The organism is Chryseobacterium ureilyticum, from assembly GCF_900156735.1.
Lineage (GTDB): Bacteria > Bacteroidota > Bacteroidia > Flavobacteriales > Weeksellaceae > Chryseobacterium > Chryseobacterium ureilyticum.
The window spans coordinates 1-230,686 of record NZ_FTOL01000005.1 but is presented as its reverse complement, the minus strand read 5'-3'; the positions used below and the strand labels follow the sequence as shown (position 1 = coordinate 230,686).

Annotated in this window: 215 protein-coding genes, 5 tRNA genes, 1 pseudogene and 1 riboswitch (1 of these 222 cut by a window edge); of the genes and pseudogenes, 116 read left to right on the top strand and 105 right to left on the bottom strand. The window is 34.2% G+C overall.

Annotated elements, in window-relative coordinates:
• On the bottom strand, positions 1-1,466 hold the beginning of the coding sequence (gene dnaE / locus BW983_RS15765) for a DNA polymerase III subunit alpha (protein WP_076552851.1). It extends 3,205 nt beyond the left edge of the window; only the first 1,466 of its 4,671 coding nucleotides appear in the window; the start codon lies at positions 1,464-1,466; the stop codon falls past the left edge of the window.
• A gap of 271 nt (positions 1,467-1,737) precedes the next feature.
• Here dnaE and BW983_RS15760 point away from each other — a divergent pair, with 271 nt between their 5' ends.
• From BW983_RS15760 to BW983_RS15745, 4 genes are all read left to right on the top strand, one after another.
• Positions 1,738-3,891 carry a S8 family peptidase gene (locus BW983_RS15760; RefSeq protein ID WP_076552850.1) on the top strand — a complete coding sequence of 718 codons (2,154 nt, stop codon included), beginning with the start codon at positions 1,738-1,740 and terminating at the stop codon, positions 3,889-3,891.
• Positions 3,892-4,210: 319 nt separating this feature from the next.
• The gene (locus BW983_RS15755; protein WP_076552849.1) at positions 4,211-6,358 is read left to right on the top strand and encodes a S8 family peptidase; all 2,148 of its coding nucleotides are present in this window, start codon (positions 4,211-4,213) and stop codon (positions 6,356-6,358) included.
• 75 nt (positions 6,359-6,433) lie between these two features.
• On the top strand, positions 6,434-8,506 hold the full coding sequence (locus BW983_RS15750; protein ID WP_076552848.1) for an alpha-ketoacid dehydrogenase subunit alpha/beta: 2,073 nt from the start codon (positions 6,434-6,436) through the stop codon (positions 8,504-8,506).
• A 114-nt stretch (positions 8,507-8,620) separates the two neighbouring features.
• Positions 8,621-9,652, top strand: coding sequence for a bestrophin family protein (locus tag BW983_RS15745; RefSeq protein ID WP_076552847.1), 1,032 nt, complete (start codon positions 8,621-8,623; stop codon positions 9,650-9,652).
• Positions 9,653-9,720: 68 nt separating this feature from the next.
• On the opposite strand, the gene BW983_RS15740 is transcribed toward BW983_RS15745, so the two are convergent.
• Positions 9,721-10,179: an Lrp/AsnC family transcriptional regulator gene (locus tag BW983_RS15740; protein ID WP_076552846.1), complete on the bottom strand. Its 459-nt coding sequence runs from the start codon at positions 10,177-10,179 to the stop codon at positions 9,721-9,723.
• Between the two features lie 157 nt (positions 10,180-10,336).
• Between BW983_RS15740 and BW983_RS15735 the strand changes: the two genes are divergently transcribed.
• Complete coding sequence (locus BW983_RS15735) at positions 10,337-11,563, top strand: aminotransferase class I/II-fold pyridoxal phosphate-dependent enzyme (protein ID WP_076552845.1); 1,227 nt, start codon at positions 10,337-10,339, stop codon at positions 11,561-11,563.
• Between the two features lie 66 nt (positions 11,564-11,629).
• On the opposite strand, the gene BW983_RS15730 is transcribed toward BW983_RS15735, so the two are convergent.
• The 3 genes from BW983_RS15730 to BW983_RS15720 all read right to left on the bottom strand — a co-directional run bounded on the left by BW983_RS15730 (position 11,630) and on the right by BW983_RS15720 (position 14,297).
• Entirely contained in the window at positions 11,630-12,634 is a 1,005-nt protein-coding gene (locus BW983_RS15730) for a glycosyltransferase family 2 protein (protein ID WP_076552844.1), read from the bottom strand.
• A gap of 84 nt (positions 12,635-12,718) precedes the next feature.
• The gene (locus tag BW983_RS15725) at positions 12,719-13,114 is read right to left on the bottom strand and encodes a hypothetical protein (protein WP_076552843.1); all 396 of its coding nucleotides are present in this window, start codon (positions 13,112-13,114) and stop codon (positions 12,719-12,721) included.
• 16 nt (positions 13,115-13,130) lie between these two features.
• Positions 13,131-14,297, bottom strand: a complete 1,167-nt coding sequence (locus BW983_RS15720; RefSeq protein ID WP_076552842.1) for a THUMP domain-containing class I SAM-dependent RNA methyltransferase — start codon at positions 14,295-14,297, stop codon at positions 13,131-13,133.
• 137 nt (positions 14,298-14,434) lie between these two features.
• Between BW983_RS15720 and BW983_RS15715 the strand changes: the two genes are divergently transcribed.
• Complete coding sequence (locus BW983_RS15715) at positions 14,435-15,160, top strand: class I SAM-dependent DNA methyltransferase (protein ID WP_076552841.1); 726 nt, start codon at positions 14,435-14,437, stop codon at positions 15,158-15,160.
• Between the two features lie 2 nt (positions 15,161-15,162).
• Positions 15,163-15,870 carry a ZIP family metal transporter gene (locus BW983_RS15710; protein WP_076552906.1) on the top strand — a complete coding sequence of 236 codons (708 nt, stop codon included), beginning with the start codon at positions 15,163-15,165 and terminating at the stop codon, positions 15,868-15,870.
• A gap of 82 nt (positions 15,871-15,952) precedes the next feature.
• On the opposite strand, the gene BW983_RS15705 is transcribed toward BW983_RS15710, so the two are convergent.
• Both BW983_RS15705 and BW983_RS24535 read right to left on the bottom strand, forming a co-directional pair.
• Positions 15,953-17,377: an OmpP1/FadL family transporter gene (locus BW983_RS15705; RefSeq protein WP_076552840.1), complete on the bottom strand. Its 1,425-nt coding sequence runs from the start codon at positions 17,375-17,377 to the stop codon at positions 15,953-15,955.
• Positions 17,378-17,407: 30 nt separating this feature from the next.
• The gene (locus BW983_RS24535; protein ID WP_076552839.1) at positions 17,408-18,502 is read right to left on the bottom strand and encodes a prolyl-tRNA synthetase; all 1,095 of its coding nucleotides are present in this window, start codon (positions 18,500-18,502) and stop codon (positions 17,408-17,410) included.
• A 142-nt stretch (positions 18,503-18,644) separates the two neighbouring features.
• Here BW983_RS24535 and proS point away from each other — a divergent pair, with 142 nt between their 5' ends.
• The 5 genes from proS (at position 18,645) to dnaJ (ending at position 24,992) form a co-directional block, all read left to right on the top strand.
• Positions 18,645-20,120: a proline--tRNA ligase gene (gene proS / locus BW983_RS15695; protein ID WP_076552838.1), complete on the top strand. Its 1,476-nt coding sequence runs from the start codon at positions 18,645-18,647 to the stop codon at positions 20,118-20,120.
• Positions 20,121-20,236: 116 nt separating this feature from the next.
• A complete protein-coding gene (locus BW983_RS15690; RefSeq protein WP_076552837.1) occupies positions 20,237-21,565 on the top strand; it encodes an OmpA family protein in 1,329 nt (442 codons plus the stop codon).
• A gap of 113 nt (positions 21,566-21,678) precedes the next feature.
• Complete coding sequence (locus tag BW983_RS15685) at positions 21,679-23,013, top strand: Nramp family divalent metal transporter (RefSeq protein ID WP_076552836.1); 1,335 nt, start codon at positions 21,679-21,681, stop codon at positions 23,011-23,013.
• 223 nt (positions 23,014-23,236) lie between these two features.
• Positions 23,237-23,773: a nucleotide exchange factor GrpE gene (locus tag BW983_RS15680; RefSeq protein WP_076552835.1), complete on the top strand. Its 537-nt coding sequence runs from the start codon at positions 23,237-23,239 to the stop codon at positions 23,771-23,773.
• A 100-nt stretch (positions 23,774-23,873) separates the two neighbouring features.
• The gene (dnaJ, locus tag BW983_RS15675) at positions 23,874-24,992 is read left to right on the top strand and encodes a molecular chaperone DnaJ (protein ID WP_076552834.1); all 1,119 of its coding nucleotides are present in this window, start codon (positions 23,874-23,876) and stop codon (positions 24,990-24,992) included.
• A 133-nt stretch (positions 24,993-25,125) separates the two neighbouring features.
• Here the strand turns inward: dnaJ and BW983_RS15670 are convergent, their stop codons facing one another.
• Complete coding sequence (locus tag BW983_RS15670) at positions 25,126-26,007, bottom strand: DUF808 family protein (protein ID WP_076552833.1); 882 nt, start codon at positions 26,005-26,007, stop codon at positions 25,126-25,128.
• A 191-nt stretch (positions 26,008-26,198) separates the two neighbouring features.
• On the opposite strand from BW983_RS15670, the gene BW983_RS15665 reads away from it, so the two are divergent.
• A complete protein-coding gene (locus BW983_RS15665; RefSeq protein ID WP_076552832.1) occupies positions 26,199-27,068 on the top strand; it encodes an alpha/beta hydrolase in 870 nt (289 codons plus the stop codon).
• 127 nt (positions 27,069-27,195) lie between these two features.
• On the opposite strand, the gene BW983_RS15660 is transcribed toward BW983_RS15665, so the two are convergent.
• The 4 genes from BW983_RS15660 to BW983_RS15645 form a co-directional block, all read right to left on the bottom strand.
• On the bottom strand, positions 27,196-27,891 hold the full coding sequence (locus BW983_RS15660; RefSeq protein ID WP_076552831.1) for a DedA family protein: 696 nt from the start codon (positions 27,889-27,891) through the stop codon (positions 27,196-27,198).
• A gap of 85 nt (positions 27,892-27,976) precedes the next feature.
• Positions 27,977-29,089 carry a peptide chain release factor 2 gene (gene prfB / locus BW983_RS15655; RefSeq protein ID WP_076552830.1) on the bottom strand — a complete coding sequence of 371 codons (1,113 nt, stop codon included), beginning with the start codon at positions 29,087-29,089 and terminating at the stop codon, positions 27,977-27,979.
• Between the two features lie 151 nt (positions 29,090-29,240).
• The gene (locus BW983_RS15650) at positions 29,241-30,341 is read right to left on the bottom strand and encodes an NAD(P)/FAD-dependent oxidoreductase (protein ID WP_076552829.1); all 1,101 of its coding nucleotides are present in this window, start codon (positions 30,339-30,341) and stop codon (positions 29,241-29,243) included.
• Positions 30,342-30,454: 113 nt separating this feature from the next.
• Positions 30,455-31,804, bottom strand: a complete 1,350-nt coding sequence (locus BW983_RS15645) for an ATP-binding protein (protein ID WP_076552828.1) — start codon at positions 31,802-31,804, stop codon at positions 30,455-30,457.
• Between the two features lie 144 nt (positions 31,805-31,948).
• Here BW983_RS15645 and BW983_RS15640 point away from each other — a divergent pair, with 144 nt between their 5' ends.
• Positions 31,949-32,593 carry a hypothetical protein gene (locus BW983_RS15640; protein ID WP_076552904.1) on the top strand — a complete coding sequence of 215 codons (645 nt, stop codon included), beginning with the start codon at positions 31,949-31,951 and terminating at the stop codon, positions 32,591-32,593.
• Positions 32,590-33,243: a hypothetical protein gene (locus BW983_RS15635; RefSeq protein WP_076552827.1), complete on the top strand. Its 654-nt coding sequence runs from the start codon at positions 32,590-32,592 to the stop codon at positions 33,241-33,243. The genes BW983_RS15640 and BW983_RS15635 overlap by 4 nt, the downstream gene beginning before the upstream one ends.
• A 37-nt stretch (positions 33,244-33,280) precedes the next feature.
• Here BW983_RS15635 and msrB read toward each other — a convergent pair whose 3' ends face one another.
• The 4 genes from msrB to BW983_RS15615 form a co-directional block, all read right to left on the bottom strand.
• Complete coding sequence (gene msrB, locus BW983_RS15630; RefSeq protein ID WP_084184535.1) at positions 33,281-34,381, bottom strand: peptide-methionine (R)-S-oxide reductase MsrB; 1,101 nt, start codon at positions 34,379-34,381, stop codon at positions 33,281-33,283.
• Positions 34,382-34,391: 10 nt separating this feature from the next.
• On the bottom strand, positions 34,392-34,844 hold the full coding sequence (locus tag BW983_RS15625) for a DUF417 family protein (protein ID WP_076552825.1): 453 nt from the start codon (positions 34,842-34,844) through the stop codon (positions 34,392-34,394).
• A 78-nt stretch (positions 34,845-34,922) separates the two neighbouring features.
• Positions 34,923-35,192 carry a hypothetical protein gene (locus BW983_RS15620; RefSeq protein WP_076552824.1) on the bottom strand — a complete coding sequence of 90 codons (270 nt, stop codon included), beginning with the start codon at positions 35,190-35,192 and terminating at the stop codon, positions 34,923-34,925.
• A 2-nt stretch (positions 35,193-35,194) separates the two neighbouring features.
• A complete protein-coding gene (locus BW983_RS15615; RefSeq protein WP_076552823.1) occupies positions 35,195-35,746 on the bottom strand; it encodes a sigma-70 family RNA polymerase sigma factor in 552 nt (183 codons plus the stop codon).
• A 491-nt stretch (positions 35,747-36,237) separates the two neighbouring features.
• Here BW983_RS15615 and alaS point away from each other — a divergent pair, with 491 nt between their 5' ends.
• The 4 genes from alaS to BW983_RS15595 all read left to right on the top strand — a co-directional run bounded on the left by alaS (position 36,238) and on the right by BW983_RS15595 (position 43,206).
• Positions 36,238-38,841, top strand: coding sequence for an alanine--tRNA ligase (gene alaS / locus BW983_RS15610; protein ID WP_076552822.1), 2,604 nt, complete (start codon positions 36,238-36,240; stop codon positions 38,839-38,841).
• Positions 38,842-39,129: 288 nt separating this feature from the next.
• Positions 39,130-41,454 (top strand): hypothetical protein, encoded by a 2,325-nt coding sequence (locus BW983_RS15605; protein ID WP_228409023.1) that lies wholly within the window; start codon positions 39,130-39,132, stop codon positions 41,452-41,454.
• Positions 41,455-41,493: 39 nt separating this feature from the next.
• On the top strand, positions 41,494-41,730 hold the full coding sequence (locus BW983_RS15600; protein ID WP_076552820.1) for a hypothetical protein: 237 nt from the start codon (positions 41,494-41,496) through the stop codon (positions 41,728-41,730).
• 6 nt (positions 41,731-41,736) lie between these two features.
• The gene (locus BW983_RS15595; RefSeq protein ID WP_076552819.1) at positions 41,737-43,206 is read left to right on the top strand and encodes a M20/M25/M40 family metallo-hydrolase; all 1,470 of its coding nucleotides are present in this window, start codon (positions 41,737-41,739) and stop codon (positions 43,204-43,206) included.
• Between the two features lie 269 nt (positions 43,207-43,475).
• On the opposite strand, the gene ilvA is transcribed toward BW983_RS15595, so the two are convergent.
• From ilvA to folP, 7 genes are all read right to left on the bottom strand, one after another.
• On the bottom strand, positions 43,476-44,738 hold the full coding sequence (ilvA, locus tag BW983_RS15590; protein ID WP_076552818.1) for a threonine ammonia-lyase IlvA: 1,263 nt from the start codon (positions 44,736-44,738) through the stop codon (positions 43,476-43,478).
• Between the two features lie 13 nt (positions 44,739-44,751).
• Entirely contained in the window at positions 44,752-45,798 is a 1,047-nt protein-coding gene (gene ilvC, locus BW983_RS15585; protein WP_076552817.1) for a ketol-acid reductoisomerase, read from the bottom strand.
• Between the two features lie 76 nt (positions 45,799-45,874).
• Positions 45,875-46,156, bottom strand: coding sequence for an ACT domain-containing protein (locus BW983_RS15580; protein WP_076552816.1), 282 nt, complete (start codon positions 46,154-46,156; stop codon positions 45,875-45,877).
• A 12-nt stretch (positions 46,157-46,168) separates the two neighbouring features.
• Positions 46,169-47,893, bottom strand: a complete 1,725-nt coding sequence (gene ilvB / locus BW983_RS15575) for a biosynthetic-type acetolactate synthase large subunit (RefSeq protein ID WP_076552815.1) — start codon at positions 47,891-47,893, stop codon at positions 46,169-46,171.
• An 11-nt stretch (positions 47,894-47,904) separates the two neighbouring features.
• Positions 47,905-49,581 (bottom strand): dihydroxy-acid dehydratase, encoded by a 1,677-nt coding sequence (gene ilvD / locus BW983_RS15570; protein ID WP_185116868.1) that lies wholly within the window; start codon positions 49,579-49,581, stop codon positions 47,905-47,907.
• A 179-nt stretch (positions 49,582-49,760) separates the two neighbouring features.
• Positions 49,761-50,633: a branched-chain-amino-acid transaminase gene (gene ilvE / locus BW983_RS15565; protein ID WP_076552813.1), complete on the bottom strand. Its 873-nt coding sequence runs from the start codon at positions 50,631-50,633 to the stop codon at positions 49,761-49,763.
• A gap of 365 nt (positions 50,634-50,998) precedes the next feature.
• The gene (gene folP / locus BW983_RS15560) at positions 50,999-51,865 is read right to left on the bottom strand and encodes a dihydropteroate synthase (RefSeq protein ID WP_076552812.1); all 867 of its coding nucleotides are present in this window, start codon (positions 51,863-51,865) and stop codon (positions 50,999-51,001) included.
• A gap of 235 nt (positions 51,866-52,100) precedes the next feature.
• Here folP and BW983_RS15555 point away from each other — a divergent pair, with 235 nt between their 5' ends.
• The 4 genes from BW983_RS15555 (at position 52,101) to tpiA (ending at position 55,051) form a co-directional block, all read left to right on the top strand.
• Positions 52,101-52,667 (top strand): DUF1599 domain-containing protein, encoded by a 567-nt coding sequence (locus BW983_RS15555; RefSeq protein ID WP_076552811.1) that lies wholly within the window; start codon positions 52,101-52,103, stop codon positions 52,665-52,667.
• Between the two features lies 1 nt (position 52,668).
• Positions 52,669-53,778, top strand: a complete 1,110-nt coding sequence (locus tag BW983_RS15550; protein WP_076552810.1) for a BT_3928 family protein — start codon at positions 52,669-52,671, stop codon at positions 53,776-53,778.
• Between the two features lie 92 nt (positions 53,779-53,870).
• On the top strand, positions 53,871-54,218 hold the full coding sequence (locus tag BW983_RS15545) for a TerB family tellurite resistance protein (RefSeq protein ID WP_076552809.1): 348 nt from the start codon (positions 53,871-53,873) through the stop codon (positions 54,216-54,218).
• Positions 54,219-54,292: 74 nt separating this feature from the next.
• Positions 54,293-55,051 carry a triose-phosphate isomerase gene (tpiA, locus tag BW983_RS15540; RefSeq protein ID WP_076552808.1) on the top strand — a complete coding sequence of 253 codons (759 nt, stop codon included), beginning with the start codon at positions 54,293-54,295 and terminating at the stop codon, positions 55,049-55,051.
• 171 nt (positions 55,052-55,222) lie between these two features.
• Here the strand turns inward: tpiA and BW983_RS15535 are convergent, their stop codons facing one another.
• Positions 55,223-56,491: an esterase-like activity of phytase family protein gene (locus BW983_RS15535; RefSeq protein WP_076552807.1), complete on the bottom strand. Its 1,269-nt coding sequence runs from the start codon at positions 56,489-56,491 to the stop codon at positions 55,223-55,225.
• A gap of 256 nt (positions 56,492-56,747) precedes the next feature.
• Positions 56,748-56,938: riboswitch (cobalamin riboswitch) on the top strand.
• Between the two features lie 73 nt (positions 56,939-57,011).
• On the opposite strand from BW983_RS15535, the gene BW983_RS15530 reads away from it, so the two are divergent.
• Entirely contained in the window at positions 57,012-58,112 is a 1,101-nt protein-coding gene (locus BW983_RS15530; protein ID WP_076552806.1) for a T9SS type A sorting domain-containing protein, read from the top strand.
• Between the two features lie 154 nt (positions 58,113-58,266).
• Here BW983_RS15530 and clpP read toward each other — a convergent pair whose 3' ends face one another.
• Both clpP and dnaG read right to left on the bottom strand, forming a co-directional pair.
• Positions 58,267-58,950, bottom strand: a complete 684-nt coding sequence (gene clpP / locus BW983_RS15525; RefSeq protein ID WP_065393687.1) for an ATP-dependent Clp endopeptidase proteolytic subunit ClpP — start codon at positions 58,948-58,950, stop codon at positions 58,267-58,269.
• Between the two features lie 111 nt (positions 58,951-59,061).
• Entirely contained in the window at positions 59,062-61,047 is a 1,986-nt protein-coding gene (gene dnaG, locus BW983_RS15520) for a DNA primase (RefSeq protein WP_076552805.1), read from the bottom strand.
• A 105-nt stretch (positions 61,048-61,152) separates the two neighbouring features.
• On the opposite strand from dnaG, the gene BW983_RS15515 reads away from it, so the two are divergent.
• From BW983_RS15515 to BW983_RS15475, 9 genes are all read left to right on the top strand, one after another.
• Positions 61,153-61,764, top strand: a complete 612-nt coding sequence (locus BW983_RS15515; protein ID WP_076552804.1) for a transglycosylase domain-containing protein — start codon at positions 61,153-61,155, stop codon at positions 61,762-61,764.
• Positions 61,761-62,168, top strand: a complete 408-nt coding sequence (gene tsaE / locus BW983_RS15510) for a tRNA (adenosine(37)-N6)-threonylcarbamoyltransferase complex ATPase subunit type 1 TsaE (protein WP_076552803.1) — start codon at positions 61,761-61,763, stop codon at positions 62,166-62,168. Before BW983_RS15515 ends, tsaE begins: the two co-directional genes overlap by 4 nt.
• Before the next feature lie 69 nt (positions 62,169-62,237).
• Complete coding sequence (locus tag BW983_RS15505) at positions 62,238-63,428, top strand: alanine dehydrogenase (protein ID WP_076552802.1); 1,191 nt, start codon at positions 62,238-62,240, stop codon at positions 63,426-63,428.
• On the top strand, positions 63,429-63,800 hold the full coding sequence (locus tag BW983_RS15500; protein ID WP_076552801.1) for a DUF4258 domain-containing protein: 372 nt from the start codon (positions 63,429-63,431) through the stop codon (positions 63,798-63,800).
• A gap of 18 nt (positions 63,801-63,818) precedes the next feature.
• Complete coding sequence (locus BW983_RS15495; RefSeq protein WP_084184521.1) at positions 63,819-64,592, top strand: sensor histidine kinase; 774 nt, start codon at positions 63,819-63,821, stop codon at positions 64,590-64,592.
• Positions 64,567-65,277 (top strand): LytR/AlgR family response regulator transcription factor, encoded by a 711-nt coding sequence (locus tag BW983_RS15490; RefSeq protein WP_076552800.1) that lies wholly within the window; start codon positions 64,567-64,569, stop codon positions 65,275-65,277. Before BW983_RS15495 ends, BW983_RS15490 begins: the two co-directional genes overlap by 26 nt.
• Positions 65,278-65,547: 270 nt before the next feature.
• Complete coding sequence (locus tag BW983_RS15485; protein WP_076552799.1) at positions 65,548-67,830, top strand: cation:proton antiporter; 2,283 nt, start codon at positions 65,548-65,550, stop codon at positions 67,828-67,830.
• Positions 67,831-67,923: 93 nt separating this feature from the next.
• Entirely contained in the window at positions 67,924-68,409 is a 486-nt protein-coding gene (locus tag BW983_RS15480) for a hypothetical protein (protein ID WP_084184519.1), read from the top strand.
• Positions 68,410-68,432: 23 nt separating this feature from the next.
• Positions 68,433-68,969 (top strand): hypothetical protein, encoded by a 537-nt coding sequence (locus tag BW983_RS15475; protein WP_076552797.1) that lies wholly within the window; start codon positions 68,433-68,435, stop codon positions 68,967-68,969.
• Positions 68,970-69,360: 391 nt separating this feature from the next.
• Here the strand turns inward: BW983_RS15475 and BW983_RS15470 are convergent, their stop codons facing one another.
• Positions 69,361-69,990, bottom strand: a complete 630-nt coding sequence (locus tag BW983_RS15470) for a hypothetical protein (RefSeq protein ID WP_076552796.1) — start codon at positions 69,988-69,990, stop codon at positions 69,361-69,363.
• A gap of 310 nt (positions 69,991-70,300) precedes the next feature.
• Between BW983_RS15470 and BW983_RS15465 the strand changes: the two genes are divergently transcribed.
• From BW983_RS15465 to BW983_RS15440, 6 genes are all read left to right on the top strand, one after another.
• Positions 70,301-70,573, top strand: coding sequence for an SH3 domain-containing protein (locus tag BW983_RS15465; RefSeq protein WP_076552795.1), 273 nt, complete (start codon positions 70,301-70,303; stop codon positions 70,571-70,573).
• Between the two features lie 21 nt (positions 70,574-70,594).
• A complete protein-coding gene (locus BW983_RS15460; RefSeq protein WP_076552794.1) occupies positions 70,595-71,761 on the top strand; it encodes a hypothetical protein in 1,167 nt (388 codons plus the stop codon).
• Positions 71,762-71,869: 108 nt separating this feature from the next.
• Positions 71,870-72,451 carry a hypothetical protein gene (locus tag BW983_RS15455; protein WP_076552793.1) on the top strand — a complete coding sequence of 194 codons (582 nt, stop codon included), beginning with the start codon at positions 71,870-71,872 and terminating at the stop codon, positions 72,449-72,451.
• A gap of 9 nt (positions 72,452-72,460) precedes the next feature.
• A complete protein-coding gene (locus BW983_RS15450) occupies positions 72,461-73,012 on the top strand; it encodes a hypothetical protein (RefSeq protein ID WP_139329296.1) in 552 nt (183 codons plus the stop codon).
• Between the two features lie 222 nt (positions 73,013-73,234).
• Entirely contained in the window at positions 73,235-74,257 is a 1,023-nt protein-coding gene (locus BW983_RS15445; protein ID WP_076552791.1) for a hypothetical protein, read from the top strand.
• Between the two features lie 287 nt (positions 74,258-74,544).
• Complete coding sequence (locus BW983_RS15440; protein ID WP_076552790.1) at positions 74,545-75,387, top strand: prephenate dehydrogenase; 843 nt, start codon at positions 74,545-74,547, stop codon at positions 75,385-75,387.
• A 98-nt stretch (positions 75,388-75,485) separates the two neighbouring features.
• On the opposite strand, the gene BW983_RS15435 is transcribed toward BW983_RS15440, so the two are convergent.
• Positions 75,486-76,151 (bottom strand): hypothetical protein, encoded by a 666-nt coding sequence (locus tag BW983_RS15435; RefSeq protein ID WP_076552789.1) that lies wholly within the window; start codon positions 76,149-76,151, stop codon positions 75,486-75,488.
• A gap of 172 nt (positions 76,152-76,323) precedes the next feature.
• Here BW983_RS15435 and BW983_RS15430 point away from each other — a divergent pair, with 172 nt between their 5' ends.
• From BW983_RS15430 to BW983_RS15420, 3 genes are read left to right on the top strand one after another with little or no spacing between them, the layout of a single operon-like run.
• Positions 76,324-76,596: a DUF2089 family protein gene (locus BW983_RS15430; protein ID WP_065393674.1), complete on the top strand. Its 273-nt coding sequence runs from the start codon at positions 76,324-76,326 to the stop codon at positions 76,594-76,596.
• 10 nt (positions 76,597-76,606) lie between these two features.
• Positions 76,607-77,188: a YIP1 family protein gene (locus BW983_RS15425; protein ID WP_076552788.1), complete on the top strand. Its 582-nt coding sequence runs from the start codon at positions 76,607-76,609 to the stop codon at positions 77,186-77,188.
• A 5-nt stretch (positions 77,189-77,193) separates the two neighbouring features.
• Positions 77,194-78,837: a serine hydrolase domain-containing protein gene (locus BW983_RS15420; protein WP_084184517.1), complete on the top strand. Its 1,644-nt coding sequence runs from the start codon at positions 77,194-77,196 to the stop codon at positions 78,835-78,837.
• Positions 78,838-78,992: 155 nt separating this feature from the next.
• Here BW983_RS15420 and BW983_RS15415 read toward each other — a convergent pair whose 3' ends face one another.
• The 6 genes from BW983_RS15415 to BW983_RS15390 all read right to left on the bottom strand — a co-directional run bounded on the left by BW983_RS15415 (position 78,993) and on the right by BW983_RS15390 (position 84,611).
• Positions 78,993-80,411, bottom strand: coding sequence for an L-serine ammonia-lyase (locus tag BW983_RS15415; RefSeq protein WP_076552900.1), 1,419 nt, complete (start codon positions 80,409-80,411; stop codon positions 78,993-78,995).
• Between the two features lie 118 nt (positions 80,412-80,529).
• Positions 80,530-81,219: an alpha/beta hydrolase gene (locus BW983_RS15410; protein ID WP_076552787.1), complete on the bottom strand. Its 690-nt coding sequence runs from the start codon at positions 81,217-81,219 to the stop codon at positions 80,530-80,532.
• Between the two features lie 244 nt (positions 81,220-81,463).
• On the bottom strand, positions 81,464-82,093 hold the full coding sequence (locus BW983_RS15405) for a YceI family protein (protein ID WP_076552786.1): 630 nt from the start codon (positions 82,091-82,093) through the stop codon (positions 81,464-81,466).
• Positions 82,094-82,171: 78 nt separating this feature from the next.
• Positions 82,172-82,738 (bottom strand): YceI family protein, encoded by a 567-nt coding sequence (locus BW983_RS15400; protein ID WP_076552785.1) that lies wholly within the window; start codon positions 82,736-82,738, stop codon positions 82,172-82,174.
• Between the two features lie 143 nt (positions 82,739-82,881).
• Positions 82,882-83,931, bottom strand: a complete 1,050-nt coding sequence (locus BW983_RS15395; RefSeq protein WP_076552898.1) for a glucokinase — start codon at positions 83,929-83,931, stop codon at positions 82,882-82,884.
• Between the two features lie 116 nt (positions 83,932-84,047).
• Positions 84,048-84,611 (bottom strand): hypothetical protein, encoded by a 564-nt coding sequence (locus BW983_RS15390; protein WP_076552784.1) that lies wholly within the window; start codon positions 84,609-84,611, stop codon positions 84,048-84,050.
• A 610-nt stretch (positions 84,612-85,221) separates the two neighbouring features.
• Here BW983_RS15390 and BW983_RS15385 point away from each other — a divergent pair.
• Positions 85,222-86,601 (top strand): DUF1800 domain-containing protein, encoded by a 1,380-nt coding sequence (locus BW983_RS15385; RefSeq protein WP_076552783.1) that lies wholly within the window; start codon positions 85,222-85,224, stop codon positions 86,599-86,601.
• A gap of 29 nt (positions 86,602-86,630) precedes the next feature.
• A complete protein-coding gene (locus BW983_RS15380; RefSeq protein ID WP_076552782.1) occupies positions 86,631-87,818 on the top strand; it encodes a DUF1501 domain-containing protein in 1,188 nt (395 codons plus the stop codon).
• A 297-nt stretch (positions 87,819-88,115) separates the two neighbouring features.
• Here the strand turns inward: BW983_RS15380 and BW983_RS24110 are convergent, their stop codons facing one another.
• The 3 genes from BW983_RS24110 to BW983_RS15365 all read right to left on the bottom strand — a co-directional run bounded on the left by BW983_RS24110 (position 88,116) and on the right by BW983_RS15365 (position 89,826).
• Complete coding sequence (locus tag BW983_RS24110) at positions 88,116-88,253, bottom strand: hypothetical protein (RefSeq protein ID WP_002980888.1); 138 nt, start codon at positions 88,251-88,253, stop codon at positions 88,116-88,118.
• 128 nt (positions 88,254-88,381) lie between these two features.
• The gene (locus tag BW983_RS15370) at positions 88,382-89,401 is read right to left on the bottom strand and encodes a helix-turn-helix transcriptional regulator (protein ID WP_076552780.1); all 1,020 of its coding nucleotides are present in this window, start codon (positions 89,399-89,401) and stop codon (positions 88,382-88,384) included.
• Between the two features lie 89 nt (positions 89,402-89,490).
• Positions 89,491-89,826 carry a HopJ type III effector protein gene (locus tag BW983_RS15365; RefSeq protein ID WP_076552779.1) on the bottom strand — a complete coding sequence of 112 codons (336 nt, stop codon included), beginning with the start codon at positions 89,824-89,826 and terminating at the stop codon, positions 89,491-89,493.
• A 163-nt stretch (positions 89,827-89,989) separates the two neighbouring features.
• On the opposite strand from BW983_RS15365, the gene BW983_RS15360 reads away from it, so the two are divergent.
• The 4 genes from BW983_RS15360 (at position 89,990) to BW983_RS15350 (ending at position 94,058) form a co-directional block, all read left to right on the top strand.
• Positions 89,990-91,372 carry an RtcB family protein gene (locus BW983_RS15360; RefSeq protein WP_076552778.1) on the top strand — a complete coding sequence of 461 codons (1,383 nt, stop codon included), beginning with the start codon at positions 89,990-89,992 and terminating at the stop codon, positions 91,370-91,372.
• Between the two features lie 108 nt (positions 91,373-91,480).
• Positions 91,481-91,591: transfer RNA gene (locus tag BW983_RS24105), tRNA-OTHER, on the top strand.
• A gap of 199 nt (positions 91,592-91,790) precedes the next feature.
• The gene (locus BW983_RS15355; RefSeq protein ID WP_139329295.1) at positions 91,791-93,545 is read left to right on the top strand and encodes a hypothetical protein; all 1,755 of its coding nucleotides are present in this window, start codon (positions 91,791-91,793) and stop codon (positions 93,543-93,545) included.
• Positions 93,546-93,641: 96 nt separating this feature from the next.
• Entirely contained in the window at positions 93,642-94,058 is a 417-nt protein-coding gene (locus tag BW983_RS15350; protein ID WP_228409022.1) for a hypothetical protein, read from the top strand.
• 4 nt (positions 94,059-94,062) lie between these two features.
• Here the strand turns inward: BW983_RS15350 and BW983_RS15345 are convergent, their stop codons facing one another.
• From BW983_RS15345 to cobT, 3 genes are read right to left on the bottom strand one after another with little or no spacing between them, the layout of a single operon-like run.
• Positions 94,063-94,617 (bottom strand): histidine phosphatase family protein, encoded by a 555-nt coding sequence (locus BW983_RS15345; protein ID WP_076552776.1) that lies wholly within the window; start codon positions 94,615-94,617, stop codon positions 94,063-94,065.
• Entirely contained in the window at positions 94,602-95,384 is a 783-nt protein-coding gene (locus BW983_RS15340; RefSeq protein WP_084184515.1) for an adenosylcobinamide-GDP ribazoletransferase, read from the bottom strand. The genes BW983_RS15345 and BW983_RS15340 overlap by 16 nt, the downstream gene beginning before the upstream one ends.
• The gene (gene cobT, locus BW983_RS15335; protein ID WP_076552775.1) at positions 95,385-96,389 is read right to left on the bottom strand and encodes a nicotinate-nucleotide--dimethylbenzimidazole phosphoribosyltransferase; all 1,005 of its coding nucleotides are present in this window, start codon (positions 96,387-96,389) and stop codon (positions 95,385-95,387) included.
• 195 nt (positions 96,390-96,584) lie between these two features.
• Between cobT and BW983_RS15330 the strand changes: the two genes are divergently transcribed.
• From BW983_RS15330 to BW983_RS15315, 4 genes are all read left to right on the top strand, one after another.
• Entirely contained in the window at positions 96,585-97,334 is a 750-nt protein-coding gene (locus BW983_RS15330) for a nucleotidyltransferase domain-containing protein (RefSeq protein WP_076552774.1), read from the top strand.
• Positions 97,335-97,345: 11 nt separating this feature from the next.
• Positions 97,346-98,077 (top strand): ATP-grasp domain-containing protein, encoded by a 732-nt coding sequence (locus BW983_RS15325; protein ID WP_076552773.1) that lies wholly within the window; start codon positions 97,346-97,348, stop codon positions 98,075-98,077.
• An 87-nt stretch (positions 98,078-98,164) separates the two neighbouring features.
• Positions 98,165-98,686: a hypothetical protein gene (locus BW983_RS15320; RefSeq protein WP_076552772.1), complete on the top strand. Its 522-nt coding sequence runs from the start codon at positions 98,165-98,167 to the stop codon at positions 98,684-98,686.
• Positions 98,687-98,912: 226 nt separating this feature from the next.
• Entirely contained in the window at positions 98,913-99,971 is a 1,059-nt protein-coding gene (locus BW983_RS15315) for a nucleotidyltransferase domain-containing protein (protein ID WP_076552771.1), read from the top strand.
• Positions 99,972-100,048: 77 nt separating this feature from the next.
• On the opposite strand, the gene BW983_RS15310 is transcribed toward BW983_RS15315, so the two are convergent.
• The gene (locus tag BW983_RS15310; protein ID WP_076552893.1) at positions 100,049-100,390 is read right to left on the bottom strand and encodes a TfoX/Sxy family protein; all 342 of its coding nucleotides are present in this window, start codon (positions 100,388-100,390) and stop codon (positions 100,049-100,051) included.
• Between the two features lie 166 nt (positions 100,391-100,556).
• Here BW983_RS15310 and BW983_RS15305 point away from each other — a divergent pair, with 166 nt between their 5' ends.
• The 7 genes from BW983_RS15305 to BW983_RS15280 all read left to right on the top strand — a co-directional run bounded on the left by BW983_RS15305 (position 100,557) and on the right by BW983_RS15280 (position 108,512).
• Positions 100,557-101,072 (top strand): DUF2975 domain-containing protein, encoded by a 516-nt coding sequence (locus BW983_RS15305; protein WP_076552770.1) that lies wholly within the window; start codon positions 100,557-100,559, stop codon positions 101,070-101,072.
• A gap of 1 nt (position 101,073) precedes the next feature.
• A complete protein-coding gene (locus BW983_RS15300) occupies positions 101,074-101,277 on the top strand; it encodes a helix-turn-helix domain-containing protein (protein WP_045494476.1) in 204 nt (67 codons plus the stop codon).
• Positions 101,278-101,441: 164 nt separating this feature from the next.
• A complete protein-coding gene (locus BW983_RS15295; protein ID WP_076552769.1) occupies positions 101,442-102,314 on the top strand; it encodes an ABC transporter ATP-binding protein in 873 nt (290 codons plus the stop codon).
• A gap of 2 nt (positions 102,315-102,316) precedes the next feature.
• Positions 102,317-104,683 (top strand): ABC transporter permease, encoded by a 2,367-nt coding sequence (locus BW983_RS15290; RefSeq protein WP_228409021.1) that lies wholly within the window; start codon positions 102,317-102,319, stop codon positions 104,681-104,683.
• A 54-nt stretch (positions 104,684-104,737) separates the two neighbouring features.
• Positions 104,738-105,487 (top strand): M1 family aminopeptidase, encoded by a 750-nt coding sequence (locus BW983_RS24370; protein WP_228409020.1) that lies wholly within the window; start codon positions 104,738-104,740, stop codon positions 105,485-105,487.
• 167 nt (positions 105,488-105,654) lie between these two features.
• Positions 105,655-106,104, top strand: coding sequence for a MarR family winged helix-turn-helix transcriptional regulator (locus BW983_RS15285; protein ID WP_076552768.1), 450 nt, complete (start codon positions 105,655-105,657; stop codon positions 106,102-106,104).
• On the top strand, positions 106,101-108,512 hold the full coding sequence (locus BW983_RS15280; protein WP_084184513.1) for a TonB-dependent receptor: 2,412 nt from the start codon (positions 106,101-106,103) through the stop codon (positions 108,510-108,512). Before BW983_RS15285 ends, BW983_RS15280 begins: the two co-directional genes overlap by 4 nt.
• A gap of 407 nt (positions 108,513-108,919) precedes the next feature.
• Here the strand turns inward: BW983_RS15280 and BW983_RS15275 are convergent, their stop codons facing one another.
• Positions 108,920-111,178, bottom strand: a complete 2,259-nt coding sequence (locus BW983_RS15275) for a polyribonucleotide nucleotidyltransferase (RefSeq protein ID WP_076552766.1) — start codon at positions 111,176-111,178, stop codon at positions 108,920-108,922.
• A gap of 212 nt (positions 111,179-111,390) precedes the next feature.
• On the opposite strand from BW983_RS15275, the gene BW983_RS15270 reads away from it, so the two are divergent.
• The 3 genes from BW983_RS15270 to BW983_RS15260 all read left to right on the top strand — a co-directional run bounded on the left by BW983_RS15270 (position 111,391) and on the right by BW983_RS15260 (position 114,943).
• Entirely contained in the window at positions 111,391-112,623 is a 1,233-nt protein-coding gene (locus BW983_RS15270) for a hypothetical protein (RefSeq protein ID WP_076552765.1), read from the top strand.
• Between the two features lie 258 nt (positions 112,624-112,881).
• Positions 112,882-114,294 (top strand): sugar MFS transporter, encoded by a 1,413-nt coding sequence (locus BW983_RS15265; protein ID WP_228409019.1) that lies wholly within the window; start codon positions 112,882-112,884, stop codon positions 114,292-114,294.
• A gap of 289 nt (positions 114,295-114,583) precedes the next feature.
• Complete coding sequence (locus BW983_RS15260; RefSeq protein WP_076552763.1) at positions 114,584-114,943, top strand: DUF4260 domain-containing protein; 360 nt, start codon at positions 114,584-114,586, stop codon at positions 114,941-114,943.
• A 4-nt stretch (positions 114,944-114,947) separates the two neighbouring features.
• Here the strand turns inward: BW983_RS15260 and BW983_RS15255 are convergent, their stop codons facing one another.
• Together BW983_RS15255 and rpsO are read right to left on the bottom strand one after the other, a co-directional pair.
• Positions 114,948-115,718, bottom strand: coding sequence for a hypothetical protein (locus tag BW983_RS15255; RefSeq protein ID WP_139329294.1), 771 nt, complete (start codon positions 115,716-115,718; stop codon positions 114,948-114,950).
• 203 nt (positions 115,719-115,921) lie between these two features.
• Complete coding sequence (gene rpsO, locus BW983_RS15250) at positions 115,922-116,191, bottom strand: 30S ribosomal protein S15 (RefSeq protein ID WP_045494446.1); 270 nt, start codon at positions 116,189-116,191, stop codon at positions 115,922-115,924.
• A gap of 173 nt (positions 116,192-116,364) precedes the next feature.
• On the opposite strand from rpsO, the gene BW983_RS15245 reads away from it, so the two are divergent.
• The 9 genes from BW983_RS15245 to BW983_RS15230 all read left to right on the top strand — a co-directional run bounded on the left by BW983_RS15245 (position 116,365) and on the right by BW983_RS15230 (position 120,912).
• Positions 116,365-116,913 (top strand): pyruvate decarboxylase, encoded by a 549-nt coding sequence (locus BW983_RS15245; RefSeq protein ID WP_076552761.1) that lies wholly within the window; start codon positions 116,365-116,367, stop codon positions 116,911-116,913.
• Positions 116,914-117,160: 247 nt separating this feature from the next.
• Positions 117,161-117,304 carry a bacteriocin-like protein gene (locus BW983_RS24100; RefSeq protein ID WP_167370000.1) on the top strand — a complete coding sequence of 48 codons (144 nt, stop codon included), beginning with the start codon at positions 117,161-117,163 and terminating at the stop codon, positions 117,302-117,304.
• Between the two features lie 37 nt (positions 117,305-117,341).
• Complete coding sequence (locus BW983_RS24095; RefSeq protein WP_167369999.1) at positions 117,342-117,482, top strand: bacteriocin-like protein; 141 nt, start codon at positions 117,342-117,344, stop codon at positions 117,480-117,482.
• A gap of 35 nt (positions 117,483-117,517) precedes the next feature.
• Complete coding sequence (locus tag BW983_RS24090; protein WP_167369998.1) at positions 117,518-117,664, top strand: bacteriocin-like protein; 147 nt, start codon at positions 117,518-117,520, stop codon at positions 117,662-117,664.
• A 145-nt stretch (positions 117,665-117,809) separates the two neighbouring features.
• Positions 117,810-117,953, top strand: coding sequence for a bacteriocin-like protein (locus BW983_RS24085; protein ID WP_167369997.1), 144 nt, complete (start codon positions 117,810-117,812; stop codon positions 117,951-117,953).
• A 31-nt stretch (positions 117,954-117,984) separates the two neighbouring features.
• A complete protein-coding gene (locus tag BW983_RS24080) occupies positions 117,985-118,155 on the top strand; it encodes a bacteriocin-like protein (protein WP_167369996.1) in 171 nt (56 codons plus the stop codon).
• Positions 118,156-118,313: 158 nt separating this feature from the next.
• Positions 118,314-119,636 (top strand): magnesium transporter, encoded by a 1,323-nt coding sequence (gene mgtE / locus BW983_RS15240; RefSeq protein ID WP_065393646.1) that lies wholly within the window; start codon positions 118,314-118,316, stop codon positions 119,634-119,636.
• Between the two features lie 26 nt (positions 119,637-119,662).
• The gene (locus tag BW983_RS15235; protein WP_076552760.1) at positions 119,663-120,403 is read left to right on the top strand and encodes an ABC transporter substrate-binding protein; all 741 of its coding nucleotides are present in this window, start codon (positions 119,663-119,665) and stop codon (positions 120,401-120,403) included.
• Positions 120,404-120,444: 41 nt separating this feature from the next.
• Positions 120,445-120,912, top strand: coding sequence for a cupin domain-containing protein (locus BW983_RS15230; RefSeq protein ID WP_076552759.1), 468 nt, complete (start codon positions 120,445-120,447; stop codon positions 120,910-120,912).
• A gap of 52 nt (positions 120,913-120,964) precedes the next feature.
• On the opposite strand, the gene BW983_RS15225 is transcribed toward BW983_RS15230, so the two are convergent.
• Positions 120,965-121,414 (bottom strand): GAF domain-containing protein, encoded by a 450-nt coding sequence (locus BW983_RS15225; RefSeq protein ID WP_065393643.1) that lies wholly within the window; start codon positions 121,412-121,414, stop codon positions 120,965-120,967.
• Positions 121,415-121,426: 12 nt separating this feature from the next.
• Complete coding sequence (locus BW983_RS15220; RefSeq protein ID WP_076552758.1) at positions 121,427-122,854, bottom strand: nicotinate-nucleotide adenylyltransferase; 1,428 nt, start codon at positions 122,852-122,854, stop codon at positions 121,427-121,429.
• Positions 122,855-122,908: 54 nt separating this feature from the next.
• Here BW983_RS15220 and BW983_RS15215 point away from each other — a divergent pair, with 54 nt between their 5' ends.
• From BW983_RS15215 to BW983_RS15195, 5 genes are all read left to right on the top strand, one after another.
• Positions 122,909-123,676, top strand: a complete 768-nt coding sequence (locus BW983_RS15215) for an MBL fold metallo-hydrolase (protein ID WP_076552757.1) — start codon at positions 122,909-122,911, stop codon at positions 123,674-123,676.
• A 92-nt stretch (positions 123,677-123,768) separates the two neighbouring features.
• Positions 123,769-123,848, top strand: a tRNA-Leu gene (locus BW983_RS15210).
• 349 nt (positions 123,849-124,197) lie between these two features.
• Positions 124,198-128,073: a P-loop NTPase gene (locus BW983_RS15205; RefSeq protein ID WP_076552756.1), complete on the top strand. Its 3,876-nt coding sequence runs from the start codon at positions 124,198-124,200 to the stop codon at positions 128,071-128,073.
• 391 nt (positions 128,074-128,464) lie between these two features.
• Entirely contained in the window at positions 128,465-129,793 is a 1,329-nt protein-coding gene (locus BW983_RS15200; RefSeq protein WP_076552755.1) for an AAA family ATPase, read from the top strand.
• Positions 129,786-130,442 (top strand): HNH endonuclease, encoded by a 657-nt coding sequence (locus BW983_RS15195; RefSeq protein WP_076552754.1) that lies wholly within the window; start codon positions 129,786-129,788, stop codon positions 130,440-130,442. The genes BW983_RS15200 and BW983_RS15195 overlap by 8 nt, the downstream gene beginning before the upstream one ends.
• Positions 130,443-130,726: 284 nt before the next feature.
• Here the strand turns inward: BW983_RS15195 and BW983_RS15190 are convergent, their stop codons facing one another.
• Positions 130,727-132,133, bottom strand: a complete 1,407-nt coding sequence (locus BW983_RS15190; RefSeq protein ID WP_084184511.1) for a hypothetical protein — start codon at positions 132,131-132,133, stop codon at positions 130,727-130,729.
• 328 nt (positions 132,134-132,461) lie between these two features.
• Between BW983_RS15190 and BW983_RS15185 the strand changes: the two genes are divergently transcribed.
• Entirely contained in the window at positions 132,462-132,800 is a 339-nt protein-coding gene (locus BW983_RS15185) for a DUF3892 domain-containing protein (RefSeq protein ID WP_076552753.1), read from the top strand.
• Positions 132,801-132,837: 37 nt separating this feature from the next.
• On the opposite strand, the gene BW983_RS24075 is transcribed toward BW983_RS15185, so the two are convergent.
• The 14 genes from BW983_RS24075 to BW983_RS15120 form a co-directional block, all read right to left on the bottom strand.
• Positions 132,838-132,996, bottom strand: a complete 159-nt coding sequence (locus BW983_RS24075; RefSeq protein WP_167369995.1) for a hypothetical protein — start codon at positions 132,994-132,996, stop codon at positions 132,838-132,840.
• Positions 132,997-133,043: 47 nt separating this feature from the next.
• The gene (locus BW983_RS15180; protein ID WP_076552752.1) at positions 133,044-133,988 is read right to left on the bottom strand and encodes a hypothetical protein; all 945 of its coding nucleotides are present in this window, start codon (positions 133,986-133,988) and stop codon (positions 133,044-133,046) included.
• 669 nt (positions 133,989-134,657) lie between these two features.
• Positions 134,658-134,909: a hypothetical protein gene (locus BW983_RS15175; RefSeq protein WP_076552751.1), complete on the bottom strand. Its 252-nt coding sequence runs from the start codon at positions 134,907-134,909 to the stop codon at positions 134,658-134,660.
• A 192-nt stretch (positions 134,910-135,101) separates the two neighbouring features.
• On the bottom strand, positions 135,102-135,860 hold the full coding sequence (locus tag BW983_RS15170) for a T9SS type A sorting domain-containing protein (RefSeq protein WP_076552750.1): 759 nt from the start codon (positions 135,858-135,860) through the stop codon (positions 135,102-135,104).
• Between the two features lie 167 nt (positions 135,861-136,027).
• The gene (locus BW983_RS15165) at positions 136,028-137,227 is read right to left on the bottom strand and encodes a PDDEXK family nuclease (protein WP_076552749.1); all 1,200 of its coding nucleotides are present in this window, start codon (positions 137,225-137,227) and stop codon (positions 136,028-136,030) included.
• Between the two features lie 62 nt (positions 137,228-137,289).
• A complete protein-coding gene (locus BW983_RS24070; protein WP_167369994.1) occupies positions 137,290-137,466 on the bottom strand; it encodes a hypothetical protein in 177 nt (58 codons plus the stop codon).
• Positions 137,467-137,505: 39 nt separating this feature from the next.
• Positions 137,506-139,410, bottom strand: a complete 1,905-nt coding sequence (locus BW983_RS15160; protein WP_076552748.1) for a type IV secretory system conjugative DNA transfer family protein — start codon at positions 139,408-139,410, stop codon at positions 137,506-137,508.
• 12 nt (positions 139,411-139,422) lie between these two features.
• A complete protein-coding gene (locus BW983_RS15155) occupies positions 139,423-140,184 on the bottom strand; it encodes a DUF5712 family protein (RefSeq protein ID WP_076552747.1) in 762 nt (253 codons plus the stop codon).
• The gene (locus BW983_RS15150; protein ID WP_076552746.1) at positions 140,174-140,590 is read right to left on the bottom strand and encodes a BfmA/BtgA family mobilization protein; all 417 of its coding nucleotides are present in this window, start codon (positions 140,588-140,590) and stop codon (positions 140,174-140,176) included. The genes BW983_RS15155 and BW983_RS15150 overlap by 11 nt, the downstream gene beginning before the upstream one ends.
• Positions 140,591-140,696: 106 nt before the next feature.
• Positions 140,697-141,587, bottom strand: a complete 891-nt coding sequence (locus BW983_RS15145; protein WP_076552745.1) for a toprim domain-containing protein — start codon at positions 141,585-141,587, stop codon at positions 140,697-140,699.
• A 412-nt stretch (positions 141,588-141,999) separates the two neighbouring features.
• Positions 142,000-143,088, bottom strand: a complete 1,089-nt coding sequence (locus BW983_RS15140) for a hypothetical protein (RefSeq protein WP_076552890.1) — start codon at positions 143,086-143,088, stop codon at positions 142,000-142,002.
• A 280-nt stretch (positions 143,089-143,368) separates the two neighbouring features.
• Positions 143,369-143,647, bottom strand: a complete 279-nt coding sequence (locus tag BW983_RS15130; protein ID WP_076552743.1) for a helix-turn-helix domain-containing protein — start codon at positions 143,645-143,647, stop codon at positions 143,369-143,371.
• Positions 143,648-143,747: 100 nt separating this feature from the next.
• The gene (locus BW983_RS15125) at positions 143,748-144,755 is read right to left on the bottom strand and encodes a hypothetical protein (protein WP_076552742.1); all 1,008 of its coding nucleotides are present in this window, start codon (positions 144,753-144,755) and stop codon (positions 143,748-143,750) included.
• A gap of 3 nt (positions 144,756-144,758) precedes the next feature.
• Complete coding sequence (locus BW983_RS15120) at positions 144,759-145,982, bottom strand: site-specific integrase (RefSeq protein ID WP_076552741.1); 1,224 nt, start codon at positions 145,980-145,982, stop codon at positions 144,759-144,761.
• 338 nt (positions 145,983-146,320) lie between these two features.
• On the opposite strand from BW983_RS15120, the gene BW983_RS15115 reads away from it, so the two are divergent.
• The 19 genes from BW983_RS15115 to BW983_RS15025 all read left to right on the top strand — a co-directional run bounded on the left by BW983_RS15115 (position 146,321) and on the right by BW983_RS15025 (position 157,065).
• On the top strand, positions 146,321-146,647 hold the full coding sequence (locus BW983_RS15115) for an ArsR/SmtB family transcription factor (RefSeq protein ID WP_076552740.1): 327 nt from the start codon (positions 146,321-146,323) through the stop codon (positions 146,645-146,647).
• A 59-nt stretch (positions 146,648-146,706) separates the two neighbouring features.
• Positions 146,707-147,180: a DUF6428 family protein gene (locus tag BW983_RS15110; protein WP_076552739.1), complete on the top strand. Its 474-nt coding sequence runs from the start codon at positions 146,707-146,709 to the stop codon at positions 147,178-147,180.
• A 24-nt stretch (positions 147,181-147,204) separates the two neighbouring features.
• A complete protein-coding gene (locus BW983_RS15105) occupies positions 147,205-147,816 on the top strand; it encodes a low molecular weight phosphatase family protein (protein ID WP_076552738.1) in 612 nt (203 codons plus the stop codon).
• A gap of 18 nt (positions 147,817-147,834) precedes the next feature.
• Positions 147,835-148,866, top strand: coding sequence for an ACR3 family arsenite efflux transporter (arsB, locus tag BW983_RS15100; RefSeq protein WP_076552737.1), 1,032 nt, complete (start codon positions 147,835-147,837; stop codon positions 148,864-148,866).
• Between the two features lie 201 nt (positions 148,867-149,067).
• Positions 149,068-149,439, top strand: coding sequence for a hypothetical protein (locus tag BW983_RS15095; RefSeq protein WP_076552736.1), 372 nt, complete (start codon positions 149,068-149,070; stop codon positions 149,437-149,439).
• Positions 149,440-149,449: 10 nt separating this feature from the next.
• Positions 149,450-149,974 (top strand): hypothetical protein, encoded by a 525-nt coding sequence (locus BW983_RS15090; RefSeq protein ID WP_139329293.1) that lies wholly within the window; start codon positions 149,450-149,452, stop codon positions 149,972-149,974.
• A gap of 9 nt (positions 149,975-149,983) precedes the next feature.
• Positions 149,984-150,496 carry a hypothetical protein gene (locus BW983_RS15085; RefSeq protein ID WP_076552734.1) on the top strand — a complete coding sequence of 171 codons (513 nt, stop codon included), beginning with the start codon at positions 149,984-149,986 and terminating at the stop codon, positions 150,494-150,496.
• A 184-nt stretch (positions 150,497-150,680) separates the two neighbouring features.
• Positions 150,681-151,052 carry a hypothetical protein gene (locus BW983_RS15080; protein WP_076552733.1) on the top strand — a complete coding sequence of 124 codons (372 nt, stop codon included), beginning with the start codon at positions 150,681-150,683 and terminating at the stop codon, positions 151,050-151,052.
• A 10-nt stretch (positions 151,053-151,062) separates the two neighbouring features.
• Complete coding sequence (locus tag BW983_RS15075) at positions 151,063-151,587, top strand: hypothetical protein (RefSeq protein ID WP_139329292.1); 525 nt, start codon at positions 151,063-151,065, stop codon at positions 151,585-151,587.
• A 9-nt stretch (positions 151,588-151,596) separates the two neighbouring features.
• A complete protein-coding gene (locus BW983_RS15070) occupies positions 151,597-152,109 on the top strand; it encodes a hypothetical protein (protein ID WP_076552731.1) in 513 nt (170 codons plus the stop codon).
• 186 nt (positions 152,110-152,295) lie between these two features.
• Positions 152,296-152,667, top strand: a complete 372-nt coding sequence (locus BW983_RS15065) for a hypothetical protein (protein WP_076552730.1) — start codon at positions 152,296-152,298, stop codon at positions 152,665-152,667.
• Between the two features lie 11 nt (positions 152,668-152,678).
• Positions 152,679-153,191: a hypothetical protein gene (locus BW983_RS15060; RefSeq protein WP_139329291.1), complete on the top strand. Its 513-nt coding sequence runs from the start codon at positions 152,679-152,681 to the stop codon at positions 153,189-153,191.
• Between the two features lie 198 nt (positions 153,192-153,389).
• Positions 153,390-153,761: a hypothetical protein gene (locus tag BW983_RS23885; RefSeq protein WP_139329290.1), complete on the top strand. Its 372-nt coding sequence runs from the start codon at positions 153,390-153,392 to the stop codon at positions 153,759-153,761.
• Positions 153,762-153,771: 10 nt separating this feature from the next.
• Positions 153,772-154,314 (top strand): hypothetical protein, encoded by a 543-nt coding sequence (locus tag BW983_RS15050; RefSeq protein WP_139329289.1) that lies wholly within the window; start codon positions 153,772-153,774, stop codon positions 154,312-154,314.
• Between the two features lie 8 nt (positions 154,315-154,322).
• Positions 154,323-154,829 (top strand): hypothetical protein, encoded by a 507-nt coding sequence (locus BW983_RS15045; RefSeq protein WP_076552726.1) that lies wholly within the window; start codon positions 154,323-154,325, stop codon positions 154,827-154,829.
• Between the two features lie 91 nt (positions 154,830-154,920).
• On the top strand, positions 154,921-155,439 hold the full coding sequence (locus BW983_RS15040; RefSeq protein ID WP_076552725.1) for a hypothetical protein: 519 nt from the start codon (positions 154,921-154,923) through the stop codon (positions 155,437-155,439).
• Positions 155,440-155,647: 208 nt separating this feature from the next.
• Positions 155,648-156,019 carry a hypothetical protein gene (locus BW983_RS15035; protein ID WP_065393624.1) on the top strand — a complete coding sequence of 124 codons (372 nt, stop codon included), beginning with the start codon at positions 155,648-155,650 and terminating at the stop codon, positions 156,017-156,019.
• An 11-nt stretch (positions 156,020-156,030) separates the two neighbouring features.
• On the top strand, positions 156,031-156,552 hold the full coding sequence (locus BW983_RS15030) for a hypothetical protein (protein ID WP_139329288.1): 522 nt from the start codon (positions 156,031-156,033) through the stop codon (positions 156,550-156,552).
• 9 nt (positions 156,553-156,561) lie between these two features.
• On the top strand, positions 156,562-157,065 hold the full coding sequence (locus BW983_RS15025) for a hypothetical protein (RefSeq protein WP_076552723.1): 504 nt from the start codon (positions 156,562-156,564) through the stop codon (positions 157,063-157,065).
• Positions 157,066-157,148: 83 nt separating this feature from the next.
• Here the strand turns inward: BW983_RS15025 and BW983_RS15020 are convergent, their stop codons facing one another.
• From BW983_RS15020 to BW983_RS15010, 3 genes are all read right to left on the bottom strand, one after another.
• Positions 157,149-158,027, bottom strand: coding sequence for a hypothetical protein (locus BW983_RS15020; protein WP_076552722.1), 879 nt, complete (start codon positions 158,025-158,027; stop codon positions 157,149-157,151).
• Positions 158,028-158,221: 194 nt separating this feature from the next.
• Entirely contained in the window at positions 158,222-158,626 is a 405-nt protein-coding gene (gene tssD, locus BW983_RS15015; RefSeq protein WP_076552721.1) for a type VI secretion system tube protein TssD, read from the bottom strand.
• A gap of 223 nt (positions 158,627-158,849) precedes the next feature.
• On the bottom strand, positions 158,850-159,545 hold the full coding sequence (locus BW983_RS15010) for a VIT1/CCC1 transporter family protein (protein WP_076552720.1): 696 nt from the start codon (positions 159,543-159,545) through the stop codon (positions 158,850-158,852).
• 235 nt (positions 159,546-159,780) lie between these two features.
• On the opposite strand from BW983_RS15010, the gene lgt reads away from it, so the two are divergent.
• Positions 159,781-160,617 (top strand): prolipoprotein diacylglyceryl transferase, encoded by an 837-nt coding sequence (gene lgt / locus BW983_RS15005; protein WP_076552719.1) that lies wholly within the window; start codon positions 159,781-159,783, stop codon positions 160,615-160,617.
• 79 nt (positions 160,618-160,696) lie between these two features.
• Here lgt and BW983_RS15000 read toward each other — a convergent pair whose 3' ends face one another.
• Complete coding sequence (locus BW983_RS15000; RefSeq protein ID WP_076552718.1) at positions 160,697-161,452, bottom strand: SDR family oxidoreductase; 756 nt, start codon at positions 161,450-161,452, stop codon at positions 160,697-160,699.
• Between the two features lie 703 nt (positions 161,453-162,155).
• Between BW983_RS15000 and BW983_RS14995 the strand changes: the two genes are divergently transcribed.
• On the top strand, positions 162,156-162,584 hold the full coding sequence (locus BW983_RS14995; protein ID WP_047096384.1) for a cold shock domain-containing protein: 429 nt from the start codon (positions 162,156-162,158) through the stop codon (positions 162,582-162,584).
• 218 nt (positions 162,585-162,802) lie between these two features.
• On the opposite strand, the gene BW983_RS14990 is transcribed toward BW983_RS14995, so the two are convergent.
• The 7 genes from BW983_RS14990 to queG all read right to left on the bottom strand — a co-directional run bounded on the left by BW983_RS14990 (position 162,803) and on the right by queG (position 171,639).
• Positions 162,803-164,245, bottom strand: a complete 1,443-nt coding sequence (locus BW983_RS14990; protein ID WP_076552717.1) for a TolC family protein — start codon at positions 164,243-164,245, stop codon at positions 162,803-162,805.
• Positions 164,226-167,348 carry an efflux RND transporter permease subunit gene (locus BW983_RS14985; protein ID WP_076552716.1) on the bottom strand — a complete coding sequence of 1,041 codons (3,123 nt, stop codon included), beginning with the start codon at positions 167,346-167,348 and terminating at the stop codon, positions 164,226-164,228. Before BW983_RS14985 ends, BW983_RS14990 begins: the two co-directional genes overlap by 20 nt.
• 28 nt (positions 167,349-167,376) lie before the next feature.
• Positions 167,377-168,465 carry an efflux RND transporter periplasmic adaptor subunit gene (locus BW983_RS14980; RefSeq protein WP_076552715.1) on the bottom strand — a complete coding sequence of 363 codons (1,089 nt, stop codon included), beginning with the start codon at positions 168,463-168,465 and terminating at the stop codon, positions 167,377-167,379.
• A 59-nt stretch (positions 168,466-168,524) separates the two neighbouring features.
• Positions 168,525-168,821 carry a hypothetical protein gene (locus BW983_RS14975; RefSeq protein WP_139329287.1) on the bottom strand — a complete coding sequence of 99 codons (297 nt, stop codon included), beginning with the start codon at positions 168,819-168,821 and terminating at the stop codon, positions 168,525-168,527.
• Between the two features lie 331 nt (positions 168,822-169,152).
• Positions 169,153-169,605, bottom strand: a complete 453-nt coding sequence (locus BW983_RS14970; protein ID WP_076552713.1) for an SRPBCC family protein — start codon at positions 169,603-169,605, stop codon at positions 169,153-169,155.
• A 52-nt stretch (positions 169,606-169,657) separates the two neighbouring features.
• Positions 169,658-170,341 carry a TIGR02117 family protein gene (locus BW983_RS14965; protein ID WP_076552712.1) on the bottom strand — a complete coding sequence of 228 codons (684 nt, stop codon included), beginning with the start codon at positions 170,339-170,341 and terminating at the stop codon, positions 169,658-169,660.
• Positions 170,342-170,700: 359 nt separating this feature from the next.
• On the bottom strand, positions 170,701-171,639 hold the full coding sequence (queG, locus tag BW983_RS14960; RefSeq protein ID WP_076552889.1) for a tRNA epoxyqueuosine(34) reductase QueG: 939 nt from the start codon (positions 171,637-171,639) through the stop codon (positions 170,701-170,703).
• 97 nt (positions 171,640-171,736) lie between these two features.
• On the opposite strand from queG, the gene BW983_RS14955 reads away from it, so the two are divergent.
• From BW983_RS14955 to BW983_RS14945, 3 genes are all read left to right on the top strand, one after another.
• Positions 171,737-172,945: a porin family protein gene (locus BW983_RS14955; protein ID WP_076552711.1), complete on the top strand. Its 1,209-nt coding sequence runs from the start codon at positions 171,737-171,739 to the stop codon at positions 172,943-172,945.
• Positions 172,946-173,018: 73 nt separating this feature from the next.
• Positions 173,019-173,318, top strand: coding sequence for a rhodanese-like domain-containing protein (locus BW983_RS14950; RefSeq protein WP_076552710.1), 300 nt, complete (start codon positions 173,019-173,021; stop codon positions 173,316-173,318).
• 27 nt (positions 173,319-173,345) lie between these two features.
• Entirely contained in the window at positions 173,346-173,963 is a 618-nt protein-coding gene (locus BW983_RS14945) for an HD domain-containing protein (RefSeq protein WP_076552709.1), read from the top strand.
• 484 nt (positions 173,964-174,447) lie between these two features.
• On the opposite strand, the gene BW983_RS14940 is transcribed toward BW983_RS14945, so the two are convergent.
• The 9 genes from BW983_RS14940 to BW983_RS14900 form a co-directional block, all read right to left on the bottom strand.
• On the bottom strand, positions 174,448-175,218 hold the full coding sequence (locus tag BW983_RS14940) for an alpha/beta fold hydrolase (RefSeq protein ID WP_076552708.1): 771 nt from the start codon (positions 175,216-175,218) through the stop codon (positions 174,448-174,450).
• Positions 175,219-175,232: 14 nt separating this feature from the next.
• Positions 175,233-176,222, bottom strand: coding sequence for an NAD(P)H-dependent flavin oxidoreductase (locus BW983_RS14935; protein WP_228409017.1), 990 nt, complete (start codon positions 176,220-176,222; stop codon positions 175,233-175,235).
• A 206-nt stretch (positions 176,223-176,428) separates the two neighbouring features.
• Positions 176,429-177,796 (bottom strand): peptidylprolyl isomerase, encoded by a 1,368-nt coding sequence (locus BW983_RS14930; protein ID WP_076552707.1) that lies wholly within the window; start codon positions 177,794-177,796, stop codon positions 176,429-176,431.
• 86 nt (positions 177,797-177,882) lie between these two features.
• Entirely contained in the window at positions 177,883-178,806 is a 924-nt protein-coding gene (locus tag BW983_RS14925) for a PfkB family carbohydrate kinase (RefSeq protein WP_076552706.1), read from the bottom strand.
• Positions 178,807-178,834: 28 nt separating this feature from the next.
• Positions 178,835-179,392: a gliding motility lipoprotein GldD gene (gene gldD / locus BW983_RS14920; protein WP_076552705.1), complete on the bottom strand. Its 558-nt coding sequence runs from the start codon at positions 179,390-179,392 to the stop codon at positions 178,835-178,837.
• 44 nt (positions 179,393-179,436) lie between these two features.
• The gene (gene mutY, locus BW983_RS14915) at positions 179,437-180,471 is read right to left on the bottom strand and encodes an A/G-specific adenine glycosylase (RefSeq protein ID WP_076552704.1); all 1,035 of its coding nucleotides are present in this window, start codon (positions 180,469-180,471) and stop codon (positions 179,437-179,439) included.
• 78 nt (positions 180,472-180,549) lie between these two features.
• Positions 180,550-181,011, bottom strand: coding sequence for a hypothetical protein (locus BW983_RS14910; protein ID WP_228409016.1), 462 nt, complete (start codon positions 181,009-181,011; stop codon positions 180,550-180,552).
• Between the two features lie 77 nt (positions 181,012-181,088).
• On the bottom strand, positions 181,089-182,453 hold the full coding sequence (locus BW983_RS14905) for a DUF5458 family protein (protein ID WP_076552702.1): 1,365 nt from the start codon (positions 182,451-182,453) through the stop codon (positions 181,089-181,091).
• 20 nt (positions 182,454-182,473) lie between these two features.
• Positions 182,474-182,920, bottom strand: a complete 447-nt coding sequence (locus BW983_RS14900) for a type VI secretion system contractile sheath small subunit (RefSeq protein WP_076552701.1) — start codon at positions 182,918-182,920, stop codon at positions 182,474-182,476.
• Between the two features lie 354 nt (positions 182,921-183,274).
• Between BW983_RS14900 and BW983_RS14895 the strand changes: the two genes are divergently transcribed.
• On the top strand, positions 183,275-184,321 hold the full coding sequence (locus tag BW983_RS14895; protein WP_076552700.1) for a hypothetical protein: 1,047 nt from the start codon (positions 183,275-183,277) through the stop codon (positions 184,319-184,321).
• A 65-nt stretch (positions 184,322-184,386) separates the two neighbouring features.
• Here BW983_RS14895 and BW983_RS14890 read toward each other — a convergent pair whose 3' ends face one another.
• From BW983_RS14890 to BW983_RS14875, 4 genes are all read right to left on the bottom strand, one after another.
• Positions 184,387-186,483, bottom strand: a complete 2,097-nt coding sequence (locus BW983_RS14890; RefSeq protein WP_076552699.1) for a M13 family metallopeptidase — start codon at positions 186,481-186,483, stop codon at positions 184,387-184,389.
• 152 nt (positions 186,484-186,635) lie between these two features.
• On the bottom strand, positions 186,636-188,696 hold the full coding sequence (locus BW983_RS14885) for a M13 family metallopeptidase (protein WP_076552698.1): 2,061 nt from the start codon (positions 188,694-188,696) through the stop codon (positions 186,636-186,638).
• 77 nt (positions 188,697-188,773) lie between these two features.
• Positions 188,774-192,196 (bottom strand): polysaccharide deacetylase family protein, encoded by a 3,423-nt coding sequence (locus tag BW983_RS14880; protein WP_076552697.1) that lies wholly within the window; start codon positions 192,194-192,196, stop codon positions 188,774-188,776.
• Positions 192,197-192,260: 64 nt separating this feature from the next.
• On the bottom strand, positions 192,261-193,511 hold the full coding sequence (locus tag BW983_RS14875) for a CinA family nicotinamide mononucleotide deamidase-related protein (RefSeq protein WP_076552696.1): 1,251 nt from the start codon (positions 193,509-193,511) through the stop codon (positions 192,261-192,263).
• A 115-nt stretch (positions 193,512-193,626) separates the two neighbouring features.
• Here BW983_RS14875 and BW983_RS14870 point away from each other — a divergent pair, with 115 nt between their 5' ends.
• Positions 193,627-194,100, top strand: a complete 474-nt coding sequence (locus BW983_RS14870; protein ID WP_076552695.1) for a DUF7832 domain-containing protein — start codon at positions 193,627-193,629, stop codon at positions 194,098-194,100.
• An 85-nt stretch (positions 194,101-194,185) separates the two neighbouring features.
• Here BW983_RS14870 and BW983_RS14865 read toward each other — a convergent pair whose 3' ends face one another.
• From BW983_RS14865 to BW983_RS14855, 3 genes are all read right to left on the bottom strand, one after another.
• Entirely contained in the window at positions 194,186-194,728 is a 543-nt protein-coding gene (locus BW983_RS14865; RefSeq protein ID WP_076552694.1) for a lipocalin family protein, read from the bottom strand.
• Positions 194,729-194,800: 72 nt separating this feature from the next.
• Positions 194,801-195,535, bottom strand: coding sequence for a LytR/AlgR family response regulator transcription factor (locus BW983_RS14860; RefSeq protein ID WP_076552693.1), 735 nt, complete (start codon positions 195,533-195,535; stop codon positions 194,801-194,803).
• A gap of 68 nt (positions 195,536-195,603) precedes the next feature.
• Entirely contained in the window at positions 195,604-197,349 is a 1,746-nt protein-coding gene (locus BW983_RS14855; RefSeq protein WP_084184509.1) for a tetratricopeptide repeat-containing sensor histidine kinase, read from the bottom strand.
• A gap of 507 nt (positions 197,350-197,856) precedes the next feature.
• On the opposite strand from BW983_RS14855, the gene BW983_RS14850 reads away from it, so the two are divergent.
• Both BW983_RS14850 and BW983_RS24365 read left to right on the top strand, forming a co-directional pair.
• Complete coding sequence (locus BW983_RS14850) at positions 197,857-198,531, top strand: SIMPL domain-containing protein (RefSeq protein ID WP_076552692.1); 675 nt, start codon at positions 197,857-197,859, stop codon at positions 198,529-198,531.
• A 298-nt stretch (positions 198,532-198,829) separates the two neighbouring features.
• Positions 198,830-200,431, top strand: a pseudogene (locus tag BW983_RS24365) (DUF4139 domain-containing protein).
• Positions 200,432-200,497: 66 nt separating this feature from the next.
• On the opposite strand, the gene BW983_RS14835 reads toward BW983_RS24365, so the two are convergent.
• Positions 200,498-201,703, bottom strand: coding sequence for an NAD(P)/FAD-dependent oxidoreductase (locus BW983_RS14835; RefSeq protein ID WP_076552689.1), 1,206 nt, complete (start codon positions 201,701-201,703; stop codon positions 200,498-200,500).
• Positions 201,704-201,818: 115 nt separating this feature from the next.
• On the opposite strand from BW983_RS14835, the gene BW983_RS14830 reads away from it, so the two are divergent.
• Positions 201,819-202,199 carry a SpoIIAA family protein gene (locus BW983_RS14830; RefSeq protein WP_076552688.1) on the top strand — a complete coding sequence of 127 codons (381 nt, stop codon included), beginning with the start codon at positions 201,819-201,821 and terminating at the stop codon, positions 202,197-202,199.
• A 79-nt stretch (positions 202,200-202,278) separates the two neighbouring features.
• Here the strand turns inward: BW983_RS14830 and BW983_RS14825 are convergent, their stop codons facing one another.
• A complete protein-coding gene (locus BW983_RS14825; RefSeq protein WP_076552687.1) occupies positions 202,279-203,481 on the bottom strand; it encodes an MFS transporter in 1,203 nt (400 codons plus the stop codon).
• A gap of 178 nt (positions 203,482-203,659) precedes the next feature.
• On the opposite strand from BW983_RS14825, the gene BW983_RS14820 reads away from it, so the two are divergent.
• Positions 203,660-204,559, top strand: a complete 900-nt coding sequence (locus tag BW983_RS14820; RefSeq protein ID WP_076552686.1) for an AraC family transcriptional regulator — start codon at positions 203,660-203,662, stop codon at positions 204,557-204,559.
• A gap of 270 nt (positions 204,560-204,829) precedes the next feature.
• On the opposite strand, the gene lipA is transcribed toward BW983_RS14820, so the two are convergent.
• The gene (gene lipA, locus BW983_RS14815; protein WP_065393580.1) at positions 204,830-205,696 is read right to left on the bottom strand and encodes a lipoyl synthase; all 867 of its coding nucleotides are present in this window, start codon (positions 205,694-205,696) and stop codon (positions 204,830-204,832) included.
• A gap of 199 nt (positions 205,697-205,895) precedes the next feature.
• Complete coding sequence (locus tag BW983_RS14810) at positions 205,896-206,456, bottom strand: RNA polymerase sigma factor (protein WP_065393579.1); 561 nt, start codon at positions 206,454-206,456, stop codon at positions 205,896-205,898.
• Between the two features lie 208 nt (positions 206,457-206,664).
• On the opposite strand from BW983_RS14810, the gene tyrS reads away from it, so the two are divergent.
• Positions 206,665-207,960 (top strand): tyrosine--tRNA ligase, encoded by a 1,296-nt coding sequence (gene tyrS / locus BW983_RS14805; RefSeq protein ID WP_076552685.1) that lies wholly within the window; start codon positions 206,665-206,667, stop codon positions 207,958-207,960.
• Positions 207,961-208,033: 73 nt separating this feature from the next.
• Here tyrS and BW983_RS14800 read toward each other — a convergent pair whose 3' ends face one another.
• Entirely contained in the window at positions 208,034-208,453 is a 420-nt protein-coding gene (locus BW983_RS14800; protein WP_076552684.1) for a hypothetical protein, read from the bottom strand.
• Positions 208,454-208,654: 201 nt separating this feature from the next.
• Here BW983_RS14800 and BW983_RS14795 point away from each other — a divergent pair, with 201 nt between their 5' ends.
• Together BW983_RS14795 and BW983_RS14790 are read left to right on the top strand one after the other, a co-directional pair.
• Positions 208,655-210,628: an ATP-binding protein gene (locus tag BW983_RS14795; RefSeq protein ID WP_076552683.1), complete on the top strand. Its 1,974-nt coding sequence runs from the start codon at positions 208,655-208,657 to the stop codon at positions 210,626-210,628.
• Complete coding sequence (locus BW983_RS14790; RefSeq protein WP_076552682.1) at positions 210,618-211,256, top strand: response regulator; 639 nt, start codon at positions 210,618-210,620, stop codon at positions 211,254-211,256. Before BW983_RS14795 ends, BW983_RS14790 begins: the two co-directional genes overlap by 11 nt.
• 48 nt (positions 211,257-211,304) lie before the next feature.
• Here the strand turns inward: BW983_RS14790 and BW983_RS14785 are convergent, their stop codons facing one another.
• Positions 211,305-211,739 carry a hypothetical protein gene (locus tag BW983_RS14785; RefSeq protein ID WP_228409015.1) on the bottom strand — a complete coding sequence of 145 codons (435 nt, stop codon included), beginning with the start codon at positions 211,737-211,739 and terminating at the stop codon, positions 211,305-211,307.
• A 286-nt stretch (positions 211,740-212,025) separates the two neighbouring features.
• Between BW983_RS14785 and BW983_RS14780 the strand changes: the two genes are divergently transcribed.
• The 3 genes from BW983_RS14780 to BW983_RS14770 all read left to right on the top strand — a co-directional run bounded on the left by BW983_RS14780 (position 212,026) and on the right by BW983_RS14770 (position 214,637).
• Positions 212,026-212,664 (top strand): alpha/beta hydrolase, encoded by a 639-nt coding sequence (locus BW983_RS14780; protein WP_076552680.1) that lies wholly within the window; start codon positions 212,026-212,028, stop codon positions 212,662-212,664.
• Positions 212,665-212,786: 122 nt separating this feature from the next.
• On the top strand, positions 212,787-214,106 hold the full coding sequence (locus tag BW983_RS14775; protein WP_076552679.1) for a PDZ domain-containing protein: 1,320 nt from the start codon (positions 212,787-212,789) through the stop codon (positions 214,104-214,106).
• A gap of 3 nt (positions 214,107-214,109) precedes the next feature.
• Complete coding sequence (locus tag BW983_RS14770; protein ID WP_076552678.1) at positions 214,110-214,637, top strand: hypothetical protein; 528 nt, start codon at positions 214,110-214,112, stop codon at positions 214,635-214,637.
• Here the strand turns inward: BW983_RS14770 and BW983_RS14765 are convergent.
• The 4 genes from BW983_RS14765 to BW983_RS14750 all read right to left on the bottom strand — a co-directional run bounded on the left by BW983_RS14765 (position 214,630) and on the right by BW983_RS14750 (position 217,725).
• Positions 214,630-215,673 (bottom strand): L,D-transpeptidase, encoded by a 1,044-nt coding sequence (locus BW983_RS14765; RefSeq protein ID WP_076552677.1) that lies wholly within the window; start codon positions 215,671-215,673, stop codon positions 214,630-214,632. The genes BW983_RS14770 and BW983_RS14765 overlap by 8 nt on opposite strands.
• A gap of 111 nt (positions 215,674-215,784) precedes the next feature.
• On the bottom strand, positions 215,785-216,543 hold the full coding sequence (locus BW983_RS14760) for a response regulator transcription factor (protein WP_065394125.1): 759 nt from the start codon (positions 216,541-216,543) through the stop codon (positions 215,785-215,787).
• 448 nt (positions 216,544-216,991) lie between these two features.
• Positions 216,992-217,282, bottom strand: coding sequence for a hypothetical protein (locus tag BW983_RS14755; RefSeq protein ID WP_076552676.1), 291 nt, complete (start codon positions 217,280-217,282; stop codon positions 216,992-216,994).
• 14 nt (positions 217,283-217,296) lie between these two features.
• Positions 217,297-217,725 (bottom strand): hypothetical protein, encoded by a 429-nt coding sequence (locus BW983_RS14750; protein WP_139329286.1) that lies wholly within the window; start codon positions 217,723-217,725, stop codon positions 217,297-217,299.
• A gap of 289 nt (positions 217,726-218,014) precedes the next feature.
• On the opposite strand from BW983_RS14750, the gene BW983_RS14740 reads away from it, so the two are divergent.
• Positions 218,015-219,982 carry a hypothetical protein gene (locus BW983_RS14740; RefSeq protein ID WP_139329285.1) on the top strand — a complete coding sequence of 656 codons (1,968 nt, stop codon included), beginning with the start codon at positions 218,015-218,017 and terminating at the stop codon, positions 219,980-219,982.
• 98 nt (positions 219,983-220,080) lie between these two features.
• Here BW983_RS14740 and BW983_RS14735 read toward each other — a convergent pair.
• The 7 genes from BW983_RS14735 to BW983_RS14705 all read right to left on the bottom strand — a co-directional run bounded on the left by BW983_RS14735 (position 220,081) and on the right by BW983_RS14705 (position 227,470).
• Positions 220,081-220,154 (bottom strand) — tRNA-Asp (locus tag BW983_RS14735).
• Between the two features lie 32 nt (positions 220,155-220,186).
• A tRNA-Asp gene (locus tag BW983_RS14730) sits at positions 220,187-220,260 on the bottom strand.
• Between the two features lie 32 nt (positions 220,261-220,292).
• A tRNA-Asp gene (locus tag BW983_RS14725) sits at positions 220,293-220,366 on the bottom strand.
• 293 nt (positions 220,367-220,659) lie between these two features.
• On the bottom strand, positions 220,660-220,863 hold the full coding sequence (locus BW983_RS14720) for a hypothetical protein (RefSeq protein ID WP_167369993.1): 204 nt from the start codon (positions 220,861-220,863) through the stop codon (positions 220,660-220,662).
• 43 nt (positions 220,864-220,906) lie between these two features.
• On the bottom strand, positions 220,907-221,137 hold the full coding sequence (locus BW983_RS14715; RefSeq protein WP_076552672.1) for a hypothetical protein: 231 nt from the start codon (positions 221,135-221,137) through the stop codon (positions 220,907-220,909).
• Positions 221,130-226,289 (bottom strand): serine protease, encoded by a 5,160-nt coding sequence (locus BW983_RS14710; protein ID WP_076552671.1) that lies wholly within the window; start codon positions 226,287-226,289, stop codon positions 221,130-221,132. Before BW983_RS14710 ends, BW983_RS14715 begins: the two co-directional genes overlap by 8 nt.
• A gap of 2 nt (positions 226,290-226,291) precedes the next feature.
• Positions 226,292-227,470 carry an MBL fold metallo-hydrolase gene (locus BW983_RS14705; protein ID WP_076552670.1) on the bottom strand — a complete coding sequence of 393 codons (1,179 nt, stop codon included), beginning with the start codon at positions 227,468-227,470 and terminating at the stop codon, positions 226,292-226,294.
• A 358-nt stretch (positions 227,471-227,828) separates the two neighbouring features.
• Here BW983_RS14705 and BW983_RS14700 point away from each other — a divergent pair, with 358 nt between their 5' ends.
• Complete coding sequence (locus BW983_RS14700; RefSeq protein WP_076552669.1) at positions 227,829-229,388, top strand: ATP-dependent nuclease; 1,560 nt, start codon at positions 227,829-227,831, stop codon at positions 229,386-229,388.
• Positions 229,370-230,380: a UvrD-helicase domain-containing protein gene (locus BW983_RS14695; RefSeq protein WP_076552668.1), complete on the top strand. Its 1,011-nt coding sequence runs from the start codon at positions 229,370-229,372 to the stop codon at positions 230,378-230,380. Before BW983_RS14700 ends, BW983_RS14695 begins: the two co-directional genes overlap by 19 nt.
• The last annotated feature ends 306 nt before the right edge of the window (positions 230,381-230,686 follow it).

Below are 230,686 nucleotides of genomic sequence, written 5' to 3'. Positions count from 1 at the left end.
TTGGTATAAAAGGTTTCGTTCTGAGCTAATATTTTAACATTATATTTATCAGCAAAATATAACAAAACTTCGTTCAAGTGTTCTTCTTCAGGTAATTTATGGTTTTGAAGCTGTACATAGAAATCATCTTCAAAAGTATCCTTCCACCATTTGAAAAGCTCTTCCCCTTTCTGCTCACCTGTATTCAGGACTGCATCCGGAATATCTCCAAGAATCCCTGATGTAAGAGCAATCAGTCCTTCTTTGTACTCAGCAATCAGTTCACGGCTTATCCTTGGAACTCCGAAGTAAAAACCTTTCAGAAACCCTATACTGGAAAGCTTTGCCAGATTTTTATATCCGTTGGAATCCTTTGCTAAAAGTACAACCTGAGTCCTTCTATCCGGATCATCTTTGGTAAACTGTTTTTGTTCGTAACGATCTGAAATATAAAACTCACAGCCCACAACTGGAATTAAAGGTTCAGAAACCGGTTCTTCTTCATTGAATTCAGTTCCGTTTTCTTCTGCTTCCTGTTTTTTTGCTAAATATTCTTTATGTTTTTTTGCACGATCACCATTGGCGCCTTCTACCGCTGAAACAAATTTGAAAGCCCCCATCATATTCCCCAGATCTACCATTCCGACAGCAGGGAAATTTTCTTCTGAAGCTTTTTTGATCAGGTCATTTATACTCGAAGTCGCCGTCAGTGTAGAAAAAACACTATGATTATCAAAATTGAAATATTTACCAAGATCAATCTCATCAATACTTCCGAAATCCTGCTGCTTTTTCTTATTATGAAAATCAGCAACCTGCCTTCTGATAACAATATTGAAAGGCTTAATCGGATCTGGATAAAGACTTCTGAAGTAACTTAACTGATCTTCTGATATTTTCAGTACATCAGCTGGAACCACTCCTATCCTTACCATTTCGAAGAAAGCTCTAGCCGTTGCATTTACGTCGGCGGCTGCATTGTGGGCTTCATCAAACTTATTTCCGTATAATTTTTCGTAAAGTTCTTCAAGTTTCGGTGGTTTGAATCTACCTCCTCTACCTCCGCCCAGCTGACAGAAATCGGTTCCTAAGATCATGGTATCAGCCTTAGGTTTTTCCTGTAAGTTATCCTTTATATTTTTTCTGTAGAATTCTGCTCCTACAATATTGTAATCAAATTCTACATTATGCCCGGAAACTACTCTTACCTTATCAAGAACTTTAGAAAATTCTTCTAAAATTTCCTGAAGATCACGACCTTCTTCATTCGCTATCTTCGTCGTAATCCCATGAATCCTTGCCGCATTAAAGGGAATATCATACCCTTCAGGTTTTATGATATAATCCTGATTTTCAATTAAATTACCATCATCATCATGCACCTGCCATGCAATCTGCACCATTCTTGGCCAGTTATCAGAATCTGAAAGCGGGGCGTTGAAATTTTTTGGTAAACCGGTTGTTTCTGTGTCAAAAATTAAATACATATAATTTTCTAACTTTTATAAAAAAGAGAATGTAAAGTTACTTCATTTTTTTTAATAACTAATGTAAAACCACAATACAAAGAATGATTAATATTTTACATATTTAAAAATAAAAACAACATACAAAACAATACAAAAACACAAAGTAATACATTAAATAATTACACAATACTCAAACTAAAACAATAATTATTTAATAAAAACTACATCAATTTGATAATTTTAACATATATTTGAGCAATTACAATTTTTTAATATTTTACCAACCATTATGAAGAAACATTTACTTTTGGTCGGCACTTTAGCTATTTCAATGCTAAGTGCGCAAAACAATGAAGGATTAAAAAGAGAGTTTGAAAGACAAAACAAAGAGAATAGCGCTAAGTTTGACTCTTATGTTGCAAAAAAGTATGGAAGCACTGCAAAGTCAGCTGACATTCAGAAAAAAATTGAAGAAGAAAAAGCTAACCTAGCAGGGTTTTTCCGTAACAAACCTTATTTCTACCAAGCAGATGATCAAAGTCAAATTTTGAACAACAATGTAGATGCTTTAACTACGGCGGGTAGTGTTGCTGGATTGGCAGGAGCTTTCAATGGAGAAGGAATACTTTATACCATATTTGATGGAGGAAGAATTTATGCCGCACACCCTGCATTTAGCAATACAGCTGGCAGAATTACTAACAAAGAGGCTGATACAAATCCATACAGTGCACATTCTACTGGTGTTGCTAGTATTGTAGGTGCAAAATCATCTCCCCTAACCGCAACAGCTCCTGATGGGACAACAAGCAGCGGAAATGCAATGGGAATAGCATTAAATTCGACAATGAATTCTTATAGATTTGCTACAACAACCCTACCTGGTAACACAGCAACTAGTAATGTATTCCAAAAAATTGTCATAGCTCAGCCAAAAATCTCTAACCACTCCTATGGAAATAATGCAGGATGGAATATTGCAACTGTTTCCGGCGCAACCGCTCTGGTTTGGAATGGTGATTACTATCCTGCTACCGCTACTGAACCTTATGCTACTTTTGATCTACAAGGCACCTATTTTACTAATGATCAAAACTATGATAACATTGTATATACCAATCCTACAAATGTTATTGTAAAATCTGCAGGTAACTATTTTGGTATGGGACCTGCTTTACCAGGTGCATCAGCAGCTCCTAAGTATTACACAAACGAAAATGGAAATCTTACTTTATTTACAGCAACAGATACCCTTCCAGCAACAAACTGTGGTAACGGTGGAGACTGTATAGGACCTGGTTCTCTAGCTAAAAACATTATTGTCGTAGCTGCTACAGAAGTTATCACTACTAATAACTTTAGATATAACACTTCAACAGATGTTGTAAAAGCTGATTATAGTAGTGCCGGACCTAGAGATGATGGGGGTATTAAACCAGATATTGCAGCTCCGGGATCAGATATATGGATGGCATCAACTGCACAAGACACTATAGGAAGCGTTGCTTGGCAAATCAACAGCGGTACTTCAATGTCTGCACCTCAGGTAACAGGGATTATCGGACTTTGGATGCAAATATATAAATCAATGTTTAATAATGCAGATATGAACGCTGCTACAGCTAAAACATTGACAGTACATTCAGCATATGAAGCAGGAACCGTAGGTCCTGATGCATGGTATGGTTGGGGATATATCAACGCTAAAAAAGGTGCTGAACTTTTAGTTGGAAAGTCTAACAATACTGTAATTTTCAATGAAGAGACTTTAAACAACGGAAGTACAAATACCAAAATCGTAAAAGCTTCAGGAAGTGAACCTCTTAAAGTAACGATTTCCTGGATTGACCCAGAATTTAAACTTCCTCAAAATATCAGTTGGGAAGCTGCGTACAATAACAGAACTTCTAGACTTATAAATGATCTAGATTTAAGAATTACTGACACCACTACGAATACAGTATATATGCCATGGAAGCTTAATCCTATTAACCCAACAGCTCCAGCAATTAAAGGCGACAACACTGTTGACAATGTAGAACAAGTAATTATTGACGCTCCTGTTACAGGAAGAGACTACAAGATTGAAATCTTTCACAAAGGAACATTGGTGAACAACGCTACTCCAGGTGTGACAGCTCCTCAAAACTATTCAATCATTGTAACAGGTCATACTGCAGGTTCATTAGGAACTAAAGAAGGCAGTAGAGCTTTAAGCGAGCTTGCTATTGCACCTTCTATTACTAAAGATGTAACTAATATCTTAAATGCTCCTAAAAAATCTACATTCACAATTTATGACCTTTCAGGTAAAAAATTACAAAGCGGAAACATCAATAGTGACAAAGAATCTGTTGACTTATCGGCTTACACAAAAGGAATTTACATCATTGAAGTAAAAACCGACAAAGATGTAGTTGCTAAAAAAGTGATTAAAGAGTAATTTATCACTATAAAATAAATCTATAAAAGGATATCGAATTTCGGTATCCTTTTTTTATGCTTTCAATAAAATACCACCAACGCATCCTTTACAAACAATAAAAAGTAAGAAAAAGCAAACTTTTCGCCTTCTTTCCACTGCATTTCTCCTAAAAATCAAACTATCAAAAACAGAAAAAAACCAAAATTATAAACAATAAATTAAATATTCAATAACAATTTAAATCAAAACAACAATTATTCACACCAAATAAATAAACAAAACACTTAATTCATATATTTGATAAAACACAAAAATCTTTAAACATTTATCATATACTATGAAGAAAATCTTTATTTCGATTAGTGTTTTTGCTTTAACATTAGCAAATGCACAACAGAAAAATGAAACTCTGATGAAAGAGTTTGAAAAACAGAGAATAGAAAACAACAAAAAATTTGATGCTTATGTAGCAAAGCGTTACGGGAGTAACAAAAATCCAGAAACTTTAAAAGAAATTGATGAACTAAAAACTAGTCTTGCGGGGTTTACAGATAGCAATAAGCCCTATTTTTATAAAGTTCATGATATGGATCAAATTAAAAATTCTAATTCCGATTACTTACAAGGAGGTAATATTACTGGACTAACTGGATCTTTTAATGGTGAAAATATAAAATTTACTATTTTTGATGGTAGTACAGTATCTGGTAATGCCAGAGTATACGCTAATCATACTCTTTTCAATAATGCTCCTGGAAGAATTACCAATAAAGAAAGCAGCAATCTTAATTACGGTGATCACGCTACTGCTGTCGCTAGTTTCATTGGAGCAAGGGACTTTCCTTACACTTTCCCCCAAAACGGAAGACAAGTCAATTTTAAAGGTATTGCCCCTAATTGTACAATAGATGCATATTCTTTTGGAAATTCTATACTACAAGGAGAAACAACATCAAAAAATGTGTTTGAAAAAATCTTAACAGCACAACCAAATATTTCTAATCATTCTTATGGCATCAGTGCAGGCTGGGATGTTATAGAAGTTAACAATACTCAAGCCTGGGGATGGCACGGAAGCTTTACACCATCCAATACGACATATGATATGCAGGGTTCTTATATTCTTAATGATAGACTGTATGATTTACTTGTTTATAGCGACCCATCTTATATTATTATAAAATCTGCTGGAAATTCTTTTGGAATGGGAAGCAACGCTTATTTACCAGCAACAGCTAATTTTAAAAAATATTATGTAAATACCGGAAGTTGGGTAGAGTTTGCCACTACAGATACCCCTCCCGCTGTAAACTGTGCACAAGGATACGATTGCATATCTCCCGGATCTGTAGCCAAAAATATTATTTCTGTTGCTGCTTCAGATAGAATTACAGCAAATAATGGAAGATATATTGCATCTGCAGATGTTATCCATTCATCATATAGTAGTGCAGGTCCTAGAGATGATGGTGGTATTAAACCTGACATTACAGCTGTTGGAACTAATGTAGCAAGTGCTACTACTGGAAATGATTCAGTAGGAAGTAACGGTGTAGCAATCGGAAGCGGAACATCTTATTCCGCACCAATTGTTACAGGAATCATTGGTCTTTGGACTCAAATTAACAAACAATTATTTTCAGGTAGTTTGTTAAATGCAGCATCTGCAAAAACTTTAATGATCCATTCTGCTTTGGAAGCAGGCAGCAATCCTGGACCAGATGCTCAATTTGGCTGGGGCTTCATCAATGCTAAAAAAGGAGCTGAGCTACTTGTAGGAAAATCTAATAACACCATTATTTTTAATGATGAAGTATTAACAAGTGGTACTTCGAACAAAAAAACAGTTGTTGCTTCAGGAAGCGAACCACTAAAAGTTACTATTTCATGGGTAGATCCTGAATATCCAAATGTTGATAATAATACTTCTTTAGCTAACCTGAACAATAATAGAATTTCAAAATTAATGAATGATTTAGATTTGAGAATTATTGATGCAAGCAACAATATTGTTTATCTTCCATGGAGACTTGATTACAATAACCCTTTAACAGCATTAAAAGGAGATAACACTGTAGATAATGTTGAACAGGTAATAGTAGATAATCCTGTAGCTGGAAGAAATTATAGAATAGAAATTACAAACAAAGGTATACTTCGAAACAATAGTAATGAAAACGCCCCTCAGAATTATTCAATCATTGTAACCGGTCATTCTGAATTATTAGGAACCAAAGATTCTAAGGCGGGGGCTTTAAGTAACCTTATCATTTCACCCTCCGTTACAAAAGATGTCACAAACATTCTAAAAGCTCCTAAAAAATCAGCATTTATTATTTATGATATGTCCGGCAAAAAACTACAAAGCGGAACAATCAATAGCGAAAAGGAAACAATTGATTTATCGACATATACAAAAGGAATTTATATCATCGAAATAAAAACAGACAATGACATCATCACTAAAAAAGTCATTAAAGAATAATCATCAAAACCATAATTTTATTACAAAATACTAACAGTTGTTAGTATTTTGTTTTTTTATGTATATTTGTCTCCTATGGAAAATACACTTCACGAAAAAGTTTCTCAGGATATTTTACTTAAAGCGTACAATCATATGATGCTGGCTAAAGCAATGGCCGACATTTACGAAGAAAACAGAAACATCTGTAAATACGTTCACAGTACTTCAAGAGGCCACGAAGCCATCCAATTAGCAACCGCCTACCAGTTAAAAAAAGAAGACTGGGTATCTCCTTATTATAGAGATGAAAGCATCCTTCTAGGAATCGGCTTTGAACCGTACCAATTGATGCTTCAATTATTGGCTAAAGCTGACGATCCTTTTTCCGGAGGTAGATCCTATTACTCACACCCTTCAAGCAGAGATGAGAACAAACCAAAAATCATCCACCAGAGTTCCGCTACAGGAATGCAGACTATTCCTACTACCGGAGTGGCGCAAGGGATAAAATATATTCAGGATTTTGAACTTCAGAATTTTGAAAACAATCCTGTCGTAGTATGTAGCCTTGGAGATAATTCCGTAACAGAAGGTGAAGTAAGTGAAGCGTTACAATTTGCAGCTTTACACCAACTCCCTATTATTTTCCTGGTACAAGACAATGAATGGGGAATTTCCGTAACCAAGGAAGAAGCCAGAACTTGTGATGCATACGATTTTGTAGCAGGATTTTCAGGATTAAGCAGAATGAGAGTCGACGGAACTGACTTTGCTGAAAGTTTTGAGGCAATGAAAAAAGCTGTTGATTTTGTAAGAACCGAGAGAAAACCTTTGGTTGTTTGTGCAAAAACAGTATTAATCGGGCACCATACTTCAGGAGTAAGAAGAGAATTCTACAGAGACGAAGAAGATTTAACAAAACATAGAGCTAAAGATCCGGGAGAAATCCTTAGAAAACAATTGCTTGAAGCAGGTGTTGACGAAGATCTTTTAAAACAAATCACAAAAAGAGCACGTCTTGATGCTGAAGAAGCTTTTGAAAGAGCTAAAAATGCAGAAGATCCAAAGCCTGAAACAGTAATGCAACATGTTTTTGCTCCTACTCCAATTACTGAGGAAACAGGAACAAGAGAACCTGCCAACGGAGAAAAAATTGTAATGGTAGACGCTGCTATCCATGCTATACAGGAATTGATGTGGAAGCATCCAGAAGCACTTCTTTACGGACAGGATGTAGGTGAAAGAATTGGTGGTGTTTTCCGTGAGACTGTAACTTTAGGAAAAAAATTCGGAAGCAAAAGAGTTTTCAATACTGCAATTCAGGAGGCTTATATCATTGGTTCTACAGCAGGAATGAGTGCCGTAGGATTAAAACCAATTGTTGAAGTACAATTTGCAGACTATATTTACCCGGGAATCAACCAATTGATCACCGAAATTTCAAAATCTAGTTATTTAAGTCAAGGGAAATTCCCTGTAAGCAATATCATCCGTGTTCCAATTGGAGCCTACGGAGGAGGTGGTCCTTACCACAGTGGTAGTGTTGAAAGTATTTTAGCTAATATCAAAGGGATTAAAATTGCTTATCCAAGTAATGCTGCCGATTTCAAAGGATTATTAAAAGCTGCTTATTACGACCCGAACCCTGTAGTAATGTTGGAACATAAAGGATTATACTGGAGCAAAGTTCCTGGAACCGAAGATGCTAAAACAATAGAACCGGCAGAAGATTATATCCTTCCATTTGGAAAAGGTAAAGTGGTGATCGAAGCTGATAAAAATGAAACCGAAAAAGGCAGAACCTTATTGATCGTTACATACGGAATGGGAGTTTACTGGGCTAAAGAAGCTGCAAAAAATTTCAATGGAAGAGTTGAAGTTATTGATTTGAGAACTTTAATTCCGTTAGATGAAGAATTAGTTTTTGAAAGAGTAAAAGCTCATGGTAAATGTATTGTTCTGACAGAAGAGCAGCTTAATAACTCTTTTGCAGAAGCATTTGCTCACAGAATTTCTAAAAACTGTTTCCAATACCTGGATGCTCCGGTAGAAGCAATGGGATCTTTAGATACTCCTGCAGTTCCTATCAATCTGGTACTGGAAAAAGAAATGCTGCCGAATGCTGAAAAGCTCAGCAAAAAGATCGAAGAAATGCTCGCATATTAATTATACAAAACCTCTAATTTTTTAGAGGTTTTTTTATTAATTTTAATAAACAGAACAGATAGCCTGGTTTTGGTATCTATTTTGTTTGTATGCACTCCAAATTTTACGTTCCCTATGATCACTACAAAGTACGTCAACTATAGACAAGTTCTTAATTTATCAGGTACACACCTTATACTAATTTCTATATGGTGTACCCTGATTGCCGTTCTGTTTTACTTCTTTAATTGGCATTGGATGACAATTCCGTGGGTTCCGGTTGCATTAATCGGTACTGCAGAAGCATTCCTTGTTGGTTTCAAAAACAACCAGGCTTACGACAGACTTTGGGAAGCTAGAAAAATCTGGGGCGGAATTGTAAATTCAAGCCGTTCCTTCGCTTCAATGGTTCAGGCTTTTGATACAAAAAATGAAGAAATAGGAACTTTTGATCTCGAAGACCGCAAAAAAAAGATCATTTACCGTCACATTGCGTGGCTTTACACTTTCCGTGAACAACTTTTGGTTCCTACAGAATGGGAACACATCAGCAGTGAAAATAATAAATTCGGAAATATCAATCTCAGAAGAAACAGATTAATCAAAGCAGGATTCCCAGATTACGGAAGAGCTCCTATTTTCTTACATAAATATCTTTCAGAAGAAGAATATGAACTGAAAAGTGAATATAAAAACTTTGCAACCTATTTGATTTCTCAACAGGCAAAAGATATCAATGAGCTGAAAAACATGCATGCCATCACAGATTTCAATCAAACTCAGCTTCAAAACACACTGAATGAGTTCTATGGTTTTCAGGGGCAAGCAGAAAGAATTAAAAAATTTCCTTCTCCAAGACAATTTGCCAGTACAGCATTTGTCTTCAACATTCTGTTCATCACTTTACTTCCATTAGGATTAGTTAATGAATTTGCAAAGCTTGGAGATTGGGGAATCTGGACTTCCATTCCTTTCTGTATCATCATCGGATGGATTTATATCATTATGGAACTTGTGGGTGATTACTCGGAAAACCCTTTTGCAGGCTTGATGTTTGACGTTCCAATGCTTTCCATCTGCCGAACTATTGAAATTGATCTTCTTCAAATGACCGGAGAAACAGATTTACCGGATCCTATTGCTTCTAAAAACGGAGTCCTTGTGTAATTTATAAACAAAGAGTAATAAATGATACTAAGCTCTTATTATAAACTATATTATTCTGACTTTTAATTTTATAAAACAATTGCCGTTGTATTTTTTACTTCGGAAATCATAAATGAGCTGTGCGTGCTTGCGATGTGTTGTAGCGTCGTAAGTTTCGTCAGCATAAAATTTCTGTAATCTTCAATATCCTTCACTCCTATTTTAAGAATGTAGTCATAATCACCACTTACATGAAAACATTCTGTAACTTCCTGGAGATTCATCACCTCTTTTTCAAACTGAAGAACAAATTCTTTCTTATGTTGTGTTAATTTTACATGACATAATACTATAAAATCACGTTTTACCTTACGCTTATCCAATAATACAACATATCTTGAGATAACGCCCGAGTTTTCCAATTTCTTTACCCGTTCATAAACAGCCGTCACTGATAATCCCAGCTTACCAGACAGTTCTTTGGTGGTTTGTTTACAGTCTTCCTGCAAAAACAACAACAGTTTCTTATCAATTTCGTCAAGTTCCATAGATAATTTTTTGGTTGATTTTTAATATCTCCGAAGATAACAATTATATTTTCTAAATAAATAATATTTTACAGTTTTATATTCTATAAATTCAATTTTATATTGTAATAATTATGAAAATAACGCAAATTAGGCTTGTAAAATAAAAACAATACTTATGGAAAATTTTAATGCAGCCAACGAGATCCAGGATCTTCAGTATTTTGGCGAATTCGGAGGAGTAAACCCTTCTATTTCCGACAGTTCTACCTATACATTTCTTTCAGCAAAAACCATGTTTGATACTTTTGAAGGAAATGCAGAGGGATGTTATTTATATTCCAGACATTCATCACCGATGAACCTTTATCTGGCACAGGCACTTGCCAAAATGGAGAATACAGAATCGGCAAACGTTACAGCTTCCGGAATGGGAGCGATCACATCCGTTCTTATGCAGGTTTGTAAAAGCGGAGACCATATCATTTCAAGCAGAACCATCTATGGTGGAACCTACGCTTTCCTTAAAAATTTCTTACCACAATTCAATGTAGGAACTACTTTCGTAGACATCAATAATTTTGAATCTATTGAAAATGCTATCACTCCAAATACAAAAGTGATCTATTGTGAGAGTGTCAGCAACCCTTTGTTAGAAGTAGCAGATCTTAGAAAGCTTTCAGAAATCTGTAAAAAGCACAATTTAAAATTAATTGTTGACAATACTTTCTCTCCTCTTTCCATTTCACCACAGTTATTCGGTGCTGATGTAGTTATTCATAGTTTAACAAAATTCATCAACGGAAGCAGTGATACAGTGGGCGGTGTATATTGCGGAACACAGGCTTTTATAGATGACACTAAAAATGTAAATTCAGGTGCATGTATGCTTCTTGGTCCTACAATGGACAGTTTGAGAGCTTCAAGCATTCTTAAAAACCTGAGAACGCTTCATATCAGAATAAAACAACACAGTCATAATGCCATGTATCTGGCTGAAAGATTTGAACAGGACGGATTAAAAATTTCTTATCCGGGATTACCTTCTCATAAAAATCATGAATTGATGAAGAGTATGATCGATGAAGAATACGGATTTGGAGGACTACTGACTTTAGATGCTGGAACAACGGAAAAAGCTAATGAGCTGATGGAGCTGATGCAGACAGAAAATCTAGGCTATCTTGCAGTAAGCCTTGGTTTCTATAAAACCCTGTTCTCATGTTCAGGAAAATCCACTTCATCTGAAATTCCGGAAGAAGAACGTGCGTCAATCGGGATCTCTGACGGACTGATCAGATTCTCTATCGGTTTGGATCACGATATTAAAAGAACCTATCATAAAATGAAAGAATGCATGCTAAAAGTAGGTGTTCTTAGCCATGAAAACCTTTCTATATCCTAAATTTTATTGTACAAAAGAAGGCTGTTTCCTTGGAAACAGCCTTCTTTATTTTTTATTATACAAATCTTATTTCTTGTAATAATGATGCGGAAAAGCCTCCTCAGGTTTCATTTTGAAAACATTCAAAAGAATCCATGATTTCAGGAACCCATAACCGTAAGAAAACATCTGAATATAGGTAGAAATGACCGCCATTCCGGCAATGCTGATATTCTTAGTTAATAAAAGAGCATGGAATAACACTAAAAAAGTATACAAACCATAAAAAGCAAGGATAATTCCTCTTCCCAAAAGGAAATACTCAATAAATCCCATGATATATCCCAACATAAACAATGTGGGAAAAGCAAAGGAAATCTTCACATAATTCGGATGCCTCTGATTAAGAATTGGTCTTGCACAACCAAACTGATAAACCTGCTTAGAAAATTTCCCAAAATCTACTCTGCGCTTATGATAAACCGCAATATCATCAAAAAAAGCTGTCGTAAATCCGTTTTCCCAAAGAGTCATAGACAAATCCGGGTCCTCTCCTATTCTCATTTCTGAAAAGCCTCCTACTTTCTCAAAGACTGATTTTTTCACTCCCATATTGAAACTTCTCGGCTGAAATTTGGAAACAGCTTTCTTATTCCCTCTGATTCCTCCCGTTGTAAAAACAGAAGTCATAGAATATGAAATCGCTTTCTGCATCAGATTAAACCCTTTATGAGCCTTATCTGCACCTCCAAATGCATCACAAGGAATCGTCTGAATATCTTTTTTAATGTGTTCTATATAATCTTTTTCAACGATCACATCACTATCCACAAAAACCAACCACTCATTTGCCGCTCTTTTTGCCCCATAATTTCTTGAAAGCCCAGGTCCTGAATTATCTTTTTTGAAATACTTAATATCAAGCATTTCATCAAAATTCTGGATTGTAGGTCTCAGATCGATCAAGGAACCATCATCAACAATAATGATTTCAAACTCTTTATCAGTCTGCTGAGTAAGAGAATTCAGTAACTCAAAAAGTTCATCTTTTCGGTTATAGATAGCAACAACAATGGAAATACTAGGTTTCAAATTGAAAATTTTTCAAAATTACTTATTCGTGGAAGAAACCACAAACGGTTTAACAGCTTATTGGAAGAATTAATTTTTATAATATTAAATAAATATTCCAGACTTATAATAGACACACATTACCAAAGCTATAAAAAAAGCGATAACAGAACAGCTGAAAAGAAGCAGTTTGAAAATACTTTTGAAATAGTAAAGCTCCATAAGATTTAGAAGAAAAAACAGTAAAGCTGAGAGGGATACTCCTATTAATGAAGACACAATTAAAGCTGTTGTTTGATCTCCTACTGGCAACGGTTTATAAAAAACGATAAAAAAGAGAACAGCAGCAGCAAGAATGAATCTTGCGCTGACTTTCTCTGTAAAATATTTATCTTTTTTCTTGTCCTTCTTTTGGACACTGGAAATCCTCGTTGAGCCACTACCCGTATAAGAGATTACATCCACTATAATACCTACAACTTCTAAGATATTCCAAGACATAATTTAGAATTATATTTTATGATTTATCCTCTAATTTATGAATCTTTTTCGTTCCCTCGTACATTTCGTATTGCAAAAATCTGGTTTCCAGCTTTCCGTTGAAAAGTTTAATCTTTCTTGAAGGACGCAGACCGATCTTTTTCACCGCCTCAAGATCAGATGAGATCAACCATGCAAGGGTGTTAGGATAATTTGTTTTAAACGTATCCCCTATCTTTTTATAAAAGTCATCATCATTAATGGAAATTCTCTCATCATATGGTGGATTGAATACCATTAATAAAGGGAAAAGATCCTTTTTAGAATCAAAGAAATTCTGTTTTCTGATTTCAATAACATCTTCCATTTCCGCAGCTTCTACATTCATTCTTGCAGCATTCAGCATTCTTGCATCAATGTCATATCCTACAATCTTTCCATCAAATTGTCTCACTCTATTGACTCTAAATTCTTTAATTTTTGAGAATAAATCAGCATCATAATTTTTCCAGTTCTGGAACCCGAATCTTTTTCTGAAAATCTGTGCCGGAAGATCCATAGCAATCATCGCCGCTTCAATCAGTAATGTACCGGAACCACACATTGGATCAAGGAAGTTTCCTTTTCCGTCCCATCCTGCAAGCTGTAGCATTCCACTTGCCAGCACTTCATTAATCGGAGCCTCTCCTTGTTCTCTTCTGTAGCCTCTTTTGAATAAAGCATCTCCGGAAGAGTCCATAGAAATCATGACCAATTCTCTGTCAATATGAAGGTGAAACTTAATATCCGGATTTCTGGTTTCTACATTCGGACGTTTTTTATATTTCTCCTGAAAATAATCTACAATAGCATCTTTCATTTTCAGAGTTACAAACTGAGAGTGCTTGAAAGTTTCAGAATTTACCGTTGCATCAATAGAGAACGACTGCTCAACATCCATAAATTCATCCCATTCAAATTTAAATAATCTGTCATAGAACTGGTGCTGGTTAAAAGCCTTAAATTGATGAATCGGCACTAAGATTTTCAAAGCTGTTCTCGCAGAGTAATTAATCTTATAAAGAAAACCAAGATCTCCTTCACAATTTACCGCTCTGTTTTTAATTTCAACCTTTCTTCCTCCTAATTTCTTGATTTCTTCTGCAAGAATCTGTTCCAGTCCGAAGAATGTTTTTATCTGTATTTGTAGATTTTCTATGTCCATAATTTTGACTTAAAAGATTTAAAATATTAACAATCAAAAGATTAACTATTCGATTTCTCACCCAATCGAATTTTTCAATCTTTTAATGTTGTAAAATACTTTGCTTTTAAGACCACAAATTTAACTATTTTTGCGTTATGGAATGGTTTGAATCTTGGTTTGATACCCCTTATTATCATTTGCTTTATAGCAACAGAGACTATACTGAAGCTGAAAACTTCATCACAAAACTTACTGCGGACCTACAGCTTCCGCCTCAATCAAAGATCATTGATCTTGCCTGTGGAAAGGGAAGACACTCAGTTTTCCTTAATAAATTAGGATATGATGTTTTGGGACTGGATCTTTCAAGACAAAGCATTGAATCTGATAAACAATACGAAAATCAAACTTTGATTTTTGAAGTTCATGATATGCGAAATCCGATTGATGCAGATCCTATGGATGCTGTTTTCAATCTGTTTACAAGCTTCGGCTATTTTGATAATGAAAATGACGATAAAAATGTATTTCAATCTGTTTACAATGCATTGAAGCCGGGAGGATATTTTGTTTTAGATTATCTGAATGAAGAATATGTAAGAAATACACTGGTTCCTGAAACGGTTATTACCCGTGGTGACATTGATTTTAAAATCCTGAAAAAGATCGAAGGAAGGCATGTTATTAAAGACATTCGTTTTGAAACAGAAGGTCAGTCTTTTCATTTCTTTGAAAAGGTAAAGCTTCATACATTGGACGCGATTCATAATTATGCTTCGGAATGTGGTTTCGAAAGAATAAAAATATGGGGAGATTATCAGCTGAACGAATTTAATAAAGAAAGTTCCCCACGTTGCATCAATTTATTTAAGAAAAAATAATGATAACAGTACTTTTACTGATTTTCAGTGTAATTGCCGGAGTATTTCTGGGAAAGCACTTTGGTAAAAAGGAAAAACTGGCTAAAAACTTATTAATTTTAAGTGCCGGCTTCCTGATTACAATATGTCTGAATGAAGTTTTTCCTGAAGTCTATACTTCTTCAGCAGGCAGCAGTCTGGGAATATTTGTTATTGCGGGAGTTCTTCTGCAAATGATTCTGGAAGCGCTTACCAAAGGTTTTGAACATGGTCACTTTCACCATCATAGCGAGCACAATATTCTACCAATGGCTTTAATGGTAGGACTTTTTATTCATGCATTTATTGAAGGAATTCCTCTTGCTAATGAGGAACATGAATTATCTCCTTATCTTCTTGGGATTGTATTTCACAATCTTCCTATTTCATTTATTTTGGGAGCATTTTTGTTCAACAGAAAAGGAGAATCAAAAAGTTCATCATCATATCCATCGCTACTGATTGTGGCTCTTTTTGCCCTTGCTTCTCCTATGGGAATGCTTTTAGGGAATTATTTCAACCCAAATCTTCAGCCTTATTTTCTGGCGATTGTAGGCGGAATCTTCCTTCATATTTCGTCAGTGATTATTTTTGAAAGTAATAAAAATCACAATATTGACTGGGTAAAGATAGGATTGGTAGTATTGGGAGTTTCCCTTGCATTGGTTATGCATCTTTTCCATCATCATTAATAACAAAAAAGTTTTATGCATAAAAAAGCTCCGGAGTGAAATCCGGAGCTTTTTATTTTTATGATAATCTCTTAGATAAAGTTTAGAATTTCCATCCTAATGTAACGAAGAAATTATTTCTGTTATTTTTAACTTCAGATACTACAGAAGCTGGCGATTCAACATCAAAGTCACCTGAGTAATATCCTGCTCCTGAATCTGCATACAAGAAAGGATTTTTATAGCTAGAGCTGATGTTCTGATAAGCAGCATCAAGATAGAATTGTCCAAAATCATATCCTATACCTACACCAACTGTATTTCTTGCTCCCAAAATCATATCGCTATAATTTGTATTCGCAATCGCTCCAGAATTATTATATGCATTGATTGCAAAAGCATCAAAAGGACTTGAAGCGTAAGAATATCCACCTCTCAGTCTAAAACCTTGAATTCTATATTCCGCTCCTACTTTTACCTCAGAAGAATTCTTGTAAAGATCACTATAGAAAGAGTTTATTACACTTTCTGAGTCTCCCTGAACTTTATACTTCGGCTTTGTTAATCCTAATGTATAGTCTACGTTTAAAGCAAAGTTTTTACTAGGAACAAATGCAGCACTCACCGTAGCTTTCATTGGTGATCTGAAAGTTCTGTCTTCTCCAAAGAACTGATAATAAATATATCCGTCGTTTTTATCTGTATAATATTCCTTGAATGTTCTGTCAATAGTCCACCAGGTAGGTGTTTCAATGGAAGCTCCTAATCTTAATTGATTGCTCACCTTCCCGATAACCCCTAAACTTGCAGAGAACCCGTTTGAACGCTCAGAATATGGAGTAAACTGTTTGCTATAGCTATCTACTGAATTATTTACATCAAGCCCGAACAAAGCAGTTTCATTTTGATCAATACTTGCGTAGTGGAAATTCAATCCTGCACCAATATAGAAACGGTTTTCATAATTGGCACCTACACCGATATTCATTTTAGACTGATTTCCATATCTGTCATAATTATGTCCCAGATAAGACATATTTGCATTAACATCATTTCCGTCTTTATCTACAAGCTTCTTAGGAACTGATATTTTAGAATTTCCTGCAGTCTCTACATAATTTTCAAGTGCCTGATTGGAATAATTAACACCGATATTAACGAACTTCCATCCTGTTTGTGACAATAACGGAATTGCAATCACCCCTCCGGCATTTCCAAGATCAGTATTATTAACTGTATATTTTACAGCAGATCCTCCTAATGTACTTGTATTTTTATTGCTAACAATAGATATAGTTCCTGAAACATCTCCCGAAATAGCTACCCCTAAACCTGCCGGGTTCGTCAATAGTGAACTGGCATCACCTCCTAAAGCTCCGTTTGATCCTGCCATTGCATTGAACTTTGCGGAACCGATGTTAGGAGAATTTGAATAAATCTCAACAGAGTTTCTAATCACTGATATATCCTGAGCCTGCGCAAAAAATGCAGCAGAAATACTCATTAATACTAAAGATATTTTTAACATTATTTTTTTAATAGTTTATGAAGTTGAAAATTATCTGAAACCACCGGATCTGAATCCGCCACCACCACCTGATGAACCGCCGCTTCTAAATCCGCCGCCACCGCCGCCGGAATTGAAACCACCACCAGATCTGAAACCACCTGAATCATTAGATCTGAAACCACCGTTATTGTATCTTGGTTGTGATTGTTGATAATTAGGTCTTTGTTGAGGCGTAGAATTACGGAATCCACCAGAATCTCCAGATCTGAATCCTCCGGAATTTCCATTACGGAACCCACCGCTTGAAGTAGAATTTCTGAATCCACCAGAATTGGTATTTCTAAATCCTTCAGAATTTCCATTTCTGAATCCTCCGTTGGAAGTAGAGTTTCTGAATCCTCCTGTACTTGTATTTCGGAATCCGTTATTGTTTCTAGCTGTATTCGTTCCATACACTGCATTGTTTATACCCGTATTACGGAAGCCTCTGTCTGTACCACTTCTTCTGTAAGGTCTGTTATAATAACCACCTCCATAGCCCCAATATGGGCTACCATAGTATCCACCCCAGAATGGATCATAATATCCGCCCCAGTAAGGAGAATATCCGTATCCCCAGTATGGGCTTCCCCATCCAATAGAGCCTCCCCAGCCCCAGCCGAATGATCCGCCCCAACCCCAGGACATACTTGCACCCCAGCCCCAGCCACGGTTCCAACCCCAATATGGGCTATAACCACCGTACCAGCCCCAAGGAGATCCATATCCCCACGAGTTGTCATAATAATTCGTTTGAGAACCGGCATACAATCCCCAATCAGAATTTGTAGCAGATCCCCAATTGGTATTTGTTCCGCTCCAGTCGTTATATCTGTTTTGCTGATCTCTGGAATTGATCTCTGCATTCTGAATCAGATTAGAATCCTCATAGTAGTCGTAATATTCTCCTACTCTGTTTCCGCTACCATTAATGATAACTCCTTCGGGCAGCGTATCCTTATTAGGGTCATAATATACCCCGTCCGTCTCGCTATACCCTCCCATCTGAGCACCACAAGACATAAGCAATAATCCACCTGCTACTGCCAAAACCCCTTTAGATTTTAACAGACCAAGTAAATTTTTATGTATATTTCTTTTCATGATAACGTAAAAATTTTTAATTTAAATTATATTTGCAATCTGTACCAAAAATGTACCAATACTGATTAAAAAATCTATCAAAAATAGATTTTTATTTTTAGATAACAATAATGTGCAAAAGTTAAAAAAATTTTAAAAGATAATGGCAAAACTAACCTCAAGAAGCGAAGATTACAGCAAGTGGTATAATGAGCTGGTTGTAAAAGCTGATTTAGCTGAAAACTCAGGTGTGCGTGGATGTATGGTAATCAAACCATATGGCTATGCAATCTGGGAAAAAATGCGTGATGAAATGGATAAAAAGTTCAAAGAAACAGGTCACGTGAACGCATATTTCCCGCTTTTTGTGCCCAAGAGCTTATTTGAGGCTGAGGAAAAAAATGCAGAAGGTTTCGCAAAGGAATGTGCTGTAGTTACCCATTACAGGTTAAAAACAGACCCAGACAACCCTTCAAAACTAATTGTAGACCCGGATGCAAAGCTTGAAGAAGAATTGATTGTACGCCCTACTTCAGAAGCAATTATCTGGAATACTTATAAAAACTGGATTCAGTCTTACAGAGATTTACCTATCCTTATCAACCAATGGGCAAACGTTGTACGTTGGGAAATGAGAACCCGCCTATTCCTTAGAACGGCAGAATTCTTATGGCAGGAAGGTCATACGGCTCATGCTACAAAAGATGAAGCTGTGGAAGAAGCTGAAAAAATGAACAAAGTATATGCTGATTTTGCAGAGAACTTTATGGCAATGCCTGTAGTTCAAGGGTTAAAAACACCTTCTGAAAGATTTGCAGGAGCTGATGAAACGTACTGTATTGAAGCTTTAATGCAAGATGGAAAAGCGCTTCAGGCAGGAACATCTCACTTCTTAGGGCAGAATTTCGCAAAAGCATTTGATGTAAAATTCACCAACAAGGAAGGAAAAATAGAGCATGCATGGGCTACCTCTTGGGGAACCTCTACCCGTTTGATGGGAGCTTTGATTATGACACACTCTGATGATTTCGGTTTGGTATTGCCTCCGACATTGGCACCAATCCAGGTTGTGATTGTTCCTATTTTCAAAGGAGAAGAGCAACTGGCACAGATCAGTGAAGTAGCATTAGATATTCAGGCTAAATTGAAAGCTAAAGGTATTTCAGTGAAGTTTGACAACGATACTCAGAACAAACCAGGTTGGAAATTCGCTGAATACGAATTGAAAGGAGTTCCTGTAAGAATTGCAATGGGACCAAGAGATCTTGAAAACAAGTCTGTAGAAATTGCAAGAAGAGACAACCTTACGAAAGAAGTTCGTTCTATTGAAGGTCTGGATACTTACATTGAAGAATTATTGAAGACAATCCAGCAGGATATTTATAACAAAGCATTTGAATTCAGAAAAAATAACATCACTAAAGTAGATACTTACGAAGAATTCAAAACTGTATTAGAAGAAAAAGGAGGATTTATTTACGCTCATTGGGATGGTACTGCTGAAGAGGAGGAACAAATCAAAGATGAAACTAAGGCTACGATCAGATGTATTCCTTTGGATGATGATATAGAAGAAGGTGTTTCTTTAATTTCAGGAAAACCATCTAAGAGACGTGTATTATTCGCAAAAGCGTATTAAAAAAATTAACAATTTCAAAAATTTTTGTTAATTTTTAGAGAATAATTCAAAAAAAAATGACATTTAGACGGATTTTTGTTTAAATTTATCTCAACATTAATCTAAAAAAATTTATTATGTCTTTAAATGTCATTGATTTAATTAAAGGGCAATTAGGTCCCGCTTTGGTTTCACAGGCTGCATCACAGTTTGGAGAAAGCGAATCAGGAATTTCAAAAGCAATTGGTGGCTTGTTACCTGCAGTAGTAGGTGGATTAGCCAATAACGCAGACAACCCTGGTGTTGTGGATGCCATTACAAAAGCCTCTTCCAGTGGGATCTTAGGGAACTTATTAGGTGGATCATCTAGTAACCCTATTATTACCTCTTTATTATCTTCACTTTTTGGAGATAAGGTTGGCGGATTAGTGAATTCCATTGCCAGTTTTTCAGGAATCAGCAATACATCTGCAGGTTCATTGTTAAACTTGGTTACCGGGGCTACAGTAGGTACTGTTGGAAAATATGCGGCAGACAATAATTTGGGTGCTTCAGGTATTTCCAGCTTACTGAATGATCAGAAAGGCATTATTTCTTCTTTATTGCCGGCAGGTCTTTCTTTAGCTTCATTTGGATTAGGAGCTGAAAATTGGTTTGGACAGGCTAAAGAAACAGTTTCTTCAGTAACATCTACTGCTAAAGATAACATCGCTGAAGGTGTTGCTACGGCAAGAGAAAATGTAAGTGAAGGAGCTAGAGAAGTAAGAGAACAATTTAACAATAACAATGATAATCAAGGCGGAGGTTCAATCTGGAAATGGTTGCTTCCGCTTTTATTATTAATTGCTGCAGGATATTTCCTATGGAAGCAATGTGAGAAAAAAGAGACGACTACTACAATGTCTTCTTCTACAGATTCTACAGGAACATCTACAGATACAGCATCTGCAACTACATCCACACCAGCTACCACTGCAACACCAGCAGCTAAAACTGATGAAAACATTGATCTTAACGGAGTAATGTTAAAAGGTTACAAAGGTGGTATGGAAGATCAGATGATTTCATTCCTGAAATCTGACGGTTACAAAAGTGCAGCAGATGATGCAGCATTGAAAGATAAGTGGTACGACTTCGATCACGTAAACTTCAAAATGGGAAGTTCTACTGAATTGGAAGCAGGATCACAAGGACAGTTGGATAACCTTGTGGCTATCCTTAAAGCTTTCCCTGATTCAAAAATTAAAATCGGTGGTTACACTGATAAAACAGGAAATGAAGCTTCTAATGTAAAATTATCTCAGGCAAGAGCTGATTATATCAAAGCTGCTTTAGGTAAAGCAGGAGTTGGAGCTCAGGTTCTTGGAGCTGAAGGGTACGGAAGCAAATTTGCTAAAGTAGATGCAAAAGCTTCTGATGCTGAAAGAGCTGCTGACAGAAAAATGTCTGTAAGATTTGCAAAATAATCTTTAGAATCAATAAAAATTAAATCCCGGGAAGTCATTTCCGGGATTTTTTATGCCCTTGATTTTTGTGTTTACATTTATTTAATTAAATTTGTTAGTCATTTCTAACAATTATGAATTTCAATATAAAAAGCGCTTGGCGAAAAGATAAAACATCACACTCTTTATCAGAAGTTTATTCTTCCATAAAAGTCCCTAAAAAGGCTAATTTCTGGAGAAAATATCTTGCATTTGCAGGTCCTGGACTTATGATCGCCGTGGGATATATGGATCCTGGAAACTGGGCAACAGATATTGCCGGAGGAGCTCAATTCGGATATACATTGCTTTCCGTGATTCTTATTTCTAATATTTTCGCAATGGTCCTGCAACATTTATCCGTTAAACTTGGAGTAGTTGCAGAAAGAGATCTTGCGCAAGCTTGTAGAGACCACTTTAGCCCTACTACCAACTTTATTCTCTGGATATTCTGTGAAATAGCCATTGCCGCCTGTGATCTTGCCGAGGTTATTGGTTCCGCCATTGCACTGAACCTCCTCTTTCATATTCCATTGACATGGGGAATTGTGATCACAACCGTAGATGTATTGATCATTCTCTTACTTCAGGCAAAAGGATTCCGATGGATCGAAAGTATCGTTGGAGGACTTATTTTTATCATTCTGGCTTGTTTTGTTTATGAAATTGTGATCTCAAAACCTGCTTTTAATGAAATTCTGGGTGGATTGGTTCCTCAAAAAGAAATCATACAAAATCCTGCAATGTTATATATTGCCATTGGTATTCTGGGAGCTACCGTAATGCCGCATAATTTATACCTTCACAGTAGTATTGTACAGACAAGAGACTACACCCGTGATACGGAAGGAAAAAAAGAAGCTATTAAGTTCGCAACTCTGGACAGCACCGTATCCCTGATGCTTGCCTTTTTTATCAATGCTGCGATTTTAATTCTGGCTGCCGCAACGTTCCACACTACAGGAAATGAACATGTAGCAGATATTCATGATGCTTACAAGATGCTTACCCCTATTCTAGGAGCGTCGATGGCAAGTATTGCATTTGCAATTGCTCTATTGGCTTCAGGACAGAATTCAACGCTTACAGGAACTCTTGCCGGACAGATTGTAATGGAAGGCTTTTTAAATATTAAATTAAAACCCTGGTTACGAAGATTGATAACAAGACTTATAGCTGTTATTCCAGCTCTTATTGTGGCTATTCTCTATGGTGAACAGGGAACTACAGAATTATTGGTATTAAGCCAAGTAATTTTGTCTATGCAATTAAGCTTTGCTGTAGTTCCGCTGGTCATGTTTACCAATGATAAAGCTAAGATGGGAGAATTTGTAAACAAACCTTTCCTGAAAGTTTGTGTGTGGATTATTTCGGTAATTATTATTGTTTTAAATCTGTATTTGCTGTATCAGACTTTTACTGGGGAATAGGAATATCATTAATGATTATAAATTTAAACCTTATAGGTTTTAGACCTCATTTTCAAACCAAGCGTACAAAATTATTTAACCACTCTGTCAAAAAATATTAGAATTTCTGCACTCTCCATAGGACATTCCTACTTATCTATCCATAACTATTTTCTGCCTTAATGTCCTGTTTTTTCCTTTGGCAGAGTCTTTGCGAAACATTCCTGTAAATAAATATTGAATTATGGAAAATCAGGATATTAACGAAGAAAGCATCAATAATCAAGAAGATAACAATGTTCAGAATGAGGCAACGTCTCAGGACAATGTGACAGCTACTCCTACTGCTGAGGAACTTTTGGCAGAAGAGAAAGACCGTTACATCAGATTATATGCTGAATTCGAAAACTATAAAAAAAGAACATCAAAAGAAAAAATGGAATTCTTCCAATATGCCAATCAGGATATGATGGTATCTATGTTGGGAGTTTTAGATGATTTCGAAAGAGCATTAAAAGAAATCGCTAAAAACGGAAATCCGGCTGATCTTCAGGGTGTAGAACTTATCTATCAGAAATTCAAAAATAAACTTACCGAAAAAGGATTAAAGGCAATGGAAGTGAAGGCTGGTGACAGCTTCAATGTAGACTTCCATGAAGCTATTACCCAAATTCCTGCTCCATCTGAGGATCTTAAAGGGAAAATCGTAGATGTTATTGAAACAGGTTATACTTTGAGCGACAAGGTAATCCGTTTTGCAAAAGTAGTAACAGGTAACTAAAATTCATAAATGATAAATGATGAGTGATAATGGATGAATATTTCACTTATTAGCTTTAAATATCTTTTATCATTTATCAATAATCAATTATTAAATTGTCATGTCAAAAAGAGATTATTACGAGGTTCTTGAGATCAGCAAATCTGCATCAGCCGACGAAATAAAGAAAGCATACCGTAAAATGGCTATCAAATTCCACCCGGATAAAAATCCAGGGGATAAAGAGGCTGAGGAAAAATTTAAAGAAGCTGCTGAAGCTTACGAAGTATTAAGCGACGATCAGAAACGTGCCAGATACGATCAATTCGGTCATGCCGGAATGAGTGGTAACGGAGGTTTCGGAGGCGGAGGCTTCGGAGGCGGAATGAATATGGAGGATATTTTCAGCCAGTTTGGAGATATTTTCGGTGGTGGTTTCGGAGGATTCGGCGGTGGCGGCGGTGGTCGTCAGCAGGTAAAAGGTTCTAATTTAAGAATCAGAATCAAGCTGAACCTTGAGGAAATGGTAAACGGAACTCACAAAACCATTAAAGTTAAAAAAATGAAGATGGCGGAAGGTGCCACTTCAAAAACATGCCCTACCTGTAATGGTTCCGGTGTTCAGCTTAAAGTAATGAACACGATGTTTGGTCAGATGCAGACTCAAACAACTTGTAGTACTTGTCAGGGAATCGGAAAAGTTGCTGATAAAATTCCTGCCGGAGCAAATGCTCAGGGTCTTGTAAAAGATGAGGAGGAAATCACAATCAATATTCCTGCAGGAGCAAGAGATGGAATCCAGCTTAATGTAAGAGGAAAAGGAAATGATGCTCCATTCGGCGGAACTCCGGGTGATTTATTAGTAATCATTGAAGAGGAAGTAGATCAGACCATCAAGAGAGAGGGAGATAACCTTCACCAGGAATTGTATGTATCATTTGCTGAAGCTGCTTTAGGTACTAAAAAAGAAATTCCTACCGTTGGTGGAAAAGTAAAGATCACTGTTGACCCTGGAACACAATCCGGAAAGATTTTAAGATTAGCAGGAAAAGGTCTTCCAAGCATCGACAGCTACGGTAAAGGAGACATGTTTATTCATATCAATGTATGGACACCTCAAAAGCTTACTAAGGAGCAAAAAGACTTCTTTGAAAAGCAGATGTCCAGCGGAGAAATGGTTGCAGAACCATCCGGAAAGGAAAAAACTTTTTTTGATAAAGTAAAAGATTTATTCAATTAATATAAAAAAGAGACTTGTAAAAAAGTCTCTTTTTTTTGTTTAAAGTTTCAAAATGATCTTTAAGCCAGACCATAAAAAATCCTGTACTCTCACGAATACAGGATTTTTTTGGTTATTTAATTATAATTCTGTTTTATTTTTTTGTCGCTAAAGAATAGATTCCTTTTCCTAAAGTGAAGACAGCAACCGCTGCCAATCCGCCAACAATTCCAAGCATAAGCTTTTTCAAAATATCCGGCCAAGTTGGAAGTAATCCATGAAAAAATTCTATTCTATGTAGAAAAATTTCACCAGCAACCATTATTAAGGCAATTGTTCCTACAACTCCTAATATTTTAATAACAATAGGTAAAGCTTTCACTAAAATGTGCCCAAGCTTTCCAAAAAAACCTTTATCGTTACTTTTCTTTATTAATTTAAACCCTGCATCATCCATTCTTACAATAAGAGCTACAATTCCATAAACTCCAACAGTCGCAATAAATGCAACCAAGCTCGTTACTAAAATCTGTGTAATGAAAGGATGGCTTTCTTCCAATACGGTTCCTAAAGCAATAATAACGATCTCGATTGATAAAATAAAATCTGTTGTAATTGCCGATTTTACTTTCTGTTTTTCTATTTCTTCTGAACTTTTTTCTTCTACAATCTCCTCTATAACTTCATGCCCTTTTTTGTCACGATGAAAAAGAAATTCTATTATTTTTTCCACTCCTTCAAAGGCAAGATAAAATCCTCCAAGGATCAACACATAATTAATAGCCGGAGCATACAACCAATTGAGTAAAAAAACGATAGGAAGAATAATCAGTTTATTGATAAACGACCCTTTAGTAATTGCCCATAATACAGGAATTTCTCTGGAAGAAAGAAAGCCAGTGGCTTTTTCTGCATTTACAGCCAGATCATCTCCCAAAATACCTGCTGTTTTTTGTGTAGCTATTTTACTGGTAACTGCTACATCATCCATCAATGCTGCAATATCATCCAAAATTGCAAAAAAGCCTGATGCCATATTTTAATAATTTTTTAATCTTTGTTAAGTTCAGCAAAAATAAATATTTAATTCTATTTACAAGCTGTTTTATATCAAATACATGAAAAGATAATAAAACTAAAATTAACATCCTGAAAAGCAATACAAAAACTCATGCAAATCATATCTTTTTACTACTTTTGCTGCTCTTTTTTCTGTAATTTTAATATATGAAAAGGCTCATTCTCAGATACCATTTATTCATTATGGGATGCATCAGTTTCCTGCTGCAGTCCTGTAATACAAAGTTCAGAGTATGGGTAGGTCCTGATGGTCAGCAAAAAATATATAATCTGAAATACGGAGAACATAAAAGACAAAAAATGGATGTTTTTCTTCCTAAAGATTATGCCGAGGATTCTCCTGTTGTTCTCATTGTTCACGGTGGAGCTTGGACGATGGGAAAGAAAGAACATATGATTCAGATCCAGAAAATGTTGTTTGAGAATAAAATTCCCAGTATCAATATGAATTACCGGTTAGTTTCTCATCGAAAAAAAATCACCTACAAACAACAGCTTGAAGATATCGGTTCTGCCATTCAAAAGTTTAATTCTTTAGCAGAAAAAGCAGAACTACAACCGAATAATTATATTCTTCTTGGGGAAAGTGCTGGCGGACACCTTGCTTTGCTCTATGGATACCAAAATCCTGACCAGATCAAGAAAATTATTTCATTAAGCGGTCCTACAGATTTTTATAGCACTGAGTATCTGAAATCTTTCTATTCTCAATACACCTCTCCTACTTTTCAAAAGGTTGTAGGAACAAAATTTGAACGTAAAGATCTTTCCGAAGCCTTCAAAGAAGCCAGTCCTATTGCAAATATTACCAATGTTCCTACTCTATTATTTCAGGGAAATAATGACTTTCTGGTTAATCAACATCAGGGAAAAGCCATGGATTCTGCTCTTACAAAAATGAATGTCCCTCATAAATTCATTTTCATGGAGAGAACCGGACACGTTCCAAGGTTTTTCAGTAAAAGAAAAAGAGACAGTATAATTTATCCTAATATTCTGAATTGGATTAAAAATTAAGCCTATCTAAACTCTTAAAATTAGTTTAAGGGAAAGTTTACCACGAATTCTTTTTTGTGTATTTATAGCGCTTAAAAAAGGCTGTCTCAAAAATTGAAACAGCCTCGTGTATTTTTATATTGAAATTTTATTCAAAATCTTTATTCTCATATTTCGAGAAATCTTCTTTCTTACCAACCATAAATTTGATAATCACCGGAAGTGTTGTCACCAATACAATAACGATGATAATATATTCCAGTTTTTCTTTCAGATTGATTCCAAACTGATCCATAAATAATTTATCCAGGTAATGTCCAGCAAAGATCAAAATAAACGACCATAGAACTGCCCCAATAACATTATCTCTAAGGAATTCTCTTTTATCCATCTTTACAATTCCGGCAACAATAGGAGTAAAAGTTCTTACAACCGGTAAGAATCTTGCCATAATGATTGCCAGTGCACCGTGTTTTTCAAAGAAATCATGTGCCTGATAAAGATACTTCTTCTTGAAAAGCATTGAATCCGGTCTTTTATACAAAGAAGGTCCTGTTTTTCTTCCAAAGTAATACCCTACTTCATTTCCTATAATTGCTGCAAGTGCTACTCCGGTAGCCAAAAGAGTTGTGTCTAAGAAATCACTGCCTGTAGACCCAAAAGTCTCTTTGATGATTTCAACGGCATAAATCCCTGAAACGAACAGTAGTGAATCTCCAGGTAGAAAAAATCCTACAAAAAGACCTGTTTCAGCAAAAACAATAAATAAAATAAGCCAAAACCCTCCCATTTTAATATAAAACTCCGGGTTTAATAAATCCTTCCAGCTATTGAAATCTTCCATATATATCGATGAACAACAAAAGTAGGTCTAAAATATCTGAAACAAAAATTAATTATAAGATTTTAACTAAAATTTCACATGATATTTATAGGTCAAGGTCATCATCGGAAACCGCGGTCCCATCAGCCATTAAGAAAGCTTTAAGGAAAGGAGTAATGTTTCCGTTCATTACAGCATCCACATCTGAGGTTTCATGACCTGAGCGTACATCTTTTACCAATTTGTAAGGGTGCATCACATAGTTTCTGATCTGGCTTCCCCACTCGATCTTCATTTTGTTTGCTTCAATCTCATTTCTTGCCTTCATACGCTCTTCCAATTCCATTTCGTATAATCTGGAACGAAGGAGCTGCATTGCTTTTTCCTTATTCTGAAGCTGCGAACGAGACTCTGAGTTTTCAATGATAATTCCGGTAGGTGCGTGACGAAGACGTACAGCTGTTTCTACCTTGTTTACGTTCTGACCTCCGGCTCCGGAAGACCTCATCGTTTCAAAAGATATATCAGCAGGGTTGATATTAATTTCAATAGTATCATCCACCAAAGGATAAACATATACAGAAACAAAGCTGGTATGACGTTTAGCATTGGAATCAAAAGGTGAAATTCTTACCAGCCTATGAACTCCGTTTTCACCCCTTAAGTATCCGAAAGCAAACTCACCTTCTATTTCAAGAGTAACGGTTTTCACTCCTGCTACATCACCTTCCTGGAAGTTCAGTTCACGGATCTTATACCCTTGCTTTTCTGCCCACATCGTATACATTCTCATCAACATGGATGCCCAGTCACAACTTTCTGTTCCTCCGGCTCCGGCTGTGATCTGAAGAACTGCAGACAATTCATCTCCTTCATTGGAAAGCATATTCTTGAACTCAAGGTCCTCGATTTTTTCTAACAACTGCGGGAAAGTTTCATCCAATTCTTTTTCAGAATCCGCATCTTCTTTGGCAAAATCAACTAAAACCTGTAAATCTTCAAACTGTGTCTGAATTTCATCATAGCTTTCTACCCATTTTTTCTTGGAACGAAGCTGTTTCAGGAATGCTTCAGCCGTTTTGGGATTGTCCCAAAATTCAGGAGCTGCAGTTTTCTCATCATCGTTGGCAATTTCTATCTTCTTTTTTTCAATCTGAAGGTATCTGTGTAAGTCTTCAATTCTCGATTGAGCTTCTTTTATCTGGTCGTTGTTGATCACGATTTTTTCTTTTTGCAAAAATAAGGATTTCTTTTAGAGTGGAAAGCGAAGAATTGAGGGTTTAAAGTTCAATATTTAAAGTGGAATTTTTAGAATTCATGTTAAATATAAATCCCCTAACTATAAATCATTTATTTTCATTCGTTACTTATCATTTCTTCACTATATCACCTATTTTCGGTGCCAGTGCTACTCCCATTCCTGAAAGTCTGACAGCGCAAAACTGTTTCTCTGATAATTGCTTTACAATAGGAGTTTTTTCATCACCCATAGCCATTATTCCTGACCAGCGAAGGGCAATTTTAAAATCCTGATCCGGCAGAACGACTTCTTTCAAAAATCTTTCCAGATGTTGCTGAAGATATTCTGTAGTTTCAAAAACTGTAGTTTCTTCTGTTTTAAAATCCTGATTTCTTCCTCCACCCAATAATATACGGTTTCCCAGATTTCTGAAATAATAAAACCCTTCATCGTAATGAAAAGTTCCGCTTAATTTTAAATTTTCAATAGGTTCGGTCAATAAGATTTGTCCACGGGCAGGAATTATATTTTCATGTTTCAAAAAATTTGAACTAAATGCATTAGTGCAATAAATCAATTTTTCTGTTTTAACTGAAATGTCTTCTGAAAGATAAACTTCAACCTCATCTGATCTCTCTTCTGTATTTTTGACTTCTGTTCCAAATAAGAACTCAACTTTCAGCTCATGGCATTTCTCTAAAAGTTTCTGCAACAATTTCCCTGAATGCAAACTTCCTTCACAAGAATTTTCAATCAAAAACTGAGATTTCCCCAATCCGAATTCTTTGATCTTCCCCTGATTAAGTGAATAGGTTTTATCAAGTCCGGTTATGGATTTTAATCTATTATTTACTTCCTCTATAGATGATAATGGTTCATCACTATTCAGAATTTCGTAACCTTCATTGAGTTCAAAATCGATTTCATTACTTTTAAAATATCGTCTGATTTTATGAAGCCCGTCAAATCTCATTTTAACAAGATCTAAGGTTTTTTCCCAACCCATTTTCTTGGAATCGGCGATTATTTCTGTAAGACTTCCAAAACAGGCAAAACCAGCATTTCTTGTTGAGGCACCCAAAGGGATATTACTTCTTTCAATAATCAATACACATTTATCAGGATAACTCTCTTTAATGGATATGGCAGCCCAAAGTCCGGAAAATCCGGCTCCAATGATAATAATATCTCTTTTACGATAAAATGTTTCCTGTTCCCAGATGCTGATCATGAGTAATGAATGATTAGTAATAAGTAATTAATAATAATGAAAAACTTGGGATGAGAGATAATAAAATGAATAGACTAAAACTAAACATTTACATCCCAAACCTAGCATCTCGGCTACTTTTCTTTCTCATCATTGTGCTGAAATCCAATAGCACGTCTTGGTTCTTCTACGACCTTATAGGTTTCCAATTCGTTTCGCAATGCCTGAATTCTAAATTGAAATTCATCAAAATTATTGATAATCACATCTGCTAAAAATCTTGCTACCTGATCAAGATATTCTTCAGTAAGTTTGGCTGCAGCATCACGTAAGGCTCCGTTTAAAAGCTTCTGATCTATCTTCAGCTTTTCATTACGGGTTCTTTGGTAAAGATTTTTGATTCGTTTTTTTAAACTTTGTGTAAAATCAATCAGCATCGTATTACTGAAGACCTTCATTTTTGAAGATATATCATGCCAGAAAGGAATTTTGTCTGCTTTATTATTTTTAAGAATTTTATAAAGTAAGGAGTCTTCTTCAAGACCTCTTGTCATTGCATATAAAATAATTTCAGAGCGTTCTGAAGCATTGGGTGGAAATATAGGAATCATTACATCAAATCTTCCAGGAGCCAAAACTTCTTCATCAATTTCCGAAACGGAATTGGCTGAACCGACCATCAAAACACCTTCTTTTTCAAATTTCCCGATATAATGGAGTATCAATTCCTGGGCTTCCAGATTACACGAAGCGATATCTGTTTCGGCTTTTCTCTGCATCATAATTTCATCAAAATCATCCATGAAAAGCAGCATTTTATTTTCCTTCATCACGGTAATAAGAAAATCACTGAAATTGATTTCATTACCATCAACCAGCGAAGTTCCCAGATAGTGTTTTTTAACTTCTTTAAATTGATATCCGATAATTTGCGCAATTTTATTCGCCCAGAAAATTTTCCCGCTTCCCGGAGGTCCGTATAATATAATTCCTGCCGGTTTATTGATTCCCCAATCTTTAATCTGTTGAGGGTTCAGAAAAGGCTCCAACACTGCTGAGGTATAAAAAAACAGGTCTCGGTATCCAATAAAATCTCTTTGCTGAAGACTGGTTTTATGTCCGAAATAGTCATAGACAAATTTATAGTTTCCGCCCAGTTTATTATCTATTCCATAACTTGAAATAGAAGACTTGAAAAAACCGTTATCGAAAATATTGAGGTTATTATCCTTTATTGCTTTTTCTACTTTATCTTTAGGCTGATTGATGACTTTGGCAATCTGCTCAAGCGTTTTATTTTTATCAAGATCTTTTTCGTACAATCTTAAAAAATCTACATTTTCACGGGCAAATTTCTCAAAGTCTTCTTTCACGTCAAAGTTTGTACTGATACAGTCTACCAATTCAAGGTCAAAATCCTGTATAAACTGTTTGATGGCTTCTGCAGAGACATTCAGTTCTTCTGCGAGTTCAATTAACTTCATAATTCCCTATTAGTTCTATCAAATTTAATATTTTAATCTTAATTCTCATCAACACACCTGAATTTTAATAACAGAACTTAATTTTTACAGATGTTTCTTCCTTCAATCTTAAATTATTTTATAATTTTATCAAAAACGAATAGGATGAAAAAAATATATTATGTTCCGGGGCTCATCAGTGCTATATTACTTCCGATACTATTCTGGTATTATGGCAATCAAAGGGTTCATCCTCAATATACAGTGATGGATCTGGGAATACCTCCCAAAATTACACCTGAAACTCCTTTAGAATATACTTTTGAACCCATAAGAAACTGGAATTACAAAAAGATTATTGTATCTCCCAATACAGCTTCAGAGAATCAACAATATTATATTTCTGAATTAAAAAAATTACAGGCAAGAAATGAGAAAGAAACTGGAATTGAATTTGTACTTGATAATAAAAATAATTATAAGGATTTCATAACATTACTCAATTCTATGGAACTAGCCAAGCAGGAAGTTTATGGTATTGATTTCGAAAAAACAGGTCACTTGTTTGCGGTTCATTATTATAAAGATTCTAACAAAATAGATGAAAACAACTATTTTTCTTGCGGAACTTCAGCAGCAACCGTTCATTACAAAGAAGAAATTCAACATAGAGGTTTAGGGAAATTAAAATATGCCGCAGAACTTCCAAAACAATCGTTTTATATGATCTTTGGTTTTTTATTATTTTTAAATATTTCAATGTTGAGTATAAAAGAAAATTTTCAATTTCATAGAAAAAAACTGGTATGAAAAGAGTGTATTATTTTCCAGGCTTGATCAGTGCTTTAGTAATTCCTGTTCTGCTTTGGCATTTTGGTAACAGAAAAATTGAAGAAATAACCACTTCAGTAATAGATTTTAGAATTCCTGCCCAATTAAAAAAAGACAATAGCAATTATAATGATACTCATGAGCCATTAAGAAGCTGGAATTTCAAAAAAATAGAAGTTCCTGCAGGTAAAGCAAAAGAAAATTCAGGTGTATATGTTTCGGAAGTGAAAGCATTACAACAAAGAAATGAGAAACATACGGGTCTTGAATTTATTTTAGGGAAAGAAAATACCTATGGAGATTTTGTTTCTATTCTCAATGATATGCATATTTCAAGACATGACGAATATGGCTTGGACCTGGAAAAAACCGGAAATTTAATTGTTCCTGTTACTTATCTGAATCCGTTGGCAGAATCTTGCGGGCTTTGTGGTGATGTTATAGAAGTAATAGACGATGGTCCATTGCTTTCAGTTTCTTTATATGAGCCTAGTATTTTTGATAACATCCAAGACTTTCTGTCCCAACTGACCAAAGAGGCTTATTTTCTACTATTGGGATTTCTTATACTATCCTATTTTTCAATAGTAAGCTTTAAAGAAAGGTTTCAAAGATCTACATTCAACTAAAAATAAATGGCTGCCAATCGGCAGCCATTCTTTCACATTACTTTTTATCTAACAACGGAAGATATTTTCCGTATCCTTTACTTTCCATTTCAGCTTTTGGGATAAACTTCAGAGAAGCACTGTTGATGCAGTAACGAAGACCTCCTTTATCCTCTGGTCCATCGTTGAAAACATGTCCTAGATGAGCATCTCCTGTTTTACTTCTTACCTCTACCCTTGTCATTCCGTGAGTGCGATCCATTTTTTCATCAATTAAACCTTTTGTAATCGGTTTTGAAAAACTAGGCCATCCACAACCAGATTGAAATTTATCTGTTGAAACAAACAAAGGCTCTCCTGTCGTAATATCTACATAAATTCCTTCGCGGGTTTCATCCCAGTATTCGTTCTGGAAAGCTCTTTCCGTACCATTTTCCTGGGTGACATTATATTGTTCTGCCGTAAGTTTCTCTTTTAAAACCTTTTTATCCTGTTTTTGATAAGAAGTTGCCTTTGGTAGCGGGTTTGCTTTTTTAGCCATTTCAAAAAGTCCTGGTTCAATATGGCAATATCCTCCCGGATTCTTATCCAGATAATCCTGATGATAATCTTCTGCTTTATAGAAATTTTTCAAAGGAATGGTTTCTACAACGATTGGTTTACTATAATTTTTTGCCAGTTTCTGAACTTCCCCTTTCACTACAGTTTCATCATTTTTATCTGTAAAATAAATTCCGGTTCTGTATTGGTTCCCTCTGTCATTGCCTTGTTGATCAATACTCGTGGGATCAATTGTTTTAAAATACAGATCAATCAACAACTTTAAATCTATCTGCTCAGGATCATATTTTACTTTCACTGTTTCTGCAAATCCTGTCGTGTGACTTACTACTTCTTCATACGTAGGATTCTGTGTATTACCGTTAGCATATCCCACTTCCGTACCTACAACACCACGGATCTGCTGAAAAAAATGTTCAGTTCCCCAAAAACATCCACCTGCAAAATAAATTTCCCTAAGATTCTTGTTATCCATAATTTCCTGTTTTTCTTTTTTCACTTCTACTTCAATAGGCTTATTCTTTTTAAAAAGCCCTGTTCCGGCAGCGAAAACTGCTATACCCAGAATAATACCGAGTACGATTAATATATTTTTCATATTTAGCTTTTTATTCATTATTTTTTGTTTGAACTATCATCAATCCAAATCCTAAAAGCATCAGATCTTTCAGGATAAAAAAGTCTGTCACAGGCACTCCATCCACTACTTTCCACATTCCCGGCGTTGTAAACAAATAACTTAGCGTTACCAGAAAAGTGACAATCATTCCTATTCCTGCATATCGTTTTAAGAATGCAAATTTCGCACTAAATATCAGTAATAAAGCAATGATAATTTCTATCACTCCGATAAGATTTGACACTACCTGCACGCTCATAATATTATATACGAAAAAGGTAAGAAAATGGTTTTCTACCAAAGGTTTTATAGCAGCAGCTTCTGTTAGGGTAAATTTGAAAATACCGATCCACAATAGGATAAGAGCGGCTCCAAAAAGTGAAATATAATACCCGATTTGGGTTGAGAGATTCTGTTTAGACTTCTGTACTGTTCCGACCATTTTTTTAATTTTAAATTAATACTTCGTTGTTTTCACAAGTATAGTCGGTGTCTTTTTATAATCCTGACAAAAATTTAATTAAAAATTTAATTTATCGAACATTTTATTTTTAAAATCCTGAATTTCAGACTCATTAATTTTTGCTTCTTTTTCTGAAAAGGTCTTTTCAAAAATTTTATCCAGAACGGCAAGCTTCTCATTATACATTTTACACCATTTGCAGATCATCAAATGCCTGTTAAGCTTCCTGTTTTCCTGAGCTGAAATGGAATGTGCATTACGTTTTTCCATAAGTAAAGTGGCTTCACTGCATGGCAAAAACAACATATGTAGAATTTTTCTTATCATTTTTATACTCTTGAAAACCAATTAAACTCCAGGCATTCTCTTAATTGCATCCGGCTCCGTTGAAGAACCTTCCAAAGATTAGTCGCGGAAACATCTAATTCCTGACTTACTTCTGCTGCTTTTTTTTCTTCGAGGTAATACATTTTCAACAAAATCTTCCATCTGGCAGGTAATTTCTCAATACATTCCTCTAATGTTTTATTAAAATCAGTATTATCCAAAAGCTCATTTTCTTCTCCTGATACATTCCAATCTTGCAGAACATCATTATTTCTCCACGAACCTGTTTCATCAAAAAAATGATCCAGCCTTATATTAGGTTCTGATTTATATTTTTTACGGTAAAAGTCAGCAATTTTTCTGTTCAGAATAGCCATAAGCCAAGTCAGCGGTTGACTTTTCCCTTCAAATGATTCGTAATTGGAAAATGCAGCTATAAAAACGTCCTGAACTACGTCCTGAGCATCTTCTTTGTTAGAAAGCAGATAGAGTGCCTTTTTCAAAAGAGGTCCGGAGTATTGTTCTATCCAGCTTTTCAGGGTTTCATTTTTCATGATTGAGTGGACTTTTTTGTCTTATTCTGATATAAACGAAGGTAATAAGTTAAATGGAAATAAGCAAAAACATTATGGAGTGAATGTTTTTTGTTGGAAAACGAAAGGACGCGAATAATTTTAACATAGAATGTATGTTTTTAATGTGCAAATTTTATATCCGATAAAATTGTACACGAGTTTATATAGCCACGAATGCACGAATAAAAAAGGATTCGTGCATTCGTGGCGAAAAAATAATGAAAGGTTTTCTATAGCTGAAATCTTTGATTTCCTTATATCTTGCAATATGCAGAGGATCCTTAAAAAAACTCTGTCTCTTAGCATTTGTAAAAAAATACAGCCAATATATTCCTTGTGGTAATAAATTATTATGTCTAACATTTGACAAATCCACCTTGAAAATATCAAATATTAGATATTAAATCACCTAAAAATCTTAAATTTGCATCTTATCAAAATTTGATACTAAAAAAAGCAAAAGCAATACTATGACATCACAAGAGATACGTCAAAAATTTTTAGACTATTTTAAAAGTAAGGAACACCTTATCGTTCCTTCAGCTCCTATTGTGCTGAAAGACGACCCTACCCTTATGTTTTCCAACTCAGGAATGACGCAGTTCAAGGATTTCTTCCTTGGCTACAAAACGCCTACCGCCCCAAGAATTGCCGATACACAGAAGTGTCTTAGGGTTTCTGGAAAACACAATGATTTGGATGATGTAGGTAGAGATACTTACCACCATACCATGTTTGAAATGTTGGGGAACTGGTCTTTCGGGGATTACTTCAAAAAGGAGGCTATTGCTTTTGCCTGGGAATTATTGACTGAAGTATACGGAATTCCAAAGGAGAATTTATATGTAACGATTTTCGAAGGAGATACATCTGAAAACCTTAACAGAGATCAGGATGCTTTTGACTTCTGGAAATCTCACATTTCTGAAGACAGAATCATCAACGGAAATAAGAAGGATAATTTCTGGGAAATGGGTGCAAGCGGACCTTGTGGACCTTGTTCGGAAATTCATATCGATTTAAGAACTCCTGAAGAAAAAGCTAAAGTTTCTGGTTTGGAATTGGTGAACAATGATCACCCTCAAGTGGTAGAAGTTTGGAATCTCGTTTTCATGGAATTTAACAGAAAAGCAGATGGTTCTCTGGAAAAACTACCTGCTCAGCATGTAGATACCGGAATGGGCTTTGAACGTCTTTGTATGGCGCTTCAAGGGAAGTCTTCCAACTATGACACCGACGTTTTCACTCCTCTTATTTCTAAGGTTGAAGAACTTTCAGGGAAAAAATATACCGGAATTTTAGAAGATGAAAAAGATATTGCTATCCGTGTGGTAGTTGATCATATCAGAGCGGTTTCTTTTGCGATTGCAGACGGACAATTACCTTCAAACGGAGGAGCTGGTTATGTTATCAGAAGAATTTTGAGAAGAGGAATTTCTTATTCTTATCGATTCTTGGATATGAAAGAACCTTTCCTTTACAAATTGGTTGCTGTTCTTCAGGAACAAATGGGAGCATTCTTCCCTGAGCTTGAGAAGCAAGGAACTTTGGTAACAGAAGTTATCAAAAGTGAAGAAGATTCATTCTTAAAAACCATTGAAAACGGATTGATCAGAGTTGAAAAATTGATTCAACAGACGATTGCTGATAATTTAAAAGTATTACCAAGCGAAGAAGTTTTCGAATTATATGATACTTATGGTTTCCCTGATGACTTAACAAGAATTATTGCTGAGGAAAAAGGGTTAACGATTGATGAGGAAGGATTCAAGGCTGAAATGGAAAAGCAAAAGCAACGTTCCAAATCTGATTCTGCTCAAAAAGTTTATGACTGGGTTGTTTTAGAAGAAAAACCGGAAGCTTTCGTTGGATATGACCAAATCGAATCTGAAACTTATATTACAAGATACAGAAAGGTAGAAAATAAAGACGGAGAATTTTATCAGGTTGTGCTAAGCAACTCTCCATTCTACCCTGAAGGTGGTGGACAGGTTGGAGACAAAGGTATTCTTGAAAATGCCACTGAAAGCTTCGAAGTACTGGAAACTAAAAAAGAAAATGGTCTTATCATTTCTTTAATTAATGGTCTTCCTAAAGATGCAGGAGCTGTTTTCTATGCTAAAGTAAATGCTACAGATAGAAAAAATTCTCAGGCAAACCACTCTGTGACTCACCTTCTACATGAGGCTTTAAGAGATGTTTTAGGGACTCACGTAGAACAAAAAGGTTCTTATGTAGGTCCTGATTATTTACGTTTCGACTTCTCTCACTTTAATAAAATGACAGAAGAAGAAATTTCTTTAATTGAAGAAAAAGTAAATCACAAGATCAAAGAAAGTATTGCATTACAGGAATTCAGAAGCATTCCAATTGCTGAGGCTTTAGAGAAAGGAGCAATGGCTTTATTTGGTGAAAAATATGGTGACAATGTGAGAATGATCCAGTTTGGAAGCTCTAAGGAACTTTGTGGAGGAACTCACGTAAAAAACACTAGTGAAATCGGTCATTTCAAAATTACTTCTGAAGGTTCTGCAGCAGCGGGAATCAGAAGAATTGAAGCAATTTCAGGTGACAAATCTGAAGAATACTTCAAGAATCTTGAAAAGCAGATTATTGAGCTTTCACAGCTATTAAAATCTAAAGATGTTGTAAGATCTATCGAAAAACTAATCGAGGAAAATGCTTCATTAAAGTCTGAAGTAGATGCTCTTAAAAAAGAAAAAGCAAAAGGAGAAATCGGTGACTGGAAGAATGCTTACGAGCAGAAAGGTAACAAGCAGTTATTGGTAAAAAAGACTTCTTTAGACGCTGGTTCTGTAAAGGATATTGTATTCCAGTTAAAGAGAGAGATCCCAACTTCGGTAACGATTATTCTTTCTGATGCAGACGGTAAACCAATGATCACTGTTGGAGTTTCTGATGATCTGGCAGCAGATTATCAGGCAGGAGCTATTGTAAAAGATCTTGCTAAAGAAATCCAAGGTGGTGGTGGTGGAAATCCTGGTTTTGCTACTGCTGGTGGTAAAAACCTTGACGGATTAGAAAACGCTTATCAAAAGGCTTTAAATATTTAATACATTATTTAAACATATAGAAACTCCTGAATTGATCCATTCAGGAGTTTTTTTATTGGAAAACTTCAAGAATTATAATAAGAATATCTGTATTCGAATTCAATCTTAGCTTTTTCAAGAAAAACCCATCTCTACATTAGATTAAATCAATGTTATACTCTGTTAAAAACTTTTGTACAACAATAAATATTATTAATTTTGACATTGTTTTTTTAGATGAAAAAGAGTTTACAATTACTATTTTTTTTGATATTCTTTTTGGGTTATTCGCAATTGAAAATTAAAGTTGTGGATGATTCCAGCCAAAAACCTGTACCTAATGCAAAAATTTCCTGCGATGACAAAATTCTTGGTTATACCAATACACAGGGAGTCTTAGAGTTTCAGACTGGTTGCAAGAACATCAACATTGAAGCAAATTCTTATCAGAAGGAAACAACTACTGTAGAAAGCAGTATGGAGGTTTCTCTTCTTAAAAATTCCTCAAAGACTACAGCTATTGATGCCATTGTCATTGAGGATAAAAGTGATCCGCGTGCCTTGGAAATTCTGAAAAAAGTCAACAAGCTGTTCAACGAGAATTCTCCCAAAAGTCTGGGCTCCTATTCTTTTAAATCTTACGAGAAAGTATCTTTGGATATTGACGAAGACAGCCTTACCCAGTTCAACCAGTATTTTGATGAACTTAATCTTTTTAAGAAAAAGAGAGAAAAGGATTCATTGAGTAACATTAATGCAAGAAAGATATTTGCAAAAAGCAAACTCTTCCTTTGGGAAAGAGCACAGGAGTTTTTGTATTCTAAAAAGTTTGGAGAGAAGATCAATATTCTTGATAACAGAATTTCCGGTTTAAAACAACCGATTTATGAAATGATTGCTCTCCAGCAAAGTAACAGAGATGTTGTTCCTGAGCAGTTAAAGCCAGAAAACAGAGGTCTTTACAGATTCTTTCTTTCGGATACTATAGAGCTTGATGGCAGAAAAAACTTTGTGATCCGATTCCGTGAGGTAAATTATAAAAAGCCAGACAGAAAGAGAAAGTATAATGGTGCTATTTATGTAGATACTGAAACCTACGGAATCAAAAAGATTGAAAATTTCAGTAAAAATAAAAATGACGGTATCATCACAAGTACCTGGGTATTTTATAGCAATAAATGGTTCCTTGCTCATGAAACAGCCAAGCTTAAAATGGGTAAAATGGCTATGGGCGATAAAGACCACATCGACAGAAAGGACAAGAAGAATTTTAATACTTATGCATATTTAACCTCAAAATACTTTGATTTTGAATCTCCTATTGAGGAAAAAGCCAAGGATTTTAAAGGCTATACTTTTTCGGTAAAGAATATTGACGGACATTCTCTGGATCAATACAGAACTGATCAGCTTACAGAAAGAGAACAAAATACCTACAAAACGATTGACAGTCTTGGTAAAAGATATAAAATCGACAGTAAAGCTCAAATGATTTCCGGTCTGCTCAATGGGGCAATAAGAGTAGGATCTGTAGATTTTGCAGTGGATGAGGTCGTTAATTATAACTCATACGAAGGTTTCAGACTTGGTTTAAAAGCTAAAGTGAATGAAAACTTCAATCCTTATATTTCTCCGGATTATTATTTCGCTTACGGTGTGAAAGACAGAACCTGGAAATACGGGATGGGAATTGATGTAAAAACGACTTTGGAGAAAAATTCATTTTTCAGATTTGATTTTTATGATGATGTTACCGCATCCGGAGAGTTTTACAGAAGACTTTGGAATTTCAAAATGAGAATGATGAACTTTGGGAATAATTTAAATAATGATAAGTATTTTCATTTCAAAGGTGCCTCACTTTCTTATTTGAATGATGTAACGAACGGGCTTACCCTTGCTCTTGCGGTAAGGAGAAATACAGAGGAAGCTCAATTTGATTACCAGTTTAAGGATAGTGGGTCTTCATTTAAAAACTTTAATACATTATTTACGTTAAAATATTCCCCGAATTCTACTAATATTATGACCCCACAGGGAAAATCTCTGATCGATCAGAAATATCCGGAATTGTATTTCAACTATGAGCAGAGTTACAAAATGGCAGGTGGAGATTTTAATTATTCCCGTTTTGATGCTCTTTTTGTACACAACTTCAAAACCGTGATCGGGACTACCGGATTCAGGCTTTATGGAGGAATGGTTTTGGGGGCAGCTCCTATCTGGAAGAACTTTACGATGAACGGACTTGCATCGCCCGGGAAAGATTTTAATTTTAACCTTACTTCATTTCTTGGATTTGCTACGTTGGAAGGAGGAAAGTATTATAATGATAAATTTGTTGCCTATTATTTCACACACAGACTTCCCTGGTATTTCAAAAGCTTCGGGCACAATGTTTCCAGCTTTGATTTTGTATTGCGAGGAACCATTGGAGATATGAAACATCCGGAATACCACCAGTTTAAGTTCAGAAAGCTAGATCACCTGTATCAGGAAGTTGGATTGGAATGGAATAATTTTCTATCCAGCTATTTCAATCTGGGCTTATTTTACAGAGTGGGTTATTATGCAACGCCGCATTTCAAGGAGAATTTTGCTATTCAGTTTAAGCTGAAGTTCCTTGAATTTTAAATTCCGATCTTTACACACATAAAATATATTATCATAAACATGCAGAGAATAGAAATAAAAGCAGAAGCGTTTTTTGAATTATTAAAACTGAAAGACACTTCCATGTGGGAGATTTTCTCACAAATGATCAACGGAGAGGAAAAAGAAATTATATTTTTAGATAACGAGGATAAAATCCTATTCACCTATATTTTACCTGCTGATCCGGAAAAACTGGAAGAAGACAGAAAAGAGTTTTCAAAACAATTTGCTGATAAACTGGGCACCTTAAATTAAAAGCTTATGAATAAAAATTATGTTTTTTCCCTATTGAGTTTTCTTTTATTTAATATCGGGAATGCTCAAAGCTATAAGAAGCCATTGGTTTCTGCTATCAAGGAAACAGATCTGAGAAAGGATATGTACGAACTTGCCGCAGATCAGTTCTGGGGTCGTGAAGCAGGAACACTTGATGAATTAAAAGTATCGATGTGGCTTGCCGATAAAGCTAAAGAAGCAGGAATGAAACCTGCGGGTGATAATGGTACATTTTTTCAGTTTTTTGAAATGTACAGACATCAGGTTATCCCACAAAGCACCTTAAAAATTGGAGATCAGAATCTAAAGTTATGGAAGGATTTTCTTGTTGCTGAGCCTGTAAATTCTACTCTGGACGGAGATATTGTCTACGCAGGAAATGCTGAACCCGAAGATCTTTCAAAACTGAATATTAAAGGAAAGGTTCTTGCTGTAAATGCTTCGGATAAAAATATTGATAAGGAAATGACCCTTTTTGTAAGAAGATATCCTGGATTTGTAAGAACAAAATATTATAACAAAGCCAGTGAACTGGGAGCAAAAGGAATTATTTTCATTACCGATGATATTTCTGACAAAAGCTGGGTAGAGGTACTTCCCCAAATGACCAGAGGAAGCTATGGCGTAGAAGGCTTAAGAGAGAAAATCACCAATAATATTCCTGTACTTTGGATCAAAAGAGAAAATGCAAATTGGGTAAAAAACAATCCGAAGGTTTCTCTTAATCTCATTACTGAAACCTACAAATATCCTTCTGTAAACATCATCGGAAAGATAGAAGGTACGGATCCTGTGCTTAAAAACGAATATGTTCTTATAAGCGGACATCAGGATCATGACGGGATCAGACATCCTGTAAAAAATGATACCATTTATAACGGTGCTGATGACAACGCAAGTACTTGTGTAGCAATGTTGGCAATGGCAAGAGCTTACAAAAAACAACCTTCAAAGAGAAGTATTCTGTTTGTCTTCCATGGTGCTGAAGAAAGAGGTTTACTGGGATCAAGATGGCATGCCGCTCATCCTGTAGTACCGAAAGAGAATATTGTAGCTGTCCTGAATGGAGATATGATCGGAAGAAATGATAATAATGAAGCCGCTTTATTAGGTGGAAACGCTCCTCATAAGAATTCTGAAGAATTGGTAAAAATGGCTGAAGATGCTAATAATGAAAGTACAAAATTCAAGTATCTGAAAGATTGGGATTCTCCACAGCATGCTGAATATTTCTATTTCAGAAGTGATCATCTTCCGTATGCTAAAGTTGGAATTCCAGCAATATTTTTCACCAGCGTACTACACGACCAATATCATACACCACAAGATGAATCTGAAAACATCAACTATAAAAAGCTGTATAAAATGACAGAATGGATGTACAGAACATCCTGGAAAGTTGCTAACGAGACTGAACGTCCGAAAGTGATTTCGAATTTTACGCTTGAAAGATAAACTACTAACTCCGGCTCACGAATGTGAGCCGGAGTTTTTTTATAATGCCACGAATGCACGAATATTTTTAGTTGAATAGGATCATTTTTCTTCTTACATAAATGAAAATCAACATAGTGTTAGCTTTTATACCAAACTTAAAGCATATAAACCATTTAAAACTTCATCTTTCTAGCTACAGAATCTTATTTTTTAAACCACATAGATTAATAACATCCATAATTTTATTCGTGTATTCGTGGCTAGTAAAAATGTGGGTGTATTTCTAATTAGATCAGCAAATTCATCAAAGAAGGATCATTGTTTAAGTAATTGACAAAGAAATCATACTTCTTCATTTTATCCATCAAGGGTGTAAAATCTTCTTTTTGTTTTAAAGCAATTCCTACAACTGCTATTCCCTTTTCTTTTGAATTTTTCTGGGTGTATTCAAAAAAAGTAATATCATCATTACGCCCCAACACATCCATAACAAAGCTTTTTAAAGCTCCGGGACGCTGCGGAAACCTTACCAGAAAATAATGTTTTAAGTTGGCATAGAGCAAAGCCTTTTCTTTGATCTCCTCCATTCTCGTAATATCATTATTACTTCCACTGATGATGCAGACTACATTTTTTCCCTCTATCTGCTCTTTATATTTTTCCAGCACAGCGACAGAAAGTGCACCAGCCGGTTCTACAACAATGGCATCTTTATTATATAATGAAAGGATAGTCTCACATACAAGCCCCTCTTCTACTACTGCCATGTCATGCAAAATATCTTTACAAATTTCAAAAGTATGATTTCCCACTTGCTGTACGGCTGCACCATCTACAAAACGACTGATCTTTTCAAGATGAACAGGTTTTCCTACTTCCAATGCCTTTTTCATACTTGCAGCTGCTGAAGGTTCTACTCCAATAATTTTGGTTTGGGGAGATAACTCTTTAAAAACAGTACAGACACCTGCAGCCAATCCACCGCCGCCTATTGGTACAAAAAGATAATCAATAGGTTCACCAGCCTGTTCAAGGATTTCCAATGCTGTCGTAGCTTGTCCTTCTATAATTGCGGGATCATCAAAAGGATGGATAAACATTCCGTTCTGCTCGTTGCAAAACCTCATCGCAGCATCTTTAGCTTCGTCAAAAGTATCTCCATGCAAAACAATATCAATATAATCTCCACCGAACATTTTTACCTGTTCCAGTTTTTGTCCCGGCGTAGGCAAAGGCATGAAAATAGTTCCTTTAATCTTCATGGTATTGCACGCAAAAGCAACCCCTTGGGCATGATTTCCTGCACTGGCACAAACAATTCCTCTGGAAAGCTCTTCCTTCGACATCGTTGCCATTTTATTGTATGCCCCACGAATTTTATAAGATCTTACCCTTTGAAGGTCTTCTCTTTTGAAGTGTACTTTCGCATTATAAACCGTTGACAGATTATTATTAATTGCCAAAGGAGTTTTAACACAGACATTTTCTAGTCTTTCTGCTGCTTTATAAATAGTATCCAACATGGATAGATATGTTTCTCCCGTCTTCATTTTACATTTTGTATTAATTGTTCTCTGGTCTCAGGCTGCGTACCGTTTTTCCTGCTTTCCACATTTCACTTTCTCTTAATTCTGTAAGTTCTACCTCCAGTTTTTCTCTGTAGTCAGGCTTACTGTTGCTGTCGATGGATCTTTGTGCCTCATTTCCTTTAGCAACATTTTCATAAAGTTCTTCAAACAAAGGAGAAGTAGCATCTCTGAAACGTTTCCACCAGTCTAAGGCACCTCTTTGAGCGGTTGTACTACAATTGGCATACATCCAGTCCATTCCGTTTTCAGCTACTAATGGCATTAATGATTGGGTCAATTCTTCTACTGTTTCATTAAATGCTTCAGACGGGCTGTGTCCATTTTTTCTTAATACATCATATTGCGCAGCAAATATCCCCTGAACAGCTCCCATCAAAGTTCCTCTTTCTCCTGCAAGATCACTATATACTTCTTTTTTAAAGTCTGTTTCGAATAAATAGCCGCTTCCAATGGCAATTCCCAACGCTGTCACTCTATCTCTAGCCTTTCCTGTGGCGTCCTGATAAACGGCAAAACTACTGTTCAATCCTCTGTCTTGAAGGAACATTCTTCTTAATGAAGTTCCTGAACCTTTAGGAGCAACAAGAAAAACATCTACATCTGCCGGCGGAACAATTCCTGTACGTTCATTAAAGGTAATTCCAAATCCATGAGAGAAATACAAAGCTTTTCCAGGAGTAAGATTTTGCTTTACTTTAGGCCAGTATTCTATTTGTGCAGCATCACTTAACAAATAACAGATTATCGTTCCTTTCTCTAATGCTTCTTCTATTTCAAATAATGTTTCCCCAGGTACAAATCCGTCTGCTACAGCTTTATCCCATGATTTAGATTTTTTTCTCTGCCCTACAATCACATTAATTCCATTATCTTTCTGATTCAATGCCTGCCCTGGTCCCTGTACTCCATAGCCAATTACTGCTACAATCTCATCTTTTAATACTTCCTGAGCTTTATTTAACGGAAATTCTTCTCTTGTTACTACGTTTTCCTCTACTCCTCCAAAATTCAATTTTGCCATTTTTTTTGATTTTATTTGTTGTTTGATTTTTAAATTTTAACCACTTTATCTTTTATCACAAAAGCTTTTTATTTTATTAGCTCGCATATTCTATTGCTGTGAGATATGGGTTTTTATGATAATGTACTTCCAGTACATCTACCTGTTTTTCCATTTGTCTGGTAATTTTCTGAACCGATTCTTCTGTTTCTCTGATCGTAATCACAAACTTTTTTATATTCTCTGTTTCTGAAGGTCCCATATTAAAATGAGTCATGGAAATCCTCCGTCTTGAGAAGATAGCATTGATTCTGCTCATCAATCCCAAACAATCTTCTGTATAGGCTGTTATGGTATATTCTTTATTTTCTGTTTTCATTTTCTATTTATTTTACGGTTTGTCATTCAATACAACTTCTGAAACACTTTTCCCTTGGGGGATCATCGGAAACACATTGTGTTTTTTACCTGTCATTACTTCAAGCAGAAAAGCTTCATCATGTTCAAGCATTTCAAGAAGAGCGTCTTTTAAATCCTCTCTCTGGGTTACTTTCCTTCCTGCGATATGATATCCTTCTGCTACTTTTACAAATTCCGGACTTTGAATATCCACTGAGGAATATCTTTCTTCATGAAAAAGTTCCTGCCACTGTCTTACCATTCCCAGATAGCTGTTATTAAGAATTAAAATTTTAACCTTCGGATGATATTGCATGATCGTTCCCAACTCCTGAATATTCATTTGTGCTCCGCCGTCTCCCATGACAGCAACCACAGGAAGATGATGATCTGAATAAGTGGCGCCTATTGCTGCCGGAAGACAGAAACCCATCGTTCCCAATCCGCCACTGGTAATATTGGTCCGAGAGTTTTTAAAACTTGAATAGCGACAAGTTACCATCTGATGCTGTCCGACATCTGTAACGATAACAGCTTCTCCTTTTGTCATTTCATTAAGGCATCTGATAACTTCTCCCATGGTGATCTCTCCTTCTGTGGGATACAGTTCTTCATTGATCAGGTTTATGCTTTCTATTTCCAGGCAGTCTTTGAACTTTTGAAGCCAGTCTGCATGTTCTTTTTCCTGTATTAAAGCCGTAATAAGTGGTAGTGTTTCTTTACAGTTTCCAAGAACTGGGACATCTGCTTTTACATTTTTATTGATTTCTGCTTTATCAATATCAAAGTGGATGATCTTTGCCTGTTTCGCATATTGGTCCAATCTTCCTGTAACACGGTCATCAAAGCGCATCCCAACTGCAATAAGCACATCACATTGATTGGTAAGAATATTCGGACCGTAATTTCCATGCATTCCTACCATTCCTACCGCCTGTGAATGATGGGTTGGAACAGCTCCCATTCCTAAAACCGTCCATGCAACAGGAATTCCTGATTTTTCTGCAAACTGTAAGAATTCTTTTTCTGCCTTTCCAAGCATAATTCCCTGTCCTGCAATAATGAACGGACGTTCTGCATGGTTGATCAAATCTGCTGCCTTTTCAATATTTTCCATAGATGGAACCGGATCAGGTTTATAGCTTCTTAAGGAATGACAGCGAGTATATCCTTTGTATGAAACTTTCTGTAATTGAGCATTTTTAGTCACATCAATAAGCACCGGTCCCGGACGTCCTGATTTTGCGATATAAAAAGCTTTGGCTAAAACTTCAGGAAGTTCATTGGCATCGGTCACCTGATAATTCCATTTGGTAACAGGGCTGGTAATATTCATCACATCAATTTCCTGAAATGCATCTGTACCTAAAAGATGTTCAAAAACCTGTCCTGTAATGCATACAAGAGGGGTATTATCCAGCAAAGCATCAGCTAACCCTGTCACAAGATTCGTTGCACCGGGACCACTGGTAGCCATTACGACACCTACTTCACCTGAAACTCTTGCTAATCCTTGTGCAGCGTGTACCGCAGCCTGCTCATGACGAACAAGAATATGCTCCAATTGATCTTTATAATCGTAAAGCGCATCATAGATAGGAATAATAGCACCTCCCGGATACCCGAAAACGGTTTTCACTCCTTCCTGAAGAAATGCTTCAAGAATAATCCGGCTTCCGCTCAGTTCTGTTTCTGTAGATAGGTTTAAATTCTTCATGATGTTTTATTTTAAATTTCGTCCGTTACACAACCTTCTGCCGCTGATGATACAGTTAATGCATATTTATAGAGTAAGCCTTTCTTTACTTTCAGGTCCGGTTTTTTCCAGCCTTGTTTTCTTCTTTCAATTTCTTCTTCTGAAACTTTGAGCTGTATTGTATTGTTTACCGCGTCTATTTCAATCAGATCATTATCTTCCACAAAAGCAATCAACCCGCCTTCATGAGCTTCCGGGGTGATATGCCCAACTACAAAACCGTGAGTTCCGCCACTGAATCTGCCATCTGTAATCAAAGCAACACTGCTTCCCAATCCGGCTCCGATCAAAGCACTTGTAGGTTTCAGCATTTCCGGCATTCCCGGAGCTCCTTTCGGTCCTTCATTACGAATCACAATTACATCACCTTGCTGTACCGTTCCATCTTCAATGCCTTTGATCAGATTCTTTTCGCCATCAAATACACGGGCTTTCCCTAAAAATCTTTCGCCTTCCTTTCCTGTTATTTTTGCCACACTTCCTTTTTCAGCAAGGTTTCCATATAGAATTCTGAGATGTCCGGTAGGTTTCACGGGGTTTGATAATGGTTTTATAATTTTCTGAGTATCAAAATCCAATTCCGGAACATTTTCTAAGTTTTCGGCTAATGTTTTTCCTGTAACTGTTAAGCAGTCTCCATGTAACAATCCGTGTTTCAGTAGATATTTCATGACAGCAGGTGTTCCTCCGTGCTCATGTAAATCCTGCATGAGGTATTTACCACTGGGTTTAAGGTCTGCCAATACAGGTGTACAATCGCTCATTTTTTGGAAATCATCCTGAGTCAATGGTACATCAATACTCTTAGCCATTGCTATAAAATGCAGAACTGCATTGGTACTTCCACCTAAAACTACAATCAGCCGAAGTGCATTCTCAAAAGCTTTTCGGGTCATGATATCCGATGGTTTTATGTCTTTTTCAAGGAGTATCTTCAGGTATTTTCCTGCTTCCAGACATTCATTTTGTTTGTCTTTGCTTAAAGCTGGATTGGATGATGAATAAGGAAGACTCATTCCCAGCGCTTCTATTGCTGATGCCATGGTATTTGCTGTGTACATTCCGCCACATGCTCCTGCTCCGGGACAGGAATTTTTCACTACTCCATCAAAATCCTCTTCAGAGATTTCGCCTGCTATCTTTTTCCCTAAAGCTTCAAAAGCAGAGACAATATTCAAAGTTTCTCCTTTATAACATCCAGGAGCAATCGTTCCGCCGTATACCATCAATGAAGGTCTGTTTAATCTTCCCATTGCGATAATGGTTCCCGGCATATTCTTGTCACAACCTGGTAAAGCAATAAGCCCGTCATAATACTGTGCTCCACAAATAGCTTCAATACTGTCTGCAATTACATCACGGCTTACGAGTGAATAACGCATTCCATCTGTACCGTTGCTCATCCCGTCACTGACTCCGATGGTATTAAAAATTAATCCAGCAAGCCCATGATCCCATGTTCCTTTTTTTACAACTTTAGCAAGATCGTTGAGGTGCATATTGCAGGTATTTCCATCATATCCCATACTTGCGATCCCGATCTGTGCCTTGTGCATATCTTCTTCTGTAAAGCCAATCCCGTATAACATTGCTTTTGCGGCTGGCTGTTCACTATTTTGTGTGAATGTTTTTGAATATTTATTTAACATATTATCCTGCATTTGCTATTCTTCCTGTCTCTTTAAATGACTCTTTTTTTACTAAATTCTGGTCCAAAACTACAGCTTGTAATATTTTCTACTTTTCAATTTTTCTAAAAAATACAATATCCAATCGTTTGAAAAATAATCATATATTAATGTAAATCAATTGTTTATATGTAAATATTTTACAATGACAGAACTCTCACTAATTTCAAATACGCCTGTTGTACCTTTTCACTTGCTGTATCTTCCCATTGTTTTGTAAAAGCAACATCATCCAATGAATCCAATGCTACAATTTCCGCTGCTGTACCGCAGAAAAAAGCAGCGTCAGCTCCTCTCATTTCTCCAGGTTTAAAAAAGGTTTCCTTAACGGGAATATTCAATTCACTACAGATTTCAAAAACTGTCTGACGAGTGATTCCCGGAAGAATACTTCCTTTTGCCGGAGTAAACAGAGTTCCATCTTTTTCATAGAATACATTAGCGCCCGAACTTTCTGCCACATTTCCGTTTTCATCTAATACCAAAGCTTCATCATACCCTTTGTCTTTGGCATCCTGGCAAGCAAGAATAGAGTTTACATAATGTCCGCCTACTTTTGCTTCCACTTTAAATGCTTTTGGATTAGGACGTTGAAAAGGAGAAGTCATAATCTTCATTTTATCAGCCAGATAACCATTATTCCATTCCCAGGCGAGTAAGGATAAGTAAGATTTTTGCCCTTTTGATAATGACATATTGGGAGAACATGTGACTAACGGACGGATATAAGCATCGGTAAAACCATTTAATTCTAAAAGCTCATAGGTAAGTTCCGTAAGCTGGTCTGCTGAATAATCGAAAGGAATATGCATCAGTTCAGCAGATCTTTTCAATCTTTCGTAATGCTCTTTTGCCTTAAAGACTTTAGTTCCGTGTTCCGTACTGTAAGATTTGATTCCTTCAAAAACTGAATATCCGTAGTGAAGAGATTGTCCGTAAAGATCCATTCCGGCTTCTTTGGCTTTCATGAAATTTCCATCAAAATAGATGACCGTGTCGTCGTTGTAATACATGTTTATAGGGTTTAAAAATTAGCAAAAAGGAATAAAAAAAGCCCTCTCACAATGTGAGAGGGCTCAATATATGTACAGTCATACATCTTCCGTCTCACAAGCGTAAGGGAATAATAATGACGATAATAATTACTGCGAATAACTGATACATACTGTTTACTCTAAAAATTGAAATAAAAAAAGCCGCTTCAAAAATGAAACGGCTCGTATAACTTAAATTAAAATTTTATTTTAAAATGCCGTTTCCTGACTGTTGTAAATCACAACAGCTGTAATAGAAATGACAATAATATTTTCTTGATTCATAAAATTCATACTGCAAATGTATAAACTTTTTAAAAACCCACAAGTTTTTTTAATACTTTTTATTTTTTCCGTAAAAATTGATTGACCGTTTCTTTTGCTTCAGCCACATCATGAACTCTTAAAATCTTCGCGCCTTGTTCCAGAACTTTTAAGTGTAATTTTTGTGTTTCTTCATTGATATCAAGAGGAGATTTCCCTAGAGGTTTATAGATAAATGATTTTCTGGAAATCCCTATCAATAAAGGGAATTTTCCAAATCCGAGATATTCTACTTCATTAATCATTTTCATCTGGTCCTCTACTGTTTTTCCGAATCCAAAACCTGGGTCCAAAATGATGTCTTTTACTCCTTTTTGTAACAGTTCATTGGTCTTTTCAGAAAAATATCTGTTAATTTCCAAAGTGATATCTTCAAACCTGATTTTATCATGCATTGTTTCATAGGACGGATTAATATGCATCAAAATATAAGGCAATCCTGTTTCTGCGGCTACATCAAACATTTTTTCGTCATATTGTCCCCCAGAAATATCGTTGATCATATCAATTCCTTCATCAAATCCAAACTTCACCGTTTCAGCGTAAAATGTATCCAGAGAAATCAATGATTCCGGAAATTCTTTTTTAATTTGAGAAATCAATTTTCCAATTCTGCTGATTTCTTCTTTACTACTTAAAAATTCAGCATTGGGGCGTGTGGATTGTGGTCCGATATCAATGATTTCGGCTCCATCTTTCAATAATTTTTCTGCATGCACTAATGCCAATTTCTCATCATTAAACTTTCCTCCATCTGAAAAGGAATCTGGCGTAAGATTGAGAATTCCCATGATCTTTGGAGTGTCCAGTTCTATTAATTTGCCGTTGCAGTTGATAGAGAATGTTTGAGAGTCTGGGAGTCTGGGAGTCTGAGCATTTGAAAGCATAGAAATTTATAAGTAATGGATGATGAGTAACTTTATATCCTGCAAAATTAGTGATTTATACCTTGAATTGAAGGGTTACGAGAAAGAAATCAGACAAAACGATCGCTATTTTCCCACTTTAAGACACTTTTACTAACAAGCTCTCCCACTCTACAACAATACACGAACATGATTCAAATCAAACTCATTTCATAAACAAAACCGAATTCGTATATTTGGAAGATTAAGAAATTTTATGTCAAACACATCAGTACAGTTCGAGAAAATTATCAGTCAATGCCGTGATCTTTTCGGTAAAAAATTACAGGATTACGGAGCAGCATGGAGGGTTTTGAGACCAAGTTCCATTACGGATCAGATTTATATAAAAGTTAACAGAATCCGTACGTTGCAGATGATTGATGTGAAAATGGTGGATGAAAGTGAAGAGGATGAATTTATCGCGATTGTTAACTATTCTATCATTGGGCTTATTCAGCTTGAGAAAGGACTTTCCAATGATTTTAATGAAAATAAGGAAGAAATTTTAAGTCTGTATGACAAATATGCTCACGAAGCTCAGGCTTTAATGGAAAGAAAAAATCATGATTATGGTGAGGCATGGAGAGATATGCGAATCTCTTCTATTACAGATCTTATTTATCAGAAAGTATTAAGAACCAAACAGATTGAAGACAATCAGGGAAAAACCATTGTATCCGAAGGGCTTGATGCCAACTATTTCGATATGCTGAATTATGCTGTTTTCTGTCTGATTAAATTCTCGGAACAAAAAAATCAATTCGAACCCAAAACTATTTAATATGATCAAAGGTTTATTACGCTTTATTATTGCTGTTATTTTTATCCTTTCAGGCTTTGTGAAAGCTGTGGATTTGGTAGGATTTTCTTTCAAAATGGAAGAATATTTTTCACCTGCTGTTTTCAATATGCCGTTTTTTGAAAAGTTTGCCCTGCTGTTTTCAATTATTGTTGTTGTACTGGAGCTTTTCCTTGGATTTATGCTGCTGCTGAAAATGAAGCTTAAATTTACCTTATCAGCTTTAATAGCACTTTGTGTGTTCTTTGGTTTTCTTACTTTCTATTCTGCTTACTTCAATGTAGTAACGGATTGCGGATGTTTTGGAGATGCTATTAAATTTACTCCATGGCAGAGCTTCTTTAAGGATGTTGCTCTTCTTATTGGTCTTATCATTCTGTTCGTCATGTACAAAAAAGATTTCCGTAAAACGGATGAATATGGCAGCAGCAAAAAGGAATCTACGGGTAAGTTCAAATACGCTCTTTTTGCTATATTTTCTCTAGGAATGATCTATATTATGGCTCAGGGAATTATGCATGAGCCTATTATTGATTTCCGTGATTACAAAGTAGGAACAGACATTAAAGCAGAAAAAGAAAAGATCAATAAAAATCCTTCTGAATACAAAACTTTCTATTCACTTAAAAATCAAAAAACAGGTGAAGTGTTAAAGGTAAATCAGGATGATTACATCAAGGAAACAAAATATTGGGCAGAGGGTTCTCCATGGAAAATTGAAGAAGGAAAAAATGAGTCTGTTCTGGTAAAAGAAGGATATAAATCTGAGATTGTGAAATTTAAGATTGAAGATCCTACAGGAATGGAACTTACTGACGAAATCATTAAGGCTCCAAAGGCTATTTTAGTATTTTCGTACCATCCGAAAGAAGTTTCTGCCGATCTTATTCAAAAAGTAGAAGCTAAAGTAAATGCTCAGAAAGGAGCTCTTATTTATGGAGTTTCAACAGATCAGAATACATTTAAAACCATCAAAAATACAATGATGGATGGCACGGCAATCAAAACCATTGCAAGAAGCAATCCATTTGTAATGATCCTTCAAAACGGAAAAATTGTAGACAAACAGCCTGCAAAGGATTATGTAAAATAAATGTGAATAGTCAATTTTGCTTTGAAAGTCAGTTGTGAATTTCAGAAATAAGGCTTTAACTTTAAAAATTAAACTTAAAACAGTAAAAAATTATGCAAAAATCAAATAAATCTATAGCTGGTTATCACTTATTAATGATCCTTTCTTCTGTGGACGGAGAATTTGCTCCTGAGGAAGGAATGCTTGTACAGCAATATCTGGCGGATGAGTTTCCATTCAGAATGAACCTTGATAATGAGCTTGAAACACTTGCTCTTCTACAGCCGGAAGAATGGAAAGATCACTTTGAATTCCATGCAAGATGTTTTAACGAAGATTCTACGGAAGATGAGCGTGTAAAGTTTGCTCAGTTTGCTAAATCTTTGATTAAAGCGGATAATAAGGTAACTGAGGAGGAACACACTTTCTACGTCCTGTTGAAAAACTTATGGGGATTATAAAACCAAAGACCTTTCAGATAATACAGGTTCAAAATGAGCTTAATTAAAAAGTAAAATAAATCAATATAAATCTTATGAGAAGAAAAATAGTTGCAGGCAACTGGAAAATGAACAAAAATGTAATTGATGCACAACAATTAATGATTCAGTTACTAAGCTATAAAAACAATAATGCAACCAATTGTGAGGTTTGGATTGCTCCACCATCTTTATACCTAATGATGGCAAAAGACATCTTTGAAAAGGATGAAATCGGAGTATTCTCTCAGGATATGAGCGAGCATGAAAGTGGTGCCTATACTGGAGAAATTTCTGCTGATATGCTAGAATCTATCGATGCTACTGGTTCATTAATCGGGCACTCTGAAAGAAGACAATACCACGGAGAAACTGATTCTCACTGTAACAGAAAAGTAAAGTTAGCACTTGACAAAGGTCTTACGCCAATCTATTGTAACGGAGAAACTCTTGAGCAAAGAAAAGCTGGACAACACCTTGAAGTTGTTAAAAACCAAACTGAAGTAGCCCTTTTCACGCTTTCTGCTGAGGAGATCAAAAAAGTAGTAATTGCTTACGAGCCAGTTTGGGCTATCGGAACAGGAGAAACGGCAACACCTGAGCAAGCTCAGGAAATCCATGCACACATCAGAAGCATCATTGCTGCTAAATATGGGCAGGAAGTAGCTGATGAAGTTTCTATTCTTTACGGAGGTTCTGTAAAACCAGACAATGCGAAAGAAATTTTCTCTCAGCCTGATATCGATGGTGGTCTGATTGGAGGTGCAGCTTTGAAATTAGAAGATTTCTCTAAGATTATTGAAGGTTTCAACTAATTGATAAGATAATATAGCCCTTGGAAATTACTTTCAAGGGCTTTTATTATATGTTTTGGCTCGGATATCATTTTTTTAATGAGCTAAAGCCCGTTTCTATTGAATATTTTTAAAGTATTCAATAAAAAACGGCGGAATAAATTCCGCCGCTTTTCTTTAAAAAAAATCTAATTATTGAATATCGACTATATACATAGTTCCTTTGTCTACTTTTCCTGTTTTAGGTAATATTTTAGCTTTAGGATTTCCAGCTCCATCATCCACTACTCCAAAGTCATCATCATTAAAGACTGCAAGTTTATTATTTCCTAAATAAACAATTCCTTCGAATTTATCATGTTCATATCCTAGTTTTGCAACCAAATCTACCGCTAGTTTTTTAGTAACAGGTTTAATTCCGGCTGTGGTAAGTTCATCCCAAGAGCACTGTTCTAAAGCTTTACCATTCACCTTCATTCCGTCTACGGCTGCAATGTCAGCACCGGTTACCTCTGTGGCATCACTAAGATTGATTCTATATACTTTTTTAATCCCACCTTGCGTTCCGAAATTTCCATCTCTTTCAATCACAAGGAACTCATTATTACCTAGAGCTGTAATATCACAAACGGAATCTGAGGCACCGCCATCCTGTCTATATAGATATTGCTTGGTTTTACCTGTTGCAATGTCAAATGTTACAATTCTCGTTAAAGTAGTGTTTGTTGCCAAAGCTTTTGTCGGAACAAACATCATAGACTGCATGGTTCCCACCAATAGTTTTCCGTCAGGAGTGATGCAAAGTCCTTCCATCCCTCTATTGGCTCTTCTTTTAGCTAAGACAGCAGGTAATTTTCTTGTTCCCGTATTCACACCGATAGGACTTATTCTTTCCATTTCTACACCATCTGCGGTGTAATGAACAATGTGTGGACCGTATTCATCAGACACCCAAAATGTACCATCTGGTGCCGCTACAATACTTTCACTATCTAAACCATAATTATCTGTTCCAAGGATATTTCCGGATGCATCATAAGCAACTTCACCAGTACTTCCCATTCCTACAGGATTTGGTAAGCCTGTAATAGGTTGTCCGGATGGATTCTTAAGCTTAATATATTTAATCACCTCAATTTTTCCTTCAGCATTGATTTTAAAATGCATAATCGTTGGAGTAAAGTTAGGTGTTAAAAACTTTTTCCCGTTCAGGTAATCTGTATTTGGACCACGGTCAGTAATTACATAAAACTCACCTTTTCTCGTTGGATGTGCTGCAGCTCCTGAACCAAATCCTCCATTGATCACATCTACCCCATTTATTTTTGCCAGATTTGAAAATGGAAATTCCTGTGGCAGTTTTGAGTAATTAACATCCTGATTATTTATATTGTTGTCATCATCTTTACTGCAAGAGAATAACGCAGTCATCACCAAAGCAGAAAATAGTAGTTTTTTCATATTAACTTTTATGGCGCGAAAGTATAAATTGATTATAAACTTATCTTAAATCTAATAATAATTGTGTTTTAACAATAAAACCCCAAGATGAATTCAATATAAACAATAAAAAATCACATTTAACTTCAAAAACATACCAACAAACCTATATCATTACTAATTAACACAACACTTCACACAAAATACAACTAACCATCAAAGAAAAGACAAGATCAATGTATAATTCACAAAATGAGTTCCAAAAAATTATATGATATATTTGCCACGTTTTTAAGGTTGAACACTGTTCATAATAGGGAATCAAGTAAGAATATTATTCAAATCTTGAGCTGTACCCGCAACTGTAAGCTGTTTTACCTATAGCTACATCGTACCACTGGATCAAAAATCCGGGAAGGTCTGCTATAGGATGCGAGCCAGGAGACCTGCCTTGAATACCTTTTTTAATATCAGGATTGCAGACCAATATGTCCTTTCCTGACGATAAGTTTCGGGAATAAAACTTTAATTTAATTATATTATGAGAAAAATCTATCTTTTTTTCTTACTGCTTTGTACGCAGTTTTTCTTCGCTCAATTCACAGAAAACGACATTAAGTTTTGGGTGGGAACAGGTTCTAAAAAGGCTTATTTCATTGCCGATTTCAATGATAACAACAGTCCTAGATCTTATGCATGGGGCTATCGTTTTGATGCTGATGGTTTAAAAGCGGAAGATATGATCAATGACATTATATCCGCAGAACCTAAAATTCAAGCCGATATTCCTTCAGGATATCTGTATAGCTTTACATACAATCATCATACTCCAAGCACTGATGATTCCTGGATACCATGGACCGGATCAAATGCGCAAAATATGTCGAATGACAATTATGGCGCAGGCTATGTTGATTTAACGGATGGATTATGGTTTGGTATTACCTATGGTATCGATCAGATTGATACACCACCATCCACTCCCGTTCCGGCATACGCTTCTGATTGGTATACCTCATCCCAAATCACCAACTGGATTGGAACAGGAAATAACCAAAGCCTTGTTGTCATAGACTTTGGAACAGATAATACTAACGGTAATGCCAATTCTTTTGTTTTTGGAATTAAATATAACGGAAATATTACTGCGGAACAGGCTTTACAACTTATTCAGTCTCAGACTTCATATTTCAGTTTTACTAAGGCTAACCACCAAGTTTCAAATTTATCATTAAATACATTTTCAGGAACAGGAAATTGGAAACTATATAAAGGAAATGATCTTTCAAGCTGGCAGCAAAAAGCAGATCTTAATCAGATAGAACTGAATAATAACGGCTGGTTAGGATTAAGTTTTGGAGAAAGAAGACCCTTCACTCCTACTGAAGCAAATAATGCAACGTTGTCTGTTTCTTCTGTTGATAAGAAAAGTTTCAATATCTACCCTAATCCGGCAAGTGATTTTATTCAAATTCAATCTCCTGAAAATATCATAGAGACGAATATTTATTCTTCTTTAGGACAAAAAGTAATGACTTCCCAAGAGAAAAAGATCAATATCAAATCTTTAAATGCAGGCGTGTATTGGGCGGAAATTAAGACGAAAAATGGATCTACAGTACATAAGGTTGTGAAGAAGTAACCACCCGTCAAAGGAGGAGAATATCACGTCTTCAGTTGTGATATCCTTCATTATATTTATTTGTGACGGAGGCATTCATGAAAAATTTGTGTATTCGTGGCTAAAACAAAAAACGCATCCGATTGGATGCGTTTTCTATATGATTTAAAATCAATTATTTTTTCTCTGCTCTTTGAAGAACCTCATCTACCATTCCGTAGTTCTTAGCTTCTTCAGAAGTCATCCAGTAATCTCTGTCAGAAGATTTTTCAACCCACTCGTAAGTCTGTCCTGAATGGTGAGCGATAATATCATAAAGCTCCTGCTTTAATTTCAACATTTCTCTCAAGTTGATCTCCATATCAGAAGCAACACCTTGTGCACCTCCTGAAGGCTGGTGAATCATTACTCTTGAGTGCTTAAGCGCTGAACGCTTTCCTTTTTCACCGGCAACTAATAATACAGCTCCCATTGAAGCAGCCATACCCGTACAGATAGTTGCTACATCAGGCTTAATGATCTGCATTGTGTCATAAATTCCTAAACCTGCGTAAACACTACCACCAGGTGAGTTGATATAGATCTGAATATCTTTAGAAGGATCAGCACTTTCTAAGAATAAAAGCTGTGCTGTAACGATGTTAGCAACCTGATCATCAATTCCTGTTCCCAAGAAAATGATTCTGTCCATCATCAAACGTGAGAAAACGTCCATCTGAGCAACGTTTAATCTTCTTTCTTCCATGATGTATGGTGTAAGATTCGTTGGACCATACATTCCCATATACTGATCGGTAACAAGACCGTTGTTTCCTAAATGCTTTACAGAGAAATCTCTGAATTCCTTTTTAATGTCCATATTTATATTATGTATTATTTTAAAATATTTTTGATGTTTAAATTACAATATTTATTCCTAAAATTTTATAGGACTTTTTGTCACAGAATCTGAGAAAACATTGTCTCTAAACTACCTTTTCCTATTCACATAGATCCCTTTGATCGGCGAATATTCAATGATATTACTAAGTCTGATTGATGCTTGTTTCAATAAGGTTATTTTTTTAATCAGTTCATAATACTTTGTTTCATCCGTATTACTGTGCTGATCAAGTTCTTTGGCTGTTTCCGTGATTAAATAATCAATATACCTATATTTATGTAATAATATATCACCTTTAATCTGATCTGCTACCTTATCTCCATAATTGGGTGGATAAATATTTCTGGAAGCCCAGTTTTCAAGCTCATCCAGAGGAATCAAGGCATCTACAACCTTCGTCGTAATTTCTTCATCCATAAAAGATACAAAAAAGTTTCCACTTCTCAATTCGTCTTTCTGAATTCCTTCACGTACCTGCCCGATAATAATTTCATTTTCTTTAACTAAAAAAGCATACTGCTCTTCCTCAAAGTGATGGAGAATTTCTTCAATGACAGTGATCTGATACTCTTCATTATTTTCATTTCTTCTTTTCAGAACAATGTCTCCAAACATCAGCATATGATCCACAAGTTTATTCTCCATAAACAACACATCGAATAAAAATGGATCTTCTTTTTCCTTGTCAGGAGGAACAATTTCCATCTTTGGAGCCGCTTTCTCCTTTTGCTGCTGCTGAACATGATGAGTCTGGTTCTGAGTGATCTGTTTCTGAACATCCAGTTCATTAAAAAGACTCTGCTCAGAAAGTCCAAATTTATTGGAAACTTCTTTAAGGTAAACCTCTCTTTTCAGGGCATTCTGTACAAAGGAAACCGATTTTACAATATCACGGATTGCTTCTGCTTTTTTGATAGGATCATTTCCTACATCTCTTAACAGAATTTCCGCTTTAAAGTCGATGAAATCCATCGCTTCATTTTCGATGTATTTTTCAACGTAATCCTGCGGATGTTTTCTGGCAAAAGAATCCGGGTCGTCGCCATCCGGGAAAAGAAGAACACGGATATTCATTCCCTCTGTCAAAAGCATATCAATACTTCGGAAACTGGCTTTAATACCTGCATTATCCCCATCGAAAAGGATCGTTACATTTTCCGTAAGTCTTTTAATAAGCTTAATCTGTTCAGTAGTAAGGGAAGTTCCGGAACTCGCTACAACGTTTTCAATTCCGGACATGTGAAGAGAGATCACATCCATATATCCTTCCACCAAAAGGCAGCCATTCTTTCTTGAAATTGCCTGTTTACTCTGATTTAATCCGTACAGGACATTGGATTTATGGTAAATCTCCGTTTCCGGGGAGTTGAGATATTTTGCCGTTTTGACATTACTTTTGAGAATCCTTGCCCCGAAACCAAGCACTCTACCCGAAAAACTGTGAATCGGGAAGATTACCCTTTCTCTGAAACGGTCTACACCTGCTGGCGTATTTTCAGGAAAAATAGAAAGTCCGGACTTTTCCAAAATTTCCTTGGAATACCCTTTTTCCAAAGCATATTCTGTAAATGCATTTTTCTTTTCGGGAGAATAACCAAGCTGGAATTTTTTAATAATATCATCCTTAAGCTCTCTTTCCTTAAAATAAGAAAGACCGATGCTTCTTCCTTCCTTATCATCCCAAAGAATCTCCTGAAAGTAGGTATTTGCTACTTCATGAATCTTATATAAAAGATCTTTTTCTGTCTGTGCATGTTTTGCTTCTTCAGAAATTTCACGCAGATCTTCTTCAATTTCAATTCCGTATTTCTTAGCAGCATGACGAAGGGCTTCTGGATAGGTAAAGTTCTCAATTTCCATTAAGAAAGAGATTGCCGTCCCCCCCTTTCCGGTAGAGAAATCTTTCCAGATCTGTTTACTTGGCGAAACAACAAAGCTTGGCGACTTTTCCTCATGAAATGGGCTGAGTCCTTTATAATTAGACCCCGCTCTCTTCAACTGAACGTACTCTCCTACTATCTCTTCTACACGTATCGTTGAGAAAATCTTGTCTATCGTCTGCTTAGAAATCATAATGCAAAAATAAGGATTTAAAAAACACCTCAATTACATACATTGCATTTATATAATTAATGAGTTTTATCATTATTTTTGGAAAACTATGAAACTTAATGATCTATGAAATATTTAAAAATATCTTTGCTAGCTATAGGCTGTACATTTATCATCTCCATTCTGTACATAGAGTTTGGTGGTAAATTCAGACTAAATAAAGAAAACAAAAAGATCATTACCTGGCATATACGAACCAGCAAAAAATCACCTGATAATTTTAAAAACTTCTATAATACAGTATATCTAAATACTCTGTCTAAAAATTCATGGAATTTATATATCCAACAATTGATCAATTCATCTGATATAGACCAAGCTTGTCCTTGCCACACTATGAGCAACAGACTTATGCCTACCTTTGATATCAAAAACAAATCATCATTGGATTATTTTCTTGTCATACGATATATTGAGCAAAATTATAACCAGGAAGATTGTTTGAATTTTAATTTCAGTAATTTTGACTTTTTATATGGAAGAAAAGGTATTGATCAGGTTTCTCGATCTCTATTTAGTAAACCCGCAACAGAATTACAATCAATAGAAATGGCAGAAATTCTTGCTCTATATGAAAATCCCATTAAAAATAACCGCTATGGAAACCCTGAACGAGCAAGGGCTAGAGCAACATATTTTTACAATTTGTATTTGAGTAATTTGAAAAAAATAAAATGAATTATACGATCCATACAATCGAAGACTGGCAGGAAGTTGTAGACAGCATTCTTCCTCAATTAAAACATAATATACTATTACTAAAAGGGAATCTTGGTGCAGGGAAAACCACTTTCTCTCAATTTCTGCTTAAAAATCTGGGCAGTGAAGATGAAGTAAACTCTCCTACTTATTCTATCGTTAACGAATACAATACTCCAAAAGGAAAAGTATTTCATTTTGATCTGTATCGTCTGAAAAACGTTGAAGAAGTTTACGACATCGGAATTGAAGAGTATCTGGACAACTCTTTTTTATGCATCATTGAATGGCCTGAAGTGTATGAAGTGGAGCTTTACGGGCTTAATTACCACACAATGAGCATTGTGAATACGGGTGAAAACAGAGAAGTTTCATTCGATTAAATATTATGTATCTTTGCTTATTATTTCAATAGTAAAATAAAAATCTGTAAGACATAATTTAATTTAAGGATGAGCACAAATATTTTTACTCCTTTCACAGAAGAAGAATTGATGCCGAAAGAGGAAAAATTGGAGGTTATTAAGAAAGGAAAACAGTTCAGTATTGGAATTCCTAAGGAAACCTGTCTCAACGAAAGGAGAACCTGCATTACTCCGGACGCTGTTCAGGTATTGGTAGAGCACGGTCATGAGATCATCATTGAAGCAGGAGCAGGACAAGGTTCCTTTTTTACAGATTTACAATATTCTGAATCGGGAGCGAGAATTACTACAGACCCTAAGGAAGCTTTTGCACAGGATCTGATTCTGAAGATCAACCCTCCTACAGAAGAGGAAATTGATTATATGAAGCCTAACACGTATCTGGTTTCAGCACTTCAGATCAACCTTAGAGACAAAGAATATTTCCTTAAGCTTGCAGAGAAAAAAGTAAATGCCATTGCATTTGAATTTATCGTTGATGAATACAAGCAACTTGCTTTGGTAAGATTAATCGGTGAAATTGCAGGAACCGTTTCTATTTTATATGCTTCGGAATTATTGGCACTTTCCAATGGTTTAATGCTTGGCGGAATTACAGGTGTAAGACCCGCAGAAGTAGTTATTCTCGGAGCAGGAATTGTAGGTGAGTTTGCAACAAAAGCAGCAATAGGTCTGGGAGCAAGCATCAAAGTTTTTGATAACTCATTATCAAAGCTAAGAAGGCTTCATACCATGGTAGATAGCCGCGTTCCTACTTCCATTATTGATCCTAAAGAACTTAGTAAGAGCTTAAGACGTGCAGACGTTGTCATAGGAGCTCTTCCAAGATTAAATATGACGCCTATCGTAACTGAAGACATGGTTATGAATATGAAGAAAGGAAGTGTCATCATCGATATTACCATAGACAACGGTAAAGTGATTGAGACATCGGAACTGACAACAATGGAAGACCCTTATGTAATCAAACATGGTGTTATCCATTGTGGACTTCCGAACCTTACTTCAAGAATGCCAAGAACCACTACGAAAGCGATTTCCAATTTCTTCCTTTCCTATATATTGAATTATGATGAAGAAGGCGGCTTTGAAAACATGCTGATCCGCAAAAATGAAATGAAGCAGAGTTTATATATGTACAAAGGAAGACATACTAAAAAGATCATCTGTGACCGTTTCGGACTTACGTACCACGATATCAATCTTTTAATTTTCTAAATGAAAAAACTTAAATTTTATGCAATAGGCTTCGTTCCGGGGCTCATCATCGTATTTTTTATATTAAACAAAAAAGGAGCTAGCTGCAGCGGTTACCTTCCAAACAGCCGCGTAATTGCAGAAACGCTGTCCAAAGAATTCAAATATTCTGAAGAAGCCAAAACAGCAATGGCTACTTACAAGATTGATGAAAAATTTATAAAAGACAGTATTATTACTGAAGGAAAGGTAGATTTTGACAGAAGTCACGCACAAAAGAAACCATGCCCGAACTATCTTTTAACATACCCTGAAAAAAATCCGTCTTACGAGATTATTTATGAAAAATGTGAAGAAACTGTGACGGTAAATAGTCTTAAAAAACTGAAATAGTTTTTATAATCACTCTTTATGGAAGGCAATTACTACATGATTCATGATTATCTGATATTCATCGGAGTTTTTGCCATTTTCCTTTTTCTTACAACAAGCATTTATCTTTTCAGCAAAAGTCAAAAACTGATGCTGAGAAATGCCAAACTCTCAGAAGCCAATAAAATTATTGAACAACGTTTGAATGAAGTTCGACTGGAACATATCGGAACAAAACTGAACCCTCACCTGTTCAAAAACATTCTCAATTCTGTTCAGTCTCATGCGTACCAAACGTATATGTCTTTGGATAAACTTGCCAATGTTCTTGATTATATTTTATACGAAAGCAATAATAAGTACGTAAGCCCAAAGGAAGAACTGAACTTTGCTTTAAGCCTTATCGAGATCAATAAAATTAAAATTAATCCTCTTTTTGACTTTAGAATTAAATCCAGAATCAATAAATCTGATTCCGTATATGAGGAAAAAGTTTTTGCACCTTTGATCTCTGTTGACCTTATTGAAAATGCCTTTAAACACACAGATTTTCTGGCTCAGGATTCATTTATTTCCATTTATCTGGAGCTTGAAGATGGCATGTTTACCATGAAAGTAACTAATAAAGCTTCGCAAAAAAACAGTCTGGAGAAGGAAAAAAGCGGCTTCGGAAGTCAGTCTTTAGATCAAAGGCTTAAGATGATCTACAGCACATATTATCAGCTGGAAAAAAGTTCAAAAAACGGTATCTTCACTGCAGAATTAAAAATTAATTTAGGAGAATTCTATGATAAAATGCGTTATTCTGGATGATGAATTGTTGGCAATAAGCTATTTGAAACTTCTATGCGAACAGATTGAAGATGTGGAAGTGGTAAAAGCATTCAATGATCCTAAAATCTTTTTAAACGAAATTCATTCTCTGGACTGCAATCTCTGTATTCTGGATATCGAAATGCCCGGAATGACAGGTCTTCAGGTAGCTGAACTGATCTCCGGTTCTCATAAAATTATTTTCACAACGGCTTATAAGGAATATGCTGCTGAAGCATTTGACCTTAATGTGGTGGATTATGTAAGAAAACCCATCAAAAAAGAACGACTGATCCAGGCTTTTGAAAAGGCTAAGGAACAAATCAATACCATTCAGAAGAAAACCTTTATCGAATGGAATACCAATATCGGTAAAACGGTTATCTTAACGGAACAGATTGCTTACATCAAAACATCAGAAATAGACAGCCGTGATAAGGATATTATTCTCAATGACGGAACTCCTATCGTTCTAAAAAACCTTAATTTCAAAAATCTTCTGGAAATGCTTCCATCCAAGGATTTCGCGCAGGTGAATAAAAAGGAAATCATTGCTCTATCTTCCATCAAAGTGCTTGGCACCAATGAAATTATTACCACTATTCCTACCGAAGATGAACATTTTCTTAAGCTTCAGATCGGTGATGCTTATAAAAATTCATTAATAGAGTTGTTTACTAAATAACTTAGATAAATCTAGGCGATTTTCAGGAATTATCTTTTCATTGAAATGCTATACTTCATCTCTTAGTCCCTTACAAATATGTTATTTTTTCATCTCGGGGATCAAGCAGATAATAAATCTATAAAAACCTGCATTATCTGCACAATCTGCTAGAGTTTTTTCTCTATTGAGATTTTTATTACATTTTTTACTGCATTCATTACATTTTAAAAACCAAGGTCTTTTAAGATAAATATATTCTTATCAACTTTGCATCAAAATATAGGAATCATGAACTTGGGTAAATACAGAAATTTAATTTTCTACATCACTACAATAGCTGTCTTTTCCTGCCTGATGTACTTCTTCATTATTGAGGGACAAACTCTGGAAGTAAAAGAGAATATTGTTACTAAAACCAGTACGGGCTCAACCTGGGATAATTTCCTGGAGTCCTTCAAAACAAACCTTCATCATCCCTTAGCATTATTACTGGCTCAGATTGTTACGATCATCCTTACCGCAAGGCTTTTCGGGTGGATCTGTATGAAAATAAAGCAGCCAAGTGTAATCGGTGAAATGATTGCGGGTATTGTGTTAGGTCCGTCTCTTGTAGGAATGTACTTTCCTGAGTTTTCAGCTTTTCTATTCCCTAAAGAATCGTTAGGTAACTTACAGTTTTTGAGTCAGATAGGCTTAATTCTATTCATGTATATTGTAGGTATGGAACTTGATCTGAGTGTTTTAAGAAAAAAAGCACATGACGCGGTGGTAATCAGCCATGCCAGTATCATTATTCCTTTTGCACTGGGAATTGGGCTTTCTTACTTCATTTATCAGGAGTTCTCACCGGATGGTATTCAGTTTACCTCTTTTGCGTTGTTTATTGCAATATCTATGAGTATCACTGCTTTTCCGGTATTAGCAAGGATTGTACAGGAAAGGAATCTTCAGAAAACCAAACTCGGAACTATTGTTATCACCTGTGCGGCAGCCGATGATATTACAGCCTGGTGTATCCTTGCAGCAGTGATTGCTATTGTGAAAGCCGGTTCTTTTGCAAGTTCAATCTACGTTATCATCATGGCAATTGCTTACGTATTTCTAATGATCAAAATCGTAAGACCATTCCTGAAAAGGATTGGAGATCTTCAGGCAGGAAAAAATACGATCAGTAAACCTATGGTTGCTATTTTCTTCCTTACTCTGATTTTATCATCTTATGTAACGGAGGTTATTGGAATTCATGCTTTATTCGGAGCCTTTATGGCAGGAGCAATTATGCCTGAAAACACCAAATTCCGAACTCTATTTATTGATAAAGTAGAAGATGTGGCATTGGTACTTCTTCTTCCCTTGTTCTTTGTATTCACGGGACTTCGTACCCAAATTGGTCTTTTAAATGACAGCCACCTTTGGATGACAGCCGGCTTTATTATTCTTACCGCTGTTGTGGGAAAATTTGCTGGAAGTGCCTTAACGGCAAAATTTGTCGGAATCAACTGGAAGGAAAGCTTAACGATTGGAGCTTTGATGAACACCAGAGGACTTATGGAGCTTATCGTCCTGAATATTGGTTATGATCTTGGAGTATTAGGTCCTGAAATCTTTGCCATGCTTGTGATAATGGCTTTATTTACCACTTTCATGACAGGTCCGGCATTGGACTTCATTAATTTCATTTTTAAATCCAAAAAGGATGAAGACGAGCTTATTCATGATAAAAATGACTCAAAATATAGAGTCTTACTTTCATTTGATAAGCCGGAATCCGGAAGTACACTATTAAAATTAGCCCATGATTTCACCAATAAAATGAATGGCAATAAAAGCATTACTGCGATGAATATTGCTCCTGTGGATGAAATGCATGCTTATGATATTGATGAATATGAGGATTCCCAGTTTCAGAATGTCATTGAAACGTCCCATGAACTGAATCTGGAGGTCACAACCCTTTTCAAAGCTTCTACCGATATAGAAAACGACCTTACCAGCATTACGAATAAGGGAAATTATGACCTTTTACTCATCATGCTTGGAAAATCTATGTATGAAGGAAGTTTACTGGGCAGATTATTAGGTTTCACTACTAAAATTATCAATCCTGAAAAGCTTTTGAATACAGTAAAGGGCAAAGGAAATATCTTCAACAATTCTCCTTTTGACGACTTTACATTGCAAATTTTAGATAAAGCTCATATTCCTGTAGGAGTATTGGTAGAAAAAGATTTCACAGTAGCAGATAAGGTATTTGTACCGATTTTCAACCTGAGCGATTTTTATCTCCTTGAATATGCGAAAAGACTGATCAACAATAATAATTCTCAAATTATCATTCTGGATGCTGCAGGACAGATTCGCAACAATATTGAGGTAAAAGAATTGATCAGAAGCATTGAGCAGGTTGCCCCGAATCATATTACTTTATATAATGAGAAAAAAATTGAAAAAGAATTCCTGAACTCACAAGACCTAATGTTAATCAGCAGCAAAAGCTGGAAAAACCTGATTGATACGAAGAGTCTTTGGCTTTCTGATATTCCTTCAACTTTAATTATATCAAATCCGTAACACAGATATTTTCTATTTCTATTTGAAGCTGTAAATATTATTCGTTGTCTGTAAAGAAAAAACGTATATATTTATAGCTTCATTTTTTTGGATATGCTGATTAATCATGAAAATGGTACCATAGAACTGGAAGCCTTCAACACCAATCTTTATAAGGGAATGCTGCTCAGCCAGCTTCAGGAAACTGATTTTTATAAGGAAAAGTATTATAATATGTGGGATGTAAAGACCGGATATTTCTGGTACTACTTCCATCATATAGATATTCTAGGTTATCAGGTTCATTTTCAATTGTGCTTTTGGGATGACCAGCTTCACAGTATCCATATGAATACACGGGAAAGCACCGATGCCAAGAACTGGAATGAATGGAGTGAGGAAAAGGAAATGCAGGTATTTTACAGAAATAATATGTTCCTGACTTCAGCTCTAGGAATACCACCAACCCGAAAAACGAAAACGCCTTACCCAAGGTGTACTTTCAGTTTCCCATGGGGAGAGATATGGTCTGTTTATGACCCTAGAAGTGCCAGCAGCCTGATGGGAATCAACTATTATGAAGAGGAAAACAAAAAATAACCACAAAAACAAAAGATTATACTATGTGCCGATATGCCATGATGGTTTACAAAGGTCATTATGCCTGTTTTAACTGCCAGAAAACTTTTAAACGTAAAGTTTTAAGAGATGTTGACAAACATGCTCAATTTTCAGTGGAAGCCAAATGTCCTGAATGCGGAGAGTTGATGGCAAACATGGGGCTGGATTTTGAATCTCCGGCAAAAAACGATCATAAGCAGTGGGCACACATTAAAAATCTTTATAAAGTAGGGATTACTTTTCACTCTTGCGGATGCTCAGGTCCGGGATATATTCCTCAAGACCGGGAAGCCATTATTAAATATTTTGAAAAAATCCGCTCGCAATATATGCATTCATTGGTATTCTGGAGATACCGTGTAGAGCCTGAGACAAAAAGGGAACGCGAGATTGAGTATCAAAAAAATGGTCCCAAATTATGGGCTATCAGCCAAAATGCTTTTAAGCAAACGGTAACTAATCAGGAAGGAATTAATTATTGGATTGATAAAATCAAAGAGGTTGAAGAGCGTTTAAATATCATCCGAAATAGTAAATAAAAACTAGTGAAAATTAACTTCTGAGTCTTATTTAGACTACAAAATCAATAATAATTGTAGTACTTTATTCTAGTGTAGGTTCTTTATATTACATAAATTCTGCAGATTCTTAAACACTAAGATTCAAAAGAAAGACATCATGGAAATGAATATTTTTTGAGCGTAAGAACATTCCATTCAGCTAAGACTTTTTAGCTAACAAAAAAAATGATCCTTGCTGAGTGAAACGCCTTGGCGATCTTAAAGAATACTCTACACAATTATAAAACCCTAGCGATCATTGCTCTAATAATGAAACTCAGTGAATATAGCCTGCTTAGATTTTTTACTTTAGATATAATATCCCTCGCTAGTTGTACAGACTCAGCAGATTATTGACTTTGTTAATATTTTACTTCTCTTTTTCCAGCTTCAAAAGCCTTCTAAAATCATCCTTCATGCTCTTATCCTCCTCTTCCATATATTGCCCACTGAAAGGTGCTCCACAATCCTGACTATTGACAATATGGATAAGACTTCCTTTTTCAAAATAGTTTCTGGTTTCAGTGATCACTGATTTTTCAAAATCAAAAGCTTCAGTATCATTATTTTCTTTCATGGTCTTTTTATCATAGAAAAGCGGGCGGTTATACTTATAATCTTTTTCAAAGACAAAAGATAGATTTCCGTTTAACAGATAGTATTCAATCAAGACCTGCCCTGTTTCACCGTAATGTCTTGCCATTATCTTTTCCAGTCGCTTATTTTTATAGTAATAAGTTGCTTCACCTCCTTCGGTAGACTCTCCTTCAATAGATTTCTTTTTGATGGAGGTCCATTTTGTAATTGAATTGATTCTCTTAAAATTAGCCTGAATTGGTTTTAAACGATCTTTCAGGTATTCATTAGGCTCAATATCTTCTTCATTACGGCTTTCCTTGATTCTTACCGTATCATTTTGAGGAATAAATGTGTTTCCTGCATAGACAGAATTTATGGTTATAAACAGGATAAAAATCCCCTGCAGATATTTATTTTTCATAGGATTGTGTTGAGGTATTGAAAGGCTTACTGAATTCTTTGTACAAAACTAGTAAACTTCTTTGGGTTTGAATCAAAATTTTCAGGAATGTCTTATCATAGTTTTACTACAATTTTTAAAAATTAATTCTCTATCGCTCTAAGTCATGAAGAAGAGTTGAGCTACCAACACAATATAACGATAACACAAGGATAAATATGAAAAATGATGTCATACAAAAAGGTAATACATTCAGTTCGATTGCTCGAAAATTTAAAATGAGAATATTTTAAAAACGTATCAAAATCTTAACTTTTCAGATGAAGATATTATGCAGGAAAACCTTCTCGGAACAGCGATTCTTATTCCTAAAGAAAATGTAAAAGACAAAAAATGTAGAGTAGAGAAAATTCAAAATATAACCACCTATTACATCCAAGATGCTGATGGCTATACTAATTTAAGAAAAGATAAAAATACTTCCTCACAAATCCTACAAAAAATAAACACAGGTGAACAAATTGAGATTTTAAATCAGAACGGAGATTGGTGGCTGGTAGTTTCTAAAGAAGAAAAAAAAGATATGTGTGTAAAAGCAGGATAAAATCTAAGTAAATTTATCATCATGAAAAACATAATTACCATATTATCCATACTTACCTTATCTGCCTGTAATAAAACAATAAAAAAGGAAAAAGTTCAGCCTGAAAAGGTAAATAGCACCTTCAATACTGTTTTAGAAAAACAAATAATGGCTGGTGCAGCTTCGGAATATGGGAGTTTTGATCATTATGATAAGAAGGACCTCGATGCCTTAGTAGAAATTGAAGCCACTTACTTACAACAAAATGGCTTCAAAAACATAAGCAACGAAGACTTTATAAAGAAAATAGAAGAAATATTTAATAGAAAAATTGATCCGGCATCTACCACAGCATATTTGAAAATAAGTCCGAATGACAAATGTGATAAAGACCTAAATTTCAAGCCATTTACAGCAGACAACCAATATATTTATATCTCAAAAAAATATAATCTGATTACTTACTTTTATCCTTTACCTACCATCATCGATTATAAAACCTTATATCCAAAACTGACTGTTTTAGAAAATATACCCATTGAAATTGAGGTTGAAGGAGAAAAAATCAATGCAGCCAGATGGAAAGATATTCCTGATCTTCAACAGATACGTAATGATAATTTACAAATCCTCACTGCCCGAAATAAATACCTTTTCAATGACAGCAAAGCTGATCTTGCATGGCTAAAGTCAAATGACAAACAATTCCTTGAAACACTCGTAAAGAACTTCGGTTATGTAAAAGATAAAGACCTAGTAAACTTTATTCTGCAAAATAATTACAACAATACTGACGAATTTGAAAAGGTTTTATTCAATGTAAGGTGTAATGGTGATATTATATTCAATAAAGAAGTGATAGATGTGATAGATGTGATAGCACACCTTTCATCCGGCGATAAAACGAAATACTTAAATTCCATTTCCGACCTGATTATTAAAGAAACTAAAGACAATAACTCTTTGATCTTCTCTGATAAAAGTTTTGAGAAAAAAGCTGAAATGCTGGGTAAATTGGCATATTATTCAACTAAAATCACTGAAAGCAGCAATATATATTATATTTTTTTCAGTACTCTCAACGGCAATCTGGAAGGTAAAAACTATGAAACAGAATTCAAAAAAAATAATTATTACAATATTCAGGATTTTAAAAAGATCTGGGAAGAAACAAAAACAGGTGGCATCAGCTATCCCGGTATGGAATAATATCTCGCTGAAGATAAAAAATGGTACTTTTGAAAATAGTTTAACCCTTGAAAACTTACGTCCATTACTTATCAATACATCATAAAATAAATTCTAATACCATAACTGATGATCAAAATATTTACTGTAGTTATAATTCTCTCTACTCTCCTATCCTGCCTGAAAAAAGATGAAAAACAGGGTATAAAAAAAGAAGTTACGGATACAGTTCTCTCCACCGCCATTAAAACAAAAAATGATTCAAAAGATATAAAGGCAAGCGTTTCTCTTCCTTTTGATTTTGAAAACTATCAAAAAACCTGCTTTACAGGTAACCCTTCCGAATGCCAGCAAAAATATCCTACTTTAGCTATATCTGAATACGATAAAATCATGAAAATTATCGGAACTAAGGATGGTCAGCCAGAAAGTATATTTTCTATACAATCCACCATTGAAACGTCTTTTGATATTTATGTTTTGTATTATGAAGGAGATTCCAGTTTACAGGATATCATCACGGTCCATAATGATAAAATTATCAGCCACCAATCGATAGGATATGCTATGCCGGAAAATGAAACCTATGACACTTTTATTATCAATCCTGATATGACAATCGATATATACGAAGTAAGTTATGCAGACAATTCCAGAAAGAAAAAGGAAAAATACAGAATATCAGCAGAGGGTAATATCTCCAAAATATAATTCAATCAGATGGCAAAATATATTTTAATTCTGATAGCATTCATGTATTTGTTCCATTCCTGTAAAGGTCAAAAGGAAGAAAACACCAATACTTTAACAGAGAAACACAACAATAAAAAAGGTTTTAAGGCACAAAAGATTAATAACCAAAAAGATGAAACATTTTTCAAATTTCAGGATCTTACCATAGAATTAAAATTCAATAACGGAAGCTCTAATGTAATGATCAATAATAATGAATATCTCACGTCATTAGTTTTGGAAAGTACCAATATCAATGTATGGTATTACAAACAGGATCAGGAAGATAAAATCATTATGATCGAAGGAAATGATTACTATAGTTCTATTTTTCATGTCTATCACTTTTATCATCAGAAGCTCTTTTATTTGGGGTATTTTTATGTAGACCAGCCCAATATTGAGAATGAAAGACCTTATAAAAAAGATTTTAACATCACCTCAAAGAAAAATAAAATCATCATTGAAACAATACTGAACGGCGCGGTAAAAGTAAGAAACGCTTTCACAGACAAAATCAATGAAGCTCAAAAACTCTAAATAATTGAAAGAATATTTTGTTTTTCAGATCATAGATTTCAAATAAAATTGTTCTAAAAAAACGATGTAAAGGTGTTTCATTCAATAAAAAAACTTTTCTTTGTGCAGCAAAATCGCTCTTTTGAATCCTATTTTTTTATCAAAATGAGCATAAAAGATTACCTGAATAACTAATATCATGAAAAAGACACTTCCATTTTGCTTTATATTGTTGGTGACAGCATGCAAACCAAACAATCAGAGAAAAGCAATATTGAAAAAAACATTTCTCCTAAGACTTCTACAAAAATAGATTTTATTAATTATCCTGTTGATGATCTTGAAGGAATCACAGGCACTGGTGATGAAGGTGTATACCGTAATTTTGACTTCAATTACAAAGATGGAGAAACCATGTTCATTCTCATTCCCAAAATTGGGGCGAAAAATTGGTATAGCCAGCAAGTCACTCAATATCAAGGACAAGATGTAGATTCCATGATTGATGCTAACTTGAGTAAACAATCATTCAAAAGCCTCAGCAAAGAATTTAATATCTGTATTTTCCATACCCCAAAAAAGTATCTTAAACACACTCCCAATCTGGATGCCCCCTATACACCACAAGTACCAAGAAAGGTATTTTTATATCAATATGACAGCAACAAAAACATCTGGAATACCATTGATACCTTTGCTGTAAACAACGAAAATGATGAGGCAGAAGAAAATAAATGGAGAGAAAAAATGATGTCTAAGCTAAATTCATCAGATGTCAATCAAAGTATAGTAGATTATGTCCGATCTAAAAACGAAACACATAAGCTGATTCTCAATAAAGAATGTGATCTTAACAACGATAATCTCTCAGACAGAGTGCTTGTCTTTTCACCTAGAAAAATTGATGCTCAAAATAGATTTTCTACAGTATATGTATTGATTCATAAACCGGATAAAGGTTTAACAGAATACAGTAACAGCAGGATAATCAATGCGTACAATCCGAATTCATATGCAGAAGGTTTCATCAATATTAGCATTAAAAGCAATTTCTTTACAATAGAGGAAAATATTTCAACACAGCCTCAACAAAATAAATACACAACATTCGTTTTTAATAAGAAAAATAAATCTCTGGATTTACATAAATTAGGCTTTACAACCCTATATCCTGATACATCTCAAGATAAGGAAATTACCTATACATCTCAAGATTTTGGATTGGTTTCTTTTGAGAAGTATGATCCGAAGACTATTAAATACTAGAATATATCTTTTCAAAAAAGTATCATAAAGCTTGAGCAGAAAATGAAAAAAATATTCCTCACAGCACTGGTTAAAATATTTTGTGACCAATGAAATTTTATTCATTCAAAGAAAGCAGCATAAAATTTCTCAATTTAAAAAAATATTTTATAAATTTGCTTCGTGAATTTTAACAACGGAACATATTATTATAGAATTTTTAACTCAGATCTGGGATAGGGATTCTTATGAACATAACTTAAAACCTCGTCCTAGGACGAGGTTTTTTTATTTAAAAAAATTAAAAGATGAAAATAAGTATTATAGGAGTAGGATTGATAGGAGGTTCAATGGCACTGAAATTAAGACAGAAAAACATCGCCAGCTTTATCTATGGAATTGACCATAATAAACAGCATATCAGTGATGCATTAGACCTGAAAATTATTGATGTAGAAGCAAATTTGGAACAAGGGATCAAAGATTCAGATCTTATTATTCTTGCCATTCCGGTAGATGCTACCAGAAAATTACTTCCGAGTGTTTTGGATCTTATATCCGATCATCAGACCGTTATGGATGCAGGATCTACAAAAGCAGGAATTGTAGGAGCCGTTAAAGATCATCCGAAACGTTCAAGATTTGTAGCTTTTCACCCGATGTGGGGTACAGAAAACAATGGACCAAAATCTGCTATTGCAGACAGTTTTGCAGGGAAAGCCGGAGTAATTTGCAATAAGGAAGAATCTGCAGATGACGCATTGGAGACAGTCGAAAAAGTTGTCAATGCCCTTGATATGCACATGATTTACATGAATGCAGAGGATCATGACATCCACACGGCTTATATTTCGCATATTTCCCACATCACGTCTTACGCCCTTGCCAATACCGTTTTGGAAAAAGAGCGTGAAGAAGAAACTATTTTCCAGCTTGCAAGTTCTGGTTTTTCCAGTACAGTTCGTCTTGCAAAATCACATCCGGAAATGTGGGTTCCTATCTTTAAACAGAACAAAGAAAATGTATTAGACGTTCTGAATGAACATATCAGCCAGCTCAGAAAATTCAAGTCTGCTTTAGAAAAGGAAAACTACGAATACCTTGAAGAACTGATTACCAACGCCAACAGAATCAGAGGTATTCTAAGATAAAATAACAGATATATAGTTTTTAAAAATATTTAAAGCCACAAAAGTTTCCATTGTAAACTCTTGTGGCTTTTATAATGATCAGAATAATAAAATCAATTTTAAAACTTCATCATCAGCCCTACTCCATTTCTATCATTAAGAACATAATAGTCTGGCTTAAATCTCTTTATATCAGCTGTACTGTAGTTATTCATTGCTTCTTTCATCTGTGAATGTCCTACCAATTTAAATACAACACCGGTACCTGCCCCAATCAATCCTATAATAAGTGGAATCGGAGATCCTTTTGAATCACCATTTTTCACACTGTTATCATTAGCTTTGGAAACATTTGAAAGTCCTCCAATTACAAAGCATGCTGCACCTCCCACTACTAAACCAGTTCCAATATTATTAAGAGTACGCCCTTTCATATATTGTGGATCTTTCTTCTGAATTAGATAATTTTTGATGTCTTTTTTAACAGTCAGTTTAGTGTCTTGATTTTTTACCGTTTCAGTAAGACTTTCTGAAGACATAGTTCCAACTGCTATCTTTCCTTCCTCCTGAATTCCTTTCACAGAATTATCGTACAGAAATTCCTCTTCCCCATTTTGCGTATTGATATAAGTTACTTTTCCTTTAGTATAAGACAACTTCTTATAATGGATTGTTTGATTAGTTTGGGTAATAATAATTCCTTTTTCAGAAGATTCAGGAATACTGATTTGTGAATATGCGGCAAATGAAGCCAAGGCAAAAAGCAGCATAAAAGCTTTTCTCATGTTTATTAGTTTTTGGCAAAAGTATTTGTTTTTAGATAAAGAACAAATAGCTGTTCATTTTTTTCTACTTTCAGGTTTAAAAATCATATTCATCAAAAATAAAATTTTAATAAAATTAAAATAAATTTTAACTTTATTAAAAAAAATATTACTTTCGTAAAAAATAAATTCAATGAAGTTACCAATAATCTGCCCAAGTTGTGACCATACTCTTAATGTTAGTCAAATGAAATGCCCCAGCTGCAAAACTGAGGTAAGCGGAGATTATGAGCTTCCCGTACTCCTTAAACTTAATCGTGATGAGCAGGATTTTGTCCTTAATTTTTTTCTTTCCAGCGGAAGCATCAAAGAAATGGCGAAACAGGCGGGTTTATCTTATCCTACCATGAGAAATAAGATGGATGACTTGATTACAAAAGTAGAACAACTGAAAAATAACCTGTAAAACAAAATATATGAACTGGAAAACAATTTTTAATCCATTTGAAAGGTTTAACGAAAAACTACTTCTATTCACTGGACTTATAACCATTATTCTTTCCATAATCATGGGTTATTGGACGAATACTACTTTTACAAGTATTTACAGGATCAGTAATATTGAAAATGCAACTCTCAGAAATATAGCACTTCCTACTCTATTGAGCTTTGCAGTAGCTATTGGAATTCTTTGTGTATTGGGAAAAATTCTCAACAGAAAAACCAGAATCATCGATATTATCAACACCGTTTTAATATCCCAACTCTTTTTGATTATTATCCAGGGTATCGGAAAAATACCATTTTTAAAGCAGGCAGGAAAAAATGTCATACAATATCAGTCTAATCCCACAGGTACTTTCCCTTTTTTAGATTTCCTGATCATGATCACTCTGACTCTTGTTACGATTACTACGCTCATCTACAGTATGACTCTCTATTACAATGGATTCAAAACAGCAACAAATATCAAAAAATGGCAACATATTGTACTCTTCTGCATCGTATCGCTGATTAGTGCTTTAGTTTGTCAGCTTACAATTAATCAAATTATTTAAATACCATGAAAATCAAATTATTATTGGTGCTAGTCTTCCTGGCACAGTTTTGTTACGCCCAAATTGAAGGAACCTGGAACGGGAAATTGGATACTCAATCTGCAAAACTTCCTCTCGTGATTACAATAACAAAAAAAGCGAAAGGTTATACTTCAACATTAGCTAGCCCACAGCAAAGTTCTCAGGAATTTCCTGTAGATAAAACAGATTTCAACAACAATGAACTTACTTTTGAAATAGGAAGTATCAATGCAGGTTATAAAGGAGTTTACAAAACTGATCATTTTGAAGGTGATTTTATTCAAAATGGACAGAAATTAAAATTAAATCTTTACAGAGAAATCAAGTCTGAAGAGGATAACATTCCTTATCTCAACGGAAAAGCTATTAACACTCAAAAGATCGATGATTTTTTAAATTATATGGTTCAAAACAACCAGGAAATCGGAAGTATATCTATTTTCAGAAATGGAACAGAGGTTTACAAAAGAGATTTTGGACAAAAACTTTTACCCGCGAATGTTACCTATGATCAAAACACAGGATACCAGATAGGTTCCATCAGTAAAATGATCACAGCAGTTATGCTTCTTCAACTAGTTGAAAAAGGAAAACTCAATCTGTCTGATCCACTTTCAAAATTTTATCCCGAAATTCCTAATGCTAAAAAAATCACCATAAAAAATATGTTGAATCATACCAGTGGTTTGACTGATTATGTAGGAAAACCTGGTGACAATAACTGGTTATTCGACAAACCTGTGGGAGATAGAGCCATTATCGATACCATTAAAAAAAATGGAGTAAGCTTTCAACCGGGACAAAAGACAAGATATTCCAATTCTGCTTACTTTTTATTAAGTAGAATTCTGGAAAAAATATATAATCAACCTTATAATGTAATTTTAAAAGAAAATATTCTTGACAAAATCGCTATGTCTGATACTTTCTCTGTTCTTGATAATCCTAAGAATATCTTTAAATCATATGAATTTAAAAAAGACAGCTGGGCACAAGTTAAAGACTTTGATTTTCATAATTGTATCGGACTGGGAGATATTACTTCCACTCCTAAAGATTTGAATATTTTTATCAATGCTTTATTCAATGGAAAATTTGTAAAAAAAGAAACCCTTGACATGATGATTTCCAATAAAGAGGAAAAGTTCTTCGGGACAGGAATCATGAAAATGCCGTTTTACAACATTATCTATTACGGACATGGTGGTGATACTGCGGGAAGTCATTCTACGCTTGGTTATGATCCTAATGACCAGCTATCCTATGCCATTACCATTAATGGACAGAACTTTGCTCATAACAGATTTTACATTGCTCTTCTGAATCTAATCTACAACAGAGATTATACGTATCCTGTATTTAACAATGCTACAATACCTGTGGCTCAACTGGAAAAATATGTAGGAGATTATTCGTCTAAAGATATTGATCTGGGAGTAAAGGTATTTATCAAAGAGGAAGGGTTATATGCTCAGGCTTCCAATCAAGCTGAATTTCCTCTGACAGCTACAGAAAAAGATCAGTTTACATTTGATAAAGCCGGCATAAAGCTTGATTTTATTCTTGAAAACAATCAGCTTAAGCTTACTCAAGGCGGGAAGACTTTTTTGTTTAATAAAAATAAGTAGAGCTTAAACAACTGAATAGCCCCGGTTTTTGTCATTGCGTAGGAATATAACCTGAGATTTGATATGTAGCAGTTAGGTTCCTACAGAATAATAAACGATAAAAACAAAAAACCTTAGACACAAGATCTAAGGTTTTTTATATTTTAAAATAATTCTTAACATTCAGGAACGTTCACCGCAATTGCTAATCCTCCTTCTGAAGTTTCCTTAAAACGATCACTCATAGATTGTGCCGTTTCCCACATGGTCTGAATTACCTCATCCAATGTTACTTTTGCTTTGGCAGGATCACTTTCTAATGCAATATTCGCTGCTGTAATCGCTTTCATTGCTCCCATTGTATTTCTTTCAATACAAGGAATTTGTACAAGTCCTTTGATTGGGTCACACGTTAGCCCAAGATGATGTTCCATAGCAATTTCTGCCGCCATCAATACCTGTCCTACGTTTCCTCCTAAGATTTCTGTAAGCCCAGCCGCAGCCATTGCAGATGACACTCCGATTTCAGCCTGGCAACCTCCCATTGCTGCAGAAATTGTAGCATTTTTTTTGAATAAAGTTCCTATTTCACCTGCAACCAATAGAAAACGAATAATATCATCCTCACTGATTGACTCTGTAAAGGCTTGGGAATACATCAAAACGGCAGGAATTACACCACTGGCACCATTTGTAGGAGCTGTAATAATTCTTCCGAAGCTTGCATTTTCTTCATTTACAGCCAACGCGAAACAAGCAATCCATTTATTGATATTGGTAAAGTTTTCTTCTGCATCTACTACCTGCTGGAACCATTCGTCTTTATTTTTATAGATCTTATCACCCAACAGCTTTCTGTTGATACCGGCTGCTCTTCTGGAAACATTTAATCCTCCCGGAAGAATTCCTTCTTTATTTACACCTTTATAAATACACTCCTTGATCTGTTCCCAGATATAAAGTGCTTCCTGTTTTGTCTCCTCCTGTGTTCTCCAGCTTTCTTCGTTGATGAAAATAAGATCTGAAATTTTCTTAAGACCAAGCTTCTCACAATATTTAGCAATATCAGAAGCCTTATGACAAGGGTACAAAGTACGTACACACTGTTTTTGTATAGAATTTTTCTCCTGGCTTGCGATAAAACCTCCGCCCACAGAATAAAAATCCTGAACAAGCTCCGTTCCATCTTCAAAAACAGCCCTAAAGATCATCCCGTTCGGGTGAAAATCAAGGTTTTTCTTCATGTTTAAGATCAAATGATGTCCGTATATAAACGGAATCACCTTCTCACCTCCAAGATTAATGGTTTGAGTACTTTTTATATAGTCTATTTTCTCATCAATTTTTGAAGTATTGATCGTCTTAAAATCTTCTCCGTTCAATCCAAGCATTCCGGCTATGTCTGTTCCATGCCCAATCCCTGTTTTTGCCAGTGAACCAAAAAATTCAAGAAAAACTTCTTTAACTTCAGCTATTGATCTCTCTCTTTTAATAATCCTGATAAATGCAGATGCTGCATTCCAAGGTCCCATTGTATGCGAACTGGACGGACCTATCCCTACTTTAATAATCTCAAAAACCGATATTGATTCCATAAATGATTCTTCATTTTCCTCAAAGCAAAGATACATGATAAATCCTAATAAAAATCAGTATTCGGCAGAGGTTTAATGATTATTTAAGAATTTTGGCGACTATAGGAACAATAAAAATCTAGACTATACTTGTATCTTTCTTTTCAATGGAAATTTCCTTCTCTGAATCTTTAAATATTTCATTTAATATTTTGGAAACTTCCTTAGATTTAGTCGCTGGAAATAAATGGGTTCCTCCTTTAATTACATAATCCGGTTTTGAATTTTTGATAGGAAAAACAATATCCTTATCTCCCAATATCTGGATGACATTAGGGTTTTCATCAAATTTCCATTCCGAGACCTTTTCTACAGACCATTTCAGATAATAAGGATCTCTTACTCTAAAATACTGAAGCAGCCTGGGGTTTTTAGGATCAAAAAGTTTTCTGATGATTGCATATACATTGGCAGCTTTTGTATTGAAAAGACCTACCGGTAATATGCGTGGGATTTTGGTGACTTCCCCTGTTTTTATGAATTTGGATTTTTCTTTATCAGATTTTATGCTTCCAAGGATTACAACCTTCTCAGCAGGTTTCAATTGGTTAATCTCCTGAACCATTATTCCCCCAAAAGAATATCCTACTAAACAGAATGGTTCTGAAGTATCTACTTTCTCTGCCATTCTCTCTACATAGGCATGAAAAGGCTCATTTTGCTTTGGAATAAGCCAATCTATAAAAATCAATTCGCAGTGCTTGGGAAACTCCAGCCTTTCAAGTACTTTAAAGTCTGCTCCAAGACCGCTTACAACATAAATTTTCATAGTACTAATTTATAAAAAATAAGGAAAAGGAAGTATTTTAGGTTGAAAAGAATTTGATATCCAAAACTTAGAATATAAAATTTAAAAATTACCAGAAAATACATGTTTAGATTCTTTCAGAATGAAAAATTGAATACGTTCATGAAATTATAACCTTTAATTCGACGCAGAGTTTTAAAAATATAATTACAAAAAAAGAGCAGCTCCTAAGAACCGCTCTTTTTTATCAATATAGTATTTAATCTTACTTCTTTTTCTTTACAGGAACTCTGTTGTCATTGTCAATTTTTTCAGTAGAAACTTTGAACTGGATATCCATTTCGTTCTTGATGAAATAATCTTTCAATGAAGATTGATAGAATACTTTAAAGTCTCTTCTGTTCAGAGAGAATTTCGCAGACTCAATGACTGTTGTAAACTGAGTAACATATACGTTTGCCGGGAAAGAGATTGTTTTTCTCACTCCTTTCAGAGTAAGATCTCCATACACGGTAGAATTGTATTCACTGTTTGCTAAAGGAATAATTTTAGTCAAATGAAACTTCGCAACCGGGAATTTTTTAACTTCGAAAAAGTTTGAGCTTTTCAGGTCATCTGTTAATTTAATCTGATCTTCATCAGAAACATCTCCAGCCATCATACTTCTCATATCTATAATGAATTCTCCATCTACCAAAACAGTATGATCAAAGTTGAATTTTCCACTCTTTAACTTTACCGTTCCGGAGTGAGAGGAAGCTTCAGTTTTTACAACCTTATATCCCCACCATCTGATTTCTGATGAAGTCACTTTTGAAACTTTATCAAATTTCTTTTGGGCAGAAACAAATGATATGCTTGCGCACACCATAGCAAACAATAGTAATCTTTTCATTCTTTTTTATTTACAATTCAACAAAAATAAAAAAAAGTGTAGAACTTCTACACTTTTAATAATCTTTTTTTGATTAATTTATTGAGCAGTCACCTTTACAATCATATCGATGTCATCTTTTAAAAATACATCCTGCATAGAAGACTTGTAAGATACATCAAATTTTTGTCTGTCAAAAGAGAACTTATTAGAGACTAAACTTACTACTCCTTTGCTGTAAGCAATCTTAGCAGGGAAAGAAACCGCATTGGTTTTTCCTTTTACAGTAAGATTTCCAGTTACCAGAGAGTTGTAGATTTTATCGTTGTTTTTCTTTACAGAAGTAATTTTAAAAGTAGCTGTCGGGAATTTTTCAACTTCAAAGAAGTCACCATTCTTAAGGTGTCCGTTCAGTTTTTGTTGAGAATCACCTGTAACGTCAGTTGCATTGATAGAAGTCATATCCAATACAAAGCTTCCTCCTACAAGCTGGTTTCCTTTCATTACCATATCACCTGATGTTACCTTCACAGTTCCGTCGTGAGAACTTGCTTCAGATTTTGCTACTTTATATCCCCACCAGTGAACATCAGATGCTACTACTTTTTTGGATTGTCCGAAAGCTAAACCACCAGCTAATACTGCTAATAAAAATATTTTTTTCATTGTTTAGAATTATTTTAATTAAGTTTAAACAAAGATAGCCATCTTATTTGATAGATTTCATTGATGTATATCAAGAATCTCAATTATTTTTATGAATAATATCATCCCATAAAAAAACTCCGAATTTCTTCGGAGCTTTTATTTTATACTTGATAGTAGGCTGTATACAGAGCCATACCTTTTAATGCGGTGTGATTTTGCTTGACCAGATAGATAGGAATATTTTTAAGCATTCCCTCCATTTTATCACTGATCTTGAATTTTTCATAGAATTTATCTTTGTCAATATATTCTCTCACCATCTGAGGAATATCACCAGCAATCAGTAATCCTCCCGTTGCTTTAACTTTTAAAGTAAGGTTATTGGCTTCTCTTGCTAAGAACTCAAGGAAAGTATCCAGAGCTATTCTACAAATTAATACATTATCCTCTACTGCTGCCTTGTATAATTCTTCAACAAAATTTCCATTGGCAAGACGATCGCTCAACCACTCAGGTTCCGGATGTCTTTTTACATCTCTCAGAAAACGATAAATATTGAATAATCCTGATTTTGATAATACATTTTCCCAACTTACAATTCCATAGATATTATTCAGGAACTGATAGAACTCCACTTCTACATTGGTTCTCGGTGAAAATTCCGAATGTCCTCCTTCTGTAGCAAATGGTCTAAGATTTTTCCCGTCAAAGAAATATCCGGCTTCACCAAGTCCATTTCCGGGAGCAAGAATTGCCACATTTCCTTTTTCAAGGTGACCACTTGTATAGATAGCATCCAGATCATCGTCTTCAAGAAGAGCCATTCCGTAAGCAGATGCTTCAAGGTCGTTCAGCATTTCTACTTTTTCAAAACCGAAATCTCTTTTGTATTCTTCAATGTCAAGGTTCCAGCCTAATCTAGCAGGGTTACTTTTCCCGTCAATCACAGGTCCCGGCACAGCCATTCCTAAACGTTTTACATTTTCTAACTGATTATCCTGAATGAATTTTCTCAGAATATCATTAAAAGAAGCATATTCCTTAGTAGAATATGTATTTTGAATTTTTATCTCAAGACCTCCGTTACCGGAAACAAAATAGCCTAAGATTGTTATATCTTCACGAAGACTTGCTCCAATGATAGAAACATTATCATTATTACTGTTCTCTACTCCTGGTAAATAAAGCGGAAATTTTGGATTCAGAATCATAACCTCAAATTTTACCAAATATAATAATTGTTTTCGTAATACCTGCACAGAACAAAAAAACCTTTCCACTTTCGTGAAAAGGTTTTGGTTAATAATTGTTTATATATTAAATCTAACTACTTTCCTAATGGAATATTATAACCGAATCCTACTCCGATATTCCCCACATTATAGTCCTGTCCTACTAAATCTCCTTTAGTTCCTACAAAAACCTTTTGGTATTGTACGAAGAAATTCCAGTCTCTGTTGTGGTATCCGATCTCCGGTTTGATATAGAAACCTCCGTTTGCTCTTTCCACGTTTGTGTTTGAAGCTACAGTTTTATCTCCTACAAGGAAACCATATCCTAAGTCAGTTCCGAAATAGAAACCTGTCTGTTTTGGATAAATTCTTACTAAAGCAGCTACAGGAACTACTCCTACATCATTATTTTTATAACCGTTGTTATCTTTTCCAAAATAGTGAGTATATCCTGATGCGATACCTAATCCAAATCCAGGAGTAATAAGGTTCTGATAAGCTACATCTACACCAACGGCAGCTGAAAGGTTATCTGAAGGAACTGCTAAACCAACATTCGCGCCTACTTTGATCATGTTGTTCATTTTTGAATCCTGTGCGCTTGCTATACCTGCTGTTAAAATTCCAGCTAGCAAAATTGCTTGTTTAAACATTTTCATAACTCTAATTTTTAAATTTTACTAAACAAGAGGATGTAAAAATCGTGCCAAGCAACGTGTTCTACAGTTTTTTAACACATAAAAAACAATTAAACAAATGATTATCAATGGTTTAATTTATCTTAAAATTTAAATAAACGTTTAACAATTTTTATAAAAAATAGAGCCTGAAATGTGAAATAAGTATAAAACGTTAAAGAATAAAATGTAACAGATTGATATAAAACAAATTCTATTACTGGAAAATGCAAAGACGCAAGAATATCTAAGATTTTTAGCAAGGATTTTTTTATTTTTTGCCACCAATGCACAAATAATTTTATACTATGCGGCTATGTTGTTAGCTTTTATCCCATCACTACATAGCTTTTAAAAACTGAAGATCAAATATTTTATTCGTGCATTGGTGGCAATTATAAAACTTTCTACAATTTTATTGCAGATAAAATCCTTACGCCTTACAACGCAGCATGCAAAAGACTTGTGCTTTTTCATTTTCCAACAATTCTACCTGCCGAATTCATTACTCATGATAATATTAACAATCCTTAACCCGTTATTATTTTAACCTTTTTCATCTTAACAGATCAAAAAAATAAACCTTTTCACTATGTCTGATTCACTATTAAAAAACAAACATCTTCTTTGGCGTGCCGGTTTCGGTGTTGGAATCAATCAGATTGATGATTTGAAAAGTAAGAATATAACAACGTTGATCAATGAATTATTCCAAGAAGACAACTTTAGTGACATCACTTACGACACTCCCGATATAGTTCCTACAGAAGACTACATGAATAGCACTGCTCCTGCAGAGAAGAAAAAGGAAATGCAGCGCCTCAACAGAGAGCAAAACAATGAACTTAACCTCAACTTTCTGGATAAAATAGTGAATAGCAAAGAACAGATGAGAGAAAAGATGGCTTTCTTCTGGCATGGACATTTTGCTTCAAGAGTTGTTAATCCGAAATTCAATCAACAGCTTTTAAATACAATCAGGAAAAATGCACTCGGAAATTTTAAGGAACTGCTTTTTGAAGTAAGTCAATCTCCGGCAATGCTCAATTTTCTGAATAATCAACAGAACAAAAAAGACCATCCGAACGAAAATTTTGCCCGTGAAGTAATGGAGCTTTTTACGATAGGAAGAGGAAACTATACGGAAAAGGATGTAAGAGAAGGTGCCAGAGCTTTTACAGGATGGAGTTATGATAAAGAAGGAAATTTTAAGGAAAGAAAAAACCAACATGATGAAGGAACAAAAACTTTTCTAGGAAAAACAGGGAATTTTAACGGATCAGATGTTTTGAATATTATATTGGAACAAAAAAGTACGGCTAAGTTTATTACAACTAAGATTTACAAGTTTTTCGTCAATGAAAATGTTGATCAGAATATCATTGATAAACTGAGTGCAAACTTTTACAATTCCGGTTATGATATAAAAAAGCTCATGACTGAAATATTCTCAAGTACATGGTTTTATGATCAGAAAAATATGGGAAACAGAATAAAATCTCCTGTGGAACTGATGGCTGGAATCATGCGAATCCTTCCTATGCAGATTCAAAATCCTGAAAACCTCATCGTTTATCAGAAATTATTGGGACAAATGCTGCTTTATCCCCCCAATGTTTCGGGCTGGGTAAATGGAAAAGCATGGATTGACAGTTCTACGTTAATGTTAAGGCTGCAAATTCCACAGATTTGGTCAGGTCTTCGTCCATTGGAATACAGTCCGCGACAGGATGATGATATTGATATGGGAATGAAATCTAAAGAATCTGCTTTGAACAAAACCTTTAAAAACCCTAATATCATTATAGACTGGAGCCGTGTTGATACAATTTTCGCCAGTAAGAATTGTGAAGATTATTTGATCGTAAATGGCAAAAGCTTGGATATAAATACGGTAAATAATTTTTCTGATAAGAGTTTAAAAATGAATATCATTAATCTGATGTCAACCCCTGAATACCAATTAATGTAATTCATTATTTCCAACCTAAATCTATCGTTATGCTAATCAAAAGAAGAGAATTCCTTAAGATCAGTTCACTTGCCACCGCTTCCCTATTAATGCCTAATTTTTTAAAGGCAATGACGATGGATGAAGCTTTGAGTACTACAACTCCTAATATTCTTATTGTACTTCAGTTTACCGGAGGAAATGATGGGCTAAACACCATTATTCCTTCCAAAAACGATATTTACTTCAGAAAGAGAAAAACGCTTGCTATACAGGATTCTTTATCTCTTACGGATGAAGCTGGAATTAATCCGGCACTCTCCTATTTTAAAGAGCTTTTTGATAATGGGGAGCTTTCTGTAATGAATAATGTAGGCTATCCTAATCCGGACAAATCTCATTTCCGAAGCATGGAAATCTGGCAATCGGCAAGCCGAAGTGATCAATTCCTGGAAACAGGATGGCTGGGACGCTTTCTGGATGAAGAATGTTATCGTTGTGAGCATCCTACACAGGCATTGGAAGTAGATGATATGCTCAGTCTTGCTTTAAAGGGTGAAAATAATAAGGCTTTCGCATTTAAAGATCCTAAGCGTTTATATCAAACGAGCCAGGAGAAATATTTTAAATCACTTTATGATCATCATCACGACGATGAAACAGTTTCTTATCTTTATCAAACCTTAGGTTCTACGATCAATAATGCTGGGTATATTTTTGAAAAAAGTAAAGCAAAAAAAACAGATCAGACATACCCTAATTCTCAATTGGGGAAGGATTTCAAAACGGTTGCTTCACTCATCAAATCAGACATTAACACTCAGGTTTACTATCTTTCTATCGGAAGCTTTGATACGCATGTAAATCAGAATGACAGACAAAAAAAGTTGTTTGGTGATATTAATGAGGCTGTACAATCATTTGTTGCCGATATGAAAAGTAATGGATTATTCAATAATATTTTACTGATGACCTTTTCTGAGTTTGGTCGCAGGGTTGCCCAAAATGCAAGCAACGGAACAGATCACGGAACAGCCAATCAAATGTTTTTTATTGGTGGGAATCTGAAAAAGAAAGGGATTTTGAACAATCTTCCGGATCTTCAGAATTTGAATGAAGGAGATTTGATTTACAAAGAAGATTTCAGAAAAGTATATGCTACGATCTTAAAAAACTGGCTAAAAGCGGATTCTTCTAAAGTATTGGGCTGGAAGGATGGCATTTATGATTTTATATAAATTGTTCAATATTTATTTAACCACAAGAACTTTAACACTTAAGTAATTTTAAAGTTATTATTAACTGCTTCAGAAGTTCACTTAAGTTTTTGAAAATCTACTATTTTTTGAATACTACAGAGAAAATTTCAGTTGAAGGACTGCTTATTCCCCTCCTCTAGAGGGGTGGCAAAAAATTCAAAGGATTTTTGACAGGGTGGTTTTCTAGCCCCTGCAACTCCTAATATCACAAAAAAAGAGACCATCCTTAATGACAGTCTCTTTTCAATAATTTTAAATTTTAAACTACTTTTACGTTTAAGCAGTAATCTGCTTTGGTTCTTTCTCTTTCTGATCTTCTTTTTTGTCAAGTTTCTCAGATATTTTTTTAACGATATATTCAATCGCTATAGGTGCTATAATGGCAATTAATGCTTTAAATATTCTTGATTTCATAGTGTGATTTTGTACTTGATTACTACAATTTCCAAGCCAAGATAAAAATTGGGGAAAAATTTTCAATTAAAAATTCACATAAAAGCAGGAATTCAAATTCATATAAAACCTATAAAATCAATATAAAACTAGTTTTCCTCTGGAAGTACCAAGTCCTGATAGTTTCTACTTCCAGCTTTGAATTTCTCTTCCATTCTCAACCTTAATTTCTGAGGTTTATGCACTACCAGAGAGTCGCCAAAGCCAAGTAACAACCTTTCTAATTCATAATTGATCTGTACACAGATTTTAAAAAGTGTTCCTTCTTTTGTTTCACTTACAATCTCCTGGCTTTTGTGAAGCGGTTTTGTTTTAACATAAGGAGCATTAGCCGAATCTACGAAGAAAACCACTTTTTTAGGGACTATTGATTCGGCAACGGTAACACCTACAATGTCTTTAAAGTACTCATCTCCATCAAGATTTCTATCAATATAAGTTGTTTTTTCATCCACTTCAATAGTCTCCATTCTGTCCAGAGCAAGATTATACATTTTTTGCTTATAAAGACAAACGAGAAACCAACGGTTGTTGAATTCTTTCAATAATTGCGGATGAACGGTATAAACATTAGATTCTCTGGCGGTAAAACTTTTGTAAAGGATTTTCAGTACTTTTTTATTCAGAATATTTTCATACAAAATATCAATGTGTTCCAATCCTTTCAGTTGCTCATTTTTATCTAAATGAATAATAGATTTCTGGTTTGTAGAGTGAATGGAGTCTTCCAACTTCTGAATAACTCCGTTCATTTCTTTGAACATCGAAAAATCCTTGAACTGCTTCAGGATCTGAATGGCATTATTCATTGCTTTAAGATCACTTTCATTCACTGAAATATTATGAATACTGTATTCCGGATCGCTGTAACGGTAATATTTTCTTTCATATACTTCAATAGGCGCTTCATACCCGAATTTTTCACTTCGCATATTCTGAAGATCCAGCTGAATTGTTCTTTTGCTTACAAAGGATTCTTTTCCCTCAAACTCAAACAAAGCTTCGGAGCACTCATCAATAAGATCCTCCAAGGTATACTTTCGGTACTTGTTCTTGAGGCATTTATCTAATGTCTTATAACGGATAAGAGCATTTTTATTGGATGACATAATTTTCTTTTGTGTTAAAAGCTGATTAGGTTAAGATGCTAATAGAAAACATCTTCATTCAATTATCTTTACTTTCTCAGCTTAAAAATTTATTTCTCCTTCAAAGGGTTTCCTTCAAAAATCAATCCTTCCCAACCGAATTCCATGAAGTTTCTGATATTCTGATGATCTGTTCCTTGAGGGTTTTTAAGTACATCATCTCTGTAGAATTCCCCAAAAAGCGAAAGCGTTTGTCCCTTTGTTAAGCCATTGTAAGATGCAAAACCGAAAATCTTGCAAGAGCCGTTATTCTGTCCTTCTTCATTTCTTGTATTTCCGTTTTTAAATGCTGTAGGCGTAAAATCGTAGTGGGCATCTATATAAGTAATGACCTCACTGAATTGAATAGTCTCGGGAAAATGCTGTAGTTGTTCTAATAATAACATAGTCTATGGATTTTATATTGTAAACAGATACTTTAAACCAGTTACAAAACCGGAAATTCTCTGTCATTTTTCTATTTTTTGTAAAATTAATCAAAATTTTCTTATCTACGCAAAACTATTGCGTAATAAGGTTATTACTTTGCATTATCAAAATGAAATAACGATGGAATTTAATGGAAATCAATTAATTGAATTAGGATATAGACCAGCGAAATGGTTTAAAGATGCCATTGCATATATCAATGAAAATAATCTGAATGAAGATCAGATCACTGAATATCTGGAACAGTTCAAACAACCTGATATTATTCCGCTTCATGAAACGGCTAAAGATTTTATAATCAACATCAAAGCTGAAGATGAGAGTGAAAACGACAATGTAGAAAAGGTCATCAAAACGATGGAAGTACTGATGAAAACGCCAACATTGGTTGGAGGAGCTTTAATGCCTGATGCTTGTCCTACAGGTCCTGTTGGTCAGATTCCGGTAGGTGGTGTAGTGGTTGCAAAGAATGCCATTCACCCTGGATTCCATAGTGCAGACATCTGTTGTTCTGTGATGTTGACTGATTTTGGAAAGGCAAATCCTAAGGAAGTTCTTGATGCAGCTCATTCTGTAACGCATTTCGGGTATGGAGGAAGACCAAGAGGTGAGCAAATGCCGATGTCTCAGGAATTGATGGATGCCTTCAGAGAAAATATATTCTTAAATGATGAAAAACTGATCAGTATCGCCCGTTCTCATATGGGAACTCAGGGAGATGGAAATCATTTCCTTTTCGTTGGAATTTCTAAAAATACAGGAAATACAATGCTGGTGACTCACCACGGATCAAGAGCTCCGGGAGCTGCATTATATGATAAAGGAATGAAGGTTGCCAACCGTTTCAGACAGGATATTTCTCCTGAAACATTAAGAGAAAATGCTTGGATTCCGTATGATACTGAAGAAGGGAAATCATATTGGGAAGCACTTCAGTTAATAAGAACATGGACAAAGGAAAATCATACCAACATTCATGATGCTGTTCTGAATAAGCTTGAAATGGAAAAAGAGAACAGATATTGGAACGAACATAATTTCGTTTTCAAGGATGGAGACCTTTTCTATCATGCTAAAGGGGCAACTCCACTGGATGATAAATTTATGCCTGATATTACAGGACCGAGATTGATTCCTTTGAATATGGCGGAACCTGTATTGATTGTTCAGGGTAAAACGAATGAAAGAAACCTTGGTTTTGCACCACACGGAGCAGGAAGAAATTTCAGCAGAAGCCAACATAAGAAATCTTTAGCACATAAAACTACTGAAGAAATCTTCAATACGGAAACTGCGGGACTGGATATTCGTTTCTATTCTAATGAGGTTGATATCTCTGAATTACCAAGCGCCTATAAAAACGCAGCTAATGTAAGAGCACAGATTGATGAATACGGACTTTGTGAAGTACTGGATGAAGTGATGCCTTACGGATGTATTATGGCTGGTGACGTGCAGAAAAATGCACCTTGGAAGAAAAAAAAGAAATATAGAAAAGCTTAATATTTAATAAGATATAAACCTATAAGGTTTGAAAAAACAAAAAACTAATAACCTAACCTTACGGGTGTAAAAGTCTGTAAAGTTTATGAAAACTTTTTCATAACGGCAGGGGCAATAGCTCAGGTGGTAGAGCAACAAAATTACTTTTCGCTACAGGCAAATAAAGTTCCTATAAATCACCAGATTTGTGGGTCACAGGTTCGAATCCTGTCTGCTCCTCAATACAATTTAAGGCAAAGAAAGTTCCTATATGTTAGAAATACTTTCCGCCTTTTTTACAAATTATAAGGCAAAGGGAGTTCCTATATTTTTTGGATAAATTACTCCCCGCTTTTATAAAATTATAGGTAAAAGGAGTTCCTATAACACTTCACTTTTAATGAACATACTCCTCACTTATTTTTTTTAAATGAAAACAATGAAAACATTACAACTATTCAATGCTGTATTGGCTAAGGAATCGAATGCAGAGCCATTTATTTCTAATGACGGTTTTATTATTGAACCTCATGCAGTTTGGGCAAAAAAAGAAATCATCGCTTACTATTCAAAAGAAAAACTGAATGGAAATGATTTGAATAAAACGTTCCATAAATCTTGGGAGAAAATAAAGAACGCTTCCAGAATTGACTTGTTTTTTGAACAGATCCAACACTATATTTCAACTTACGGAAGTAATTTTCAGAGTGAAATTTATATTCCTAAAGAAGTATTGAATATTCCTGACACGAAGTTGATTTTTAAAGTAATAAAGGCTTATACCGTAGAAGAAATGCGGGAAAAATGTCTTTCTCTATTGAAATCCGGAATTGCTTTGAAGGAAGAAACGATTGATGATTTGCTGTATATTCTGCATACGGAACTGGAATATGATTTTACAGGAAAAGAAAATATCAGAAATAAGGAAGCCATTATAAAAATAGCTGATCTGTATGACATTTATCCTGAGAATCCTGTTGAGTTTTTCCGTTATGTGATTTATAAGACAACTCAAACAACACTATTAATCAAAAATGATGAATTGATTAATTTAATTAAGCAGAATAATTTCAACCCAACTTATCTGTTTGAAAGCTTTGGGATGGAAAAACTGGCAGAAATTTTCAACAGATTTAAGCCATTATTCCTTGCTTATAAAAACAGAGCTCCAAAAGCGATTAATAAAATCTCAAAGTTGTCTAAAGTACATCATAAGCCATTAATTTCGAACCCACTGAATGACGCTACTAATACATTGCTGGAAAACAGCGATTGGCATTGGCTGGAAAACGCGACACCGTTTGCGTTATTCAAAGCATTATCAGCGTGTTACTCAAGAATGTATGGTCAGGATACTTTTGTGTACAGAATCAGAAACGGAAAATCGTGGGTTAAAAAAGGGAAGGAAACCTATGTGAACCAGTTCAACTATGAATTTATTTTGGATTTCCTGAAGCTGAAGTATGAAAATATTTCCGGAAAGAAATTCTATTTCCCTGAGAATATAGAATTTGCACTTCCAACTTCTGAAAAAATGTTTGTTGGAAATATTCCTACAGGAACGCGTTTTTATGGAGACAGACTAGCCGTTGGTATCTATTGGGAAGATAAATGGGGCGCTCGTGACCTTGACCTTTCAGGATTGAATATCGCCGGAAAAATAGGTTGGAATGCCGCTTATAATTATGATGATGGACAACTGATGTATTCCGGAGATATGACCTCCGCTCCTAACGGTGCCGTTGAGTATCTTTATGCCAATAAAGGACTGAGCACTCCAACGCTTGTCATGAACAACGTTTTCAGTGGAGATGTCAACTGTGGATATAAAATCGTTATCGGAAAAGGAGATAATATTTCTTATGACTTTATGATGAATCCTAACAATCTCCTTGCCGAAGCCAGATGTAATTCTGTCCAAAAGCAGATGATTCTGGGAATGCTGCTGCCAAAAAACGAAAGACAGTGTTTCGTGCTATTGAATTTCGGAGCGGGTCATTCTCATGTTTCAGGAAATACGGAAGTATCTGTGATGGCAACCAGCGCATTGTACCAGCAATGGTATGAAGCAATGTCCTTCAATGAACTTATAAAAGAGCTGGGAGCTGAGATTACAACAGAAAAAACAGAAGCTGATTTTGATTTCTCACTGGAAACGCTGGAAAAAGACAGCTTTACAAGAATTTTCAAATAAAAAATGGCGTTCAACACATTTGAACGCTGTTTTTGTTTATTTTAGCAGTCGGTATCACATACATCTTATTTGTTATCGCCAAATAAAAACTAATACATGAAATCTACAATGAAATTCAGGGCTCTGTCTCAGACTAAATACTTATGGATCATTCTGATTCTACTTTCGATCATAGCCATTCTATTTAAGTCAACTTACAGGCAATATGTTTACACTAACCATATCAATGATTTCGGGATTGCCGATTCTTCACCTAATTTTTTCGCGGGACTTATTCTTGTATTTTTCTATTTTATTCAGGAACAAAAAATGACATTCGGAAAACATGCTCTGTTTACAGTAATAGGACTTATTGGGTATGAATTGATTCAGGGAAGTATTTTTAAAAATAATATTTTTGACTATAAAGATATTATTGCTTCAATTCTCGGAGCAGCGACTGCTTATTTAATAGGCTCGGCTTTTAGGTCAGGACCGATTTTTAATAGTTTAGAGTCTAAGCAAAGCACATAAACTGCTATATATTCATACTTTGAATGGAAAAACAACCATCATTTACCCTGAGAATGACCTTTTTTCCATAATCAATCTGAATATTGAACATGTTTTCTAATGAAAACTGAAGCACTTCCTGAAGAATCAATCGGATAACGCCGGCATGGGCAATGATCAGTGTTTTATGAATATTTTTTTGCTCAATCAGTTCGTTCCAAAAACTCTGTACCCGAACCTGCATTTCGAGAAGGCTCTCCCCTCCTGAAGCATTTACAGTAATAAAATCTTGGTACCAAGGCTGGATCTCCTGTTCAGGAATATCAATCCATTTCTTCAGTTCCCAGCTTCCAAAATTCATTTCCCGGAGCCTTTCATCTGTAGAATACTTGAATTGAAAATGTTCAGCCAAAATGCAGCAACGTTGTGCAGGGCTTGAAACGATATAATCAAAATCGGCATCCAGATTTATAGCTTTAAAATCTTCCTGATACTCTTTTCGTAAAGGCATTTCTGCAAACCCATAACACAGATTTTCAGGATTCTCTACGGCTGTATGTCTTATCAGATGAATTTCCATACGATCATTGTTCCAAGGTAAAACAAAACTTCACAAACCTGCTGTACAGCTCCCAGGCAATCTCCGGTATAGCCTCCGATATGTTTTTTAAAGTACCATCCCATACAGATTTTCCCTAAATAAGCAAGGACAAAAGCACCAATCAGACGCCAGTCAGGAATTAAAGCAAAAGAAATCAGAACACTGATAAAACCAATGATAAGAGCCATTCCATCCAAGGGTTTATTGGCTAAAGGTTTTGATTTGCTTACATCAATATCCGTCACATACTGATGGGTATAGATCATCGTTCCTGAAATAAAACGGCTTACCGTGTGAGCTAGAATAACAATCGCTAACGTTTTCCACAGATCAACTATTCCTAAAGCCTGAATGCTAAAGAATTTTAAGGCAAATAATAAAATAATTCCTATGGTACCATACGCTCCTACTCTACTGTCTTTCATGATCGTGAGGATCTTTTCCTTTCCATATCCGCCTCCAAAACTGTCACACATATCTGTAAAACCATCCTCATGAAAAGCTCCGGTAAGCAAAACACTCCCGATCATCATGAGCACAATTCCTATTTCCAGATTAAAAAGCTGTGTGGAAAGATAGAGAATGGCAGCATTAATCAATCCCACTAACAACCCGATCCATGAAAAATACTTCTGCGATTTATTCATGATCTCACCGGAATACGGAATGGTAAACGGAACCGGAATTCTGGTGAAGAACATCAGTGCCGTTGCAAAGTAGATCAGTTCGTTTTTTATGGTCTTCATTTATTCTTTATTTGAAACCTGAGCGTCTTCAAAACTGGACATCTCATTCAGGAAATTAACTGCACTTTGGATAATCGGGTATGCTAAGGCACAACCTGTTCCTTCTCCCAAACGTAAATTAAGATTTAACAGAGCTTTTTGTCCTAATAATTCAAGCAGCTGAAGATGGGCATTTTCATCACTTACATGGCAGAATATAGAATTTTTAAGGATCTCAGGGTTCTTTTTCCATGCAGTAGCCATTGCAACCGTTGCAATAAATCCGTCTACCATGATCAGCATATTCTGACGGTAAGCTTCTTCCATGGCACCGATCATCTGGGCAATTTCCAAACCTCCGAAAGTTTGAGCAACCTCATCAGGAGCTGTTACATTAGGGTATTTCTCTATGGCAGCAGATAAAATATTGATCTTATTCTGAAGCTGATCATCATTTAAACCTGTACCACGTCCAATGCAGCTTATAACAGGAAGATTAAACAGTTTACTCATCATCAGTGAAGAAGCAGAAGTATTTCCAATTCCCATCTCACCAAAACCAATGATATTGCAGCCTGTTTCAGCAATTTCAGCCACTACGGATCTTCCGTTATCTAAAGCCTGCTGATATTCTTCAGAAGTCATTGCCGGTTCTTCCAACATATTACGGCTGGATTTTCTGACTTTTTTATCTATTAATTTTAAGCCTTCAGGGAAATCAAAATTGACACCGGCATCAACAATCTTAATATTAATTCCCTGTTGTCTGCAAAATACATTGATTGCTGCTCCGCCACCCAGGAAATTCATCACCATCTGATACGTTACTTCCTGCGGATAGGCACTTACTCCTGCCGTAGCAATTCCGTGATCGGCAGCAAAAACTACCATGTGCGGATTGCATAGTTGAGGAGAAGTAGTATTTTGAACCATTCCTATTTTGTGAGCAAGATGTTCCAAATGTCCTAATGCACCAAGAGGTTTGGTTTTAAAATCAATTTTATGCTGTAATTCTGTTGTCAACATGGATATAAAGTAGTTATGTTAAATAGAGAAAGTGCAATATTAGTGAAATAAGGAGTATTGTGGGTAATGTTTGTACAATGGATTGAGGATGGATAGAGAGAAAACAGATAATAGACGAAGAGATGAAAGACAAAAAACTCTACGTAAGTACATTGCGCACAACATCTCTTACTTTGCACTATAAAATTGAAAACAATGACACCAAGAATATTAGAAAAAATAAAAGAAGTAGAAGCTACACGTGGTGTAGAAGTACTTCTTGCTGTTGAATCCGGAAGCAGAGCCTGGGGTTTTGCATCGCCTGACAGCGATTATGACATACGTTTTATATACCGTCATGAAAAAGACTGGTATCTTTCTCCATGGGATAAAGATGAAACGATAGAATTTATGACCGAAGATGATCTGGATGGTTCCGGATGGGATCTTAGAAAGACTTTTCATCTTTTACTGAAATCGAATGCCGCTTTATTGAGCTGGTTTTACTCTCCTATTGTTTATACGGAAAATACAAAGTTTGTGGAGCTTTTCCGACCACTGGCTGATGCCTGCTTTTCTCCAATAGCGGTTTCCTATCATTATTTAAGCATGAGTAAAAAATATCTGGAAGCCTGCAGAACTGATGAAGTAAAATTAAAAAATTATTTTTATTGTCTGAGAACTGCACTTACAGGAAAGTGGATCATAGAAAAAGAAACGGTTCCACCAGTATTGTTCAGTGAGTTGCTTGTTTTAGTAAACCATGAAACCAGAATAAAAATAGAAAATCTTATAACTTTAAAAGCCACCAAAGAAGAGGCTTATTATCATCCGAATGATTGGGAATTGTTTGGGTTCTTGGAGAAAACCATAGCTTATAATGAGGAAAAATCGAAGGGTTTGAGTGGTGGAAAGCCAAATAAAACTGAGATGGAAAGGGTTTTTAGGGAAATATTAAAAATGTAAAGAAAAACAAAATGAAAAATATAATAGCGCTCTCTCCAATATACACGGAAGACAGCAACAATCTAAAAAAAGCGTCACTTAATTCGCCTTATCAACTGAGTCGTTTCAATGCAAAATGGGATGTTCCTGAAGAATTTCGCACCGATGTGATTGCCGTATATGGGGAAGATATCTATTCCGAAATTGTTGCTGAACAATGTAATCTGACTTTAACAAAACCAAAAGATAATTGGCTTGCTGATATTTCAGAAGAGTTTACAAAACGTAAAATTTTCTATGGACAATTGAAAGATTTTATTAACGAGGAAAACATTTTCATTAAATGTTCTGACTTTAAAAGTTTTAAAGCAGGAGTCTATTATAAAGTGACAGATATTAAAGGTTTTGATACTGTAGATCTAAACTGTAGTGTTTTCACTTCAGAAGTTGTAGAATGGGAACTTGAAGTAAGATGTTTTGTTTTTAATAATGAAATAAAAACCTATTCCTCCTATTGGCGAAACAACAACTTCAATACAAATCCACTGTCTGAAAATGAAAAGAATAACCTGTTTAAATTTTTCAAAGATTTTATTCAGAAATACTCTTCAACATTACCCAATGCGATTGTATTAGATTTTGGGATTATCAAAGGGAAAGGCTGGGCATTAATTGAAGCTAACCCGGCTTGGTGTTCAGGGTTATATGCCTGTGATGCAGAAAAAGTACTGGAAGTTGTTGTTAATAGCTGTATTAAAAATTAAAATTATCATTTACTAATCAATATCATTTATATTTTATTTATGAGTTAAACAATATTAATTATATTTACCAAAAATAAACTAACATCCATGAAAAGAATATTACTATTATTATTTGTAATTTCATTATCTTCTTTATCCGCTCAAAAAGCTACTAAAACACCTAAAGCTGCTATTACAAACAAAGAAACAAAACCAACCAAAGAAGAAACGATGGATTGGATTGCAGGAAAAATGAAAGAATATTTAACCGGGGGAAGAGAATTTGTCTCATATGAAAAAGGAATTTTCATTTATCAGAGAGAATTTGGAGGCGGAGGATTAAGTAACCTTTGCACAAACAAAGTCAACCTAAATAAACTTACCGGAATAAGCGATGAATATTCAAGCGATTTTTTTGTTTATGGACAAGGTCTAACTTCTACAAAATGTACAGAAGATCATAGCGAGATTATTTACAACGGAATATCAATTAGTGGACCTAATTACAAGAAGTATGGAGTTCCTTTCAGTTTTGGAATGGATACAAACCTTGTAGAGAGACTAAGAAAGGCATTTAAGACTTTAACAGATTATAATTCAGCGAAGAAAGATCCGAACGAAAAATTTTAATTTGCTAAATTACATTAATAGATATGACCTTCAAATAAAAAATTGAAGGTCTTTTTTATAAATATAACCTCATATTATAAAGGAAATTTTAAAGATTACACGATTAAAAAAGTTTTATCCAAAAAGTTACACTGCTTTCCTACAAACAATGATGATCATGTTTTACTCATTGCCAGATATATCTAGGAATTTATTTTTCACCTTATTTTTTATATACAATTAAATAATGACCATCCAAGACCTCAAAAATAAAAACCTAATCCTCTTCGAAGCCATTTCCGGTAGCCGTGCTTTCGGACTTGCCACAGAAACTTCAGATACGGATATCCGTGGAGTGTATTATTTGCCGAAGGAAGATTTCTTTGGATTGAATTATATTCCGCAGATTTCAAATGAGACGAATGATATTACCTATTATGAAATCGGGAGGTTTGTGGAGTTGTTACAAAAGAATAACCCTAATATTCTGGAGGTTTTGGCGAGCCCGGAAGACTGTATACTTCATAAAGATCCGATAATGGATTTACTGAAACCGGAAGATTTTCTTTCTAAATTATGCAAAGATACCTTTGCCGGATATGCTGTTTCTCAGATTAAAAAGGCTAAAGGTCTTAATAAAAAGATTCTGAATCCCATGGATAAAGAAAGGAAGTCTATTCTTGATTTTTGCTTTATCCTTGAAGGGCAAGATTCTGTTTCATTGAAAAAGTGGTTGTTAGCAAAAAGAAAAGTTCAGGAAAAATGTGGATTAACAGGTATTGATCATACAAAGGGGATGTTTGCCTTATTTTATGATGATTCACAAACATTAGGATATAAAGGAATTATCCAGCATGAAGAAGCCAATCAGGTTTCTGTATCTTCTGTTCCAAAGGATGAAAAACCGGAAGCTTATCTGTTCTGCAATCTGGATGCCTACTCTACGTACTGCAAAGATTACAGGGAATACTGGAAATGGGTAGAAGAACGCAATGAAGACCGTTATAACGTCAACAAAACTCATGGACAGAACTATGACAGCAAAAATATGATGCACACCATCCGTTTGTTGCAATCCTGTGAACAGATTTTTAAAACAAAATCATTACAGATTCGGGTAAAAAACCGTGATGAATTGCTGAATATTAAAGCCGGAAACTGGTCGTATGAAGCAGTACTTCAAAAAGCGGAAGCTCTTATACAGTCCATTGAAAATCATTATATAGAATCTAATCTCCCAGATTCTCCGGATCTGGAAAAAACAACAAAAATTCTGATCGAAATAAGAGGAAAACTATACGCATGAAACATTGATAATGAGTAATGAATAGTGGGAAACTACAACACTAGATTCCCACTCTAATACTCTCAAACCCATAATCTTCACCTCTTCGAAACTTTCGCCTTCGGATTATAATCAAGGCAGATTTTTATCCAGTATTCGAAATCATTCGCCTTTTGGAAACCTATGGGCTCTACATAGCAATATCCTTTAAGTTGTTTTGCTTTCATGATCATCGGTAGAAATCCTTTCCTTTCCGAAACCTCATCTTCCAGCTCAGCATCGTAGCGACACATCAGATTATCATGACTGATATTAATACACATCTTTCCGTTCACCAGAAAAGACAGCCCGCTGAACATTTTCTTCTCTTCAACTTCAATATTATCCTCAATGGAAAGCCGTTCACGCACCCGATCTGCAAGTTCTGTACTATAAGCCATGATTTCATATTTTATCATTTAAAATTAATTAAAAAACGTTGATTATCACAACATTAATTTCACTTCATTAATACATAAGGGTTTTAGAAAATAAAATTTTATTTAAATTAATTATTGTTTTACGATAATTAATTATACATTTGCAATACTAATTAATGATCGTGATATGAACCAGACCAAAATTATTTCAACAGTTTTATTTTATATCTGCTCCATCTTATCGGGAGGATATTTAATAACCGCAGTATACTCCATGTTCTGCCTTGCGACAGATTTCTCTGTGACGCCTTATAAAAACGGCAAATTCCTTCACATCAATTATCCGTTTACAGAACAGCCTTTCCTGAATATAGAAAACAATTATCCTTATATTATCTTTTCATTTATGCTGGTCTTATTTTCTTATGGAATCTTTTTCTGGCTCTCTGCAAAAGTTTTTAAGGTATTTTTTCAGCCAAAACTTTTTACCAAAGAACATATAGCTCAGCTTAAGAGATTTTACCTGTTTAATATTTTTATTCCGCTTCCCATAGTGATTATCGCGAGTTTCTTTGTGGAAGTAGAAAGTATGATCTGGGGACTGGTGTTTATTCACTTTATGCTTGGAATTTTCTGTCTGTTTCTTGCCAATATATTTAAGCAAGGACTACATTTGCAAAACGAACAAGATTTATTTATTTAAAATGCCAATTATAGTCAACTTAGATGTCATGCTAGCCAAACGAAAAATGCAGAGCAAAGAATTGGCAGAAAAACTGGGAATCACTCCCGTCAACCTTTCTATCCTGAAAACCGGAAAAGCCAAAGGTGTGCGCTTTGACACTCTTGAAGCGATCTGTAAAATCCTGGAATGCCAGCCTGGAGATATTCTGGAATACAAGGAATAAATACAGGTGAATCCTTAGTTTAAAGTTCAAGATGTAACGTTTAGAGTGTGAAGAGATCAATTCGGTCTCTCATCTCTTCGTCTATTATTTATCCTTCTTATTATTCAACACAACAGTAGTCCTCAACAGGATTGCCTCACTTTCTATTATCCAAACTCAACATTATGAATACCTTATCTATCAACAACCTTAACCTTACGTATAAAAATGGTTTTCAAGCCATTAATAACATTTCACTGGAAATAAAAAACGGGATGCTTGGGCTTTTAGGTCCGAATGGAGCCGGAAAATCTTCCCTGATGAAAACTATCGTAGGTTTGCAGAAACCCAGTTCGGGAAACATTTTTTTCAATGATATTGATGTTGTTAAAAACCCGGAATTTATCAAGAAAAACTTAGGATTTCTTCCACAGGATTTTGGAGTTTACCCTAAAATTTCAGCCTATGACCTTCTTGACCATATCGGAGTATTGAAAGGCATTACAGATAATAACATCCGTAAAAAACAGATATTAAATCTGTTTGAAAAAGTTAACCTTTCAGATTTCCAAGACAAGGAAGTTCATACATTCTCAGGAGGAATGAAGCAGCGTTTTGGGGTGGCTCAGGCATTATTGGGAGATCCTAAGATCATTATTGTAGATGAACCTACCGCAGGATTAGATCCCGAAGAACGAAACCGTTTCAATATCCTGTTGAATGATATCAGCCAGGACGTTATTGTTATTCTTTCCACCCATTTGGTTGAAGACGTAAGAAACCTGTGCTCTGAAATTGCTGTGATGAATCATGGACAGATCATCAGAAAAGGGGAACCTAAAAAATTAATGGCTGAATTGGAAAATAAAATATGGTCCAGATCTTTAGATCAGAATAATCTGGAAAACTTTTACACCCAATATGAAGTTATCAGCAGACAATTGATAGAAAGAAAACATCATATCACCGTATTTTCTGAAGAAACGCCTAAAGATTTCATGCCTGTAAATCCTTTACTGGAACACTTTTACTTTTATTCTTTAACTCAAAAACCTTAGTCATGAACGCCATATTTTCCTTTGAAGTCAGACGCAATACCAAGCACTGGCTTACATATCTTATTGCCTTAATTCTTGTATTTCTCGGTATTTTCTGTGGTAATCAGTTCAATCTTTCCGTAGGAGAAGGAATTTATCTAAACTCACCTTACACTATTGGATTCATGACCGGAATGCTGAGTCTTTCCATCATATTTTTTGCAACGATTTATGCTTTACAGATCTTATTTAAAGAGCAGGATTCAAAATTTGATAATGTTCTCTTCTCATATCCTATCTCAAAACAGACTTACCTGAAAGGAAAATTTGGAATCTATTTCCTACATACATTTTTAAGTTTTGTCTTTCTGATGCTGGGCTTTATCATAGGACAGAACCTTCGTAACGGAAGTGAAATTCAGACGGGATTCAATAGTATTCATTATCTCTATCCTTTGTGCATTTTCGGATTCATCAATACCTTTCTGGTGTGCAGTTTTCTTTTTCTACTCTCATTTACCCGCAGAAAAAAGCTATTGGTAGTGATTGGGGGATTGTTAATTTATGTTTTATACATGATCATTTTGCTATTCTCCAATTCACCTTTCATGGCTGGAAGCATACCTCAATCTTTAGAAACACAACAGATTTCAGCCATTTTAGATCCTTTTGGATTATCCTCTTACTTTATGGAGGCAAGATCACTTACTGCTAAGCAAAAAAACACGCAGATTGTACCTATCACGGGATATTTACTTTTTAACAGGATCATCTTCCTTCTTATATCTTCAGGGCTTCTATTGCTTACTTTAAAGCTATTTTCCTTTTCTGCTATTTCAAAACAAAAAGCAAAGAAAACAATTACCCTAACTGATTCTTTATCTAATATTTCACAAACGAAATACTCTACAGTTCAATCTGATTATGGAATAATTTCTTACTTGAAATCAATACTATCATTTGCTAAAATTGATTTGATATACCTCTTCAAAAGCATTACCGTGCCCGCAGCTTCTATACTCCTGATCTTTGCCGTCGGGATGGAAATGTATGCCGAAATTGAAAAAGGAATTCGTCTTCCTCAGAAATATTCCAGCTCGGGACTTCTTGCCACAACTATTTCAGAGAATTTCCACTTCATTGGGTTGATCATCACTGTCTATTTTATTAATGATCTATATTGGAGATCCCGTTCATCAGGTTTTATTCTGATTGAGAAAAGTACTTTTTATTCAAAAAATAAATTAGCAGGACATTTCTTTTCCATAAGTATTTTATTGTTCTTTTTTTCTGTCATTTTAATTGTGGAAGGCATTATCTTTCAGGCTGCATATCAATATTTTCATATTGATTGGAATGCTTATCTCGCTGTTTTTCTTTTCAATACTTTTCCGCTCATCTTATTTTCCGGATTCATTTTGTTGATTAATGATAGAATTCCTCACAAGTTTATTGCTCTGGGAATATCTGTTTTGGTTGTTTTCACCCTTGCTGGTCCCGCTTCCGGCAAACTTCTTCCCTATCCTCTTATCAGAATATTTTCAGATTTCAAAGGGACTTACAGTGATTTTAATGGGTATGGAATTTATGAAAAGGCGTTTGCACAAAGATTATTATTTGGTGCTGGAGTTATTGCTTCATTATGGATGTTAAATGCTTTGATTAAGCTTAGAAAAATTCACTTTAAGCAATTACTTTTCACCATTATCTTGTGTATTTCAGGAATCGTTGCAGGAAGTTATTTTATGAAAGGCTATCTTCCTAAAGATCCAGAGAAAGAGATTCAGAGTTCGGCTCAGTATGAAAAGAATTTCCGAAAATATGAAAATTTCCCACAACCTGATATTACGGATGTCACCACTGAAATAAAGCTCTATCCATCAGCGAATTATTATGAAATTACCGGAAAATACATCTTAAAAAATCAAACCGAGAAATCCATCGATAAAATCCTGATCAATTTCAATGCTGATCTTAATCTGGAAAAGGCAATATTTAAATCTGAGACTGAAACCATAAATATTGCCCAAAATACTTCTAAAATATCATTAAAAAAAGCATTACCACCTAATGCCACAGCTTTCCTGGAATTTAAAATCTCCTATAAATGGTTTGCAGTAAATGGACATCAGTCTTTTAATGCCATCATTGAAAACGGTTCCTTTATGAGGATCAGCAGGTATTATCCAACCATCGGTTATCAAAAGGATTTTGAAATTCAGGATCAGCACGTTAGAAACCAATATAAACTTGGAAAATTAACTAAAATTTCAAAACCTGAAGCTCCGGAAATGTCTAAAAAAGACTTTATCAATCTCAACATGATTGTTTCTACTGAAAAAGAGCAGACCGCTATAGGAACCGGTGATCTGGTAAAATCATGGACGTAATCAGACCGAAATTATTTTCAATATAAATCAGAGAATATTCCTTTCCGTTTTGCCGTGTCTTCAGCAGAATACCAGGTAAAAAGTATTGATTACAAAGGAATAATCATAAATATTTTCTATCATAAAAAGCATTTTGAGAATGTCAATCATCTTCTTGAAAATGCCAAACTTACATTGGATTATTGTCAACAGAATTTTGGAAAATACCCTTTTAAAACAATCAATTTTGCTGAAATATCTTCGTTTACCAGAGGCTTTGCTGCCACTGCCTATCCTTCTGTCATCTATATGCCTGAGGATATGGTTTTTCACGCCAATATTCATGCAGATCAAAAACAAGATGTGATTAACGAACTTGCTGGACATGAGCTGTCCCATCTTTGGTGGGGAAACAGCCAGATCAATCCTGATAATAGAGAGGGCGCAGTAATGCTCACTGAAACTCTTGCCATGTATACAGAAATGATGCTTTATAAAAAGATGCATGGAAAAGCAAAAATGATGGAAAGAATAAAGGTTCATCAACAGATCTACGACAATGAGAAAGGATTATTCGAAGATCTCCCCATCTACAGAGCTACGGGAGACGTTCCTCATATTTCTTATTCCAAAGGAGCTGTGGCGATGGTTCAATTAAGTGATTTAGTAGACGAAAATAAGGTAAATACAACATTGAAAAACTTCCTGAACAATAATCAGTATCCCAAGAAACCCTCTTCAATGGATTTGCTTCATGAGTTTTATAAAATCGCTCCCAATGAACAGATCAAAAAACAGATCGATCAATTATTTAAAGGAAAGTAATTTTTTTATTTGAATGTAATGCCTTTCAATACAGGAAAAATGAGTGATAACATTTACAGTTGATGATGTATTATTAAAAATATTTTCAGAAAGATGTAACAAAAGAAAATTGTGATCAACAAATTAATTGACATATCAATAATTGATAAGTCATTATATCTGAAAGTATGGAAAAATTAAATTCAATTATATTCTACAACATAGACAAAGCTATAAGAGCCTACAGAAACTATGCACAACGTCAGCTGAAATCGCATGGATTTACCATAACGATTGATCAGTGGCTTATCATCAAAGCGATTCTGGAAAACCCGGGAATTACTCAGAATGAAATTGGTGATCTTGTTTTTAAGGACAATGCGTCTGTGACGAGAATTATTGATTTAATGGTAAAATCTGAATATGTCACAAGGCATGCTCATCCTAAAGACCGCAGAAAAACAAATCTGGAGGTGACAGATTCCGGCAAAAAAGTAATCCGAGAGGTTCAGAACATCGTAGAAAATAACCGGGAAGTTGCTTTGAAAGGGATCACAAAGGATGAGCTTGAGGGTATGTATTCGGCTTTGCTTACTATATCAGAAAACTGTCTTAACCCTAAAAATAAAACACTATGACCAGAATATTTTCACTCATTTTTATCTGGATACTGATGTTCTTTAGCAGCTTACTTTCAGCCCAGATACAGAGTTTCTCATTGTCCGGAAATATAAAATCCGACAAAGCAGAACAGATGGAAATCAACCTTTTGGATGCCAATAATAAATTAATTAAAACAGAAATTGCAGATTCCAACGGGAAGTTTGGATTCAATGATCTGAAAGGCGGAACTTATCGTTTAAAAATCAACAGAAACGGCTCTGAAGTTTATCATTCTGAAACAATTTCGGTGGCTAATAATACAACACTTCCCTCTATTGATCTTAATGTAAAAGCAATTGAAGGCGTTACCATCACCAAAGCCAAACCAATGATCGAAAGACAGGACGGTAAAATGATCATGAATGTAGAAAACAGCATTGCCAGCACCGGAAATTCTGCTTTTGAGGTATTGGAAAAGGCACCGGGCATCAATATTGACAATAATGATAATATCAGCCTTAGAGGGAAAAGCAATCTTCTGATCCAGATTGATGGTAAAAACACGCCAATGACAGGAAATGATCTTGCCAATTATCTTAAAGGAATTCCCTCTTCCACCATTGATAAGATAGAATTTATTACGAATCCTTCATCAAAGTATGATGCAGCAGGGTCTTCGATTATTAATATCAAACTTAAAAAGGAGCAGAGAAAAGGGACTAACGGAAGTGTTTCCACTTCATTAGGAATGGGGAAATACGTGAAAAACAATAATAGTTTTACTATCAATCACAGAAATAAAAAGATCAATATTTTCGGGAACTATAGCTATGCCTACAGGGAAGCATATAACTGGCTGGTTCTGGACAGAAATTTCTTCAAGGATAATAGTTTCGAGAAAGCTTACATTCAGGATAATTATCTGAAATTCAAATTCAATAATCATATCGCTAAAGCCGGGATGGATTATTATATGAATGATAAAAACGTTCTTGGATTTTCTGTAGGGCTTATTTCGAATTCTTTCAATCTCAATGGTGATAATTCCAATACAACGCTTAACAGTCTTTACAAACCAGAGAGTACTTTTAATACTCAAAACATATCGAACGACAAATGGACCAATGTTTCATTTAATGTAAACCACAAATATACTCTTGATTCTTTAGGTTCGGAGATCTCTACTGATTTTGATTATATCAATTATTCAAATTCTTCTCTACAAAATTTTGAAACAATAACACACAAGATAAATGATGGCACAGATCAGCTTGATATCATGAAAGGTGATCTGGATGGAAAACTGAATATCTATTCATTAAAATCTGACCTTACCAAAAATCTAAAAAATGACTGGAAGCTTGAAAGCGGAGTTAAAACCAGCTTTGTAAAAACGGATAATGATCTGAAGTTTTTCGATGTCAAAAATAAGGATTTAGTTCCTGATCTTAGAAAGACTAATCATTTTATTTATGAGGAAAACATCAATGCGGTTTATGGAAATCTGTCTAAAAAGTGGGATAAATTCAAAGCTACAGCTGGTTTAAGGTTAGAAAACACTAATGTAAAAGGTACGCAGGTTACTACCAATCAGATCAACAAACGAAATTATACTCAATTGTTTCCAAGTGCAGTATTATCTTACGATTTGACGGAAAAAAGTAATCTGGAAGTGAATCTAAGCAGAAGGATTACAAGACCCAGCTACAATCAATTGAATCCTTTTAAGCTTTATCTCGATCCTACCACCATGAGATCTGGAAACCCGGATCTGAATCCCCAGACAACTATGAATTATGAGCTGACCTATAGTTTAAGTAACAAATATTTCGCAACATTAAGCTACAGCAAAACCTCAGACAATATTACAGATATTCTGAAACCGATTGTAGAAGATGGAGAAAATGTAACGGTACAGACTTTTGAAAACTTAAATTCTGCTTCTTATTTCGGGTTATATCTGATCGCTCCGGTAAAGGTTACAAAATGGTGGGATATGAATAACAGTGCCAATTTCTACTACGGATCTTACACCGGAAATGTTTCGGGAACACAGATCAATAATAAAGGTAATTTTACTTTTAATATTAATAGCATCAATTCATTCAAACTTGGAAATGGTTTTACCGCAGAATTAACCGGAAATTACAAAGCAAGAGAAGTATATGCTTATTTGAATATGAGCCCTTTTTGGTCCCTGAATATCGGTGCACAAAAGAAGTTTAAGAATAACAGCGTACTGAAGTTTTCCTTCACGGATGTATTTTTTACAGGTAATATAAAAGGACAAACCAATTATACGGATTATATCGAAAACTTTGCGGTAAAAAGAGATACGCGTGTAGTGACGCTTTCTTACACTTACAATTTCGGATCTTCTAAAAACGGACAGCCAAGAAAAACCGGAGGAGCCGAGGACCTTAAACAGAGAATCGGAAGCTAGATTTTATGCAGTTGCTAGAAAAATACGAAGATGAAAATTCTTTTATGTGCATAATGCTTTAAGGTACAAGATTATCTGCAATAAATTTGAATATTGTTAATCTCTCGTGGATTTTGCAGATGACGCAGATGATAATAGATGTATACAAAATAAAGATTTTTAATCGCCACGAATGCACGAATTATTTTTTACTTATAACTGCATATAAATAATTTATTCGTGCATTCGTGGCAAAAAAAAGCAGTATCCTTACTGAGAATCTTTGATTCTCTTGCGCCCTAAAACAGTATTCTATTAAAAAACTTTGCGTCTTTGCGTCTTTGCGTCTCTAATAAAAAATTAAGCAATATAAAACAAAAAATCCCTCAAAATTGAGGGATTTCTTTTATATCTAAGAATAGATCTTATTAAGCTTCGTTAGAAGGAGTTTGATTTTCCGCAGGTTTTTCACCTTGTGGTTTTTGTCCTTCAGGTCTTCTCTGCCCCTCAGGTCTTCCTTGACCTTCTGGTCTTCTTTGCCCTTCTGGTCTACCTTGTCCTTCTGGTCTTGGAGGTCTTGGTAAAAGAACTTTACGGGAAAGCTTCATTTTCTTACGATCATCGTAACCCATGAACTTCACTTCTACTTCATCACCTTCAGCATAAGGAACTTTGTCTAAACGAGCCCATTCAATTTCTGAAATATGAAGAAGTCCTTCTGTTCCTTTAGCAATAGCTACGAATGCACCGAAGTCCATTACTTTCACTACTTTACCTTTGTAAACTTCACCGATAACCGGTACGAAAGTAATCTCATTGATTCTTGCAATAGCAGCATTGATTTTCTCTCTATCTGTACCAGAAATTTCGATACGTCCGATTTCTCCCATCTCTTCGATAGCAATAACCGTATCTGTATCTTTTTGTAATTGTTGGATAATTTTTCCACCAGGTCCGATTACAGCACCAATGAAATCTTTAGGAATCTCCATTACAACCATTTTCGGAGCGTGAGGCTTCACGTCTGCTCTTGGCTGAGAAATTGTTTCCGTGATTTTGTTCAGGATGTGTAATCTTCCGTCTTTAGCTTGCATCAAAGCTTTCTCCATGATGTCCATAGAAAGTCCCTGGATTTTGATATCCATCTGACAAGCAGTGATACCGTCTGCAGTACCTGTTACTTTAAAGTCCATATCTCCAAGGTGATCTTCATCTCCTAAGATATCAGAAAGTACAGTAAATTTACCTGATTTTGTATCAGTGATCAGACCCATTGCAATTCCTGAAACAGGTTTTGTAATCTGAACTCCGGCATCCATCAATGCTAATGTACCTGCACAAACGGTTGCCATTGAAGAAGAACCATTCGATTCTAAAATATCAGAAACAATTCTGATTGTATATGGGTTTTCTGCAGGGATTACTGCTGTTAATGCTCTTTGAGCTAAGTTTCCGTGTCCTACTTCTCTTCTTGAAGTACCTCTTAAAGGTCTTGCTTCACCAGTTGAGAATGGAGGGAAGTTATAGTGTAAGAAGAATCTTTCGTCGTGTTGCGTGATTACGCTGTCGATCATGTTTGCATCCTTTACAGAACCTAAAGTTACAGCTGTTAAAGACTGAGTTTCACCTCTTGTAAAAATTGCAGAACCGTGTGCTCCCGGAAGATAATCAATTTCTGACCAGATTGGACGGATTGTTTGTGGATCACGACCATCAAGACGGATGTTGTCTTCAAGGATCATCTGACGCATAGCTTCTTTCTCTACGTCATGGTAATATACTTTAACGAAAGGAGTTACTCTTGTTAATTCTTCTTCATTTTCAGCATATTGCGCTAAAAATTCTTCACGAATCGCTTTGAATTTATCTCCTCTTTCTTCTTTATTAGATGGAGTTCTTGCTACTTCATATACTTTGTCATAGCACTCTTTCCATACTTTCTCACGAATTTCTTCATCGTGATCTTCATGGCTGTATTCTCTTTTAGGGAAAGATTTTCCTACTTTCTCAGCTAATCTTTCCTGAGCCTCGATCTGTTTTTTGATCTCAGCATGAGCGAAGTTGATTGCTTCAAGCATTTCCTGCTCAGAGATCTCCTTCATTTCTCCTTCCACCATTACGATTGAGTCTTTAGTAGCTCCAACCATAATGTCGATATCTGATTTTAATAAATTTTCATAGCTAGGGTTCACTGCCAATTGCCCGTCAATTCTTACTACTCTTGCTTCAGACATTGGTCCGTTGAAAGGAATATCTGTAATAGCAATTGCTGCAGAAGCTGCAAGACCTGCTAAAGCTTCAGGCATTACTTCTTTATCGTAAGAAATTAATGAGATCATCACCTGTACTTCCGCGTGGAAATCTTCAGGGAAAAGCGGACGTAATACTCTATCCACCAATCTCATAGTAAGCACTTCATCATCCGATGGCTTTGCTTCTCTACGGAAGAAATTTCCAGGAATTCTTCCACCTGCATAAAACTTTTCTCTATAATCTACTGTTAATGGTAAAAAGTCTACACCAGGATTTGCTTCTTTGTTGGCTACAACAGTTGCTAATAGCATTGTTCCACCACATTTCACCACTACAGATCCGTCAGCCTGCTTAGCCAGCTTCCCCGTTTCAATAGTGATTTCCCTTCCGTCTGCAAGGGCAATCGTTTCTGTAAACGCTTGAGGTATACTCATAAATTTGCTTCTTTATACTCCGTATTGAGTATGATTAATATTTAAACTCTTTAAATTTTCGTATGCAAAGGTACTAATAATAATGATATATTATTTTTTTCGAATGAATAAATAATACGTCAAGTTCTGGCGTATTGACTCATTACTTTTGCTTCAGAGATAAAAATTCTCTAAAAAACCTCATTATTTATATTAATACAAAAAACAAAATTATGACTTTTACCGATGTCTTTTTTTCAACAGCAAATACTAATACCGACAGTCTGGTACAGCTTATTGATAGTTATACCAATGAAAATGTTAACTTTAAACAAACCAGTGTATGGATCGACGGAACAGCAATGGATGATACCAAAGTTGATAACATCATCTACCGCAAAAAAACAAATCTTTCGGGTAATACTTTTTATTATCTAAGAACTGATGTTTTAAGTGGCAATTTAGATGTAAGAATATTCGGGGTAAAGGCTGATGATATTCAAGATGACTCTTCAGCATTACAGTCAGCTTTCAATACTGCTTGCAAACTGGGGCTTAATATTCTTCTTCCTTCCGGAACCATGAAAACAACTCAAGGACTTGTTTTAGACTTTTCATTACAAGAAACCGTAATGAGACGTATTCAGATCATTGGAAAAGGAGTAGGAAATTCTATAATTAAAAATTCTGGACCTACCTCTATTGCTTTGTTTATTAAAGGACCGGCAGACCCTTCCACACCACCGTATTTTTCTATCAGCGATCTTACAATCACTAAACCGGAAGAACAAACGCGCTATGGAGCCGGGCTACTAATTCAGGATTTTGTGGGTGCTAATGTTAACAATATTGAGATTTCTTCTTTTGATATCGGCTTTCAACTGATTAATACCTGCAATGCTCAGATTTCTTTTTTGGTTTCTAAGTTTTGTAATTATGGGATGTACAATGAAATAGCTTCTGAGGGATTTACTCACCCCAACCTGCTTAATTTCCGTAATTGTACTTTTTTAGGTAATGTGATGTATGGCGCTGTCATTATTTCCGGGCATGCAGTGAAATTTGATTCTTGTGGTTTCGAAGGCAACCTTGGAGTAGGGCTTCAATTTACATTTGGTGGTTATAATGGTCGTGAAGCTTTAAGCTTAATTAATAATTATTTTGAAGGAAACGCCAATCATGATCTTTATTTTGAGACTACCTCAATGACTGCTTTATCATTAATTTCTAATACGTTTAGTAAAAATATTGCAGGTAGAGCCAGTGATGTTGTTATTAATAATTTATCGAATGATAAGGTACATATGAGTTCACTAAGCAATTCTTTTGCTTACTATCCAAGTCCAGATCCTACTAAACCATCATATGTACCATCTGCTGCTTCCAAAAATATTTTATATATGGGAGATTCTTCAAAATTTCATTTGCTACATAATGACATGCATCAGTCAAGTTTAGAAAGCTAATTGGTTTTTCATCAATCACTATAAACAGCCCAAAAGGCTGTTTTTTTTTATTTTAAATAGTATTGTTTAATTTTTTATTGTCCCAAAAAAAGAAAATGGTATTTTTATCGTTCAAAAAGTATACACCTCATTATAAAAACCATTAAAATAATTGCAAAACCATAGGCTGATCCCTATATTTGCCCTGCTTCACAAAATAACAATGCTGTAGGCAAAAAAAGTTAAGGTGTTATCCTTAATACAGATAAATAAATGTTTATGAATAAAGAAGTACAATCTCAAAGCAGGAATTATACGGTTCCATTGATCACCATCACCCTGCTGTTTTTTATGTGGGGATTCATCACCTGTATGAATGATATTCTGATCCCTTACCTGAAACAACTTTTTAAACTTACCTTTTTTGAATCCATGCTGGTACAGTTCTGTTTCTTCGGAGCGTACTTTATAGGATCTTTAATTTATTTTCTGATTTCCATTTCCAAAGGCGATCCTATCAATAAAGTAGGATACAAAAAGGGAATTTTATTCGGAATCGGTTTGGCAGCATTAGGATGTATTCTATTCTATCCGGCTGCTACATTCTCTTATTATCCTTTATTCCTCGGAGCCTTATTTATTTTAGGTCTAGGATTTACGGTTTTACAGATTACCGCCAACGCATATGTTTCATTGCTTGGTTCGGAAGATTCGGCGTCCAGCCGATTAAATATGACTCAGGCTTTTAATGCATTCGGTACTACAATCGCTCCGGTATTGGGAGGACATTTGATTTTTGAGTTATTTTCTGAACCAGACGGAACTTTCAGTGCGGTAGCAACAAGAATTCCTTATTTAATCTTTGCAGCGATTCTTTTATTGGTAGGTTTATTAATTTCAAGAGTAAAACTGCCTTCATTTCAGACAGAAACGGAAGAAAGTGTACAAGGATGGGGCGCATTGAAATTCAATCATTTAAAATTCGGAGTTTTCGCGATGTTCTGCTATGTTGGAGGAGAAGTAGCGGTTGGAAGCTTTATCATCAGTTTCCTTGAAGAGACTATGAAATTTAATGAGGCAATCAGTAAAAACTATCTGTCATTATATTGGGGAGGTGCCATGATCGGGCGTTTCTTAGGAGCTATTTCATTAAACCATTCAATCAGTCAGGCTAAAAAAGCTATTTACATGCTAGGTGCAGCAGCACTGGTTTTCTTAGTAATTTTCAGTATTGTAGATCTTAGCTTTGCACAAATCAGCTTCTTCCTTGTGTTTATATTACTGAATTTCGCAGCATTTTTTGTTGGAAAAGCAGCTCCTGCAAGAACACTTTCTATATTTGCAGCCATTAACGTTATTCTACTGATTTCCACAATGGTAAATCATGGCGAATTGGCAATGTACAGTGTTTTAGGAATCGGGATTTTCAACTCAATCATGTTCTCTAATATTTATACATTGGCGATTTCAGGATTAGGAAAATATACAAGCCAGGGATCTTCTTTAGTGGTTATGGCTATTCTTGGAGGTGCTATTGTTCCTATTTTTCAGGGGTATCTTGCAGATCAGTTTGGAGTACAGCATTCGTTTATTATTCCTGTATTCTGTTATCTGGTCATTTTAATTTTCGGTGCTTATTGTACCAAATATCTGGGACATGTAGAAAGTACTGAAGCCAAATCAGGACATTAAATAATACACATATAAATAAAACAATAGGCTGTTTCATCTTTTTGAAGCAGCCTGTTTTTATGACTTCTTCCTATGCCCCTATGTGGTAACAAACAAAAAAATATTTTAAACCTCATAGATTACATATATCAATTACTAGATATTATCGCACATTATAAAACAGGCTGATTTTATAAAACCTTATCGTCTTTTTAGCCACGAATTCACGAATTATTCTATCCATCATAGCCTGTAACTTTATCTTGGAAATTACGACCTATTTTACAGATCACTTAAATTTTCTATTCTGATGAACATCCAATTAAAACTCGAATATGCTGCTTTTTTAGCCCTTGGAATTCTAGCTTTTGCACATACAGAATACTCCTGGTGGTGGTTTGCTGGATTATTCCTTGCTCCGGATATTTCTATGCTGGGATATACCTTTAATAATAAAGTAGGTGCATTTTGCTACAATCTGTTTCATCATTTCGGAGTGGCTGTCGCCGTTTATCTTATAGGAACAGCCTTATCGCTTCCCTATTTACAGATGGCTGGAGCTATTTTATTCTCCCACTCTGCTTTTGATAGAATATTAGGATATGGACTAAAATATCCGGATAGTTTCCAAAATACACATTTAGGAAAGATTGGAAAAAACAAAGAATAATTGATTATCCCCACCAAAACTGATTTAGGTAATAATATTCATTCTGATGTTCTATGACAAAACAATTATCGTAAAAGGTTTTATAGGAAAATATACGGGTGATATCATAAATAAAAAGAGCATCAATTAAAGCAAAAAGTGTATTAGAAAATGCTTTGGAATTTTCTGTATTCCCTTCGGTATCGTGTAAATACCTTTCTATAAAACTTTTCAAAAGCTGTTTATATTCTATGACGTTCAATTCTTCAATACTATCATTGATTTCAAGCTCAATTTCCGAAATTGCTTTTCCTTTATAGAATTCAAAACTTTCAAAATAATTTCCACCAGCAAATTTTCTTTCCATATAAGGGTTTACAGCCATCAGAAACCCTTCAATAAGATTCATCTTATAGTTTTCATTAAAGACCCTATCTCGATAAGTATCTGGAATTTCATAATTATATTCTTCGAAATATCTGAAAGCTTTACTTGCTAACCAAACAGTACGAGTACTGATAATATGCCCTTGCTTCAACTCTATCTGATTCATTAAAAGCTCATTCACATAAAACTCACGTCCATACCAAAGATCATTTCTCTGAACCATATCAGACATATCATCATCTGTAATTTCTACATGAGTATCTTGCACACTCATCTCCTGTAGATTTTCGTTAAAAAAAACATATGTATAACCTCCTCCAAGATCAGCCTCTTTAGCAACTGCTCTATATTCATCCTGAAGCAAGTTTGTTTTTAATGCCATCTCTTTATTTTTAAAACGTATTTTCATATTATATTTTTTAGTATTATTTCTTGAGGCTTTCTGTTTTTGATAATACAAAGTAAAAAATTAAATACGCAGTCTTATTGCGCAGAAAAAACAATGTGATAATTTTATTTTGGAATCTATATTTCAACTTCATCTCAGATGATGAGATACAACAAAAAAAGCAACCTCTTTCGAAGTTGCTTTATTTTGAAAATCTTTATAGATTATTTTCTTAGTCCTAATGCAGCAATAATTGCTCTATATCTTGCGATATCTTTTTTCTTAAGGTAATCTAGTAAACTTTTTCTCTTACCTACTAATTTCACTAGAGATCTCTCTGTGTTGAAATCATGACGGTTAGCCTTTAAGTGCTGAGATAAGTGATTAATTCTGAAAGTGAAAAGAGCGATTTGTCCTTCTGCGCTTCCTGTGTCCTGTGCAGATTTTCCGTGTTGTGCGAAAATTTCCTGCTTTTTGTCTGTTGTTAAGTACATTCCAATATTGTTTAATGATTATTATGTAACGGGTGCAAAATTACGACTATTTTTTGATTCTGCAAACATTATTGATTTCATATATCAAATTTGATAGAAAAAAATGTTAAAAATTTCTTAATAAATTTTACACAATTCGACGAAAAGGCAGTAATTTTGCATTCGAATTACAAATGAGAAAATTTATATTCTTTACAGCAGTTGCTACTTTTTTATTGGTTGGTTTTACTTCAGTAAAAGCACAGAGGAATTCCGACGATAAAATAAAAAAAGTTCTATACTTCAATCCTGAGGTAGAGCCTGATATTGACGAGATTAAAGAGCCTACCAACAATGCTTTCTTTGATGCTGTTTCAGACAATTTCAGTGGAAGAAGAAACAAAATGCTTCGCGCAGAAGTACAGGTTCCTTTTGATAGTATAGATAAAAAAACAATCACAGATTATTGTCTCAATAATGATGCTGACTTTGCCATTGTTTCTAAAGTTCGATATTTTAAAGTAGGACTTGGAAAATATGTCTTTTCAAATCAGGTTGTGGTAAGTATGAAGCTCTTTGATGCTGAAGGAAGTCTCATCACCGAAACAGATTATGATACATACCGAAAAAACATGCGCCTATTGGGTTCTACAGTCAATTCTATTAAAATAGGAACCGAAGGTGCTATAAAAGGTATTTTAAAACAACTCAGAAAGTTAAAACCTACAGAAGCTGAGCTCTAAACAACTCTTTTCCTTAGGTATTCATATAAAATTGTAAGCAGTCAATTTTATCCAACAAATTAATTATCAATGTTTCATTGGTAATTTTTTTTATCCATATCCTACATTGGTTAAAAGTATATCAAATTATAGTACAACAAAACAAAAACACTATACAAAATACTGATTTTCAATTAAATATTTTCACCAATTAATGAATAATACAAAATTATTTACTAATTTAGTATTACATTAAAATCTAAATCATATGAAAAATCTAAAGAAAATCAGTAGACAAGAAGCCAAGCAAATCAATGGTGGATTTGCTCCAAAATGTGGTGAAAACATTCCATGTACTATCGGATGGTGTTGTCAGGGAGTCTGCAAACCGCAAAGGTGTATGATCGATTAGTAAAAGTAATTGAGTACAATATTAAAATCTGTAGACTATGAAAAATCTAAAAAAAATCTCCAGAGAAAAAGCCAGCCAGATTAACGGTGGAAAAATGGACAGATGTAATGAATTCAATCCATGTACTGCAGGATGGTGCTGCAACGGAATCTGTTCACCATTCATCTGCATAGAATAAAAAAATTTCATCATTAAACATTAAAAACAAATCACATGAAAAATTTAAAGAAAATCAGCAGACAAGAGCAAAAAGAAATTAAAGGCAGTGGAATTATCAAAAGGTGTACTGAGCATTATCAATGTCCTGGAGGAGCATGCTGTCAAAATGTATGTGTTTTAAACCCATGTATATTGGATTAAATTATAAATAAAGATATAGCGGCTATTTTTCACAGCCGCTATATTATTTAAATAAAACACTGACTATCAAATAAATATTTTCACCAACTAATGAATAATTAGAAAATATTTTTTATTTTAGTATAACATTTAAATCTAAAAAACTATGAAAAATCTAAAGAAACTCAGCAGAGAAGCGGCAAAGCAAATTAAAGGAGCAGGTCCTCGAAAATGCAGCGATGATTCACAATGTATTTATGGAGCATGCTGTAGAGGTGTATGTATGGAGTTTGCTTGTTTTGAAGAATAAAATTAATTTCTAACTTTAAAAATCAATGACTATGAAAAATTCAAATTTCAAAAAACTGAACAGAGAGGAACAGAAAGAAATCAAAGGAAGTCTTCAAATCAAAAAATGTAGAAACAGCACACAATGTGATGCGGGTGAATGCTGTACAGGAGGAATGTGCCTTCCCTCACCTATTATAGAATGTGGACCTATTCTTGATTAAAGGATATTTTTTAAATTTAATTTTTAACATCCGTCCTGACGGGTGTTTTTTTATCTTCTTTTCTGACCTTTAAACTTTAATTAATCCTTAAATTTCCCAGTTTATTACTCAGTCTTAAAAATTTGAATTATTTTTGCATATCCAAAAAAATTCACGTTTTGAACTCTAGAGACGAACTTATCTTCAACCCTGCCGACATTGCCGAAACTCTCAGCGAACTTCATGCTGATGAGAGGCTACTCGCGTTCCTGAAGGTTCCTAAAGAGTACAAAGCAGAGGTTTTTTCACATCTTGATCCTGACTTTCAGGAAGATACCATCAGAAGTATCGGAAGCGATGAAGTTTCTGAGATTCTGAATGCCATGACTCCTGATGACAGAACAGCTTTATTTGAGGATTTTCCCGATGAGCTGATCAAGTATTCCATCAATCATCTTAATCCACAGGAGAGAAGAATTGCTTTAAAGCTTTTAGGTTATAACTCTGATTCCATCGCCCGTCTGATGACCCCTTATTATATCCAGATCCGTAAGGAGTGGACAGTAAAACGTTGTCTTCAGCAGATTAAGAAGGTTGGAAAAAAGGTGGAAACCATGAATTACTTGTATGTGGTAGATGAAAGAAACCGCCTGATTGATGACCTTGCTATCGGAACGTTATTACTGGAAGAAGAGGATACATTGGTCTCTGATATTACAGATAATCATTTTGTAGCGATTACTACAACGACTTCAAAAGAGGATGCTGTAACTTACTTCGAGAAATATGACCGTGGCGCTCTTCCTATTATAACGGAAGCAGGGGTTTTAGTTGGAATTGTAACAATCGATGACATCTTAGACCAGATTGAGCAACAAAACACCGAGGATATTCAGAAATTCGGGGGATTAGAAGCCTTGGATCTTCCGTATACTCAGACTTCCTGGACAGAGATGATCAAAAAGAGAGCAACCTGGCTGATCATTTTATTTATCTCTGAGATGCTTACCGCTTCAGCAATGGGATATTTTGATAAAGAAATTGAAAAAGCAGTAGTTCTAGCATTATTTGTTCCTTTAATTATTTCAAGTGGTGGAAACTCAGGTTCACAGGCTGCTACACTGATTATCCGTGCGATGGCACTTCAGGAAATCGGGCTTAAAGACTGGTGGTATGTCATGAGAAAAGAAATCATTTCGGGGATATGCCTTGGGCTTATTCTGGGAATTATTGGATTTGTGAGAATCATGCTGTGGCAGCAGGTAGGTCTTTTTGATTATGGACAATATTGGGTGTACGTAGGACTGAGTGTCTCTGTTTCCCTGATTGCCATTGTATTATGGGGGACTTTATCGGGATCTATGATTCCATTTGTTTTAAAGAAATTAAAACTTGACCCTGCTACGTCTTCTGCTCCATTTGTAGCAACATTGGTAGACGTTACAGGACTTATTATTTATTTTACGGTAGCCGGGCTTTTCTTAACCGGAAAACTTTTGTAATTTTAGGCATCAACTAAAATGCCGATATGAAAATCGTTTCACTTGTACCCTCTATTACTGAGGCTTTATTTGACTTGGGATTAACTGAAAATGAAGTAATCGGAAGAACGAAATTCTGTATCCATCCTGAGGATAAAGTAAAAAATATTGCTGTAATCGGGGGAACGAAAAATATTAATATTGAAAAGATTAAAGCTTTGCAACCAGATTTAATCCTTGCCAATAAAGAAGAAAACATTAAAGAACAGGTAGAAGCCTTAATGGATGACTTCAAAGTAATGGTAACCAATGTAGAAACCATTGAAGATAATTATTATCTGCTTAAAAATCTTGGAAAGCTTTTAGGGCAGGAAGAAAGAGCACAGCTATTCAATCTTAAAATCTACGAAATCCTTACTCTCTCAAAGCTTGAGACTCCTGTAAAAACAGCATATCTTATTTGGAACAAACCATACATGACTGTGGGTTCTGATACATTTATCCATAAAATTTTAACGGAAATAGGTTTTGAAAATATTTTTAAAGATAAAACCCGATACCCTGAAATCATTGCTGAAGACCTAGCTGAGGCTGACGTCATCATGCTTTCTTCGGAACCGTTTCCTTTTAAAGAAAAACATATTGAGGAACTAAGTGTTGTTTATCCAGACAAAAAAATCATGATTGTTGACGGAGAAGCTTTTTCCTGGTATGGGACGCATATTGCAAAATGTGAGAATTATTTTAAAGAACTTCTTGCGGAAATTCACTCAATGCAGCAAAGTTGATTTTTCAACCAACAACTTTAAACCTTAAATACTTACCTTATATGTCCGGAACTATTATATTATCTGAAGGAGAAGAATTTGATCATGTTATACAGGAAGTTTCGAAATATATTCATCTGTATGTTATGCCGTTTGGAAAGAAGGAACGAAGCCTCACCCGCATAGATAAACGTGAAAATATGTATGGTGGAAACGGAACTGTACATATGATACAAATGTTCGATCAGAAGGAACTCGCCAATAATCGCCTAGCTGCTTATATGGTTCTATTGAATAAAGGTGATGAATCCGGTTTCCATACGCACAACGAAAGGAACGAAGAAGAATTGTATGTTGTTGTACACGGAACAGGAGAATATCGAGAAAGAACAGGAACACAGGGATCTATCCGCAAAAAAATGCTCCAGAAAGGAGATATTACAGCTATAAGCTCTATAGGTTATCATTCTATTGAAAATACCGGAAATGAGCCTTTAATTATGTTTGTCATCACCACAAACAATCCATAAAACATAAAAAACTCCAGCCAAAAGCCGGAGTTTATATTATTTTCTGAGTGAATTACAAAACTTTGGAAACTTCATTACAAAGCCATTCCAATAATTCTCTGTCTTCGCTTGTAAAAGGATCAATAGTATGAGAATCTATATCAATCTGTCCGATGTTTTTTCCATCTTTAAAGATTGGAACAACAATTTCAGCTTTTGTATCGATTGAACAGCTTAAATAATTACTCTCTTCGTGTACATCAGGTACTACAAATGTTTCATTGGAAACAGCTACCTGACCGCAAATTCCTTTTCCGTAAGGGATAATGGTATGATCTGTAGGTGCTCCTACGTAAGGACCTAAGATTAATTCATCTTTGTCTCCATTTTTAAAATAGAATCCTGTCCAGTTAAAATAAGAGATCTCCTGATCTAGCAGATGGCAAACTTTCTCAAGTTTTTCTTCTGTATTATGTTTAGGACTTTCAAGAATAGAGGAAAGTCTTTTCTTTAATTCTGACATTGTATTATTTTTTTAAGAGAATTGTTTTAAAGGAAGTTCTTCTTTATATCCGAACATTCCACGCTCTTTGATCATTTCAGCAACACCATCCGGAACTTGAGTTTCCCAACCTGTGATGCAACATCCGATTTTTCTTAATATTTCTCTTGAATATATTTCTAAAAATTCAGGATTATAGTTTGTAATATCGACAATACGGTTGTTTCTTTTGAAATACTTGTACAGCTCTTTTAAGTTCTCCTCCACTTTAAGGTTGGATGAGTCTAATAACTGATGTGTTTCCGGATCTTTATAAGGATACAGATATACTCTCATTCCGTTTCTGAAGAACTTACCGAATGCTTCAAGGATTCCTCCGGATAAGTTTTTATAATATTTCTCATCAAATACCATCAATAAGTTATTTACACCCATTGCAACTCCGATATCTCCACTTGTGTAAGATGCAAAATAATCAATAAGTCTATAGTATTCTGAGAAGTTTGAAATAATAACGGTATATCCTAATTTACCTAAAATATCTACTCTATCCAGGAAATCTCTTTCGTCAATATCTCCATCAGCCCTAAGATTTGAAATAGTAATCTCAATAAGAACTTCTGTTTCGTCGTGGGTACAAATCGCGTCTTTAAAGAACATATCCATTCCGTTCTTAAGCATATCGATGTTCACCTTTGTTACAGGTCTGAAACTTCCTCTTACAGCAAAAATATTCTTTTTGTACAATACATCTGCCGGAAGCATATTACTCCCTTGAGAGTTGAAAATCACAGCATCAGTCATTCCGTTTTTCACTAACTGAAGTGACATCAACCTGTTATCTACATATTCAAAAGCAGGACCACTGAAATCAATCATATCGATTTCAAGGTTGTCTTTTGCAATATCATCGTACAATGATTCTACTAATGTTCTCGGATTGTCGAAATAATGAAAGGCTCCAAAAATAAGGTTTACCCCAAGATTCCCTAAAGTTTCCTGCTGTAAAGTGGCATCATTTTCTTTGAATTTCACATGGATTACGATTTCGTTGTAATTTTCATTTTCTTTGGTCTGAAAACGAATTCCTACCCAGCCGTGACCTCTTACAGTTTTGTCAAAGTTGATGGTAGTTACAGTATTGGCATAAGAAAAGAACTTTCTGTCAGGATTGTTGTCTCTTGAAATTCTTTCTTCGATCAAAGCCACTTCATAGCGAAGCATTTTGCGAAGTCTATTCTGAGTAACATACCTGTTCTTTACTTCTTTTCCGTAGATAGCATCACTAAAATCTTTGTCATAAGCAGACATTGCCTTAGCGATCGTACCGGAAGCCCCCCCTGCTCTAAAAAAGTGACGAACAGTCTCCTGCCCTGCTCCAATCTCTGCGAAAGTACCATAAATAGTAGGATCTAGATTAATTGTTAATGCTTTTTGTTTAGGAGTTAGTTTCTGATACATTAGGACATTAAATTTTTTGTAAATTTACCAAAATTAAACCAACCTCAAAACAAAATGAAGTTGAAATTTTTAGGAACCGGTACTTCCCAAGGTGTACCCGTTATAGGCTGTACATGTGAAGTGTGTATCTCCGAAAATCCCAAAGACAAACGCTTACGCTCTTCCGTGATGGTAACTACGGAGGAAAATAAAAAAATACTCATTGATTGTGGTCCGGATTTCAGGCAGCAAATGCTTACCAACCACGAGCATACCGTAGATATTGCGCTCATTACTCATGAACATAATGATCATGTAATTGGGTTGGATGACATGCGTCCGTTAATTTTTAAAAGTGGAAAAGACGTCCCGCTTTATTGTTATTCCAGGGTTGCACATGAGATTAAAAACCGTTTTCCTTACGCTTTTGCTGATGTGAGGTATCCCGGTGCGCCAGCTTTTGAATTACATGAGATTGAAAACAAGCCTTTTCATGTTTTGGATACTGAAATTACACCTATTGAAGTCATCCATTTTAAAATAAGCGTCTTCGGATATAAATTTAAAAACCTTGCCTACATTACTGATGCAGGTTTTATTTCTGACACAGAAAAGGAAAAACTAAAGAATCTGGATGTATTAATTTTAAATTGTATAAGAAAATTTGACCCACATCCGGCACATTTTATCCTTCCGGATGTTATTAAACTGTTTGAAGAGTTAAAACCTAAAAAATTATTTCTTACTCACATCAGCCATCATTTAGGATTGCATGATATTGAAGATAAGCAGCTTCCATCCGGAATACACCTTGCCTACGATGGTTTGGAGCTTATTTTTTAAAAAAAATCTTCAAAAAGCTTTTGAACATTGAAAAAAGTTCCTATATTTGCACACCAATTTGAAACAAACAACATGTTTGGAGTAAACATCAAGCCCAGGTGGCGGAATTGGTAGACGCGCTGGTCTCAAACACCAGTTCTTAGGAGTACCGGTTCGATCCCGGTCCTGGGTACAAAAAACCTCTGAAATCATTTGATTTTCAGAGGTTTTTACTTTTTAGGGTGGTCAAAAGGGTGGCTATTATTTTATACATAAAATGACCTTTATCCTTTTCTTTATGATTATATAAACTATCTCTTCAAATAAAAATTCAGTTATATTACAGATATTTCCAAGCTCCTATTAAAATCAAAGTGAATAAGCTTAGAATTTTACTGTAGACAAAGACCAATAAACTGATAAAGACATCTTTGAAATCAACTTAAGTTGATTTCAATTACGGATTCCCATAAAAAGATTATACAAAAATGATTTATTTTTGTGTAAATACTATATAAAATCAATACCAACTATTACTCACTATGAATACTCCACAAAAAGCACCGACTTTAAATAAGTTTACTGAAGAATTAGAAAACTTGTTAAAAAAAAGAATTGGAGGGTCAGTAAATTTTAGAGGTATCTACTATCAAATATTATATGCATCTTATTTAATACTTAACGAACTTAAAGAAACTTCTGAAAAATCAATAACAATGGAGGGCATTGAGGATATTGACTTAAATACCTCTCAAAATATTCTTAATGATCAGCTATATACTCAGGTTAAATCATCTGTCAATAAAATAGATTCTGGGAGTTTTTGGAATTTAGGAGTAATACAAAATTTCGCTGAAACTTTTGAAATTAACCCTAATAGTAAGTTTAAGCTAGTGTATAATATGGAAATTGCTAAAGGAAACCTTTACTCTTTAATACATAAAAAAGACGTATCTGATTTCTGGCAGACAAAATTCACAACATTAAAATACAATATTAACTATAATGATCTATTATCAAATATCTCATTTGAATATAAAACATCGACAGAATTGTTCAATGATATTCTGATTTCATTATTTAAGGATTGGGGAATAAACAAAGGAACTGAATTTCAATTTTTAAGATCATTATTTTACAATGTATTTATTTGGTCAAAAAATAGGATTACAGTAACTAATACTGATATCATTGCCCTATTTCAGGATATAAAAGACTCTTACTCTAAAGCACCTGTTAATAATGCGATATTAAATAATTGGATCTTCAAAGTTTCATATGATATTACTGAAAGTCATAATGCAGAAGATTTTTATGATGGAAAAGCAGCAAGACCCGCTCATATCAAATTAGGATTACCCGTAAAAAGAAAGATTTGGCAAAAAAAAGTTTATGATAGCGTATTTGAATCAGATGTTACTGTGATTAGATCTTCAAGCGGACAAGGAAAATCTACCTTAGCATGGCAAACGGGATATGATCTAAAAGAAAAAAACAATTATTCTATCTATGAATTACGAAGCTGTAAGGACTACAATGAAGCTAATTCTATTGCTGAATTTTTGGAATCCCGAATTCTAATTGGTGAAAAGCCTCTATTAATTATAGATGGATTAAATACTTTAGTAGAATCGTGGTTTGAAATAGTTTCGACAACAAGGGATATTCCTGTAAAATATCTACTTACGACTAGACAAGAAGATTGGTTTAGATTTGGTGCTGACATTTCACGAATTAACCTAACTACCGTTGATATATCACTATCAATGGCTGAAGCTAGAGAAATGTTTGAAGAATTAAAAAGAAAAAAGAAAATACATCCGGATATTCAAAAATGGCAACCTGTGTGGGAACAGATTCATCCAAAAGGACTACTGATTGAATATACATATCTTCTCACAAGAGGTCAAATGATCGAAGAGCGACTTTCAGCACAAATAAACTATCTAGCAAATTCAGGAGCAAAGTTAGAAATATTACGAATGATTTCTCTTGCGGATTGTTTAAATATTAAATTAAAAACAACAAAATTAATTGGTTATGTAAAAACGGAAATAGGATTCGAACAGGACCGAGGTGAGTTATTAAATGAATTGGAAAAAGAATATTTCCTAAATTTTGATGGTCATTTTGTAGAAGGCTTACATCCTGTTCGATCTCAACATCTAAAAGATTTATTGCACAAAAATATACCTGTAGAGGAATCTCTTAAAAACCTGTTTAAGATTATTACTGATGATTATAAACAGGATTTCTTTAATAATATTCCTTTTCTGCTTGATCAAAACTATAAGAACGAATTTTACGAAACATTAGCAGAAATAGTTTCGGAAGACTCATTAGAAAATATTGTAGTCGCTGTTGATGGTATTATGCACGCTGAACCGCATCGATATTTGAATGAAAACAGATTAGAATTTGATGAAGCATATAATATAGGAGGTATAGAATTATTTTCTGTAACCTCTACTCCTTTCTCTGAACTGAATACCTTGGAAGAAATGTCAAATATTCTTGGTGAGCAAGGAGCTAATTTTAGACGATTAGCAGATTTAAAGAAAAGATTACCTAAATATCAATTTGAAAATTCTGACGTGGTCATATTTGCAAACGCTTTAAAATTAAATTTGCAAAAACGTTCTTCAGCTATTATTTCTTATAAAGGTCTTGGCTTTTTGGTAAAATGGTTTAGCCATTTAAAAATAGTCTTTAATATTCCGTCAATAAACAACAATATCAGTATCGATGAGCTAATAAAAATGGATTTTAGTGAAGCGAAAGAATTGATGTCTTTTTTACAATTAACCGATCCTGTTGAATATAATGATTTCATAATAAAAAGTAAAGAGACACTCTTCAGTTATCTTAAAGTCAATACTAATTCTATTATTATAGAGGATTCCGGGAATAAAATTAATATTAAATATCTTCTATTTGATCAAGATTCAAAACACGCCAATAATTTGAGTGTATCAAGGATTGAAGATGTTTTTGAATTCTTTCCATTCTATGAACAGTATTGTACTGAGGGAATAATGTTCCCGTTTCCTTCCGAAGAAATGACTACTACAGTTAGAAATGATGCCCGTAAACAAATGACTCCGGCTTCAATTGGGAATTCTTTTGATATTCATCTAAACCAGATCTGGTATAATGAAATACAGAAAATATATTTAGACTCTTCTGCTTACAGTTGGCAAGAGAGAATAATAAACATTAGAAAATTAGCTTTGGAGTGGGTTAAAATTGTTACAAGGATGATTGACGGATTATTAGAAGGCAACAAGAATAAGATCCAAAAAAATTTCACAGAACTACAACAGAAAGGAGAACTTCTTAACAACACTATAAAGCTTAAGAAAAAATATCCAGTTTATAAAAAATATAATGAAAAGAATAATGCTGTTGAAGGCGAAAAAGAAATAGATTCATGGATTAGTTCTTTCTCAAACATCAACAGTCAAATATTCAACATTTTTCTTCCAAAAAAAGAACAAGACAGAAGATTGGCATTAATTAATTTTAAAGGTGTTTATTTTGACCTAGAAGTACTGCAAAATGCATTTAGAATTATTGAAAATAAAACAATTGCTTATTTTGACTCCGAGAACATTTGCTTAGAAGAAAATATACATTATGAAAGACTTTATGCTTCTATTTTATATTATTTATCACAAATCCCGCTAGAAGATAAAATGCCTGTTCCAGTTGGGAGAAAGGCTGTTGAAGAATGGTGGATGAAGGCTAAAAACGCTAAGCTTGATGATCTCAATCATTCTCTAACAATAATTGAGGCTAGTTCGGATTTTAAATTCAATTATCCTAATGGAATAGAAGAAACTGACACCATTACTTATTTGACAATTGGAATAATCGATTTTGATTTTTCTGATACTCAGAGCTTGGAAAGTTTATTATTCTCATTAGGTATTTTGAGAGATTTGGATTATCAATTTATTACGATTATCAGTGTAAAAGATAATATAGCAGTTAGTGGCTTTAGAATAAATAAAGAACTCATTAAGGCTTATGATGACTTAATAACAGGCGCTGAAAATATTGATATCAATTTTCCGGCACTTCCTGTTGCAATTGAAGAAAAAATAATAAAATATTTGCCTGGAGTTTTGCTTCCGGAAAAATCTGTGAACGGCGATCTAGATAAGAAATTTGAAATTTTGATTACACTATGGAAGTTATCAGAATTTAAAAGACATCTAAACAAAAATTCCTCTATTGAAATGAAATGGTTGAAAGATCTTAACGTAGAGTCGGAAATTAGAAACAGTTTAAATTCTTTAAACATCTCATCCCAAAGCTTTACCAAATTCGTTGAAAGAGGCTTAGAACCAAACCATATTTATGAAGTTGAAAGCATAACTAACGAATTATATAAACAAATTACTTCGCATGCATAATTAAAATTTAAAAGGTTCTAAATACAACGTGAAACTAACTATTTTCAAATTCAATAAAAAATGATTAAAAGTTATCTCTAGAAACTAAAGAAGAAAGCTACAAAGATTTGCATCAACAAGATTTAACCCAACCGTGGTTTTAAAGAAAAAAATAAGAGCAATATCTAGTTAGAACTTTCTAAATTTTCAGGAGTTTTGCTTTAATCAATAAATGTGTTTAAAAGCAATCGTATAATCAAAATGAAGAAAATTTAACAATAGAAATATATTTTAATTATTTGGCATAGTATATAAATAATTAGCATTATTAATATTCAGTTCCTTAATTGGATACGAATATTAAATTGAGTAACATTGTATTTTTGAACATTAACCATGAAATATCAAATTTATGATTATAAGTTATACTAAACGAAGTAAAACATATCAATTTTGTAAGCCATCCACTGATTCCAAAAATGTTTATACAATAATCGTAGGAAAAAATGGAAGCGGAAAGAGTCGCTTGTTAAATGAGATAATAAGCAATTTTATTCCATCTGATCTTACCAAAAAAATATCTAGGGCAAAAGACGGTTTTTTAATGCGTTCATCCGAGCCAACTAAAGTTATAGCTGTGTCAACTAGCCCTTATGATAAATTTCCATTGACGCGTTCGCTGTACGGTATACGATTCCCCGAAGGTATTTATTCTTACATCGGAATAAGAGAGATTCGTTCATCAGATTTTTCTTTAGGTTTTATTTCTAAAATTATAAAAGAACTTTTGCACGTTAGATTAGGGAATCCAGAGCAGTTTCATAAGATTATAGAAGTACTGGGTTACTTGGGTTATTCTGGAGAGTTACAAGTTAAATTTGAAGCTATTATATCATCTGTACAAATTCGCCGGTTTTTAGATAGTCAAAAAACTGAAGATGACTTTAGATATATCTTTTTCAAGAACAATGGGGGACGTGTAAATTCAGGTTTTTTTGAAATAGGAGAAAAACTGGACTTTGAAAAACTAGAATATTTACAGAAAATATTTAGGAGATATGATTTTTCCAAATACATGCGATCTCCAACAGTTACGATCAATGCTGATTCTATTGAATTACAAATGGATTTAGAGGACTTATTATTTATGCTTGAAGCTGGTATACTTCGATTGAAAGATGTTTATATAAGGAAAATTGAAAACAATAAAATTTATCCTATCAATGAAGCTAGTTCCGGAGAGCAATGTATATTCAATACTTTTTTAGGAATCGCCTGCAAAATTACTGACAATAGTTTAATTGTCATTGATGAACCTGAAATTTCTTTGCATCCCGCTTGGCAAGAACGATATATAACACTTCTAATGGATACTTTCCAACATTATAAAGGTTGTCATTTTATCATTGCGACGCACTCTCCACAATTGGTATCTAAATTATCCAATGAGAATTGTTATGTTTTGAAGATGGATGAGGGTGAGTTGATGGATGGAGAGTTAATAGCAAACAATTCAGCAGATTTTCAGCTCGCAAATGTTTTTAATACCCCTGGCTTTAAAAACGAGTATTTAGGTAGGATAGCCTTTTCTATTATTTCTAAAGTGGGTAAAACTAATAAGTTTGACAGTGAGGATCTAGAGAATTTCACAATTATCCAATCTCAGATCAAGAATATGCAGCATAATGATCCCATCAGAAAATTATTTGATTTAATTAAAGACTTAAAAAGAAATGCCTGATATCGATCAACCAATAGTTTATACTCCAGCAATCAAAAAACGTATTTTAGATTTTCTTAGTAAGTCTGATTTAAAAAGTTCAGATTGGTCTGATGATGACATAAAAGATATCCGGAAGTTCATTCGTGATTATTATAGAAATATAACAAGAAAATGTTTTTATTGCAGAAAGGAGATTTCGCTTCGATCTGTAGATAACTGTCATGTAGAGCATATAATCCCCAAAAGTGAACAAATACAATTTATGTTTGAACCAAGAAATCTTTGTGTTGTATGTAGTGATTGTAACATTATAAAAAGCAAAAAAGAAGTTTCCGGCCAAATTGAGACAGTGACAAAAAATGGAAAACTCTATACAATGTATCCTAGATCATCAAATGCATTTATAGTTGTTCATCCACATTTTGATAATTATGATGATCATATTCATCACTGTGGTGATATTTATATCTCAAAGTCGAAAAAAGGATCATACACAATCCATATTTGTGAACTTAACAGAAAAGTACATGAATATGGAATGGATTCAAACCCTTTAACACAATCTGAATTATTTGATATTTTTCATGATATAATGAATTCGGATGATGTAGTACAACAATCTAAATATATGAACAAATTAAGGGAACATTTTATTAAAGCGGGATAAATAAATTTGGATCATAGTTATTTTTGTATGGAGACATAATGTCACTTTTCAAAGCAAATGAGAATAATCAGAGTAAATGCGATTTTTTTCAAAGAAAACGAGAATGAAATTTTCTAAAAATGCTACATATAAGAATGTATAATCTATTTTAGTACATTTTCTTAAACCCGCTTCAAGAAAATGTACTTAAAAAAATTACATTTGAAAATGTATTTTTAGTAGGATTCACCCATTGGTAACTTATTCAAATGAAATTTGATTACTGGCAAATATCACTTTTTATATTAGTCTTCAGAATCTTTTTTTTCTAAATTATAAATATCTTCTTCCCAATGTGGTTGATTGAATTTATCAATTGAATCAGCTAAAAGTAAATGATTTTTAAGATTAGGATCAACACTTTTTTTATAAAAACAGGCTGTTTCAGCCCAATCAAAATTATTACTAGTTGCAAGTAATTGAATGTTATTACAGAATATGGCCTGAATGTCTTTATCTTTATAATCAAAGTTTTGTATTGTATTTTGTATCTTTAGAAATCTTTTCCTTTCAACATAAGGTCCATCTAAGTTTTCATAACCAATATGTATAATTCCAGGATTATCTGATGGTATTTGATTAACTGCTTTTACGAGAAGACGTTTTATATCTTTAGCCTTCATGTCAATTGAATGATCTGAGATATTTGTCCACTTCATAATACAGGCATTCTTTATTTTATTTACATAAATATTCAGAACATCCATATCTTTGTTCGTTCCTAATTTATACAGCTCGTCATATCCTAAAGCCGTTACATAATTTCCACCGCTTATATATTCACCTATTAAAGCTTCAATTATTTCTGGGGAATTGTTTCTAATATTTTTATCTTCTAAATTTTTATTAATAGAGCTAATATCTAATGTTTTTATTATAACCTCTATCTGAGAAGTTTTACTTTCCATAATCTTACCAGATTCCTTTGCTTTTAAGCAGTCTATAAAAGTATCAACTAGGATATTTTCATCTGTATCTGCAACTGGGACCTTAAATGTAATGTCAATATAATATGATAATTTTTGATAATTAAGTAATTCAGATAGTTTTATTGATCTTTTTTGCCATTCTAATCTTTCGTTTTCTGAATAATCAGATACTTTTTGCATTCTTTTACATTCTACCCAATACTGTTTTCCATTTTTTCTTATTTGTAGATCTGGAGATTTATAAAAAATACTTTCTGGTATAAAACAAACTTTCCAACCATTCTTACAATATAAATTTGCAACTGCTAGTTCAAAAAAAATAGCATCAGGTTGGTTTTTCTTTTCATTTAGTAATTCATCAATTTTAGTTTCTATCCCATCGATATCAAGAAGAGTCGAAAGATTTTTCCCAATCATTGAAAAGAAAGGAAATATCCTTGCTGATTGTAAAGTATCACCACAAGAGGGACGATAAAATATACTTTCTACTAAATACATATACCAGGCTATCCAATCTTCATATACTGCTATTGGTAATATTGCCTTTTTTTCATCTGTCTTAATTTCTTTGGTTCCATATTGAATACTTTCTACATTATGAAAATATGAAATAACCTTTGCCCTTCTTTCTGTCCATTTTGTGTCACCCATTCTTGAGATAAAAAAGATTAAAGCTTTCTTTGCGTCAATAGCCCATTCTTCGTTAGCGTATATATTTAGCATATTAATTAATCTAGTTATTGTTTATGATACTTTAAATATGGAAATAAATCAGTCATTCCCCAAATAAATAGGAGAAAATATAATAAATATGTTTTAATAAGATATGCTAGAATAATACTAATTTTTTTTAGAAATTATATAAATCATTGAGAGCTCAATTTGAATATATTTTTAATAGAATGGCATATTGAATATTTATTATGTCAAAGTGTCAGTATTAAAAAGACTTTATTGATGAATGTTTTAAACTCATACTTCTTTTTTAGTATAACAAATTTTAATTGCATACTATTTGTTATTTCTTTAATAAATTAAAATAAATAAAATTATGAGAAATTATGTAATTTCAGGTGTATGGAGAGATTTTACAGGCACAATTACAGATTATGCTGTTCATGCTGTGACTAACATTAACCCTCCACACTTTAGCTTTGATCAAGCTACTAAATATTCTAAAGCAGACGCTATTGCTCTATTTGATAATCCACGAATTTCTGTATGGACAGTAATTTGGAATTACACAACTAAAGCTTGGCATTCTGAAAGTGAAGTCAGTGTAATAGGTCATGGTATAGATAGATATTTACGGAGTAGTCCGAATGGAATTATCCAGGATAATTTAGAACATTTAATTGATTACGGGAGTATTACGAATGGGTTTTATTAAAAAAGCTGTCTCAAAAAAGAGGCAGCTTTATGATGTTTTAGAATTTTATTTCTCCTGACATTGCAGTTTCTTGAAGATAAATCTCATATTTCTTTTTATCAAACAATATTGAAATTACATATCCATTATCAGTAAACACCCATTCTTGAATTTCCATATACATTCCTGCAATCCGTAAAAGAAAAATATCTAACATGAATTTTTTAAAAATCACAGTTTAGCCGAAGGCAAGAATCTTTATTGTTACAAGCCTAGTAATGCAAGAAAATCGGTCAACTTTATAGCCTTACCGTCAAAACCACACTTATTGAAAGAATCAATTATACTTTGATCTTCTGTTACTAAAACAACATCCTCACCCTGTGGATTATAAAGAGTTCCAAATATTAAAGAAATATCTAGGATAGTATTCCAGCGTTTATCTTTCAAATCACTAATTGCAATAACTCCGTTTCCGATGTTGTCCAATAATAATTCATTCATTACAAGAGCCGGACAAAAATCCTTCATGAACTTAACAACCGTTCGAAAAAAACCTTCATCCTTTTGATAGGTTTCCTTTGCATTAAAATATGCTCGATCAATCATACTTTGTGCAACTAAAAATGACAATTCCCCTTTTCTCAAACTATCCAAAAATTTTCGCCTTTGTTCTTTCTTGACTTTGCCTTCAAAGTAAGCCCAATCCACATTTCCTTCATTGATAGATTTGATGTAGTTTTCATAGTTTTGTCTAATCATCTCTTTTTCAAAATCTAATTGATCACCAACCGCTTCAATGGCATCATCAATATTATCTTCAGATGAAATCGGATAATTTCCTACCAGTTTTTGTGCTAATGTTATTGCTTCGGAATACATTTCTAAAAAATCTTCTTCTTTACCGAACAGATAGTTCCCTAGAATTACATCCATTGGTGGCGTAAATTTAACATGTAATTTATTGTTTGCTTTTTCCGTAGATAAATTAACTAATAGTGTCAAACCTTTTCTACATTCATCTTTTTCAATTGGATGAGCATCATTATAATGATTTATAAGTTCCATTGCTGGAATAATAGGAAATGTTATAATTATTGATTTAGCTTTAGCTGCGTCGATTATTTCTTTTTGTAATGCCTCAATTTCCTCTGGGGTTTTATCTCTAATCAAGTTTCGATAAATGTTTGTATCTAGTATAATTCTCATAGTATATTACTTGTTTTGTTAATTCTAAAATTACAAAATATTATTTTATAACGAGCATACAATGAAAGTATTAAATAAATGGAGAACACGTATCTTTTACGAATTTACCCAACTTGCGAAAGAAGAACAATATCACTTGGCATTTACTTAAGAATTATTAGTACTCCAAACAAAAATTACCTAAAATTTGTACTGAATAAGTGTTGATGAAGCCGAAAATTTAGTTAAGATCAGAGCTATCATCTGAATTTAGATAACAGAAAATCACTTTATCCCTTAAATCATTCGTAACTTTTTTTAATTCAGGTTTAAATAATGGCTTAATATCTTTAATTTAAAAAAAACTCTTACAGCAATATAATCGTAACAATCTAATTTATTTTCAGTTAAGGTTTAGATATGTTTTGTTTAAGATTGACAACTGGGCGTTTTAAAAGTAGCTCTATCATTAATTATAAAGGATAAATTTTGAACAAAGAAACAACGAATGACAAGCGTTTTGAAAAAACGAGCAGTCTGAGGAAGTGACAACTGAAAAATTTACAAACAAATACTTGTCACCCGTTAAAAATTTGTTTTTTGAAAAAATAATAATAAAATCTGAACGGCTTAACAGCAGGATTTATATGGATTTGTAACTGAGATGCCACCCTAGACAAAGTTTCTATGTTATCTTTCCAAATCATTTTCAAGATCGGGTTCTAATAAAATTGGTTGCTTTTTAATATCGGATAAAATCTTTTGCAAATCACTTCTTAATTCTTCTATATCCTCGTAATTACCTAAAGCAACCGGATCTTCTGTCCACATAATAACTTTTGCAGTTTTTTCGTCGATATAAACTTCGTGCACTCCATAAAAAGGAGTTTCCATTGTTCCTTTATTGATAATCTGATAACGCCAAAAAGTTATATTTTCCATTAATATTTATTTTTTTAAAAAATATGCTTATTTTTACAACGAAAAAACAGGATTTATAAAATCTGAACAGCTTAACGGCAGGATTTACAAAATCTGAACAGTTTTTCTTTTTAAGTTAAAAATAAACTTACAAAAATCCATCTCAATAATTTTAGAGATGGATTTTTAGTCTTAAGACTACAATTCAAATAATTAATTAACTATAAATTTATGTGTCGTATTTTCTGTTTTAAGAAAATATATACCCTTCAGTAGATTATCTATTAATATTGAATTGCTTCTTAAGTTTGATTTCTTAATCAGTCTCCCTTCACTATTATAAATAAGAACTTCATTTACCTTTTTATTAAGATACAGATATTCCCCACTTTGCACTGGATTAGGATAAATTGAAAGCTGAGCCACCTTATTAATTTCGATAATTCCCAGATTTGAATAGCATGACCAGGAAAGATCATCGATAGCAACTCTTTGCCCCGTATTAGGATTTACAAGCTTAATAATGATATTTCCTGCGATATTTATATTATCAAGTGTTGTTGTCACAACTCCAGAATTAAAAGGTATTGTTCCAACTTGAATATCATTAACTTCCAGAATAAGGTTTCCCGGATTTCCTGCAAATTTTAATTGTGTAGTGACAGTAAGGCTTTTGATCCCTCCTGTTATAATCGAACTGGTTAGATTTCCATTCCTGATAACAATAGCTTTATTATTAATTGTTTGATCGGTTCTCGAATCAGAAGCCGTCCATGTAATATTATTATTTACCCAGCTATTTGTTTCAAAAGAACTGGAGCTTGCGGGAATATTTTCAAAATCTTCTGATCCGCAAGAAAAGAACATTTTAAAATTCTGATCAGTAATCTCCTGATCGATTGAATTGCAGTAAAGCAAATTAGAACAAAATATTAATGCACTGATAATTAGTAAATTGATTTTGTTTTTCATTTTTTTAAATTTTAAATTAATATTGTTTAAGGTTTGTTTTTAGATATGGAAACCCCTGTTCTGAACAGGTTCCAAAATTTTTTTGCTATAACACAGCGGTCGTAAAAATTGTTTGATTTAGTTAGTAGCTTCAGAAAAGCTGAGTATTAAGCTTTAACTTAATTTTCTTATTGATATTTCTTTTTATCCAGATCGGCTAAAAAATACGGTTTCCTTTTATTTTCGAGTAATATTTTCTTTAACCTCATTCTTTTATTTACAATTATAGAAATGTAGTTTATTCTGTAAACATTTAAAAAATTATAATAGTTTTTAAATGAGTGCTCTTGGCTATTGATTTTGGCAATAGCGTCATCTATTAGATTTTCCAGATTATCATATTCTTTGAAAGGAATTCTCAAAATATTTATTCTGTTTTTCAACGCATATCTATTCTTAATCCAATCACACTTTATTGTATTTTTAAAGCTTTTAAACCCTTTAAAATAGTCAATTGGATAATAATGTTGATGTCCATCATACTCAATTATTAAATTCAGTTTTGGAATAAAAAAATCACATTTTAATTCCATATTATTTTTCAGTCCAGGGAATTTCTTTTGCTTTTTAAAAGTTATATTTTGAAAGTTTAAATATTTGATAACTCTACTTTCACCAAGGGTATCATTTGGGTAGCAAACTTTACATTTTACAGATTCAACATACTTTTCTCTTTCCCATTCGGAACATCCACAATTTTTACAAATTAATTCATAAAAAATAATACCTTTATTATTTCGGTTTATAGAACCAAAGAATGAAAAAGAGTTGTTCTTATTCCTTAAAATATCATTTATTTTGTCAATGAGATCTTCACCATTCTTCTTTTTGTAATCTCTTGTTTTACAGCATTCGGGACAGATATTGTTTTTCCCAATCGACACTGCGGTTTGAGGAAACATTTCTTTATGATGACCAAACAAATTACATTTAACCATTACTACAGTATTGTTATTATGTAATTTTTCAGAATATTTAATAACAGTCTGTTTGTTTATTACTAATGGCTCTGTTGAAAGTTGAATTCTTCTATTAAGTTCAACAATAGGAATGCGAGTATTTTCACTTTGAATTATAGAAAGACATTCCGGACATTTTTTAGAGCGTCTTAATATCCTTGCATCCTGAATATCCTGTTCAAAAGGTTCACAATTATGCTCATTGCAACTAAGTAAAGCCCACTTTTTAAATTGTTTACCTGAAGGCTTATAGTAAACGTCAACAGGAGTATAAAAGTGTTGATTTTCTAGGTATAAAATCTTTAACTCTTCAAGAGAATTCTTACAAATATTGATTTGTTTTTCGGTCATTGTGAATGGATTTTTCATATTAAAAATTTTTACAAAACTATTTCTTTAAATAAATTTTTTAATTTTTGTCAAAAAAGATTTCAATTATTTTCTGTAGTTCCAAATAAAGCCTTATCAAGTTCTTTATAATCTACTTTCGGCTTTTCGGCTGTTGTTTTAACTGAATCTTTAGTTATTGCAATTGAGATCAAAAAGATCATTACAATTAATAGGGTTACAATGCCCCAAACTGAAATTTTGCTCTGTTGTATTTTCATAACTTTTTTGTTTTTATAATTATTTAATGATTGTTTGATTTATAGACTTCTGCTTGAAAACTTAAAGTTTCTTTCATTTTCATCAAGCTCAGCGGATGAATTAGTTTCTTCATCTTCAATTATGTTGATTCCACTAAATTCTTCAGAAGAATTATCGGGAGCCGGATTCATTTGCCTGGATAGATCTTGCTTACTTTCATTCTTATTAATTTCTCCCTTGAAAAGAGAAATAATTTCATTGACTTCATCCCTAACTTTTTCATAATAATCAGTAATAACAAAATCAGGCTGATTCTTAAACTGACTGTCTATCTGATACGCTAATTGCTTTCTTTTAACAGGTAAAAATTTCTCATGAATATAAGCTTCAGAACTTTCGGCAACTCTTCCGATGAATTCACCAACCGGCAGCTCCATAAAAGCTGAATTTCTAAAAACGTCTCTTTCTTGTACAGATCGGCTTTGACCGACATTTCTTTTAAATGGATTGAGAAAATGACGTGAAGTATTATTACTTTCAAAATATTGATCTTTCTTACCAAACTGTTTACTGAGAATATCTGCAGTATGACTACTGGAAACCTGACCGTAAAAATGATTCAGACAGCTTGCAAATAACACATCTGCTTTTTCTTTCGTGTAACCATCCGTAAGTTGTGAAAGATCCTGACAGAAAAACATACTTGCGATTTTATTACTTCTTCCCGTATTTGGAAGAGTTTGGATATCGTTAATAAAAACAGTTGGAAATTCATCCAGTAATACAAAAGAATGGTGCTTACGACGTTGATTCAATTGTTTTGCAGCCACTGAGATAACCAAACTACACAAAGGAGCTAATGTGGTTGCAATAGAAGGATTATTACCTACCGTCAAGACAATCGGATTATCCGGATTATTAATATTTAGATCAAAATCCTCCCCTCCGAAAATATACATAAACTCCGGCGTATTAATTTGTGCTACTGCTCCCTGTAGTGATCCAACTACTCCCGCTAATTGTGAATTTGCTTCGCTCTCCAGAGCTGTAGCAAGTGACAATATCATTGCCCTGGTTTCGGAATTTGAAGATAGTAAAGCAATTAAATCAGTGTGATTTGTCGCAATCAATGCTAATGTATGTGGAAGATCACAATATTTAGGATATTCTTTCTTCAGGAACCAAATACATGCTGTCAGAAGATCTGTTGCAGAACGTGACCAAAAATCCTCTTTCTTAATAGATTCTTTCATCAAATTTTTGGTGATGGCAGAAGCATATTCCCTTGCATACGCTGAATGAGGTAAATATTTTGGATTTAGAGGATTACATCTGTGACTTTTAAGTGAATCATTAAAATTCAAAACATAATGCTTAATACCCGAATCTGAATAAAAAAGTTCAATATCATTTGCCAGTGCCGGATATTTAAAATCATAACAGATACCTGAAAACTGTTTTTGTGCTAACTCTCGTATAAAGGGGACTGCAAAACTTTCAGATTTTCCTGCTCCGGGACCGCCAATCACCAAAATTCCACGAAAAGGGTTAGGAATTTGAACGGTTCTTTTTTTAGTTTGTAAGGTCAATCCCTGAAATTTTTTCTTTGAACCTTTCAATAATGAAAAGCCCGTGAATTGTTTATTAATAAGTCCAAAAGGATAAAAAATTAGTTTTTTATAAAAATTGAAAGGTGTTTTCAGTGGCGGAATTAAAGATTTTATAACCCAGAATTGAATCAGAATGTATAAAAGTTCTGCATATCCGAAACAAATTCCCACAACTAAAAATTTTAATCTTGCCAGAAAACTTGCCTCAGGAGATACCACTACTGAAAATCCGTGCTGAGATATATTGAATAAGAATGAATTAATACCTATAATCTTCATTCCTAACACATACAATAAAAATAAAGACATTGCGACAATGATAAATTTTATCATTAAAATTGGATCCTTTTCCATGTTTATAATTTTTTATAGGCTTAAGCCCTGGTTATTCTTTTTATTTTGTTCGACAGTTTTTTTAATTTCATATTGCTTTGCAGATTCCTGCTTTACAGCTGTTTCTATAACTCTTTTTCTTTCTTCGATTGTACCGTTTTTAATCGCATTACAATATTCAAAAGATTGTTTATAGTTTCTTTGAAAGGCAAATTTCTTATCAAAGGCATCTTCGGATTTTTGAATGAAATTTTTACGGTCAAAACCTCCTTTAACCTGTCCTTTTGTTGTATTTTTATGGTTCGTCATTGGAGAAAGTTTCATTCTTTTATCTAAAGATTTTCTGCTAACAACTACATGAACATGCATATCAATATTATTTTTCATGTTTCTTTCGTGATGAATTTTGGCGTAGTACATAATATCTTTAGCCTGTAATCCTTTGCCAAAATTTTCAGCATATCTTTGCATTACTTCGTTTCTTACATAATCTTTTAATGCATTGCTTCTTTCTTGGGACGTTTTGCCAATCTGCTGCAATTCTTTTTCTGAAGGACTCACAGTGATGACAAAGAATTTTGCATCTTCTTTTGTCAGTTTTTGTTTATTGTTATCAAGCGATTCAACAACTTCAGCTGAAGGAACTCTATCCTGGTCATGAGAAAAAAAATGTTCAACCTGTTTACCCTCCTTCATTCTTTCTAGGTCTTCATGTTCTAAATAATCAACCAGGTTCGATGAACTTCCGGAATTTGAATATTTCCCACTTTCGCCACCCTGAATTTTAATGTTCATTGTGATTGCCTTGATTTAATAATTTCAAAGAATTTTTTGTTTCCATAGCAAAAGAATTAAACCCTCTGATGAACTCATTAAAATGTTCAATTTTCAAAATTTTTGAAAGATCATTTTTAATTCTTTCCTCACTCGAAACAATTGCTTCAAAACTTGGACGTATAGTTTCTTTCTCCTGAGTTTTTATAAAAGCAATAATCTGATCTATTCTTTTTATCACTTTTTCAAGCTCGGCTTTTGGAGATTCATGTTTAACCGGATCCAGTCCGGTACGTTCAAAAAAGTCTAATGAAACTGTAATAAATTCTTTCTTCGAAAGTCCTTTTTTTCTTACAAAACTCTCCAGTCTTTTCAGATCTTGTTGAGAAATAGCAATTGTTGTATTTGGCTTTTTAGTAGACTCCATTATATTGATTTATATGTAATAACTTCGATGAATAAAGCTCTTCAAGAGATTTATATATCTCTGATATATAGTTTCAAAAAGATTAAATACTCTAATTTATTGACGTTCAGTTATTTCCCCGAAGGGGCAAGATGAAACAGTGGCTCTGCCCAGTTTCGTCTTGCTGGATAAATCCACCCTTATCAGCCACGAGAAACTCATTAAAATCTTTGTAATCTTTATACATAAAACTATAATCTACTGCGTTGGAAAATGAAGACAATAGTTCATCTTTTGTCTTTTTCCCGGCAGGATCATTGTCGAGAAAAAGTAATATTTCCGAATAGTTTTGAAGATAATTTTTGGCTTTGTTTAACATCGAAATTGAGTTCAGAATTAGAATATCTTCTTTCAATTTTTCTTGAAATTCGATATAAGAAAGTGCATCAAAAAAACCTTCAAAAACAACAATTCTATCACTATCATTTTTTATTACGGAAATATCTTTTTTCAAAAGTGAACCTTTGTAAAATGAATTTCTAAGTTCCCATCCTCCAGATAAATTTTCGAAGCCAACAGCATACAATTTTTTATTATTGATCGTAAATTTTATCTCTTTTAAAAATTTGAATGATCTTTGAGTAAGACCTCTTTCAAATAAATATTTTTTAAGATTCCAATTTTGAATTACCGCAACTTCAGTGATGCTGTAATTTGGTTTCACAATTTCCGTCTGCTGATGAAAAGAAGAAAAACTTTTCTCGGATGCCCAGGAGAGAATTTCATTGATTGAATAATTAAAATATTTCTTTAAAAAATCGATGTTATTTCCGCCAACACCTTCAGAGTATAAATACCAAATGTTTTGGCGCTTATCGAGCTTAAAAGATGCTTCGGTTTCGGTTCCGAAAGGATTGAGAAACCAAGCTTCTTTTTCATTTTGCTTTTTTGGAAGGTGTCCGAGAGAAATGAGAACTTCTAGCAATTCCCAAGAATTGACCTGTTTACAATTTTTCATTTTTTTTTTTTGATTAGCAAAAATTCCTTTTAATAAAAAAGAAAACTTTTAAATACTTTTAATATATATTTTAGTAATTCCCGCAAACCCTTTGCAGGTAGTCGTTTGATTTAAAAATGACAGGAGTGCAATACCGCAATTGACAGGAGCGCAATACCGCAAAAACAAGAGTGTAATACCGCAAAAACATCAATTATGTCCGAGCGCAATACCGCAAACAACTAGTAAATTCACTAAGCTTTTTCCTAATTGCTACTTTTCAGCTAAAAATTTAATGAGGAAAAGACTGCAATACCGCAAACCTGACGGTAAAAACTTATATTTTAACATTTCCTTAACTTCAGAGAGTGCAATACCGCAATTGGAGAGAGCGCAATACCGCAAACACAGGAGTGCAATACCGCAAACTAAATTATATGATGATTGGATATGCATCCGGAAATCTTTTTCCGGTTTCTGATTCCCGGTAAACTTCAATCAGAAATTCTTGTAATTTCTGAAGGAAATAAATCCCTCTAACATTGGTAGAAGTTTTTCCTCTAATCCTGTTTTCTTTAATGAATCTTTTGTAAGCTTCTTCAATCTGATGCCTTATTTTTAAAATATTAGAATAACTATACAAGAATCTGGTTAAGTCGATATTTTCTAAATAATATCGCTGTCTAAAATATCTCATCCTTCGCTTTATAAACCTAGGATCATTAATTTTCTCTGTTAAGAGTTCTTCTTCACTATTTTTATTTAAATACGGAATAATTGAAATAGCATCATTTTCGTATTTATAATTGAATGATAAATACTTTAATTTATCAAGGTTTAATCTGATTGGTTTCAAAAACTTAATACAGAAATCATTTGAATTTTTATAATTGAGATTAAACTTCTGATTAAAAGTCGAAAGTTTCAGAGTCGTACCGTTCTCAGGAATCTTGGACAACCATATTGCAAACAAAACGTGTTTGTTATTTCTGATTTCATAAACCAATTTATACATAACATGATTATATTCTGTTAAGACAATCAATTTTTTAAGCCAAAAACTACTTATTAAAAAAGAAGTATAGCCTCTTTCTTCATAGCTAGGTAAAGAGATTAGTCCTCCAAAGGTTTTAATATCCTTACCTGCTATATTTTTTGAAGTGTACCAACTCATTCTGAACTTTGTAAGATATTCATATGCTTCAACAATCTGTTTACTGGATCTTTTTTCTGAAATCTTCTTATTTCTAATTTTCATCGAGATAAACACATTATTTTCAGTTTCGAATTCTTCATCAAAAAGAGTAAGTTGTCTTACCTGCTTTTCAGGCATAAACTGATCATTTCTCAGAATTGAGATTATATTGAAAATAATTCTTAATGCATTTATGGGTATGTCTGTTGCCTTATTATCCTGAAACAAAAAGTCATCGGCAAATTGATTACTTATTTTTATATATTTAGCATTCTCAATATCATCATAGCTTCTTTTAACAATTTTTCTATTTTGATCGGAAAACATATGTGTCATTTTTAATTTCTCAGTAACGCTTTAAAAAATTCTTTGAAAATTGAACATATTTTCGAAAATAATTTCTTTAACATTTTACTAAAATTCTCTCTGTAATATTTGTCTACGAAATTTTCTTGAACCAGAATATTACAAGCTATTCTCCGGAGATGGTGTCTTGATAGTTCTGGATTTCTTTGAATAGAATTCAAAAATTCTTTTCTGGCTGTATTATTAGGTAAAGAATCTAAATGTTTAATCAGTTTTTGTAATTCGTTCATTATAATTCTGACTATTTACGATTTCTTCTACCGTATTCCAGAAGTTCTTTTTTTGAATAGTAAAATCTCCCGCTGAAATTATAATGAGGAAGATTCTTATTTTTTCTCCAGTCAATAATTGTAGGGATAGAAACATGCAAGAATTTTGAAGCTTCAGTTTGAGAAATAAGATCTTCCGGCTGTTCTTCTGATTTTTTTCCAGGAATAATGAAACTTTCTGCTTTAGAGAGGATAATCTCTACGGCTTTTTCTAAGTCATTTTTAGAATAGGAATAAAGTTGTATTGCCATTTTAATTTGAATTTTAAATTAATGTTGTAAAATTCAGTTAAAATGTAGAGAATGTTTTGGGGTAATTTAATCAGCATATAACAGTCTGATTTTTAAAATTTTATAACACTTTTATATGGTTTTTTATAAAATTCTCCCATGTTTTTTCGTAATCATATCTATAGTTTAAGATCCTTAATTCGATTGAAGAAAATGAAAACCCACTAAAACTATTGAAAATGACACTTAGAAAATAAATCACATCATCTTTAGATTTTGTTCTAATAAAATCCATCTCACAGAGCTCATATAAATATAGGCAAATCTCATGTTTCCAATTTTTATTTATCTCATCAAGCTCCCTAAACTCCTTAATATAATTATTAGTTGCGATAACATCAATTACTAAAGTATCTCTTTTATTAAATAAATAATCTCTAAATATTACTTGTACTAAAATCAATGACAATCCTTTTTCATTGCATTTATTTTCATACAATTGAGGAAAAGTTTTTTCCCAAAATCTGTTAAAAATTTCTAATTCAACTTCTTCTTTATATTTGATTTTAAACTTCTCAATATTTATTTCAAAGTTTGGAACCTTAGCATTAATGGCTTTATTTATATGTATGTAGAGTTCATATAAAAGTTTATATTCTTTTTTTAATTTTTTACCTAATAATTGAATATTAAGTAATACTCGATGTAATGCTTCAATATTCTTAAGATTTTCAGAAATAAACATTTTAAATACTATCTCTTTTTTAAATAGAGGGTTCTTTTGTCTCGATTCTCTAAGGATCTCCTTTTTCAGTAGATCAAATTTTAATTTGAAATCAAATGACATTTCGTCACCAAAGTTTTCATATTCGTCAGTAAAAAATAATGAAATCAGAAAATCAATATTTTCGTATTCTTTTAATGGTAAACATAAATTCAATAAATAAAATGATTCTAGTAGTCTTAATTTATTTAGTTTTTCCTTCAGTTTTGAAACATCAGTTTTATCATTAATCTTTATTTCAATTAATTCTTTATAGGCTCCTTTGAAATTTTTATCTGTAAAATCTAATAGATTTTTAAAGTCAGATCTTTTTAAATTCTTAAAATTCGATATGTTTGTCCTCATTACTTATTTCCAGGCTTTATCCATTTGATCATCGGTAAATGCTTCAGTAACTTTCATATATTTATCTAAAACAGCATCTTTTTTAATGTTAGCTATTTTCTTAATTGCTTTCGGTTCCATTCCTAAAAGAAGAGAATTTGTGATAAATGTTTTCCTGGCTGTATGACTTGTAATAAACTTACACTTGGGTTTTGTCAATGACTTTTTTTGATTACCAACAAACCAATGTATTGTAAAAGGTTGTGTAATTTCGGCTTCCTCACAGCATTCTTTAATATAATCATTGAATTTCTGTGATGAAATATGTGGTAACGGCTCGTAAATAGTGCCTTTATACTTATTCAAAATCTCTTTTGCGTATTTATTTAGCTTAATAGCATGATTTTGAGTTTTAGTTTTTTGGATTGATAAGATAATATGTTCCTCAGAAATATTTGCCAGATGAAGCTTTGAAAGATCGGAAAATCTTAACCCAGTAAAGCATCCCATACAATAAAAATCCCTTACATGGCTTAATCTCTCGCTTTCAAATTCTTTATTATAAAGAACCATCAGCTCGTCAAAAGTAAGATACACGATATCGATATCATGTTCTGAAGCTTTGAAATCTTCGAATTTCCGATCTTCGTTATAACCTTTTTTAATACTCCATCGAAGCATTGTTTTAATTACAGCAATAATTTTAGCGAAGTAGTTATTTTTAATCTCCTTTTCAAAAAAACAATACTTCGATAATTCTTCAAAAAAATAGTCGTCAATACTTTCAAATTCAATTTTGAAATTCTTGTCATTTTGAAATTCTTCAAGAAAGTTTTTAACCGTATTTTGAGCTTTTGTTGTATTGTAAGCCTTTGAAAGTTTGCCACTTTCAATAAATTCTTTAAAACAATCAAAGAAATCAAAATGAGCGGTTTTAATTTCCTCTTCACTATCATACTTCTTCAGGAATAGTTCTTTGGAAAACTCGAGCTTATTTGCCAGGAAAAAGAAAAAGATGTCATTGATTTTCTCTTCAGCTTTCTGAAGTTTATCGTTCAAAAATTGGTAATTATTGCTTGGTTCTTTTTTAGTATTCGGTTTAACTCTAGAACCAGTCCAATATTTTTCCAATACTGAAACCCCTACATTTTTTCTTATTCTTTCTCCTTCAGCTCTAACAACAAACTGGACAGGTATTAATCCATTTGCATTAATTTTCTCTTTTCTTAATTCAAAACTTACTTTCATTTCAATTAAACCTAAATTAAATAAATTAAAGGGTGGCTAAAAAGGTGGTTTATTTTGAAATTAAGTGAATGAAAAATCAGACAAAATTATAATTCAAAATTCTACACTATTCAAATATACTGATAATTAGATAGTTTAAGAACATTAAAATTAACTAAAAATATACGGTAGTTCGGTCCTGGGTACAAAAAATCCCTGTAAACAATGTTTACAGGGATTTTTATTTTTAATATTATCAAATCCAATTATCTATCGTGTAAAAATCAGTGTAAAAAATTTTAATAAATTTTTCAATTCAAATATTTAATCGTAATATTGCGATATAATTCTTTTAAATTATGGGAGCAACAAAAACAGATCACTTTACGGAGCAACAAAATAAGATCGCAATTATCGCAAAAGCACTGGGACATCCTGCCAGAATTGCGATTATTGAATATCTCTTAAAAGTAAATACATGCATCTGCGGAGATATTGTTAATGAACTCCCTCTGGCACAAGCAACAGTCTCTCAACATTTAAAAGAGTTAAAGAATGCAGGTCTTATCAAAGGAAATATTGAAGGAACTGCTATTTGTTATTGCATTGATGAAAACACATTTGGAATATTAAAAGACTATTTTTCAAATATAATTCAGGCAACTACAAATCAGAAATGCTGCTAAGGCATTTTTTTCAACTAATATATCGCAATATTGCATTTAAACGATGAAATAAAAAAAATATGAAATTATCTGAAATCAAAGAAATTTTACCAACATTAGATAATGTTGCGTTTCAATTAGAAAATGGAGCTTTTGTTCCTGAGCATTTTCATGTAACAGAAGTAGGAACTGTTACAAAACACTTTATCGATTGTGGAGGAACAATTCGCCAGGAAAAAGTGGTTAATTTTCAATTGTGGAATGCTAATGATTTTGAACATAGATTAAAACCTGGAAAACTTTTGAATATCATCAAGCTTTCAGAAGAAAAACTAGGGATTGAAGATGATGAAATTGAAGTGGAATATCAAAATATCACAATAGGAAAATATGATTTAGATTTTAACGGGAAAACTTTTATTCTTAAAAACAAAACAACAGCTTGTTTAGCAGAAGACGCCTGTGGTATTCCTTCAGAAAAGCAAAAAATAAAATTATCAGACCTTTCTTCTAGTAAAGTTTCTTGCTGTACTCCCGAATCTGGTTGTTGCTAAACAAAATTAAAAATCCGATAAAATATGTACCCTAAACTATTAGAAACAATAGAGCTATTAAAAAATCAAAGAATAAGTGAAGATCGAAAAGCAGTCTTACTACCTTTGATTGAGTTTATTCAAAAAAGATTAAAAGACAACAAAGGAGTAAATATTAATTTTATCTGTACTCACAATTCTAGAAGAAGTCATTTTTCTCAAGTCTGGGCTCAAATCGCCAGTGCTTATTACAACATTCAAAATATAACCTGCTATTCTGGAGGCACAGAAGAAACGGAAATATTTCCCAAAGTTGTAGAAACCCTACAGAAGCAAGGTTTTCTGATATTAAAGTTATCAAGTAACGAAAACCCAGTCTATGTAATCAAATATGATGAAAATTCACGTCCGGTTATAGGGTTTTCTAAAAAATATGATCATCGATTTAATCCAGTTCACAATTTTGCAGCTGTAATGACCTGCTCACAAGCAGATACAGGCTGTCCTTTCATAGCCGGAGCAGATCAACGTATTCCCATAACCTTTGAAGATCCTAAAATCTCTGATGGTACCCCTGAACAAAACAAAACTTATGAGGAAAGAAGCCTGGAGATAGGAACGGAAATGTTTTATGTCTTTTCACAAATCAATAATTAGAAACAGAAAAAACAAGTAATGCAACCAAAATTAAAATTCCTGGACAGATTCCTTACTCTTTGGATATTTTTAGCGATGTTCCTTGGGATAAGTTTAGGTAATATCTTTCCAGGTATTTCCAATTTCACAAGTACTCTATCTATTGGAACAACAAATATTCCGTTAGCTATTGGATTAATTGTCATGATGTATCCTCCATTGGCAAAAGTAGATTACTCCTTATTACCAAAAGTTTTGAAGGACAAGAAAGTTTTAGGAATTTCCTTATTGCTAAATTGGATAATAGGTCCGTTATTAATGTTTTTCTTGGCTATTATTTTCCTAAGAAATGAACCTGACTATATGATTGGTTTGATTCTTATCGGTTTAGCAAGGTGTATTGCAATGGTATTGGTATGGAATGATTTAGCAAAAGGAAATCGTGAATATGGAGCATTATTAGTTGCTTTAAATAGCATATTTCAGGTACTCAGTTATAGTTTTATGGTTTGGCTTTTTATTAATGTTTTACCCGAAAGACTGGGGTTAGCTAGTTTTAATATCACTGTATCAATGGGTGATGTTACAGAAAGTGTTTTGATATACTTAGGTATTCCGTTTATAGCTGGTTTTTTAAGCCGTTATTTTTTAATCAAACTAAAAAGTCCGGAATGGTATAACCAAAAATTTATTCCTCAAATTTCACCATTCACTTTATATGCTCTTTTATTTACGATTGTACTCATGTTCAGCCTGAAAGGTGATAAAATTTTAGACTTACCATTAGATGTTTTAAAAGTAGCCGTGCCACTGGTTCTATATTTTGTCCTGATGTTTTTTGTAAGTTTCTTTCTCAATAAGTCATTCAATATCCCTTACGATAAAAATGCTTCTATAGCTTTTACCGCTACAGGTAATAATTTTGAATTGGCGATTGCCGTATCTATCGCAGTATTCGGCATTCATTCTCCACAGGCATTTGTTGGGGTAATCGGACCATTAGTAGAAGTACCTGTTTTAATTTTACTTGTTAAAATAAGTTTATGGCTGAAAAGAAAGTATTATTATTGATCATCAATACCATACTTAATCCCATTTCTATCCAATATTTAGATTGTAATACTATAAAAAAAGCTACATCATGTTGTCAGAATAATTTTCATTAAAATAATAAAGTAATTGATTATAATTGTTAAAATTTTTCACAATATATAACTAAATGGTGAAATATTTTATATATTAGCAACCTAATTCTTACAAAAATTAATAACAATGAAAAAAATTCTTTTATCGGCATTCTATGCCGGGGTTTTCTGTGTAGCATTATCATGTTCTTCTGAACGATCAAGTCTTACCTCTCCTGAAGAAATGAAATCTACGGAAATGGTTTCTTTTGACAGAGCCATGAAGGAAATTATGAAACCGGAAAACAGATCTACTCCTGAAGAAAAAGCAAGATGGGGTGCACAATTAAATGACAGAGCTTTGGATATTTTATTTAATGCGTCTTTAGAATTGGTTGGCAAAACTAATGCAAACAAAAACAGCAGCAGAGAAGAAAAAGAAAAGGTGATTGTGAAGGCTACTGAAGCTTACTTCGCTAAATTGAATACTATTAAAGCTAATCAAAAAGCAGAAAACTAAAACACTCACCATGAAAAAATTATTCTTATCGCTCCTGGTTGCAAGCTCTTTTAGTCTGTATGCTCAAAAGACTATCAATATGTTTAACTACACCTCATATATTGTAACAAATTCTTTTGGAGGTGGTGATATAGGCACCTATTCCTGCTTACCGCTAATTGAAAGCAGAAATACAATACCTCCGGGGGGAACTGCTATTTATACTGGCTATTATAACAGCCATATCCCACCTGCAACAAACCCTTCGAATCCACCGATTGATTCGTGGATGGTAAAACTTGGTGCCGGTAATGCTGTATCTCAATTCAGTACGTCCCCTATGCTGATACCATTAGGTTCATCAACCGACTGGGTTCTAAATAAATTTGGCATTACAGACCCAAATAGTGGAACTTTCTACGGCGGAGATACAGTTGGAGGAGGTTGTTACAATAATCCAGTAATATATCAAGTAAATTCCTCTCCATCATCTCCTGTGACCTATCAAGCGGTCTGGTTCACCGCAGGAGGGCAAACTTACTTTGTAATTCAATAATATTAAATTATGAAAAAAATATTAACCCTTATCACGGTAATATTATTTTCCTTCTCTTTCTCTCAAGGAAAATTATATATTAAAAATTACTCTGATTACAGACTTGAAATGCGGATTTCTGCTGCCAGTGCTAATAATTGCTATCCAAATGCAATAGCTAGTATGTCGTTTGGACCACATGCGGATGTTGAAATCCCTGACTTTAATAGCTCAGGACCTTATTCCACTAGCTGGGCTGTAAGATTTGCACCTACCGGCAGTCCAATAACCCAAACCGCTCCTTCAGGAATACTATCGACCATTTCTCCTCTTACCCGATGGAATTTCTCTGATATGATGACTGTAGACCCTAATACCAATCAGTCTACAGGTGATCCAAGATTTAATATGGGAGACCCTAGTTTCATTACCTCCTGTGGATATGGTGACGGAGAGACATATGTAGATGGAAATTTTACAGATGCCTTTTGGTTTTATATTGCATCAGAAAATGCCACTTATTTAGTTGTTCAGCCATCATAAAATTAATATAAATAAATGATCCCTAAAACATTTAGTTCTAGGGATTTTTTCATTATTAAGAAAACAAAAACATTTATATTTTTAACATATAAAATACTTTTATATTAAAATTATTAACAATATATAACTATAAAGTGAAATATTTAATATATTAGCAATCTAAATCTTACAAAAATTAATAACAATGAAAAAAATTCTTTTATCGGCTTTCTATGCCGGGGTTTTCTGTGTAGTATTCTCATGCTCTTCTGAACGATCAAGTCTTACTTCTCCTGAAGAAATGAAATCTACGGAAATGGTTTCTTTTGACAGAGCAATGAAAGAAATCATGAAACCGGAAAACAGATCTACTCCTGAAGAAAAAGCCAGATGGGGCGCACAACTGAATGACAGAGCTTTAGATATTTTATTTAATGCTTCATTAGAATTGGTTGGTAAAACTAATGCAAACAAAAACAGCAGCAGAGAAGAAAAAGAAAAGGTGATTGTAAAGGCTACTGAAGCCTACTTCGCTAAGTTAAATACTATTAAGGCTAATCAAAAAGCAGAAAACTAAAACATTTACCATGAAAAAATTATTCTTATCGCTCCTGGTTGCAAGCTCTTTTAGTATGTATGCTCAAAAGACTATCAATATGTTCAACTACACCTCATATATTGTAACAAATTCTTTTGGAGGTGGTGACAGAGGCAACTATTCCTGCTTACCGCTAATTGAAAGCAAAAATACACTACCTCCGGGGGAAACTGCTATTTATACTGGCTATTATAACAGCCATATCCCACCCGCAACAAACCTTTCGAATCCACCGATTGATTCGTGGATGGTAAAACTTGGTGCCGGTAATGCTGTACCTCAACCCAGTACGTCCCCTATGCTGATACCATTAGGTTCATCAACCGACTGGGTTCTAAATAAATTTGGCATTACAGACCCAAATAGTGGAACTTTCTACGGCGGAGATACAGTTGGAGGAGGTTGTTACAATAATCCAATAATAGATCAAGTAAATTCCTCTCCATCATCTCCTGTGACCTATCAAGCGGTCTGGTTCGCCGCAGGAGGGCAAACTTACTTTGTAATTCAATAATATTAAATTATGAAAAAAATATTAACCCTTATCACGGTAATATTATTTTCCTTCTCTTTCTCTCAAGGAAAATTATATATTAAAAATTACTCTGATTACAGGCTTGAAATGCGGATTTCTGCTGCCAGTGCTAATAACTGCTATCCATATGCAATGGCAAGTATGTCATTTGGACCGCATGCAGACGTTTCAATAGATAATTTCAATGCTACGGCTCCTTACGCTAGTAGCTGGTCTGTAAGATTTGTACCTACCGGCAGTCCAATAGAACAAACTGCTCCTACAGGAATATTATCTACTATTTCTCCCCTAACCCGATGGAATTTTTGTGACCTAATGACTGTAGACCCCAATACTAATCAGTCTCCAGGTGACCCAAGATTTAAAATGGGAGATCCTAGTTTCATTACTACCTGCGGATTTGATACCGGAACCACATCTATAGACGGAAATTTTACGGATGTCTTTTGGTTTTATGTTGCATCAGAAAATGCTACTTATTTAGTTGTTCAGCCATCATAACATAATATGAACATACAATCCCTAAAACTTTTAGTATTAGGGATTTTTTAATCATCACAAAAATTGAAATACATTATATTTTTAACATACAAAAAGTCTTATTTATTTTAAAAAATTATAAATAAACAACTAAACAGAAAACATTTAATGTATTAACAATCTAAATCTTACAAAAAATTAATAACAATGAAAAAAATTCTTTTATCAGCGTTCTATGCCGGATTTTTCTGTGTCGCGTTCTCATGTTCTTCTGAACGATCAAGCCTTACTTCTCCTGAAGAAATGAAGTCTACAGAAATGGTTTCTTTTGACAGAGCTATGAAGGAAATCATGAAACCGGAAAACAGATCTACTCCTGAAGAAAAAGCAAGATGGGGTGCACAACTGAATGATAGAGCTTTGAATATTTTATTTAATGCTTCATTAGAATTGGTTGGCAAAACTAATGCAAACAAAAACAACAGCAGAGAAGAAAAAGAAAAGGTAATTGTAAAAGCTACTGAAGCTTACTTCGCTAAGTTAAATACAATTAAAACTAATCAAAAAGCAGAAAATTAAACCTCATCATTATGAAAAAAATACTTATACTTATTCCTTTACTTATATTTTCCTTATCATTTTCGCAGGGTACATTATATATTAATAACTATTCTGACTACGGTCTTCAAATGCGTATTTCAGCTGCCAGCCCTACAAACTGCTTCCCACTTGTATATACAAGTATGTCATTTCCGGCAAATACACAGTCAAAGATAGCCGACTTCAACAACGCAGCCCCTTATACAAATAGCTGGTCTATAATATTTAATTATAATGGCAATATAGTGGGACAGCCTATTCCTTCTGCAGTATTAAATACAGTTTCCCCTCTCACTCAGTGGCAAGAGTGCCAATTTATGACGATGGATAATAATAATCCCAACCAACCCACAGATGATATCAGATTTGAGATGGGAGATCCGACTGCATTTGCAAACTGTACTCCAACTTCAGGCTCCACGTTTGTTGATGGAAACTTAACAGATGCTTTTTGGTTTTATATTCCCTCTCAAAATGCAACTTATTTAGTTGTTCAGCCATAATATCAATGATTAATACAACATTCCCTAAAGCAATTAATTTTAGGGATTTTTTTATCGTAAATAATTTTTATTTAATAAAATGTTGATTTGAAAAAAAATAAAACAATTAACCATAATTATTAAAAACATCAATAATATATAACTAAATAGTGAAATATTTAATATATTAGCAATCTAAATCTTACAAAATTAATAACAATGAAAAAAATTCTTTTATCGGCGTTCTATGCCGGATTTTTCTGTGTCGCGTTCTCATGTTCTTCTGAACGATCAAGTCTTACCTCTCCTGAAGAAATGAAATCTACGGAAATGGTTTCTTTTGACAGAGCTATGAAGGAAATCATGAAACCGGAAAACAGATCTACTCCTGAAGAAAAAGCAAGATGGGGTGCACAACTAAATGACAGAGCTTTGGATATTTTATTTAATGCTTCATTAGAATTGGTTGGCAAAACTAATGCAAACAAAAACAGCAGCAGAGAAGAAAAAGAAAAGGTAATTGTGAAGGCTACCGAAGCTTACTTCGCTAAATTGAATACTATTAAAGCTAATCAAAAAGCAGAAAACTAAAATACTGACCATGAAAAAAATATTCTTATCGCTTTTCGCAATGAGTTCTTTTGGTCTTTATGCTCAAAAAACCATTCATGTATTTAATTATACTAACTTTAATCTCGTTAATACTCTATTAGGAGCCGACCAGACCAATAGTAGTTGCTTCCCGAGCATTCAGGGAACAAATTATCCTATACCGGTTCCTCCACAGGGAATCGCTCAATACAAAGGTTATAAAGACAGTAATATTCCGCTTCCTGCAGCTCCTCAAAGCCCGCCAATTAATGCATGGGATGTAACATTCGCAGTTAATAATGTTATTTATCAAATGCCGGCAAATTCCAATGTATTGGGACCGTTAGCGCTATCTACTGACTGGATGCTGAATAAGTTTTATGTAGCAGATCCAGGTGGTGGTCCACTTCTTAACAGTGGTGCTTCCATAGGAACCATTGGCTGCAACGGACAATTAGTAACCCATTTACAAAATACATCATCCACTCCATATGCCTTTAATGATGCATTTTGGTTTGTTTCAGCAGGTGAAACTTATTTTGTAATCCAATAATTATAGTTATGAAAAAAATACTAATACTTGCCTTAATCTGCATATTTTCCTTATCATTTTCGCAGGGGAAATTATATATTCAGAATTTTTCAGCTTATGATCTTACCATGCGTATTGTGGGAGGAAGCCCAACAAATTGTTTTCCAGAAGCATTAGGAAGTGTTATTACATTTCCTGCACACACCCAGACTTCATTCCCTGATTACAACAGTATGGCATCATACGCTCCAAACTGGACAGTTAGACTTTCTTACACAGGAAATGCAATACCTCAAACGGCTCCTTCTGGATTATTGACTACAATTTCTCCTATTACTCAATGGAAATTCTGCTGGTTCCATACAATGGATCCGGGAACACATAATTTTACATCTGATATTGACTTTAATATGGGGGATCCTGCCTTTCCAAGTTGCCCATGGGCTTCAGGCGCTTCTTTTGTAGATGGAGCCTTAACAGATGCGTTCTGGTTTTATGTTGCATCAGAAAATGCGACTTATCTGGTAATTCAATAGTATGTTGAAGAAATTCAATGTGTAAATATATAATCCCTAGACTGAACTAGGGATTTTCATTTTAGAAAACCAATCAAAACTATTAATAATCATGAAAAAAATTCTTTTCTCAATATTTGCGGTATGCACTCTTCAGCTGAGTGCTCAAAAAACTATCTATATATTTAATAATACTCAGTATAACTTACACAATGCTCTTATGGGTGCTGATCAAACCAATAGTAACTGCTATCCAAGTCTATTTGGAGTCAGTAACACACCTGTTCCATCAGGTGGAGCCGTAAGTTACACAGGTTATTATAACAATAGTCCTAATCCCTCAATCCCAACCTGGAGCGTAACACTTGCTGTAAATAATGTAACTAATATACCGACTAACTCTCCTGTACTTACTCCTTTAGGAATGGCAACAGACTGGATGATGAATAAATTTTTCTTAAGTGATCCCAATGGTGCCACTATACCCTACAACAATGAGACTATTGGAACTATAGGTTGTGGCTTACCCATCATTACAGAAATACATCCTACATCATCTATCCCATATCCATTCAATGCTTACTGGTTTATAGTAGGAGGACAGACTTATTTTAATATTGAAGATCAATAGATTTAAGAATTATTTTTACATAAGGGTAATTACACTATCTATATGATTATTAACCACTTAAATAATTTTAAGTTTTAAACACAAAACACAATAATATTTAAAAAATTAAAAACAAAAACCATTTATAATTAAAAATATTAACTATATATAACTAAATAGTGAAATATTTAATATATTAGCAGTCTAATTTTTACAAAATTTAATAACAATGAAAAAAATTCTTTTATCGGCATTCTATGCCAGCGTTTTCTGTGTAGCATTCTCATGTTCTTCTGAGCGATCAAGCCTTACTTCTCCTGAAGAAATGAAATCTACGGAAATGGTTTCTTTTGACAGAGCTATGAAGGAAATCATGAAACCGGAAAACAGATCTACTCCTGAAGAAAAAGCAAGATGGGGTGCACAACTAAATGACAGAGCTTTGGATATTTTATTTAATGCATCTTTAGAATTAGTTGGTAAAACGAATGCAAACAAGAATAGCAGCAGAGAAGAAAAAGAAAAGGTAATTGTAAAAGCTACTGAAGCTTATTTTGCTAAGTTGAACACTATTAAAGCAAACCAAAAGGCAGAAAATTAAAATTCCTTATTATGAAAAAAATACTTGTATCACTTTTCGTAATGGGTGCCCTTCATGTGTCTGCTCAAAAAACGATCAATATATTTAATTATACATCTTTAAATCTAATCAATTTTCTTGGTGCAGGAGATCAAAGCAGCCCTAACTGCTATCCTCTAATCACCGGAGGTCATCATCCAGTACCAGTTCCGCCAATGGGAGCTGTAAGTTATAATGGTTATTATAATAGCCATCTGCAAAACCCTCCTATTGATAGATGGGATGTAATATTATCTTTAAACAACGGCTCTGTACAGCCTGCAACTTCTCCAGTACTGATGGCATTGGGATCAGCCACCGACTGGATGTTCAGTAAATTTACAGTGGAAGATCCTAATGGTACCCCTCTTCCTTATAGTGGTGAAACTATTGGAACTACCGGCTGTAATCTTCCAATCATTACCCATTTACAAAAATCTGTTGCAAGACCGTATCCATTTTCAGATGCATTTTGGTTCGTTTCAGCAGGTCAAACCTATTTTGTAATTCAATAATATTAAATTATGAAAAAAATACTTATCCTTACCTTAAGTTTGATGTTTTCTCTTTCCTTCTCACAAGGGAAGTTATATATTAATAATTTCTCAGGCTATGATCTTACCATGCGTCTTGCTGCAAACAGCCCAACCGGTTGTAATCCATCGGCAATAGCAAGCCTGACTTACCCTGCAAATACACAGGACAGCATTGTTAATTTTAATAGTTCACTTCCTTATATTGACCAATGGTCTGTGAGACTTTCTTATACTGGAAATGCACTGACACAGCCTGTCCCATCAGGATTATTGACAACCATTTCACCACTTACCCGCTGGTCATTTGCATGGTTTCAGACAAGATATGCCGGAACCAGTAACCAAACACCAGACCTTGATTTCCAGATGGGCGATCCTACTGCATTTCCTACCTGTGGAATATCAGGTTCCACATTTGTTGACGGAAGTTTATCGGATGCATTCTGGTTTTATATTCCATCAGAAAACGCCACCTATCTGGTTGTTCAATAACATATTGAAACAATTAGCATTAGATATTATATCCCTAAACTTTCGTTTAGGGATTTTTTAATATAACAATGAATTAAATGATTCTAAATCTGCTTGAGCGAAACAATTACCTGAGTAGCTGTTGTATAAGCTTTTAACTCATAATCTTTCCCTTTATATGAAAACTTTCTTTCTGAAGGAACAGCACTGAAGGCATTACCCTGCCCTACCACCGGATTATTTCCCGGACAAATCTCATAGGTTTTTGTATTGTACCAGTAATCTTTATTTGAAGAAATATTATTAGTAGGCATGGGCTGCCAATCTGGAGATATTTGTCTTGGATCCCGAACATTATCAGGAAGAAAACGAAACTTCAGCCAACCGCCAGCAGTTCCGGTTATAGGAAAATTGGGATCGTAAGGAATGTGCACTCCTGCCTCCATACCGTAGAACTTCCCTCCTTCATACAACATTCCGTTTTCATGGGAAGTTAAAATCGGTGCATCAAAAAACTGTTTGGATGGAAGTATTGTAGGTCCTAAAGTAGGTAACTGATTGTTTCCAACTGAACTTTCGTAGGTATGAGGTCCGAAATACATTGATTTACAGGTTACAATTTTTAGATATTCATGATTATTTGCAAACAAATTCGGATCAAGGCTTGTACTAAGGTTCCAACCGAAATTTTTGTTATCATATTTTCCATCATAATAAGCAAGACCTATCATTGGATAGATTGTCATTCCAAAATCTGTTTCATTGATAAACACATACTCTGCAGCCGATGCATAAGGGTGACCATTCAGGGTGTACATATTATTTCCATAAGGTGACTGGTAAGGAAGCAAGGGATCAATAGAATTGATAGTATTTGAAACGTCTAAGGTAATAATCTTCTCAGGTTTTTCTTTTTCTAAAGGATCATTTTCGTTGCAAGAAAACAACGTAAAGAGACTCATTAAAATAATAGATCTTTTCATGTTAATATAGTTTATGGATTAGTGTATATTAAATATACTAATTTTTCACTAAACACTGAAATACAATCAATTAAATAAAAACATAATTCAATTATATATAAAATAATTCATTTTATCAGAAGTCCTAAAAACAAAAAACAGAACAGTAAAAGATACCATTCTGTTTTATATTATTGATTTTAAGAACTGACTTCTTATGATGGCCATGCACCGTCGTAAGCAGATGCTCCCAATTCAATTTTTTCTGCGCTTACCACAAAAGTAATGTACATACTGTTTTCATCTACCGCATCGAAATCTACTTCGTGCTGAATTACATAACCGTTATTCCACTTTAATGTTGTTAAAGTACCTTCTTCGTGAGATTTGTTGAATGTCACTTCACCTACAGTAGGCTTGTACTTTCCGTTCAGTAAGCTTTCCAAAATATCTGATTTTTCAGTAGCTTCTACTGTAATTTTGATTAATGCATTGGAAGGATCTGATGCTACACGTCCGGAAACGTCTGTAGATCTTGCGACGCTATAATTAAGCTTTAATAATTTTTGACCTTCCCCGTTGTTGAATTTTAAAATTCCTCTTGAATTTCTTTCTGCCATGATTGTAAATTTTAATCGTTAATATTGTGTAATTTGATGTTTTCTATATCACCAAAGATAGAAGTAATCCCAATAACAAAATAGCATTTAATTAGAAATTTAAAAAAGTGTAGTAATTCTACGACTAACATTCGTTAGGATATTGATCAACTGTAAATCAAAGCTTTATATTATTATATTTTTCCAAAAAAAGAAGACTTTACATCAATAGGTTTATTAAAAATCAGGAAATATTTACTCCAAAAATACGTCCCACTAATGCTGTCACTCCCATCGCCACAGTACCCCAGAAACAAATTCTCAATACGGCTATTTTTATACTTGATCCTCCAGCTTTCGCAGAAATTGCCCCTAAAAGCATTAGAAAGATAATCGAAAAACCATATTGAAAATACACCATCTGTTTAATAGGCGCTAAAAGAGAAACCGTAAATGGTAACAACGCTCCTACTGCAAATGACCCAAATGATGCAATAGCAGCCTGCAAAGGTTTTGCCTGTGTGATTTCATTAATACCCAATTCATCCCGGGCATGGGCTTCCAAAGCATTATGTTCTGTAAGTTCTATGGCTACCTGCATCGCAGTTTCTCTGGAGCAGCCTCTTTTTTCATAAATCTTAGCCAATTCCCGGAGCTCTATTTCCGGCATTTCGTTAAGTTCTCTTTTTTCACGGATCAAATCTGCTTTTTCTGTATCTTCTTGTGAACTCACAGAAACATATTCTCCGGCAGCCATAGACATTGCTCCAGCGATCATCCCAGCTAATGCTGCGAGTATAATAATATGACGATCCGGCTCAGCAGCAGCTACACCAATAACAATACTAGTCGTAGACAATAAACCGTCATTAGCTCCTAATACAGCTGCTCGAAGCCAGCCTACTCTATTTACATAATGTTTCTCTAATTGATGATGCATAATGTGAAAATAACTTTTTATCTGATTTTAACTTCCTAGGCAACAGGAGTTTTCCAATCCTCAGGTTAAAGTTATAAAATGTTTCTTCAAGAATGATTTTAAATTATATCATAATCCAAAGCAATTTTCACATAAAACACCTATTATCAGAAATATATACTTTATAAATTTTCCTTTAAAAGTAAAAGATCCTATTTTCATATATTTGCACCCAAAATATTCTACAACAATATCAATGGATTTATTATACATCAATTGGAATGTGGATCCCGAAATAGCTAATATTGCCGGGCTCCCTTTAAAATATTATGGGCTGTTATTCCTTACAGGACTTATTTTATCCCTTAATATTCTTAAAAAAATTTATAAAAAAGAAAATCTAAGCACACAGGCACACGAAGCTTTATTTTCTTATGCTCTGATCGGGATTTTAGTGGGAGCCAGATTAGGACATTGTCTTTTCTACGACTTTGATTATTATTCTCAACATCCTATCGAAATATTTTTACCAATACAGAAAGGTCCGGATGGAGCCTATCACTTTATTGGTTTTGCCGGACTTGCAAGTCATGGTGGCGGTATAGGATTAATGATTATGCTGTTGTTATATTCAAGAAAATTCTCCATTCCTTTAATGACGGTTTTGGATGCCATCGCAATTGTACTTCCTCTAGCCGGTGTTTTTATCAGGCTTGCGAACCTTATGAACTCGGAAATCATAGGAATCCCGACAGATGTTCCTTGGGCATTTATATTTGAAAAAGTAGATAATCTGCCGAGACACCCAGCTCAGTTGTACGAAGCGATCTCTTATTTACTTATTTTTATTTTGATTTATGTAATTTATAAAAAAGATATATTCAAAATAGGAAAAGGTTTTTACTTTGGGATCAGCATCCTTTTAATCTTTATCATGAGAATTCTGATTGAGTTTGTGAAGGTAGATCAGGCAGAATTCGAGCACGGAATGAGTTTAAACATGGGGCAGCTATTAAGTATTCCTTTTGTGATTCTGGGACTGTTTTTTATGGTAAAAAGCATTCTGGAAAAAGGGAAGATGAAAGTTTCATAGCTTATCCTTATTTAATAATAAAAAACTCACTGAAAGTAGTATTTCAGTGAGTTTTCTTTTTTGGGCAGTTATTTTAAAATTATCTGGTTGTATAACCACCATTTGCAAAAATAGTCTGACCAGTGATCCACCAACCGTCAGTTACCAGAAATTCTACCAATGGAGCAATATCTTTAATATCAGTAAGTCCACCCAATGCTGATGCAGACTTGTGATAAGCCACGGCATCATCAGTTTCCTGTCCATAGAAGAATGGAGTATCCATAGGACCTGGCGCTACAGCTGTAACGGATATTCCTCTTGCTCCAAATTCTTTAGAAGCAGCTCTGGTAAAATGCTCTACTGGTGCTTTTGCTCCGGCATACGTAGAATATAATCCTGTATAAGCAGCCAATAATGAGGTAACAATAGTACAGATCTTACCATGATCGTTCAGTTTTTTTCCAGCTTCCTGCAAAAAGAAATACGCTGATTTTGAATTTACGTTGAACATGGTGTCATATTCTGCTTCTGTGGTTTCTGAGAAGGGTTTCTTAAGTACCATTCCTACTGTATTGATGGCAATATCTACACCTCCAAAACGGGAAATGGTTTCATCAAAAAACTTCGCAATATTATCAACTTTCGTCAGATCTCCCTGAAATAGGAATGCTTCAGCTCCCAATGCCTGAACTTCCGACAATGTTTTTTCACTTTCTGCTTTAGAGCTTTCACTATTATAGTGTATTGCCAGTTTTGTACCTTTTTTGGCAAAGTCTCTGCTTAATAAGCCGCCAAGGTTTTTACCACCTCCAGCAATTAAAACAACCTTTCCTTTTACATCTTGTGTTGACATGAGTTTTATTTTTAAATGTTAATAAAGCAAAGTTGAATAATAAAATTCGTCTCAACATGGTGAAATTTTCGGGAGTTCTCTTAAATTTTCATAATATAATTTTATTGGAATCAAAAAATAATAAAACAATATATAAACACTATGGTTTTAATACCTCATTATTTTCCAGATAGATACGGGTTCACCTAGGCTTTTTATATTAAACACTTTCTATCTTTTTCTAACTTAAGTGAATTTTAGGCATAACATTTGATACTTCATCACCCGTATTAACACACCACTTCAATCTTAATATATTTTTTTTAAATCCTCAGCTTTCTGAGGATTTTTTTTATTAAAACCTGTTGAATATCGCTTTAACGTCCGTAATTACACTGTTTTCGGGGTATTATTCGGAAAACCATTTCTGATAATCAATCATTTAAAACGGCTTTATTCATTTTATTGTTGTATATTTGTACATTAATTAACCAAGTCACTACTTTGTTTTCTGTAACGACCGGAATATCATTTATTCAGTCTTTGCTTTTTGAGCAGCCATATTTTTAACTTTTATTCTTCTACCAAGAGCAATATTTGTCGGAATTTTAAAGCTCTGTATGATTGGGAAAATCCAAGACAGAAAACATTGACGGGCTTTAAGGTCTAAGACAGACCGGATTGAACAATACAATTTATAGAAACTAAATACTAAAAATAATTTATGGCAGATTCTTTTTCTAAAAAGGAAAATTTCAAGAAAAAAATTCAAAAGCAAAAAGAAAAAGCGTTAAGACGCGAAGAACGTAAAACGAACAACAACAAAGGTAAGGACATGGAGGACGTCTTCATGTACGTAGATGAATTCGGAAGATTAACTTCTACTCCACCGGAACAAAGACAGGAAGTAAACCTTGATGACATTCAGTTGGGGGCAGCTCCAATTATTGAGGAAGATCCAAGAAAAACAGGAATTGTTACTTTTCTTAGTGAAAAAGGATATGGTTTCATTACTGAAGATAACTCTAAAGAAAATATCTTCTTCCACAATAACAACTGTGTAGAACCTGTAAAAAAAGGAAACAAAGTATCTTTCGAAAAAGAAAAGTCTCCAAAAGGATTTTCAGCAGTTGAGATTCAAATAGTCAAATAATAATAAACGACTTTATATAATAAAAGCCACCTTTTCAGGTGGCTTTCTTCATACATCGTAAAAAATAAAAATGGTCGGTTTCTAAAACCGAAAAAGAGTATTATTATATTCTTAATTTTAAAAGTTTAAAGAACATTAAGGACAGCTTCAAAATAAATTGAGATTGCTTCACATTTGGTTTGCAACCACTATCCTTAATGACTTTATATTTTAATGATCTAGTCTAGCTTTCCGCCCAAAGCTTTAAACAGCAAAACATTATTTCTGGTGTTCTGATGTTGAAATTGCAGAAGATCCAGTTCTGCGGTCAGTTTACTTTTCTGGGAATTGATCAGTTCAAAATAATTGGCATATCCTGTAAGATAGAGGTCATTGGAAACTTCTACCCCACGATCCAGGAAGCCAACTTCTTCTGATTTTAATTTTAAAACCCTTTCATAGATCTTCGTTTGTTTTAAAATAGACTGAAGCTCGTTGAAAGCCGTGGTAATACTTTTCTGATAGTTCAAAAAAGCAATTTCCTGTTCTTTACTTGCTACATTAAACTCATATTTCAATTGTCCTTTATTAAAAACAGGAACCATTAACCCTCCCAATAGCTGCCCAGCCAGTGAGCTTGGTTTGAAAAGTGTTTCTACGGAGAAAGAATTCATCCCGATACCTACACCGAGATCAATCTTTGGATAGAAAGCAGCTCTTGCAGCCTTGGCATCTGCTTGTGAGGCTTCCAGTACGTAATAGTTTGCGGCTACATCCGGTCTTGAGTGAATGACCGCTTCTACATTAATGGTTTTGTTTAAAACATCCATATTGGTAGGCATCAGTATTTTTCCACGTTTCACATCTCCACCATAGCTTCCTGTTAAGGTTGTAATTGCCTGTTCAACGGTAACGATCTCTACTTTAATATGTTCTATTTCTGCAAGCCAGTTATTATTCTGAGCTTTAAACTGTTGTACTGCTAATTCTGTTGCTTTTCCTACTTCACGCTGAGCCAATACAATTTCAAAGGCTCTTTGCTGAAGGTTGTAGTTTTTCTGATAAATCTCAAGACGGTTATCCAATGTTACCAATTGATAATACAGATTGGCAATATCTGTGAAAAGTTCTACCTGAAGTAACCTCAGCCCTTCTGTAGAAGCTAGAAACTTTTTCTGGGCTGCAATTTTTTTATTTTTAAGCTTTCCCCAGGCATCAATTTCCCAGCTGCTTCTTGCTCCCAGCCAATAATTCGGTGTGAAATCTCGATTAATCTTCTGTTCTTCGGTAATATTTGGAGAAAGATTGGTATCATAATTCCCTACGCCTTCCATTGTATATTTTCCGTATCGGTTTCCGCTAGCTTCTGCACCTACTTCAAGGGATGGTAAGAGATCCATCTTTGAACGCTGTAAAAAGCTGTTGGCAATTTCTACTCTTTGCTGGGCAATCTGAAAATCAGGATTAGCCTGTACTACTTTATCAAATAGTTCCAGTAAATGAGTGTCTGTAAAGTAGCCTTTCAGATTCAATTGCTTAAATTCTTCTGAGTTTGCATTTTTAGCTGGAACTTCTGGTAATTCCTGGGCTTTTTTGATATCTGCAACTTTTGGAACAGCACATGAAACTAAGCTTAATACTGCTATTCCGTATAATATATTTCTATGATTTAATCTTTTCATCTTTCTTCTTATTTTCAAGTTTTGCAAAGAATATATATAACCCAGGAATCACTACCAATCCGAAGATTGTTCCGATTAACATTCCTCCTGCAGCCGCTGTACCAATGGAACGGTTACCAATAGCACCTGCTCCAGAGGCAATACACAACGGAATAAGTCCTGCTACAAAGGCAAAGGAAGTCATCAGGATAGGTCTCAAACGTTGTCTTGCTCCTTCGATAGCGGCAGGAATAATGTCATATCCCTGTTTATTTCTAGCTACGGCAAATTCTACAATCAGGATGGCATTTTTCGCAAGAAGTCCGATCAACATAACTAAAGCAACCTGTGCGTAAATATTATTATCCAATCCTGCGAGTACCAATGCAATATAAGACCCGAAAATTCCCGTCGGAAGGCTTAATAATACTGGCAAAGGAAGAAGGAAACTTTCATATTGGGCAGCCAATAGAAGGTAAACGAATAATAAACAGATCAGGAAGATATAAACAGTCTGGTTTCCTGACAGGATTTCTTCTCTTGTCATTCCCGACCATTCGATATCAAAACCTCTTGGCAGTGTTTCTTTAGCGACACGTTCTACAGCTGCAATGGCATCACCAGAACTGTAACCATCTGCCGGTTCACCATTGATCATTGCTGACATATACATATTATATCTCGTAAGTACCTCCGGTCCGTATACTTTTTCAATCGTAATAAACGTGGAGAACGGAACCATTTCACCTTTATCATTTTTAAGGTATAAATTAAGGATACTTTCAGGAGTGTCTCTGTGCTCAGGGCTTGCCTGAACCATTACTTTATACATCTGACTGAAACGGATAAAATTGGTCGCGTAATATGAACCTAGCATGGTTTGCAATGTTGACATGGCATTATCTACAGAAATTCCTTTCTTTGCCGCCATATCATAGTCTACATTGATCATGTATTGCGGGAAAGTAGCATCAAAGCTGGTAAAACTGTTCTGCAACTCTGGAGCTTCATTCAGTTTTTTGACAAAGTCTTTCGTGATTTTATCAGTATTTTCGATGGTTCCTCCGGTTCTGTCCAGCAAACGTAATTCAAACCCACTTGTATTTCCGAAACCTGGAACTGTTGGCGGAGCAAAAATTTCTATCTGAGCGTCTGCAATTCCTTTTGTTTTCTCTGAAAGTTCTGTGATCAGATCATTTACTGAAATGGATCTTTGTTTCCAGTCTTTAAGGTTAATCATTGCCATACCGTAGGATGAACCTGCGATTTCCGTTACAATGCTGTATCCGGCAAGGGTGGTTACATTCTCTACACCTTCTATTTTTTTAGCAATTACGGTCACTTCATCTAATACTTTCTCTGTTCTTTCTACCGTTGCTCCCTGAGGCGTGGTAACGCTTACATATACCATTCCCTGGTCTTCCATAGGAATAAATCCTGTTGGTAAAAACTTACTTGTAACAAACGTTAATCCCACAAACAGAAACAGTAATCCAAAAGTTACAGTAGTTCTTGTAGCGAATTTTGATAAGATTCCTACATAACCATTCGTCAGTCTTTCAAAACCGGTATTAAAACTTTGGAAAGCTCTGTCAATGATCGTTTTCTTTTTATTGTGATCATGTGGTTTTAAAATAATCGCACACAATGCCGGAGTAAGCGTTAATGCATTCACCCCTGAAATCACAATACTGATTGCAAGCGTTAATGAAAACTGACGGTAAAATACTCCCACCGGACCATCAAGGAACGCTACAGGAATAAATACAGCAGACATTACAATTGTAATAGCCACTACCGCACCTGCAATTTCTTTCGTAGCACTGATGGTGGCGTCCATTGCATTCATACCTTCTTCCATTTTTACGTGAACGGCTTCTACAACAACAATAGCATTATCCACCACAATTCCGATGGCAAGTACCAAGGCAAACAAAGTCAGTAGATTTACCGAGAAATCAAGCATATTCATAAAGGCAAATGTTCCTACTAATGCTACAGGAACCGCCAATACAGGAATAAGAGTGGAACGCCAGTCCTGAAGGAAAATAAACACCACAATTCCCACAAGAATAAAGGCTTCAATAAGTGTGGTCAATACCGCACTGATAGACGCATCAAGGAATCTGGAAACGTCATAAGCCATGTTATATTCCATTCCGGGAGGGAAAGATGTCACTTTCAGTTCATCCATTTTAGCTTTTACACTTTCGATTACTTCGGATGCATTGGAGCCAGGACGTTGTTTCATCATAATAGATGCAGAAGGTCTTCCGTCTGTTTTGGAAACCATTCCGTAGTTCATTGCCCCGAATTCGACCTTGGCAATATCTTTCAATTTTAAAATTGTTCCGTTTACATCAGATCTGATAGGAACTTCTTCATATTGTTTAGGTTCAAAAAATTTACCTTTATATTTAATAACATATTGAAGCTGGCTGGACGTTTTTCCAGACGTTTCACCCACTTTTCCGGGAGCTGCGGAAATATTCTGCTTTTGTAACGAAGTGATCACTTCATCTGCTGAAATACTGTATGCTGCCATTTTCTGAGGATCAAGCCATACCCTCATCGAGTATTCTTTTTGTCCCATAATCTCGGCACGTCCTACTCCATCAATACGTTTCAGCTCCTGAAGTACATTAATATCCGTGAAGTTGTAAATAAACTGCTCATCCTGACTTGGGTCTGTACTGGTAATATTCAGGTACATCAGCATACTGTTTACCTCTTTTTCAGTGGTTACCCCTGCGCGGATTACCTCTTCAGGAAGTTCATCAAGAATGGTTGTTACCCTGTTCTGTACGTTTACAGCTGCCACATCCGGATCTGTTCCTACTTCAAAGAAAACCTGGATAAGGGTAAGCCCGTCATTAGATGTTACCGTAGACATATACGTCATCCCCGGAACTCCGTTAATAGCACGCTCTAAAGGAAGAGCCACCGCATTGGCGGATACTTCGGCATTTGCACCCGTATATTTTGCTGTTACCGTTACAGAAGGCGGTACAATGTCCGGGAACTGTGTAATAGGCATCTTTAATAACGCCATGATTCCCAGCAATACAAATAATATGGAAATAACCAACGAAAGAACCTTTCGTCTTATAAACATTTCTACCATAGTAAGTTGATTTAAAGATTATGAAAGGTTAATACTTCTTTTTGATTTTGATAATATCACCATCCTTTAAGGACTGGGTACCTTCATAAATGATTAAATCTCCTTTTTTAAGACCGCTTTCCACCATATAAGAATCCCTTAATGTATTTCCGATCTTGATATTGGTCATTTTCACTTTATTCTGCTTATCCACTACAAAAACATAGGTTTTATCCTGAATAGAGAATGTAGATTTCTGAGGAATAAGAATGGCGTTATCCTGATTTTCAGAAATGATAAGTTTTCCGGAAGTACCATGCTTGATCAAATGATCCGGGTTCGGGAAAAGCACTTTATAACGAATGGAACCTGTAGTTCTGTCTATTTCTCCTTCTGCCGTTTTTAAAGCTCCGTTAAACTGATAATTTACCCCATTCGGTAAGGTTAGTTCAATTTTTTGGTGGCTTCCGATTTTATCATTGGCTAGAAGTTCAAAGTAAAGATTTTCAGGAATTGAAAAGTAAGCGTAAACCTCATTAAGCTGTGACAGTGTAGTCAACAAAGTTCCATTCTCTACCAAACTTCCGTCTTTGTGAGGAATAACGTCTATCACCCCATCAAAAGGTGCGGTAATCTTTGTGAAATTTATTTTCTGAAGTACAGTTCTTCTTTCTGCATCAGAGAAGGCATGCTTGGCTTTTGCAGACGAAAGCTTAGCTTTTACCATTTCAAGCTCGTTGTTTGCCACAAACTTTTTAGCATGTAAACTTTGAATCTGTTTCAATTCTACTTCTGCAATACGAACGTCTGCTTCTGTTTGTTTTAAAGTTGCATTTGCCTTCAAAAGCTCCATCTGCAATTCAGCGTCATTGATCTTAAACAAAGGCTGTCCCTGTTGTACAAACTGTCCTTCATTCACATAGATATGCTGTATGATCCCACCGATTCTGGAACGCATCTCAACGTTCTTCTTTGCCTGGATATCAGTTACAAACTGATTGCTTACAAGGGTATCTTTTTCCTTGATTTCCAGTACGGGAACTTCTTTATCATTCTGATTGCTCTTTTTCTTGTCTTTACTGCATGACACAGCGAATAATATTGCAAAACTGCAAATTATTACGTTTTTAAAATACATTTATAGATGTTTAAGTTATAAAAATTTCGTTAAAATAATCTGAATTTCAATAACTTAAACTAGTACAACTGGAGAAGATGGAGAAAAGATTTCACTCCACAAATAATAGAAACTGCAATATCAGGAAGACTGATTTTAGGAGCAACCTTCAGAATTGCTGAAAAATTTCCTACTGCATGATCGTCTTTACGTAGCGAATGTTTTACAATTTTGGAAGCTGCAGGCAACGCATGGGTGTTCATGTCTGCTTCTTCGTAGACATCCAACAGATGAATATTGCTTACATGAGGAAGGTGAGGAATATCCTGTAACGAGTTTTCCGCCCAATTCGAATTGAAAAGGGTAAAAACAAGCATGATATAAAATAAGAAAAATGACCTCAGACCTGCCATGTCAACCAGAATACATTAGTTTTTTAGTAAAAACAATAATCCTGCAAAATTAGGAATTTTAAATGGAGTTATTGTCTTTAAACTGTTAAAAAAACTTAAACAATGCATCAATAATTCTACAAAATATAATTTAAAATTCTATGGAATGACAGAAAACACGTACAATCATAACATCCTGTTTATCATTTCAGAAAAATCTCAATGAAATCATTAAAGATTTTAACTAAAGCCTGTTGAATTTTCATCTATTATTAACGAGCTAAAGCTCCATTCTATTGAATCAGCAAAATTCCTGTTAAAACAATTTACTCAATACTCTAAAGCGATAATCGAAAATATATTCCAGTTTCTTTTTTACAAATAAAGAGTGCGCTATTTCTCCCAAAAAGCCCATTGGAAGTTCATAATCTATAGTATCTTTCATTAAAACTCCATGTTCGTTGGGAATAAACTCATGATGATGGTTCCATAGTTTGTAAGGACCTTTTTTCTGGAAATCAATAAAGCTTTTGTGAAAATCTACATGGGTAATTTCAGTCTGCCATTTCATTTTAATCCCAAATAATGGAGACACATAATAATCAATGAGCATTCCCTCATATATTTCATCGTCTTCCATTTCTGTCAGCACAATAAATCCCATATCTTTTGGAGTGATTTCGGACAGGTTATTTGCTGAGGAAAAGAATTTCCATGCAGTTTCTATATCACAGTTTAATTGTTGTTCGCGGAAAAGCGTGTGTTTCATCTTACATCATTTTTAATTTATCCACATCAGAATAGAAAAATAATTCTCATTATTATTTATAATGCTGAAAAATCCCGAAATCCGAAGGAGTCCAAAGAGCTGCTTTTTGTCCTGCAGCTTTCAAGGCATTATTACTCCATGTATTACATGTATAAAGAAAACTGTAAGTTCCCTTGGCATCATAAAATGCATCATTATCCCCATACACTGCATCCGTAGGTATTAACATAAATTTTCCGTTCTGATCTTTGTCAAATTTATCTTCTACAAATTTCACTAAATTTTCATACTGATTTCTGCTGATCATAATCATTTTGCAATCCTCTCCTTCTTTCATCGTATAATAATAAGTACAATGCATCGCAGAATCACTTAACCAAAATGCAGCTTTTACTGCTGTTGAAAATTTCAGGTCTGCCCAGGTAGGAGTGTCCAGATAAAATCCTTTATCTCCCCAACCTATTCCAACATAATTATAATCTGTTTTTTTGGATTTTGTATCTGCAAAAGGAATCATCAGACTCCAGTCTTTAAGATCATTTCTTACAGGCATTACAATATCGGTATGTACCCCGTTGGTATAAATATAAATTGGAATATCTTTCTTTTCGCCGTCATCTTTTGCTGAAACAGGAATGTACGGGATCAATAGTCCGAGAAGAACATAAATAATGACCACTCCCAGGATAATTCCAATTACTTTCAATGCATAGATCAATACAGTTTTCACAGTCATGTTTTTGAATAAAATTTAATATATAGTTTTACGTAAAAGTATTTGTTTTAATCGGAAAAATGACTATATTTAATTACGAAATATTCACAAATATGCGTAAAAATACCAAATCCCAGAAAAGATTTAAAGTAAGAGTAAAAACTGCTCCAAAAAGAATACAAAAAAAACGTTGATTTTCAGTGAGACTTTAATCTCCTGAAAGTCAATTTTTCTTTTTAGGAAAGACTTTTTGAGTAATTTATTCAGTTAAATCTTAACCTCCTTAGCTTGGAAAACCTAAGGAATGGCTGTTTATCCACTTTATTTGGAGTTTAATAAATTTCCAAAGTAGGAATCATCACCAAAAGTTTGGCCTAAAATCAGTCTGACGATTTCTGTAGAAATTCAATATTTCTCTTCAGTCCTGCAAATTTGGTTCTTTTCACAGGTGACTTTCTGAAGATTTCGGAAAAGATTTCTTGGGTAATTTCCTTCCATTCTCCTTTTTTAAAGTTCTTCAAAGCTTCATTTGGCTTGAATCTGCTCTGCTGATGAGGTGCCGAAAACCGGTTCCATGGACAAACGTCCTGACAGATATCACATCCAAACATCCAATCTTCCATTTTATCTTTAAAAGAGTCCGGAATTTCATTTTTCAATTCTATGGTAGCATAAGAAATACAACGGCTCCCATCAATGATCTTTTCTGAAACAATGGCATCTGTGGGACAAGCATCTATACATTTTCTACACGTTCCGCAATGATCAGTAGTTTCATGGTCAGGAACAAGCTCCAAATCACAGATAATTTCCGCCAGAAAATAAAATGATCCGTTTTGCTTTGTAATTAAGTTTGCATTTTTTCCTACCCAGCCAATACCCGATTTTCTTGCCCAACTTCTCTCCAAAATCGGTGCAGAGTCTACAAAAACCCTGAATCCGAATTCGCCGATCTCTTCCTGCAGTTCAGCCACCATTTCACGAAGAATTTCTTTGATGACTTCGTGATAGTCTTCCGCATAGGCATATTTTGAGATTTTGAAATTCTCCAGAATAGAAATTTTTTCTTCAGGAAAATAGTTATAGGAAAGTGAAATAACAGATTTAGAACCTTCTACTAGAAGTCTTGGATCAAGTCTTTTATCGAAATGATTTTCCATGTATTTCATTTCGCCATTGAAGTTATTTTTAAGCCATTTCTCAAGATGTGCTGCGTCTTCCTCCAAAAAATCTGCCTTAGAAATACCACAACTTTGAAACCCAAAACTTTTTGCTTTGGATTTTATAAGTTGAGAATATTTTTCAGCGCCTGCATTAATTAATTTCACAGTGCAAAATTAAGATTATTTTATATATTTGGTCCCGAAAAAAAATTACTTAAAAAAACACTGAAATTTAAAACAACTAATAATAGCTATGAAAAAATTAAGTCTTTTAGCAGGGTTTCTTGCTACAAGCATGTATTATGCACAAATTAAATTTGAAGAAGGTTATTTCATCGATAATTCAGGGGCAAAAAAGGAGGTTTTAATCAGAAACGTTGACTGGAAAAATAATCCTGTAGACATTGAATACAAAACTGATAATGCTTCAAAAGTTCAGAAAGAAACTATCAGCAATATTCAGGAATTCAGTATTAACGGAGGGAGAAAATTTATAAGAGCAAAAGTAATGCTTGACCGTTCTTCCGGGAATCTAAATTCAATGTCTTATACTCATGAGCCGGATTTTAAAGAGGAAACAATATTTCTTAAATATGTTGTTGAAGGTAAAGCCGGACTTTTTTATTATGAAGACGGTAACCTGAGGAGATACTTCTATTCATCAGAAAGTTCAGAACCTAAGCAATTAATTTATAAACCTTATTACATCGATCAGGCAAGTATTGCTTATAATGAAGATTACAAAAAACAAATCGCTGAGCAATTAAAATGTGGTATCACGGCTGAACAGATTAAACGTCTCGACTATACAACAAAAGACCTTACAAAAACATTTATCCAATATAATGAGTGTTCAGGAAATCAGATCATCAATTATGAAAAGAAGGATGAAAAAGCAAAAAGTCTTATTCATCTTAATATCAGAGCCGGAATAAACACTTCAGAGCTTAATGTCTACGAACCTTCCAATATTACTCCGAGCTATCATTTTGGAAATAAAAATTCTTTCAGAATAGGTTTGGAACTTGAATATGTTCTTCCATTTAATAAAAATAAATGGGCAGTATTCATTGAGCCTACTTACCAATATTATAAAAACAGTACAGAAGTTGTTACCCTTCCTGGAAGCCTTTTTGAAACAAGGTACACCGCAACTGCTGATTATAAATCTATTGAGGTTCCTTTCGGAGTGAGGCATTATTTCTTTTTAAGTGATAAATCAAAAATCTTTTTGAATGCAGCGTATGTTCTGGATTTTGCTTTGAATTCTACTGTAACGATTGAAAGGTCGAAAATGGATATAGAATCAGGAGGAAATATGATATTTGGAGCAGGATTTAAATATGATAAATTCAGTGCGGAGGTAAGAGTAGGAACTTACAGAGGTCTGTTCCGTAATTATATGTATGTAGATGGAGACTATAGAGCTGCGTCTTTCATATTAGGATATACTCTATTCTAAATACAAAACGGATAAAAGTTTCGGAAAAAAATACGTAATTTCGTTTATAATTTAATGTTTAAAATAAACAACTATGTCTTTAATAGAAGTAATACAATCCGGAAACTATGAATTAATCGATGTTCGTGAGCCTATGGAGCTTGAAATGGACGGAAATATTGATGGTGCAAAAAATATCCCTCTAGGTGAAGTAGAAGATAGACAAGAAGAAATTCTATCTATTGAAAAACCGGTAATTTTATTCTGCAGAAGTGGAAACAGAAGTGGAAAAGCATTGGAATATCTTAACTCACAAGGACTAAATGATGGTTACAACGGCGGAGGCTGGGCTGACCTAAAGGCTGTTCTTGAAGCTAATAGAGGAACTTTTTAAAAGTTCCTTTTTTTATACCCTTTTGTCATGGATCTAAAGAATCGATTTGAACAACTCTGCTTACCATTTTCAGCAGATAATATATTAATCAGCACTCTATGGAAAGAGATTGAAAAGAAATATTCTGAAAAAGGCAGGCATTATCATAATCTTCTTCATCTTGAAAATATGTTTCAGGAACTTGAACTGGTGAGAGATAAAATTTCAGACTTTACTGAAGTTTCTTTTTCTGTTTTTTACCATGATGTTATTTATGATGCCACTTCCAAATCTAATGAAGAAAAAAGTGCATTAACTGCCGAAACAAGACTTTCTGAGCTTGGGTTCAGTAAAGAAAAAATTTCAAAAATTTCAACTCAGATTCTAGCTACAAAGTCTCATCAAAAATCAGAGGACGGAGACACCAACTACTTATTAGATGCCGATCTTTCAGTTTTGGGAAAAGACTTTGATACTTATCTGAACTACACTAAAATGATCAGAAAAGAATATTCTATTTATCCGGATCTTCTTTATAAACCCGGAAGAAAAAAGGTGCTTAAACATTTTTTAGAGCTTGACAATATTTTTAAGTCCGAATATTTCAAAGAAAAATATGAAACTCAGGCTAAAGAAAATATTGCCAGAGAAATTAAGCTTCTATAATTTTTTACCATAAAAAAGAGATGCAAATAAATTTGCATCTCCCAAACACATTCATATCAAGCACAAACTTATAATGATTTGCATCATCAGCAAGTTCTACATTTTCAGGCTTGACGTATATTCACACTAGGATAAGGATGATTCAGTTTTATATTCTGACATTTCAAAAATAAGAAACCAAACATCACCAATTCGTGATTTTACTTGTTTATTTATTGTAATTTAACTATTAACGATCACTATTACAGATAATTTTGTATTAAAATAAAAGTTACAAAAATTCTACTACAGGAAAAAAATATTTATGAAAATTAATTCAGTACTCATTAAGGTCAAAGAAAATATCTTCCGATAAACCGTTAATTATTATTGTACAATTTTCAAATAATATGTACAATAATTTTATATTTAAGTTAGTGATAAACAAAAACACCCTTATTGAAAGGATGTTTTTATTTTATAGTTTGATTGAATACCGCCAAATTTAACTATTCTTGACTATAAACTCTACAGATCGCTCCAATACTAGTTCCGGTACTTCTTTATGCGGTGTATGCCCTACTTCAGGAATAATATATTTTTCACTACTACCACTTACCTGAGAAACTGTTTTTTCTAACTGATCCAGTGTACCATATTCATCCTTTTCTCCTTGGATAAATAAAAGTGGGCAAATAATATCTTTTAAAAGGTATTCAATATTCCAGGTTCTGTAATCATCGCGAGTCCATGTTTCTGTCCAAGCTTTGAACAACATTTCAACCTTATCACCATGATACTTCTGAAGACGTTCCGGTAGGTTGGTCGTTTTATAGGCTTCCCAGGCATCATAAACACCTTTTAAGGTTACATCTTCTACGAAAACATGTCCTGCTTCACAGATAACTGCTTTTACTCTTTCGGGATATTTTGCAGCGGTAATCAATGCTATTGTTCCGCCATCACTATGTCCGAATAAAACAGCATCAGTAATATTTAATTCTGCTAAAAGATCATTTAGAAGATCGGCTTCCAGTTCCATATAATTAACCGGTCTTACATGCGTAGACATAGGATAAGATTTTCCGTATCCCAAACGATCATAAGCAAGCACGTTACATTCTGTAGCAGCAGATAGCTTCGCTGGAAAATCCCTCCAAAGTTGCACGGAACCTAGTGAATCATGCAAAAAAACTATTGTAGGCTTATCTTCAAATGAGTTGTTGTATTCTATGTATAATTTTTGGTCCTTTACATCAATTATTCTACCTTCCATTGAATAAAATTATATTAAAATTTAGGGATCTTAGTATCTTCAAATTCTTTTAAGAGCTGGTTAAAAACTGTTTCAACCGGAAGAATATCATTGATTAAAGCAGAAACCTGCCCTATTTCTAATTCTCCGTCTTCCATATCGCCTTCAAACATCCCTTTTTTGGCTCTGGCTCTTCCTAATGAAGCGATTAATGCGTCTTTATTTCTCCCGCCTTGGTATATTTCTTCAAGCTCGTTAAAGAATTTATTTTTAACCATTCTTACAGGAGCCAGTTCTTTTAGGGTAAGGTGAGTATCTCCTTCCTGAAGTTCTGTGATTTTCTTTTTCCAATTATCATGGGCACTGGCTTCAGTAGTAGCAGCAAAACGGGAACCGATCTGTACACCATCTGCCCCAAGGATCATAGCAGCTTTCATTTGTGAACCTAAAGCAATTCCACCCGCTGCGATTAATGGTTTTGAGATATGATTTTTCACATTTGGGATCAGGCAGAATGTTGTAGTTTCATCTCTTCCATTGTGTCCTCCTGCTTCAAAGCCTTCTGCTACTACTGCATCTACCCCTGCTTCTTCACACTTTACAGCAAATTTGGTAGAAGACACTACGTGAGCAACAGTTAGCCCCTCTTTTTGTAGAGTTTCTGTATAGGTTTTCGGATTTCCAGCTGAAGTAAAAACTATTTTCACTCCTTCTTCTAAAATGATCTGAATAATTTCTTCAAGATTCGGGTAAAGCATAGGAACATTCACACCAAAAGGCTTATCTGTTGCCTGCTTACACTTTTGAATATTCTCTCTTAAGATATCAGGATACATACTTCCTGCTCCTATTAATCCTAATCCACCACAATTAGAAACAGCAGAAGCAAGTCTCCATCCGGAATGCCAGATCATCCCAGCCTGAATGATTGGATATTTTATATTAAAAAGCTCTGAAATTCTATTTTCGTTAGTCTGCATATCATGAAGTTTTTTTGCTGAATTGAAATCTATAAAATTGCTCATGCGTAAAAATACTAAAAACAAAGGTTTTACGGGAATAATTTCAGCTTGAAATCTTTGAAAAAAAACAGAAATCTTAAGGATAAAAGTAAGACAGATTTTCAATAGCAAAATTTGATTTTCACTTCATTCCCAATATTTGTATAATATATCTATTTTACTACTTTTCAGGCATAAAAAAACCTTCAGAAATTCTGAAGGTTTTGATTTTATTTTTTGATTGATTCTTTTTTCCAGTTGGCTTTGAAACTACAAGTATCGTAGCGTCCGTCAATAGAAATAAAGGTTGTAGGTAACTTAGAGTTTACAAACTTTTCAACCATTTCATTTTTCTTTTTGTTCAGCGCCATCTGCTTGATTCGGCTGAAGTCTGTTTCCAATGTAATCTGGTGAGCCGGGATCACATCTTCAAGTTTGATAATTTTAACTGCTTTTCTTCTGTTTTCATCATCTTCAAATGCAGTAGTGATATCTCCTTTGTTCAATCCTGCCAATTCGTAGCTGATTGTCCCCGGAATACTTTCTCTTTCGATTTTATCAGAACCGTCTCCGCCAGGAATGATCCCTGCATTGAACTTAGTCTTTTTATCATCAGAAAATTTGAAAGCTGCATCTTTAAATGAAATTTTTCCATCAAGAACCAGTCCTCTGATACTGTCAAGCTTTGCTTTTGCAGTTTTAAGTTCTTCGTCTGTAGGAGTTCCTTTCAAAAGAATGTGTCTTGCATCATATACTTTTCCTGATCTTTTGATCAATTGGATGATGTGGTAACCAAATTCAGATTCAATAGGATCTGAAATTTCATTTTCCTGAAGGTTTAACGCAGCAGCTTCAAATGGCTTTACCATCGCTCCTTTGTTGATGTTTTTATATAATCCACCGTTAGAAGCAGAACCTTCATCTTCAGAATAAATTCTTGCCTGGCTTTCAAAAGTTTCACCTCCAAGGATATCTTGCTTGATCTTTTTTAATCTATTAATAAGGTCTTGTTTGTGAGCTTCTGTCAACGAAGGGTAAATCATAATCTGAGATAAAGTAACCTCATCTTTGATTTGTGGCAACTGCATTTTATACAGATTATAGAAGTCAGTCACCTCATTTGGTGTCACATCGGCTTTTTCAGTTACTCTCTGATATTTTGCCTGCCCATAATATTGATCTGTATCGATTTTTTCGATAGCATTTTTCAATTCATATGAGTTTCTGAACTTATAAGCGGCAAGCATTGTTTTTTCATCAGGAAACTGAGAAAGCATCTGACGATATTTTGCATTAGCTTGTTCTTTGATTGCTGCGGAACGATTCTCAATCAGCGTATCTTTTTTTGCTTCGTATACAAGAAGTTTATTGCTGATTAGGTTTTCAAGGAATTCACATTTGTCTGTATTGGCAGCACCCTGTTGTTTTCCATAATTCATCTGCTCAATAACATCAGATTCCAAAACAATCTCATCTCCGATAACAGCAGCAATACCATCCACTAAATCTCCTGGTTTTAGCTGGGCATTCATCATATTAGAAGAAAAGATCATGATGAAAATCCCTAGAAGATAAGTGATTTTTAGTTTATTTGTCATTTTACTATTTTAACAAGTTGCAAATTTAGAATTCTTAACGAATTTCACTCAATTTTTTATTATAAATATTTCTTAAAAAGACTTATTTACTGTAGTTCAATATCAAATGTCGTTAATTCTTTGAATTGTCTCAATCTGCTGAACATATCAGACTCTTCTACTTCCTGAATTCTTTCTGTTCCAAATTTCTCTACAGTGAATGATGCCATTGCTGATCCTACGATCAATGCAGACTTCATCGTATCAAAATCGAATTTTCCTTTTTTAGCAAGATATGCTGCAAAACCTCCTGCAAAAGTATCTCCAGCTCCTGTTGGGTCAAAAACCTCTTCTAACGGAAGTGCCGGGATAGCAAATACTTTATTATCATGGAAAAGTAAAGCTCCGTGCTCACCTTTCTTGATAATCACATATTCAGGACCCATTGTATGGATCTTTTTAGCAGCTTTTACTAAAGAATATTCTCCTGAAAGTTGTCTTGCCTCCTCATCATTGATGGTAATCACATCTGTTTTAGCAATCATATCCATTAAGATATCCAATGCGCAATCCATCCAGAAGTTCATTGTATCAAGGATTACAAGCTTAGGACGGTTGTTCATTTTCTCAAGTACTGATAACTGAACTCCAGGGTGTAGGTTTCCAAGTAATAAAATTTCGGCATCCTGCATTGAGTCCGGGATTTTCGGATCAAAGTTCTCCAACACGTTTACTTCTGTAGCCAAAGTATCTCTTGTATTCAAATCGTTGTGGTATTTTCCTGACCAAAAGAAAGTTTTTCCTTCTTTTACGATTTCAATTCCTTCGATATTTACTTCTCTGTCTGTAAACATATCAAGGTGTTCCTGTGGAAAGTCTCCTCCTACTACAGAAACAATACCGGATTTAACGCCTAAAATAGATGAAGTGATCCCAATATAAGTGGCAGCTCCGCCTAAAATCTTATCCGTTTTACCAAATGGTGTTTCAATTGCATCAAATGCAACACTTCCTACAACTAAAAGTTTCATATATTTTTCAATGTATATTAAAAAGTAATTATTTTTTCCATTCAAAAGAATCCAGCAGGTGTTTCATATCATTTTTGATATAATTCACTGCAGGAGCCAGAGAGTCCGGTTTCGGTCTCGTATTAAAGTATAAATAAGCAGTCACGAAATGTTTCGTACTGTCTGTAATGTAAAATTGAAGATTGGAAGCAGTCTGTCCTTTCAGCTCATAGAAGTTTCCGTATACCTTTTTGTCAGGGTATTCAAAGGATTTTGTATCTATGGCACTGGCTTTAATGGTGTGTTCGTATACCATTTTTTCAGCTTCCTTGATATGTTCAGCAAAGTCATTCTGTATCGGGTAATAAGTAACAAAAACTTTTGCTTTCATTTCAGGGTAGTTCAAATAGTACCAGCAAGGTCTTTTAGCTGCTGTGATATTCGCAAAATTTGAATATTCGAATATATAAGCGCAGTTATTTTCAAACTTTTGATATTTCGGTGCAGGATATTCAAGACGCAATTCTCCGTATGGTTTCGGGATTGGATCTTTTCCACATGAAATTAAAAGCAGTGATACAAAAATAAAAATGACTTTTTTTATCATTTTGCAAAAGTACAAATTAGATTTTAGATTTCGGAAGACAAATTTCAGTCTTTCAATGAGTTTTGAATGTAATTTTCCAAAGGCTTTGGAAAGGATTTTTCATGGGAACCCTGAACGTCTGTAATCAGGTACTGATTTTCAGCGATAAAATCACTCCATATTTTCTCAGAAGTCACATTCACGTTAAATATTTCAATGCTTAAGTTCTTGTGTGTCAATTTATGGGCAACTATTTTCGCACTGGTAATAAATTCTTCCATTTCCTCAGGGATTGCCTCTGGAAATTCAAATAACTTCTTCCAGATAAAGTCATCTTTTCTCTGTCTTATCAAAAATTGCCCATTTCGATGAACGAAATAATAGGTTAAAGCAAGGTCTTCCGCCTTCACTTTTTTGGTTTTTACGGGAAATTCTGAAATTTTATTTGATGAAAATGCGAGACAGTCTTCATTGATCGGACATTCTCCACACAAAGGATTTTTAGGTTTACAGATCTCGGAACCGATATCCATCATTGCCTGATTGAAATCTCCTACATTATCAGGCATCACCAAAGCTGCCAATTCTGAAAAGTAGATAAACGCTCTTGAATTTGAAATATCAAAATCATCGGCAAAGAAACGGCTCAGAACACGGTAGAAATTTCCGTCAACAGCAGGCATTTTTCCATCAAAACATATACTGGAAACCGCTGCAGCTGTATACTTCCCTACTCCTTTTAATTTCAGAATCTCATCATATTGAGCAGGAAAAACTCCCTGATAATCATTCATGATCTGCTGTGCCGCCTTATGAATATTGATTGCCCTTGAATAATAACCCAGTCCTTTCCAATATAATAAGACTTCATTTTCTTCAGCTTCTGCCAAAGTTTTTACATCCGGAAATCTTGCAATAAAATTATTGTAATGATTCAATCCCTGATTGATTCTTGTCTGCTGAAATACAATTTCACAAATCCAGATTTTATAAGGATCTTTCGTCTGTCTGAAAGGCAGATCTCTCGCATTATTTTTATACCACTCCAAAAGCCTGTTTCCTACATGTTGAAAACCTGAGGCTGTACTATTTTTTTCCAAAAACCAATCTATTTAACCCAGGAAAGATCATATTCTTATTCCCGCGTGTTATTTTGAGACTGCAAAGATAGGTTTATTTTACTTTTTTTTCACAGGATATACCGATCCTCCTCTTAACCATTGATATCTAAGGTCCCTGTCTTTTGCAATAAATTTGTAGCCTTGTAAAGCTTTCATGTAAACATACATGGAATCATTATTATTATTATTTAATTTTAGTTTGTATGTTGACAGAAATTCGATTGGATAATCTATAACAGAATCTCTTATGCTTTTCAATACTCTACCTGATCTTACTTTGTAGATAAAGAATGGCTTTCCACGTTTGGAACTATCGGCTAATTTCACCTCAGAACTTGCAATAACCAGTTCACTTGCATCAAAGCATTCTTCTTCATTCATGATATAGGCTTTTCCTTCCTGACGTTCGTCTGCGAAAAGATCTTCTTCGTATTGTCCCGGGCTTTGGTATTTTTTTTCACAACTTACCAAAAGTATCATCAATAAAACTGGTAAACCAATGATAAGTCTTTTATTCATATTAATTTTCATAGATATTGGTAGAAAAAAACCGATGTAAAATTGCATCGGTTTTTGTTATTTTAAAATAAGTTTTTTTATTCCTGAGCGTATTCTGCATCCCATTCGTTACCGTCATCTCCTTTGTGTCCGTCAAGTTTGATAACGAAACTTTTTGTAGGGAAATAAGGTGTCATACGGATATCAAGCCATACTCTGTCTTTGTTTACTCTATCCTGTTCGAAACGAACGATCTTGAATTTTTCGATCAATTTGTCCGGTCCTTTGATATTATCCAGGAACGTTACAATTTGTCTTCTCAAATCGTCTTCGTTTTTAGCATTCCAGTTTTCGAAAGCTCTTCTGTTCAGGAAGTCAAGTAAAACTTTAGTTACATAGTCGAACACACGAACTACTGAATACGTCTGAAGACCGATGTTGTCTCCTGTAAATAATGTCTTTGCTGAGAAAGCCATAATTTTTCCGTATTCATTTACCATTGGTACCAGACCCATTTTTTCTAATTGAGAAATTTCACTTTTCTTCAATTCGAATTTTACAGCGTCTACTTCGTTGATATTACCATGTTTTTTACCTGCTGCTACCTGAGACATTAAAGTCTTGTGGATTTTTCCGGCTAATGAAGTGGAAGGTGGAAGTTCTACGTTTTCTTCTTCACCTACTTCTTCTGCTTTTCCACGTCCTACAAGCCAGTTACACGTCATAATAACGTTACTTCTGTGAAGTTCACCTCCTGTAAGGTTAGCAGAATGGAATAAGTCTACTACATCATCCGGTTTGTCAAGGTTGGCAAAGTCTGTAACCATCATTACTTTGTTTTCGTTACAGATTTTCGCCCATTTTTCGATCACTTTATTTGATCCTAAATATCCAGGGATAGCAAGGATTGAATAGTTATCTCTAAGATCTAAACGGTCGTAGTAGTTTTTGAATTCTTCTGAGATTGCATCGATAAACAAAGGATTATCAAGGTCTGAAACCTGATCGATGCTTGCGTTTACGATACTTACGTTATCCACTTTATCCAATTCTGTATTCTTGTAGAATTGAGCTACGGTTCTATAGTTGGTTTCCAACAGACGAACTGCATCAAGTGTATTTTTTAAGTTTTTCTTTAAATTCTGATCAGCCTGTTGTGCTTTATTTTTGCACGTATCAGCCATTTTATCAGCAGATTCACTTCCTTCTAAAAGGCTCACCCAAAGGTTGATTTTTTGAAGAAGTTCTTTTCTTTCGTCTGCTTTATTGCTATCATTAAGGAATATTTCTTTCCTTGCTTTTCTCGTTGGGTTCATATTGGCGATACCGTCTACAACGGATTCAACAAAGCCAAAACCTCCCATTTTATTGAGCTCTGCAAGCGGATTCCCTTTCGGTTGTCCAGAGTGCTGCTGCTGTTGTCCCTGCTGCTGGCTTTCCTGCGCCTGTAATTTGCTATCCATGATTTAATGTAAGTCTTTAATTATTTTTCAAGTTCTTGTGCTACTTCTTTCAATACTTCAATGAACGCAGCTCTGGTCTGGTCGTTCTCTAGCATATTGCGTAGAATTTTATTTGTTTTCAGCTGACGTACAATTTTGTTGTACTGCTCCTGTTCCATGCTCAATTGCTGTAGATAGTCTGATTTTTGAGTAAGGTTTTTAGGAGTAAAGTCTCCAAGATTTTGAAAACGGAATTCTTCTTCTACCATTCCACCGTCTTCTGCTTCATGCTGTACAGACACAGAAGGTTGAAAATGTTTGAAAACGTCTTCCACAGTTTTTAATCCTGTTACAATTTCAGGGGTATAAGATTCTTCTGTTGTAAGCTGGCTTACTATCAGTGATTTATTTTCCTGTATTTCCTGAATAGCTTCATTAGCGTCTACTTTTACCTCGTTTCCGCCAACACCATAATTAAACATTGCCATATTATTATTATTTTGAGATTTAATATTTTGATTTGGATCTGTCTTTTAACAATTTACAGATAAGTCTCATAAATTACCAATCCAATGTTTAAATTTAAAAAAAAACTGTAACATACAAAATTTTGACAAGATTTTTCTTGACTTATTTGAATTCACAGGCTCTTATTTAACATAAAATCACAATCTTACGAGGTCACTAAGCTATGAAAAAAATTAATAACAATACCTTATAAAGAGATAAAATAATATTGGTCTGTTTTTCATTTATAAAAAATATCAAATCCATGTTAAAATAAGATATTCTCAGATGTAAGGAAAAAATATTTTTTATATTTAAACAAAGTAAGCAGAATAATGAAAGATGTAAAGATTGCATTCAGAAAACCCATATATCCTGTTTCAGAGGCATTACAGCAATATCTGGAAAAACATAACAGAACCACTAAAATTCAGTTTCTTTATGAAGACCTGTTAAGATTCAGTGATAGTGTGAATATCCTGGACAAAGATGGCAAAGATACTTTATGGCTTGGTGTAATGTATCCTGAATATGAGTTTAGAGAAATAGAAGCGAATTTAAATAAGATTTATACTCTTCTTCATTCCGATGGAGACGAGGCTACTCTACCTTATCTGAAAGTGGATACAATCGATTTCTGTACTTTCGGAAATTCTAAACCTTTTCGAATTCGGGTGAGAAATATTCTTAATGATAATTATACTAATTTCTACATTAAACAGGCGGATGCTTCACGAATATATGGGCTTGAACTCGAAGATTTACTTTCTCCCAACCGGATTAATTTTCTAATTTATAAAAACACTTTGATAGAGGAACATATTTTGGGAATTCCCGGAGATGTATTTATCCAGAAACATCTATTCAACTGTACGGAACTGGAAAAAGCTCAGATTTCCAAGGAATTTGTAAAATTCAATGAACGTTGTCTTATTGGGCTGCTTGGCGATATGCGTTCTTATAATTATGTCATTATTCCTATACACGATTTTGATCAGGTTATTTACAGAATCCGCCCTATCGATTTTGACCAGCAAAGTTATGAAGGCAATCTAAAGGTTTATCTTCCTCAGTATTTCAAAGAAAATAATACTATGGTGAATATGGTACTGGAAAAACTGAAACCTAATTCTATAGAGCAATATCGTAAGGAAGTGCGTTCTCAAATTGTAAAAAGAGTGACGAGCAGTAAAAGCAGATTTGATGAGCTTATTTCTATTATGAAAAAGGAAGACATTGCCCCTGAAGCCAATGTTAAAGAGCTTAAAACGGCTTTGCAGAAACTTACTTATGATGTGAATTTCAAGTATTGCAAAACTATGGGAGATATTATAGAAACCGGAATAAAGTTTGTGATCCGGAATTATAAAAAAGCCTATTAAAAAGAGAATCCGTCTCACATTGCATTGAGACGGATTCTTTCTTTTCTAACAATTTTTTGGTAGTCTTACCAAATTTTTATTCTGTCTTCAGGAGCTTTATACATTTTATCTCCCGGCTTGATATCAAATGCTTTAATGAATGAATCCTGGTTTACCAACGGACCGAAAGCTCTGAACATTCCCGGAGAGTGCGGATCTGTTTTCACCTGATTGATCATATATTCATTGGTAGCTTTTGTTCTCCAAACGGTAGCCCAGCTCATAAAGAATCTCTGATCCTGAGTAAATCCACTGATTTTTCCAGGGTTTCCTTTGTCTTTAAGGTACATCTGAAGGGCATCGTAAGCAACGGCTACTCCTCCTAAGTCCCCAATATTTTCTCCGCTTGTAAATTTACCATTCACAAAGCTTCCTTTTACGGGTTCATAAGCGCTATATTGAGCAGCTAGCTGTCCTACTTTTGCATCAAAGTTTTTACGGTCAGCTTCCGTCCACCAGTTATTCAGGTTTCCATCACCGTCAAAACGTGATCCGCTGTCATCAAAACCGTGAGAAATCTCGTGACCGATCACAGCACCTATTCCACCGAAGTTTACGGCTGCATCAGCTTTAGGATTATAGAAAGGAGGCTGAAGAATTGCAGCAGGGAAAACGATTTCGTTGTTTGATCCGCTGTAGTAAGCATTTACTGTTTGTGGAGACATTCCCCATTCTGTTTTGTCAACTGGCTTACCTACTTTATCTAAATTTCTCTGATATTGCCAAGCTGCTACATTTTGCAGGTTGGAATACAGGGATCCACCTTGTTTTGGAGATTCTACCTTCAATTGAGTATAATCTTTCCATTTGTCAGGATAAGCAATTTTTACAGTAAACTTGGATAGTTTTTCCTGAGCTTTTACTTTAGTATCAGGAGACATCCAGTCTATATTGGCAATGTGAGATTTGAACGATTTTAAAAGGTAATCGATGTAAGTCTCCATCTGCTGTTTTGCTTCAGGAGTAAAGTATTTGTCTACATATAATTTTCCGAATGCTTCTCCCAGAACACCATTTACAAGAGTTAAACCTCTTTTGTTCATTGGACGCTGTTCTTTTTGTCCCTGTAGTTCTTTAGCATAGAAATCAAATCTGATCTGCTCAAGATTTTCGTCAAGGTTACTTGCATTCCCGTTAATTAAATGATATTTAAGATAGTCTTTTAATAAAGGAAGATTTTTCTGCGTGATAAACTGATCCATATTCTGGTAGTACTTCAGTTCTCCGATGATCACTCTATCTGTATTTACGCCTGCATCTTTAAGGTATTTGGCAAGGTCAACGTTCTTCACTAAACCTGAAAGTTCAGAAACGTTTTTAGGATTATATCTTAAATTGGCATCTCTGTTCTGCTCTAATGTCAATAGATAATTTGCCAGTTGTTTTTCAAAATCTACTACATTCTGCGCTGCCTGAGTAGAGTTTTTATATCCTAAAACTCCGAATAATTTTCCGATATAAGACTGATATTGCCCTAATGTTTTAGTGTTGGCTTCGTTTACTTTCTGGTAGTAATCTCTTCCTAAACCAAGATCCGGACCTCCAAGATAGACAGCATTCATTTTAGAATTCTTCATATCTGCACCGGCTCTCCATCCGTAGAAAGAGTTATCTCCTAATTTTGTAGCTTCTAAAAGATATTTCTGAAGATCATTCAGATTTTTAATGGCATCAATTTTTGCCAAGTCTCCTTTAATAGGCGCTAATCCGTCTGTATTTCTTTTTGCAGTATCCATAAAAGAGGCATAAAGACTCTGGATCTTCTGCCCTTCTGAACCTGCCGGATATGTTTCTGTAAGGATTTTGTTTAAAATATCTAATGATGCATCATCCACATTTTCCCTCAAGGCATTGAATGAACCCCAATTTGCCTTATCTGAAGGGATCTGAGTAGTTTTCACCCAGTTTCCGTTCACATAGCTAAAAAAGTCATCCTGCGGACGGGCATTGGTATCCATATAAGATAGATTAATTCCCTCTTCTTTCACTTCTTCTTTTACCGGCGTAGCAACGGTTGCTTTAGCCTCTGTTTTTGTCTCTGTCCCTGCAGTTTTTGCTGCACCACATGAATTCAACAATACAATACCCGAAAAGGCAAGTATCCCAATATTTAGCTTTTTCATTGAAGATAATTTTTGATTTTACACAAACTTATCAAATATACGAACTTTAATAATATGTATTGGATATAATTATTCAATGGATAATAAGCTGTTGAATAACATCTGTTCCTTTAAAAAGAAAAAACCGTTCATTGCTGAACGGTTTGTATATATTACCAGATTTTAATTCTATCCTCTGGAGCTTTGTATAATTTGTCTCCTTTTTTCACATCGAATGCTTTGTAGAAGGCATCAACGTTGATTAGCGGACCGAAGCTTCTGAAGTAACCCGGAGAGTGCGGGTCTGTCTTCACTTGGTTGATCATATATTTTTCACTTGATAAAGTTCTCCAAACAGTTGCCCAGCTTAAGAAGAATCTCTGATCCTGAGTAAATCCACTGATTTTTCCTGGATTTCCTTTGTCTTTAAGATACATTTGAAGTGCATCATAAGCGATATTCACCCCTCCTAAGTCAGCGATGTTTTCACCGTTTGTAAATGTTCCGTTTACAAATGTTCCTTTTACCGGCTCATATTTGTCATACTGAGCAGCAAGAGCTTTTGTAGCTTTTTCGAAGTTAGCCTTATCTTCCGGAGTCCACCAGTCTACAAGGTTACCTTCTGCATCAAACTGAGCTCCTGAATCATCAAATCCGTGGCTCATTTCGTGACCGATAACAGCACCGATACCACCGAAGTTTACAGCTGCATCAGCTTTAGGATTGAAGAAAGGCGGCTGAAGGATAGCTGCAGGGAAAACGATTTCGTTATATACCGGATTATAGTAAGCATTTACAGTTTGTGGAGTCATTCCCCATTCTGTTTTGTCAACCGGTTTTCCGATTTTAGCTAAGTCTTTGTTATATTGCCATTCTCCGATGTTCTGAAGGTTTTGATACAAAGTACCACCTTTAGCTTCAGGAATGATTTCTAATTTTGAATAGTCTTTCCATTTGTCCGGATAAGCAACTTTTACAGTGAATTTGTTCAATTTCTGCATTGCTTTTTCCTTAGTTGTAGAAGACATCCAAGCCAGGTTGTTGATGTGAACAGCGAAACTTTTCTTTAAGTAATCGATCAATTCAACCATCTGAGCTTTTGCTTCAGCAGGGAAATATTTCTCAACATATAGTTTACCAAATGCTTCTCCTAAGTTTCTGTTGATTAATTCAAAACCTCTCTTGTTAAGAGCTCTTTGCTCTTGTTGACCTCTCAGGTATTTCCCGAAGAAGTTAAACTTCATATCTCCTAATTTTTCACTTAGGTAAGAAGCGCTTCCATTGATCATGTGGAACTTCAGATAATCTTTAATCACAGGAAGATTCTGAGCATTTACCAACTTATCAAAGTTTTTATAGTATCCTAGTTCTCCGATGATAATTTTATCTGTATTTACTCCTACTTTTTTAAGGTAAGCAGGAATATCTGCTCCTTTTACCAACGCTGAAAGTTCAGCCATTGTCTGAGGGTTATACTGAAGGGTATTATCACGGCTTTGTTCGTTTGTCAAATATGTTTTTGCAATGCTTTTTTCATATTCAACAATACCTTTTGCTGCTGCATCTGCATTTTTATAGCCCAATTCTGTTAACATTGAAGCTACATATTTTTGATATTCAGCAATAGCTTCTGTATTTTTTTCGTTTACTTTTTGGTAATAATCTCTTCCTAAACCAAGAGAAGCTTCACCTAAATAAACAGCATTCATGTTAGAATTCTTCAGGTCTGCATATACTCCCCATCCGTAGAAAACATTTTCGCCTTCCTTCGTTACAGAGATCAGATAATTCTGAAGATCAGCCATATTTTTAATGGCATCAATTTTATTCAGGTTTTCCTGAATAGGTTTGATTCCGTCTGCATTTCTCTTCTGCATATTCATATAAGAAGCGTATAGATCCTGGATCTTTTTACCTTCACTTCCGTCTGTAAATTTATCTTTTAAAAGAGAGTTTAAGATGGTCATGGAATTGTTATCCGTATCCTCACCAAGTTTGTTGAAACTTCCCCAAGTCGGTTTGTCAGATGGAATTTTAGCCGTTTTCATCCAAGTTCCACTCACATAGTTATAAAAATCATCCTGTGGACGTACCGAAGTGTCCATTAAGCTAAGGTCTAAGCCTTTATCTGTATTGTTTACTGCTGCTACTTTCGCAGTTTTAGCTTGTGCACTCACTGTATTTTGAGAGCAGATCCCTGCTATTAAGAACAAAGAAAGCGTTAATTTTTTCATTATGATAACAATTTATACAATATGTATGATTTAATTCTTATTTGTTACTTTTTAAGTGAAACAAATTTAAATAAATATTAAGAAGTCACAATCTCTTTTACATTTCCTGTCCGTTTCAGGAATCCCCAGGATTGCATTTCGCCCTTCAGTGCTTTTCTTAAACTTTTAAATAATACAATATACATCAGCCATCTGTACCCGAATCTTTGCGGAATAATATACAGAAGATTCGTTAACTTTTCTCTTTGCATAATAAATGCAATCAATGCTAAAGAAGCATCTACCAAAAGGAAAATCAGATAATATCCGAATATTTTGCTTCCGTTTCCTGATAAAATTCCAAAGAACATAATCACGTCTGCCAATGGTGAGAAAAACGGAATTATATACTGAAACAATAAGATATTCGGCATTGCCCAAAGTCCAAGTCCTTTATATTTAGGATTAAGGAAGGTCTGTTTTTGTTTCCAGAACATCTGCATAATTCCATAAGTCCATCGGAAACGTTGTTTTAGAAACTGCTTCACGCTTTCTGGAGCTTCTGTGACTGCTACAGCTCTGTTTTCATTTGCCACTGTATATCCGGCTTTTAAAATTTTCACTGTAATATCACAGTCTTCAGCCAATGTATCGGAGGAATACCCACCTGCTTCAAGAACTACTAATCTTTTGAAAGCTCCGATTGCTCCGGGAATTACAGTAATTGCATTGATATTTGCATAGGCTAATCTGTCAAAATTCTGGCTTGTAGTATATTCAATTGACTGCCATTTAGTCAACCAATTCACTGTATTTCCTACTTTTACATTTCCGGCAACGGCTGCTATTTTCTCCTCCGGACTTGAATTCAGGAATCTTGCGATCAGGTATTTCACAGCATCCTGTTGTAATTTTGTATCAGCATCTATACAGACTACATATTCGGCATCGGTTTGTGCAATTCCAAAATTCAGTGCAGTTGCTTTTCCACCATTTGTTTTAGTGAATATTTTCAGTTTTTCGTGATCCGGGAATGCATCTTTAGCCTTTTCAAAGGTTGAATCTTTACTTCCGTCATCTACCATAATGATATTGAAATTCGGGTAAGTTTGTTTTAATAAGTTTTGTAGTGAAGACACAATATTCACTTCTTCATTATAAGCCGGAACAATAATGGAAACTTTAGGATAAGCCTCCAAAACGGGAAATTCACCAAGTTTTTTCTCTTTTTTTCTTTCTTTAAATGCCCAATATGCCATCAACATCAATCTTATCAATCCCAAAACAATAAATATGGTAAACAGCGCAACCAAAAAATGACTCAATCCATAAATGGCTGTTGCTAATACTAAATTCAGCTGCATGATATAATAAGCTCTGGTTTTAGGAACTTCAGGCATCAGTTCATTTCTACTTTTATGAAGAATATTGGTAAGGTTTGTAAAATGATATCCTTGCTTCTGAAGGGTTGGAATTAAAATTTTCAATGCTTTTACCGTTTCTTCTCTCGTATCTCCTCCTGCGTCATGAAGAAGAATGATATTTCCTCTCTCCTGTTTGATTCCGGCTAATACACGTTTTACAATTTCATCCGCTTTTATTCCCGGCTGCCAGTCTTCCGGATCAATATTTTCTCCGATATCCAGATAGTTTTGCTGTCTTGCCAATGCTACTGGAATAATTTCCTCAGAAGTTGTAGGTTCAGAATCTGCATTATAAGGAGCTCTGAAAAGGATAGTACTATGACCCGTGATACACTCTATAAGAAGTCTTGTTAATTTCATTTCAAGAAGTGCTCTTTCAGGGCTTACTTTCGCAACATTTTCATGGGTAAAAGTGTGATTTCCTATTTCATGTCCTTCCCGATAAATTCTTTTAACAAGCGGAAGGTTCTTTTCTGCATTCAATCCTACCAGAAAAAAGGCTGCCGGAACGTGGTATTTTGAAAGTATATCAAGTACCTGAGGGGTATACGTTTCATCAGGACCGTCATCAAATGTCAATACCAATTCTTTTTGAGCAGCACTTCCATATTTTTTTACTTCATAAGAACTTGGGTAAGTAATATAGTTTTCGTCTGTGATAATTTTCTCTTTAGGATCAATTTCTACGGCTATTTTACCATCATGAGGGGTATTCAGAACATCCAGTACTTCACCGTCTCCGATATAATCTACCATAGTCTGTCCCTTTACATTTTCCAATGTTTTCAAGTTTAGTTTAGACAGTCCGGCAAACGTAAGATCTTTATCATAAAAATTCCATACTCTGCTGTCTTCACTTCCTAATCTCCAAAGCGCCGTTCCTGCCAATGGATATTCTGATGAAAACCGCATGGTATTAAAAATAGACGCAGCATCATTGAAAAATACGGTATGGCTATTCTTATTGGAATCTGTGTAAGAGTAGTTTAGGTTAAAAGTATTGTCATTGAAATCGATAACGGCTTTACTCGCACTTGCTTTTGTAATTGCCTGCATATAAGTCACAGAAGTATTATCATCCTTATTGGAACTCCAGTCATATCCATACGCTCCCAATCCGAGAATAATCTTTTGTGGTGAGGTTTGCTTAATGATTTTATCCGTTTGGGATTCAATCCATTTTTGTGACGAAACCGGTCCTGCATCGCTTCCAGCTGAATATTCATCATAAGCCATCAGTACAAAGTAATCTACATATGGATCTAATCTTGGAATATTATAATCATCATTATCCGTCATAATATCCATGGTAACCAATAACTGATTCTGTTTGAAAGTCTCTGAAAGCTCTTTCATAAAAGCAACCAGATTTTCATCAGAATTCAGGTTCATATCCTCAAAGTCAATATTAATTCCTTTGAAGTGATATTTTTTACATTGCTGGGTAATTTTTTGAATCAGTGCTGTTCTTTTCTTAGGATCATTCAATACTTTTATCAATCCTTCAGAACGGAACTCCTGATTAGAGTTATTACTCAGAATCGGCATCGCTGCCACGCCAGTTCTCTTGATGATTTTGTAGCCTTCAGGATCTACATTGGTCTTCAGATCTCCGGTTTTAGGATCAAGGAAAAACCATTCCGGAAAAACTAAGTTTACATGTCTGATATTTCGTTTCAGAGACATCAGAGATTGGGGATCCCACGCTACATAAAAAGCAGAACGGATTCCACTTGGGAACTGAGCCCAATTCCGATTTTGATTTTTATATCTTTCGGCTCTTGCTTTTTCAACTTTGGCAAGATTGGTATGAATGGATTTTTCAGAAATAAAGCTTCTGAAACCTTGGTATTCTTTGGATATTTTATTCTCCTGAAGATAAGGTTTGTTGGCTGTAATGATTGCTTTATAATCTTCTTTAAAAGGGATTTTCGGATTTTTATCAAGAATCATCATCAGCCCCAAAGCTAAAAGAAGGATCGCCATGATAAATATGAAAACACGACTTCCCCACTGTACGCTTTTCCAGCGTTTTTTGCTGTTGGTCTGAAAGATTTGTTTAGAGTTTTCCACGTTAATGAACTTTATGGAATCCATCTCAAAAAGTATGAAAAACTCTATAATTAAAATTAAAAAAAAATTAAAAAAAACAAACCTTATATTACTGGTTAATAAGAAGTCCCACAAGATCCTGAATTACCTTCTGGGATACGAAATTCATAAAATCAAGTCTTTCCAGATGCGGCATATATAATTTCGAAGTTACTTCCTGATCATTGATTCTAATGGTATAAAAAACGGTTCCTACATCTTTACCGTCTTCTCCTTTGCCTGGACCTGCTACTCCGGTAGTAGAAAGTGAAATATGAGTATCAAATAATTCTTGGCATCCTTTCGCCATTTCCTGAGCTACCTGTTCACTTACCACAGTAAACTGATCTACAGTTTCTTGGGAAACATTTAAAATTTTAACTTTTTTTTCTGTAGCATAAGCAACCATTCCTCCAAGAAAGTATTTTGAACTGCCGGAAACAGAAGTGATCATCTTTGCAAGCTCTCCGCCTGTACAACTTTCTGCAGTTGAGATCGTTAATTTTCTATCAGTTAGAATTTCTGCAAGAATATTTTCTATTTTATCTTCAGAAACTGCAATCACATGATCTTTAATTAAAGGAAGTAATTTTTGAATTTCGTCCTCTGTCTGTTGTTTCAAACTGTCTTCATGATCTCCGGAAGCTGTTAATCTCAGCTTTACTCTTGTACCTACCGGAAGGTATGATAACGAAATATTTTCAGGTAAGGCAAGCTCCCAATCTTCAATAGTATCTGCAAGAATACTCTCAGGAATTCCTACCACGGAAACAATTCTGCTGTGAATATAATGAAGGTTGAATCTTCCCTGTAAATAAGGAATAATCTGATCTTTGATCAACGGTTTTACTTCATAAGGAACTCCGGGAAGACTGTAGGATAATTTTCCGTTCAGCTCCATCATCATACAAGGTGCCGTTCCGAAATGATTCTGAAAAACGATAGATTTTGTAGGTACAAACGCCTGTTCTTTATTTCTTTCTAAAATATCTGCACGTCCACGCCTTTCCATGTATCCTTTAAGATGGTTGAAAGTAACCTCATCCAAAGCAATTTCATCATTGAAAAACTCAGCCAATGCTTTTTTTGTTTTATCATCTCTGGTGGGACCTAGCCCTCCCGTCGTTATCACCAGATCTCCTAATTCAAAAGCTGAGCTTAATGTATTTTTAATTGTTTCTATTTCATCTGAAATTGTAAAGATCTGTACAACTTTTATCCCGATATTCTTCAGTTCGGAGGCAATAAAATTAGAATTGGTATCTATTGTATTTCCAGAAAGGATTTCGTCACCGATAGTGATCAGAACTGCTTTTTCCATATATCAAATTCTTGAAAAAAAATTTCATACAAATGACGGAAAAATCTCTGGCTGCGGCAATATAAATTGATTTTTTCTATTTTTGACAAAATTATTTAAATCGATACTGAATATTATGTCAAAATATGATGATGCTTCATGGCATTACGGCGGTGATTTTCCGGAAGGTCTTCCTCAGAAAAATGGGGCTACCCACACAGGAATGTTCCTGAACTGGTGTATCAATAACGATCTGATCTCCGACGAATTAAAAGAAGATGGCGCTGAAGAAATAGAAAAAGTAAAAAGAAGAGAAATTACCGGAGCTGAATTTATCATGGATTCTTGTGACGGAAAATTTTCAGAGTATGACCTGAATGATCTTGGAAACAGCTTTGCAAAGGATTACTATGCTGATGACACTGACTTTGGAAACAGATACAGTTCTTTTGCGGATGATTTTGTAAACCTATTCGATTCCAAGGCAGAGGAGAATGATTATGAATATGAAACATTCTATCACATTGAAGATACTTACGAAAACTATGATCTGATGAAACAGGTGATTGATTACCGTTTCGAGGAATGGAAGGAGTATATTGGAAGCTAGACTATGAAAAAGTGAAAGAGCAAAATTGTGAGTGATCAATCATCTGATCTGTTTGAACGATTTTGCCCTTTTTCATGTCTGAATTTTACTGATTATGCTTTACCCAAATCAGTTCATCCGTATTATATCCGATTTTCTTTGCTTTTTCAAGGAAACGCTGCTTTATACTTTCGGGAATAGTGGTTGTTCGGGATAAAATCCAAAGGTATTTCAAACTGCTTCCAGCTACCAAGGCATACTGATATTCTTCATCAATGTCAATCACATTATACCCCGCCCAAATGGGTTTAAAAAATGAAACTTTAAGTCTTGCCTCGGTTTTATCTTTTACGAATTTAGCCTCACCATTAGATTCATTCCATACCTTTTTTACATAATCATATCCTTTATTTCTTACATGAATCGTTCCGTTTGGGTTTTCTGAATATTCTGCGGTGACATTATCCATATTTTTCTCAAACCTGTAATCGAAACGGGCTATTTCATACCATCGTCCAAGATATTTTTTAGCATCAAAATTCTTTACTGCTACAGCTCCTTTTGGGATTCCTACTGAGCATGAATTAAAAGCTATAAGGACAAGCGCTCCCAACGAGACGGGAAGTATAATTTTGTGAAAGGTCTTCATAACAGAAATTTTGTGTGGTTATGATGAAAACTTCAAAAATAATGCCTTTGGGCTGTTAAGGAACGATAAATTCTATGAAAACACCTTCAGAAAACTGTCTTTAAAGCTTCCGGAAACTTCAATTTCAGTATCATCAGCAAGCATTACAGTTCCGCTTTTATGATAAGACTTCACAAAAGAGGTATTGACAATATGAGAGCGATGCACCCTTACAAAAGGGCTTTCAAGCAAATCATCGAAATGTTTCAGAAAGCGGCATACCATTTTCTTGGAGCCATCGGTAAGATAAACCTGTGTAAAGTTTCCATCTGCCTGAAGCCTTACAATATCTTCTGTTTTCACCACATCAAACCCTTGTAAGGTTGGAAGGATAAGCTGTTGCTTTTCTGGTTTTAATTTTAAATTTTCAAGTAAAATTTTGTTTCTGTTGAGTTCTTCTTTTTTCTCAAGACTTTCAGCAACTTTATTAACTGCCACAATTAGTTCCTGAATATCAATTGGTTTTAGAATATAATAACTAGCGGATTTATTTAAAGCCTGTAGTGAATATTGTGAAAATGCTGTAATGAAAATGGTTTCATAGGAAAATTCTTTGGTTGCTTCCAGAACATCAAAGGCATTCCCGAAAGGCATTTCCACATCTAAAAAGACCAATTGCGGTTGTTTTTCAGCAATTAAAGGAACAGCTTCTTTAATATTCTCTGCTTCACCTAAAATTTCTACCTGTGGACAGTATTTTGTGAGATAGTTTCTCAGTACTTCTCTTGCTATGAGCTCATCGTCTACAATTACAGCTTTGATTTTCATTGTTTTTTTTAATATTAGATTGAATATACTAATTTGTAAGAAGGAATATATTCTTTTTATGCTCCTGTTTATAGATTAATCTTAATAGTAACCAAAACGCCACTGCTATTTTCTTTATCTTTAACAACGCAGGTAATATCTTTCTTATAAAGGTCGTTCAGCAATTTAATCCTTTCCAAAGTGTTTTTCATCCCCCTTCCCTCTCTTGTCTTCTGATGTTCAGTTTTCTGTTTTTTACTTTCTTCAATTCCTATTCCGTTATCTTCAATGATAATTTTAAGATATTGAGTATTTTTCTCAAAGCTTAATTTTAAAAATCCTTTGTCTGTTCTGTAACGAAGTCCATGCCAGATTGCATTCTCCAGAAACGGCTGTATCAGCATTCCGGGAACCTGCAGACTTTGCATATTCAGATTGTCATCTACGTCAATTTCATAATCAAACTTATCTGCAAAACGTGTTTTTTCAAGGGCAAGATAATTTTGTAAAAGGTCCAATTCCTGTTGAAAAGGAATAAAGTCATCTGTAGAATTTTCCATGACACCGCGCATCAGCTTGGAAAATTTTGTAAGATACTGATTCGCTTCCAGCTCATTATTTGTTGCGATAAAGTGATTAACACTATTCAGACTATTGAAAATAAAATGGGGATTCATTTCACGACGAAGCGATTGAAGAGCGATTTTCTTATTTTTGGTCTGAACTTTTTTCAGTGTTCTGAAAATGAATATAATTAAACCTGTCAATACAATTAAAGTTGCAATCAACCCGTAATTGAAAACATTTTTCTTACGGATCAGCTCATCCTTCAATTCTTTTTCTTTTTCAAGCTGTGAAATTCTCTGTTCTGTATCCTCAAGAATTTTATTATCTACCAGACTTCGGTCCTTGGAAACTAAATTCGGAAGTTTTCCCAAAAAGTCTCTGTACAATTGTACTGAAGCATCTACATTCCCTGAAATAGCATACAGACTGTCCAGTTTTTTTACGCTTTTCTGAGCTTCCAGAGTATGCCCTTTATCCAGAGCAATTCCGTAAGCGTTTCTTAAAAGATCTACCGCTTCTTTTGGGTCATTTTTTTTAATATAAATATCCGCCAGTTCCTGAATCTGATTAACTTTTTCCTGAGAATTTTCTTTTACAAAATCTTCTTTTAAAACTTTCTTTTTGGCTTCAATGGCTTTATCAAACTTTTTATTTTCTACATACAGATCCGCCAGTTTCTGATTAATTGCCAGCGCTTGTTGGGGAGCTTCTTTTTTTGAAATTACGTAAGCACTATTCAGATTTGCCTCAGCTTTATAAATATCTTTTTGCTGTAAGTTGATTTCTGCCAATTGACTGTAGCCTTCCGCCACATTTGCCTGTTCATTTTCCTTTTTACTGATATTAATATTGTTCTGAATAGCTTCTGCCCGAAGTTCCGGCGTAGGAGAAGAAAGCCTTGCCACATCATTTGAATTGACGGTTTTACTTTTTTCGCTGTAATTCATCTGTGCCGCCATGCTGTAATTGCTGAGCGCAGGTGTGATTTTATTCTGTTTTTCCTGTGACTGAGCCAGTTTTCTGGTAGTTGATTCCAGATTTTTCTTATCATTCAGCTTTTGATAGAGGGCTTTAGCTTTGATCAGATATTCTTCGCTTTTAGCATAATTCCCTTGATTGTAATAATCATTAGCCATTCCTACATAAGTATCAGCAACGCCTTTATCGTCATTTTTATCTACTGCTTTTTTCAATTTTGCAGCAGATTTTAAAACCTGTGCTACTTTTGTAGTATCCTGTGCAGAGAGATAGTTTCCCACTGCAAGCATTGAAATAAACAATATTTTAAAGACTAATTTCACAGATTCCTAATATTTAATGCAAAGTAAGTAAAACTTTATCGATCCTCTTCTATTCTTCACCAAGTCAAAACCTTATTCTACCAAGTTATAATAGATAAGCGTTTTACTTTTAAAACATTTTAATGCATTTGATTGAGTAAGTTTTAAATGATACCTTATAAAGGATTTAACGCCGAGATCACAAAGAAAATTCATTCCACTTATATAATATTAGATACGTTCGCAGAGGCGTTAACACTCATCTAGGAAAATAATATTTGACATTGCTGAATGAAATGCTATTGCTATCCAAAATATTCACAAAGAATTTATTCAACTTTTGCGAGCCTTTGCGTTATCAAATTATTTACATCTTCTGGAAAGCAGTATTTCTACATCCCACCAAGTGAAACTTCCCTTTCACCAAGTCTTCCAGCTTTCGGTTTCGGATCTTACTAATTTTACATCAGAATTTAAACGTAAAAACAGAAAATTATGAAATTGAAACATTTTTTATTAATCGGAATTTTAACGCTGGGAAGTTTTGTAAACGCTCAGGAAGTAAAGAAAAACGCAATTGAAGTAACAGGAGTTGCAGAAATGGAAGTAGAACCAGATGAAATAATCTTCAGCATCGGGATAAAAGCAGATAACAAAAATGATCTTGCAGACAATGAAAAGAAGATGTTTGAGATTTTAAAAAATGCCGGAGTGAAAAACGAAGACATTAAATTCAAATCGATGTACCAGAATATTTATTCTAAAACGGCTAAATTTTCCAAGAACTATGAATTTAAAGTTAGTGCAAAAGCAAACCTCAGCAAAGTAATGGAAGACCTGAATCAAAAATGGGTGACCAGCCTGAATGTTTCGGAAGTAAAAAACAGCAAGATTGCAGACTTCAGAAAAGTTGTGAAGATCAATGCTCTAAAAGCAGCTAAAGAAAAAGCAGATTACCTGTTGGAAAGTATGGGTAAAAAAACAGGAAGTCCTCTTGAAATCGTAGAAATAGAAGACTATACCAGCGATACTGTGATGCCTGTTGCTTATAAAAGCAGAGCCAACAGTATACAAATGGAGATGGCAGATGCTTCTGTAGATTTTTCTTTCGGTAATATCGAAAATATTAAACTAAAGTACAGTATCAAAACGAGATACGAAATCCTTTAACAATAACAGATTTAAGAGAAGCTGCCACATTTTTGGCAGCTTTTTTTTTGCCACGAATAAAATACTATAATCCAAAGTAATCAACTGATTAATGGTTCATTTTTATAACTACATAGGAGCATAGCAAAATGGAGCTGAATAATTTTGATAAGCTTAATTATAAAAAACATCCGTGCATTAGTTGCAAAAAAAAACATGTAGTTTCTCACTTACCAAGTGAAAGTTCCTGTTTACCAAGTTTCCCCTTTTTCAGGCTTAAATACGGGTAATTTTACTTCATAATTTAAAATAATAAACGATGAAACGCTATCTTTTAATAGTAACAATTATTTCGGCTGTCTTCTCAAAGGCACAGGAAATTAAAAAGGAAATAGAAGTAAAGCAGGCGACTGTATTTCTTCAGGGCGCAAAAGTATTTGGAAGCACAAATATCAGTCTTCAAAAAGGTAAAAATACAGTAAGAATTGTAAATCTACCCAATAATCTGGATGAAAAGACTTATAAGATCAATCTTGAAAAGAATACTACTCTTCTTTCCATTACCCCACAAAGTAATTTCTTGAAAGATGATGAGTTCTCTGATTTTGAAAAAAAGCTGGATAATGAGAAGAAAAAGCTTCAAAGACAGGTAAACCTTATGAATATTCAGATTAAAAATCTTACTGGAGAACAGAATATTATCAATGATAATTTAAAAGTATCTCCCAATGATAAGTCAACTCCACAAGACCAGCTTATTAAACTTACAGAGTTTTATAGAAAAAGAATGCTGGAAATTGACAATCAGGTATTTGTTTTAAATGAGCAGAAAAGCGTTCTGGATGAAAGTATTACAAAGCTAAACAAGCAATCTATAGAAGAACAAACCCATAAAAACACCAACAGAAAGGAACTTCTTCTTGAAATTCTTGCCGATAATGATACCAGTTTGAATTTAGGGGTAAGCTATATCGTTTCCGATGCAGGATGGATACCGTCTTATGACCTTCGTGCTGAATCTGTAAAGAAACCTCTTGAAATGATTTATAAAGGGCAGATTTATCAGAAAACCGGACAGGATTGGAAAAATATAAAGCTTTTTGTCTCTACTTACAGACCATCATATAATCAAAACAGACCTATTCTTTCCCCTCTTTATATTGCCGAATAAACAGCTCATAATCCAATGTTGGAAGTTGCAGATTATCAAATGAAAAAGTCTTCTGCAATGGTAAACGCCTATCAAATGCGACAGGATATCGCTGCAAAACCAAGCCAGGTTCCGATCGCTTCAGTATCCGACAGTCAAATGAATGTTATCTATGAACTTAATTACAACCAGACCATTTTAAGTCAGGAAAAAGAACAATATGTAATTCTGGATAAAAAACAGATTGATGCGACTTATAAATACCACACTGTTCCAAAGGTTAACAATCAGGTATTCCTGATGGCATTTGTAAAGAATTGGCAAAACCTCAACCTCATCAATGGAGAAGCCAATATTTATTTTGAGGATAATTATATCGGAAAGACCAATATTACCAGCAGCTATGTAAAAGACGAATTCCCTATCTCTCTGGGTGTAGATGAAAGAATTACGGTAAAAAGAATCAAGCTTGAAGATAAAACTTCTCAAAAGCCGATGAGTTCTAACAAATGGGAAAATGAATCTTATCAGATCAGTATAAGAAACAATACAAAAGAAAGCATTGATCTCGAAGTTCTTGACCAGTTGCCAATCAGTGAAAATTCTAAAATTTCAGTGAAGGCATTGGAAATCGGAGATGGAAATTTTGATGAGAAAACAGGAAGTATTCTCTGGAACAAAAAGATCGTTTCCGGAGGGGCTGAAAAGATAAGTTTCTCTTATGAGATCAAGTATCCGAAAGAGATGCAGGTTCAATATTATAACAGATAAATTATAAAACGATGGCTATATTTTAGTCATCGTTTTGTTTTTCACATCAGTCACAAAAGGTTTTGATTATCTTCCAAACATAAAATACTTCGACAGTACATGCTTTTTATTCTTCATAAACTTAGAAGCCATTTCCATTCCTGTGATTGAAAAAGTAATTCCGTTTCCGCCAAACCCTAATACAAAATAGGAGTTTTTAAATTTCCTATGTTCACCGATGTAAGGAAGTCCGTCTTTTGTTTCACCGAAAGTTCCTGCCCACACAAAATCCGGATAAAAATGATAATCCGGTTTTATTTTCTTTAAATTCTTTAAAATTTCTTTTTCCTTTTTATTCAATATTGAATCTCGTTTTCCGGCACCATAAAAATCCACATCTCCACCTCCAATCAGTAATCTTCCGTCATCGGTAGTTCTCATATAGAGATAAGGATCATCTGTATTCCACACCAATGTGCTGCTTATATTTTTAAATTTATCTACGTCCACTTCGGAAACAACAGCATACGTGCTTTTTAAATTAACAAAGTTTTCTTTCAGCAGGTTTTTACTTTCATAGCCAATACAGTAAATTATTTTTTTTGCCTTGATCTGAAAACCGCTGCCTATTTTAACCATATTAAAGCCTTTATGATATTCTACATCTATCATTTCGGTCTTATCAAAAATCTTTAATCCTTTCTTTACATTATGCATAAATAGTTCATGAGCAAACTGAAAGGCATCAATACTTGCTCCCTGTTTTGATAAAATACCTCCATACGTATTTTCAAACCCGAATTTCTTAAATATCTGATCTGTATTTAACCAACTCACTTCAAATCCAGCACTTTTTCTTGCCTCATATTCCTTCTTCAAACCTTCAACATCTTTCTTTTTAGAAGCAAAATATAGAGATTTCTTTCTTTTAAATCCTGCATTAGAATGAATTTTCCCTGCTAACTTTTCTATAGTATCAATCGCGTCTGAACATGCTTTATAACTTTCTACAGCTCCCTTTTCTCCTATCTTTTCAATCAATTCATAAAGCGGAATATCTATTTCATATTGTAGCATTGAAGTAGTAGCAGAAGTACTTCCGTTACAAAGCTCACGTTTGTCTATAAGAATTGTTTCATAGCCGTCTTCTATCATCTGATGGGCAATAAGACTTCCTGTAATTCCGCCTCCGATAATTAAAACATCACATTTTTCATCTGATTTTAAAGATGGATAAGTAGCTATCAGTCCGTTTTTTAAAAGCCAGAAAGGTTCATTTGATTTGAGATCCATATTTATATTTTGTATTAAAAATAACAATAATTGTGTCAATTTTAACAATTTATGATGGTTTTATGGTGTAATTATTGTTTGTTTATTAAAATCCAACCACCATAAAATATTTACTATGATAACAATTATTCCAGAAGCTCCGGAGAATGTTGCGGCATTTAATGCGACCGGAGAAGTGACGAAAGAAGATTTTGAAAAACTGGTAATTCCACATGTGAAAGAGAAGGTAGACCAATTTGGTGAGCTGAATTACTTACTGTATTTGGATACCGATCTGGATAATTTTACTGTAGGAGCATGGCTGGAAGACCTGCTTTTAGGAATAAAAAACCTTGCAAATTGGAATCGGGCAGCTATTGTTACAGACAAAGAAGGTGTTCAGAATTTCACTGATATTTTCAGTGTTCTGATGCCGGGAGAGTTTAAATCTTTCCCAAAAGAAAATTTATACAATGCCTTATACTGGTGCAAAAACGGCAATGAAGTAGAGGTATAATTCTATGAATACAAAAAGCCTGTTTCTCTATTGGAAACAGGCTTTTTTATGTTTTTACTCTATGTAATACGATGAGATTTTATTTATCACAGGAAACACATTCCGTAACAGATTCTTCCTCCTGGGAAGTTCCTGATCCGTATAAAAATATGTACCTTACACTGATCACAAATCCTATGAAAGTCATCCCGACTCCTACCAATGACGGGTAATTGAACGGTAATCCATATTCCAAAGGTATTCCTCCAAAGAAAGCTCCCATTGCATTGGCTATATTAAATCCTGCCTGCATAAAAGCTGCAGCCATCATTTCACTTCTCGGAGCTGCCTTCATCATCATGATATTAATAGGGGCAGCAATAGACATGGATAGAGCCCCACACATAAATGTCAGTATAAAAGCGATATTCTGATGTTCGGAAAGTAAGAATACTCCGCCTAAAGAAATCATCATTAAGAAGATCAGTAAAGCACACGTTTTCTCGGGTCCTAATTTATCTGAAATAACACCTCCCGCAAGGTTACCGACTACCATTCCAGCTCCGGCAAGAACCATTACATATGCCATTTGGCTACTCTGAACTCCTGAAATTACGGTCATTAAAGGAGTAATATAGCTCAACCATGTAAAAAGCCCTCCAAATCCAATTGCCGTAATTGCCAATACCAGCCATGACTGCTTATTTTTAAGGAATTTCAACTCTTCCAGGAAATGAGTATTTTGGTTCGCTTCTGTAGCAGGAAGCCATAGTTTTAAGAATAGTAAAGCAAAAATCCCAATTAAAGCCACAATAGCAAAATAAAACCTCCAATGGAATGTGTGACCAATATAGGTGACCAACGGAACCATCACCAAGTTGGCGACCGTGAGCCCCGTAAACATCATCGATATATAAAATGCTTCTTTTCCTTTTCCAGCCATTTTAGCGGCAACCACTGTTCCCACTCCAAAAAATGCCCCGTGAGGAAGTCCGGACATGAATCTGATCACCAGCATTGTTCCATAGTTGGGTGCAATTGCAGAAAGTCCATTAAAAATAGTAAACAGGATCATAAAAGCGATCAAAACTTTTTTAGGAGGATATTTCACTGAATATCCGATAAGAAGCGGTGCTCCAATAACAACTCCCATTGCATATGCTGAAATTAAATGTCCAGCCTGCGGAATACTGATCTCTAAAGTTTTTGCAATGTCCGGTAACAGACCCATCACGGTGAATTCCGTGGTTCCGATTCCCAATCCGCCAATTGCCAGCGGTATTATTCTTTTATCAATCTTCATTGTATATTCTTTTATCTGAATTAACTGTTAAAATTATTAATGGTTACCCATCATTATTTTTGAAAGTGCAAAATTCGAAAGAAAGTTTGGATTTCACTTCTCTTTGAATGATAAAAATTTGCTCCATATTAACCTTTTTATGTAATTTTAAATTCACAAACAATCAAAACAGAACAAAATGAAAATCCAGAAAGAAATTATAGAGTTCGAAAAAGGAAAATCATTCAAGCTATTTGCTCCTTCTTTGAAAAACTGCTTTTTCTGGCATTATCATCCTGAAATAGAACTGGTTTACGTAGAAGCATCAAATGGAATACGTCACGTTGGAAAAAATATTTCAGGTTTTGCAGACAGCGAATTGCTGTTGATCGGAGCGAATGTTCCTCATCTTAATTTTGATTACGGTATACAGACAGAATGTAAACAGCTTGTACTTCAAATGCGGGAAAATTTTCTTCAGGATATCATTCTTCCCGTTCCCGAGTTTGAGAATATTAAAAATCTTTTAGACCGTTCTTACCTTGGCTTGGCTTTCTTTGGAGAGACCAAAAGTATTGTGGTTGAAAAATTACAGATCATTAAGGAGAAAAACTCTTTTGAATCCCTGATGGGTTTAATTGAAATCCTACAGATTCTGGCTGACTCCACCGAAGTGACTGAACTGAATAAAGAAGATACAAGAATCAAATGGTTTTTGAATGATAAAATCCGAATGGGAACCATCTACGATTACATCCATGAAAATCATGATAAGAAGCCTAATGTCAATGAAATTGCTCAAATCGTCAGCTTAAGTACTCCTGCTTTCTGTCGTTATTTTAAAAAGCAGACTAATATGACATTTACAGATTTTGTAAACAATTACAGGATCAATCAGGCTAAAATATTTCTACTAAAGGATTCTTCTGTCACTGAGGTTTGTTTTCAGGTAGGTTTTGAAAGTCTGTCTTATTTTAATAAGCTGTTCAAGCAGCATACGGGAGAAACACCATCGGAATTCAAGAAAAAACATTTTAAGCCTATTGAAATCAATGGACGAATTGGTACGATCACGAGAGAGTCTTCCTGTAATAAGTAATGCAAATCTGTTGATTTAAATTTTAGCTAAAAGCGATGACTAGATTGTTTTTCAAATACAAGTGTACTTGGAAAAGTTGGTAGTGATATGTTATAAAACCACCCCGCCAAAAAATTCTTTGAATTTTTGCCACCCCGCCAGAGGATGAGAATGATGGAAGTCTTCCTGAGAAACTCTCAACATCAGATACCAAACCTACTTTCTAATATATTTTTCTTAACACTTTCAATATATCCTAATAAAAAACCGCCCATTACTGAGCGGTCTATATTAGTGAATATGTTTTTCTGCGTGGTAAGAACTTCTTACAAGAGGTGAACTTTCAACATGTCTGAAACCTAAGCTTCTTGCAAAATCACCCAACTCATCAAACTCTTCCGGAGTAATAAATCTCTTCACAGGAAGGTGTTTCTTTGTAGGCTGCAAGTATTGTCCAAGGGTAATAACGTCTACATTGGCATTTCTGATGTCTTCGATTGTTTGGAAAACCTCATCTTTAGTTTCGCCCAACCCTAGCATTACTCCTGTTTTCGTTCTTCTTTGTCCGGCTTCTTTCAAATATCTTAAAACCTCAAGGCTTCTTTCATATTTTGCCTGGATTCTCACTTCTCTGGTTAAACGTTTTACAGTTTCCATATTATGAGAGATCACTTCCGGAGCTACATCTACCAATCTGTCGATATGTTTCGTGATTCCTTGGAAGTCCGGAATTAATGTTTCCATTGTGGTTCCCGGAGAAATTCTTCTGACAGCATTTACTGTTTCTGCCCAAAGAATAGATCCCATATCTTTCAGGTCATCACGGTCTACTGAAGTAAGAACGGCATGCTTGATCTTCATTAATTTGATGGAACGTGCCACTTTTTCAGGTTCATCCCAGTTTACATCAAGTGGTTTACCTGTTTTTACACCGCAGAAACCACAGCTTCTCGTACAGATATTTCCTAAAATCATGAATGTTGCCGTACCTTCTCCCCAGCATTCACCCATATTCGGGCAGCTTCCGCTTTGGCAAATGGTATTTAATTTATATTTATCAACCAAGGTTCTTAGTTCTCTGTAATTCTTTCCTGTAGGAAGTTTTACACGAATCCACTTTGGTTTTTGAACGGTAGTGTCTTGAACTGAATTTTCCATTTCTAAAATTGAAGTTCAAAGTTAAGGATTTTTTAATGGAAACCATCAACCGGAGAAATTGATGAAATTGATAATTCAAATAAAATTTGAGAAATTTGAGTTCTCAACGATCTTGAACATTAGGAAAAATAAGAGTGAATCAACACGAATCCTGCTTTAATTATTTTATCCGTGTATTCGTGGCAATCAATATAAATAGTTAATTATCCTCAAATTCATTATCTTTTAATAACTCTGCAAGAACTTTTTTAGCACGCATCACACGAACTTTTGTATTAGCAACAGAAATTCCCAATTCTTCAGCAATTTCTTTAATGCTTTTTTCTTCAAAAAATCTCAGTTTGATAATATCCTGATAATTGGCATCCAGAGATTCTATCGTTTTGATGATTTTTTTTTGTTCTTCTTCAGAGATCAGAAGTTCTTCAGGAGATTTTGCATATTGATTTTTAACCTCATCAAGGTTTTCAACAGCATCTTCGTTTTCACGGCTTTTTTTTCGCCAGAAATCAATGACTGTATTCTGTGCAATGGTTAAAATCCAGGTTTTAAACTGAAAATGAGGATCAAACATATCAAGTTTTGATAAAACTTTAGAGAAAACATTTACGGTAATTTCATCAGCATCGTTTTCATCTCTCACTTTTTTCATCACAAAGGAGAAAACATCCACCCAAAAAATATTGATGAGTTTAGTCTGAGCCTTTTGGTCCTTGTCCTTGGCTTTTTGAATGAGCAGAAATAGCTGTTCGTCGTTCATTAATAACAAATATAGAGTTTTTGAGTTGAAAATGCAATGCTGAGACTGCCGTCAATAGTGAATTTTGCTTCACAAATGAATAGTCAACCAGGAAAAATATTGTTTTATATACTATTTCACTCCTTTTTACATTTCCCATGCTACCCTTTTGACTTTATACTTCTGAATTTATTATCTTTGCAACTTAAAATTTTAAAGTAAAAAATCAATGAATTCCTTTATAGAAGAACTGAAATGGCGTGGTCTGTTTGCTGATATGATGCCTGGAACCGATGAACAACTGAACAAAGAGGTAACGACTGCATATATTGGTTTTGATCCAACTGCCGATTCTTTACATATCGGAAGTCTTATTCAGATAAAAATATTAGCACACTTCCAACAGCATGGTCATAAGCCAATTGCTTTGGTAGGAGGAGCTACGGGAATGATCGGTGATCCATCCGGAAAATCTGCAGAGAGAAATCTATTGGATGAGGAAACCTTATTACATTATGTAGATTGTTTAAAAAATCAGCTTTCAAGATTTCTTGATTTCTCAGGAAACGAACCTAACAAAGCTGAGCTTGTAAACAACTACGACTGGATGAAGAATATTTCTTTCCTTGATTTTGCTAAAAATGTAGGAAAGAACATCACCGTTAATTACATGATGGCTAAAGATTCTGTAAAGAAAAGATTCTCAGGAGAAAGCGGTGCAGACGGGATGAGTTTTACAGAATTCACTTACCAGCTGATTCAGGGATATGATTTCCTTCATTTATACCAAAATAATAATGTAAAACTTCAAATGGGAGGTTCTGATCAGTGGGGAAATATCACTACAGGAACAGAATTGATCCGTAGAAAAGCTCAGGGTGAAGCGTTTGCACTAACAGTTCCTTTGATTACAAAAGCTGATGGTTCTAAATTCGGGAAGTCTGAAAGTGGAGAAAACTATTGGTTAGACAGAAAGAAAACTTCTCCTTATAAATTCTACCAATTCTGGTTGAACGCTACTGACGAGGATGCTGAAAGATTTATCAAATTCTACACATTCCTTGGAAGAAAAGAAATTGAAGCTTTAATTGATGAGCATAAAACGGCTCCACATGAAAGAAAACTTCAGAAAAAACTGGCGGAGGAAGTTACAGTTTGGGTACACGGAAGAGAGGAATATGAAAAGGCACTGAAAGCTTCTGAAATTCTTTTCGGGCGTTCTACTGCTGAAGATTTGGTAAGTCTTGATGAAGAAATTTTCCTTGAAGTTTTTGACGGAGTTCCACAAAAAGAAGTTGCAAAAGCTGATGTATTAGGCGTGAGCATTGTTGATCTTCTTTCTGAAAAATCGGGATTCCTTAAATCTAAGAGTGAAGCACAGAGAGAAATGAAAGGAAACTCTATTTCTGTGAACAAGCAAAAAGTAAATGACACCTTCACAGCTAATGAAACCGATCTTATTGATGGGAAGTTTTTATTACTTCAAAAAGGTAAGAAAAGCTATTTCATTGTAAAGGTTATTTAATTTTATATCGTATAAAAAACGGGCGCTGAGATAAATCTCAGCGCCCGTTTTTATTTTGAAAGTATTAGTTTTTTTAGAATGTATAGCTTGCAGAAGCCGCTAAATATTGTCCGGATGCAGTTCCTTCTTTTTTAAGTTCACCATCTACCCAAATCTGTACTTTTAACGTTGAAGAAGCATCCACTCCTATTGCGTTTACAGCTACAGTTGCGCTATATGCTCCTTTTTCAGAAGTCACTTCAGGGCTTGACCATGTTGTTCCGCTAAGGCTTGTTGCTGTTGTAGGATTACCATCAATTCCATAGGAAGCTACATCAATATTACATCCTGAAGATGCTATTGCCTTAAAAACTACTTTATGAGTAGATCCTGCTCCATATACATTATTATCGTCATCATCTTTACTACAAGAGCCTACAAATCCCATTAACATTGTCGCCATTAATACTGCGAACGTACCTCTCAACAGCTGATTCATTCTCGTTTTTTTCATAATCTTTTTGTTTAAATTTTAGTTACTTTATTTGATATTCTATGATTAGTGATTCGTATCTGCAAAGCTATTAGAGTCATTAAACTTTATCAATCCTGAAAAACGAGTAATTTTTTCTACCTAAATCTTGGTATTTTTTATCCTGAAATATTTAATTAAATTGAACGTTTTTAAAAATATAGTTTATAGAATAAAGCCCCAATGAAGAGATTATTCATCGTGTTAAGCATATTACTGTCTTTTAGTTTACAGTCACAGCAAATCATTCCGCTTAATGAAAGACCTTATCTAGACAGTTTACAAAATGTATTAAACAATACTTCTCAAAATACTTCAAAAGCAAACGCTTCTTTTCTTTTATCCAATTATTACAGGAATATTGATTCTCTTTTAAGTAAAAAATATCTGGAAAAAGGAAAAATATTCATAAACGGAAATACATTTCTTTCAGCTAAATATGACTTTTACCAGGCACAATATTATCTGGATAGAAGTAAAGGAAAAGCAGCTAGTTTTTATCAGAAAGCGATCAAAGAATTATCAAAATTTAAAAATGAGGAATCTGATCTTCTTCAGGCTTCTGCATGGTATAGCTATGGAGTTGCCCAGAAAGATAAAGAAGGTTATCCTTTTTTAGTGAAAACAATTCTTGAAAAAAGTATTCCACTCGCTAAAAAATATGAAGGCAGCAGGAATCTTGGATTTTTATACACACAACTTGCTGTTATTTTCACATATAATGCTGAGTTTAAAAAATCTGAGGAATACAACAATAAAGCTTTAGAAATTCTGGAAAAGCGTTATTCGAATTCGTCTGAACTATTTTTCACCTATCTGAACATTGCCAATAACTTCTGTTACCAGGCAAGAGGAGATGATGCGAAAAAGTTTTTGGATAAAGCGGAAAAGTTAATCAGTCCTTATCCGGATTCATCAGTCAATGCATTTTATTATTATGGTAAAACGTTATATTTTATTACCAGACAAAAAAATTCGGAGGCATTACCCGTAATTGATAAAGGGATCTTTTATACCAAAAAATTCAATCAGAATATGCTGGCACAAATGTTCTACTTCAATAAGTTTGACATCCTGAAAAAGCTGAAGAGATACGAGGAAGCTAAGGAAGTATTGGAAGATGTTTTAGCAGAAAAATCTTTAGCAATAGACCTTAAAAACAGGAAAACTTTTTACAAACAGCTTTCTGCACTGAATGAGGAAATGGGAAATCCAAAGGAAGCATTAGTTTGGGAGCAAAAATATTCTCAGCTTAATGACAGTTTAAATACAGAGAATGTAAAGCTTGAAATCAATAAAATAGAATCCAAATATAATGCTGCTGAAAAGGAAAGAAAAATAGCAACACTAAATGCTGAAAAGAACCAGAAAGATCTGGAAGTTAACAAGAAAAACTCTTATTTATGGGGATTAAGCCTTGTATTATTATTGGTTATAAGTCTTTTGATCTTCTTATGGATCATCTTCAGAAAAAACAAAAAAATCTCTGAACAAAAGATCAATGAAATTAAACAAAAAGAAGAATTGTCATTAACCAAAGCAATTCTTGAAGGAGAGGAAAGAGAAAGAGAACGTATTGCCAGAGATCTTCATGATGGTTTGGGAGGAATGCTTGCCGGCGTAAAAATCAACTTCTCAACATGGTCTGTGAATCATTTAGATACAGAAAAAGATAAGGAATTTTACAGGATTCTCGGACAGTTGGATAATTCCGTAAGCGAGCTTCGACATGTGGCAAGAAATCTTATGCCGGAGTCTTTACTTAATTTTGGTCTGGAAACAGCACTAAATGATCTTTGTGAGTTTTATAATAGAAAAGATATTGAAATTGACTTCCAGGCTATCAGTATAGAAAAGAATCTGCCATTAAATATCCAGCTCAACATTTATAGAATTGTACAGGAATTATTAGCAAATGCTATAAAGCATGCTAATGCCAGCAATATTTTAATACAATGCTCCCAATCCGGAAAAGATTTCTTTATTACCATAGAAGACAATGGAAAAGGATTTGTACACAATGCGGAACAAAAGACAAAAAGTATGGGTCTGCGTAATTTAAAAAACAGGGTTGATTATCTGAAAGGAAGCATGGAAATCAACTCCGATAATCAAGGAACAGCAATTAATATAGAACTGAATATAGATGGAGAATGAAAAAATAAATATTGTCATTGTAGATGATCATCCTATCGTTATTGAAGGCTTGAAAATGATGCTTGCCAGCCAGTCAGCTTTCAATATTCCGGAAACTTTTACTTCCGGATCAGAAATTATCGATTTTGTTCAGTTCAATAAGGTGGACATTATCCTGCTGGATATTACTTTACCGGATGCCAATGGCACAGACCTTTGCAGGGAGATCAAGAAAATTTCACCCGATACTTCAGTAATCATGTTCAGTAACCGTTCTGAAAGGAGCATCATCATGCAGTCTATACAAAACGGAGCAAGTGGTTATCTTCTTAAAAATACTTCGATACATGAATTGGTAGTCTGCATCAAAGGAGCACTTTCTGGTGATATTGTATTTTGTCATGAGACGAAGCAAATCATCAGTCGTCCCTCTCAAAATGACGTTCCTATTCCCAGACTTACTAAAAGAGAGAAACAAATCCTTCAACTGGTAGCCAAAGGGAAAACAAGTAATGTGATTGCTGAAGAGCTATTTTTAAGTCCTCTTACCGTAGACACTCACCGGAAGAATCTTCTACAAAAATTTCAGGCAAAAAACTCTACAGAATTGGTCAATCAGGCTATACAGCTTCATATGATTGAAGAATAAAAAAAACCGCTCTTAATGAGCGGTTTGATTTTTATATAAATAAAGATTTTATGGTTCTAGGAAACTGTAATCAAGAGAAGCTTCTAAAACACCTTTACCTTTTTTCTTAACTGTTTTTGCAATTTCTCCATCAATCCAAATATTAATGGTTAATTCAGAATCCGTATCCGGTAATTTAGCATTTGCATCCAGATTCAGCTGAGCCTGATTAGAGTTTACCCACATATCTGCACTGGACCAAGATGAGTTTAAAGGAGCTGTAGGATTGCTGTGAATGGTATTCTGAGTAGTACCTACCTGTGTAACAACAGTAATAATTTCTCCTCCTGAAGTTGTTTTAACTTCAAATTTAACCATATGATCTTGAAACTCTTCCTCGTCATCATCCTTTTTACAGGAGTTTAAAACGGTGATTGCCGAAAATAATAAAACGAATAAAAAAGAAAGTCTAAGTAAACTTTTTGAATTGTAAAATTGCTTCATTTCTCCAAATAGATTTTTTAATGTTTCAAATATAAGTTTTTTATTAATATAAAAATAACTTTTATGAAAATTTTCTAATAAAGATTTATAAACAATATCAATTTGATAAAAATAAAATCCAGTATATAAAACCTAATAATACAGTTCAAACAATCAATTATTAAATATAAGACAGCTTATAACCTATTTGCAGTAAAAACCCGGAAAAACATATCTTGAAATTCAATGTATTTACAGGATCAAAAACTTAAGATTTACAATGTAATTTATTATTTATATTTGCTGTATGAATTTAGATTATATAGTAAGAGAGCCGGAAAATATTACCTCTACTACCCCTATACTTTTTATGCTTCACGGCTACGGCAGCAATGAACAGGACCTTTTCAGCTTCAGGGAAACACTTCCAAACGATTGGATCATCATCAGCTTTAGAGCTCCGCGAGACACTCAGTTTGAAGGATATTCCTGGTATGATATCAACTTCAATGACCCTGAGAATTTCATTGATGTTCCTCAGGCTAAAGAGTCTTTAAATTCTGTATTGGAAAGCATTTTAAAAATAATTAATCATTACGGGCTTAGCGAAAGTAAGGTTCATTTGTGTGGATTCAGCCAGGGAGGAATTTTATGTTATGCACTAGCATTGAAATATCCTGAACTTTTCAATTATGTAGCATGTCTGAGCGCTTATCCTGAAGAAAAGATTCTGGATGGTATTGTAAAAGACAAAAAGAAACTGGAAAGACTTCGTTTCTTTGTTTCACATGGTACAGATGATGCTGTTATCCCACTTGAATGGGGAAGAAAAGCTGCTGATATGCTTTATGATCTTAGCTGCTATTTTACATTCAGAGAATATATGAACGGGCATGGTGTCAATCAGAAAAATTATATGGATTTAATGGACTTTTTCTCTAAATAAGAAAAACTTCATTTTAAAACAAATTCAACAGATAAAACTACTTCACTGTAGTTTATACAAACATTCCTGCATTTGGAATGTTTTTTTATGCATAATAAAGATAATTTCAGTAAATTCAGTAAATGAAACTCAAGCTTTTTTTACTGGCATTTTTTATTGGCATTTTCATCCATGCCCAGAACTCTCTTCAACTGATCAATACAAAAAAAGCAGTTATTCCTTTTCAGTTTATCAACAATCTGATCTTCATTCCTGTAAACATAAATGGCGTTAATCTGACCTTTCTATTGGATACCGGAGTATCGGAAACCATTCTTTTTAGCCTTGAAAATAAAGAACTTACTCTAAGTAATATTGAAAAAATGAAATTTTCAGGACTTGGTGGAAGTTTAAGCATTGATGGTTTAAAATCAGATCGTAATATCGGACGCATTGGGGAATCTATTGTCAATACTTCAATGTCTCTCTATATCATCATAGATGAAGAGTTTAATATTTCTCCTCACGTAGGAATTCCTGTGAATGGTGTCATAGGCTATCATTTTTTCAAAGATCACCCAATAGCTATCGATTATGCAACAAAGAAAATAACAGTGTATGAAAATACTGAACCTTTAAAAAGGAAACTCAGAAAATTTAAAGAATTTCCTATCACCATAGAAAAAGACAAACCGTATCTGTATGCTGGTGTAGAGATGACAAGTGAAAAAAGAGATTCAAAGCTTCTTATTGACCTTGGAAACAGCGATGCAATATGGCTCTTCCCTACTCTTATTAAAGATTTTGTTTATAACAGACCCAATATTGAGGATTTTCTGGGTCGTGGATTCAATGGTGATATTTATGGAAAAAGAAGCAGAATTCACAACTTTTATTTGGGGGATTTTAAATTTGAAAAGCCACTTACAGCAATGCCTGATGAATATTCTATCCAGCATGTAAATTTGGTGGAAAATAGAAAAGGCTCAGTTGGGGGGGAGATTATGCGCCGTTTCACCGTTATATTTGATTATCCAAACAAAAAATTATACCTTAGAAAAAATAAGTTTTTTGATGATCCGTTCCATTTCAATATGAGCGGACTTGATTTCCGACAAGACGGTCTGGAATGGAAACAGGATAAAATTAATATCCAGACTCAAAAAAATATAGGAGTAGTAAATGAAGCATATAAAGATTCTTTTCAATATAAATTCAGTTTAAAACCTATGTTTTCCATTGCTGGAGTAAGAAAAGAGTCTCCCGCTTATGAAGCCGGTTTGAGAAAAGATGACAAAATTATCAGCATCAACGGACAGAAAACCTCGGATATGAGTTTAGAAAAGATTGTAGAACTTATGAAATCCGATGAAGGTCGTACCATTACGATGATCATTCAGAGAAAAGATCAGGAACTTACCTTTCGATTTACTCTGGAAGACCCAATACCTTATCAAGAATAGCCTATGACAACTGAAGAAACGACCTTAGACAGAATAAGAACCAGACCACGATTTAAAATGTTTACTCATCTTACCAAAGAAGAGTACGCTGAAAATCTGAAAAAATATCTCGCTGAGCATAAGAAAGAATTTTCAGGAAACGTTAACAAAGAAGTTGCTACGATCTGGGTAGAAACAAAATATGACAATTACTGGAAACCATGCCTTGCATTAAGAGTGGAAAAGGAAGAAGATGATATTGTAATACGAGGTGTATTTGGTCCGAGCTCTGCGGTTTGGACGTTCTTTATGTTCCTGTATTTCTCTTTTTCTATTCTCTGGATGACGTTCTTTACGATGTATTATGTAGAAAAACAAATAAAAAGCACTGAATACCCTTGGGCACTCAGCGCTTCTTTTGTTATGTTATTTTTTATTCTTCTTACTTATCTTGCCGCAAGATTCGGGCAACATAAAGGAAAGGAAGAGATGCTTAAATTAAGACAATTTGCAGAAGAATCTACTTTACAATTTGAAAAGAAAATTACTTAGACAAAGTATCTGAAGTTCTCTCATTCTGAATAGGTGTAGCCATCGCTTTTGCAGTTTTAATAGAATCAGAAACTTTTTCTCTGTTTGACTGTTCTTTTAACATTTTCTGAACATCCGGTTCCAATAGTTTGGTAAGTTCTTCCACTGAAATATTATTGGCATTCGGATCATCCAAAAGTTTTTTCCATGGGCGTCTTCCCCCCCAGTTATAATCACCAAATACCATTACAGCTGTACCTCGTGCTTTAGTGGTAGCACCTCCAGGGTTCAATATCCATGTATCAGCATAAGAATAAAGCCATTGAGCATCTTTTCTTAGCAATCGAAGACATGAATGAGAAGCTGGATATCCCGGAAGTGTATATTCATGCCAGCCGATTCCGCCTATATTATGGATATTAAAGTTGTATGGAAGCTTCCATTCACTGCTTACCGTAGAAATAGACAATTTCTTTTTCCAATTGGCAAAGGTAAGCCCTCTTGTAGTCTGTGCTGTTTTCTTACCCATACTCGTTGGTCCCCATTTTATAAGACTTCCATTAGAGTATACAGCAAAAGCCTGAATAGGATATGAAAAGATCACAAATTTTTTAACGCCACTCAACACATCCAATTGCATTGGAAACGGTGAATAAGCCATCAATGTAGTATCTATTTTTGCAGGAACTACCAAAGTATCAGCATTCCATTTACTTTTAGAATCCAGGCGGTTTAAAGCAAGAATCGCAGTACGTTCTTTTTCGTCGTATTTTTTGCTGAATTCTGCATATAGAGAATCTCTCATTTTTTTATCCTTTGGAAGGACAAAAGCATTATAAAAACCATTCTCCTGCATCATTGGAGGAGCCGATTCTTTTTTGACAACAGGAACTGAATCTTTCTTTACAGAATCTTTTTCTGCTTCCGGGATTTCAGAGGCAGAGACAGTGTCCTTAAAAGTATCACTGATTTTTTCTATTTCTTTTTTACAGGAAACAAGGAACAATGCACATAAACAGGCATATAAAAATGATTTTTTCACAGATATGTTTTTCATAAATAAAACAGGTCATTTAGTTTTGCTACCCAGTACAAATATCAGACCTAAAATTGAATCCTAAAAGACATTCTGAAAAATACCGTAAAAAAACGGTAATAAGGAATATTTTTAAAGTAACTTATTCGTTTTAGCGTATGATAATGCTTCAGCAATATTATTTACTCCAATCTTTTCAAAAAGCTTTTTACGATGAAACTTTACCGTGTCTGCCGTAATAAAAAGCTTACCTGCGATTTCATTAATTGTTAACCCACTCGCATATAAACTTAAAATTTCAAATTCCCTCGAAGTAAGTTTTATTTTTTCACTTTTCTCCCATTTATTCTCAATCAAATCATACCGCCAGATTTCATCAGAACCTTCCTTACTAAGGACTACATTTCCCGAAGAACTGTTATTAGATAAAGACACTGCGCATAATGCTTTCCAAACCTGCCCTTCTTCTGTAAGAAACATCGGTGCAAGCTTATGATTTACAAGTACTAAGTTTTTCTTACTGTTGATCAAATAAAAATCATAGGAAATAGAATAAAGCTTTCTGTCTTCAATCGGGATTTTATCATAAAACTCAAATCCTGCCTCATTGATCTTAACCAGCATTTCTACATCCTCAGGTTTTACATTTTGAAAATAAAACGCATAGCCAAGTTCCTTTACCTCTTCAGAAGTTTTCCCACAAAGGAATAAAGGATTCTCTGAGACATATTCAAACGACTTGGTTTGATAGTTGATGACATACAGACTTTGATAAGTAGTTCTTGCAAGTGCTTTTACAGCTTCAAGATAATCCCCAGCCTGGCTATAATCAATATCAGCGTCCTTACTGACATCATTCTTATCGTTAAAAAACCTTTTTATCTGTTCCATTTTCCTTAGATCTCCGCTTAACTACCCGAAAGGATAGTTTTAGCTTTAGTACCACAAATCTACACAAAAGTGTAGCAATTTTCAAAATACCGTAATATACATTTGCAAACGAATTGCACATGATTGTACCTTTTTCAGAAATCTATCTATAATAGAACTGAAAACGGCAGAAAGCAACTTTACAATATAATCATAACAATGATATAAAGAAGCTGCATAAAAAATTCGGTCTCATAAAAGTTGATTCGTCAAATTAAAGTTTTTATCGTAAAATAAACTCTGACAATGATACCTAAATTCAGACAAAATATTAAATACCATTGACCGGGTTATAAACAGCTTTCATGATCAGCCTTTAAGTATAAATCTCTGCTTAAAACACAAACTGATCTACACCATGTCACAGATCATTACTATTACTGTCCTACGACAGTAATTTTTTTTGCCTTTATGAGTAGATTAAATTAGCTAGTGCCCTCAATATCCATAAGAGTACAATCAATAACAATATCGCAAACTGAATTTTATTGACTGCCTTATTTCCAAATCTCCTTACCAGAATTCTGTCGATAATAACCACCAAAGCAACGGGAATCATCCATAACAAGATAAACATTCCATACAAAGTATCTGGTGCAGAAACACTCGTCATCATGACAATGGATGCAGCCACCCCAAGAACAATAGTAACAAGCCCCAGAATGAAAAATAAAGTCCAGTTTTTAAATTGTTTCTTCATAAATCCCTATAGTATTATAATAATGGAGAATAAAGAGTATTGAATCTATAGGAATAATATATCCAAAGAACAAACCAAGGCAGATTTATGATACAAAGAAGTAAAATAACACTACTATTAACCTCCACTCCTGCAAACAAAAAGAAATAATAGATCAAAGAAAAAACCGGAAGTAAGAACCAACATATAGATTTCTTTATTGTACTTTGAAATGATTTTAAAAGCGAAAATAAACTACTGAATGATAAAATGCTCAGAAATAATATCCAAAAGATAGCAAGCCCAAAAGCAAGTCCGCTCATATCACAATTTCTCGGACGTTCTCTCACTTCCGTCCCTTTAGTTACATACATATAAAGAATAAGAAGAGCGATTGAAACAACCGTTGAGATGAACCATGTTTTAAGTATTGATAATAGAATGAATTTCTTTTTTGACATCATATATTTTGCTTTTCATTACTAAAGTAGTGATAACCGGCGAATATACAAGAGGTAATTTAAGTTTATCTTAGAATATAAAAACAAAAAAAGTCTTCCATTTCTAGAAGACTTTATGCGATCCGGACGGGACTCGAACCCGCGACCTCCGCCGTGACAGGGCGGCATTCTAACCAGCTGAAATACTGATCTTTTTTTTAAAATAACACGTCAAGTTTTGTCGTATCCAGCCTCTATTTTTGCTTTAGAAAATTTTCTAAGGGAAATTATTATTAATACCAAAAAACGAAAAATGGCAACAAAACAAATTGAAGATCCAAACACAAAAGAATTAATAAGCTTGCTTCCGTTAGCAACTGCACCTGCTTATATTGACAATATTATATATTTTAGCGGAACATCTCAAGATCCTTATCCATATTACAGAAGATACATAGAAAATTATGTAGACATCAGATGGTTTGGAGCAAAAGGAAATGATCCGGTTGCTGATTCAAGTGCATTTGAAAAAGCCATAAACTTCTGCAAAACCTCAGAACATAAGATACTGCTAATACCGGAAGGCTATACTTTTGATCTGAATGACAAAACATTTGATATTGGAGAAATCACATTACGCTTCACAGGAGGAATCATTAAAAATGCAACTTTAATTGGTAACGGTCCTAGTATCTACTCACCTACATCATGGATCGATGCCGGATGCTATCAGATTTTTGAAAATATAACTTTAACAAATAACTGGGCATCAACAAATGGTACCGTATGGGCAGATTGGTATGGTTCTATTGCCGATGATTATAATTCGGTAGATTTAAAAACTTCCATAGATGCCCTTAATAAAGTATTTCAAATTGTAACACTCAATGAAGGAAAATATTATTCTAATGAGTGTAATATTAAAGTAAATAGCTTAATCGGTCAGGGGATTCATAAAACAATTATTGACTTCAGACCTCGAAAAAATGGCGACTATGGTTTACTCATTGGTAATAAAGGAGGAGATACGAGCCAAAGAACAGAATACAATGTAGTTTCCAACTTGGTTGTAGGTATTGGCAGCCAGACAAAAGATTTAAAAGGAACTGCAGGAATAGTTCTGGGCGCTACACACAAACCTCTTATAGAAAATGTTAAAATTCAGAATTCGGCAGATTTTGAATCGGCAGATACATTAATTGATTTTAATGCAAATATTGAAAGCAAACATCAAGATTTAAATTGTGCTTTGTTAATAGATGGACTGGGAGAGTTGGCAACCATTAATAATTTAATAACATCATCACAAGTTGGAGTTCTGTACAAAACATCTTTTGATTTCATCAATTTCAACAACTATACCCATTGGGGGTATGACTTTGGTTTCTGCACTGTATTTGTTGGTTCCCAATCAGGATCTAATATCACATTTACAGGAAGCCAGAGCTGGGCTAAAGGTTTATATGGTTTCTATGCCCTTCCGTCCAATGAAGAAGCTAATTTTACAAACTGGGTTATTGAAAACTTAAGAATAGAACAGCTTAGTACATTTGAAGATTCTGACACAGGAAAATATATTGGAGCTAGTTTTTATATTGGTGATCAGATGTGGCTTAATAACTTCATTATAAGAAATACAATGCTGGCAGGGACTTCCAATGGTATTATCCTCAACAATACCAAAACTGGTTTTATCGAATTGGATAATATAAAACAATTACATGACCAACATGTAAAAACCGCTCTTCAGGTTGAATTTCTTCCTGTTTCAATTAGCTGTGTCAATTTAAAAAATGTACAAATAGACGGAACATTCGAGCTCCTAAATTCAGTATTCATTGAAGACGATTACAGTCTGACGGATGAAACAAGAAACGGTATTTCCGGTAAAATTTTAAATAAGAGAAATTGTGTAAAATCTGTTGTAAATGAGAATATCATTTATAAGCAAAAAGAAGTCATTTTAAAAGATAATGCAACTTATCTTACTATTGTTAATAGCAATCCTTCTAAATGGTCTGCCAATCAGAAATGTAAAAAAATTGATATTTCCGTGATTGGTACCAATACAGCTTCTTTTATAAAATTCTATTATTTTCAAAATAAAACATTCAGAATTGTAGAAGTTTCTAAAGATTCAGCGAACCACGATGAAATTCTTGTCACTTCAACCGCTACTTCTGGTAAATTCAATGTTTTAGTGTCAGACGACCTGTTTCTTTTTAACCGTTTTAATGAAGATGTACAAGTGTTTATTGATCATGAAGATCTGGTACTCTAAATTGAATCAATTTGGAGGTTATTTTAAATTTACTTCTGATCAAAATCAATAGATATAAAAAAGCCTTTAATTCTTTTGAATTAAAGGCTTTTATTTTGCGATCCGGACGGGACTCGAACCCGCGACCTCCGCCGTGACAGGGCGGCATTCTAACCAGCTGAACTACCGGATCAATTTTTTTAAAAGAAATTGAGAAAACTTCTGCGATCCGGACGGGACTCGAACCCGCGACCTCCGCCGTGACAGGGCGGCATTCTAACCAGCTGAACTACCGGATCAATTTTTTTAAAAGAAATTGAGAAAACTTCTGCGATCCGGACGGGACTCGAACCCGCGACCTCCGCCGTGACAGGGCGGCATTCTAACCAGCTGAACTACCGGATCAATTTTTTTAAAAAGAAATTGAGAAAACTTCTGCGATCCGGACGGGACTTGCTCTTATTTGAAAAACTCCCTATCCATAAGCTTTATATCGTTTTCTTATTTTTAGGTCACCGAATAGGTCACTTTTTTAAATAAGATTAAGATTGTTTGTTTTTACTGGTGCAAATATAGGTCTTTTTTCAGTTTTTGCAAATAAATTTACATATAACGGTAAAAAAGGTTTATAAACCTCACGTAATCAAAGGTAAAAATTACATCCAAAAATCGTAAGCTAAGGGAAAATATTTCTTTCTTTAAACATCCATCCATTTTCTCATATTTGCTTGTAGTCGCATATTTTTGTTGATTGTTGAAACATCAACTCTGTTATTAGGTGTTGTTTTCACCCTTTTAATATGTTCTGCAGTAGCCCAAACTGCATTTTCAATTCTGTCCTTATCTCCAGAATTTATCCTTTGGTTAAAGTCTTCGAGAGCCAGAAAAAAATTATGCTCCATTTCAGATCTTTTTTTTGGTGGAATCATATAACTTTAATTAAGATTAATGTCTTGGAAAACGGGCAGACATAGCCATAGCCCTAACTATCTCAGAGATTGTATTGAGGTCAAACCGTTTATTAGGTGAACTTCGAACTTTAACCAAGTCCTGTACAACACCTTTTGTTTCCGGAGAAAAAGTTACTTTTCCTGATCTAACATTTTCCACCAGTATATTTAGTTCTCTCTCAAAATCAATCCGAGAATCTCTATTTCCTTTTCTGCTTTCAAACATAATTAACTATTTTATATAACTCTTCTATATTATCTGCACTAACTCTTTTACACAGAGCTTTGTTTAATGAATGCCTCACGATTTCATTATAAGTACCTTCTATCATAGTTTGCTCAGGAAAGCTTCTTCGTAGGTATCTATCCGACCTTTTAACATTCTCTTTTTGCTCCGGTCGACAGAATTCATTAATAAATTGATCGAGATCATTAGAAAACTGAGAATTAAGGAGCATTTGAGAATTCAAATCATCAATGATATCATGAATATATGCCAGATGGGAGTCATCCTCAAAAGTAACCTTACCAGTTAGAATTATGGTATTAGGTAAAATACTTTTAATTGCTAGATACAAATCTGCAAAACCCACTCGGTTAAGTTCGATTGAAATATCCAGCAAATTTTTCTTGATGGTTAGATGTTGTACAGCTGCGAGATCAGGAATCAATCGAATATTTTGATTTAAAAATTCTTTTATAGTATTTGGTGAATTAATAGCAATATTTTTTATAATATAACTGCACAACTCAGTTGATGGTTTAGGAATGTCCGATATACAGGTTTCAAACAAAATTTTTAATATATTATGTGTAGAGATTGGCAACCGTTCCAGAACATTCATAGTTTTATTTCTAATAACTTGAACGGGATGATTTAAATGCCAAATTATAAATTCGACTACCAAATGATCGTTATTTTTTGTTGTTGTTTCTTTTTCAATCCACTTGTACTTCTCTTTAATCGCCGAAGTTGGTCTAATTATATACTTAAAATGATTTCCAACAATTTCATGAATTTCAACAACTTGCTGATGATCTAGTTTACCTTGTAAAAACGCCATCATCTCTTGACAAATATACCAGTACTCATTATCAAAATTTAATATATTAGATCCAAGAAGATGGACCACTGACTCCTGATCTTCAAATAATTTTTTAATATTTGCTTTAGCCGCATCAGTACTGGTTGACCAATTGTTCATCCATATACTTCTTTGGTCATTTTCGAAGACCTGAAGCCCCTCTTTAATTTTATCCAATTTATTATGAGGCCTCACATCGTTTAAAGAATCATTAAAAATATCATAACTGTCCTTCTCTTTTTCGTGCGAAATAGTTTTATGCTCTTCAGGATCATAATCAGCTGCCCAGTTAATATGATGAACTTTTAAACATTCTCTAAGCTTGATGATATTTGCAGAAGATAATGTTGAGCCTAATTCACGGAGCAATTGTCTACGAGAATCGATATCAATTTCTTCATCAGCGATAAGGATTGCTACGGAGGCAAAAGCTTTATCAAAATTTCCATCTTGTACATTATCTATTTCATTGAGCACATTTCCGATTTGTTTTCCAAAATCGTAACTATACCTTGAGATATCATCATTAATTGTAAAAATTTCGCAAAGTGCAAGCTTCAAATATGGGTTACAATCGATAGTATTAAGAATAACCAAGATACTGTTGGTATCGCTAATATTTTTTGCACCTAAAGTATAACCATCCCCCAGCCTTGGTGCATCAAAATCTGATAATTCGGCGTTCTGATTTAAAATATTTGGAGGAGGAAGTAATTCAAATTTGTAATAATCCAGAGCTTTTTGAACATGTTGATTCTCTATTAATGAACCAATAAACTCTTCCTTACTATTTCTAACATATCTTTGAAATGTCATTTCACCAGAAGCTTGATCTAAGATTGAAGCGTAATCAGCTAAGGTACTGTCAGGTGCCTCTTTAAAATTTTCTAATGCAACATTAATGAGCATTAACTGCGACTCTTTATACCAAGTAGGTCCCATTGAAGTATTAAGCATTTCTTGAAAGATTTCTTTAGACTGATCTTGCAAATTAAGTAATGCATAAACTTCTGTTATTTTAAGTAAATCTGCAGTTCTTTCCCATCTGTTTTGCACACCATCCAAAACATGTTTTTTCCAAATTTCCAATAATGGAATCACAATAGCTTCCTCACATCTTAGACGTAGTAAAACATGAATAATTTCACACAATGACTTTCTGTATCCTTCCGAAAACAACCCAAGCTGGTTAACAGTATGTCCTTCTATAGTATCTAAAAAAGTCGTTAGGTTCTCAAAATCAAATTCATGAAAAAGATGAACGAGTTTTTTAAAAAGCTCAGGCATCAATTTTTCCGGAAACTGATACCCTCTATCCCAGTAACTTCTAAAATCAAAATTGAAATTGATGGTTTCTACTATTTTTTCTAGCGTATTACAAATAAAATCTTTCTTTTTATCAAGCTGATTCGAAGCTTTAAGAAAAGAAACCAGTCCCTCGAAATAATAAATTTCTGTTATTAAATCAAAAAGATCCTGTTCCCAGGTTTTAGCATGCCATTTTTTGTCTTTTACTGTGAATTCTTCAGTATCATCTTTGAAACCTAAACAATTATTTTTTAAACATAAATTAGTGAAGCTTTCCAGATCCACATCTACGCCATTATCGGCTCTCAAAATAGTTTTTCTTTCATCCTGAAGATATTCATCAACTATATTCCTTAAAAGGTCTGGTTTAGTCGTTGATTTAAGTAAAGAGAGAATAATAATTCTTCTTGCTTGGGATGTTGAAACATAGCCGAATTTTTCCAATAAATTTTCAGTTGTATCGGATAATTTAGTCTCAATCTCTCGAGTATTAAAATCTGGCAGATTATAACCGTTTAATTCTTCACGGTATATCAGTAATGAAGTTGCATAGATAACTGACCAGGTATTATCAATAGTTATTTCACCATCTCTTATTATTTCATCAATATCAAGGACAAGATCAAAGTTTCTTGCTAAAAAGCTATTGTTCCAAGCTGTAGAATGATTGATTACGTATTTAAGCAGAGGAGCATTCTTCAAACCAATAGCAGTCATTCCTGTATCTGGATTAACTTCGAATAAGTTTAAAAACTCCCACGTTTCAGCCTGTGCGTTATCAAAATCAGCCCTAGTTTTTAAAATAATTGATCTCGCTTTTGAGATGAATAGTGATGGTGTTACTCCCTCTGAACTTTTCATACCTTCATACACAGATTTTCTGTACTCCCTCTCTATTGCATTATTTAAGATTTCTGCCTCATCAAATGCATCGTTCTCACAGAAATGTTGTAGAAATAATGTCGCATCGCTGATGCTAACCAACAAAACATTTCGTCTTACTAAATATTTAAGGGCATTAGAATATTCTTGTTGAGCGATTAGTGCAAAAGCCATTTCATAGGCATATTCGACCCATACGCTGTTATATCTGAAATCAATTCTTTGCAGTAGAAGCAGTAATCTTAGTAGATCTATTGTTTTTCTAAGTTGAATAGATATATCAATAGCCTTCTTTATATCATCAATAATAAAATCAGGTTCAACATGGCGAACCGCTAAATCATCTGCCCATTTTTGATTACAACTAATTATTGCTTTATGAGGGTTACTTGACATTGCATTATGATAAACCAGATTAATCACGGAATATAACCTATCAGGAAAATTTTCACAGAATCCTGCTATAATATCATTGCATTGTTTTTTATAAAGAGGTAGTTTTTTAAGTACGTAATCTTTAAATGAATTATGATAAATTTCTAATTTATCATTTTTTATCAGGTGAGAAATCTTAGGGATTGCAGCGTAGTAATGTCTCCTTATATCTTCGGGTAAGATCTCAAAAAAGTCCTCTTCAGTTACAGCCTGCCTTAGCTGTGATAATATTAAACAGATCCAAAGTTTATTATTATCTTCATAAATACTTTCCCAAATTACATTATAATAATTTTCAATGTCTCCACTGATTGACGGTATATTTTCGATCCAGGCTTTCAACTCATCTTCATCTTCTATAAGCTCAGAATTTAGTATAAAATTTATCAGATAATTTAAATACAGGGGATGTCCTTCTGATTTAATCGCAATTCTTTGAATATTTTCATAATCAACTTTTCCTTGAAATTTATTTTCACAATAATACTCACAAAGATCTATTTCCAAAGGCTTTAAAATGACAATTTGGCTTTCGTCTATTTTGTTCCTGATGTCAATAGGTAGAATGTTTTTAGTAGTACATGAAAGTATAATCCTCAAGTTTACAGATAATACCTCAGGAATAATTTCAAGAAAATCCTTAAGCTTCTCAACTTCATCTAAACCATCTATAAAAAACAAGCCAACCTTGTTTTTATCAACCAAATATTCATCCAGCGCTTCAAAACTATCTCGCAGATCAACTAATCTATTTTCAAAAGGTTCTGAGCTTTTAGGAGGGAGTTTTCCTGTTATTTCTATTGAAATGGATTCTTCAAGCCAATTAAGAAAATTTTCTACTGATATCCTCAAACTCTTTGGCCTTTCATCATTTGGTACCTTTGTAAAATATCTACCTAACAGTAAACTATTTTCTTCAGGGGTATAGGTAGCAATATTTGTCGTTTTACCGGTTCCAGGATTTCCTTCTAGTAAAATCCAATTATTTTCATTTTGAATAACGTTATTCAGCCTGTCAACAAAATCATAATTTGTTACAATTTGAGAAATCTCTTTAGCAAAATGAGACGGTAATTCATTTAGTTTTTGTTCTTTAAAGACAGATATGGAAAGCTCTGCGAGCAATTTTGAAATTTTATTAATTGATATTGCACCAATTTTGTCATCAAGCTGCTGCAAAGCTACACCGATTACTCTTCCAGATGATATAATGGGTGCACCAGATAAGCCACTATAATCAAAACCAGATTCTATATTTGAACAATTTACTATAAAGTCATACCTTTCATTCTTCAACTCCTGATTTACAGATCCGAATATTCTTACGCCTTCTTGATGACCTTGATAGGGAAAACCAAAGGAGTTCCAGGTATCATTTATTCTGATTGATATTTCAGTCAGTGGAAGAAAAACCAAATTTTTGTTACTTACTTTTAGAAGGCAAATGTCATTGACTTCGTCGAAATGGAAAATTGAAGCTTGCTGTGGCTCTTGATTACTGCTATAAACAATTATGGAATTTTCGTCAATTTTTGAATCTAGTAATATGTGATAAGCAGTTATAATAAGATTATCTGTGATAAAAAAGCCTGTTCCGCTTTCCTTATTTTTATAAACAATTTGTACTACAGAAGATTCGACTGTAGCAGAACTGATGATTCTATTCATAATTAAAGATCAAGTATAATAGGATTGTTAGTTTTATTTTGTAGTATTTTATAATTGTATTTTTTTTCCAAATCTTCATTTTCAAATTCTTTCAGCGAATCAAGATCATAATTGATATAAATATTTCGAGTAAATCTAGATTTTCGTTGTATAATTCGTGCGATTGTCTCTAAATCAGGATGATTATGTGTTACTCCGTTAGTACTGATTATATATTTTTCTGAATCTATTAATTCGAGCAATTCTAGACATGTATTATTCTTACTACCATGATGAGATATCTTGATTAAATCAAATTTAATAGGAAAAACTTCGTCTTTATAATGTTTCTGAATATTTTTGGCCACTAACGAAGGATGTGAATCGCCAAGAAATAATAACTTCAACTTATTATATTCAAGCACAAATGCTATTGAGCTACCATTCGTTGCAGTGTCATCTTCGGAAAAATCTTCCACTGCAAGAGCTTCGACATCAATAACTTCAGAAGCGCTAATATTTTTTTTCCGTAGTCTTTTTTTCTCTTTTTCCAGTGATAAAATATATTCAAAGGCATCTTCGTTAAAATCGCTTAGTTCTTGGTCAGCAGACAATCCTTTGATAAATAATTCTTTTTTCCAATATTTTTTCAATTCTAAAAGCTTTCCATCATCGGGTGATAGAATTCTGAAAATAATGTCATCACATTCTATTACTTTTGCTGTGTCAAAAGAAATATAATTGTTATTGAAAAAGTCATTTTTATTTTGAAAGTTATTCTTTTTCAACAATGAGGCTAATGTTGAGCCCTGAACGGCAGAAATATTTTTAGATGATAGATCCTCTTCATCCTTTAACTGATAGTTGATGCTCATTGTATCAATTGACTTTCCACTGAAATTAAGACCGTCATCAATCGATTTTAAGTGGGAATAGGAATTATGCCATACGTTCTCTACTTCAACAATTTTATTTCCAGTATTCTCTTCAAAAAATTTTATTATTCCGGATATATGATCATTGTCAATGTGTGTCACAATCAAATGGTTCAGAGGCCTGTTTTCTTTATTTAATTGCAATAATTTAGGCTTAATATACTTTTGATAGGTTGATACATATCCTCCATCTATAAGAATACTGTCAGAGGCTGTTTCCAAAAAAAAGCTGTCTCCGTTATTAGCAGGAAAAAATGTGATCCTCATCTATTAAATAATTAAAATATTAATACGATTAGTAGTTTTTTTATGAATTCAATGAACGTAAATTTAAGGAAAGTAACTACACAATTTGATGTAAAGAATCAAAATATAAAATATTATTTGTTTTACAATTAATTTAATTATAAAAAAATAAGTAGAATTTCTCGTAAAAATAAAATCAAATATATTGTCTCTTTATTTCTCAATATGATTAGTCGAATTAAAAAAATAATATAAAAAACCATTAATAAAAAAATCATTTTGTAAATTAACAATTTAAATTTTGTTCGAATAAATTGACTATTATAGGCAAAATAAAAAAATACAAAACTAATTTTTCAACCATTTTAACTAGAAAAACATGCACATTAAAAGGCTCAAAGCTTTTAATTTTAAAAAATTTAAAACCTTAGATATTTCATTCAAAGAAAATCTGAATCTGATTATTGGAGAAAATGAATCTGGGAAAAGCACAATACTTCAGGCTATTGATCTCCTGTTATCAGGTAGTCGTAACAAAATTGAGACAATCGGATTAGAGCATCTGATGAATGATGAAATAATTCGTCAATTTTTAATTGACAAAAAATTTGTAAACCTACCAGAACTTAGGATAGAAATCTATTTTGAAAATGTCAACGACCCTGAATATTATGGTATCAATAATTCCGAGAAGGCAAGAGATTGCGGCATAACTATGATATGTGAACCGCGTGAGGATTTATCAAAAGAAATAAGCGAAATTTTATCACAAGAAGGGAGTAATTTTCCCTTTGAGTTTTACAATATCAATTTTTATAAATTTGGAGGTAATCCTTATTTAGGTTTTACCAGAAAATTTAAGCACATCTTAATTGACCATTCAAGTATTAATAATGAATATGCCACAAATTCTTATATAAAAACATTGTACACTTCGAGTATAGAAGCTACCGAAAAACATATTCATTCTAATCATTATCGTACTGTAAAAACTGAGTTTAAAAACAAAGTATTAAAAAATATTAATGATAAAATCCCTGGAAAATCTTATGAATTTTCTTTAAAAAATAATTCAAAAAATGGATTGGAAAATGATCTCACAATTGTTGAAAATAATATTGACATACTTCACCGAGGTAAGGGAAGACAATGTTTTATCAAGACAGAGTTCGCTTTAGCTAAAAATGAGAATGAACTAAATTTTATTCTACTTGAAGAACCTGAAAATCATCTGAGCCACCTGAATATGCATAATCTAATTGAACGCATTAATTGCTCTAAAAACAAACAGATTTTCATAGCAACACACAGCAATATAATAAGTTCAAGATTAGATTTGAGGAATGCAATATTTGTAAATGCTGAAAATAATATTAATGCAAAGCTTAGTGGTTTAGATAAGAAAACAGCAGAATTCTTTATTAAAGCTCCAAATAGAAATTTGCTTGAGTTTATTTTATCCAAAAAAGTTATTTTGGTAGAGGGAGATGCAGAACATATTTTAATGGAACATTTTTTCGAGAGTCATTATAAGATGAAACCATCTCAAAAAGGCATTCATATAATAGCTATTGGAGGTTTGAGCTTCAAAAGATATATGGAGATAGCAAATCTTTTAGAAATTAAAACTGCAGTCATTAGAGATAACGATAAAAATTATGATTCTATAATCACTAAAAATTATGAAGAACACGTTGGTGAATTTTGTAAAGCTTTTGCGTCAACAGATGATACTATGTACACATTTGAAGTATGCCTTCAAGCAATTAACAATGCTTTGTGTAATAAACTTTTTCTTCCCAAACTAAAGACTCGCTCCGTTTTAGAATATATGCTTGCTGAAAAAACTGAATCAGCGTACAAATTGCTTACTTCTAATGAAAAGATTAATATTCCAGACTATATCATAGAAGCATTCCAATGGATAGAAAAAAATTAATCCTAGCTGTAGCAGGTTCAGGTAAAACCAAACTTGTAATTGAGACTTTAAATCTTGAGCAAAGATTCCTAATTATAACTTATACTAATAACAATTACAAAACAATCAAAAGAAGGATTGCGACAAGGTTTGGTTACATACCTAATAATATCACAATTTTGAAATTCTTCGATTTTATTTACAGTTTTTGTGCAAAACCATTTTTATTTTTCGAACATAAACTAAAAGGTATTTATTGGGATGAAGCTCCTACATTTACAAGAACTCTGAAAAGCGAAGATTACAAAAGATATATTACAAAATCAAATCTTTTATATTACAATCGAATAAGTAAATTTATAGAAATTACAGGAACGATTCCTCTAATTATTGAAAAATTGGAGAAGTTTTATGACTATTTCATAATAGATGAATTTCAAGATCTCGGAGGGCATGATTTTAATCTGATAATGGCATTATCGCAAGCTAAATTAGATTTTCTATATGTTGGAGACTTCTTCCAACATACTTTTACAACAAGCTTAGATGGCGCGACTAATATCAATCTATATAATGATTATAGCAAATACATCAAGCGTTTACAAAATCAAAATATTCACGTTGATACGAAAACACTATTAAAAAGCCACCGTTGTCCTCCTGCTATATGCCAATTTATTAGCGACAATTTGGGAATTGAGATGGAATCCAATCGAACAGATGAAACAGTTATAAAAATCGTAAATTTAGATGAGATTCAAGAAGTATTATCAAATAATAATATTGTAAAGTTAGTTTATAACAACTCTAATAAATTGTCATATTATTCTAAAAACTGGGGAGATTGCAAAGGAGAAGATGACTATCAAGACACCTGTGTTATTATGACAAAAAGTGGTACAATAAGCCTTGATAAGGGAGACCTAAAAAACATTGTGTCATCCACTAAAAACAAATTGTATGTTGCACTTTCGAGAACCAAAGGTGATTGCTATATTGTAAGACAAAAATAATAACATATACCTATTTCGTTTAGTATTTTATTAAACCCTCAGCAATATGCTAATTTTCAGCAAATTTCAAATGATATTTTCTAATGGAAAAACGACACTTTTCCATTTTTTGCAACTTTGGTTATTATAACAATTAGAACTATTTTTAGTTTTTTAATAAAAATTTGGACAATTATGTACTGGAAATTTTAAATCTTTACTTTTTATTAATTAGTCATTCCTAAAAATAAATACAACGATTTGATATTCAATATTTTATTATCAAATTTCGCTTAAAAATGTTGTATAAAATTGCAGAAAATCGTA

Coding starts and splice junctions, on each gene's coding strand:
- BW983_RS15760 (WP_076552850.1), top strand. CDS start 1,738: ATGAAGAAACATTTACTTTTGGTCGGCACTTTAGCTATTTCAATGCTA.
- BW983_RS15755 (WP_076552849.1), top strand. CDS start 4,211: ATGAAGAAAATCTTTATTTCGATTAGTGTTTTTGCTTTAACATTAGCA.
- BW983_RS15750 (WP_076552848.1), top strand. CDS start 6,434: ATGGAAAATACACTTCACGAAAAAGTTTCTCAGGATATTTTACTTAAA.
- BW983_RS15745 (WP_076552847.1), top strand. CDS start 8,621: ATGATCACTACAAAGTACGTCAACTATAGACAAGTTCTTAATTTATCA.
- BW983_RS15740 (WP_076552846.1), bottom strand. CDS start 10,179: ATGGAACTTGACGAAATTGATAAGAAACTGTTGTTGTTTTTGCAGGAA.
- BW983_RS15735 (WP_076552845.1), top strand. CDS start 10,337: ATGGAAAATTTTAATGCAGCCAACGAGATCCAGGATCTTCAGTATTTT.
- BW983_RS15725 (WP_076552843.1), bottom strand. CDS start 13,114: ATGTCTTGGAATATCTTAGAAGTTGTAGGTATTATAGTGGATGTAATC.
- BW983_RS15720 (WP_076552842.1), bottom strand. CDS start 14,297: ATGGACATAGAAAATCTACAAATACAGATAAAAACATTCTTCGGACTG.
- BW983_RS15715 (WP_076552841.1), top strand. CDS start 14,435: ATGGAATGGTTTGAATCTTGGTTTGATACCCCTTATTATCATTTGCTT.
- BW983_RS15705 (WP_076552840.1), bottom strand. CDS start 17,377: ATGTTAAAAATATCTTTAGTATTAATGAGTATTTCTGCTGCATTTTTT.
- BW983_RS24535 (WP_076552839.1), bottom strand. CDS start 18,502: ATGAAAAGAAATATACATAAAAATTTACTTGGTCTGTTAAAATCTAAA.
- proS (WP_076552838.1), top strand. CDS start 18,645: ATGGCAAAACTAACCTCAAGAAGCGAAGATTACAGCAAGTGGTATAAT.
- BW983_RS15690 (WP_076552837.1), top strand. CDS start 20,237: ATGTCTTTAAATGTCATTGATTTAATTAAAGGGCAATTAGGTCCCGCT.
- BW983_RS15685 (WP_076552836.1), top strand. CDS start 21,679: ATGAATTTCAATATAAAAAGCGCTTGGCGAAAAGATAAAACATCACAC.
- BW983_RS15680 (WP_076552835.1), top strand. CDS start 23,237: ATGGAAAATCAGGATATTAACGAAGAAAGCATCAATAATCAAGAAGAT.
- dnaJ (WP_076552834.1), top strand. CDS start 23,874: ATGTCAAAAAGAGATTATTACGAGGTTCTTGAGATCAGCAAATCTGCA.
- BW983_RS15670 (WP_076552833.1), bottom strand. CDS start 26,007: ATGGCATCAGGCTTTTTTGCAATTTTGGATGATATTGCAGCATTGATG.
- BW983_RS15665 (WP_076552832.1), top strand. CDS start 26,199: ATGAAAAGGCTCATTCTCAGATACCATTTATTCATTATGGGATGCATC.
- BW983_RS15660 (WP_076552831.1), bottom strand. CDS start 27,891: ATGGAAGATTTCAATAGCTGGAAGGATTTATTAAACCCGGAGTTTTAT.
- BW983_RS15650 (WP_076552829.1), bottom strand. CDS start 30,341: ATGATCAGCATCTGGGAACAGGAAACATTTTATCGTAAAAGAGATATT.
- BW983_RS15645 (WP_076552828.1), bottom strand. CDS start 31,804: ATGAAGTTAATTGAACTCGCAGAAGAACTGAATGTCTCTGCAGAAGCC.
- BW983_RS15640 (WP_076552904.1), top strand. CDS start 31,949: ATGAAAAAAATATATTATGTTCCGGGGCTCATCAGTGCTATATTACTT.
- BW983_RS15635 (WP_076552827.1), top strand. CDS start 32,590: ATGAAAAGAGTGTATTATTTTCCAGGCTTGATCAGTGCTTTAGTAATT.
- msrB (WP_084184535.1), bottom strand. CDS start 34,381: ATGAAAAATATATTAATCGTACTCGGTATTATTCTGGGTATAGCAGTT.
- BW983_RS15625 (WP_076552825.1), bottom strand. CDS start 34,844: ATGGTCGGAACAGTACAGAAGTCTAAACAGAATCTCTCAACCCAAATC.
- BW983_RS15620 (WP_076552824.1), bottom strand. CDS start 35,192: ATGATAAGAAAAATTCTACATATGTTGTTTTTGCCATGCAGTGAAGCC.
- BW983_RS15615 (WP_076552823.1), bottom strand. CDS start 35,746: ATGAAAAATGAAACCCTGAAAAGCTGGATAGAACAATACTCCGGACCT.
- alaS (WP_076552822.1), top strand. CDS start 36,238: ATGACATCACAAGAGATACGTCAAAAATTTTTAGACTATTTTAAAAGT.
- BW983_RS15600 (WP_076552820.1), top strand. CDS start 41,494: ATGCAGAGAATAGAAATAAAAGCAGAAGCGTTTTTTGAATTATTAAAA.
- BW983_RS15595 (WP_076552819.1), top strand. CDS start 41,737: ATGAATAAAAATTATGTTTTTTCCCTATTGAGTTTTCTTTTATTTAAT.
- ilvA (WP_076552818.1), bottom strand. CDS start 44,738: ATGAAGACGGGAGAAACATATCTATCCATGTTGGATACTATTTATAAA.
- ilvC (WP_076552817.1), bottom strand. CDS start 45,798: ATGGCAAAATTGAATTTTGGAGGAGTAGAGGAAAACGTAGTAACAAGA.
- BW983_RS15580 (WP_076552816.1), bottom strand. CDS start 46,156: ATGAAAACAGAAAATAAAGAATATACCATAACAGCCTATACAGAAGAT.
- ilvB (WP_076552815.1), bottom strand. CDS start 47,893: ATGAAGAATTTAAACCTATCTACAGAAACAGAACTGAGCGGAAGCCGG.
- ilvD (WP_185116868.1), bottom strand. CDS start 49,581: ATGTTAAATAAATATTCAAAAACATTCACACAAAATAGTGAACAGCCA.
- ilvE (WP_076552813.1), bottom strand. CDS start 50,633: ATGTATTACAACGACGACACGGTCATCTATTTTGATGGAAATTTCATG.
- folP (WP_076552812.1), bottom strand. CDS start 51,865: ATGCTTTCAAATGCTCAGACTCCCAGACTCCCAGACTCTCAAACATTC.
- BW983_RS15555 (WP_076552811.1), top strand. CDS start 52,101: ATGTCAAACACATCAGTACAGTTCGAGAAAATTATCAGTCAATGCCGT.
- BW983_RS15550 (WP_076552810.1), top strand. CDS start 52,669: ATGATCAAAGGTTTATTACGCTTTATTATTGCTGTTATTTTTATCCTT.
- BW983_RS15545 (WP_076552809.1), top strand. CDS start 53,871: ATGCAAAAATCAAATAAATCTATAGCTGGTTATCACTTATTAATGATC.
- tpiA (WP_076552808.1), top strand. CDS start 54,293: ATGAGAAGAAAAATAGTTGCAGGCAACTGGAAAATGAACAAAAATGTA.
- BW983_RS15535 (WP_076552807.1), bottom strand. CDS start 56,491: ATGAAAAAACTACTATTTTCTGCTTTGGTGATGACTGCGTTATTCTCT.
- BW983_RS15530 (WP_076552806.1), top strand. CDS start 57,012: ATGAGAAAAATCTATCTTTTTTTCTTACTGCTTTGTACGCAGTTTTTC.
- clpP (WP_065393687.1), bottom strand. CDS start 58,950: ATGGACATTAAAAAGGAATTCAGAGATTTCTCTGTAAAGCATTTAGGA.
- dnaG (WP_076552805.1), bottom strand. CDS start 61,047: ATGATTTCTAAGCAGACGATAGACAAGATTTTCTCAACGATACGTGTA.
- BW983_RS15515 (WP_076552804.1), top strand. CDS start 61,153: ATGAAATATTTAAAAATATCTTTGCTAGCTATAGGCTGTACATTTATC.
- tsaE (WP_076552803.1), top strand. CDS start 61,761: ATGAATTATACGATCCATACAATCGAAGACTGGCAGGAAGTTGTAGAC.
- BW983_RS15505 (WP_076552802.1), top strand. CDS start 62,238: ATGAGCACAAATATTTTTACTCCTTTCACAGAAGAAGAATTGATGCCG.
- BW983_RS15500 (WP_076552801.1), top strand. CDS start 63,429: ATGAAAAAACTTAAATTTTATGCAATAGGCTTCGTTCCGGGGCTCATC.
- BW983_RS15495 (WP_084184521.1), top strand. CDS start 63,819: ATGGAAGGCAATTACTACATGATTCATGATTATCTGATATTCATCGGA.
- BW983_RS15490 (WP_076552800.1), top strand. CDS start 64,567: ATGATAAAATGCGTTATTCTGGATGATGAATTGTTGGCAATAAGCTAT.
- BW983_RS15485 (WP_076552799.1), top strand. CDS start 65,548: ATGAACTTGGGTAAATACAGAAATTTAATTTTCTACATCACTACAATA.
- BW983_RS15480 (WP_084184519.1), top strand. CDS start 67,924: ATGCTGATTAATCATGAAAATGGTACCATAGAACTGGAAGCCTTCAAC.
- BW983_RS15475 (WP_076552797.1), top strand. CDS start 68,433: ATGTGCCGATATGCCATGATGGTTTACAAAGGTCATTATGCCTGTTTT.
- BW983_RS15470 (WP_076552796.1), bottom strand. CDS start 69,990: ATGAAAAATAAATATCTGCAGGGGATTTTTATCCTGTTTATAACCATA.
- BW983_RS15465 (WP_076552795.1), top strand. CDS start 70,301: ATGCAGGAAAACCTTCTCGGAACAGCGATTCTTATTCCTAAAGAAAAT.
- BW983_RS15460 (WP_076552794.1), top strand. CDS start 70,595: ATGAAAAACATAATTACCATATTATCCATACTTACCTTATCTGCCTGT.
- BW983_RS15455 (WP_076552793.1), top strand. CDS start 71,870: ATGATCAAAATATTTACTGTAGTTATAATTCTCTCTACTCTCCTATCC.
- BW983_RS15450 (WP_139329296.1), top strand. CDS start 72,461: ATGGCAAAATATATTTTAATTCTGATAGCATTCATGTATTTGTTCCAT.
- BW983_RS15445 (WP_076552791.1), top strand. CDS start 73,235: ATGCAAACCAAACAATCAGAGAAAAGCAATATTGAAAAAAACATTTCT.
- BW983_RS15440 (WP_076552790.1), top strand. CDS start 74,545: ATGAAAATAAGTATTATAGGAGTAGGATTGATAGGAGGTTCAATGGCA.
- BW983_RS15435 (WP_076552789.1), bottom strand. CDS start 76,151: ATGAGAAAAGCTTTTATGCTGCTTTTTGCCTTGGCTTCATTTGCCGCA.
- BW983_RS15430 (WP_065393674.1), top strand. CDS start 76,324: ATGAAGTTACCAATAATCTGCCCAAGTTGTGACCATACTCTTAATGTT.
- BW983_RS15425 (WP_076552788.1), top strand. CDS start 76,607: ATGAACTGGAAAACAATTTTTAATCCATTTGAAAGGTTTAACGAAAAA.
- BW983_RS15420 (WP_084184517.1), top strand. CDS start 77,194: ATGAAAATCAAATTATTATTGGTGCTAGTCTTCCTGGCACAGTTTTGT.
- BW983_RS15415 (WP_076552900.1), bottom strand. CDS start 80,411: ATGGAATCAATATCGGTTTTTGAGATTATTAAAGTAGGGATAGGTCCG.
- BW983_RS15410 (WP_076552787.1), bottom strand. CDS start 81,219: ATGAAAATTTATGTTGTAAGCGGTCTTGGAGCAGACTTTAAAGTACTT.
- BW983_RS15405 (WP_076552786.1), bottom strand. CDS start 82,093: ATGAAAAGATTACTATTGTTTGCTATGGTGTGCGCAAGCATATCATTT.
- BW983_RS15400 (WP_076552785.1), bottom strand. CDS start 82,738: ATGAAAAAAATATTTTTATTAGCAGTATTAGCTGGTGGTTTAGCTTTC.
- BW983_RS15395 (WP_076552898.1), bottom strand. CDS start 83,931: ATGATTCTGAATCCAAAATTTCCGCTTTATTTACCAGGAGTAGAGAAC.
- BW983_RS15390 (WP_076552784.1), bottom strand. CDS start 84,611: ATGAAAATGTTTAAACAAGCAATTTTGCTAGCTGGAATTTTAACAGCA.
- BW983_RS15385 (WP_076552783.1), top strand. CDS start 85,222: ATGTCTGATTCACTATTAAAAAACAAACATCTTCTTTGGCGTGCCGGT.
- BW983_RS15380 (WP_076552782.1), top strand. CDS start 86,631: ATGCTAATCAAAAGAAGAGAATTCCTTAAGATCAGTTCACTTGCCACC.
- BW983_RS24110 (WP_002980888.1), bottom strand. CDS start 88,253: ATGAAATCAAGAATATTTAAAGCATTAATTGCCATTATAGCACCTATA.
- BW983_RS15370 (WP_076552780.1), bottom strand. CDS start 89,401: ATGTCATCCAATAAAAATGCTCTTATCCGTTATAAGACATTAGATAAA.
- BW983_RS15365 (WP_076552779.1), bottom strand. CDS start 89,826: ATGTTATTATTAGAACAACTACAGCATTTTCCCGAGACTATTCAATTC.
- BW983_RS15360 (WP_076552778.1), top strand. CDS start 89,990: ATGGAATTTAATGGAAATCAATTAATTGAATTAGGATATAGACCAGCG.
- BW983_RS15355 (WP_139329295.1), top strand. CDS start 91,791: ATGAAAACATTACAACTATTCAATGCTGTATTGGCTAAGGAATCGAAT.
- BW983_RS15350 (WP_228409022.1), top strand. CDS start 93,642: ATGAAATCTACAATGAAATTCAGGGCTCTGTCTCAGACTAAATACTTA.
- BW983_RS15345 (WP_076552776.1), bottom strand. CDS start 94,617: ATGGAAATTCATCTGATAAGACATACAGCCGTAGAGAATCCTGAAAAT.
- BW983_RS15340 (WP_084184515.1), bottom strand. CDS start 95,384: ATGAAGACCATAAAAAACGAACTGATCTACTTTGCAACGGCACTGATG.
- cobT (WP_076552775.1), bottom strand. CDS start 96,389: ATGTTGACAACAGAATTACAGCATAAAATTGATTTTAAAACCAAACCT.
- BW983_RS15330 (WP_076552774.1), top strand. CDS start 96,585: ATGACACCAAGAATATTAGAAAAAATAAAAGAAGTAGAAGCTACACGT.
- BW983_RS15325 (WP_076552773.1), top strand. CDS start 97,346: ATGAAAAATATAATAGCGCTCTCTCCAATATACACGGAAGACAGCAAC.
- BW983_RS15320 (WP_076552772.1), top strand. CDS start 98,165: ATGAAAAGAATATTACTATTATTATTTGTAATTTCATTATCTTCTTTA.
- BW983_RS15315 (WP_076552771.1), top strand. CDS start 98,913: ATGACCATCCAAGACCTCAAAAATAAAAACCTAATCCTCTTCGAAGCC.
- BW983_RS15310 (WP_076552893.1), bottom strand. CDS start 100,390: ATGGCTTATAGTACAGAACTTGCAGATCGGGTGCGTGAACGGCTTTCC.
- BW983_RS15305 (WP_076552770.1), top strand. CDS start 100,557: ATGAACCAGACCAAAATTATTTCAACAGTTTTATTTTATATCTGCTCC.
- BW983_RS15300 (WP_045494476.1), top strand. CDS start 101,074: ATGCCAATTATAGTCAACTTAGATGTCATGCTAGCCAAACGAAAAATG.
- BW983_RS15295 (WP_076552769.1), top strand. CDS start 101,442: ATGAATACCTTATCTATCAACAACCTTAACCTTACGTATAAAAATGGT.
- BW983_RS15290 (WP_228409021.1), top strand. CDS start 102,317: ATGAACGCCATATTTTCCTTTGAAGTCAGACGCAATACCAAGCACTGG.
- BW983_RS15285 (WP_076552768.1), top strand. CDS start 105,655: ATGGAAAAATTAAATTCAATTATATTCTACAACATAGACAAAGCTATA.
- BW983_RS15280 (WP_084184513.1), top strand. CDS start 106,101: ATGACCAGAATATTTTCACTCATTTTTATCTGGATACTGATGTTCTTT.
- BW983_RS15275 (WP_076552766.1), bottom strand. CDS start 111,178: ATGAGTATACCTCAAGCGTTTACAGAAACGATTGCCCTTGCAGACGGA.
- BW983_RS15270 (WP_076552765.1), top strand. CDS start 111,391: ATGACTTTTACCGATGTCTTTTTTTCAACAGCAAATACTAATACCGAC.
- BW983_RS15265 (WP_228409019.1), top strand. CDS start 112,882: ATGAATAAAGAAGTACAATCTCAAAGCAGGAATTATACGGTTCCATTG.
- BW983_RS15260 (WP_076552763.1), top strand. CDS start 114,584: ATGAACATCCAATTAAAACTCGAATATGCTGCTTTTTTAGCCCTTGGA.
- BW983_RS15255 (WP_139329294.1), bottom strand. CDS start 115,718: ATGAAAATACGTTTTAAAAATAAAGAGATGGCATTAAAAACAAACTTG.
- rpsO (WP_045494446.1), bottom strand. CDS start 116,191: ATGTACTTAACAACAGACAAAAAGCAGGAAATTTTCGCACAACACGGA.
- BW983_RS15245 (WP_076552761.1), top strand. CDS start 116,365: ATGAGAAAATTTATATTCTTTACAGCAGTTGCTACTTTTTTATTGGTT.
- BW983_RS24100 (WP_167370000.1), top strand. CDS start 117,161: ATGAAAAATCTAAAGAAAATCAGTAGACAAGAAGCCAAGCAAATCAAT.
- BW983_RS24095 (WP_167369999.1), top strand. CDS start 117,342: ATGAAAAATCTAAAAAAAATCTCCAGAGAAAAAGCCAGCCAGATTAAC.
- BW983_RS24090 (WP_167369998.1), top strand. CDS start 117,518: ATGAAAAATTTAAAGAAAATCAGCAGACAAGAGCAAAAAGAAATTAAA.
- BW983_RS24085 (WP_167369997.1), top strand. CDS start 117,810: ATGAAAAATCTAAAGAAACTCAGCAGAGAAGCGGCAAAGCAAATTAAA.
- BW983_RS24080 (WP_167369996.1), top strand. CDS start 117,985: ATGAAAAATTCAAATTTCAAAAAACTGAACAGAGAGGAACAGAAAGAA.
- BW983_RS15235 (WP_076552760.1), top strand. CDS start 119,663: ATGAAAATCGTTTCACTTGTACCCTCTATTACTGAGGCTTTATTTGAC.
- BW983_RS15230 (WP_076552759.1), top strand. CDS start 120,445: ATGTCCGGAACTATTATATTATCTGAAGGAGAAGAATTTGATCATGTT.
- BW983_RS15225 (WP_065393643.1), bottom strand. CDS start 121,414: ATGTCAGAATTAAAGAAAAGACTTTCCTCTATTCTTGAAAGTCCTAAA.
- BW983_RS15220 (WP_076552758.1), bottom strand. CDS start 122,854: ATGTATCAGAAACTAACTCCTAAACAAAAAGCATTAACAATTAATCTA.
- BW983_RS15215 (WP_076552757.1), top strand. CDS start 122,909: ATGAAGTTGAAATTTTTAGGAACCGGTACTTCCCAAGGTGTACCCGTT.
- BW983_RS15205 (WP_076552756.1), top strand. CDS start 124,198: ATGAATACTCCACAAAAAGCACCGACTTTAAATAAGTTTACTGAAGAA.
- BW983_RS15200 (WP_076552755.1), top strand. CDS start 128,465: ATGATTATAAGTTATACTAAACGAAGTAAAACATATCAATTTTGTAAG.
- BW983_RS15195 (WP_076552754.1), top strand. CDS start 129,786: ATGCCTGATATCGATCAACCAATAGTTTATACTCCAGCAATCAAAAAA.
- BW983_RS15190 (WP_084184511.1), bottom strand. CDS start 132,133: ATGCTAAATATATACGCTAACGAAGAATGGGCTATTGACGCAAAGAAA.
- BW983_RS15185 (WP_076552753.1), top strand. CDS start 132,462: ATGAGAAATTATGTAATTTCAGGTGTATGGAGAGATTTTACAGGCACA.
- BW983_RS24075 (WP_167369995.1), bottom strand. CDS start 132,996: ATGTTAGATATTTTTCTTTTACGGATTGCAGGAATGTATATGGAAATT.
- BW983_RS15180 (WP_076552752.1), bottom strand. CDS start 133,988: ATGAGAATTATACTAGATACAAACATTTATCGAAACTTGATTAGAGAT.
- BW983_RS15175 (WP_076552751.1), bottom strand. CDS start 134,909: ATGGAAAATATAACTTTTTGGCGTTATCAGATTATCAATAAAGGAACA.
- BW983_RS15170 (WP_076552750.1), bottom strand. CDS start 135,860: ATGAAAAACAAAATCAATTTACTAATTATCAGTGCATTAATATTTTGT.
- BW983_RS15165 (WP_076552749.1), bottom strand. CDS start 137,227: ATGAAAAATCCATTCACAATGACCGAAAAACAAATCAATATTTGTAAG.
- BW983_RS24070 (WP_167369994.1), bottom strand. CDS start 137,466: ATGAAAATACAACAGAGCAAAATTTCAGTTTGGGGCATTGTAACCCTA.
- BW983_RS15160 (WP_076552748.1), bottom strand. CDS start 139,410: ATGGAAAAGGATCCAATTTTAATGATAAAATTTATCATTGTCGCAATG.
- BW983_RS15155 (WP_076552747.1), bottom strand. CDS start 140,184: ATGAACATTAAAATTCAGGGTGGCGAAAGTGGGAAATATTCAAATTCC.
- BW983_RS15150 (WP_076552746.1), bottom strand. CDS start 140,590: ATGGAGTCTACTAAAAAGCCAAATACAACAATTGCTATTTCTCAACAA.
- BW983_RS15145 (WP_076552745.1), bottom strand. CDS start 141,587: ATGAAAAATTGTAAACAGGTCAATTCTTGGGAATTGCTAGAAGTTCTC.
- BW983_RS15140 (WP_076552890.1), bottom strand. CDS start 143,088: ATGTTTTCCGATCAAAATAGAAAAATTGTTAAAAGAAGCTATGATGAT.
- BW983_RS15130 (WP_076552743.1), bottom strand. CDS start 143,647: ATGGCAATACAACTTTATTCCTATTCTAAAAATGACTTAGAAAAAGCC.
- BW983_RS15125 (WP_076552742.1), bottom strand. CDS start 144,755: ATGAGGACAAACATATCGAATTTTAAGAATTTAAAAAGATCTGACTTT.
- BW983_RS15120 (WP_076552741.1), bottom strand. CDS start 145,982: ATGAAAGTAAGTTTTGAATTAAGAAAAGAGAAAATTAATGCAAATGGA.
- BW983_RS15115 (WP_076552740.1), top strand. CDS start 146,321: ATGGGAGCAACAAAAACAGATCACTTTACGGAGCAACAAAATAAGATC.
- BW983_RS15110 (WP_076552739.1), top strand. CDS start 146,707: ATGAAATTATCTGAAATCAAAGAAATTTTACCAACATTAGATAATGTT.
- BW983_RS15105 (WP_076552738.1), top strand. CDS start 147,205: ATGTACCCTAAACTATTAGAAACAATAGAGCTATTAAAAAATCAAAGA.
- arsB (WP_076552737.1), top strand. CDS start 147,835: ATGCAACCAAAATTAAAATTCCTGGACAGATTCCTTACTCTTTGGATA.
- BW983_RS15095 (WP_076552736.1), top strand. CDS start 149,068: ATGAAAAAAATTCTTTTATCGGCATTCTATGCCGGGGTTTTCTGTGTA.
- BW983_RS15090 (WP_139329293.1), top strand. CDS start 149,450: ATGAAAAAATTATTCTTATCGCTCCTGGTTGCAAGCTCTTTTAGTCTG.
- BW983_RS15085 (WP_076552734.1), top strand. CDS start 149,984: ATGAAAAAAATATTAACCCTTATCACGGTAATATTATTTTCCTTCTCT.
- BW983_RS15080 (WP_076552733.1), top strand. CDS start 150,681: ATGAAAAAAATTCTTTTATCGGCTTTCTATGCCGGGGTTTTCTGTGTA.
- BW983_RS15075 (WP_139329292.1), top strand. CDS start 151,063: ATGAAAAAATTATTCTTATCGCTCCTGGTTGCAAGCTCTTTTAGTATG.
- BW983_RS15070 (WP_076552731.1), top strand. CDS start 151,597: ATGAAAAAAATATTAACCCTTATCACGGTAATATTATTTTCCTTCTCT.
- BW983_RS15065 (WP_076552730.1), top strand. CDS start 152,296: ATGAAAAAAATTCTTTTATCAGCGTTCTATGCCGGATTTTTCTGTGTC.
- BW983_RS15060 (WP_139329291.1), top strand. CDS start 152,679: ATGAAAAAAATACTTATACTTATTCCTTTACTTATATTTTCCTTATCA.
- BW983_RS23885 (WP_139329290.1), top strand. CDS start 153,390: ATGAAAAAAATTCTTTTATCGGCGTTCTATGCCGGATTTTTCTGTGTC.
- BW983_RS15050 (WP_139329289.1), top strand. CDS start 153,772: ATGAAAAAAATATTCTTATCGCTTTTCGCAATGAGTTCTTTTGGTCTT.
- BW983_RS15045 (WP_076552726.1), top strand. CDS start 154,323: ATGAAAAAAATACTAATACTTGCCTTAATCTGCATATTTTCCTTATCA.
- BW983_RS15040 (WP_076552725.1), top strand. CDS start 154,921: ATGAAAAAAATTCTTTTCTCAATATTTGCGGTATGCACTCTTCAGCTG.
- BW983_RS15035 (WP_065393624.1), top strand. CDS start 155,648: ATGAAAAAAATTCTTTTATCGGCATTCTATGCCAGCGTTTTCTGTGTA.
- BW983_RS15030 (WP_139329288.1), top strand. CDS start 156,031: ATGAAAAAAATACTTGTATCACTTTTCGTAATGGGTGCCCTTCATGTG.
- BW983_RS15025 (WP_076552723.1), top strand. CDS start 156,562: ATGAAAAAAATACTTATCCTTACCTTAAGTTTGATGTTTTCTCTTTCC.
- BW983_RS15020 (WP_076552722.1), bottom strand. CDS start 158,027: ATGAAAAGATCTATTATTTTAATGAGTCTCTTTACGTTGTTTTCTTGC.
- tssD (WP_076552721.1), bottom strand. CDS start 158,626: ATGGCAGAAAGAAATTCAAGAGGAATTTTAAAATTCAACAACGGGGAA.
- BW983_RS15010 (WP_076552720.1), bottom strand. CDS start 159,545: ATGCATCATCAATTAGAGAAACATTATGTAAATAGAGTAGGCTGGCTT.
- lgt (WP_076552719.1), top strand. CDS start 159,781: ATGGATTTATTATACATCAATTGGAATGTGGATCCCGAAATAGCTAAT.
- BW983_RS15000 (WP_076552718.1), bottom strand. CDS start 161,452: ATGTCAACACAAGATGTAAAAGGAAAGGTTGTTTTAATTGCTGGAGGT.
- BW983_RS14995 (WP_047096384.1), top strand. CDS start 162,156: ATGGCAGATTCTTTTTCTAAAAAGGAAAATTTCAAGAAAAAAATTCAA.
- BW983_RS14990 (WP_076552717.1), bottom strand. CDS start 164,245: ATGAAAAGATTAAATCATAGAAATATATTATACGGAATAGCAGTATTA.
- BW983_RS14985 (WP_076552716.1), bottom strand. CDS start 167,348: ATGGTAGAAATGTTTATAAGACGAAAGGTTCTTTCGTTGGTTATTTCC.
- BW983_RS14980 (WP_076552715.1), bottom strand. CDS start 168,465: ATGTATTTTAAAAACGTAATAATTTGCAGTTTTGCAATATTATTCGCT.
- BW983_RS14975 (WP_139329287.1), bottom strand. CDS start 168,821: ATGCTTGTTTTTACCCTTTTCAATTCGAATTGGGCGGAAAACTCGTTA.
- BW983_RS14970 (WP_076552713.1), bottom strand. CDS start 169,605: ATGAAACACACGCTTTTCCGCGAACAACAATTAAACTGTGATATAGAA.
- BW983_RS14965 (WP_076552712.1), bottom strand. CDS start 170,341: ATGACTGTGAAAACTGTATTGATCTATGCATTGAAAGTAATTGGAATT.
- BW983_RS14955 (WP_076552711.1), top strand. CDS start 171,737: ATGAAAAAATTAAGTCTTTTAGCAGGGTTTCTTGCTACAAGCATGTAT.
- BW983_RS14950 (WP_076552710.1), top strand. CDS start 173,019: ATGTCTTTAATAGAAGTAATACAATCCGGAAACTATGAATTAATCGAT.
- BW983_RS14945 (WP_076552709.1), top strand. CDS start 173,346: ATGGATCTAAAGAATCGATTTGAACAACTCTGCTTACCATTTTCAGCA.
- BW983_RS14940 (WP_076552708.1), bottom strand. CDS start 175,218: ATGGAAGGTAGAATAATTGATGTAAAGGACCAAAAATTATACATAGAA.
- BW983_RS14935 (WP_228409017.1), bottom strand. CDS start 176,222: ATGAGCAATTTTATAGATTTCAATTCAGCAAAAAAACTTCATGATATG.
- BW983_RS14930 (WP_076552707.1), bottom strand. CDS start 177,796: ATGACAAATAAACTAAAAATCACTTATCTTCTAGGGATTTTCATCATG.
- BW983_RS14925 (WP_076552706.1), bottom strand. CDS start 178,806: ATGAAACTTTTAGTTGTAGGAAGTGTTGCATTTGATGCAATTGAAACA.
- gldD (WP_076552705.1), bottom strand. CDS start 179,392: ATGATAAAAAAAGTCATTTTTATTTTTGTATCACTGCTTTTAATTTCA.
- BW983_RS14910 (WP_228409016.1), bottom strand. CDS start 181,011: ATGAATAAAAGACTTATCATTGGTTTACCAGTTTTATTGATGATACTT.
- BW983_RS14905 (WP_076552702.1), bottom strand. CDS start 182,453: ATGGATAGCAAATTACAGGCGCAGGAAAGCCAGCAGCAGGGACAACAG.
- BW983_RS14900 (WP_076552701.1), bottom strand. CDS start 182,920: ATGGCAATGTTTAATTATGGTGTTGGCGGAAACGAGGTAAAAGTAGAC.
- BW983_RS14895 (WP_076552700.1), top strand. CDS start 183,275: ATGAAAGATGTAAAGATTGCATTCAGAAAACCCATATATCCTGTTTCA.
- BW983_RS14890 (WP_076552699.1), bottom strand. CDS start 186,483: ATGAAAAAGCTAAATATTGGGATACTTGCCTTTTCGGGTATTGTATTG.
- BW983_RS14885 (WP_076552698.1), bottom strand. CDS start 188,696: ATGAAAAAATTAACGCTTTCTTTGTTCTTAATAGCAGGGATCTGCTCT.
- BW983_RS14880 (WP_076552697.1), bottom strand. CDS start 192,196: ATGGATTCCATAAAGTTCATTAACGTGGAAAACTCTAAACAAATCTTT.
- BW983_RS14875 (WP_076552696.1), bottom strand. CDS start 193,511: ATGGAAAAAGCAGTTCTGATCACTATCGGTGACGAAATCCTTTCTGGA.
- BW983_RS14870 (WP_076552695.1), top strand. CDS start 193,627: ATGTCAAAATATGATGATGCTTCATGGCATTACGGCGGTGATTTTCCG.
- BW983_RS14865 (WP_076552694.1), bottom strand. CDS start 194,728: ATGAAGACCTTTCACAAAATTATACTTCCCGTCTCGTTGGGAGCGCTT.
- BW983_RS14860 (WP_076552693.1), bottom strand. CDS start 195,535: ATGAAAATCAAAGCTGTAATTGTAGACGATGAGCTCATAGCAAGAGAA.
- BW983_RS14855 (WP_084184509.1), bottom strand. CDS start 197,349: ATGCTTGCAGTGGGAAACTATCTCTCTGCACAGGATACTACAAAAGTA.
- BW983_RS14850 (WP_076552692.1), top strand. CDS start 197,857: ATGAAATTGAAACATTTTTTATTAATCGGAATTTTAACGCTGGGAAGT.
- BW983_RS14835 (WP_076552689.1), bottom strand. CDS start 201,703: ATGGATCTCAAATCAAATGAACCTTTCTGGCTTTTAAAAAACGGACTG.
- BW983_RS14830 (WP_076552688.1), top strand. CDS start 201,819: ATGATAACAATTATTCCAGAAGCTCCGGAGAATGTTGCGGCATTTAAT.
- BW983_RS14825 (WP_076552687.1), bottom strand. CDS start 203,481: ATGAAGATTGATAAAAGAATAATACCGCTGGCAATTGGCGGATTGGGA.
- BW983_RS14820 (WP_076552686.1), top strand. CDS start 203,660: ATGAAAATCCAGAAAGAAATTATAGAGTTCGAAAAAGGAAAATCATTC.
- lipA (WP_065393580.1), bottom strand. CDS start 205,696: ATGGAAAATTCAGTTCAAGACACTACCGTTCAAAAACCAAAGTGGATT.
- BW983_RS14810 (WP_065393579.1), bottom strand. CDS start 206,456: ATGAACGACGAACAGCTATTTCTGCTCATTCAAAAAGCCAAGGACAAG.
- tyrS (WP_076552685.1), top strand. CDS start 206,665: ATGAATTCCTTTATAGAAGAACTGAAATGGCGTGGTCTGTTTGCTGAT.
- BW983_RS14800 (WP_076552684.1), bottom strand. CDS start 208,453: ATGAAAAAAACGAGAATGAATCAGCTGTTGAGAGGTACGTTCGCAGTA.
- BW983_RS14795 (WP_076552683.1), top strand. CDS start 208,655: ATGAAGAGATTATTCATCGTGTTAAGCATATTACTGTCTTTTAGTTTA.
- BW983_RS14790 (WP_076552682.1), top strand. CDS start 210,618: ATGGAGAATGAAAAAATAAATATTGTCATTGTAGATGATCATCCTATC.
- BW983_RS14785 (WP_228409015.1), bottom strand. CDS start 211,739: ATGAAGCAATTTTACAATTCAAAAAGTTTACTTAGACTTTCTTTTTTA.
- BW983_RS14780 (WP_076552680.1), top strand. CDS start 212,026: ATGAATTTAGATTATATAGTAAGAGAGCCGGAAAATATTACCTCTACT.
- BW983_RS14775 (WP_076552679.1), top strand. CDS start 212,787: ATGAAACTCAAGCTTTTTTTACTGGCATTTTTTATTGGCATTTTCATC.
- BW983_RS14770 (WP_076552678.1), top strand. CDS start 214,110: ATGACAACTGAAGAAACGACCTTAGACAGAATAAGAACCAGACCACGA.
- BW983_RS14765 (WP_076552677.1), bottom strand. CDS start 215,673: ATGAAAAACATATCTGTGAAAAAATCATTTTTATATGCCTGTTTATGT.
- BW983_RS14760 (WP_065394125.1), bottom strand. CDS start 216,543: ATGGAACAGATAAAAAGGTTTTTTAACGATAAGAATGATGTCAGTAAG.
- BW983_RS14755 (WP_076552676.1), bottom strand. CDS start 217,282: ATGAAGAAACAATTTAAAAACTGGACTTTATTTTTCATTCTGGGGCTT.
- BW983_RS14750 (WP_139329286.1), bottom strand. CDS start 217,725: ATGATGTCAAAAAAGAAATTCATTCTATTATCAATACTTAAAACATGG.
- BW983_RS14740 (WP_139329285.1), top strand. CDS start 218,015: ATGGCAACAAAACAAATTGAAGATCCAAACACAAAAGAATTAATAAGC.
- BW983_RS14720 (WP_167369993.1), bottom strand. CDS start 220,863: ATGGAGCATAATTTTTTTCTGGCTCTCGAAGACTTTAACCAAAGGATA.
- BW983_RS14715 (WP_076552672.1), bottom strand. CDS start 221,137: ATGTTTGAAAGCAGAAAAGGAAATAGAGATTCTCGGATTGATTTTGAG.
- BW983_RS14710 (WP_076552671.1), bottom strand. CDS start 226,289: ATGAATAGAATCATCAGTTCTGCTACAGTCGAATCTTCTGTAGTACAA.
- BW983_RS14705 (WP_076552670.1), bottom strand. CDS start 227,470: ATGAGGATCACATTTTTTCCTGCTAATAACGGAGACAGCTTTTTTTTG.
- BW983_RS14700 (WP_076552669.1), top strand. CDS start 227,829: ATGCACATTAAAAGGCTCAAAGCTTTTAATTTTAAAAAATTTAAAACC.
- BW983_RS14695 (WP_076552668.1), top strand. CDS start 229,370: ATGGATAGAAAAAAATTAATCCTAGCTGTAGCAGGTTCAGGTAAAACC.